216 protein-coding genes, 1 tRNA gene, 10 pseudogenes and 2 riboswitches (1 of these 229 running past the window's edge) are annotated in these 230,686 nt (G+C 39.3%); of the genes and pseudogenes, 74 read left to right on the forward strand and 153 right to left on the reverse strand.

Annotation, left to right across the window (positions count from 1 at the left end):
- Positions 1-558: the 5' end (the start) of a M3 family oligoendopeptidase gene (locus tag ACQKKK_RS03620; RefSeq protein ID WP_427614170.1), read on the reverse strand. The gene continues 1,137 nt to the left of window position 1, outside the view; 558 of the gene's 1,695 nt are visible here — the first part of the coding sequence; its start codon is at positions 556-558; the stop codon falls past the left edge of the window.
- A 252-nt stretch (positions 559-810) separates the two neighbouring features.
- Positions 811-1,248, reverse strand: a complete 438-nt coding sequence (locus ACQKKK_RS03625; protein WP_034314147.1) for a MarR family winged helix-turn-helix transcriptional regulator — start codon at positions 1,246-1,248, stop codon at positions 811-813.
- Positions 1,249-1,403: 155 nt separating this feature from the next.
- On the opposite strand from ACQKKK_RS03625, the gene ACQKKK_RS03630 reads away from it, so the two are divergent.
- From ACQKKK_RS03630 to ACQKKK_RS03640, 3 genes are all read left to right on the forward strand, one after another.
- A complete protein-coding gene (locus ACQKKK_RS03630; RefSeq protein WP_427614171.1) occupies positions 1,404-2,900 on the forward strand; it encodes an ATP-binding protein in 1,497 nt (498 codons plus the stop codon).
- A gap of 145 nt (positions 2,901-3,045) precedes the next feature.
- On the forward strand, positions 3,046-4,269 hold the full coding sequence (locus ACQKKK_RS03635; RefSeq protein WP_427614172.1) for an MFS transporter: 1,224 nt from the start codon (positions 3,046-3,048) through the stop codon (positions 4,267-4,269).
- Between the two features lie 138 nt (positions 4,270-4,407).
- Positions 4,408-5,139, forward strand: coding sequence for a ZIP family metal transporter (locus ACQKKK_RS03640; RefSeq protein ID WP_427614174.1), 732 nt, complete (start codon positions 4,408-4,410; stop codon positions 5,137-5,139).
- Between the two features lie 331 nt (positions 5,140-5,470).
- On the opposite strand, the gene ACQKKK_RS03645 is transcribed toward ACQKKK_RS03640, so the two are convergent.
- Positions 5,471-5,725, reverse strand: coding sequence for an aspartyl-phosphate phosphatase Spo0E family protein (locus ACQKKK_RS03645; RefSeq protein WP_427614175.1), 255 nt, complete (start codon positions 5,723-5,725; stop codon positions 5,471-5,473).
- A gap of 485 nt (positions 5,726-6,210) precedes the next feature.
- Positions 6,211-8,370, reverse strand: a complete 2,160-nt coding sequence (locus ACQKKK_RS03650) for a PAS domain S-box protein (protein ID WP_427614177.1) — start codon at positions 8,368-8,370, stop codon at positions 6,211-6,213.
- A gap of 276 nt (positions 8,371-8,646) precedes the next feature.
- Here ACQKKK_RS03650 and ACQKKK_RS03655 point away from each other — a divergent pair, with 276 nt between their 5' ends.
- Positions 8,647-9,672, forward strand: coding sequence for an acyltransferase family protein (locus ACQKKK_RS03655; RefSeq protein ID WP_427614178.1), 1,026 nt, complete (start codon positions 8,647-8,649; stop codon positions 9,670-9,672).
- A 190-nt stretch (positions 9,673-9,862) separates the two neighbouring features.
- Positions 9,863-11,623: a B12-binding domain-containing radical SAM protein gene (locus ACQKKK_RS03660; RefSeq protein WP_427614767.1), complete on the forward strand. Its 1,761-nt coding sequence runs from the start codon at positions 9,863-9,865 to the stop codon at positions 11,621-11,623.
- Between the two features lie 44 nt (positions 11,624-11,667).
- Here the strand turns inward: ACQKKK_RS03660 and ACQKKK_RS03665 are convergent, their stop codons facing one another.
- Both ACQKKK_RS03665 and ACQKKK_RS03670 read right to left on the reverse strand, forming a co-directional pair.
- Complete coding sequence (locus tag ACQKKK_RS03665) at positions 11,668-11,814, reverse strand: hypothetical protein (RefSeq protein ID WP_427614180.1); 147 nt, start codon at positions 11,812-11,814, stop codon at positions 11,668-11,670.
- A complete protein-coding gene (locus ACQKKK_RS03670; protein ID WP_185148035.1) occupies positions 11,814-11,972 on the reverse strand; it encodes a hypothetical protein in 159 nt (52 codons plus the stop codon). The genes ACQKKK_RS03665 and ACQKKK_RS03670 overlap by 1 nt, the downstream gene beginning before the upstream one ends.
- A gap of 123 nt (positions 11,973-12,095) precedes the next feature.
- Here ACQKKK_RS03670 and ACQKKK_RS03675 point away from each other — a divergent pair, with 123 nt between their 5' ends.
- Positions 12,096-12,431, forward strand: coding sequence for a DUF3905 domain-containing protein (locus ACQKKK_RS03675; protein ID WP_427614182.1), 336 nt, complete (start codon positions 12,096-12,098; stop codon positions 12,429-12,431).
- Positions 12,432-12,517: 86 nt separating this feature from the next.
- Here the strand turns inward: ACQKKK_RS03675 and ACQKKK_RS03680 are convergent, their stop codons facing one another.
- From ACQKKK_RS03680 to ACQKKK_RS03745, 14 genes are all read right to left on the reverse strand, one after another.
- Positions 12,518-13,495 carry a quinone oxidoreductase family protein gene (locus ACQKKK_RS03680; protein WP_427614769.1) on the reverse strand — a complete coding sequence of 326 codons (978 nt, stop codon included), beginning with the start codon at positions 13,493-13,495 and terminating at the stop codon, positions 12,518-12,520.
- Positions 13,496-13,512: 17 nt separating this feature from the next.
- Positions 13,513-14,292, reverse strand: a complete 780-nt coding sequence (locus tag ACQKKK_RS03685) for an enoyl-CoA hydratase/isomerase family protein (RefSeq protein ID WP_427614184.1) — start codon at positions 14,290-14,292, stop codon at positions 13,513-13,515.
- A gap of 17 nt (positions 14,293-14,309) precedes the next feature.
- Positions 14,310-15,089 (reverse strand): SDR family NAD(P)-dependent oxidoreductase, encoded by a 780-nt coding sequence (locus ACQKKK_RS03690; RefSeq protein ID WP_427614185.1) that lies wholly within the window; start codon positions 15,087-15,089, stop codon positions 14,310-14,312.
- Positions 15,090-15,117: 28 nt separating this feature from the next.
- Positions 15,118-15,876, reverse strand: coding sequence for a 2-phosphosulfolactate phosphatase (locus tag ACQKKK_RS03695; protein WP_427614187.1), 759 nt, complete (start codon positions 15,874-15,876; stop codon positions 15,118-15,120).
- 4 nt (positions 15,877-15,880) lie between these two features.
- Positions 15,881-16,942, reverse strand: a complete 1,062-nt coding sequence (locus tag ACQKKK_RS03700; protein WP_427614188.1) for a phosphotransferase family protein — start codon at positions 16,940-16,942, stop codon at positions 15,881-15,883.
- A gap of 29 nt (positions 16,943-16,971) precedes the next feature.
- Entirely contained in the window at positions 16,972-17,373 is a 402-nt protein-coding gene (locus ACQKKK_RS03705) for an acyl-CoA thioesterase (protein ID WP_427614189.1), read from the reverse strand.
- A 15-nt stretch (positions 17,374-17,388) separates the two neighbouring features.
- Positions 17,389-18,168 carry an enoyl-CoA hydratase gene (locus tag ACQKKK_RS03710; protein WP_427614190.1) on the reverse strand — a complete coding sequence of 260 codons (780 nt, stop codon included), beginning with the start codon at positions 18,166-18,168 and terminating at the stop codon, positions 17,389-17,391.
- Complete coding sequence (locus ACQKKK_RS03715; protein ID WP_427614192.1) at positions 18,168-19,052, reverse strand: 3-hydroxyacyl-CoA dehydrogenase family protein; 885 nt, start codon at positions 19,050-19,052, stop codon at positions 18,168-18,170. The genes ACQKKK_RS03710 and ACQKKK_RS03715 overlap by 1 nt, the downstream gene beginning before the upstream one ends.
- Positions 19,053-19,095: 43 nt before the next feature.
- Positions 19,096-19,659: a TetR/AcrR family transcriptional regulator gene (locus tag ACQKKK_RS03720; protein WP_427614193.1), complete on the reverse strand. Its 564-nt coding sequence runs from the start codon at positions 19,657-19,659 to the stop codon at positions 19,096-19,098.
- 70 nt (positions 19,660-19,729) lie between these two features.
- Entirely contained in the window at positions 19,730-21,340 is a 1,611-nt protein-coding gene (locus tag ACQKKK_RS03725) for a long-chain-fatty-acid--CoA ligase (RefSeq protein WP_427614771.1), read from the reverse strand.
- Between the two features lie 37 nt (positions 21,341-21,377).
- A complete protein-coding gene (locus ACQKKK_RS03730) occupies positions 21,378-22,151 on the reverse strand; it encodes an SDR family oxidoreductase (protein WP_427614195.1) in 774 nt (257 codons plus the stop codon).
- The gene (locus ACQKKK_RS03735) at positions 22,148-23,377 is read right to left on the reverse strand and encodes an acyl-CoA dehydrogenase family protein (RefSeq protein ID WP_427614197.1); all 1,230 of its coding nucleotides are present in this window, start codon (positions 23,375-23,377) and stop codon (positions 22,148-22,150) included. Before ACQKKK_RS03735 ends, ACQKKK_RS03730 begins: the two co-directional genes overlap by 4 nt.
- A gap of 91 nt (positions 23,378-23,468) precedes the next feature.
- Positions 23,469-24,797, reverse strand: coding sequence for an ATP-binding protein (locus ACQKKK_RS03740; protein WP_427614199.1), 1,329 nt, complete (start codon positions 24,795-24,797; stop codon positions 23,469-23,471).
- Positions 24,798-24,997: 200 nt separating this feature from the next.
- On the reverse strand, positions 24,998-26,350 hold the full coding sequence (locus ACQKKK_RS03745; RefSeq protein ID WP_427614201.1) for a TrkH family potassium uptake protein: 1,353 nt from the start codon (positions 26,348-26,350) through the stop codon (positions 24,998-25,000).
- A gap of 232 nt (positions 26,351-26,582) precedes the next feature.
- Here ACQKKK_RS03745 and ACQKKK_RS03750 point away from each other — a divergent pair, with 232 nt between their 5' ends.
- Complete coding sequence (locus ACQKKK_RS03750) at positions 26,583-26,780, forward strand: alpha/beta-type small acid-soluble spore protein (protein ID WP_061462216.1); 198 nt, start codon at positions 26,583-26,585, stop codon at positions 26,778-26,780.
- 55 nt (positions 26,781-26,835) lie between these two features.
- On the opposite strand, the gene ACQKKK_RS03755 is transcribed toward ACQKKK_RS03750, so the two are convergent.
- From ACQKKK_RS03755 to ACQKKK_RS03780, 6 genes are all read right to left on the reverse strand, one after another.
- A complete protein-coding gene (locus ACQKKK_RS03755) occupies positions 26,836-28,101 on the reverse strand; it encodes an anti-sigma factor domain-containing protein (RefSeq protein ID WP_427614202.1) in 1,266 nt (421 codons plus the stop codon).
- The gene (sigI, locus tag ACQKKK_RS03760; RefSeq protein ID WP_427614772.1) at positions 28,098-28,841 is read right to left on the reverse strand and encodes an RNA polymerase sigma factor SigI; all 744 of its coding nucleotides are present in this window, start codon (positions 28,839-28,841) and stop codon (positions 28,098-28,100) included. The genes ACQKKK_RS03755 and sigI overlap by 4 nt, the downstream gene beginning before the upstream one ends.
- A gap of 354 nt (positions 28,842-29,195) precedes the next feature.
- Positions 29,196-29,969: a TerC family protein gene (locus ACQKKK_RS03765; protein ID WP_427614204.1), complete on the reverse strand. Its 774-nt coding sequence runs from the start codon at positions 29,967-29,969 to the stop codon at positions 29,196-29,198.
- Positions 29,970-30,227: 258 nt separating this feature from the next.
- On the reverse strand, positions 30,228-31,787 hold the full coding sequence (locus ACQKKK_RS03770) for an aldehyde dehydrogenase family protein (RefSeq protein ID WP_427614206.1): 1,560 nt from the start codon (positions 31,785-31,787) through the stop codon (positions 30,228-30,230).
- Between the two features lie 538 nt (positions 31,788-32,325).
- A complete protein-coding gene (locus tag ACQKKK_RS03775; RefSeq protein WP_427614207.1) occupies positions 32,326-32,553 on the reverse strand; it encodes a hypothetical protein in 228 nt (75 codons plus the stop codon).
- 41 nt (positions 32,554-32,594) lie between these two features.
- Positions 32,595-32,894 (reverse strand): SDR family oxidoreductase, encoded by a 300-nt coding sequence (locus ACQKKK_RS03780; protein WP_427614209.1) that lies wholly within the window; start codon positions 32,892-32,894, stop codon positions 32,595-32,597.
- Between the two features lie 324 nt (positions 32,895-33,218).
- Here ACQKKK_RS03780 and ACQKKK_RS03785 point away from each other — a divergent pair, with 324 nt between their 5' ends.
- Complete coding sequence (locus ACQKKK_RS03785) at positions 33,219-34,412, forward strand: FtsW/RodA/SpoVE family cell cycle protein (protein WP_427614210.1); 1,194 nt, start codon at positions 33,219-33,221, stop codon at positions 34,410-34,412.
- Positions 34,413-34,540: 128 nt separating this feature from the next.
- Here ACQKKK_RS03785 and nhaC read toward each other — a convergent pair whose 3' ends face one another.
- A complete protein-coding gene (gene nhaC / locus ACQKKK_RS03790; protein WP_427614212.1) occupies positions 34,541-35,920 on the reverse strand; it encodes a Na+/H+ antiporter NhaC in 1,380 nt (459 codons plus the stop codon).
- A gap of 473 nt (positions 35,921-36,393) precedes the next feature.
- Positions 36,394-37,968 (reverse strand): peptide chain release factor 3, encoded by a 1,575-nt coding sequence (locus ACQKKK_RS03795; RefSeq protein ID WP_427614213.1) that lies wholly within the window; start codon positions 37,966-37,968, stop codon positions 36,394-36,396.
- A 911-nt stretch (positions 37,969-38,879) separates the two neighbouring features.
- Between ACQKKK_RS03795 and ACQKKK_RS03800 the strand changes: the two genes are divergently transcribed.
- Positions 38,880-39,083, forward strand: coding sequence for a cold-shock protein (locus ACQKKK_RS03800; protein WP_061462203.1), 204 nt, complete (start codon positions 38,880-38,882; stop codon positions 39,081-39,083).
- A 129-nt stretch (positions 39,084-39,212) separates the two neighbouring features.
- On the opposite strand, the gene ACQKKK_RS03805 is transcribed toward ACQKKK_RS03800, so the two are convergent.
- Genes ACQKKK_RS03805 through ACQKKK_RS03815 form a run of 3 tightly spaced genes read right to left on the reverse strand, consistent with a single transcriptional unit; the run spans position 39,213 to position 42,431 of the window.
- A complete protein-coding gene (locus tag ACQKKK_RS03805; RefSeq protein ID WP_427614214.1) occupies positions 39,213-41,174 on the reverse strand; it encodes a DUF6449 domain-containing protein in 1,962 nt (653 codons plus the stop codon).
- Positions 41,149-42,048: an ABC transporter ATP-binding protein gene (locus ACQKKK_RS03810; protein WP_427614216.1), complete on the reverse strand. Its 900-nt coding sequence runs from the start codon at positions 42,046-42,048 to the stop codon at positions 41,149-41,151. The genes ACQKKK_RS03805 and ACQKKK_RS03810 overlap by 26 nt, the downstream gene beginning before the upstream one ends.
- On the reverse strand, positions 42,045-42,431 hold the full coding sequence (locus tag ACQKKK_RS03815; RefSeq protein WP_427614217.1) for a GntR family transcriptional regulator: 387 nt from the start codon (positions 42,429-42,431) through the stop codon (positions 42,045-42,047). The genes ACQKKK_RS03810 and ACQKKK_RS03815 overlap by 4 nt, the downstream gene beginning before the upstream one ends.
- A gap of 188 nt (positions 42,432-42,619) precedes the next feature.
- On the opposite strand from ACQKKK_RS03815, the gene ACQKKK_RS03820 reads away from it, so the two are divergent.
- The gene (locus ACQKKK_RS03820; RefSeq protein ID WP_427614218.1) at positions 42,620-43,036 is read left to right on the forward strand and encodes an organic hydroperoxide resistance protein; all 417 of its coding nucleotides are present in this window, start codon (positions 42,620-42,622) and stop codon (positions 43,034-43,036) included.
- 40 nt (positions 43,037-43,076) lie between these two features.
- Here ACQKKK_RS03820 and ACQKKK_RS03825 read toward each other — a convergent pair whose 3' ends face one another.
- Positions 43,077-44,393 (reverse strand): MFS transporter, encoded by a 1,317-nt coding sequence (locus ACQKKK_RS03825; RefSeq protein ID WP_427614220.1) that lies wholly within the window; start codon positions 44,391-44,393, stop codon positions 43,077-43,079.
- A gap of 218 nt (positions 44,394-44,611) precedes the next feature.
- On the opposite strand from ACQKKK_RS03825, the gene ACQKKK_RS03830 reads away from it, so the two are divergent.
- The 3 genes from ACQKKK_RS03830 to yidC all read left to right on the forward strand — a co-directional run bounded on the left by ACQKKK_RS03830 (position 44,612) and on the right by yidC (position 47,177).
- Positions 44,612-45,433, forward strand: a complete 822-nt coding sequence (locus ACQKKK_RS03830) for a glycerophosphodiester phosphodiesterase (RefSeq protein WP_427614221.1) — start codon at positions 44,612-44,614, stop codon at positions 45,431-45,433.
- A 643-nt stretch (positions 45,434-46,076) separates the two neighbouring features.
- Complete coding sequence (locus ACQKKK_RS03835) at positions 46,077-46,364, forward strand: hypothetical protein (RefSeq protein WP_427614223.1); 288 nt, start codon at positions 46,077-46,079, stop codon at positions 46,362-46,364.
- A gap of 27 nt (positions 46,365-46,391) precedes the next feature.
- Complete coding sequence (gene yidC / locus ACQKKK_RS03840) at positions 46,392-47,177, forward strand: membrane protein insertase YidC (protein WP_427614225.1); 786 nt, start codon at positions 46,392-46,394, stop codon at positions 47,175-47,177.
- A 445-nt stretch (positions 47,178-47,622) separates the two neighbouring features.
- Here the strand turns inward: yidC and ACQKKK_RS03845 are convergent, their stop codons facing one another.
- Both ACQKKK_RS03845 and ACQKKK_RS03850 read right to left on the reverse strand, forming a co-directional pair.
- Positions 47,623-47,868, reverse strand: coding sequence for a hypothetical protein (locus tag ACQKKK_RS03845; RefSeq protein WP_427614226.1), 246 nt, complete (start codon positions 47,866-47,868; stop codon positions 47,623-47,625).
- Positions 47,869-48,347: 479 nt separating this feature from the next.
- Positions 48,348-48,512 (reverse strand): hypothetical protein, encoded by a 165-nt coding sequence (locus ACQKKK_RS03850; protein WP_427614228.1) that lies wholly within the window; start codon positions 48,510-48,512, stop codon positions 48,348-48,350.
- Positions 48,513-48,873: 361 nt separating this feature from the next.
- On the opposite strand from ACQKKK_RS03850, the gene ACQKKK_RS03855 reads away from it, so the two are divergent.
- Positions 48,874-53,199 (forward strand): S8 family serine peptidase, encoded by a 4,326-nt coding sequence (locus tag ACQKKK_RS03855; protein WP_427614230.1) that lies wholly within the window; start codon positions 48,874-48,876, stop codon positions 53,197-53,199.
- Positions 53,200-53,339: 140 nt separating this feature from the next.
- Here the strand turns inward: ACQKKK_RS03855 and cphA are convergent, their stop codons facing one another.
- Together cphA and ACQKKK_RS03865 are read right to left on the reverse strand one after the other, a co-directional pair.
- Positions 53,340-55,961 (reverse strand): cyanophycin synthetase, encoded by a 2,622-nt coding sequence (gene cphA, locus ACQKKK_RS03860; RefSeq protein ID WP_427614232.1) that lies wholly within the window; start codon positions 55,959-55,961, stop codon positions 53,340-53,342.
- On the reverse strand, positions 55,958-56,770 hold the full coding sequence (locus tag ACQKKK_RS03865; protein WP_427614233.1) for a cyanophycinase: 813 nt from the start codon (positions 56,768-56,770) through the stop codon (positions 55,958-55,960). Before ACQKKK_RS03865 ends, cphA begins: the two co-directional genes overlap by 4 nt.
- Before the next feature lie 183 nt (positions 56,771-56,953).
- Here ACQKKK_RS03865 and ACQKKK_RS03870 point away from each other — a divergent pair, with 183 nt between their 5' ends.
- Positions 56,954-57,376, forward strand: coding sequence for a pyridoxamine 5'-phosphate oxidase family protein (locus ACQKKK_RS03870; RefSeq protein WP_427614235.1), 423 nt, complete (start codon positions 56,954-56,956; stop codon positions 57,374-57,376).
- Between the two features lie 117 nt (positions 57,377-57,493).
- On the opposite strand, the gene ACQKKK_RS03875 is transcribed toward ACQKKK_RS03870, so the two are convergent.
- The 7 genes from ACQKKK_RS03875 to ACQKKK_RS03905 all read right to left on the reverse strand — a co-directional run bounded on the left by ACQKKK_RS03875 (position 57,494) and on the right by ACQKKK_RS03905 (position 64,701).
- A complete protein-coding gene (locus tag ACQKKK_RS03875) occupies positions 57,494-58,540 on the reverse strand; it encodes a M42 family metallopeptidase (RefSeq protein ID WP_427614236.1) in 1,047 nt (348 codons plus the stop codon).
- 94 nt (positions 58,541-58,634) lie between these two features.
- Positions 58,635-58,772, reverse strand: coding sequence for a hypothetical protein (locus ACQKKK_RS03880; protein ID WP_427614238.1), 138 nt, complete (start codon positions 58,770-58,772; stop codon positions 58,635-58,637).
- Between the two features lie 312 nt (positions 58,773-59,084).
- Complete coding sequence (opp4A, locus tag ACQKKK_RS03885; protein WP_427614240.1) at positions 59,085-60,851, reverse strand: oligopeptide ABC transporter substrate-binding protein; 1,767 nt, start codon at positions 60,849-60,851, stop codon at positions 59,085-59,087.
- Between the two features lie 17 nt (positions 60,852-60,868).
- Positions 60,869-61,768: an ABC transporter permease gene (locus ACQKKK_RS03890; RefSeq protein WP_427614774.1), complete on the reverse strand. Its 900-nt coding sequence runs from the start codon at positions 61,766-61,768 to the stop codon at positions 60,869-60,871.
- 22 nt (positions 61,769-61,790) lie between these two features.
- Entirely contained in the window at positions 61,791-62,756 is a 966-nt protein-coding gene (gene opp4B, locus ACQKKK_RS03895; protein ID WP_427614241.1) for an oligopeptide ABC transporter permease, read from the reverse strand.
- 15 nt (positions 62,757-62,771) lie between these two features.
- Positions 62,772-63,698, reverse strand: coding sequence for an ABC transporter ATP-binding protein (locus ACQKKK_RS03900; protein WP_427614243.1), 927 nt, complete (start codon positions 63,696-63,698; stop codon positions 62,772-62,774).
- The gene (locus tag ACQKKK_RS03905) at positions 63,676-64,701 is read right to left on the reverse strand and encodes an ABC transporter ATP-binding protein (RefSeq protein ID WP_427614245.1); all 1,026 of its coding nucleotides are present in this window, start codon (positions 64,699-64,701) and stop codon (positions 63,676-63,678) included. Before ACQKKK_RS03905 ends, ACQKKK_RS03900 begins: the two co-directional genes overlap by 23 nt.
- Before the next feature lie 493 nt (positions 64,702-65,194).
- On the opposite strand from ACQKKK_RS03905, the gene ACQKKK_RS03910 reads away from it, so the two are divergent.
- Positions 65,195-65,830, forward strand: coding sequence for a Bax inhibitor-1/YccA family protein (locus ACQKKK_RS03910; RefSeq protein WP_427614246.1), 636 nt, complete (start codon positions 65,195-65,197; stop codon positions 65,828-65,830).
- Between the two features lie 243 nt (positions 65,831-66,073).
- Here ACQKKK_RS03910 and ACQKKK_RS03915 read toward each other — a convergent pair whose 3' ends face one another.
- The 4 genes from ACQKKK_RS03915 to ACQKKK_RS03930 all read right to left on the reverse strand — a co-directional run bounded on the left by ACQKKK_RS03915 (position 66,074) and on the right by ACQKKK_RS03930 (position 69,051).
- Positions 66,074-66,616, reverse strand: coding sequence for an acyl-CoA thioesterase (locus tag ACQKKK_RS03915; RefSeq protein WP_061462186.1), 543 nt, complete (start codon positions 66,614-66,616; stop codon positions 66,074-66,076).
- Between the two features lie 132 nt (positions 66,617-66,748).
- Complete coding sequence (locus ACQKKK_RS03920) at positions 66,749-67,288, reverse strand: M15 family metallopeptidase (protein ID WP_427614248.1); 540 nt, start codon at positions 67,286-67,288, stop codon at positions 66,749-66,751.
- 75 nt (positions 67,289-67,363) lie between these two features.
- Positions 67,364-67,846 (reverse strand): DinB family protein, encoded by a 483-nt coding sequence (locus tag ACQKKK_RS03925; protein WP_427614250.1) that lies wholly within the window; start codon positions 67,844-67,846, stop codon positions 67,364-67,366.
- Positions 67,847-68,349: 503 nt separating this feature from the next.
- Positions 68,350-69,051: a GDSL-type esterase/lipase family protein gene (locus tag ACQKKK_RS03930; protein ID WP_427614251.1), complete on the reverse strand. Its 702-nt coding sequence runs from the start codon at positions 69,049-69,051 to the stop codon at positions 68,350-68,352.
- A gap of 221 nt (positions 69,052-69,272) precedes the next feature.
- Between ACQKKK_RS03930 and ACQKKK_RS03935 the strand changes: the two genes are divergently transcribed.
- Positions 69,273-69,779, forward strand: coding sequence for an N-acetyltransferase family protein (locus tag ACQKKK_RS03935; protein ID WP_427614775.1), 507 nt, complete (start codon positions 69,273-69,275; stop codon positions 69,777-69,779).
- 71 nt (positions 69,780-69,850) lie between these two features.
- Here the strand turns inward: ACQKKK_RS03935 and ACQKKK_RS03940 are convergent, their stop codons facing one another.
- Both ACQKKK_RS03940 and ACQKKK_RS03945 read right to left on the reverse strand, forming a co-directional pair.
- A complete protein-coding gene (locus ACQKKK_RS03940; protein ID WP_427614253.1) occupies positions 69,851-70,045 on the reverse strand; it encodes an aspartyl-phosphate phosphatase Spo0E family protein in 195 nt (64 codons plus the stop codon).
- 244 nt (positions 70,046-70,289) lie between these two features.
- Positions 70,290-70,478, reverse strand: a complete 189-nt coding sequence (locus ACQKKK_RS03945; protein ID WP_427614254.1) for a Fur-regulated basic protein FbpA — start codon at positions 70,476-70,478, stop codon at positions 70,290-70,292.
- Between the two features lie 176 nt (positions 70,479-70,654).
- Positions 70,655-70,759, reverse strand: a riboswitch (SAM riboswitch).
- 159 nt (positions 70,760-70,918) lie between these two features.
- Positions 70,919-71,022: riboswitch (TPP riboswitch) on the forward strand.
- A 94-nt stretch (positions 71,023-71,116) separates the two neighbouring features.
- Here ACQKKK_RS03945 and tenA point away from each other — a divergent pair.
- Genes tenA through thiE form a run of 5 tightly spaced genes read left to right on the forward strand, consistent with a single transcriptional unit; the run spans position 71,117 to position 74,541 of the window.
- A complete protein-coding gene (tenA, locus tag ACQKKK_RS03950; protein ID WP_427614255.1) occupies positions 71,117-71,806 on the forward strand; it encodes a thiaminase II in 690 nt (229 codons plus the stop codon).
- 14 nt (positions 71,807-71,820) lie between these two features.
- Positions 71,821-72,342: an energy coupling factor transporter S component ThiW gene (gene thiW, locus ACQKKK_RS03955; protein ID WP_427614777.1), complete on the forward strand. Its 522-nt coding sequence runs from the start codon at positions 71,821-71,823 to the stop codon at positions 72,340-72,342.
- Positions 72,311-73,111 carry a bifunctional hydroxymethylpyrimidine kinase/phosphomethylpyrimidine kinase gene (thiD, locus tag ACQKKK_RS03960; protein WP_427614257.1) on the forward strand — a complete coding sequence of 267 codons (801 nt, stop codon included), beginning with the start codon at positions 72,311-72,313 and terminating at the stop codon, positions 73,109-73,111. The genes thiW and thiD overlap by 32 nt, the downstream gene beginning before the upstream one ends.
- A gap of 1 nt (position 73,112) precedes the next feature.
- Complete coding sequence (gene thiM, locus ACQKKK_RS03965; protein ID WP_427614258.1) at positions 73,113-73,928, forward strand: hydroxyethylthiazole kinase; 816 nt, start codon at positions 73,113-73,115, stop codon at positions 73,926-73,928.
- Complete coding sequence (thiE, locus tag ACQKKK_RS03970) at positions 73,909-74,541, forward strand: thiamine phosphate synthase (RefSeq protein WP_427614260.1); 633 nt, start codon at positions 73,909-73,911, stop codon at positions 74,539-74,541. The genes thiM and thiE overlap by 20 nt, the downstream gene beginning before the upstream one ends.
- Before the next feature lie 37 nt (positions 74,542-74,578).
- Here thiE and ACQKKK_RS03975 read toward each other — a convergent pair whose 3' ends face one another.
- Positions 74,579-75,784 (reverse strand): MFS transporter, encoded by a 1,206-nt coding sequence (locus ACQKKK_RS03975; protein ID WP_427614261.1) that lies wholly within the window; start codon positions 75,782-75,784, stop codon positions 74,579-74,581.
- A gap of 276 nt (positions 75,785-76,060) precedes the next feature.
- On the opposite strand from ACQKKK_RS03975, the gene ACQKKK_RS03980 reads away from it, so the two are divergent.
- The 3 genes and pseudogenes from ACQKKK_RS03980 (at position 76,061) to ACQKKK_RS03990 (ending at position 79,200) form a co-directional block, all read left to right on the forward strand.
- Positions 76,061-77,548, forward strand: a complete 1,488-nt coding sequence (locus ACQKKK_RS03980) for an aldehyde dehydrogenase family protein (RefSeq protein WP_427614263.1) — start codon at positions 76,061-76,063, stop codon at positions 77,546-77,548.
- A gap of 147 nt (positions 77,549-77,695) precedes the next feature.
- Positions 77,696-77,845, forward strand: a pseudogene (locus ACQKKK_RS03985) (pyridine nucleotide-disulfide oxidoreductase); the annotation flags it as partial.
- Between the two features lie 122 nt (positions 77,846-77,967).
- Positions 77,968-79,200: an aminopeptidase gene (locus tag ACQKKK_RS03990; protein ID WP_427614265.1), complete on the forward strand. Its 1,233-nt coding sequence runs from the start codon at positions 77,968-77,970 to the stop codon at positions 79,198-79,200.
- A 503-nt stretch (positions 79,201-79,703) separates the two neighbouring features.
- Here the strand turns inward: ACQKKK_RS03990 and ACQKKK_RS03995 are convergent.
- Complete coding sequence (locus tag ACQKKK_RS03995) at positions 79,704-79,991, reverse strand: hypothetical protein (RefSeq protein WP_427614266.1); 288 nt, start codon at positions 79,989-79,991, stop codon at positions 79,704-79,706.
- A 387-nt stretch (positions 79,992-80,378) separates the two neighbouring features.
- Here ACQKKK_RS03995 and ACQKKK_RS04000 point away from each other — a divergent pair, with 387 nt between their 5' ends.
- A complete protein-coding gene (locus ACQKKK_RS04000) occupies positions 80,379-80,546 on the forward strand; it encodes a hypothetical protein (protein WP_169803969.1) in 168 nt (55 codons plus the stop codon).
- Positions 80,547-80,671: 125 nt separating this feature from the next.
- Here ACQKKK_RS04000 and cspC read toward each other — a convergent pair whose 3' ends face one another.
- The gene (cspC, locus tag ACQKKK_RS04005) at positions 80,672-80,872 is read right to left on the reverse strand and encodes a cold shock protein CspC (protein ID WP_010331195.1); all 201 of its coding nucleotides are present in this window, start codon (positions 80,870-80,872) and stop codon (positions 80,672-80,674) included.
- A gap of 329 nt (positions 80,873-81,201) precedes the next feature.
- On the opposite strand from cspC, the gene ACQKKK_RS04010 reads away from it, so the two are divergent.
- Positions 81,202-81,462 (forward strand): hypothetical protein, encoded by a 261-nt coding sequence (locus ACQKKK_RS04010; protein WP_427614268.1) that lies wholly within the window; start codon positions 81,202-81,204, stop codon positions 81,460-81,462.
- 55 nt (positions 81,463-81,517) lie between these two features.
- Here the strand turns inward: ACQKKK_RS04010 and ACQKKK_RS04015 are convergent, their stop codons facing one another.
- The 3 genes from ACQKKK_RS04015 to ACQKKK_RS04025 form a co-directional block, all read right to left on the reverse strand.
- Positions 81,518-82,114, reverse strand: a complete 597-nt coding sequence (locus tag ACQKKK_RS04015) for a YdcF family protein (RefSeq protein WP_427614779.1) — start codon at positions 82,112-82,114, stop codon at positions 81,518-81,520.
- Between the two features lie 145 nt (positions 82,115-82,259).
- A complete protein-coding gene (locus ACQKKK_RS04020; RefSeq protein WP_427614270.1) occupies positions 82,260-83,045 on the reverse strand; it encodes a serine hydrolase in 786 nt (261 codons plus the stop codon).
- A gap of 179 nt (positions 83,046-83,224) precedes the next feature.
- The gene (locus tag ACQKKK_RS04025; protein ID WP_427614271.1) at positions 83,225-83,392 is read right to left on the reverse strand and encodes a DUF2292 domain-containing protein; all 168 of its coding nucleotides are present in this window, start codon (positions 83,390-83,392) and stop codon (positions 83,225-83,227) included.
- 536 nt (positions 83,393-83,928) lie between these two features.
- Between ACQKKK_RS04025 and ACQKKK_RS04030 the strand changes: the two genes are divergently transcribed.
- Positions 83,929-85,317, forward strand: coding sequence for an amino acid permease (locus ACQKKK_RS04030; RefSeq protein WP_427614273.1), 1,389 nt, complete (start codon positions 83,929-83,931; stop codon positions 85,315-85,317).
- A gap of 40 nt (positions 85,318-85,357) precedes the next feature.
- Here ACQKKK_RS04030 and ACQKKK_RS04035 read toward each other — a convergent pair whose 3' ends face one another.
- On the reverse strand, positions 85,358-86,332 hold the full coding sequence (locus ACQKKK_RS04035; RefSeq protein WP_427614275.1) for an aldose 1-epimerase: 975 nt from the start codon (positions 86,330-86,332) through the stop codon (positions 85,358-85,360).
- 579 nt (positions 86,333-86,911) lie between these two features.
- Here ACQKKK_RS04035 and ACQKKK_RS04040 point away from each other — a divergent pair.
- Positions 86,912-87,145, forward strand: a pseudogene (locus ACQKKK_RS04040) (transposase); the annotation flags it as partial.
- Between the two features lie 162 nt (positions 87,146-87,307).
- Here ACQKKK_RS04040 and ACQKKK_RS04045 read toward each other — a convergent pair.
- The 19 genes and pseudogenes from ACQKKK_RS04045 to ACQKKK_RS04135 all read right to left on the reverse strand — a co-directional run bounded on the left by ACQKKK_RS04045 (position 87,308) and on the right by ACQKKK_RS04135 (position 106,951).
- Entirely contained in the window at positions 87,308-87,607 is a 300-nt protein-coding gene (locus ACQKKK_RS04045; protein WP_061462167.1) for a YxcD family protein, read from the reverse strand.
- On the reverse strand, positions 87,595-88,041 hold the full coding sequence (locus tag ACQKKK_RS04050; RefSeq protein ID WP_427614780.1) for a hypothetical protein: 447 nt from the start codon (positions 88,039-88,041) through the stop codon (positions 87,595-87,597). The genes ACQKKK_RS04045 and ACQKKK_RS04050 overlap by 13 nt, the downstream gene beginning before the upstream one ends.
- Positions 88,042-88,240: 199 nt before the next feature.
- Positions 88,241-89,647 carry a PcsB-like coiled-coil domain-containing protein gene (locus tag ACQKKK_RS04055; RefSeq protein WP_427614277.1) on the reverse strand — a complete coding sequence of 469 codons (1,407 nt, stop codon included), beginning with the start codon at positions 89,645-89,647 and terminating at the stop codon, positions 88,241-88,243.
- Positions 89,648-90,168: 521 nt separating this feature from the next.
- On the reverse strand, positions 90,169-91,233 hold the full coding sequence (locus tag ACQKKK_RS04060; RefSeq protein ID WP_427614278.1) for a sulfate/molybdate ABC transporter ATP-binding protein: 1,065 nt from the start codon (positions 91,231-91,233) through the stop codon (positions 90,169-90,171).
- Positions 91,234-91,244: 11 nt separating this feature from the next.
- Positions 91,245-92,132, reverse strand: a complete 888-nt coding sequence (gene cysW / locus ACQKKK_RS04065) for a sulfate ABC transporter permease subunit CysW (RefSeq protein ID WP_427614280.1) — start codon at positions 92,130-92,132, stop codon at positions 91,245-91,247.
- 8 nt (positions 92,133-92,140) lie between these two features.
- On the reverse strand, positions 92,141-92,971 hold the full coding sequence (gene cysT, locus ACQKKK_RS04070) for a sulfate ABC transporter permease subunit CysT (RefSeq protein WP_427614782.1): 831 nt from the start codon (positions 92,969-92,971) through the stop codon (positions 92,141-92,143).
- Positions 92,972-93,048: 77 nt separating this feature from the next.
- Positions 93,049-94,080, reverse strand: a complete 1,032-nt coding sequence (locus tag ACQKKK_RS04075) for a sulfate ABC transporter substrate-binding protein (RefSeq protein WP_427614281.1) — start codon at positions 94,078-94,080, stop codon at positions 93,049-93,051.
- Between the two features lie 280 nt (positions 94,081-94,360).
- Complete coding sequence (gene nadD, locus ACQKKK_RS04080) at positions 94,361-95,014, reverse strand: nicotinate (nicotinamide) nucleotide adenylyltransferase (RefSeq protein WP_427614283.1); 654 nt, start codon at positions 95,012-95,014, stop codon at positions 94,361-94,363.
- Between the two features lie 16 nt (positions 95,015-95,030).
- Positions 95,031-95,456 (reverse strand): annotated as a pseudogene (locus ACQKKK_RS04085) (cyclase family protein).
- Between the two features lie 20 nt (positions 95,457-95,476).
- Entirely contained in the window at positions 95,477-96,322 is an 846-nt protein-coding gene (gene kynA, locus ACQKKK_RS04090; protein WP_427614284.1) for a tryptophan 2,3-dioxygenase, read from the reverse strand.
- A 17-nt stretch (positions 96,323-96,339) separates the two neighbouring features.
- Entirely contained in the window at positions 96,340-97,689 is a 1,350-nt protein-coding gene (locus tag ACQKKK_RS04095) for an amino acid permease (RefSeq protein WP_427614286.1), read from the reverse strand.
- Entirely contained in the window at positions 97,638-97,922 is a 285-nt protein-coding gene (locus ACQKKK_RS04100; protein ID WP_427614784.1) for a hypothetical protein, read from the reverse strand. Before ACQKKK_RS04100 ends, ACQKKK_RS04095 begins: the two co-directional genes overlap by 52 nt.
- Positions 97,923-97,993: 71 nt before the next feature.
- Complete coding sequence (locus ACQKKK_RS04105) at positions 97,994-99,508, reverse strand: carboxylesterase/lipase family protein (RefSeq protein WP_427614287.1); 1,515 nt, start codon at positions 99,506-99,508, stop codon at positions 97,994-97,996.
- 235 nt (positions 99,509-99,743) lie between these two features.
- On the reverse strand, positions 99,744-100,157 hold the full coding sequence (locus ACQKKK_RS04110) for a MerR family transcriptional regulator (RefSeq protein ID WP_427614289.1): 414 nt from the start codon (positions 100,155-100,157) through the stop codon (positions 99,744-99,746).
- 84 nt (positions 100,158-100,241) lie between these two features.
- Positions 100,242-101,882 (reverse strand): SulP family inorganic anion transporter, encoded by a 1,641-nt coding sequence (locus tag ACQKKK_RS04115; RefSeq protein ID WP_427614785.1) that lies wholly within the window; start codon positions 101,880-101,882, stop codon positions 100,242-100,244.
- Between the two features lie 630 nt (positions 101,883-102,512).
- A pseudogene (locus tag ACQKKK_RS04120) lies at positions 102,513-103,921 on the reverse strand (glycoside hydrolase family 1 protein).
- Positions 103,922-104,403: 482 nt separating this feature from the next.
- Positions 104,404-105,525 carry an NADH-dependent flavin oxidoreductase gene (locus ACQKKK_RS04125; protein ID WP_427614291.1) on the reverse strand — a complete coding sequence of 374 codons (1,122 nt, stop codon included), beginning with the start codon at positions 105,523-105,525 and terminating at the stop codon, positions 104,404-104,406.
- 21 nt (positions 105,526-105,546) lie between these two features.
- On the reverse strand, positions 105,547-105,855 hold the full coding sequence (locus ACQKKK_RS04130; RefSeq protein ID WP_427614292.1) for an iron-sulfur cluster assembly accessory protein: 309 nt from the start codon (positions 105,853-105,855) through the stop codon (positions 105,547-105,549).
- A 109-nt stretch (positions 105,856-105,964) separates the two neighbouring features.
- Positions 105,965-106,951: a Gfo/Idh/MocA family protein gene (locus ACQKKK_RS04135; RefSeq protein WP_427614293.1), complete on the reverse strand. Its 987-nt coding sequence runs from the start codon at positions 106,949-106,951 to the stop codon at positions 105,965-105,967.
- 205 nt (positions 106,952-107,156) lie between these two features.
- On the opposite strand from ACQKKK_RS04135, the gene ACQKKK_RS04140 reads away from it, so the two are divergent.
- Positions 107,157-107,942, forward strand: a complete 786-nt coding sequence (locus ACQKKK_RS04140) for an SDR family oxidoreductase (protein WP_427614295.1) — start codon at positions 107,157-107,159, stop codon at positions 107,940-107,942.
- Between the two features lie 68 nt (positions 107,943-108,010).
- Here ACQKKK_RS04140 and ACQKKK_RS04145 read toward each other — a convergent pair whose 3' ends face one another.
- Positions 108,011-109,234 carry a multidrug effflux MFS transporter gene (locus ACQKKK_RS04145; protein ID WP_427614787.1) on the reverse strand — a complete coding sequence of 408 codons (1,224 nt, stop codon included), beginning with the start codon at positions 109,232-109,234 and terminating at the stop codon, positions 108,011-108,013.
- Positions 109,235-109,640: 406 nt separating this feature from the next.
- Positions 109,641-110,618 (reverse strand): 2-hydroxyacid dehydrogenase, encoded by a 978-nt coding sequence (locus tag ACQKKK_RS04150; protein WP_427614296.1) that lies wholly within the window; start codon positions 110,616-110,618, stop codon positions 109,641-109,643.
- 342 nt (positions 110,619-110,960) lie between these two features.
- On the opposite strand from ACQKKK_RS04150, the gene ACQKKK_RS04155 reads away from it, so the two are divergent.
- Positions 110,961-111,926, forward strand: coding sequence for an MBL fold metallo-hydrolase (locus ACQKKK_RS04155; RefSeq protein ID WP_427614297.1), 966 nt, complete (start codon positions 110,961-110,963; stop codon positions 111,924-111,926).
- Between the two features lie 699 nt (positions 111,927-112,625).
- The gene (locus ACQKKK_RS04160) at positions 112,626-113,828 is read left to right on the forward strand and encodes a M14 family zinc carboxypeptidase (protein ID WP_427614299.1); all 1,203 of its coding nucleotides are present in this window, start codon (positions 112,626-112,628) and stop codon (positions 113,826-113,828) included.
- A 693-nt stretch (positions 113,829-114,521) separates the two neighbouring features.
- On the opposite strand, the gene ACQKKK_RS04165 is transcribed toward ACQKKK_RS04160, so the two are convergent.
- Together ACQKKK_RS04165 and ACQKKK_RS04170 are read right to left on the reverse strand one after the other, a co-directional pair.
- Positions 114,522-115,475 (reverse strand): TRM11 family SAM-dependent methyltransferase, encoded by a 954-nt coding sequence (locus tag ACQKKK_RS04165; protein WP_427614301.1) that lies wholly within the window; start codon positions 115,473-115,475, stop codon positions 114,522-114,524.
- Positions 115,476-115,650: 175 nt separating this feature from the next.
- Positions 115,651-116,742, reverse strand: coding sequence for a CotH kinase family protein (locus ACQKKK_RS04170; protein WP_427614302.1), 1,092 nt, complete (start codon positions 116,740-116,742; stop codon positions 115,651-115,653).
- Between the two features lie 155 nt (positions 116,743-116,897).
- Between ACQKKK_RS04170 and ACQKKK_RS04175 the strand changes: the two are divergent.
- Both ACQKKK_RS04175 and ACQKKK_RS04180 read left to right on the forward strand, forming a co-directional pair.
- Positions 116,898-116,951: pseudogene (locus ACQKKK_RS04175) on the forward strand (hypothetical protein); the annotation flags it as partial.
- Between the two features lie 22 nt (positions 116,952-116,973).
- Complete coding sequence (locus tag ACQKKK_RS04180; protein ID WP_427614816.1) at positions 116,974-117,312, forward strand: hypothetical protein; 339 nt, start codon at positions 116,974-116,976, stop codon at positions 117,310-117,312.
- 167 nt (positions 117,313-117,479) lie between these two features.
- Here the strand turns inward: ACQKKK_RS04180 and ACQKKK_RS04185 are convergent, their stop codons facing one another.
- From ACQKKK_RS04185 to ACQKKK_RS04195, 3 genes are read right to left on the reverse strand one after another with little or no spacing between them, the layout of a single operon-like run.
- Positions 117,480-117,791 carry a DUF3870 domain-containing protein gene (locus ACQKKK_RS04185; protein WP_427614788.1) on the reverse strand — a complete coding sequence of 104 codons (312 nt, stop codon included), beginning with the start codon at positions 117,789-117,791 and terminating at the stop codon, positions 117,480-117,482.
- A gap of 23 nt (positions 117,792-117,814) precedes the next feature.
- Positions 117,815-119,020 (reverse strand): acyl-CoA dehydrogenase family protein, encoded by a 1,206-nt coding sequence (locus tag ACQKKK_RS04190; RefSeq protein WP_427614790.1) that lies wholly within the window; start codon positions 119,018-119,020, stop codon positions 117,815-117,817.
- Between the two features lie 14 nt (positions 119,021-119,034).
- Positions 119,035-120,222: a CaiB/BaiF CoA transferase family protein gene (locus ACQKKK_RS04195; RefSeq protein WP_427614304.1), complete on the reverse strand. Its 1,188-nt coding sequence runs from the start codon at positions 120,220-120,222 to the stop codon at positions 119,035-119,037.
- A 473-nt stretch (positions 120,223-120,695) separates the two neighbouring features.
- Between ACQKKK_RS04195 and ACQKKK_RS04200 the strand changes: the two genes are divergently transcribed.
- Positions 120,696-121,634 (forward strand): DHH family phosphoesterase, encoded by a 939-nt coding sequence (locus ACQKKK_RS04200; protein ID WP_427614306.1) that lies wholly within the window; start codon positions 120,696-120,698, stop codon positions 121,632-121,634.
- 133 nt (positions 121,635-121,767) lie between these two features.
- Here ACQKKK_RS04200 and ACQKKK_RS04205 read toward each other — a convergent pair whose 3' ends face one another.
- From ACQKKK_RS04205 to ACQKKK_RS04220, 4 genes are all read right to left on the reverse strand, one after another.
- Positions 121,768-122,781, reverse strand: a complete 1,014-nt coding sequence (locus tag ACQKKK_RS04205) for an aliphatic sulfonate ABC transporter substrate-binding protein (RefSeq protein WP_427614308.1) — start codon at positions 122,779-122,781, stop codon at positions 121,768-121,770.
- A 35-nt stretch (positions 122,782-122,816) separates the two neighbouring features.
- On the reverse strand, positions 122,817-123,575 hold the full coding sequence (locus ACQKKK_RS04210; RefSeq protein WP_427614309.1) for an ABC transporter permease: 759 nt from the start codon (positions 123,573-123,575) through the stop codon (positions 122,817-122,819).
- A complete protein-coding gene (locus ACQKKK_RS04215) occupies positions 123,508-124,350 on the reverse strand; it encodes an ABC transporter ATP-binding protein (protein ID WP_427614311.1) in 843 nt (280 codons plus the stop codon). Before ACQKKK_RS04215 ends, ACQKKK_RS04210 begins: the two co-directional genes overlap by 68 nt.
- A gap of 238 nt (positions 124,351-124,588) precedes the next feature.
- Positions 124,589-126,691, reverse strand: a complete 2,103-nt coding sequence (locus ACQKKK_RS04220; protein WP_427614312.1) for a YhgE/Pip family protein — start codon at positions 126,689-126,691, stop codon at positions 124,589-124,591.
- 565 nt (positions 126,692-127,256) lie between these two features.
- On the opposite strand from ACQKKK_RS04220, the pseudogene ACQKKK_RS04225 reads away from it, so the two are divergent.
- Both ACQKKK_RS04225 and ACQKKK_RS04230 read left to right on the forward strand, forming a co-directional pair.
- Positions 127,257-127,575, forward strand: a pseudogene (locus tag ACQKKK_RS04225) (IS5/IS1182 family transposase); the annotation flags it as partial.
- A gap of 225 nt (positions 127,576-127,800) precedes the next feature.
- A complete protein-coding gene (locus ACQKKK_RS04230) occupies positions 127,801-128,499 on the forward strand; it encodes a DUF421 domain-containing protein (protein ID WP_427614313.1) in 699 nt (232 codons plus the stop codon).
- Positions 128,500-128,699: 200 nt separating this feature from the next.
- Here ACQKKK_RS04230 and truA read toward each other — a convergent pair whose 3' ends face one another.
- The 4 genes and pseudogenes from truA to ACQKKK_RS04250 all read right to left on the reverse strand — a co-directional run bounded on the left by truA (position 128,700) and on the right by ACQKKK_RS04250 (position 131,778).
- Positions 128,700-129,437: a tRNA pseudouridine(38-40) synthase TruA gene (truA, locus tag ACQKKK_RS04235; RefSeq protein ID WP_427614314.1), complete on the reverse strand. Its 738-nt coding sequence runs from the start codon at positions 129,435-129,437 to the stop codon at positions 128,700-128,702.
- Between the two features lie 334 nt (positions 129,438-129,771).
- Entirely contained in the window at positions 129,772-130,062 is a 291-nt protein-coding gene (locus ACQKKK_RS04240) for a hypothetical protein (RefSeq protein ID WP_427614316.1), read from the reverse strand.
- A 146-nt stretch (positions 130,063-130,208) separates the two neighbouring features.
- Positions 130,209-131,296, reverse strand: a pseudogene (locus ACQKKK_RS04245) (IS3 family transposase).
- Positions 131,297-131,406: 110 nt separating this feature from the next.
- On the reverse strand, positions 131,407-131,778 hold the full coding sequence (locus ACQKKK_RS04250; protein ID WP_427614318.1) for a VOC family protein: 372 nt from the start codon (positions 131,776-131,778) through the stop codon (positions 131,407-131,409).
- 645 nt (positions 131,779-132,423) lie between these two features.
- Here ACQKKK_RS04250 and ACQKKK_RS04255 point away from each other — a divergent pair.
- Positions 132,424-133,491, forward strand: coding sequence for a site-2 protease family protein (locus ACQKKK_RS04255; protein ID WP_427614792.1), 1,068 nt, complete (start codon positions 132,424-132,426; stop codon positions 133,489-133,491).
- Positions 133,492-133,591: 100 nt separating this feature from the next.
- Here the strand turns inward: ACQKKK_RS04255 and ACQKKK_RS04260 are convergent.
- The 6 genes and pseudogenes from ACQKKK_RS04260 to ACQKKK_RS04285 all read right to left on the reverse strand — a co-directional run.
- Positions 133,592-133,833: pseudogene (locus ACQKKK_RS04260) on the reverse strand (IS3 family transposase); the annotation flags it as partial.
- A 328-nt stretch (positions 133,834-134,161) separates the two neighbouring features.
- On the reverse strand, positions 134,162-134,467 hold the full coding sequence (locus tag ACQKKK_RS04265; RefSeq protein ID WP_427614320.1) for a hypothetical protein: 306 nt from the start codon (positions 134,465-134,467) through the stop codon (positions 134,162-134,164).
- A 493-nt stretch (positions 134,468-134,960) separates the two neighbouring features.
- Entirely contained in the window at positions 134,961-135,782 is an 822-nt protein-coding gene (locus tag ACQKKK_RS04270; RefSeq protein WP_427614322.1) for a glycosyl transferase family 2, read from the reverse strand.
- An 18-nt stretch (positions 135,783-135,800) separates the two neighbouring features.
- Positions 135,801-136,658, reverse strand: a pseudogene (locus ACQKKK_RS04275) (glycosyl transferase); the annotation flags it as partial.
- A 271-nt stretch (positions 136,659-136,929) separates the two neighbouring features.
- Positions 136,930-138,174, reverse strand: coding sequence for a nucleotide sugar dehydrogenase (locus ACQKKK_RS04280; protein WP_427614324.1), 1,245 nt, complete (start codon positions 138,172-138,174; stop codon positions 136,930-136,932).
- Between the two features lie 273 nt (positions 138,175-138,447).
- The gene (locus ACQKKK_RS04285) at positions 138,448-138,690 is read right to left on the reverse strand and encodes a hypothetical protein (protein ID WP_427614326.1); all 243 of its coding nucleotides are present in this window, start codon (positions 138,688-138,690) and stop codon (positions 138,448-138,450) included.
- Positions 138,691-138,906: 216 nt separating this feature from the next.
- On the opposite strand from ACQKKK_RS04285, the gene ACQKKK_RS04290 reads away from it, so the two are divergent.
- Together ACQKKK_RS04290 and ACQKKK_RS04295 are read left to right on the forward strand one after the other, a co-directional pair.
- Positions 138,907-140,442 carry a glycosyltransferase family 2 protein gene (locus ACQKKK_RS04290; protein WP_427614327.1) on the forward strand — a complete coding sequence of 512 codons (1,536 nt, stop codon included), beginning with the start codon at positions 138,907-138,909 and terminating at the stop codon, positions 140,440-140,442.
- A 605-nt stretch (positions 140,443-141,047) separates the two neighbouring features.
- A complete protein-coding gene (locus ACQKKK_RS04295; protein WP_427614329.1) occupies positions 141,048-141,407 on the forward strand; it encodes a hypothetical protein in 360 nt (119 codons plus the stop codon).
- A gap of 264 nt (positions 141,408-141,671) precedes the next feature.
- On the opposite strand, the gene ACQKKK_RS04300 is transcribed toward ACQKKK_RS04295, so the two are convergent.
- Entirely contained in the window at positions 141,672-142,352 is a 681-nt protein-coding gene (locus ACQKKK_RS04300) for a Crp/Fnr family transcriptional regulator (protein ID WP_427614330.1), read from the reverse strand.
- Positions 142,353-142,472: 120 nt separating this feature from the next.
- Here ACQKKK_RS04300 and ACQKKK_RS04305 point away from each other — a divergent pair, with 120 nt between their 5' ends.
- A complete protein-coding gene (locus tag ACQKKK_RS04305; RefSeq protein ID WP_427614332.1) occupies positions 142,473-142,694 on the forward strand; it encodes a glutaredoxin domain-containing protein in 222 nt (73 codons plus the stop codon).
- A gap of 253 nt (positions 142,695-142,947) precedes the next feature.
- Here the strand turns inward: ACQKKK_RS04305 and ACQKKK_RS04310 are convergent, their stop codons facing one another.
- The 4 genes from ACQKKK_RS04310 to ACQKKK_RS04325 form a co-directional block, all read right to left on the reverse strand.
- Positions 142,948-143,364: a hypothetical protein gene (locus tag ACQKKK_RS04310; protein ID WP_427614333.1), complete on the reverse strand. Its 417-nt coding sequence runs from the start codon at positions 143,362-143,364 to the stop codon at positions 142,948-142,950.
- A 196-nt stretch (positions 143,365-143,560) separates the two neighbouring features.
- Positions 143,561-144,070: a peroxiredoxin family protein gene (locus tag ACQKKK_RS04315; protein ID WP_427614334.1), complete on the reverse strand. Its 510-nt coding sequence runs from the start codon at positions 144,068-144,070 to the stop codon at positions 143,561-143,563.
- Between the two features lie 441 nt (positions 144,071-144,511).
- Complete coding sequence (locus ACQKKK_RS04320) at positions 144,512-145,864, reverse strand: peptidoglycan-binding protein (RefSeq protein WP_427614335.1); 1,353 nt, start codon at positions 145,862-145,864, stop codon at positions 144,512-144,514.
- 32 nt (positions 145,865-145,896) lie between these two features.
- Positions 145,897-146,154, reverse strand: coding sequence for a twin-arginine translocation signal domain-containing protein (locus ACQKKK_RS04325; protein ID WP_427614337.1), 258 nt, complete (start codon positions 146,152-146,154; stop codon positions 145,897-145,899).
- Positions 146,155-146,860: 706 nt separating this feature from the next.
- On the opposite strand from ACQKKK_RS04325, the gene ACQKKK_RS04330 reads away from it, so the two are divergent.
- Positions 146,861-147,670 carry a CPBP family intramembrane glutamic endopeptidase gene (locus ACQKKK_RS04330; RefSeq protein ID WP_427614338.1) on the forward strand — a complete coding sequence of 270 codons (810 nt, stop codon included), beginning with the start codon at positions 146,861-146,863 and terminating at the stop codon, positions 147,668-147,670.
- 235 nt (positions 147,671-147,905) lie between these two features.
- Here ACQKKK_RS04330 and ACQKKK_RS04335 read toward each other — a convergent pair.
- Together ACQKKK_RS04335 and ACQKKK_RS04340 are read right to left on the reverse strand one after the other, a co-directional pair.
- A pseudogene (locus tag ACQKKK_RS04335) lies at positions 147,906-149,052 on the reverse strand (IS3 family transposase).
- A 990-nt stretch (positions 149,053-150,042) separates the two neighbouring features.
- Positions 150,043-150,915, reverse strand: a complete 873-nt coding sequence (locus tag ACQKKK_RS04340) for an AbaSI family restriction endonuclease (protein ID WP_427614339.1) — start codon at positions 150,913-150,915, stop codon at positions 150,043-150,045.
- 717 nt (positions 150,916-151,632) lie between these two features.
- Between ACQKKK_RS04340 and ACQKKK_RS04345 the strand changes: the two genes are divergently transcribed.
- The 3 genes from ACQKKK_RS04345 (at position 151,633) to ACQKKK_RS04355 (ending at position 153,307) form a co-directional block, all read left to right on the forward strand.
- The gene (locus ACQKKK_RS04345; protein WP_427614341.1) at positions 151,633-151,800 is read left to right on the forward strand and encodes a helix-turn-helix domain-containing protein; all 168 of its coding nucleotides are present in this window, start codon (positions 151,633-151,635) and stop codon (positions 151,798-151,800) included.
- A gap of 374 nt (positions 151,801-152,174) precedes the next feature.
- Positions 152,175-152,957, forward strand: coding sequence for an Arm DNA-binding domain-containing protein (locus ACQKKK_RS04350; RefSeq protein ID WP_427614342.1), 783 nt, complete (start codon positions 152,175-152,177; stop codon positions 152,955-152,957).
- The gene (locus ACQKKK_RS04355; protein WP_427614793.1) at positions 152,945-153,307 is read left to right on the forward strand and encodes a tyrosine-type recombinase/integrase; all 363 of its coding nucleotides are present in this window, start codon (positions 152,945-152,947) and stop codon (positions 153,305-153,307) included. The genes ACQKKK_RS04350 and ACQKKK_RS04355 overlap by 13 nt, the downstream gene beginning before the upstream one ends.
- Positions 153,308-153,415: 108 nt before the next feature.
- Here ACQKKK_RS04355 and ACQKKK_RS04360 read toward each other — a convergent pair.
- Positions 153,416-153,487, reverse strand: a tRNA-Val gene (locus tag ACQKKK_RS04360).
- Positions 153,488-153,702: 215 nt separating this feature from the next.
- Between ACQKKK_RS04360 and ACQKKK_RS04365 the strand changes: the two genes are divergently transcribed.
- On the forward strand, positions 153,703-153,924 hold the full coding sequence (locus ACQKKK_RS04365; protein WP_427614343.1) for a hypothetical protein: 222 nt from the start codon (positions 153,703-153,705) through the stop codon (positions 153,922-153,924).
- Between the two features lie 17 nt (positions 153,925-153,941).
- Here the strand turns inward: ACQKKK_RS04365 and ACQKKK_RS04370 are convergent, their stop codons facing one another.
- Positions 153,942-154,499: a phosphatidylglycerophosphatase A family protein gene (locus ACQKKK_RS04370; RefSeq protein ID WP_427614345.1), complete on the reverse strand. Its 558-nt coding sequence runs from the start codon at positions 154,497-154,499 to the stop codon at positions 153,942-153,944.
- A 192-nt stretch (positions 154,500-154,691) separates the two neighbouring features.
- On the opposite strand from ACQKKK_RS04370, the gene ACQKKK_RS04375 reads away from it, so the two are divergent.
- From ACQKKK_RS04375 to ACQKKK_RS04395, 5 genes are all read left to right on the forward strand, one after another.
- Entirely contained in the window at positions 154,692-155,414 is a 723-nt protein-coding gene (locus tag ACQKKK_RS04375; RefSeq protein ID WP_427614346.1) for an alpha/beta hydrolase, read from the forward strand.
- Between the two features lie 90 nt (positions 155,415-155,504).
- Positions 155,505-156,020 carry a YjcG family protein gene (locus ACQKKK_RS04380; RefSeq protein ID WP_427614348.1) on the forward strand — a complete coding sequence of 172 codons (516 nt, stop codon included), beginning with the start codon at positions 155,505-155,507 and terminating at the stop codon, positions 156,018-156,020.
- Between the two features lie 4 nt (positions 156,021-156,024).
- On the forward strand, positions 156,025-156,453 hold the full coding sequence (locus ACQKKK_RS04385; protein WP_427614349.1) for a GNAT family N-acetyltransferase: 429 nt from the start codon (positions 156,025-156,027) through the stop codon (positions 156,451-156,453).
- 159 nt (positions 156,454-156,612) lie between these two features.
- Positions 156,613-156,876, forward strand: a complete 264-nt coding sequence (locus ACQKKK_RS04390) for a hypothetical protein (RefSeq protein ID WP_427614351.1) — start codon at positions 156,613-156,615, stop codon at positions 156,874-156,876.
- Between the two features lie 235 nt (positions 156,877-157,111).
- Positions 157,112-157,600 carry a spore coat protein gene (locus ACQKKK_RS04395; protein WP_427614353.1) on the forward strand — a complete coding sequence of 163 codons (489 nt, stop codon included), beginning with the start codon at positions 157,112-157,114 and terminating at the stop codon, positions 157,598-157,600.
- Between the two features lie 55 nt (positions 157,601-157,655).
- Here the strand turns inward: ACQKKK_RS04395 and ACQKKK_RS04400 are convergent, their stop codons facing one another.
- A complete protein-coding gene (locus ACQKKK_RS04400; RefSeq protein WP_427614354.1) occupies positions 157,656-157,952 on the reverse strand; it encodes a hypothetical protein in 297 nt (98 codons plus the stop codon).
- A gap of 154 nt (positions 157,953-158,106) precedes the next feature.
- Between ACQKKK_RS04400 and ACQKKK_RS04405 the strand changes: the two genes are divergently transcribed.
- Entirely contained in the window at positions 158,107-160,380 is a 2,274-nt protein-coding gene (locus ACQKKK_RS04405) for an ATP-dependent helicase (RefSeq protein ID WP_427614355.1), read from the forward strand.
- A 69-nt stretch (positions 160,381-160,449) separates the two neighbouring features.
- Here the strand turns inward: ACQKKK_RS04405 and ACQKKK_RS04410 are convergent, their stop codons facing one another.
- The 9 genes from ACQKKK_RS04410 to ACQKKK_RS04450 all read right to left on the reverse strand — a co-directional run bounded on the left by ACQKKK_RS04410 (position 160,450) and on the right by ACQKKK_RS04450 (position 165,017).
- Positions 160,450-160,704 carry a stage VI sporulation protein F gene (locus tag ACQKKK_RS04410; protein ID WP_427614356.1) on the reverse strand — a complete coding sequence of 85 codons (255 nt, stop codon included), beginning with the start codon at positions 160,702-160,704 and terminating at the stop codon, positions 160,450-160,452.
- Between the two features lie 110 nt (positions 160,705-160,814).
- Complete coding sequence (locus ACQKKK_RS04415) at positions 160,815-160,967, reverse strand: YjcZ family sporulation protein (protein WP_427614357.1); 153 nt, start codon at positions 160,965-160,967, stop codon at positions 160,815-160,817.
- Positions 160,968-161,069: 102 nt separating this feature from the next.
- Positions 161,070-161,426 carry a stage V sporulation protein AE gene (gene spoVAE / locus ACQKKK_RS04420; RefSeq protein ID WP_427614358.1) on the reverse strand — a complete coding sequence of 119 codons (357 nt, stop codon included), beginning with the start codon at positions 161,424-161,426 and terminating at the stop codon, positions 161,070-161,072.
- Positions 161,427-161,442: 16 nt separating this feature from the next.
- On the reverse strand, positions 161,443-162,468 hold the full coding sequence (spoVAD, locus tag ACQKKK_RS04425; protein ID WP_427614359.1) for a stage V sporulation protein AD: 1,026 nt from the start codon (positions 162,466-162,468) through the stop codon (positions 161,443-161,445).
- Between the two features lie 3 nt (positions 162,469-162,471).
- Positions 162,472-162,942: a stage V sporulation protein AC gene (gene spoVAC / locus ACQKKK_RS04430; protein ID WP_427614361.1), complete on the reverse strand. Its 471-nt coding sequence runs from the start codon at positions 162,940-162,942 to the stop codon at positions 162,472-162,474.
- An 18-nt stretch (positions 162,943-162,960) separates the two neighbouring features.
- On the reverse strand, positions 162,961-163,458 hold the full coding sequence (locus ACQKKK_RS04435) for a sporulation protein (protein ID WP_427614362.1): 498 nt from the start codon (positions 163,456-163,458) through the stop codon (positions 162,961-162,963).
- 283 nt (positions 163,459-163,741) lie between these two features.
- A complete protein-coding gene (locus tag ACQKKK_RS04440; RefSeq protein WP_427614364.1) occupies positions 163,742-164,107 on the reverse strand; it encodes a DUF1360 domain-containing protein in 366 nt (121 codons plus the stop codon).
- A gap of 14 nt (positions 164,108-164,121) precedes the next feature.
- Positions 164,122-164,691: a hypothetical protein gene (locus ACQKKK_RS04445; RefSeq protein ID WP_427614366.1), complete on the reverse strand. Its 570-nt coding sequence runs from the start codon at positions 164,689-164,691 to the stop codon at positions 164,122-164,124.
- An 11-nt stretch (positions 164,692-164,702) separates the two neighbouring features.
- Entirely contained in the window at positions 164,703-165,017 is a 315-nt protein-coding gene (locus tag ACQKKK_RS04450; protein WP_427614368.1) for a hypothetical protein, read from the reverse strand.
- A 207-nt stretch (positions 165,018-165,224) separates the two neighbouring features.
- On the opposite strand from ACQKKK_RS04450, the gene ACQKKK_RS04455 reads away from it, so the two are divergent.
- From ACQKKK_RS04455 to ACQKKK_RS04465, 3 genes are read left to right on the forward strand one after another with little or no spacing between them, the layout of a single operon-like run.
- Positions 165,225-166,358: a GerAB/ArcD/ProY family transporter gene (locus ACQKKK_RS04455; RefSeq protein WP_427614370.1), complete on the forward strand. Its 1,134-nt coding sequence runs from the start codon at positions 165,225-165,227 to the stop codon at positions 166,356-166,358.
- Positions 166,318-167,841: a spore germination protein gene (locus ACQKKK_RS04460; RefSeq protein ID WP_427614372.1), complete on the forward strand. Its 1,524-nt coding sequence runs from the start codon at positions 166,318-166,320 to the stop codon at positions 167,839-167,841. The genes ACQKKK_RS04455 and ACQKKK_RS04460 overlap by 41 nt, the downstream gene beginning before the upstream one ends.
- Positions 167,838-169,016 (forward strand): Ger(x)C family spore germination protein, encoded by a 1,179-nt coding sequence (locus tag ACQKKK_RS04465; protein ID WP_427614373.1) that lies wholly within the window; start codon positions 167,838-167,840, stop codon positions 169,014-169,016. The genes ACQKKK_RS04460 and ACQKKK_RS04465 overlap by 4 nt, the downstream gene beginning before the upstream one ends.
- Before the next feature lie 28 nt (positions 169,017-169,044).
- Here the strand turns inward: ACQKKK_RS04465 and fabI are convergent, their stop codons facing one another.
- Positions 169,045-169,818, reverse strand: coding sequence for an enoyl-ACP reductase FabI (gene fabI, locus ACQKKK_RS04470; protein WP_427614375.1), 774 nt, complete (start codon positions 169,816-169,818; stop codon positions 169,045-169,047).
- Positions 169,819-169,953: 135 nt separating this feature from the next.
- Positions 169,954-171,294 carry a magnesium transporter gene (mgtE, locus tag ACQKKK_RS04475; protein ID WP_427614795.1) on the reverse strand — a complete coding sequence of 447 codons (1,341 nt, stop codon included), beginning with the start codon at positions 171,292-171,294 and terminating at the stop codon, positions 169,954-169,956.
- Positions 171,295-171,439: 145 nt separating this feature from the next.
- Between mgtE and prpE the strand changes: the two genes are divergently transcribed.
- Complete coding sequence (gene prpE, locus ACQKKK_RS04480) at positions 171,440-172,183, forward strand: bis(5'-nucleosyl)-tetraphosphatase PrpE (protein WP_427614377.1); 744 nt, start codon at positions 171,440-171,442, stop codon at positions 172,181-172,183.
- Positions 172,184-172,272: 89 nt separating this feature from the next.
- On the opposite strand, the gene ACQKKK_RS04485 is transcribed toward prpE, so the two are convergent.
- From ACQKKK_RS04485 to ACQKKK_RS04495, 3 genes are read right to left on the reverse strand one after another with little or no spacing between them, the layout of a single operon-like run.
- A complete protein-coding gene (locus tag ACQKKK_RS04485; RefSeq protein WP_427614378.1) occupies positions 172,273-173,187 on the reverse strand; it encodes an RluA family pseudouridine synthase in 915 nt (304 codons plus the stop codon).
- A 17-nt stretch (positions 173,188-173,204) separates the two neighbouring features.
- A complete protein-coding gene (locus tag ACQKKK_RS04490; RefSeq protein WP_427614379.1) occupies positions 173,205-173,999 on the reverse strand; it encodes an NAD kinase in 795 nt (264 codons plus the stop codon).
- A 50-nt stretch (positions 174,000-174,049) separates the two neighbouring features.
- Entirely contained in the window at positions 174,050-174,670 is a 621-nt protein-coding gene (locus ACQKKK_RS04495) for a GTP pyrophosphokinase (RefSeq protein WP_061462108.1), read from the reverse strand.
- 318 nt (positions 174,671-174,988) lie between these two features.
- On the opposite strand from ACQKKK_RS04495, the gene ACQKKK_RS04500 reads away from it, so the two are divergent.
- From ACQKKK_RS04500 to ACQKKK_RS04515, 4 genes are all read left to right on the forward strand, one after another.
- Complete coding sequence (locus ACQKKK_RS04500; protein ID WP_427614380.1) at positions 174,989-175,567, forward strand: CYTH domain-containing protein; 579 nt, start codon at positions 174,989-174,991, stop codon at positions 175,565-175,567.
- 22 nt (positions 175,568-175,589) lie between these two features.
- Positions 175,590-176,249 (forward strand): lytic transglycosylase domain-containing protein, encoded by a 660-nt coding sequence (locus tag ACQKKK_RS04505; protein ID WP_427614381.1) that lies wholly within the window; start codon positions 175,590-175,592, stop codon positions 176,247-176,249.
- Positions 176,250-176,483: 234 nt separating this feature from the next.
- Entirely contained in the window at positions 176,484-176,888 is a 405-nt protein-coding gene (locus ACQKKK_RS04510) for a globin (RefSeq protein WP_427614382.1), read from the forward strand.
- Positions 176,885-177,778 carry a ClpXP adapter SpxH family protein gene (locus ACQKKK_RS04515; RefSeq protein WP_427614384.1) on the forward strand — a complete coding sequence of 298 codons (894 nt, stop codon included), beginning with the start codon at positions 176,885-176,887 and terminating at the stop codon, positions 177,776-177,778. Before ACQKKK_RS04510 ends, ACQKKK_RS04515 begins: the two co-directional genes overlap by 4 nt.
- 947 nt (positions 177,779-178,725) lie before the next feature.
- Here the strand turns inward: ACQKKK_RS04515 and pepF are convergent.
- The 6 genes from pepF to ACQKKK_RS04545 form a co-directional block, all read right to left on the reverse strand.
- Positions 178,726-180,543: an oligoendopeptidase F gene (gene pepF / locus ACQKKK_RS04520; RefSeq protein ID WP_427614385.1), complete on the reverse strand. Its 1,818-nt coding sequence runs from the start codon at positions 180,541-180,543 to the stop codon at positions 178,726-178,728.
- 186 nt (positions 180,544-180,729) lie between these two features.
- Positions 180,730-181,941, reverse strand: a complete 1,212-nt coding sequence (locus tag ACQKKK_RS04525; RefSeq protein ID WP_427614387.1) for a competence protein CoiA — start codon at positions 181,939-181,941, stop codon at positions 180,730-180,732.
- Between the two features lie 97 nt (positions 181,942-182,038).
- Positions 182,039-183,544 carry a cardiolipin synthase gene (gene cls, locus ACQKKK_RS04530; protein WP_427614388.1) on the reverse strand — a complete coding sequence of 502 codons (1,506 nt, stop codon included), beginning with the start codon at positions 183,542-183,544 and terminating at the stop codon, positions 182,039-182,041.
- Between the two features lie 116 nt (positions 183,545-183,660).
- Positions 183,661-184,329: an adaptor protein MecA gene (gene mecA, locus ACQKKK_RS04535; RefSeq protein WP_061462101.1), complete on the reverse strand. Its 669-nt coding sequence runs from the start codon at positions 184,327-184,329 to the stop codon at positions 183,661-183,663.
- Between the two features lie 468 nt (positions 184,330-184,797).
- Positions 184,798-185,193, reverse strand: a complete 396-nt coding sequence (gene spxA, locus ACQKKK_RS04540; RefSeq protein ID WP_061462100.1) for a transcriptional regulator SpxA — start codon at positions 185,191-185,193, stop codon at positions 184,798-184,800.
- A gap of 871 nt (positions 185,194-186,064) precedes the next feature.
- Positions 186,065-186,646 carry a GNAT family N-acetyltransferase gene (locus ACQKKK_RS04545; protein ID WP_427614391.1) on the reverse strand — a complete coding sequence of 194 codons (582 nt, stop codon included), beginning with the start codon at positions 186,644-186,646 and terminating at the stop codon, positions 186,065-186,067.
- Between the two features lie 95 nt (positions 186,647-186,741).
- Between ACQKKK_RS04545 and ACQKKK_RS04550 the strand changes: the two genes are divergently transcribed.
- Complete coding sequence (locus ACQKKK_RS04550; RefSeq protein WP_427614393.1) at positions 186,742-186,930, forward strand: hypothetical protein; 189 nt, start codon at positions 186,742-186,744, stop codon at positions 186,928-186,930.
- A 53-nt stretch (positions 186,931-186,983) separates the two neighbouring features.
- Here ACQKKK_RS04550 and ACQKKK_RS04555 read toward each other — a convergent pair whose 3' ends face one another.
- On the reverse strand, positions 186,984-188,162 hold the full coding sequence (locus tag ACQKKK_RS04555) for a putative glycoside hydrolase (RefSeq protein ID WP_427614796.1): 1,179 nt from the start codon (positions 188,160-188,162) through the stop codon (positions 186,984-186,986).
- Positions 188,163-188,703: 541 nt separating this feature from the next.
- On the opposite strand from ACQKKK_RS04555, the gene trpS reads away from it, so the two are divergent.
- The gene (trpS, locus tag ACQKKK_RS04560) at positions 188,704-189,690 is read left to right on the forward strand and encodes a tryptophan--tRNA ligase (protein ID WP_427614395.1); all 987 of its coding nucleotides are present in this window, start codon (positions 188,704-188,706) and stop codon (positions 189,688-189,690) included.
- Between the two features lie 34 nt (positions 189,691-189,724).
- Here the strand turns inward: trpS and ACQKKK_RS04565 are convergent, their stop codons facing one another.
- The 7 genes from ACQKKK_RS04565 to ACQKKK_RS04595 form a co-directional block, all read right to left on the reverse strand.
- Complete coding sequence (locus tag ACQKKK_RS04565; protein ID WP_034314514.1) at positions 189,725-190,480, reverse strand: YjbA family protein; 756 nt, start codon at positions 190,478-190,480, stop codon at positions 189,725-189,727.
- Positions 190,481-190,589: 109 nt separating this feature from the next.
- The gene (locus ACQKKK_RS04570) at positions 190,590-191,360 is read right to left on the reverse strand and encodes a DUF2268 domain-containing protein (protein ID WP_427614397.1); all 771 of its coding nucleotides are present in this window, start codon (positions 191,358-191,360) and stop codon (positions 190,590-190,592) included.
- A gap of 129 nt (positions 191,361-191,489) precedes the next feature.
- Positions 191,490-192,728 carry a beta-ketoacyl-ACP synthase II gene (fabF, locus tag ACQKKK_RS04575; RefSeq protein ID WP_427614399.1) on the reverse strand — a complete coding sequence of 413 codons (1,239 nt, stop codon included), beginning with the start codon at positions 192,726-192,728 and terminating at the stop codon, positions 191,490-191,492.
- Between the two features lie 53 nt (positions 192,729-192,781).
- Positions 192,782-193,717 carry a beta-ketoacyl-ACP synthase III gene (locus tag ACQKKK_RS04580; protein WP_427614401.1) on the reverse strand — a complete coding sequence of 312 codons (936 nt, stop codon included), beginning with the start codon at positions 193,715-193,717 and terminating at the stop codon, positions 192,782-192,784.
- Positions 193,718-194,181: 464 nt separating this feature from the next.
- Positions 194,182-194,364, reverse strand: a complete 183-nt coding sequence (locus tag ACQKKK_RS04585; RefSeq protein ID WP_328132003.1) for a ComZ family protein — start codon at positions 194,362-194,364, stop codon at positions 194,182-194,184.
- Between the two features lie 273 nt (positions 194,365-194,637).
- Entirely contained in the window at positions 194,638-195,471 is an 834-nt protein-coding gene (locus tag ACQKKK_RS04590) for a hypothetical protein (RefSeq protein ID WP_427614403.1), read from the reverse strand.
- Positions 195,472-195,573: 102 nt separating this feature from the next.
- Positions 195,574-196,296 (reverse strand): hydrolase, encoded by a 723-nt coding sequence (locus tag ACQKKK_RS04595; protein WP_427614405.1) that lies wholly within the window; start codon positions 196,294-196,296, stop codon positions 195,574-195,576.
- A 297-nt stretch (positions 196,297-196,593) separates the two neighbouring features.
- On the opposite strand from ACQKKK_RS04595, the gene ACQKKK_RS04600 reads away from it, so the two are divergent.
- Complete coding sequence (locus ACQKKK_RS04600; RefSeq protein ID WP_427614407.1) at positions 196,594-196,785, forward strand: YjzD family protein; 192 nt, start codon at positions 196,594-196,596, stop codon at positions 196,783-196,785.
- Between the two features lie 81 nt (positions 196,786-196,866).
- Here the strand turns inward: ACQKKK_RS04600 and clpB are convergent, their stop codons facing one another.
- The 10 genes from clpB to argC form a co-directional block, all read right to left on the reverse strand.
- On the reverse strand, positions 196,867-199,455 hold the full coding sequence (clpB, locus tag ACQKKK_RS04605; RefSeq protein WP_427614409.1) for an ATP-dependent chaperone ClpB: 2,589 nt from the start codon (positions 199,453-199,455) through the stop codon (positions 196,867-196,869).
- Positions 199,456-199,779: 324 nt separating this feature from the next.
- Positions 199,780-200,025 carry a hypothetical protein gene (locus ACQKKK_RS04610; protein ID WP_427614410.1) on the reverse strand — a complete coding sequence of 82 codons (246 nt, stop codon included), beginning with the start codon at positions 200,023-200,025 and terminating at the stop codon, positions 199,780-199,782.
- 24 nt (positions 200,026-200,049) lie between these two features.
- Positions 200,050-200,229 carry a YjzC family protein gene (locus ACQKKK_RS04615; protein ID WP_427588079.1) on the reverse strand — a complete coding sequence of 60 codons (180 nt, stop codon included), beginning with the start codon at positions 200,227-200,229 and terminating at the stop codon, positions 200,050-200,052.
- 97 nt (positions 200,230-200,326) lie between these two features.
- Positions 200,327-201,286: an ornithine carbamoyltransferase gene (gene argF / locus ACQKKK_RS04620; protein ID WP_427614412.1), complete on the reverse strand. Its 960-nt coding sequence runs from the start codon at positions 201,284-201,286 to the stop codon at positions 200,327-200,329.
- Positions 201,283-204,402: a carbamoyl phosphate synthase large subunit gene (locus tag ACQKKK_RS04625; protein ID WP_427614413.1), complete on the reverse strand. Its 3,120-nt coding sequence runs from the start codon at positions 204,400-204,402 to the stop codon at positions 201,283-201,285. The genes argF and ACQKKK_RS04625 overlap by 4 nt, the downstream gene beginning before the upstream one ends.
- Complete coding sequence (locus ACQKKK_RS04630; RefSeq protein ID WP_427614414.1) at positions 204,395-205,477, reverse strand: carbamoyl phosphate synthase small subunit; 1,083 nt, start codon at positions 205,475-205,477, stop codon at positions 204,395-204,397. The genes ACQKKK_RS04625 and ACQKKK_RS04630 overlap by 8 nt, the downstream gene beginning before the upstream one ends.
- Before the next feature lie 81 nt (positions 205,478-205,558).
- On the reverse strand, positions 205,559-206,710 hold the full coding sequence (locus ACQKKK_RS04635; protein ID WP_427614415.1) for an acetylornithine transaminase: 1,152 nt from the start codon (positions 206,708-206,710) through the stop codon (positions 205,559-205,561).
- Positions 206,707-207,480, reverse strand: coding sequence for an acetylglutamate kinase (argB, locus tag ACQKKK_RS04640; RefSeq protein ID WP_427614417.1), 774 nt, complete (start codon positions 207,478-207,480; stop codon positions 206,707-206,709). Before argB ends, ACQKKK_RS04635 begins: the two co-directional genes overlap by 4 nt.
- Before the next feature lie 12 nt (positions 207,481-207,492).
- On the reverse strand, positions 207,493-208,725 hold the full coding sequence (gene argJ / locus ACQKKK_RS04645) for a bifunctional ornithine acetyltransferase/N-acetylglutamate synthase (protein ID WP_427614419.1): 1,233 nt from the start codon (positions 208,723-208,725) through the stop codon (positions 207,493-207,495).
- Between the two features lie 16 nt (positions 208,726-208,741).
- Entirely contained in the window at positions 208,742-209,779 is a 1,038-nt protein-coding gene (gene argC, locus ACQKKK_RS04650; protein WP_427614421.1) for an N-acetyl-gamma-glutamyl-phosphate reductase, read from the reverse strand.
- Positions 209,780-209,999: 220 nt separating this feature from the next.
- Here argC and ACQKKK_RS04655 point away from each other — a divergent pair, with 220 nt between their 5' ends.
- Positions 210,000-210,689, forward strand: a complete 690-nt coding sequence (locus ACQKKK_RS04655) for a Crp/Fnr family transcriptional regulator (protein ID WP_427614423.1) — start codon at positions 210,000-210,002, stop codon at positions 210,687-210,689.
- Between the two features lie 278 nt (positions 210,690-210,967).
- On the opposite strand, the gene moaA is transcribed toward ACQKKK_RS04655, so the two are convergent.
- The 3 genes from moaA to ACQKKK_RS04670 all read right to left on the reverse strand — a co-directional run bounded on the left by moaA (position 210,968) and on the right by ACQKKK_RS04670 (position 213,297).
- Entirely contained in the window at positions 210,968-211,981 is a 1,014-nt protein-coding gene (gene moaA, locus ACQKKK_RS04660) for a GTP 3',8-cyclase MoaA (protein ID WP_427614424.1), read from the reverse strand.
- Positions 211,982-212,093: 112 nt separating this feature from the next.
- A complete protein-coding gene (locus tag ACQKKK_RS04665) occupies positions 212,094-212,402 on the reverse strand; it encodes a metal-sulfur cluster assembly factor (RefSeq protein ID WP_427614426.1) in 309 nt (102 codons plus the stop codon).
- Positions 212,403-212,508: 106 nt separating this feature from the next.
- Positions 212,509-213,297, reverse strand: coding sequence for a prolyl oligopeptidase family serine peptidase (locus ACQKKK_RS04670; RefSeq protein ID WP_427614428.1), 789 nt, complete (start codon positions 213,295-213,297; stop codon positions 212,509-212,511).
- Positions 213,298-213,515: 218 nt separating this feature from the next.
- On the opposite strand from ACQKKK_RS04670, the gene ACQKKK_RS04675 reads away from it, so the two are divergent.
- From ACQKKK_RS04675 to ACQKKK_RS04685, 3 genes are all read left to right on the forward strand, one after another.
- Complete coding sequence (locus ACQKKK_RS04675) at positions 213,516-214,331, forward strand: Cof-type HAD-IIB family hydrolase (RefSeq protein WP_427614430.1); 816 nt, start codon at positions 213,516-213,518, stop codon at positions 214,329-214,331.
- Between the two features lie 105 nt (positions 214,332-214,436).
- Positions 214,437-214,589 (forward strand): hypothetical protein, encoded by a 153-nt coding sequence (locus tag ACQKKK_RS04680; RefSeq protein ID WP_164468789.1) that lies wholly within the window; start codon positions 214,437-214,439, stop codon positions 214,587-214,589.
- Complete coding sequence (locus tag ACQKKK_RS04685) at positions 214,589-214,780, forward strand: DUF3813 domain-containing protein (RefSeq protein ID WP_427614432.1); 192 nt, start codon at positions 214,589-214,591, stop codon at positions 214,778-214,780. Before ACQKKK_RS04680 ends, ACQKKK_RS04685 begins: the two co-directional genes overlap by 1 nt.
- A gap of 241 nt (positions 214,781-215,021) precedes the next feature.
- Here ACQKKK_RS04685 and ACQKKK_RS04690 read toward each other — a convergent pair whose 3' ends face one another.
- A complete protein-coding gene (locus ACQKKK_RS04690; RefSeq protein WP_427614433.1) occupies positions 215,022-215,864 on the reverse strand; it encodes a YitT family protein in 843 nt (280 codons plus the stop codon).
- A gap of 156 nt (positions 215,865-216,020) precedes the next feature.
- On the opposite strand from ACQKKK_RS04690, the gene ACQKKK_RS04695 reads away from it, so the two are divergent.
- The 5 genes from ACQKKK_RS04695 (at position 216,021) to ACQKKK_RS04715 (ending at position 219,720) form a co-directional block, all read left to right on the forward strand.
- Positions 216,021-216,887, forward strand: a complete 867-nt coding sequence (locus tag ACQKKK_RS04695) for a DegV family protein (RefSeq protein WP_427614434.1) — start codon at positions 216,021-216,023, stop codon at positions 216,885-216,887.
- Positions 216,888-216,956: 69 nt separating this feature from the next.
- Positions 216,957-217,088 carry a DUF3941 domain-containing protein gene (locus ACQKKK_RS04700; protein ID WP_427614435.1) on the forward strand — a complete coding sequence of 44 codons (132 nt, stop codon included), beginning with the start codon at positions 216,957-216,959 and terminating at the stop codon, positions 217,086-217,088.
- Positions 217,089-217,212: 124 nt separating this feature from the next.
- Positions 217,213-217,704, forward strand: coding sequence for a YajQ family cyclic di-GMP-binding protein (locus ACQKKK_RS04705; RefSeq protein WP_427614437.1), 492 nt, complete (start codon positions 217,213-217,215; stop codon positions 217,702-217,704).
- A 236-nt stretch (positions 217,705-217,940) separates the two neighbouring features.
- Positions 217,941-218,816: an SDR family oxidoreductase gene (locus tag ACQKKK_RS04710; RefSeq protein ID WP_427614439.1), complete on the forward strand. Its 876-nt coding sequence runs from the start codon at positions 217,941-217,943 to the stop codon at positions 218,814-218,816.
- Positions 218,817-218,940: 124 nt separating this feature from the next.
- Positions 218,941-219,720, forward strand: a complete 780-nt coding sequence (locus ACQKKK_RS04715; RefSeq protein ID WP_427614798.1) for an MBL fold metallo-hydrolase — start codon at positions 218,941-218,943, stop codon at positions 219,718-219,720.
- Between the two features lie 36 nt (positions 219,721-219,756).
- Here ACQKKK_RS04715 and ACQKKK_RS04720 read toward each other — a convergent pair whose 3' ends face one another.
- The 4 genes from ACQKKK_RS04720 to ACQKKK_RS04735 all read right to left on the reverse strand — a co-directional run bounded on the left by ACQKKK_RS04720 (position 219,757) and on the right by ACQKKK_RS04735 (position 225,786).
- On the reverse strand, positions 219,757-220,800 hold the full coding sequence (locus tag ACQKKK_RS04720) for a LacI family DNA-binding transcriptional regulator (protein WP_427614440.1): 1,044 nt from the start codon (positions 220,798-220,800) through the stop codon (positions 219,757-219,759).
- 326 nt (positions 220,801-221,126) lie between these two features.
- A complete protein-coding gene (locus ACQKKK_RS04725) occupies positions 221,127-222,776 on the reverse strand; it encodes a glycoside hydrolase family 13 protein (protein WP_427614441.1) in 1,650 nt (549 codons plus the stop codon).
- A gap of 78 nt (positions 222,777-222,854) precedes the next feature.
- Positions 222,855-224,390: an alpha-amylase family glycosyl hydrolase gene (locus tag ACQKKK_RS04730; RefSeq protein WP_427614443.1), complete on the reverse strand. Its 1,536-nt coding sequence runs from the start codon at positions 224,388-224,390 to the stop codon at positions 222,855-222,857.
- Between the two features lie 148 nt (positions 224,391-224,538).
- Positions 224,539-225,786: an extracellular solute-binding protein gene (locus ACQKKK_RS04735; RefSeq protein WP_427614444.1), complete on the reverse strand. Its 1,248-nt coding sequence runs from the start codon at positions 225,784-225,786 to the stop codon at positions 224,539-224,541.
- 369 nt (positions 225,787-226,155) lie between these two features.
- Here ACQKKK_RS04735 and ACQKKK_RS04740 point away from each other — a divergent pair, with 369 nt between their 5' ends.
- Positions 226,156-227,907: a glycoside hydrolase family 13 protein gene (locus ACQKKK_RS04740; protein ID WP_427614445.1), complete on the forward strand. Its 1,752-nt coding sequence runs from the start codon at positions 226,156-226,158 to the stop codon at positions 227,905-227,907.
- A gap of 43 nt (positions 227,908-227,950) precedes the next feature.
- Here the strand turns inward: ACQKKK_RS04740 and asnB are convergent, their stop codons facing one another.
- Complete coding sequence (asnB, locus tag ACQKKK_RS04745) at positions 227,951-229,798, reverse strand: asparagine synthase (glutamine-hydrolyzing) (protein WP_427614447.1); 1,848 nt, start codon at positions 229,796-229,798, stop codon at positions 227,951-227,953.
- Between the two features lie 318 nt (positions 229,799-230,116).
- Between asnB and ACQKKK_RS04750 the strand changes: the two genes are divergently transcribed.
- Entirely contained in the window at positions 230,117-230,683 is a 567-nt protein-coding gene (locus tag ACQKKK_RS04750) for a DUF2777 domain-containing protein (protein WP_214743723.1), read from the forward strand.
- Positions 230,684-230,686: the final 3 nt, after the last annotated feature.

The following is a 230,686-nucleotide window of genomic DNA, read 5'->3' on the forward strand; positions in this document are numbered from 1 at the left end:
TTCAAAGAAACCGTAATATGCCTTACTTGCATTTTTCCTTAACTCACGGTCCGCCGACTCCATAAAAGGCTGAAGCTGCGCAAGTGTAAGCTCTTTTCCATCAAAGTGAATTTTTGCAGAGGCAATTAATTGCGAATATTCACTTGACAATTTATTTTCTTTTTGCAGTTGCGGTATGATCTCGGGCGAAAAGGTTTTAAGTTGGGCTTCTGCCAAGTCAAATAGTTGATTTCCCCATTTCCCCTCAAGCTCCTGACGATATTTCGAGCGAACGAGTTCACTGTAAAATTTAGATGTTAACTCTTCCATTTCAGGGGAGAAGTCATCTAAATAATCATTCTCCGCTTTATAAAATTCGTCATTGGTATCAATGGAATGTCGAATATAGACCAAATTAAACATCGTACCCACATAATTTCGAATTTCACTTATTTCTTCCATGGATTTTATTTGTGCATCAGCATTTTCAGCGTACGTAAACTTTTCCAAGGCTTTCATGAACCGGGTTTTAATATTATCCATTTCAGGACGCTTATACTCATACTCATTAAATTTCATATGTACACTCCTTTTCACGATATAACAAGATTTTTTTGACTGTAAAATCCAGATTAACGTTATCCTCCAATCGAAATCACTTTCAAGAAAAATTCTCCTTAATCGCGGTTATCGTAATATAATTTAATTCGCCACAGCGTTAGTAAAAACCTTCATTCCCTTTGAACAAATTAGGTTTTACCAGCTTTGCATAACATCCATTAGACATAAAAAACCAGCACCTGCAGTAAAATCAGGGTGCTGGTTCTTAAGCTAATTTTGGGCGGAATATCCAATCTTTTTAAGTAATTCTATCACGGTGGCCTTTTCATCTTGCGTAAGTACGCTCATGATATCATCGATTCTTTTTTCATGCTCAGGAAATACTCCTTCAATAAAGGCCTTTCCTTTATCCGTTATTTTTGCAAAGGTTACACGGCGATCCTCTTTACATGCTATTCGTTGTAGATATTCCTTCTGTTCAAGTTTATCCACGACATAGGTAATGCTGCCGCTCGCCAGCAGGATTTTTCCGCCTATTTGCTGAAGAGGCTGATCGCCTTTATGATAAAGTAATTCCAGTACGGCAAACTCAGTTGGATTCAAACCTTCTTCGGCTATATGTTTATTCACCACATCATTAATTGATCGATGAGCTCTAGACATCACAATAAACAGTTTCAAAGACTGTTGGATGTTATTATTCTCCATAACTTCACAACCTTAAAGTTTTTAATTAAAATATCTTGAATTAAAAGTTATTATATGACATTATGACTTTTTTGTCAATCTGCCCTATTAGTATGCACTATTGTTTAATCACTCAGTTTGATATACTTGAAAAAAAAGTTAAAGTAGTGACGAACATGAAAACAAGGCATAAATTCACCACATATCTACTTATTGTTATTCTACCATTAATTATTCTGTCTATCATTTATTGGATGTATTTAGAACGTTCCATTCAAAAAGAAAGACGGGAACAAGCTGTATGGGCGGGAGCCGTTTATCAAGAATACATAGATCAAGTTATCAGTGAAACGAAGGAAAACCTTGAGCTGCTTAGCCTTAGCAGTTCTGTTCTTTATATGGATGATAAAAAAACCGAACATCTTATGAAATGGATCAAAGATACAGATTCCAGGTATGCCGGAGTATATTGGCTAAATCAGGATGGCATTTCCATCTCGGGGACGAATAAACATTTTAATAATTACCATTTAATTAAACAGGATGATATAAAGCGTGCAGTAAAAACTCAAAAAGCCGTTGTTGCAGGAACACTGGAGCTATATGACCCGGATTTCAATTATTTTTCCATTTTTGCTCCCATTCTAGATCATGATAAAAAGGCTCAAGGGTTTTTATTGGCACATATTAGGCTGGATCATATGGAAAAAATATTAAAAATGCTCAGCCCTGGTCATACCTTTAGATTGGAAACAAACGATAAAACCCGAATTTTAGATATAAATGCTGAAGAATTTACTGGACATCCAACATGGGTGGATGTTCCTTTAACCGAAGTGGACTGGAAACTGTCCGTGAAGATACCCGACAAGATTAACACAAATAACATGAATGTCTTTTTAATGCTTGTCTTTTTCACCTTCTTTTTTACTCACATGATCTATACCGTCGTGGAGGAACTGATCGTACGCAGAAATACGAAAAACCAAAAGTTATTAAACGATAGGCAAAAAATAGATTTTGTCGGTACATTGGCTGCTAGTACTGCACATGAAATAAAAAACCCGCTTACGGGCATAAAGGGACTGGTACAGTTACTGGTAGAAAAACACCCTGAAGAACAAGATCAGTTTTATTACTCTGTCATCATGAAGGAAATTGAACGGATCAATAGTATCGTCAGCGAGTTTTTGATTTTAGGGAAACCCATGGTCCAAACCTTATCCTTATATGATATTCGCAGTATCATTGCCGAATTGAGACCAATAATAGAATCAGAAGCACGTCACTTCAATATTGAAGTGGAATGGAATATCGTAAAGGAACCGATCCGGGTTCATTGTACAAAGGACCAACTCAAACAGGTCATTCTTAACATTGCCAAAAACGGTTTCGAGGCCATGGAACTTGGGAAAAAGTTAAGGATTCGAATCCTCCATGAAAATGAACGGGCTAAAATCATAATCATCGACACCGGGCAAGGACTGAATGAAAAAGATATCGGTAAAGTGTTCGAACCCTTCTATACATCGAAAAAGGAAGGAACCGGATTAGGACTATTTGTGTGTAAACGAATAATTGAATCTTTTAACGGAACCATTGAGCTTACAAGTAAACCTCAAAAAGGTACAACCGTGACAATCAGCCTACCACTTATTAGTGACCAACCTTAGTAATGCATCAAGGAGTTTCATTTATAAATGAAGCCTGGACTGACGATTCTGATTTTTTTAAAGGTGTCATGCATAAGTGCCTTATTGAATCTATTTTATTTATGGAATGGGTAAAATTCTTAATCAGGAAGAAGGAAATATACATATGGGACGTATCGCTGCCATTAAAGTAAAACCCCAAAAACAAGATATGACTCTGAAAATCATGATCATCATAGGCATCTGCCATTTAATGAATGATTCTCTTCAAGCCGTTGTACCGGCCATGTTCCCGATACTCGAGAAATCAATGTCTCTAACGTATACTCAGCTGGGGATGATTGCATTCTGCCTGAATATCGTCTCATCCCTTCTGCAACCCGCAGTTGGGTTCTATACGGATAAAAAGCCCCTTCCTTATGCATTGCCCATTGGATTGACCAGTACATTAATTGGGGTCATCATTCTTGCAATTGCCCCCAACTATACCATAATCCTTGGTGCAGTCATTTTGATGGGCTTTGGGTCAGCCATTTTCCATCCGGAAGGCTCTAGGGTTGCCTACATGGCAGGTGGCCCTAAAAGAGGCCTGGCACAATCAATTTATCAGGTAGGTGGGAATAGCGGGCAGGCCCTTGCCCCACTCATCACAGCCATCGTACTTGTTCCATTTGGTCAAAAAGGCGCACTTTGGTTTGGTCTGGTTGCCTTAACGGCCGTTATCCTATTGTTGTATATTGCCAAGTGGTATTCTCAAAAATTAGTTCACTTCCAGCCTAAAAAGCTTGCTGCAAAAGTAATCAATAAAGAGCGGTCCCATAAAGTGGCCAAAGCCTTGGTATTAATTTTATTCATTATATTTGCCCGTTCCTGGTATGTATCCTGCATGACGAACTTTTATAGTTTTTATTTAATCGAGCAGCATTCATTCACGATAAAATCCGCTCAGATTTTCCTATTTGCCTTTTTAGCCGCTGGAGCTGTAGGTACGTTTTTCGGTGGTCCGCTTGCGGATAGATACGGTCGCAAAAATGTAATCCTCTTTTCGTTCGCAGCCAGTATGCCATTAACCGCACTTTTACCATTCGTACCACCTACAGCCGCTTTTATCCTATTATTGATGGCAGGCTTCATTATAATGAGCAGTTTTTCTGTCACAGTAATATACGCACAGGAATTGGTCCCAGGAAAAGTCGGAACAATGGCAGGCTTGACTGTAGGGTTAGCCTTTGGAATGGGAGCCATTGGATCTGTTTCACTGGGTGCCATTGCGGATATAATCGGAATCGAATCCATGATTAAGCTAGTGGGATTCCTGCCATTGCTGGGGATCATCAGCATATTGCTGCCGACTGATCTAACATTGAAAAAATGGTATGCAGAAGAGTGATACACATTATTCATGCATGACTGCAAATTGGGTGTTTCCTGGAACATATTTTTCATCATCCCAATACAATGAATTATTGTTTCCTAATATTATATTTTATAAATAAGTAATGATATGGACTATACAAAGGAGAAATTTATGAGTGGAGTTTTATTAGGCAGCATCCTATCTGCCATGTCTACAGGGTTCGGTGCGTTACCGATCTTGTTCATTCAAGATTCAATTACACATCGATTCAGAGACACGCTTCTGGCATTTACCGCTGGTATTATGATGGCTGCTTCCTTATTGAGCCTGATTCCGGAGTCTCTAGCCACCGGAGGGTATATACAGCTTGTCATTGGGGTTTTTCTCGGGGTAATGACATTGACGATCATGGAAAAAAACATTCCGCATATCGATCTCAGCCATACGAAAAGTGGTATTCAGTTTGATGAAAAGGCTTTGCTTATCATCACTGCCATTACACTCCATAATATTCCTGAGGGACTTTCTGTTGGTGTCAGTTACGCCTCTGATTCAGCTGATACAGGTAACTTGATCGCTTTTGCCATCGGCCTGCAAAATGCTCCGGAAGGTTTACTCGTCGCCTTGTTTTTAATTAATCAAAAAATTGGTAAATTCACAGCATTCCTGATAGCAACCCTAACCGGTACCATCGAAATAATTACGGGCTTATTAGGTTATTATTTAACCTCTTTCATTGGGTTCCTGGTTCCTTACGGCCTAGCTTTCGCCGCCGGAGCCATGCTTTTCATCGTTTATAAGGAGTTGATTCCTGAAAGCCATGGGGATGGTAATGAACGCACCTCAACCTATTCCTTCATTGTTGGTCTTTTGTTCATGGTAATATTATTGGAAATTTTGTAATTTCCAAACCTGACCATGGTTGGCTCCATTATGTGGGTCAGCCTTTAGTTTTTATTTATCAGTGCAATCCACTCAGTTAAATTCAACTTCTAAACCACTCCCAACGTTAGAAAGGACACCTTCTGGTGGCCTCCCCTCAATGTATGTCTCATACCCATAGGAATTTCAAAATAAAAGGATTGTCCTTTATTTGAGTCTTTCTTGACATTGTTTTCATGAAATGTTTGTAAAGTTCATTTCCATCAGAAAACACTCACCTGATCAATAGCCCTAAAGGTGATTATCTCCAATACCGCCATTTTAAGAAGACATGGTGCATTCTCAGTTCCATTTAAATTGTAATATCAACATTAAAGGGCTTCTGTACAATAACAACCATTTCTTCTCGCATATTTCTCACTTCCACTGACGAATGATGTTGAAGAATCAAATACTCATTTATAAGTTTATCAAGTTGCTCGCTTTGGCGAAGGGTATACTCATGACCTATTCCATACATTTTTGCCAACTCCATCATTTCCCAACGCTTCATTTGAATCTCAGAACAAATTTCTGTTGCACACCTAGAACTCATAACTGCATTCACTACTCCTGCCCTTTTAAAGTTACATCATAATAAAGAAGTATTACAAAATATGCCTTATATGTAAATAGATTCGCAAAAAAAGACAAAACTTCTTAAATTGCGATAAAGCCTGACCCACCAGCAGACAGGATATGACGGAAATATCTAGCCTATATTCCTCTTATAATGATTAGGAGGATTTGATATGAAGCCAGCTCCGAAACTCGATTCGAAAGTTCTCCCATTTTTTTTCACTGTTCGTTTCCGTTTAAAAAATTCAGCTGTTTACCTCAATATCAAACCGATAAATTTATCAAAAATGAAAGTCACTTTAATGAAAGCCCAATATTTTTTCGACAGGTACAACCTCATTCGTGATTCCAAGATAATAATGATGGAAAATGTAAACAAAAAAAGGAATCCATTGAATAAGGATCCCCCATTTACTATTAGGACTTTCCATACTTTTTTGGTTACTGGGCAACGGTCTAGAACATTTCCACCTCTCACTTGAATGGCAAATATATATGAAAGCTCGTCCCAATATCTACTTCGCTTTCCACTTCTATATAGCCGTTGTGCTCTTCAATGATTTTATAGCTGACCATGAGCCCCAGCCCGGTTCCCCTATCTTTCGTCGTATAAAAAGGTTCCCCTAACTTTTTTAGCTTTTCCGTTGAAATCCCCATGCCTTGATCGGTAATTGAAATACAAACATATTTCTCTGAAAATCGGGTTGTTTTAATTCGTACAGATCCGCCATCCGGCATGACTTCCAATGCATTTTTGATTATATTAATGAACACTTGCTTTAACTGGTTCGCTTCACATAAAACCTTAAACTCATCTTCTTCGAAATCTGTCTCGAATTGAATATTTTCCAGCAAGGCCTGAGCGGCCAGTAATTCTAGCGTCTCTCTCAATATTGTATGAACATCCTGTTTAAAAACTTTTAGCGCCTGTGGCTTAGCCAGTACCAAAAATTCCGTGATGATGGTTTCGATTCGCTTAATTTCAGATGTAATCACATGAAAATATGTGGAGAAATCTCCTTTAACACCATCCTCAAGCAACTGGATAAACCCTTTTAAAGCAGTCATTGGATTCCTGATTTCGTGTGCAATCCCTGCAGCCAGTTCACCAACGACATTCAAAGTATCCGATTTCCGGATCTGTTCCTGCATTTCGAGATTTTTACTCACATCACGGAAAATACTTAGATTCAGGTTCGAATATAAATTCTTCCTCGTTAAAAATTCAATATGCTTAATTGTTCCATCTTCGAATGTTATCGGAATGATGGAAGAGTAGACCTCATGCTTGTAAACATTATCAATATGTGCGTTCAAGGCAGGAACATTTCCAGGGATTTTCTCGATGAATCCTTTTACAGATAAAGAAAGCAGTTTACGCTTCGATATTTCCAATATTTTCTGACCCGCTTCATTAATATCCTTGAACCCTTCATGGTTCCATAAAATCAAGCCGTCTAATGTCCCCTCAAAAATCTTCCTGAATTTCTTCTCACTATCCCTTAATTCCTTCTCAATCAGCCAGCGCTCACTGACATTTCGAAAGATCGTTACGTTATACCCATCACCCTCATGTTTTTTGGCAGTCAATTCAAGTAATTTTATTTGGTGATTCGGCATTTTATAAATCAGTTCCCCCCTCACTTGGGTGTCCCTTTCAAACGTTTCCATCATCTGTCCAAAATGATGTTTGTTGCTGTATACGTATTTCCAGATATAACTGCCTATCAATTCCTCTCTGCTTGATTCAAATATTTTACATGCTGATTGATTGACTCGAAAAATGATGCCGTCATCATTCCAGAATATAATCGCATCCATGGACTGGTCGAATAATTCCGCAAAAATCCGTTCACTCGTCTCTAACTTCTTTTCTATTAAATTTGATTCTGTAATTCTTCGAAGCACCGACATGTATAATTCATTTCCTACCGCTGAGCTGATGGAAAAAGTAAAATGATGCCGTTCAACCCCGATCATTATATCCACCTCCCCTTTGGAGTTCGACTCAACAAATGCTCTTTGTATGCTCTCGTCCCAATTTGCCTTATAATCAGGGGAAATGAGGTCCCTCATATTCTTTCCGACAATCTCTTTTTTCGGGATGCCCATGACATGGATAAAAGCATGGTTCACTTCCATGATTATTCCTGAACCATCGAATAGGACGATGCTTTCTATGGCCGTATCAAAAATGTCCAAAAACATCTGCCTTGACATTCTTGTTTCCCGGGATGATGAAAGATCCAATGTCACATCCCCCAAACGATAAAATTGCTGTCCTTCGGAAGGAGTCCCTATTGGGATAAACTCTATTTGCTTTAGGGCACCGGTATGGAGCTGGATCAACTGCCTTTCCCTTTCACCCAGCTTTTTTGGAGTACCGGACTCTTCCAGATCATTTAAAGGGATAACATCGAGAAAATCAGTTATCTTCATGGACACCAGCTGATCTTTCGATGTTTCCAGCAGGGCACAAGCAGCATCATTGACATAAGTCAGCCATAGTTGCTCATCAACCCTAATATAAGGCTCTGGCATTGAATTGAAAATGTTCAAAAACCCTTCGATCTGTTTATTCAATTTTAAAATTTCCTGTTTATATTCCATTTCATTCCCATAACCGATATTCATATTGACACCCCTTTTCAAAACCCATACTTACCAACTTTATTCGACATCTATCTTGATTTTCCTCGGTATTATTGAAAATCCGTGCATTCACCGAAAACCTAAATTATCCTTTATGTCAAATAATAGTATGTTGAATCACTTAAAACTTCACGTTAAGCTTAATTTAAGGATATTTTTATAAATTTAATAAATATTGATTTAGATCAACTTATTTAGGGTATAAGAATTAACAATGCTCTCTAGCTACCTTAAAAAATTTATTAAATGGAGGCAACTATGAAACAACGTGATTTTTTCTTTGATAACGCCAAATTCATTCTCATGGCTTTTGTCGTCTTTGGACATTTGCTGAATACGTATATACATGATAGTGAAACGATTTACGCTTTATATAAAACCATTTATTCCTTTCACATGCCTGCCTTTATTCTAGTTTCAGGTTTTTTTGCGAAAGGCTTTTATCAAAAAGGATATTTAGCTAAAATTACAAAAAAACTGATTTTACCTTACATCATTTTCCAACTAATATATACCGTTTACTATTATTTTTTATATGACCGTTCTGCACTCACTGTTGACTTGCTTGATCCCCAATGGTCGCTTTGGTTCTTGATCAGTTTATTCTGCTGGAACATCATGCTGCTTGGTTTTTCAAAGCTAAAGCCATCAGTGGGCATAGGTTTTTCCATTTTAATCGCTTTATTGATTGGGTATATTGACCATATCTCCAATTACCTTAGTCTCTCGAGGACATTCGTTTTTTTCCCGATGTTTTTGATCGGGTACCATTTAAGCAAAGATCACTTAAAAAAACTATTCACACCCAAGGTTCGTTTGGCTTCACTTAGTGTCATGTTAGTGATTTTTATCGGTTTTTATTTAAATGCCGATGTCAATTATAAATGGCTTCTCGGTTCGAAACCATATGCCGATCTTGAAGATGCGACAATCGTATCCATGTTTAAACGAATGGGGTTTTATGGATTGAGCATAATTTCAGTGTTCAGCTTTCTTTCATTCATCCCACGCGGACAATATTTCTTTACGAATTGGGGTAAACAAACCCTTTATGTATATCTGCTGCACGGATTTTTCATCCGCTTCTTCCGTGAAAGCACTCTACAGGACTACTTCAGCAATACAGAGAGCTTTATCATGCTTGCCGGTCTATCCTTCTTGATTACCGTGTTATTATCAAGCGAAATCATCGCCACAATGGCCCAGCCGATCATCGAATTAAAGGCGACCAAAACAAAACGCTTCATGACTAAAACGAAAGAATATATAAAACAAGCATTTTAAAATAAAACGGATAAAGCATCTTTCTGCTCTATCCGTTTTTTAATCAGCTTTCAATCTGAAAGATTTCCGTTCATTTCGATAACCCATTTTTCAAATGGAGCGAGCTATGGTAAAATTACTCGTTAGTGCTTGTTGGCTTAAAAAGACATGTACACGAAAGGAGCCAGGCGTTTCTTTAACGCCCTTTAACATGAATATAATAATCAGTACTCTTAACGCAAAATATATCCATACATCGCTATCCATCCGCTATTTAAAGGCTTATGCCCAGCCAGATTATGATGTACAACTGGCAGAATATACGATAAAAGATCCAATTATGAACATCGTTGGTGACCTCTATTCCAAAAAACCTGATGTAATAGGGTTCAGCTGTTATATTTGGAACATCGAGGAAACAATGAAAGTAGTAGCCATGCTGAAGAAAATCAATCCAGAAATTGTCATCATTCTCGGCGGACCTGAAGTCACATATGATGTTGGGGAATGGCTTGACCAGATTCCCGGGGCAGATTTTATCGTAATTGGCGAAGGTGAAGTCACCTTCAAGGCTCTATTATCTGAAATTGAAGGTCCAAACGACTATAAAAAGGTCGGCGGCATTGCATATCGACAGGACGGAAAAAAAATCATCCAGCCTCAGAACGGCAAGGTTGATTTGAAATCGCTCCCTTCACCATATCGTTTAGAGGAAGACCGTGGTGATCTATCCAAACGTGTCACCTATATCGAAACTAGCCGAGGGTGCCCGTTCAGTTGTCAATTTTGCCTTTCATCTATTGAAGTGGGTGTCAGGTATTTTGATCGTGAAAAGATTAAAGAAGATATCAGGTACCTTATGGCTAATGGTGCAAAGACCATTAAGTTCGTTGACCGAACCTTCAATATCAGCCGAAGCTATGCCATGGAAATGTTTCAATTCTTAATTGATGAACATCTTCCAGGTGTGGTTTTCCAGTTTGAAATCACCGCGGACATCATGCGTCCGGAAGTTATCCAGTTCTTGAACGATAATGCCCCCGCAGGATTGTTCCGCTTTGAAATAGGGGTACAATCGACGAATGACCATACAAATGATCTAGTTATGAGAAGGCAGAATTTCGAAAAACTGACCAGGACCGTAACTATGGTAAAAGAAGGGCAGAAAATTGATCAGCATTTAGACCTGATTGCCGGTTTACCTGAAGAAGATTATCATTCTTTCAGAAAGACTTTCAATGATGTTTTTGAGCTCAGACCCGAAGAGATGCAGCTTGGCTTCTTAAAGATGCTCCGTGGTACTGGCTTACGGATACGTGCCAATGAACACCAATATATTTACAGTGATCATGCTCCCTATGAAATCCTGGGAAATAACGTTTTAACCTTCGATGATATTGTCCGCATTAAACAAGTTGAAGATGTCCTTGAAAAATACTGGAACGATCATAGAATGGATCATACCACTGAATATCTTGTCAAAACGGTATTCCCATCACCATTCGACTTCTTTCAAGATTTCGGTACCTATTGGGATGAACAAGGCTGGTCACGAATCGGACATCAGCTTGAAGACTTGTTCAAACGTTTACAACAGTTTTTGGCTTCCCGGGAATCTGCTGAATTGAAAAACATTATCGGACTCATGAAATTGGATTATTTCATGAATCAAAAATATAAACCACGTAAGCCTTGGTGGGAAGCTTCACTAGATAAAAATGGGCGGAAAGAGATATATGAAGATATTCTGAATAAGCCTGAACAGCTTGGTTCCTCTTTCACAGCTTTGGCACTTAATGAAAAAGAAATACACAAACACACCTTGCTCGAGGCACTACCCTTTGATTTGGAAACGTATTTAGCTGAGGGTACAATCGTCGAGAAACCATCGATCATGCTTGCCTATTTTGATCCAAGTGGAAAGGGATCAACCATTTTCCCACTCCCGAAATCCGGAAGTGCCATTTTTTAAAGATTAAGGGCGGACCCAAAATGGGTCCGTCCTTATTTAATTATTTATTTATTATCACGTTTTTTATTTTCTTCTGCCAATATTTCATAAATTTTGGTTGCGTTCATATCGCCACTGAATTCGATTCCAAATTCAGTTCGCACATGTTCCCCCACCTTTTCCTGGGAGTTCCGTTTTTTTTCTTTATCCATTAACTTCTTCCTTTTCTGCCTTGCTTTGAATTGCGGTTGGCACCTTTCATCGGGTTTTCCTCTAATGCGAACTCATTGGAAAACTCATTTTCAGCTTGATTTCTTTTTGGCGTTTTACTTGCTTTGACAGCACCATCTACATTGGCTTTCCGTTTCATTTTCATCCACCCTTTTTAATATAGTTTACGTTTTAGAATGGGGTAAAACTGCCGAAAATTATTCAGGGATATTATAGGGACAGACGAGAAAAAATAACCGTAAAACGGAAAGGGAGATACTAGATGAAAAAGAAATTGGATTCACCAATTATCGATGATACACAACCCCACCAAATTAACGCACCAAGCTATAAAGGAACCGGCATAAAACCACGAGCTCCATTTGTCAATGATTATGGAGTCGTCATTGGCGACAGTAAATATGCATCTGAAAACTCACCTCTCGAAAATTGGAGCGAAGATACGGACCCGGAAATCATGGCTGGAGACGAATGGATACACCCCACCAATGATATCGGCTGGAATTCAGCTGAAAACCGTGAATTGTTAGAGGCTAAAAGAACGCCGCAACCTCCTTTTATGCATCCTGATAAAGATGTTAGCATTGATACGGATTGAGTGATTCTTGAGGGGTCTATGGTACAAGTGAAATCCTGATTAACAACCAAGGGGTGTATCGCTCATTCGGTATACACCCCTTATTCTCATTTAACTTGTAAAATCAACTTTCCTTTAGTTTGGCGGGCGTTTATTTCTGCATGGGCATCTGCTGCCTTTTCAATCGGATAAATGCCGCCGATCGTAAGCTTAAGCTCTCCAGAAGCCACGTAAGAAAAAAGATCTTCAATGCTAGGCAACAGCAACTCTGGGTGTTTAATAATCTGTGGCAGGAAAAAACCAACGACGGATTGATTGCGCTTCATTAATTGCTGTGGGTTCATCGTATAGGGCTCACGGCTAGCATTACCAAAAACAACAAGACGGCCAAATGGTGCCAAACATTTCAATGTTTTATTGAAAATGTCCCCTCCAGCCATTTCCAGTGCCACGTCGACTCCCTTTCCTCCCGTGGCCTCACGGACTTTCAATTCCCATCCTTCTTTCGTGTAATCGATAAGTTCATCTGCCCCCATCTCTTTAGCTAGCTTCAACTTTTCCATGGTGCTGGCGGTTGCAATCACTTTTTCAGCTCCGAAGATTTTAGCTAGCTGGACTGCAATCGTTCCCACTCCCCCTGCTGCAGCATGAACCAATACCGTATCTCCCTGCTGCATGCGTCCCATTGTCTTTAGAATATGATAGGCGCTCAGCCCTTGAAGGGGTAAGGCAACAGCTTCATGGAACTGAATGTTACCAGGAAGCGGAATGACGGAGAATTCATCAGATAGGGCATATTCTGAATATCCCCCAGATTCAATTAAACTTACGACTCTTGTACCTGGTTTGATTTTGGTCACCTTTCCACCAACTTCCACCACCACGCCAGCCACTTCCGCTCCTGGAATGAACGGAAGCGGCGTAGGTACTACATATTGTCCTTCCCTTCTGGCTGTATCTGCATAATTAACCCCAACACAATCAATTTCAATCAGAACTTCATGCCCAGTTGGCACGGGTCTTTCCATTTCAATCATTTTCAGTACTTCCGGTCCGCCATATTCTTCAAATTGAATCGCTCTCATCATTATTCCCCCCCTTATTAATTTCCCGTAAATCCCGGTTTTCTTTTCTCTTTGAATGCTGCCACTCCCTCTAAATGATCTTCTGTGGAGGCCATCAAGGTTTGCGTGACTCGCTCCTGCTCGAGTATTTCATCCAGTGTAGCTGTAAAGGAATGGCCAATGAGTTTTTTCATCATTCCATATGCTTTAGTCGGTCCATTGGCAAGCTTTTCTGCAAGTTTCAACGCTTCTTCTTCAAGTTGATTGAGTGGATATAAATAATTAATGACGCCTAACTGGTATAAGCGTTCCGCAGAAATCGGCTCGGCTGAAAAAAAGAGCTGCTTTGCAAGATGGGGTCCTACTAACTTTGGTAGAAAATACGAACCCCCTCCATCCGAAATCAGGCCAACCTGTGAAAAACTCATGACAAATTGACTATCATCTGCAGCTACGATCAAATCACAAGCGAGTGCCAAATTGAAACCGGCCCCTGCCGCAAACCCTTGGACGGCAGCGATAACGGGAACCTCAGAAGCATCCAAAGCCAATATGCATTCGTTCATTCTGCCGACATGATCATACAATTGACCTGCAGAGGCCTTCCCCATCGACTTAACATCTCCTCCTGCAGTGAATGACCTTCCCGCCCCTTTGATGATGACTGCCCTTATATGTGGTGTATGTTTTACATCTTTAATCGCTTTAGTCAAGTTTGCAATCATATCCGGACTGAATGCATTCAAGCTTTCAGGACGATTCAAAGTCAGGATCATTACATTATCTTTCACTTCTTTTATTAAGTGTTCTTTTAACATTTCCCCATCCCCTTTTGCTATTTGATCAACCAGCCGCCATCCACCAATAAATCCGTCCCAGTCATATAGGAAGCCTCCTGAGAAGCAGCAAAGGTAATGACATTACTTATTTCCTCCGCTTTCCCCACTCTTTCCAGTGCCGTGTTCCGTTGAATGGACTTTACGAATTTTTCATTTTGCAATCCATCCTTTGTTAATGGCGTTTCAATGAATCCCGGTGATACGGAATTGACCCGAATGCCTACTGCAGCTAGTTCCAGTGCCAATGATTTCGTTAAACTGATGACTCCGGCTTTAGCAGAGCTGTAATGCGGAATGAATGCCCCTGCTTGATGTCCTGACAGTGACGCCACATTCACGATTGCTCGATTGACGGAACCTTCATTTCCACTGCTCGCTCCTTCTTCCATCACTTTCCCCAAGTACTTGGAAACAAGAAAGACACTTTTCAAATTGACATGTTGAACCATATCCCAATCAACTGTAGATGTATCCAAAAGCTTCGAGGACTTCGATCCACCTGCGTTATTGATTAAAATGTGAAGGTCACGATATTGTTCCTTTACATACATGGCCAGCTCTTTTACATCTTCCTCGACGGTAACATCTGCAGGGAAAATATCGGCCATGGGAATCTTGTGCCTGGCATTGATTTCAGCTGCTGCTTCCTCCAGCTTTCCTTTCGTCCGCCCAACCAACAACACTTTTGCCCCTTCGTCCGATAGGCGCATTGCTGTAGCTTTCCCAATACCGGAACCTGCACCTGTCACCACCGCTATTGACTGTGAAAACCTCATGCCCTTCACTCCTTATCCAGGTTTTGAACTACGTTTCCTGCCTTTTCCATTCGGCTTCGATCTTTCCATCCACCAACTCTGGGACAAGACCCACCAACCCTTTTTGCGCCGCCAATTCCAAATCTGCGATCAAGCTGTGTTTATCTAACAACTGTCCGACATATGATGATTTCAGGATCTCAAAGGCATTTTCGCTATTCGTTCGATAAAGCGTTTTTGCTGCCTTTGCTGCATCGTTGAGTATGAACATACCTTGTGATCCAGCAATCAGGCAATCTATCAAATGGCCTGCACCGTAAAAGTCTTCCAGACTGAATTCACCTGAGTTTCCCGAACAAACGATGACGATCGTTTCTGTTTTATGATCTTTTTTTATTTTTTCAGCAACAGACGGATTATTTAACAAAGATGCGATATAGACCTTTTTTGCAGCGGCTGAATTCCTCAGCGCAACCGTTCCATTAGTCGTAGACAATATTAAAGTTTTTCCAGGTACCAACTTACTCAATAGCGTCGGACTTGGATACATTAAATTATCAACCGGCTTTGCTTTTAGTTCCCCTGCCGCTATGGAATCCCCATGGTCCAATTCCTGGCTTTTCACCAAGGCATCCACTGGATTTATGACAGGTATCACCTGGCGTGCCCCATCATGAAGTGCTAAAATAATCGTTGTGGTCGCTAATAACACATCCAGTATGACCGCAACTTTATCCCCCTCTTGGAGCTTTTCCCTATCTATTTCTTCTTTTTTTAGTAGCAAATGAATGTTTTGTATATATTCCATTTAATTAAACATCCTTCGCAGCTACATTTGCAGCATGAGTGAGTAAGCTTTTTACCGTTTTTCCGAGTTTGGAAAAACGGGAATCATTAGTCTGACCCTTTTTATATCGGTAATAGATTTGCTGAAGGATGACAGCTAATTTAAAGTAACCAAAGGTTAAATAAAAATCGACGTTGGAAACATCCCTGCCACTTCTTACTGCATACATCTCGATAAATTCCTTTCGTGTCAGAAAACCATTTAAAGTCGTGACGGACGCTTGACCGACCCCGGTATTGATAAGTTCCGGGTCACCGCTTTCCGTCCAGTAGCTTAAAGCCACTCCTAGATCGGCTAGCGGATCACCAACGGTAGACATTTCCCAATCAAATAAACCGACCATCTCTGTAAGGTCATGGTTAAACATTGCATTATTGATCTTATAGTCATAATGGATAATTGAAGTCTGGCTATATTTCGGGATATTCTGTTGCAAATATTCGATTAGCGGCCGCACTTCTTTTATTTCATCTGTCTTTGCTCTCTCATAGCGGGAAATCCAACCGTTAACTTGTCTGTCAATGAATCCCTCAGGTTTGGATATTTCCACTAGTCCTGTTTTCTCATGAGGGATCGAGTGTAGGTCAGCAAGCCGATCGACCATGACATAAGATAGCTGTCGGCACCTTTCAGGAGTTGGCTCAATTCCTTTCGGAAATTCATTATCTATTACAATTCCATGTTTCCTTTCCATTAGGAAAAAAGGGGCCCCAGCAATAGACTCATCATCCGAGAATAGAATAGGCTCGGGAGCGGCTTGAAAATATGGGTTGATTGAGGCCATGATATGATGTTCACGCTTCATATCATGGGCCTTTGGAGCAACAGGCCCAAGCGGAGGCCTTCTAAGGACAGCCTCCCACTCCCCCATTTTCAGCTGATAGGTCAAATTGGAATAACCTGTAGCAAACTGTTGCAATTCTAACCGTTCATTTGGAAGGTCCAATACATTTTTTCTTAAGAAACCTTCTAATGCATTAATATTCAGTTCCTCTCCGGGCCGAACAGGAATCGTATCATCAACCATGTTCTTCCACTCCTTAAGATTTTTACATTCTAATTTTCAACAAGATGAGAGATGAGCTTTCCTTTAATCATTTCTGGAATAGGTTCACTTTTTTGATTCAGAAAATTAAAAAAGACTAAAACTTCACTCCCCTTGGCAATGACTTCACCAGTTTGTGAACAGAGGATATCATGGGCCATTTCACAGCTTTTCGTACCTACCTTTATCAAAGATGAACGAATGGTCAAGAGTTGATTGAAATATCCCTGAGCAATAAAGTCGCATTTTGTGGAGGCTAATAAAAAATTCCATGATTCGACCTTCATCGCTAGCCCCAGGGCTTCAAAAAATTTCATGCGTGCTTCTTCGAGGTATATGAAATAGCTTGTGTTATTGATGTGGCCCAAAGCATCCGTTTCGGAAAAACGGACGTTGACTTCAAATTCATGCATAATACCCCTCCTTGTTTAACGATGTACGAAAGCAGGTTTACGCTTATCCAGGAAAGCAGAAACCCCTTCTTTAATATCTTCCGTTTGAAAAATTTCCTCAAAAAGATTCGTTTCAATCTCCAGGCCTTGTTCGAGCGTTGCCTCACTTCCTTCATTAATCGCCTTCTTGATTCTCGAAAGCGCTTGAAGTGAGTGCCTCGTCATTCTTGAGGCCAAAATTTTCGCTTCAGCTAAGCCGCACCCTTGCTCAACGACTTTATTGACAAGCCCGATCTTTTCCGCTTCTTTGGCCTCAAGCGGATCACCGGTAAATATAATCTCCTTTGCCTTTGCGTTTCCTACAAGTCTTGACAAACGTTGTGTCCCTCCAGCTCCAGGAAATAATCCTAATTTCACTTCTGGCAGCCCAATTTGCACATGCGCTTCAGCCACTCGCAAATCACAGGCAAGAGCCAGTTCGCATCCGCCCCCTAAAGTCAAGCCGTTTAATACAGCTATCGTAGGTTTAGGAAACTGGTCTATTTTGGTTAGGACGGCATGACTTTCCTTTACCATTTCTTTCATATTCGGGTTCCCCATCATGTTAGGGAATTCTTTTATATCAGCACCAGCCGCAAATGCGATATTGCCTGCACCGGTTATGAGTACCGCAACAGTTTCAGTATCTTTTGAAAGTTCAGTGAATACTTCCCCCAAATCTTTGAATACTTGTTTACTGATTACGTTTAATGGAGGATTATCGATGGTAATGACCGCAAGCCTATTTTCCTTAACCACTTTAATTAATTTTGTCATCAATTCTTCACTCCTTGGTTTGGATAATCATACCAGCCTTTTCCTGTTTTCCTTCCTAAATGTCCCTTTTCCATCTTTTCTTCTAAACAAGCATTTGGCTTGTCTTCTGGATTTCCAGTTTCATTGTATCGTTGCTGCATGACAAAATATCCTACATCAATACCTGATAAATCCATCAGTTCAAAAGGGCCGATGGGGTGGCCTAACGCTTTTCTGCAAATTAAATCGATATCCTTATAGTCCACAATCCCTTCTTCATACAAATATAAGGCCTCACGCTGCAGCGCTCCCAAAATTCGATTGGCTACGAAACCCGATATCTCTTTCCTCAACAAAACTCCTGTCCTATTCATCTTTTCTGTGACTTCCATCGCAAGCCTCGCTGTTTCCTCCGATGTTTGATCACTCATGACAACTTCAACACAATCCATTATTAGAGGCGGGAAAAAGAAATGCATATTAATGAACTTATCCGGACGATTCGTCACACTCGCAATCAGGCTATTGACAATCGTTGAACTATTGGTAGCAAAAATGGTTTCTTCTGGGGCCAATTCTTCAAGTCTGGCGAAGACTTCCCGTTTCACATCAAGTTTTTCAACAACCGCTTCAATGATCAAATCAGCACGGCTGGCCGCTTGCTCAAGATCGGTGGTATATTGAAGACGGTTAAGAGCAGCCAACTTACGATCTTCAGACAATTTTCCTTTTTGAACCCATTTAGTCAAAATGACACCCAATTTTTCTCGGGCTGTATTCAACGCGTCTCCCTGAACATCCTGAAGAATCGTCTCATATCCCCCAAGTGCAGTAAGCATTGCAATTTGATGCCCCATCTGCCCTGCTCCAATTACGGTTATTGATTGAATTTGTTTGTTGGTCATGCCATCTATCTCCTTTCAACTAACCAGTTAGTATGTAGCCTAGTCAAACTTCAATCCCCTGTAGAATCATCCCCATAAAAATGCCTGCCACTTCCTGTTCGTTTTTTTCACCTTTAGGGTCGTACCAATGATAGCTCCAATTGGCCACACCCAAAATAGCAAAAGAGATGATGGATGCATCAAGGTTGGAACGTAGGTCTCCGCTCTCGATGCCTTCCACCAGCACCTGTTCGATTTTATTACGGAACTCATCCCGCTTAGGAAGGATTTGTGCAAGTTTTTCGTCACTTAGATTTTTCATTTCGCGAAAAAAGACCATTGCGCTTGATTTTTTTGTTTTGATGCTTTTTAAAAGCATATATACCATATCGAAAAGCTTTTCCTTGCAGTTTTTCCCAGGATCCAAAATGATTATTTCCTGCTCACTAAGCAACTCGTCTATATAAGCAATATGAATATCCATAAGCAACTGCTCTTTGCTCGTAAAGTAATAATAAAATGTTCCCTTCGTCACTCCAACCGATTCGACGATATCAGAAATCGAAGTTTCACTAAAGCCCTTCTTTTCGAATAAGCGTATGCTATGTTCTGTCATTTTTTCTTTCATGTAAGCATCCTCGCAATCTGTTAAAATTTCAGCTGAATTGATTCATACGCTCCGTACTACCAAAGCCTTCTTATTTCTTGGAAATTTCCTCCCTTAAAGCACGCCTTAAAATCTTTCCGACATTTGTTTTCGGTAACCCCTCACGAAATTCAACGAAATGTGGAACTTTATAAGCCGATAGGTTTGCTCGGCAGTAATCGATGATTTCCCGTTCACTTACCTTTTTATTATTTTTAAGTACAAGAACCGCTTTTACCGACTCCCCTCTGTATGCATCTGGAACTCCAATGACAACCGCTTCCTGGACAGCAGGATGTTCATAGAGAACTTCCTCCACATCACGCGGATAGATATTATAACCACTTGCGATGATCAAATCTTTTTTCCTGTCAACAATATAGAGATACCCTTCTTCATCAACTTTCGCGATATCACCCGTATAAAGCCAACCATCCCTAAGAGTCACCGCCGTTTCCTCTAGCATATTCCAGTAACCCTTCATCACTTGAGGTCCTTTGATGACCAATTCCCCCATTTCGCCTGGGGCCACTTCTTTTGTCCCGTCTCCTAGATCCATCACTTTATATTCTGTCGAAGGGATACCGATCCCCACGCTCCCAGGCTTCCTTTCAGCAAATACTGGGTTACAATGCGTCGTTGGCGAAGCTTCCGTAAGACCGTAGCCTTCTAATATCTTTGCGCCCGACTTTCGTTCAAACTCACGGAGGAGCTCCATGGGCATTGGTGCACTTCCGCTGTTACAGACCTGAATTGAGTCCATTCCATATTCTTCTGCCTTTGGATGGTTCGTCAACGCTACATACATTGTAGGTACACCTGGAAAAGTGGTGGGCTGTTCACGCTTTATCGTTTCTAGCACTTCTTCTATTTCAAATCGTGGCAACATGATTGAGTTACCCGCAATATACACGGACAGATTCATTGCGGCCGTCATTCCAAAAACATGAAAAAGCGGGATGACCGATAATGTTCTTTCTGAGCCCAATTTCAATTCATGCTTGAAGAATTCATACGATTGAATGACGTTAGCCAGAATATTGCTGTGAGTCAGCATTGCCCCTTTTGAACGGCCAGTCGTCCCTCCTGTATATTGAAGAACGGCTATATCATTTTCCGGATCGATTGATACTGGATTGATTTTCCCGTTACCTGTCTTCATGAATTGGTCAAATGAAGCATCAAGCTGGAAGTCTGCATCTGATGGCTGCAGGCTTACAGGGATAATATTTTTCACATTCGCATGCTGCTGCACACTTTTCACTTGCGGATATAACCCGTCCAACACCACGATCGTTTCGGCACCGGAGTCCTGTAAGATATGCAGCAGCTCCCTTTCAACCAGCATTGGATTGATTTGGGTGATAATGGCTCCTGTGGTCAAAGATCCATAATAAGCAATGACGTATTGGGGACAGTTAGGAAGCATGATAGCAACACGATCGCCTTTTTGGACGCCTTGTTTTTGTAGGGCCGAGGCAAAGGCTTGCGATGAATGAAAAAGTTCCTGATAAGATATCTTTCTGTCATAAAAAGTGATGGCTGTATTGTTTGGATAGGACTGATATGCATTTTGAAGGATTCTTTGCATCGGATACTCAGGAACTTTTATTTCCTTTGAAATTGAATCAAGATAAACGGACAGCCATTTTTTTTCATTTATCATTACATACCCTCCATCCATATTTACTTACCTTTCATTACATTGCATGTGAACCCCCATCGACAATCAAGACGTTTCCAGTCATGTAATCAGATGCCTTTGAGGCCAAGAAAACCGCTGCCCCTTTTAAATCATCGTCACTCCCTAATCTTTTAAGGGGAGTGGAATCCAAGATCGGATTCTTCCCTTGTTCAAGCACTCCTTTACTCATTTTTGTCGGGAAGAATCCGGGTGCGATTGCATTAACATTGATATTATGCTGGCCCCATTTAACGGCTAAATCCTTTGTTAGAACAATGACCGCCCCTTTGCTCGTATTATATCCGACCGTATCAAGCACCCTCGGGTCCGTCCCTCCTAATCCAGCGACAGAAGCGATGTTTATGATTTTTCCATGTCCCTGTTCAATCATGATCCTGCCTACAGTCTGGCTCATGATAAAGGTTCCAGTTACATTGACATTCATCACCTTCTGCCAGGCTTCCAGTGGCATGTCGACAGCTGGAGCTCCCCAGGATGCCCCGCTATTGTTCACTAAAATATCAATGGAACCAAATTCCCGGTAAGTTTCGTTAACGACTTCCTGTACATCTGAGGGATTGGTGATATCACACTTGAAGGAAAGTGTCCTGACTCCAATACTTTGCAGTCGAGAGGCTACTTCATCGCATGCTTCCTTCTTCCTGGAACAAAGAACGACATTGGCACCTGCTTCAGCAAGGCCGGTCGCTATTTGTTCTCCCAGCCCCCTTCCCCCACCGGTTATGATTGCCGTTTTACCAGTCAAATCGAATAGGTCGGTAACTTTCATATCTTCACCTCATGCTTCTGTTGGTATTTTCGAAGTTCAATTTTAGCTACTTGTGACCGGTGCACTTCATCCGGACCATCAGCAAGCCGCAACGTCCGGGCATTTGCCCAATGTGCAGCAAAAGGTAAATCATCGGAGATTCCCGCAGCTCCAAACCCTTGAATGGCCCGATCCAGCACTTTCAATGCCATATTCGGTGCAACCACTTTAATCATGGCTATCTCCGCCTTCGCTTCCTTGTTCCCGACAGTATCCATCATATAGGCAGCTTTTAATGTAAGGAGCCTCGCTTGTTCGATTTCAATCCGTGAATCAGCCACCCATTCCATGATCACACCTTGTCTAGCCAAAGGTTTTCCAAAAGCGACACGACCTTGAATACGCTTACATAATTCTTCAAGTGCTCTTTCAGCAGCCCCGATCAGTCTCATGCAATGATGTATCCTCCCAGGTCCGAGTCTTCCCTGGGCAATTGCAAACCCTTTACCTTCTCCCCATAGTATATTCGTTGCCGGGACCCTCACATTTTCAAAATTGATTTCCGCATGGCCATGAGGAGCATGATCATAACCAAACACAGGGAGCATTCTCTCGATTTTGACACCCGGTGTGTCCAGCGGTACAAGAATCATTGACTGTTGTTCATGCTTGGACGCTTCAGGATCTGTCTTACCCATAACGATGGCAATCTTGCATCGGGGATCTCCTGCTCCTGAAGACCACCATTTCCGGCCATTTATGACATACTCATTACCTGTCTTTTCAATCCTGCACTCTATATTGGTAGCATCGGAAGACGCCACTTCTGGTTCTGTCATCGAGAAGCATGAGCGTATTTCCCCAGCAAGCAACGGCTTCAGCCAGCGTTCTTTATGTTCATCGGAACCGTATCTCACCAATACTTCCATATTACCGGTGTCCGGCGCGTTACAATTAAAGATTTCAGGTCCTATCATCGACCTTCCCATGATTTCACAAAGCGGGGCATATTCTAGATTCGTTAAACCCGCTCCATATTCGCGATCAGGTAAAAATAAATTCCATAATCCTTCTTCTTTTGCTTTTGCCGTTAATTCAGATAAAATTGGCGGTATATCACTCCATCGGCTCTTCTGTACATCAAGCTGCTTCTTGTATATTGATTCATTTGGGTAAACGTGCTTTTCCATGAATTCCGTTAACTTCTTTTCCAGATTTTTCACCTTTTGAGCATGTTCAAAGTGCAAATTGAATTCCTCCTTTTAAACTGACTAACCGGTTAGTATGTCCTCGTCCTTACAGTATACACGCAATATTCTGATTTTTACAACGATTGAATCATTTATTTTCATGTCGTTCTAGTCCCGTTATCTGGACATTTTCGTAATCACTTGGTAAGACTGTGGGGAATACGCAAACGATTTTCGTACCTTTTTTCAGTTCGCTGGTGATAAACACTTTTCCGCCATGCTTTTCGATGATTTTAAAACAAACGGAAAGTCCCAACCCTGTTCCTGATGATTTCGTTGTGAAAAATGGTTCTCCTACTTTTTGAAGGGAGTTTTCCGGAATGCCTTCTCCCTCATCCAAAATGCTCACAAACACTTCCCCATTCTTTTCATATATACTCACAAAAATATTTCCGCCATCATGCATCGATTCTATGGAATTTTTTATAATGTTTATTAGTACTTGCTTGATTTGATTTTCATCAAAGTAAATAAAAATGGGATCCGTATCATAATTTTTATGAATTTGAATATTGTTCAATACGGCGTTTGTCTCCAACAGTGTAACGACATGGTTACAGCTTTCTTTTAAATCCTTCTCATGAAAAACCGCTTCCGCGGGTTTCGAAAGCAGCAGGAGTTCATTCAAGACTTGCTCGATTCGATTTATCTCCGAAAAAATAATATCAAAGTATTCCTGTTTATCGGCACCGTCATCTTTAATCAACTTTACAAATCCCATTATTGCTGTCATCGGATTCCTGACTTCATGTGCAATTCCTGCCGCAAGTTGGGCTGCCGTTGATAACTTGCTTGATGTGATTGCCAAATGTTCGTTTAGGCTCACAAGCTTTTCTTCTGCATGTTTACGTTCATTAATTTCCGATAATATGCCTGCCGTCCCTATGAATTTCCCTGCGTCATCGTAAATTAGTTTAACGAATGCTTCAACCCAACTGGTTCCTTTTTTCGCATTCAATTTAATGTCCACCCGAAAATATTTATTTCCTCGATGAAAAGATTCCGCAAAGGCCTTTAATACGTCCTGATAAGAAGTCATATCCATATGTTTAGAAAAGTGGAGCCCCAGTGATTCGTTCACGGTCGCACCACTCATCGATTTCCATGCTGGGTTTAAATACAACCATTTTCCTTTAGCATCCGTTTGAAAAATAACCTCATTGAAGCTATTGACCAATTCTTTTGAGTACTTGGAGAAAATGCGATAACGTCCTTCGCTATCCTGCAATATAGCTATTGTTTTCCGTTTATTATCATAGATAGCACCCAAACACCAAGCTATGGATAGAATAACGAGTATATATATTCCTGCAAAGGTGGAAAAGCTGCGTTCTTCATGGCCCAGCCATCCTAAATAGGGCAATATCAATATGAAGGACAGGACAGGGACAATAATCCTTCCAGTATATTTCTTCATTTCTTCCACCTCCTTTACTAAAATGATTTAACTTCATTCAATGGAATTCCAGCAAGTAAGGGTTCAAATTATGCATATACTGTATATTAAAACGGTAAAAAACTCACTTATAGGTAAACTTCAACATTTTACCTTTGATTCCTGCAAACAACAAAAAAAACCTTTCCTCGATGGAAAGGTCTCTGTTCAACTTAAATCATTTACCCAATGATGACGCGTTCCTTTGGATAATGATAATTTTCCGTAACTTCTTTATGACCAATGATATAGAGAAGGGACGTAATTCCGACCCTGCCAATAAACATGATAATCATAATGACAATTTTACCGATATTACTGAGTTCGGGAGTGATACCCATTGAAAGACCCACAGAACCGAAAGCCGAACATACTTCAAAAATGATTTGCATCAAAGTAAAATTCTCAGTAATTGATAAAATGAAGACTGCCATAATGCATAATATGGATCCCATAATCATAACTGCTGTCGCCTTACGAATATCATCAGGATGAATCTCTCGTTTGAATACTTTAATAGATCGTCTTCCCCTCATAAAATTCCATAAAAAGAGCATCATTATAGCAAAGGTGGTTGTCCGGATACCTCCGCCCACTGAACTAGGAGATGCTCCAATAAACATCAAGATGCTCATCAATAAAAGGGTGGGTTCTGAGAAATCGCTCACATTCATCGTTGTTAGGCCACCGCTTCTCGTATTCGATGACATAAATAGAGAGTAGAAAAATGATTCATGCCAACTCTTATCTTTAAAAAACCCGTTCATCTCCAGCAGGAAGATAAAGATAGTTCCCCCAATTATAAGGCACAAGAAAGTAACTGATGTCAGTTTTGTAAACAAAGAAAAATGAAACTTATAAGTACGTGCACTATTGGATAAAAATTCTTTCAACTCAATTAAAACCGGAAATCCAATAGCTCCAAGGGTAAGCAGGATAATCGTGATAAACTGTACAAAATAATCGCCTTTATAGGGAATCATTGAAGTACCGGTAATATCAAAACCAGCATTCGTGGTGGCACTTATTGCTACAAATAAGCCATTTAAAAAGGCTTCTTTCCAGTTTGGATAATAATTCAGAAAGTAGATGCCTAAAACAAGAGCTCCAATCATTTCAATAACGACAAATATTTGAATGATTTGAATCAATAATTTAACAAGCCCCGAAAGATTCGATTGGTTTTGATCGGTCATGATCAATTGTCTTTCCTTCAAGCCTATTTTCTTACCCAAAATCAACCAGAAAAAGGTTCCAAGCGTCATAATGCCAATACCGCCAAATTGGAGAACAAACATAAGAATGAAATAGCCTACCTCATTAAACACTTCGGGCAAACTAACAACTGTTAGGCCTGTCACACTAACTGCACTTACGGCTGTGAATAATGCATCCATGAATGTAAATTCCACGCCTGGCTTAAGAGCAACTGGCAGACTAAGCAATGCTGTCGAGATGCTGACAGCTAAAAAATAATAACCGACGATAAGCTGAGCTGGTGTTAATTTTGATAATATTTTTTTGATAGCAACCATAAAGAGTTTCCTTTCTTACTCCTTTATAGTTATGTGAATCACATAACCATTAAAAATCTAGTTTACCCTTTTTTCATTCTTTTTTCCATTCCCTTTTGAAACTGACTTACTTACAACAATAAGGCAGGTTTACCAAAAAGTTTGATCCCACTCCTATAAGTAAAACTCCCCATTCTACTTATACTATCATTACAGCGGCAAAAGCCGTTGAAAAAGTAAAGGGGAGATTCAAATGGCTAACAGCAGTAACAACCTTCTTGTTCCTGGAATCGAACAAGCATTAGAACAAATCAAATATGAAATTGCATCAGAATTCGGTGTACAATTAGGTTCCGATACTTCAGCACGTGCCAATGGTTCAGTTGGCGGAGAAATCACGAAACGACTTGTAGCACAAGCTCAATCTCAACTTAAAGGTCAAGGTCAATAATTACTATCATAATTGAATATCCATGGCTAAGAGTCCAGCTCCGTGCTGGACTCTTTTAATTATTCCCTTGTCCGTTTCCATTATTGCCTTTTCCATTATTGCCTTTTCCGTTATTGCCTTTTCCATTATTGCCGTTTCCGTTATTGCCGTTACCCTTTTTCCCCTTATCCCAATCCTGTTTAGCTTCTATAACTATTTTATCTTGTTTATCTTTTTGATCTTTTTTATTTTTATTTTCGTGCCTTCTATGATCGTCATTATTCTGTTCTCTTTCTCTTCCCTTTTCATTTTTCTGCTTGTCCTTTAATTGGTTGCTGTGATTATTTTGATTGCTAACAGGTTTTCCTTTTGATCCCACACTTTTTTCCTTAAAGTCATTTATCTCATTCCGTTTTCTATTTTTATCTTCACGTTTGGGTTTTTCCTTATTTTGGTCTGATGGTGTTCGTAGGTTTTTCTGTTCAGTTGGTTTTGCATCATTTACCGACTTTTGCTTTAATTCATTTGTTGTATTGTTATCTTTTTTCTTTTCATCAACCGATTTATTTTCTGTACTCAGCGTTTCGCTTTTCTCTTTCGGAGTAACAACCTTTTCCTCGACTTTTTTATCCGTTGCAGGTGCAGGCTCCCTCGTATTGACTTTTATCTTCTCTTTATCTTCCTTTAACTTCTTTTCGACATACTTACCTGTGGATATGCCTTGTTCCCTCGCTTGCTTCCTATCGCTTTTTGTTGCCTGAATCACTTTCATCTTCGTATTAGAAACATTATTCTGTTCTGATATTTCTTTTATCTCTTTTTTTAAGTTCTTATCCAGTTTTTTATCTTTATCCAATAACGTTGTGGAAACGACTATTTGTTTTTTTTCTTTCAGATATCCAAGTTGCTTCGTCATTTCGACGATTCGGTTTGTAACCGTCTTAATGTCTTTACCTTTCCAATCTTTCAGCTGACCAATCACAAGCTTGCCGTCTTCATTTAAGCCGGTAAGTTTGAGAACTTCTAAATGATGGTCAAGCTCCAATTCAATGCTAGGATTCACATCTATTGTCATGTAAGCCGATACATGCCCAGAGAAATAAGATGGAAGAAACGAAAAGAGAATCAAAAAAGTGGAGGCAATGCTTAGCACGGCCTTTTTTTTGAAAGATGAATTAAAACTGGGAAAGGCTAAAGTGACCTTTTCTTTAATAGGCGAAAAAGTGATTTCCTCACCCACTTCATATTCCTGTTCCTGCCTTTTGGTTTTTAGAAATTCACCCTCGGGGGTCAATAGGGTTACAAAACGCTTATTAACTGAAAGAATAACTCCTTTTTTCATCCATTGATAGCCCCTTTTATATAATCATTCAAGTACAAAAAATCTCCGTTTATTATGATTGCCACAGCAATGATGTACTTTCTGTTCCGTTCAATCGTTTTTCTGCTTACATCCACTTTTCCTTCAAGCTGTTTTACTGGCAGCCGCTTTTTTGTAAACAGAATTTCTTTCAGTTCGTCATCTTCCATTAACAATTTAGCAATCATAATAGCTCCCTTCCTGGCATCCGCATGTTTTGGAGAGTTTTCGACTAAATCCTCAAATGACAGACCAAAATCCTGTAGATGGCTTATATAAAGGTGAATTTCTTCTTTTCTTCTTTCCGATTCCTTTTGCTTCTCGTATTCATTTATGGAATTTTCATTATCGATATATATATGGCTTTGATCATTATCATCATTCAGAGATAAATCCAAAAGGACTTCTTTCCGTTTCGACTGGCTTCTTAAATAATCTATAACCCTTCGTTTAATGAGGGTTTCGGCAAATGCCAATAAAGAACGGCCTTTTTCAGGGGAATATTTATCGATTGCCTCGTTAAAAGCAATCATCCCAATACTAAATTCATCATCTGATTCGTATATGTAACGTCTGCAGATTGATGAGACGGTTTTTGCAATAAAAGGTTTGAAAGACTCTATAGTATCATTACGAAGGCTTATATCGCCTTGTTGAATTTTCAATACGGTTTCTTCTAAAGAACGCTTTTTTTTGAATGCTGTAAACAACAAACCAAGCATTTGCTCACCTCGCTCCTGTTGAACAAAAATACGCATCAACATACTTATCTTAAGCGGAGAGAGTCTAAAAGACAGTGCTAAAAGAACTATTTTTGCGATATAAATGAAATCACAAAATATATCCACATGATAAAATACTTAGTTTCTTCTCGTTTATTACAGTGCAATTACAGTAAAATATCTTTTTCTGGATTATTGTATAAATCAATGGGACAATTGTCATTTTTCTAACCGGAATTTAATATTCATATCTTTTAACATATCATTCGTAAACATCCCTGGTCTTGTGTGGGTCACTCCATAAATACATTAAGAAGATAAAAAAACAGGCGTAAACTTGCACGCCTGTTTTTTTTATGCTTCTTGTATTTGTTTTTCTTTTTTTTCTTTTTTGCTTGAAATGATCCACGCGCCTACGGCAATTCCAATCAATACGACCCAGAAAATCGATTTCCAAAGGGTTGATTCAGGGAAATGATGATCGATGATAGCCAGTGAAGGGTGTGCAAGTGTATATACCGCTAACTTAACCCCAACCCAACCTACAATCAAAAATGCTGCCGTTTCAAGTGAAGGACGCTGATGAAGCAATTTCACGAATGCATTTGCTGCAAACCGCATTATGATCAATCCAATCATACCACCGAGGAACATAACGGCGAATTGCCCTCCGTCAATACCGCCGACTTTCATCCAGCCTGTTGCAGGAAGTGTAACAGCCAGCGCAACGGCAGCCAACATGGAATCGATTGCGAAAGCGATATCAGCAGCTTCAACCTTTACCACGGTCATCCAGAAGCCAGATTGCTTTTTAGGTTTTGTGACTTCCTTCTCACCTTTACCGACGTATTTTTTGTAAATGTGCTGAAAAGCAATGAAAAGTAAGTAAATGGAACCGATCGCTTGAACTTGCCACACGTCGACAAGAAAGGAAATAAGGAATAGACTTGCAAAGCGGAAAACAAAAGCTCCCATCAGACCATAAAACAAGGCTTTTCGTTGTTGTTCTTTTGGTAAATGTTTAACCATGACAGCCATGACGACTGCATTATCCGCAGCGAGTATTCCTTCTAGTCCAACCAAGATGAGAAGGACCCAGCCATATTCCAATAATATTGATGCTTCCATCCATTCAACCTCCAATAGTTTGTATTTTCTCCCTATCGGCATTGGCAAAATAAAAAGACCTCTGCCGTATAGGCAAAGGTCTTGCTGAACATGAAAACATGTCAACAAAGCCGATGAATGTTTCCATTCACGTAATGACGACTTTGTTTTAGGGCGAACCCTAACGCTACTCCCCTTTGAAAGGAAAATCAGTTATTAAATATATTAATAGTATACGCACTTATTATGAAAATAACAATCTTTTTTATATTTGGATCATCATCTTCTTTTCCCTTTGGATAATTTAATCAACTGCAAATATTCTTTACCAAAACGGATCCAGTTCGGTTTTCCAGAAAAGTAGTTCTGAAACAACGATAAAAACCTCGTGTATTTCCCATCATATGGATACCATTGGATTTCTGTATTCTTTTTACCTTTATCGATCATGATCGCTTTTTCATGACAGAAAATCTTCAATCCATGCTCGCCATGATAGCGGCCAATGCCACTTTGTTTGGCACCCCCAAATGGTAAATGATGATTAGCAACAGTAATCAGCACATCATTGATCGTCACCGCTCCTGTAACTAACTGTGACGCAATCCGATTTGCTTTTTCCCTGTCCATCGTCCATACGCTCGAATTGAGTCCATATTCACTTTCATTTGCTAGGGCAATCACTTGTTCCTCCGTATCAAAAGGCACAACAGGCAACACGGGTCCGAACGTTTCTTCTTTCATGATTTTCATGGAGTGGTCGACATTGGACAGAATCGTCGGCGGAATGAAGTGGGTCTGTCCCGTTTTCCACTCTTTCGGAGAGGTTCCAGTTTCAAGTATTGCCCCCTTATTCAGTGCATCCTCCAGGTGTCCAGCCACAATATCAACTTGTGCTGGGAAAGTCATTGAACCGATATCATCGTTTAATTGAATCCCCTGCCTCATGGACTTCGTTTTTTCTTTAAGCATCGTTAGGAATTCCTTATAAACAGAACGTTCTACATAAACCCTTTCAACACTCATACACACCTGCCCGCTGTTTGTAAAAGCACCCCAAAGAGCCCCGTTCACAGCCCGTTCCAGGTTAGCGTCACGCAGAACAATCATCGGATCCTTCCCGCCAAGCTCCAGTGTAGTGGGGATCAGTTGTTTAGCTGCGACCTCACCAATCATTTTTCCGGTCCTTACAGATCCAGTGAAAAATATATAATCTGGTTTTTGCTCAGTTAGTGCCGCACCCAATTCTTTTCCCCCATGCGCAAACTGTATAGTTCCCTCTGGGAAACCTGCTTCATGAAACAGATTATCAATGCACAGCCCAACTAAAGGAGTTACCTCTGATGGCTTGGCTATGACTGTATTTCCTGCTGCTAGAGCATTAAGAATGGGTACCATGGAGAGCTGCAGCGGATAATTCCATGGTGAAATGACTAGAACCGTTCCACGGGGCATAAATTGGACATGGGATTTTTTACCAATTAGCATGAGCGGAGTGGACACCTTCTGTCCGGAAAGAGCTTTTACTGCATGTTTCTCGATATGCTTGATCGCATCAATGGTCGGCATGATGTCAGCAACAAGCGCTTCAATTTTTACTTTTCCCGTATCTTTTGAAATGACTTCAGCTATTTCATCCATTTTTTCAACCATCAATAAGCGAAGCCGTTTTAAATATAGCAGCCGTTCTTTGATGGGAAGACTCGACCACGTTTGGAACGCATGTCTTGATTTTATATATATATCAGGAATCGACGTCAGAGGAGTTGGAACGATTTCCGCAATCTTCTCACCTGTTGCCGGGGAATACACATCCCACTTTCCTTGTATTTCTTCCATAACTAGTCCCCTTTCTTTACCTTATTCTTATCTGGTACTCCTTATCATTTTTATGTTTTAGATAAAAACCGGCCATATCAGGAACACCTTCCCTAAAATCAGGACAAATGATTCCAGAAGCAGCTAAATCCTTTTGGGCTGCAGACTGTCAAAACGTCCTTTCCAAGTGAAGTAATCAAGGGCTTCTTTTTCCACTCTAAATATGCCCACACTGGACGCATTGATAGAAGCGCTTGATTTAGTGCCATTGGAATATGGCCCTTTAGTCTTTTCTTACAATTCATCAACGAAAAGTTCATAAATTTATCTAGCCCTACTGGGTTGGATCAGTTAAATGATAGGTTTTCCCTGCACCTTCATTATATAATGCCAGAGATGCAGTAGCCTGTATAATATAATCGATCTGAACCAGGTCCACTACCGTTTCCCTCTCCGATGAAATATTGGAAATAAAGGGAGGTAGCTAAGGCGATCAAGAAAATTAAGGTTAAAATAGGGACCAGCGAATTTAATCGTTTCCCCTGTTTTGGAATGCCCCTTAATAATCCCGGGCCTGATTACGGTAATAGGAATTCTCATTTTTAAGCTCCTCGACAAGTAATTCAGCCTCAAGTTTTGTCCGTTTATGATTTTTGAAGCTTTTCGGAAAGACCAATTCATGCTCGTAAAGAAGCCCTTCCCGATTCCCTGCCAAATAAGCGGTGCTAAAATACGTATACCTATTAAGATTAGATACTCCTTTAGCAAATTCGTTTACATGTTCCATACCTACGACATTGTCAAGCAGGGCAATTTTTTCAGGGACAGCTAAATCGATATCGCGGCAAGATGGAATATGTGTGTGACTTTATGTTGAAGTTCATCGAATAAATCCAATGAAATATCCAAATGTTCTTTCGTTATATCCCCAATCACCTTTTCAAAGGCAATTTCCATTCCATTACAATCATCTTCAATGCTTGCGACTTCTGCTTCCGCCTTTACGATTTGTTGAGGTAAAACGAGCAAATAGATTTTATTTATTGCTTCATCATGTTTTACTAACTCCCTGATCAATTGATTATATATGAAACCTGGAAATCCCGTAAAAGAATGAGTAGGTTCCATGAAATCATCCCTCTCACGAATTTACCTTGAATAGTAATCTCCTAGCCATAATAGCACCACCAAAATGGAATATATAGTAAAATCCATTTATAATTAAAGGGAAATTCACACTAACTATCGAAGGTAATGTATAGGAAACCGAAAACGGCTATAAGCAAGAGAGGGAATTGCAGCTGTCAAGTTTATCGGATTTAGTGTTTAATATGGGGTTTTGGAGGATAAATTCATATTATCGAATAAAAATTATTATCTATATAACCGATTTTCCGTTACTATATAAGAAGGCGATTTTTTCGCGCATACATATTTGAGGTGAGCGCACAAGTGAAAAGAATAATTAAAGCATACGACTTCCCTATTTTCATCGCTGTCGTATTACTCTGTTTGTTTGGTTTAGTGATGATTTACAGTTCGAGCATGATTACTGCTGTTGCTCGGTACCACCAGTCCATGGATTTCTTCTTCGAGAAACAAAAAACGACCTTTGTCATATCATTCCTGGCAATGATCGTGACGATGATTCTTCCTTATAAGATATACAAAAGTAAAATGTTCTTGATGTTAATGATGTTCGGAATGGCCGGTATCCTTTTGCTGCTCTTTATCTTCGGTCATACAGCAGGAAATGCCACAAGCTGGTTTAAGTTAGGGACAAAGTCGTTCCAACCTGCAGAATTTTCCAAATTAGCTATGATCATTTATCTGGCAGCCATTTACGGAAAAAGACAGGATCGGATTAATAGTATTGACAAAGCCGTCATCCCTCCCATTTTCTTTCTAGTATTCATCTGTTTTTTAATCGGAATACAGCCTGACTATGGAACGGCAGCGGTCATTTTCCTAATTTCAAGTACCATGATCATTTCATCTGGGATGTCTTTTAAGAGTATTTTCAAACTCTCTTTGATTACAGCGATATTCGTTGCCATATTTGCTTTAGGTGTAATCGTGACAGGGAACTTCTCATCCGTTCTCTCTGAAAATAAGTTGTCACGTTTTACAGGATTTGCAGATCCTTTTGGAAAAGCAGGAGAAAGCGGGTATCAACTCGTGAATTCATTATTCGCGATAGGATCTGGTGGCCTTACTGGTGTAGGACTTGGTGACAGTGTACAAAAATACGGGTACCTGCCTGAATCACATACGGATTTCATCATGTCAGTCATTGCCGAAGAGCTTGGGATATTCGGAGTGGGATTCGTTCTATTGACACTAGGTTTTATCGTCCTTAGGGGATATGTACTTTCAGCAAAATGCAACGATCCATTTGGTAGTCTATTATTGATCGGCATCTCATCCATGATCGGCATTCAAGTAGGCATCAACGTAGGCGGAGTGACAGGGCTTATCCCAATTACAGGGATTACCCTTCCATTCATCAGTTATGGAGGATCTTCCCTACTGCTGCTCATGCTTTCAATGGGAATATTCCAAAATGTCGTAATGCGAATGAATTTACTTGAACAGAAAGAAAAGGTCGTGTCCATCCCAAAAGATGAGATCGCTTCTTCAAAATAAACAATCAAATCCTTCACCCCCTGACATTTCTGTTCATGTCAGGGGGTTTTAGTCATACCCTTCTCTCCTTGTTTGGTTATGGAATATCACATAAAAAAACAGACAGTCGAAACCGACCGCCTGTTTTTTCATTTATAATGGATACCCATTTTCGTAAAGCCTGCAATCAAACTAAGCAAAGGACAAAGTAAGCAGAAGAATGTAAATGGGGCATATTCAAGGGTTGAAACACCCAATACCTGTGTCAGGAATACACCGCAGACACCCCAAGGAACCAGAGGATTAACAACTGTTCCTGCATCTTCAAGTACCCTCGCAAGAGTTTTTGGCTGCAAGCCTAAATCTTCATATTTCTGCTGAAAGGCTTTCCCAGGCAGTATAACTGACAAATACTGTTCACCCACTAAGAAATTCACGCTGATTCCTGTAAATACAGTAGCGGAAATCAATTTCGCTACACTCGTCAATGAACCCTGGACCGCATTTAAAATAGAAGGAATGACTCCCAATTCAAACAATAGTCCGCCCATCGCCAATGCCAACAACACCATAGAAACGGAGAACATCATACTTTCAATGCCGCCCCTCGATAGGATTGAGTCAAGTTGATCCATTCCACTCTTGAGTACAAATCCGCCGTATAAAATATCTGCTAGCTTTGCAACCGTCAAATTAGGCGTTTGAATGAAAGCGATGATGGCTGCCGAAATGATTCCTGCCGACAATGTCGGAATGGCTGACACCTTTTTCAAAGCCATGACTAGAACGACGACAAACGGAATCAAACTCCATATGCTTATGTTCGTTTCCATTTCCAGGGCTTTGGTCATGGCTTCAATTTCCTCAACGCGAGCCAATTTGACATTAGGTGAAAGGAAGTAAAAGATGATAAGTGATATTAAGAAACCTGGAATCGTTGTCCAAAGCATATTTTTGATATGTTCAAATAATGATACTCCAACCGTTCCCGAAGCAAGGTTGGTCGAGTCGGATAATGGAGACATTTTATCCCCAAGAAATGCGCCGGAAATGATTGCACCGGCCGTGATCGCCAACGATAAATCCATCGCCGTCGCCATACCTATGAAAGCAACGCCGATTGTAGCTGATGTTGTAAGTGAACTTCCGATACAGAGCCCAAGTAGCGAACACACCAGAAATATGACCGCATAGAAAGATTCACCAGTAATCCAGTCAAACCCATAGTACATGATGGTAGGGATCGTCCCGCTCGCCATCCAGATCGAAATTAGCATTCCAATGAAAAAGAATATGTAGATAGCTCCCATACCAGAAACTGCACCTTTAACGATAGCCGCCTCCATAATTGAAAATGGCAGCTTCTTGATCTTTCCATAAACAAATAAGAAAAGGATAGCCGCTATAATTGGAATATGGGGGCCAAGTTCATAATGTATGATACCAGTTGCAATAATTAAGAATAGAATTGCCAAAACCCCAATTGCTTCAGGTAAGGAGAGTTTTAGCTTTGCATCCTCCAGACGCATAATGTATTTCCCCGCTTTCATTTTGTATATTCTCTGAGGTAAGGATAGGACCTTTTCACTCCCTACAATTACTGAAACGCTTTTAAGCACTAAAGTACTAGCTAAATATAAAGGAGTTTCGGGAGATTGTCAAAGGAATATTTTAGTAGAATTTATTTTTACAGTGATATTCTTTGCTCTTATAAAACGCGACCTCCACCAAGCTCCTTCCATTGATATATGTTTAAGTCATTCCATCATAATGACTTTTATGTGATTCGATAATTATTTGAGCTAATTCCTTGGCTGTCTGATTGATCTTTACTAAATAATGAAACAGTTTTTTCTCATAGTGGTCAATCAGGACTATGTAGCCTTTGGCAGCGCTTCTTCTTCTATTAACCGGAAGAATTTTTCTTCATCTTCTTGGATTGCGTCTTCGGCAGTAAAATTAGCCATAAAAAAACAGCCCGTGTATAACACGGGCCTCTCCATTATTTCAAATCCATTGGATTATATAATTCCACGTCAGGATTTTTATCTTGGAACCAACGAAGTGCAAATTCGTTTTCAAATAAAAATGCATATTTATCAAACCGGTCTTTAACAAGAATGCTTCTTGTGCTATGAAGATTTTCATCAAGCTTTTCATCTTCAGCCCAACGTGTGATCTTACTGCCCATGCGCTCCATCACGACTTCAACATTGTACTCATTCCTCATTCGATGCTCGAATACTTCAAATTGAAGTTGCCCAACCGCACCAAGCAGGTATTCTTCCATCCGAACCGTTTTGAAGAGCTGAATTGCCCCTTCTTGTACAAGTTGGTTAATACCTTTATGGAAATGTTTCTGTTTCATGACGTTTTTAGCTGTTACCCTCATGAATAGTTCCGGTGTAAACTGCGGTAGCCTTTCATACTGGAACATGTCTTTGCTTGTTGTAATCGTATCGCCGATTTGGTAGTTCCCGGTATCATATAAACCGATGATATCCCCGCTTACGGCTTCGTTTACGGTGTTCCGATCATCTGCCATGAATTGAGTAGAGGAAGAAAGGTTGATTGGTTTCCCCGTCCTGCTCAAGTTGACACTCATTCCACGCTCGAATTTACCGGAGCAGATACGAAGGAAAGCGATCCGATCACGGTGTTTCGGGTTCATATTCGCTTGGATCTTGAAAATGAAGCCAGAAAAATCATTACTGACAGGATCCATTTCACCTGACGTTGTCATCCGTGCTTGTGGGGCTGGTGCAAATTTCAGATAAGCATCCAAAAACGTCTGAACACCGAATGTCGTTAAAGCACTTCCGAAAAATACGGGACTAAGTTTTCCATTCGCAATGTTTTCTTCAGAGAATTGGTTACCCGCTTCCGTCAACAGCATGATTTCTTCCAAAGTTTGCTCATATAACTGGGAATCCTTAAGTTTATGATCCACTTCGAGTTCACCTTCGTCATTCAACGGAAGGAAACGCTCTTCCCCTTCAGTTTTGAACTGTTCAATCCGATTATTGAACCTGTCGTAAATGCCCACGAAGTCTTTTCCCATACCAATCGGCCAGTTCATTGGATATGTTTCTATACCCAATACCTCTTCAAGTTCGGCAAGCAATTCGAGCGGCATTTTACCTTGTCGGTCCATTTTATTGATAAAAGTGAAAATCGGGATACCCCTCATCCGGCATACTTTGAATAATTTAACCGTCTGATCCTCGATCCCTTTTGCCGAATCGATGATCATCACGGCGCTATCAACAGCCATCAGTGTACGATATGTGTCTTCACTGAAGTCTTGGTGACCTGGTGTATCGAGAATATTAACACGGAAATCATCATAATCAAATTGCATGACCGAGGATGTAACGGAAATTCCCCGTTGCTTCTCTATCTCCATCCAGTCACTTGTAGCATATTTTCCTGTTTTTCTTGCTTTAACTGTTCCGGCATCACGAATAGCGCCACCAAACAGCAATAATTTTTCTGTCAAAGTCGTTTTCCCGGCATCCGGGTGAGAGATGATTGCGAAGGTCCTTCGAGATTGGACCTCGTCTTTTAATGTAGTCATAAAATGTTCCTTTCATTATTGGAGTTATCAATAAAAAATATATAGGGGATTTATCGTAATTTTTACATTGGAATGTCAACCTTTCTTTGTATGCAAAGATCCTGATCATACACAATATATGTAAGAAGCAATATATCATAAGGCTTAAGCCTTGGCTACTCGGCATTCATTTCAATCAACCTTACTATTTTAACACGATATGAAGGAAAGATGTAGAGGTGAATGGAACACTATAAAAGGATTTATTCATATAGCAAAACAAAAGACGCTTAATCAGCGCCCTTACTCGAATCCTTATGATAATCGTTCATTTTTTCATTGTTTTTCCAACTTACCTTGCTGTTTTCATCGCTTTTTGATTCCGTTTATGTTTCCATCGTTTCTTTACTTCTTTGAATATGATGGGAGCAGCAAATATGAGGGCCCTTTTTAATAATTTCTTCATTTTCCATCAGTCCTTTCTTTCTTATCCTATACCCGATTATTTTCGTGAAAAACTTTAATGCCAAATTGTTTCTCTACTTTCAACATAAGGGAATCAAGACTTTTACTCTTGGCCATGGAAACCTTCGTCAACTTTCAATCCAGGAAAATACCTAGCATCAATACTGTTATACTTCCCCTTATAAAACCTCCCTAATAGTATTTTCCCCAATTCACAATGTATAAATTACTTCCATTTGTTTTATCCTTTATACAGGTGGGTATATATAAAAAAACTGGAAATGACCCCAGAGGTTAAAAATGGTATAAGGTTAATATTTCCTGTTGGTCATTCACATATTACCAAGCATCTTCGTATGATAATTTTAACTTGAGTGAGGGTGCTTGATAATGTGTGAAATTGATTTTTCCATCTAGGTAAAATCATCACCATTAATATTTTTTAATTTTTTAGGAGGATTCATCGAATGACAGTAACAGGTAAAGTAAAATGGTTCAATAGTGACAAAGGATTTGGATTTATCGAGGTCCCAAACGAAGATGATGTATTCGTACATTTTTCCGCCATTCAGGGAGAGGGATTCAAGAGCCTTGATGAAGGTCAAGAGGTTGAATTCGAGATCGAAGAAGGAAACCGCGGACCACAGGCTAAAAACGTCGTAAAACTTTAAAGTATAGAAACACAAAAATAAGTCTTATGCATTGCAAAAGGATGCCGCCCGTAGTAGGGCGGCATCCTTTTATATTTTATTCCTTTCATCCACAGTGTACAGGCGGCATATCTTTGTTCACCTTGCCACTCATTCGTTAAAATGATCTAAAATGAAGCCGGGAACATGTTCGCCAGAAAAACTCTTGATATCCACATCTCTGCTATCTTTATAATAAAAGGCAGCTGAATACTCTCCGCCCCAATCGATTTGGGCATTATCAATGGCCGTTTCGATTTCCGGAGACGTGTTAATTTTCATGCGATTCGGCTTTTGTTCAATCTGTTGTACAAGTTCACTTTCAGAATTCGAATTATAAATTTTCGGATCCGTCTTTGCAACCAGAATATAAGAGATATCATCAGCCATTAACCGCGCTTCTTCCGCGTGTCCGGAATTTTCCATCCATTTTGAAAACTGAGTATAAGAAGAGTCCCAATTCATATAAATGATTTTGTTATTATTCAAAAGAATGTCAATGGAGGCATAATCACCAAATGAAGTTGTCATTTGGGCGAACGACTGATTATTCAGGTCTTCCGACAAAGCCTGCACGGCTTCTTCCATTTGTTGACTATCCGTAATCGTTACTGATTTTTCGACTTGTCCGCTCGCCGTTATCTTGATTTTAGAAACGTCTTCAGCGGAAACATTCAATAACTCATTAACCGTTTTTTTATATTCACTCGACTCATATATTTTCGCCAATAGCGGCATGTATAAGTCATAGTTTTGCAAATGATACTCCCTTGCTAACCGTTTTCCATTCTTGAGTTCATACATCAGAAATACAGATTTTCCATCATCCAATTCACCAATGGAAACTTTTTTTCCCTTTTCGATAATTTGCTGATGCAATAACCTGATCGCTTCTTTATTTTCCTTCTCTTTAAGATAAGTGGGTGCATTATCCAACGTGTCATCATCAAAAAATAAAGGAGCATCGCCAATATATATTTGGTTAATCATCTTTTCATCAGGAATCTTGGACATATACTGAATGGGGTCTATTTTTAAAATGAGCGCCAGAACAATAATAAACACTGTAAATGCTGTATAACCTTTCAGGTTGAGCCGTATTCGCCAAGTCTTTTGCAGGACGATTTCCCCTAAATAATATCCAAGTAAAGAACCGATGATATATCCGAAGAAAATCCAGCCAGGTTTACCCGTCGTTCCGCTAAAATAAAGCCCTGTCAACAGCATCATGCATAGAGTCAGTCCAAATTTAAATAATGGTTTTATCTTAGGGAAAACAAATGCCTGCGATACATGCTCCAGCTTTCTCCTCTCATATAGAAAAAGAGAACTAAACAAAAAAAGAAAGGTCAATATACTGTAGATTAATATATCAGCTGAGAAAAAAGTGATTTTTTCCATCTCCGTTGCAGCTAATAAGGGTGAAATGGCATTCATATTGGCACTAAGATAATAATCTGCAGAAAATCCTGCTATCAAAAACTTCACATTGGCTGCAAACAATACAAACAATCCCACCGGCAAAGCTAGAAAAATATAGGTCAGCAAGCCTTGCAAGGCTGATAATCCCGTCACCATTCCCATTAAAACGGCAACAGAAAAGATCAAAGCTTCCAAAATAAATGTAATTCCCATCCAGGACCAAATATCCGTCATGGTATAAAGCCTTTCTATGTCTATTGCAGAGTGGAATAATATCAATATTGACCCTGTAAGTATAATAGGCAAAACTATGAAGCCCATTCCCGTCCCAATCATATGAAAATAGATGTTTCGTCTAGTAATCGGTAAACTATGAATAAAATCTGAAGCTTGTTTCATCTGCAAAAATCGAAAAAGGAAGATGGCAAGTAATACTGGAATAGCGATGACCAAGACATATTGAATCATCTGCTTACTGGAAAAAAGGTTTTCGAATACTACATATTCATTATTCTCATTCAAAATAATCGTTAACATTTCTAGAGGCAGTACAAATATTAAGCCGACGAAGTAGAGGAAACCAATCCAGCCAGTGCTTCTGAAAATATAGATAATCAATTCTTTATTAAACCAGGTTATTCTGGATGACATAACCTATATCCCCCATTTCATAAATGAATATCTCCTCTAGAGTTAGGGGGAGAATATCGAATATTTCTGGCTGAAATTGATTAAAGTGCGATTTAATCACGGATTCTTTACCTTTAACAATGCAAACGATCACGCTGCCGCGTCTTTCCTTGTTAAGAATTTGAACTCCACGGTATAAACCATGGGGGATTTTATGTTTAAAGGCAATTTGGACTTTATGTACATCCGCTTTTAAGTCGTCCAAATCCTTTTGGATAACAAGCTCTCCCTTATGCAATATCCCTACATGGTCAGCTAAATCTTCAATTTCCCGGAGATTATGAGACGATATTAATACCGTCATTTCCCTTTCCGAGACATCCTGAATCAACAACTGTCTAACAATTTTACGCATGACCGGATCTAGCCCATCAAGCGGTTCATCTAGGATGAGAACTTCCGGCATCGTCGAGAGTGCGAGCCAAAAAGCAACCTGTCTCTGCATCCCCTTTGATAGTTTATGTATTTTATATTGGAAAGGCATTGAGAAAACTTCCTGCAATTGGTAAAAACGTTCTTGATTCCAATCACTATAAATATGGCTATAAAAACCGGCCATTTGCATGATCGTATAGTTAGCCAGGAAATATGGCGTATCAGGGAGGAAGAAACAACGATTTTTCACTTCACGGTTTTCAAACACAAATGATCGATCAATAAAGATTTCACCGGAATCCTGTATCAGATTGCCTGAAAGCATTTTTAATAGAGTCGTTTTCCCCGCCCCATTTGAACCTAATAACCCGAATATGGAGCCTTTTTGTATGTCCAAGGTGACGTTCTTGATTGCTTCTTTTCCTTCATATAATTTACTCACCTGTTTTATTTCAATCATGAATCTCCCCCCTTTGCCAATGGACTGATTTCTTTTACTAATCTATAAATTTCATGTTTATTAATCCCGATATATAGAGCCTCAGCGAGAACCTTTGCAAGCTCGTTTCTGATCTTTTCTTCATTTAATGAATTTTTCAAAGATTTAGGAGGTGCTACGAAATTCCCTTTGCCTGGTAAAGTATAAATATACCCGTCGGATTCAAGCTGCTTGTATGCTTTTTGGATTGTATTTGGATTGATGGTCAATTCGTGGGCCAATATTCGAATGGATGGGAGCTGATTATGTTCCTGTAAAACTTCATTGATCATTAGTTCCTTAAACTTATCCATCAATTGCTCATATATCGGCTTTCTGCTTTGTACATCCAATTCAAACATCATCAACCCTCCTTGAACATTGGGTGTATTACACTTCCTAATACAGTTCATTATAAAACAAATTCTTCCAATTTAAAACCGATTAATAACCAAATTTCAAACAATGCACTCTATAAACCCTCTTTATTTTGTTTAATAAGGCTTACAGGCGGGAACTAATGATAGTAAGAATATACAAAGGAGTGTTTTCATTGAAACCATTATATACAGCTACAGTTACCGTACACGGAGGTCGTGAAGGACATGTTAAGTCAGAGGACGGAATTCTGGATTTCGATGTGAGGTCACCTAAGGAATTGGGTGGTTCCGGTGAGAGAGCTACAAACCCTGAACAGTTATTTGCAGCCGGTTATGCTGCGTGTTTTGACAGTGCCTTGAATCTTGTTCTGCAAAAAGAAAAGCAAAAAGTCGATACTTCCGTGACGGCAAATGTCACGATCGGTAAAGATGAGGAAGACGGTGGCTTTAAATTGGCTGTAAAGTTGGATGTTTCAATTCCTGACTTAAGCAGAGAAGAAGCCGAAGACTTTGTCAAAAAAGCCCACATGACCTGCCCCTATTCAAAAGCAACTCGTGGAAACATTGATGTCACCTTGATTTTGGTATAAAGATTATGAAGGGAATGGGCTTTGCTCCATTCCCTTTTCCTTATTTCACTTCTTCCAACCCCTTCATTTTCATAAGAAAGGCCAGACCAATTACCGCCATGATAATCAGTGACCCTAATGCCATCCGGCTCGCCAATGTACCGAGGTCATGGAAAACCAACGTAATCGTTCCATATAAAAGCGGACCGATTATTGAAGAGACTTTTCCAGAGAATGCAAATAGTCCAAAAAATTGTCCCCTCTTCTCATCCGGGGTCAATTCAATGATATATGTCCGTGATGTCACCCACATCGACCCCAGCGAAATGCCGAACATACTTCCTGCAACCCAAAACCAAAGAGCGTTTTGTGCAAAGACCGCAATAAATAAAGCGACCAAGAGCAGAATTCCCACATATGTCACAGCTATCCGCGATCCCTTCGACTGAGTGATGTATCCAAACAGAAACGATCCGGCAATACTTGATACTGTCGATACCAAGTAAAGCAAAATGAATCCGCTTGAAGAAAATCCGACAACCGTCTTGGCATATACGGCCATCATGCCAATAGTGGTCGCAATTGCATCGTTTAAAAAGAAATAAGCAATCATGAATGTAAAAACCGATCGATAGGATTGCATCTCTTTGAATGTTGATTTAATTTCCTTATAACCGGATAAAAAAGGTTGTTTGGCTTTTTGCTGTTTTGGGGTCTCTTTTAAAAAAAAGAATAAAGGAAGCGAAAAAACCAGAAATAAAATGGCCGTAGGCATAAAGGCTTCATGTGAACTCCCTTTACTTATAAATGGATAGATCGACAGTCCCACTAACGTTCCAAGGTAGCCTACCGCCACTCCAAAGCCTGATATAAGCGGCAATTGCTGTTTCGTACCTAAATCGCTCATCATCGTATCATAGAAAACAAGACTTGAATGATAGAAAAACTTAGCGATTACAAATAAAAGAATGACGATCACTAAGGAAATTGGGATGCCAAGAAACTTCCCATCGATTGAAATCCCTCCGAAAATCCCCATTAAAAATGTACTTGTAACAGAAATGAGTGTGAAAATCATAATGTATTTTTTCATTTTTCCCGTTCTATCGATCATGACCCCGAACAGCGGGGAAAACAAAACAAGAAACAAACTGGCAATCGCATTTGCGTAGGAGATGAAGGTACTGGCAATCTGATCTAGGACAGCATTTTCCCCTATCTGTTCCTGGAGGAAGAATGGAAAGAAAATCGTATTGATATTAGAAGAAAAAATCGTATTGGCAAAATCGTATAAGGCCCATGAGATAATGGGCAGGGAAAAATATAAACCAAAATTCCCCTTCCACTTTTTAGACTTCGGTTTCACCTGCAATTCCATCAGCTTTCCCCCTTTATTAATACTTAAATTATAAGTATTCCATACCTTTCCAATAAATCCTCTTAAGTCTGGAATGTGTAAAACATGTTTTTCTCCTATCTAACATATAAAATTATGAAATGGGGCTGTCAAATTGCAAATTTCTTTTATTTTATTTAAGTTAGGGTAAAAGATAACGAAGATTTTTATAATTAATGTGTCTAAAAGGAGTGTGAAAGGTGATTGCATTTTTACTTATTATCTTGGTTACCATACTTGTCTTGTTCGTTCTCTACTCTAAAAGAACAAAGAGTGAATTCCCTGAGAATTTCATTATGCAGCATCCCTCCCTTAAGATAGGACATCGCGGTGCATCTGGATATTGCCCCGAGAATACAATGGCATCTTTTAATAAAGCAATTGAATTGGGAGCTGATTTCCTGGAAGTGGATATTCATCTTAGTAAAGATGGGGTAATTGTGGTTCATCATGATCCCACACTGAATCGAACCACAAGCGGCAAAGGAAACCTCCGTGATTACACGGCGGCCGAATTAAAGGAATTAGATGCAGGGAGCTGGTATCATACTCGTTATAAAAACGAAAGGATTCCCTTACTTAGTGAGGTATTGGAGAATTTCGGGTCTGAAGTTGGAATCTTAATCGAAATAAAACATCCATCTTCTTATCCCGGCATTGAAAAGAAACTTGCTGAAGAATTAGGAAGGTTCCAAGAATATTCATCAGGGAATAATAGGGTTATGGTTCATTCGTTCGATTTGGAATCCATGAAAAGGTTTCATCAGCTAATGCCGGAAATACAAGTGGGCGTTTTGATAAAACGGCGAATTAATGACCAAAAATTAAAAGAGATTGCAGAGTTTGCATCATTTTTGAATCCAAAGCAAACGATTATGAGTCCTAAGCTGCAAATGCGCATCCAGGAGCACGGGATGAAAGTGTATACATGGACCGTCAACAATAAAAAACAAATACGCATGTTCAAAAAGATGAAGTTAGATGGTATCATCTCCGATTTTCCTGATTATTTTTTGGATTGAAACTTTGAATGAATTAAAAAATGAAAAAACAATCCCTAATGCGATTGTTTCAGTTTGTAGACAAAAGGGGTTCGGAATTAAAACATTCCGAACCCCTTAAATATTTCACCGGGAAATTGTGGAATTAATAAATGCGAAGCAATAAGAGGCGGGCCACCTCCGTGCGAAGGACCAGGGCGAGTCCTTTCATCCATTTCCTGATTTTCAGATTGTAAGGCGCTGCCGAGAAATCATTATCAAGGTTTAGGAGATGTGCTTGCATTTTATATAAATTATTTTCGGTACCGTTATGTTGGTCGAATGAATCGTATGGTTTTATACTTTTTCACCTCTAATTGAACATCCTTTTATCCATATGTAGACGAATGTCCATTTGTGCAATCTTCGCTCAAATTACATTCACGATCTGAATTCTACAAGAGGTTCAACGTCAAATTAATATTCCAGAAAATATTCCCTGTGTATTTTTTGAAAAAAACCCTATATTTTTTAGCTTTCTTGCACTAAAATTTGATATAGTGTTCTTAATGATTTAAACTCAGTAAATCAAGATAGTTATTCTAGGCCCCTAAATCTTCATGCTAAATTAATTGGAGGCCAGCAGAACTAAATTTTTTTATCTTAGAAAAAACGAGGGATTCCTATGTGGGAATTATTATTAGAATTCGATTATCAGACCGTTCGCCATGCGGTATGGGCAGGTTACTTATTGACCTTTGTCTTTCCACTGGCTGCGTTTTACTTCTTAAATAAAAAGCAATCGCTTTTGAACGATAAATATCAAGCTTCCATTCATTCAGATAAAAGTAAATCCCCTGTTCAAGCATGCAGCATTTTTGACTGGCGGGGTGCACAGCGCTTTTTCACATTTATCCGGCAAAAGGATTCACCCGATGATTCCGATGAGCCAAGCCTCCTTATTGTTGTTTAACCACTAACAATTCGAGGAGGAATTATTTTGAAGAAGAAAAGCATGTTTCTAATTACCGTCCTATTTCTAGCTACAACCCTTTTGACAGGATGCTCTGCAGCAACCAGCGGCCCATTTCATACAGCATTGGTTAACCCCATGACAAAAATGCTTGAATTTAATGCTGATATATTTAATGGTAACTATGGTTTAAGTATCATTATGATGACATTTCTCATCCGTCTTGTCTTGCTTCCACTGACTGCCAAGCAATATAAAACACAGCTCAGCATGAAAACGAAGATGAATGGGCTGAAACCGGAAATGACAGCAATCCAGCAGAAAATTAAAGAAACAAAAGATCCAGCAAAACAAAAGGCCCTGCAACAGGAAATGATGCAGCTATACCAAAAACACGGAGTCAACCCTCTAAATATGGGATGTCTGCCGCTTTTAATCCAAATGCCGATTCTAATGGGCTTTTATTATGCGATTCAAGGTTCCCATGAAATTGCGACCCATAATTTCCTTTGGTTCAGCCTTGGCCAGCCGAATATTGCCATGGCGGTTATCGCTGGTGTCATCTATTATTTCCAATCAGTCATTTCTATGAGACAAATGCCGGAAGAACAGCAGAAACAAATGAAGCTGATGAGCCTGCTCTCACCAGTGATGATTTTATTCATTTCTTTCTCTGCTCCTGCAGCATTGCCACTGTATTGGTCAATCGGAGGCTTATTCATGATTGTTCAGTCCATCGTGCTACAACGAGTTTATAAAAAGGATCATACCAAGGTGCCTACTAATAATGAAACGGTTATGAAAAAAAGCTAATCCATTTGGATTAGCTTTTTTTTCATTCAGGCACTTTCAATTCACTGAAATTTCTCGAGGTAAAGCTTTAAGGTAAACTCGACCACCGTACCGTGGTTGTTGATGGGAGTTTCTTTTTCTTGAAGGACAAGTCATAGTCCCCCAAAAAAGACCTACTCACAATGTCTTGTTTGAACTTTGTTATATACTTAATGGCAATGTTACAATTAGATAATCATTCAAGACGCGTCTTAAAGATGAGTTTATGTGCCTTTTTCTGTCCCTCCGCATACGCATCCGTACTAAATAGCGAAGAGAACAATAGTACCGCTAAACACGAGAATAGTTACCTTCAACTTTCATTCCTTACAGCCCAATCAACTGTATTTTATGCTCTATCTTGATAAGCATAAAGCAGCAGTAACATAACATTAAACCATTAAATATTACCAAACATTATAAATATTTACATCTCATTGTCTTTATCGACTCGTTTTTCTACAACGCCCCAAGAAAAATAGATCAATAGGGTGGTTGCTAAAATTACGAAACCAGCTTGTGAAATATACATAAAATCCCACTCTTTAACTTCCTTCTCTTCCTCACCAAAATATTGAACTACATAGTTCGAATTTTGATAGTCCATGAAAATGGAACAAATAATTCCTCCTATTATTACTCCACCTAATAATGATAATAAGAACTTTTTCAATTGTGTTTCCTCCTGCCCTTTATCAAACATGAATTGAGGATGAGATTTCTATCCCAAAAATTCCTTTACAATTTTCTCGACCACTTCCTTAACTCACCCCCAGAGGATAGATAAAAACCTATGTTTTTCCCATATAATATAGAGTTCTCACAAAATGGTTTTAATACCTTCAAGGATAGGATTAGATATTAGATATGTAGCCCCTTTTCTTGTGCATGGTCCAGCGTGAGCCACGTCCCACTTGAACATTACCCGTTCCACACACTTATGATTGCTTCAGCTTGATCAACCATGTATTTGTCTCTGATATTCATACAACCATACCATGGTCACCTCATCTGCAAGCTCAAGTAACTGGCGATAACTTTAACTCTTTGCGGCTTCGACCATCGTCCATCTCGGTTCTTACACGGTACGGCGATTTCAAGGGTGACTGAGTCTGCGAACATCTCTCGGACCTCGAGTACCGCTTCTTCAGCTCAGGTATCTACACCCAAGGCGCCACCTGAAATGAAATGTACTTTTCTATGTTTCTGAACAGTTGCAAGCACCTTTTCGAATAGCCACTTTTTAATCTTCATATTGCCTCGGTCTTTCTTATCGAGCCCATACGGACGATGACCTGTAAGCGTAACGATACTCATTGAAATTGCCTCTCCGGTAATTAGATAATTGAAACTTTATTACCATTTTTATTCTTGAAATAAAAAAGAGTCCTTTCGACACTCGTAGAATAGCATGTTTTTTTTATATTCGATCCGTTTTCTTTACAAACCAGGAGGTATTTTTCCTTATATTGCCACCCATTCACTTCCTACAATATGTTCATTTTCACGAAATAGCATTTTTATCCCAAAATATGACATTTTTTTCATATGTTTATTGGTTATTATTAAAGAATCAACATTGTTCTACATACTGACCATCTATTAAGAATGGAGGTGCATTGTACCTGTAGACTGGTCGAAGTTTTTGTTCTTTGAAAATAGAATAGGGGGAAAAAACTTGCGTAAAAAAAGAAGAACGAAGTGGTTAGCATTGGTATTCGCTATCATGCTTATTGGATCACTGATAATTCCAACAAACTCCATCGCTGCATCTTCAAACAAGCTCCATACCTCAGCTAAAGATGAATTATCGGGAAAGAATCAAAAGAAAGTTGCCTCTAAAGTACTTAAACAGTTTGAAAAAAAAGAAAAGGTAACCTTTCTCGTTAAATTCAAAGAACAAGTAGACACCAAGGACGTATCCTCAAAAGCTGCAAAAACAGCAAAATCACAAAAATTATCTGCAAATAATTCAAAGTTACTTAAACGATCAAGTGTAGTCTCTGAGCTTCGTGCTACTGCTCTTGAAACACAAGTCAATATTAAGAACTACTTAAAAAAGCAAGAAAAAGCCGGTAATGCAAAGGATTTTCAATCTTTTTATATTGTTAATGCGATTGCCGTGACAGCCACAAAGGATGTTATGGAGCAAATCGCAGTTTTCCCGGAAGTAGAAAAAATCATGCCAAATGAAACAAGACAGCTTATTACGCCGGCAAGCAAGACCGCTTCGAAAGCCCTTAAAAGCTCAAGCGCAAGTAAAACGAAAGCAGAAACATCTTCCGTTGAGTGGAATATCGAAAAAATCGGGGCTCCTGCTGTATGGAATATGGGCATTGATGGAGCAGGAACCGTCATTGCTTCAATTGATACAGGTGTCCAATGGAACCACCCAGCATTAAAAACCAAGTACCGCGGGTATAATCCTGCCAATCCAGATGTTCCAAACAATGAATACAACTGGTTTGATGCTGTAAGCGGACAAGCTTCACCATATGATGATTTAGATCATGGAACTCACACAATTGGTACAATGGTAGGCGCTGAACCAAATGGCGCAAATCAAATCGGAGTTGCTCCAGGCGCTAAATTCATATCAGTTAAGGCATTTTCTGAAAATGGAGGTTCAGATATTGATTTATTAGAAGCAGGTGAATGGGTAATTGCCCCAAAAGATACGGCTGGTAACCCTCATCCTGAAAAAGCACCAGATGTTGTCAATAACTCTTGGGGAGGCGGAGCTGGTCTCGACGAGTGGTACCGTCCAATGGTACAAGCTTGGAAAGCTGCTGAGATCTTCCCGGAATTTTCTGCAGGAAACACTACATTATCAAACCCTGGCGGTGCTGGTTCAGTAGCGAATCCAGCGAACTATCCAGAGGCATTTGCCACTGGAGCAACCGACCTTAACAACAAAGTCGGAAGTTTCTCTTTACGGGGGCCATCTCCATACGGAGAAATTAAACCGGATATTTCTGCACCTGGCGTCAACATTCGTTCTGCTGTTCCTGGCGGTGCATATGAAGGCGGCTGGAATGGAACATCAATGGCAGGCCCTCACATTTCAGCAGTTGCTGCTCTATTAAGACAAGCAAATGCTAGCTTAACAGTTGACCAACTTGAGGAAATCTTACTTACAACTGCTACTCCTTTGACAGACAGTAATTATCCAGAAACTCCTAATCATGCATATGGCTATGGCCTTGTAAATGCATTTGATGCAGTTTCCTCCGTTGTAAGCGGACTTGGGAAAATTGAAGGTAAAGTAACCAAGTCTGGAGATGACTCTGAAGCAGCTGTCATTTCTCATCAAGCACCAGAAAATTCGTATAAAAAAATGAATCTAAAGCTTCAGGCTGAAGTGTCTGATAATGTAAGTGTCACTGCCGTTAAACTTAGCTACCAAAAAGCCGACGGAAGTTGGGCTGAAATCAAAGCAGAGAGAACGAACGGTGATTATAAATCAGGAACATATGAAGCTACGATTCCAGGTTCTGAGCTGACTAAAGATACAGTCGCTTATAAATGGATCGCAACGGACTTCGGAGCCTCTGTAACAACTACTGATGCTTATTCCATTGAACTATTGCCCGGAATCAGTGTAGGCTATACAGAGGATTTTGAAGAGAATCCAATTGGATGGACCTCTTACGGCACGAACAATAACTGGGAATGGGGCGTTCCGACAAGTGGACCTGGATCTGCAGCATCCGGTCAGAAGGTCTATGCTACAAATCTTGCAGGAAACTATGCTAATAGTGCCAATATGAGCCTATCTATGCCTCCAGTAGATGTTCCAGAAGGCACAAGCTATTTACAATTTAAACATTGGCACGAACTTGAAAAAAATTATGATTTCGGTCATGTATTTATCTCCAGAGACGGAACCAATTGGGTACAAGCAGCCCGTTTTAACGATAAGTCAAGTAGTTGGGTCGATGGTGAAGTAAACCTAAGCCAATATGCTGGAGAACGAATCTATATTGCCTTTAATGTAACATCTGATGGTTCAGTCCAAAAACCTGGCTGGTATATTGATGATGTTAAATTGGCTGATACTTCCCTTCAGCCGACTGCAAAAGCTAAAACAGGATTAGGCGTTAACAAGTCTGACTCTTCCGTTTCAGCTAAGCCGAAAGTTGATCCTGATAAAATTAAGCCTATTGCAGAAAAAGTGAAAAAAGAACCTGAAAAAGATCAGCCTGCTCCAGTACTTCTTCCATTACAGGCTCAGGTCAGTGTTTTAGAAACAGGAAGATCTGTGTATACAAACCCACAAGATGGTTCTTACCAACTAACACATGCATCAGGTTCATACACATTGCAAGCAGAAACTTACGGGTATCGGTCGCAAACAGCAAGGGTCAACGTAGAACAAGATGACATATCAACTGCGAACTTTACACTTCAAGAAATTCCTAAAGGTACAATCAACGGTACAATCACCAACAAAATTACTGGTGAACCAGTTTCTGGTGCTACAGTATACTTTCTTGAGGATGCTGCTATTAAACCAGTTACTACAAATTCGGACGGTGAATACTCTCTAACTGCTTATGAAGGAAAATACACTTTGAAAGTCACTGCTCCTTCATATTACGGCAATGAAGCATCCGTAACGATTTCAGACGGTAATAGCTCCACGAAAGATATTGAACTGAAACCGTTCATCGGGTACCCAGATGAAATTAAGTATGACGACGGAACAGCAGAAAACGCGCGTGCCTATAATGCGGCAGGCAACAGCTGGGCAGTAAAAATGTCGCTAGCTTCTGGAAATAAAACGGCAAATGTAACCGGCGCTCTCTTACGCTTCTGGGATACAACATGGCCTGTTCCAGGCGGGACTGAATTCCAAGTTTCTGTATATGATGCTTCGGGATCAGACGGATCGCCAGGTAAAAAAATCGCAGGTCCTTTCAATAAAACTGCGCTGCGTGACGGTCAATGGACACATGTTGATCTAAGCGAACATGGAATCATGGTTGACGGTGATTTCTTTATTGTTTATACCCAAACAAAGGCAAATCCAAATGCTCCAGGATTAGGTACAGATGAAAATGGACCAAATGCTGGACGCAGCTGGCAGGGTGTCGGTGGTGCATGGTCGCAATCACCAACTGAGGAAGGAAACTACATGATTCGTGCCACTGTCAATTACGAAGTGAAAGAACCTGTGATTACCTCTCCTAAAGAAGGTGCCTATACGAATCAAAAAGAAATAACGGTTGAAGGTACATCCGCACCTACAACAAAGGTAGATATTTTTAACAAAGATGAGAAAGTAGCAAGTACTGATTCAACTGAAACAGGGACCTTCACTGTTCCAGTCAAATTAAACAATGGTGAAAATACTTTGACAGCAAAAGCTAGGACTAGTCAAGGTTCGACTGAGGCCTCTCCATCTGTAAAAGTGATATTGGATACGGCTAAACCGGAACTGGCGATTACTTCACCTGCTGATGGCAGCAAAGTAAATCGTGAAACAGTTACTGTTACGGGTACAGTTTCGGATGAAAATCTTGATTCGGTTAAAGTAAACGGAAAGAAAGCTGATGTGAAAAATAACACCTTCTCTTATCGACTTCTACTGGATAAAGGAATCAATAAAATTAATGTAGTTGCTCAAGATAAGGCAGGCAATAAAATCACAAAAACAGTCTCCATCGATGTAAAATATACAGCTCCGGATATTTCCAACCTAGTACCCAATCAAGATAAAATCTTAAAAAGCGGTGAATCGGTCAAAATTGAGTTCGACAGTGAACCTGGCTTGGCAGCAAATTTCTCCATTTTGATGCCTTTGACAAATGCTGGAGGCGTTGCGAACGCAACTGAATTACCAATGAAAGAAACATCTTCTGGACATTATGTCGGCTACTATACTGCCACAACGAATGTAAAGGCACCTGGTGCTGCTGTGGAAGTTAAAGCCACAGATAGCTATGGAAATGTTACAACACAAAGAGCAGCAGGCCTGCTTTGGATTAACGCTAACAAGTAAAGGACAAAAGCATGCTTCCCTTCCATGAAAATGGGAAGCATGGCTTTCCAATGTTAAAGTGGTACTGAAACTTAGCTTTTGAAACCATTTTGATTCAGATTATTAGAAAGTGCATTTCGCCCTGCGAAATGCACTTTCTTTTATTTCTTGGGCAACGGATTTGTTGCAACTTTTTCGAAAAACCGCTCTACATATTCAAAATCCGTGTAGAAGAACAATAATAGATCACCTGGTTGTGATGTTTCCCAAGCTTCTACGAATGCGTCCAATTCATTAAGCACAATATATGCCTGATCTTTATCTAACCCTGCTTCTACCGCGGCTTCCTTAAGCAGCCCTGCTACTTCGAGAGGCTCCCTTCCCCGCAAATCATCGTCTTCTTTAATGATGAACAGATCAGAATTCATTGCCGCCACCTTGGATAGTCTGATGAGCTCTTCATCAATACGGTCCCCCGGTCCTGCCAAAACAGTGATAAGTCGATTTTTGTTATAGGCACTGACCGTTTCGAATATGGCCTTTAATCCTGCTTCATTATGGGCATAGTCGATGATGATCGTTCGCTCATTCAACTTTTTTAAATTGAAACGTCCTTTGGACAAATTCGTATCAGGCATAAACGTGACAGCCTTCCTTCTTAGTTCTTCCATGGAAATACCTTGAGTTTGGGCTGCGGCTAACGCCTGAAGTAAATTGGCGATATTATGACGTGCATTGCCGGAAATCGTTATTGGAATCATGGAGCAATCCATAAATTGATGAATGACACCATCTGATGAATGGCAGATCATACCTTGTTCATTGACGAACCAAACTTTACATCCTCCCTTAATCGCGGCCTTCACCTGAGGCTGGGTGGCATCTGTAGAAGTATAAATCACTTCCCCATCTGTAAAAGCTTCCATGGCAGCTACATTCGGATCATCTGCATTCAGCACACAATAGCCTGTTTTTTGAACGATTTCGGCTACCAGCCTCTTTAATTTTATGAGGTCATCCAATGTTTCAATTCCATCACGGCCGAGGTGATCCTCACTCACATTGGTAATGATGCCAACATCACACTGACGAAATGCCAGACCTTCACGCAGAATCCCCCCCCGTGCCGTTTCTAATACAGCTACATCAACTTCTGGATGGGCCAATACCATTCTTGCACTGACCGGGCCACTGCAGTCACCTTGATCCAATACCTTATCGCCGATATATACTCCATCGGAATTCGTCATTCCTACCTTCGTATTTTCATTTGAGAGAAAATAATGAACCAATCGGGTCGTTGTCGTTTTTCCATTTGTTCCGGTCACCGCGATGATCGGTATGGCCGCCTCTTCCCGTGCCGGAAATAAATAATCGATAATGGCTTTGCCTACATCCCTTTTTTTTCCTTCACTCGGATAGTGATGCATTCGAATTCCCGGTGCAGCGTTCACCTCGATTATCGCAGTCCGTGAATGTTCGATTGATTTTGAGATATCCTCACAGATCAAGTCTATTCCGGCTATATCCAAACCGATTGCTTTCGCGGCAGCACGCGCCATATTCTTAATGGTTGGATGGACCTGGTCCGTTACATCTATTGCCTTTCCACCAGTCGAAAGATTTGCATTGCCGACAACTTGAACCACTTCTCCTTGATTCGGAATTGTATCCAGTGTCCGGTTCGATTTTTCCAAATAACACGTCACGGTATGTGTAAGAGGGATTTTTGACATCGGTTTTTCATGACCTTCTCCCCGCAATGCATTACGATTTTCCTTTTCTATCAACTTGCGTATCGTTTCCTTACCATTTCCAATAACATAGGGAGGAAGCCTTAAACTAGCGGCTATAAGTTCTCCATTTACTATCAATAACCTGTAATCATGCCCTTCAATATGTCGTTCGACAATGTACTTCTCCACATGCGACTCCAAACAATTGACTACATTGAATAGTTCATCCTTATTTTTAATATGGGTGATGACACCCTCTCCCTGTCTACCGTTATACGGTTTTATAACCAGTGGAAAACCCAGCTTGTCCGCTGTGGTAAAGATTTCTTCAATGGAATGGGCAATATCCCCTTCAGGTACAGAAAGGCCACACCCTTTTAATATAGATTTCGTCAATGATTTATCACAAGAATTCTCCACGGCAATATTCGAAGTCTGGCTAGAAATTGTCGCCTGGACATACTTTTGCCTTGAACCGGTTCCTATTCGTAGTAAACTTTCATTACCCATCCGCTCGACAGGGATATCTTTTGCCTGTGCAGCCTTAAAAATGGCTTCTGTACTAGGCCCCAGTTTATTTTTATAATATAGCTGCTCTATTTGTTTTACATAAAATTGTACATTTATAAGGTTTTCACCATTCAGGATGGCTTCCACGATATCTTTTGCTGCTAAAAAAGCTTGAAGACCTGATTGAGGCTCCTGATAGTCGAAAGTTACATAATAATGACCCTTCTTTTCCATCATTACCGTTTTTCCCCGAATGGCTTCAATTCCAGCCAAGTTTTGAAGCTCAATGGTCATATGCTCTAAAATATGTCCCATCCATGTACCTTTTCTCAGCCTTTCAGCAAAACCGCCTCGATACCCTTTTGAACATGTATGGCTTCCCAGGTTCGGGAGCGTCTTCAATAATTTTTCATTGAATCCAGGAATCGAATCCGATGGTTTCTCTTCCAGTTCCCCTATATCCAATTCAATGCAAATCGTTGGTGTATAAGCAAAATAATTAGGTCCTTTTAAATAACGGACACGATTGATAATCATGGTTGGATCCCCTTTTTCATCAACAATTTCCTGGTAAGCAGGTCAAAACGGTATCCCCTGGTAAGTGCATGAAGATTAAATCCCGAAAGAGTCAACTCTTCACTGCCATTATCAGAAGATGTGATATTAATATAATCACTGTTGCTGCCATCAAGAACTAATACTTGATGTTGGCCAAATACTTCAAAATGTCCTTCCTTAACTAAAATAGCTGTATTTTCATCAATCCCAATACCCATAATTTCTTTATTCCCTGCTATCGCACTTAACAGACGGTCAAAGCGGCCACGCTGGGAAAAATGTTGGTCAATTATCAGGCCGTCAAGGAAGCCGAACCCTATCCCAATCTCTACCTTTAACTTATTATCATTCAGCATCGTATCTGCAGCAACGATCATATGCTTACCTAAAATGGAAGCTCCAGCACTTGTCCCTGCTATCACCATTCCTTTATGCCAGGCATTAGAAAGGGCATGGTGGAATTTGGACTTTCCAATCCGCTCAGATAACCGGCTTTGGTTTCCTCCAGTAATGAAGATGGCGGAAAAGGATATCAGCTGTTTACAAATCGCCGGATCGTCTGCATCCAGCCTTGAATCAAGCTTGATCACTTCCACCCTGTCCACGCCTAAATCCCTGAAAATCTTGATATACTCTGTACTAACTTCTTCAGGAATTTCACTCGCTGTTGGCAATATTCCTATTCCGCCATCTGAACGGATTGCAAGCTCGACAAATTTATTTAATACTTCACCTTCAAGGCACTTATCCTCTGCCCCGCCAATGATAAGTAATTCACCACAATTCATTCCTCATACTCACCTTTACAAATGGATTAAGATCATGAAGTTGCTCTATACAGAACACATAATGACTAGTATGGCAACTTGTCTTAGTCTTCATTCATAAAAATGGCAAACAGCAGAATTTTGTTTAACTTAATGAAAAGAGAGGAAAAGTAATAGAGTGAAAAATAAAAGGAGTGTGCAAAGATGAGCCAAAACCAATTAAAAGAAAAAGTATTGAACATCATCCGTGATCATAAAATAGGAGTTTTATCATCTGTAGAAAATAACAAACCACATTCACGCTATATGACATTTTTTAACGAAGAATTGACTTTATATACACCAACGAGTGCAAATACGGAAAAAACTGATGAAATTGAAAAGAATCCAAATGTTCATATCCTGATTGGCTATGAATATGAAGGATTAGGCGATTCTTACTTAGAAATCTCAGGTACCTCGAAAATTAACGATTCACAGGAATTAAAAGATAAATTATGGAATGAGTCATTTGAAAATTGGTTTGACGGTCCAAAAGATCCTAATTATTTAATCCTTCAAATTAAGCCTGAAAGCATCCGATTGATGAACAACAATGGTCAACCTCCACAAGAGTTAACATTATAAATGAATTATTAGCATTCACGAGTATACGACTGAAACTCACGAGTAAAATAAAACTATCGCTAAAAAAGCCAGTTTAAAGCCCGCACTCATATGACTTGAGTGCGGGCTTTTTCACGATTACACCAACTCTGATTGTATATAATGCAAAATCAGATTGGCCGTATGTTTTAATGAAGAGATATGTGTTCTCTCAAAGGCATGGGATGCGTCAATTCCCGGTCCGATTAAACCATGTACGACATCATATCCTGCCCGGATTGCAGCGGAAGCGTCCGAACCATAATATGGATAAATATCGACGCGGTGGTCGACAGCATTTGCTTGGGCAAGGGCGACTAGATGCCGTCGTAATTTATAATGATAAGGGCCTGAGGAATCTTTAGCACAAATGGAAACGCTGTATTCATCCGTCGTTTGGCCATCACCGATCGCTCCCATATCGACAGCTAAATATTCAACTGTTTTCTCTGGGATATTAGAATTCCCGCCATAGCCTATTTCTTCATTGTTTGAAATCAGGAAATGGGTAGTATATGCCAATTTTATCTTTCCGGCGGAAATGAGATCAATAATATGAAGGAGGATGCCAACGCTAGCTTTATCATCCAAATGCCTTGATTTCAAAAATCCTGTAGCTGTCATTTCCACTCTCGGTTCAAAGGAGACAAAATCTCCAACTGAAATGCCAATGGCCTCCGTTTCCGCCTTGGTTTTCACGACAGCATCGATACGGACTTCAATTGTCTCATCATCACGCTTGGCATCCCCGGCATTTTTATATACATGGACAGATGTCTGATTGATTAAAATGGTCCCGGTGATAATGGCCCCATCAGCTGTATGAATTTTGCAGTATTCTCCTTCCACTGAGTTCCAGCGGAAACCACCGATCATTGTCAATTTCAAACGGCCATTCGGCTTAATTTCCTTGACCATAGCTCCTAGTGTATCAACATGTGCTGTCAGCAAACGATGTTTACCATCATCTTCGCCTTTTAATGAAGCAAGTAATGCTCCTTTATTCGTGATCTTGTAAGGGACCCGCCTATTCTCCATGAATTCGGCCGCATATTTAATGACTTGCTCCGTGTAGCCGGAGGGACTGGGTATTGATACTAACTCTTTTATGTAAGATACGATTTCCTTTTCTTCGATAATACTCATACATATCTCTCCTTTCCTCTTTTTTTATTATATCTGTTCCTGCCAACTTTTAACATATAAAGGACCGCCAAATAATGGCGGTCCTTATATCGATCTAACTCATATGGGCCAGAACAGGCAAGATGGCCATGACTAATGTTGTAATGCCATATATCGCCAAATTCTCCATATTCATTTTTCTTTTCCATTTATCGCGCCATACTTTATATCTGCTCATATCTTCGTTTCTCATAAAAAAACCTCCTCCATAATGAAAGTTCAACTTACTTCAACTGTCTTTGCTTGTTGGACATTTCCTTCATATATTCCAAGAAGGTAATTCTCTTTTCGTCTCGATAGGCAACAATGTGATTTCCTCTTCCAGAGGTTTCAGTAAAGAACCAACCGATTCAGTAAAAAATATTTCTAACTCTCTCTTTGTTTCATTAGGATATCTCCCTTCCATCAATATCACCCTTCCAATTACTTACTATTATGTATATACCCTTTGAAACGCAAAAAATCAGCCGCCCATACAGGCAGCCGATTGGATTCATACAATATTTTATTTAGTTACACCTACATTATGCCATTGATATTGTCCAGCAGCTAAATAATCATAGCCAGTGACGCGTTCATTCACTCCAGTCATCGTATAACGGAATAAAGTTGGGATCATTGGCACTTCTTCATGAATCAGTTCTTGCCACTCATTATACGTATCGATCCGATATTGATCATCAAATGCTTCTTCTGAGACACCCTTTGCAAGAAGCTCATCATTTTTTTCATTTGTCCAACGAGTATAGTTATACAGGGCAGTCCTGCCCCAAATACCTGAAGGATCCGGATCTGAAGCAACCGCCCAAGCTGCTTGGTAAATATCAACTTCTTCATTATCCTTTTTCAACAAATCGTAGAATGAGTTGAACTCATGCAAACGACCATCAAGCATTTGAACGTCTAGCCCAACTTGTTGCCATTGTTGGATATAATATTTGGTTAAAGGCTCGGCAATGTCACTTCCGCTCATGGAAGCAAAGTTAAGTTTAAACTCTTTACCGTCTGGATCTTCACGAAGCCCATCCTTATTGGTATCCTTAAAACCTGCATCATCCAACAATTTCTTTGCTTTTTCAGGATCATACTTATAAGGTTTTAAATCTTTATTATTATACTTAAAGTTTGGTGTAATAACCGAGTTGGCAGGGAAACGAAGACCTTTATACATCTTTTCGCCGACTTCTTCATTATTGATAGCATAAGCCATCGCCTGACGAAGACGTTTATCCTGGAACTTCGGATTATCCATGACGTTTTCACCTTTTTTCTCGTCATAATGTCCCATATGGAAACCGATATACGAGTAGGCTAAATCAATTTTCCCTAATATTTGAACATTACCTAATGCCTTTGCTTGGTCATATAAGTCGGGAGTGATTTCAGCTACATCAAGATCTCCTTTTTCTAATGATTTAACAGCAACAGACGGATTCACGACCTTTAAAGTTACACTGTCCAATTTTGGAGCACCGCGCCAGTAATCTTTATTTGCTTCAAATTCAACAGCTTCACCTTGGACGATTTTCTTCACTTTGAACGGACCAAAACCAATAGGCTTTTTACGGATTTTATCTGAAGATTCCATTTTTGCAATCGGAACATCACTTAAATATTCTTTATGAAGCGGGTATACCCATAAGCCTGTCTTAACGGAAGGATTTGCCTCAGTGAAAGTAAACGTGATTTTCTTTCCTTCTACCTTAATACCTGAAATTTTATCGGCTTTTCCTTCATGGTATTCTTTCATCCCTTTAATTTTTTCCATTTGCTCCGGATCATAAACTGGTCCTTTGTAATCTTTGCTTGCAATAACAAGGTATGCATATTCCAAATCTGCGCCCGTTACCGGCTTCCCGTCCTGCCAGTTTACATTGTCCCTAATGTTCAGGGTAAAGGTTTTATAATCTTCTGAAAGCTCGTAGGTAGCGGCTCCTTCATTGTTATATACGTAGTTTTCATCTGTATCCAATAAATCTTCATCATCCATGAAGGTGAAAATTTCGTGGTCTGGCGCACCTTGAGAGAAGGCTTTGTTCAAGATACCTTCAAACGGTGTATCTGATACCAATCCATATGTCAAATGGCCGCCTTCCATCGCTTCTCCTTGATTAGTCGTCTTTGTCGGGAATTTAGAGGTATCAACCTGTTCGACATCTTTCCCCTTTTTCTCTTTCGTTGATGATTTCTCCGTATCATCCGAACATGCAGCAAGCAGCAGTGATGAAATGGCCAATGCGCTTAATACCTTACTGTAGCTTTTGATTTTCATATTATACACTCCCCTTTTTATCCTCTTCTTTGTCTTGCATCGGCGGCGCGTTTTAGCGCTTGACCAACGAAATTTATACTCAGCATCAACACTAAAATCATGAGTGATGCGGGTACCCATATCCACCACTTGTTTTCCAGTACATCTGGATTTTGAGCATAACTGATAAGCGTTCCGAGACTCGGTGTGCTCTCTGGAAGACCGAACCCTAAGAAAGTCAAACTGGATTCTAGGCCAATATTACCTGCTAGATTCAAAATGAAATTGACGATAATCAGTGAACTGATATTTGGAAGAACTTGAAAAATAATAATTTTCCAATGCGGTGTACCCAGCGTTTGGGAAGCATGAACATAATCTAATTCACGCTCTGACAATACCTTCGAACGAATTAGCCTTGCCTTTCCTGTCCATAAAAATAGCGTCATTATCAAAATGAAGACTGTGACATTAAAAGTAGGAACAATCGTAACGAAAACGATGATGAACATCAATTGCGGTAAGGCAATCACGAAATCGATAACCCGCATGATCACATTATCGGTTGCCCCGCCAAAGTAACCAGCAAGAAGCCCTAATGATAAACCGATGATAGCCGTGAATAATGTAATGAACAAACTGATCGTGAATGAATTCCTGGTACCTACTATCAGTTGTCCAAATACATCCCGGCCACCATAATCGGTACCGAGCCAATAGTCTGAAGATGGTTCCAGATAAATGGAGAGGAAATCAACCTTGGCAATTTCTTTGGCATCCATGAAGAAAGCCGCACCATAAACAAACAGCAATATGGCTGCTAATATTATCAATGAGCCCATGGCAAGCTTATCCTTTTTGATTTCCTGCCAGATGATTTTGATTCCTGAAGGGCTTACATCTTTCACTTGTATGTTCTTTCCGGTTTCTACTTTCATTTCCATATGACTCACCCCGCTCCTATTCTATCCGTATGCGCGGATCGACCGCACTAAGTATGATGTCCGAAAGAAGGGTGCCAAGCAGAGTGGCAAATCCCGTCATCATGACGATGGCCGTGACAACGCTGAAATCCCGAAGACTGACTGAACTAAGAAAAAGCTGCCCAAGTCCCGGATAACTGAAAATGGTCTCAATTATGACCGCGCCGCCAATCAATCCAGTAATTTCATAACCTAAGAATGCTGCTATCGGTAAAAAGGAATTTCTAAGGATATGACGTGAATATACTTTTGATTCAGGCACTCCCTTTGAACGAGCAGTCCTGACGAAATCCTTGATTTTATTATCGATGATTTCATTTCGCAAATATTGAATTGTGCTCGTTGTTGCTATTAAGGCCGTACTTAAAGCCGGTAAAATCAAATGATTGATCTTACTTACAACGTAAGCGAATGTTCCTTCATCCACTTTGGAATCGACACTGCCTCCAGACGGGAACCAATCCAGGGCAAATCCAAAAACAAATAACATAATTAACGCAAAGATGAATATCGGTGTACCAAATCCTGCATAACTATAACCCGTAACGGTTTTATCCACCCACGTATCGTTATACCTTCCGCTAAGTATGCCTAACGGGATCGCAAGCATATATGTAAAGATCAGAGTGACCAACGCCAGAAACACCGTGTTCCAAAGCCTGTCTTCGATAACATCCATAACGGGCGTTTTATGTGTATAGGAAATACCGAAATCCCCCTGTACAGCATTGGATGCCCACCTTAAATATTGTTGATACCAAGGGTCATTCAATCCCAATTCTTCCCTGATCCTTTCAAGCTCGGCAGGATTTGCCCTTGGTTTGATTTCCTGGCCTGATAAGGCATCTCCCGGCATTGCTTTGGCCATCATGAAAACGATGATGCTCAATAAAAAGAGCTGCGGGATCATACCTAATAAACGTCTGAGAATAAACTTCCACATATTCTTTCCACCCCCTTATTGTAATGCGACTCTATGTGTTGCCGAGATTGGCTTCAAATCGTAAGCACGTCCATTCTCATCGAAATATTTCGAGTAGCTTGACTCATATTCTGAAGTGAGTTTTTTTCTAAGCTGCACTTTATCCTCGCGAACTTCCGGCTCTAAATCCGGAATGGCGGCAATCAGGCGTTTCGTATAAATATGTTGGGGATTTTCATAGATTTCCTCACTTTTGCCTTCCTCTACCAATCTACCGCGATACATAACGCCCATCCGGTCACACATATGCCGGATTACACCTAAATCATGCCCGACAAACAAATAAGTCAAATTGAACTCCTGTTGGAGATCCTGAAGGAAATTCAATACCTGTGCCTGAACGGAAACATCCAGGGCTGACACTGGTTCATCGGCAATGATCAGTTTAGGCTTCAATGTCAATGATCTGGCAATCCCAATCCGCTGGCGCTGGCCCCCTGAAAATTCATGAGGATACTTGTGAATTGATTCCGGACTGAGCCCGACTTTGTCCAAGAAGTCCTGGACGATTTTCTTTTCCTCCGCTGCTGATAACCGTTGGAAGTTCCTCAGCGGTTCGGCAATGATGTCCAGCACCCTCTTCTTGGGATTCAATGATGAATACGGGTCTTGGAAAATCATTTGGATATCTTTTCTAAATGGTTTAATCTCTTTTCTGCTTAATGATGCTAAATCCCTGCCTTCAAACAGGATCTGTCCGGATGTCACATCATTCAGCTTAACCACTGCCTTGCCTGTCGTAGACTTGCCGCTACCGGATTCTCCGACCAAACCATATGTCTCCCCTTGCTGCAGTTCGAAGGAAACACCGTCCACAGCCTTTACGTGATCGACCACCCTTCGGAAAAAACCGCCTCTTATTGGAAAATGCACTTTTAAATTATCTACTTTGAGTAATGTCATGTGTCGATGCATCTCCTTCAGCTTGAAAATAAAATTCTTTATAGCAGGTACATCGTACAAAATGATCGTTGCCCACATCGTGAAGTCGGGGCGCCTCTTCATGCGCATGTTTTGGTATCCAAGGAATCCTATCCTGGAAACGGCATCCTATCCTATCCATTTTCGCTATCGATGGGACGATTCCCTCAATAACGTGCAAACGGTTTTTCTCGTTTGTAGCCGAAGGAATCGAATTTAATAACGACCTCGTATATGGGTGCAGCGGATTATTGAATATCTCTTTAACAAATCCCGTTTCCACTACCTGTCCGGCATACATGACAACGATCCTGTCAGCGACCTCTGCCACGACGCTCAGATCATGTGTAATTAAGATGATCCCCATTTTTGTCCTGCTTTGGATATCTTTCAGCAAATCAAGTATTTGCGCTTGAATCGTAACATCCAGTGCCGTCGTGGGTTCATCGGCAATGACCAGTGCAGGGTTGCAAGCAATGGCAATCGAAATCATCGCCCTTTGCCGCATACCACCCGAGAGCTCATGCGGATATTGCTTGTACGTCCGTTCAGGATAAGGAATTCCGACTTGTGTCAAAAGTTCTATTGTCCTGTTCTTTTTTTCATCCCTGGAAAGTTCAGTATGGTAATCAAGGTTCTCCTCGATCTGTTTTCCAATGGTCATGAGCGGGTTCAAAGCCGTTAAAGGTTCCTGGAATATCATACCCAATTCCTTACCACGAACTTTGTTCATTTGCATATCATTCAACTTTAGTAGATTTTGGCCTTTATAATTTATGGTTCCTTCGGATTTCGTTCTCTGCTTATTATGTAATTGCATGATAGATAAGGCCAATGCACTCTTTCCACAACCTGATTCTCCAACAACTGCAACAATTTCATTTTCATTCACCGTAAACGAAACATCATCCACCGCTGCATGATATTTGTTACGGATTCGAAATGAGGTAGTTAGGTTCTCTATTTGCAAAATAGCTTTCTTCATCCTTGATCCCCCTAAACTATTTTATCGAGAAAATAACTAATCTTCTGATAATTATCTAAAATTTTAATCAATTTTTTACATTTACACAATAGTTTTTATTCAAAATAAACACATTTATTTCATATTTTATAACTTTAGGAATATTTTTCTGCAATAAAAAATCATTTTCTTTATAACTGTTATACAGTAAAGTTATGAAGCCCGATTATTTGTGCAGAACAAATATTATTAAATTTATTATCTTTAAATAACTATCGTAAAGTTCATATCTATTTATTGAACTTATCGATTTACATACCTTAATATGATTCAGAATGAAAATATTTTAATATTTCAGAAAAATTAGTTTAATTGTGAGGATATCATAAAAAAGGTAATTATTTCATATATATTTCAATACTTTCGAAAAAACAACTAAATTTATTAAATGCAATGAAACCTTTTTAAAACAGATTCGTAGAAATCGGTAGCAAATAAATGATGAGGTGATTGAATGTATTCACAAACTGTACAAACATATATGCCTTCCGTCATGAGGACGTTCGCGTTATCTCTTGCAGTTTCCGTTTTAGGGATGGCTCTCGGCACTCTTGTTCCGCCATCCTTGTTTCTTCCCTTAGCGATCCTTGAAATAACCATGTTGATTGGAGCATTCATCATGCGGAGGAAAAAATCTATCGGGTACACATTCTTGTATAGTTTTACATTAATTTCAGGAATAACCACCTATCCAATCATTGCACACTACCTAGCCGCTGCAGGGGCAAATGTAGTGATCTTAGCCGGTATTACGACGACAGTTGTATTTGGAGGACTGGCGGTTTATGCGACAACCACCAAAAGGGATCTTTCTTTCTTGGGAGGAATGTTATTTGCGGCCTTGCTTGCTTTAGTGGTCATTAGCCTTTTCAACATTTTCTTTCCATTAAGCTCTACAGCCATGCTTGTCTTTTCATTTATTGGTATTTTAGTTTTCAGTGGTTATATTTTATATGATTTCAATCGAATGAAGCATTACGGGGTAACAGCCGAAGAAGTACCGCTCATGGCCTTGAATCTATATCTTGATTTCATTAACCTTTTCATTAACATCTTACGTTTCTTTGGTATTTTAGCAAGTGATGACTAATAAGATGGTATGATCAATCTTACATGGTAACAGAAAAGACGCTTGGTTGATCCAAGCGTCTTTTCACGTATGTGCCCCATATGGGTAAAAAACATCTATCAGGTATTTTATATCATCAAAACCAGTTCATGTGAGTGCCCCAAAAATTGATGTTTTTGAACACCTGGCAATGAAGATTGAGAGCAAATCACTATGTAATTTGAACTCAATCTTCATTATATGAACTGCTGAAGGGACCATATCTTATTTATATAATCCTGGATTTGATTGATCGGTCCATGGCAGTTTCACACCGAAAGTACTTGCAATGAACTGGGTATCTTCTCTTCTTTTTTTCCTTATTTGGGCCCGTTGTTTTGCCGATTCATTTAAATTCATTTCCATCTCTGTTTCGGGAACCAAACGCGGAACCGGTATTGGTTTACCTACTTCATTAATGGCAACAAAGGTCAAAAAGGAAATGACGCATAAATTCCGATCTCCTGTAACTAAATCCTCTGCAATCACCTTGACGATGATTTCCATTGATGTTCTGCCCGTATACGTCACGAAGCTTTCAAGGCAAACTGCATTTCCTTCGTGAATAGGGTGCAGGAAATCGACAGAATCAGTTGATGCCGTCACGACGTTGCTTCTCGCATGCCGCATTGCGGATATAGCCGCTACATCATCAATGTATGCCATTAATTTGCCTCCGAACATCGTACCAATATTATTTGTATCCGGCGGGAGGACAAGGCTTGTTTTTATGACCAAAGAATCCCGGCAATGTTTTATTTCTTCCATGGTGACTGCACTCCTTTATGTCTGATTTCTCACTAGTCCACTTTATCGAATTCTTACCTGTAAAGCAATATACATGCTTATTTTCCTGCTATTATTCAAAATTATTCGGCCTTAAAATAAATCGCCACACTTTCACTGCCCTTTTGGTTGCTTGCCTTGTTGCAGCTCACGCAGGCTCACGCCAAATGTCATTTGTAAATGAGGATAATCCTTAAACCCTGCCCAATCCCCGCCCCAATCAAAACCTAACCCTTTAGCGATGGCTACGACTTCCATCCAATCCGACTTCCCATTATGATTGCCGTCATAACCCATATCCCAAATGGCCTCGCCTTGTTTGTTAAGGAGGGCAAAATCTATCGCCAAACCGAAATTATGAAGCGACTCCCCACCTTTTGCATTCGTAACGATGTTCCCCTTGGTTAATCTGCCTTTTTCATAGAGTTCATTTTGCTCGGCTAATGACCGGAACCCCGCCGTAATGATTACCGGGATGCCTTTTTCATTAGCCTGTTGAATGAGTTCATCTTTTTTTTCGGCGACGATCGGATTAAGCTCGTCAGTCAGTTTGATTTCATCTAGATCAGGCGGAAGCATATATTTGAACAAGAGCCCCAACAATAAGCCGAAAAAGCCCAATACCAAACATGTCCTTACCCAAGTAGCTTTCACTGAAAAAATCCTTCCTTTACGAATAACTGTCAGAAAGTGAAAAACTCAACCAAAGGCGGATGAGTTTTTCTTCTATTATAACTTTGATTTCAATTCTTCTATTTGCATTAAATGCCGTTTTTCATGAAGTCCCACAAACGTAATCCATTGCTTCAAGCTTAATTCTTTAAACAAAGGGTGGGGAAAAGACTTTTGTTCGAGATCATTTAGTTTTGCATGATTAACGACTTGTATAAAGGCTTTGCGGGATTCGGACAACTTATCCTTAACCTCACTCAAGGTTTGGAATGCTTCTGACGGAAGGACAAATGGCGGGGCCTGAACCTTCACTTCTCGATTTAAAGTAAGCTCGATCGGTTTATCCACAGGTGTAATGCTTTCATCGCTTTTCAATTTATCGGCAATTTTCCTTGTTAAGGCCCTCTCCATTAAATATAAATGATCCAATACCTGAATGATGCTCCAGCGTCCTTCTTCAGGATGGGCGTTCAATTGTTCATCCGATAGTCCGCTGACCGCAATTAAAAGTTCTTCCCTGATATTTTCATTTTCATTCATTTTTAGCATCTCCTCTTATGGACTGCCTAACCTCCTTTAATTATTCCATTTTCTATATGAATGTGTAAAATAATAATGCTTTTTGAAGAAACGAACCGATTAAAAATTGTCTTTTTTTTGAAAAGCTCTATGATCGTCATAAAGGTAAAATTCACCTAATACAAATGACTTTCAAAATTCCATACAGCTCCAAATATTCCCGTTACTGGTGATAACCAAAAATAACTCGGAACATTTGATTCAGGAAGCATTGTAGCCTTTATTGATAAATCGGACTTCCATAGTCATTGCACATCGTTTATCAACCGTTCATGATGCCGATCAAATTATCCTGTTCTTGAAAAAGGTCAGGTTCATGCAAAGGAACACATGAACAGTTATTGCAAACAACGGCAGATACAAGCAGCTCCATGACTTGCAGTTCCCTCAATTAAAAGCCATATCAAATTCTAGCGCCTTATCAAGTCAAAAATGCACAGAAGGCCATCTGTGCATTTTTAATTTCATTTGAAATGATAACTTTCCAAAATCCGATTCGTAATGAGCTGATATCCCTTTTCATTCGGATGAATCTTATCACTGAAATACTCGGATTTCTTTTTATTCTCAAAAAGATCATTTGTAGGAATGAATACCATCCTTTTATCCTTTTTCGCTATTCCCATTATTGATTGGTTATAATCTTGGATGTGCTTTTCAAGTTTTTGATTGTCTTTAATCGGGTTATACAGTCCTACTACAAGTATATCCGCTTTATCATTTGCCTTTATCAGCGTTGAAGTAATTTTATCCAGATGGTTGATATACTCCCGTTTACCCTCATCGATTTTTCGATCACTTATTTTCTTCAAGTCCCCGCCGTTACTATTGATCAAGTCATTGGTTCCAATATAAACGATGAAAGTATCGGCTTTATCAAGTTTTGATTTAATGCGGTAATCATCAAGCTGATTCATGACCCCATCCGTTTCCTGGCCTTTTATGCCGTAATTCCAAAAACTCACTTTTTGTTCCGATTCCGGATTATTCAATTCATCCTCCAGACCTTCTACATATCCCTCCCCATCTTTATCCCCTTTTCCATAGGTTAACGAATCTCCAAAAGCCATTACCCTTTGCACATCTTTCGACTCCGTGGCCTGAAATTTATATGCAGCAAAACAAATAACTAGTACTATAATTAATAAACCTGCTACTTTTTTCATTGGTTTCTCCTTTTGTCTATTTACTATGAAGTATTTCATCTTATTTAAATACCCAAAAACCAGTAGTCTTAACATACAAAAATGAATTGTCAGATAAATAGTAAAGAGTGTATGATAATATAAAACTTTCAATAGATTTGGTTTCATTCACCGTCCCTTTATGCGGGATGATACCCTTTATTCTGGAGATTGAATATAAATGATAGATAGGAGTTTAAATGATGGCAGAGCACATAGAGTTTAGGGAGGCAGCACTTTCGGATTTACCCAGAATCGTTGAAATATATAATTCGACAATTGCTTCAAGAATGGTCACAGCAGATACGGAACCTGTATCCGTACAATCGAGGGTTAAATGGTTTGAGGAACATCATTCAGAAAGTCGACCGCTATATATCATTACTATAGAAGGGCAAACTGCCGGATGGATGAGCTTTCAATCTTTCTATGGCCGGTCAGCTTATGATTCTACGGCCGAAATCAGCATTTATATCGATGATTATTTCCGGGGAAAAGGCATCGGACAAATTTCGATTCAAAAGGCAATTGAAGTGAGCCCTAAGTTAGGGGTAAAGACTTTATTAGGTTTCATTTTTGCCCACAATACACCTAGCCTGAAGCTCTTTTCAAAATTCGGGTTTGAAAAATGGGCAAATTTACCTCGGGTTGCCGAGCTCGATGGCATTGAAAGGGATTTGATTATACTTGGTAAACGTGTCGATAATTAAAGATATTCATTTAAAAGCTATTGCCTTGAGCAGTAGCCTTTTTCAAATTAAACGAGGACGAAATGGAGAGTTTAGAAATACCTATATACTTTCTTAAGGGAAAAATATTCAGAATCTCTTTTATTTGTTAACGCATTCAACAGCGTATCCAATTCTTGGCTTGCTTGAACAGTTAGAAGACTTGTTAAACCATAAATTGCCGCCAATTTGATCATTTCTTGTCTCTTCTCTTCTACTTTTTCTACAATTACCTTCTGGCAAAGCATCAAGCCACCTCCCATTTATTCAATATTTTTACACCTTCATCATAATGAAACTTATAGTTAAAATCAACTATTTATCAGAAATTAAATGTGTACTTTTATAGTTAAAATGTAACAAAAAGCCTATTTAATTCTCTAAATATGTATATATTGTGTCATCCCCTATATAAACATAAATAAAAAAAGCATCCACAAGTGTAGACTGCGAATGCTTACAACATCTTCCAAGATTATTGTCTATCGCTTACTATGTCATCCATTCCGAAGGAGACTCGTTATTAGGTCTATTAATTACAATCTTATATTCATCTTCAAGTACTTTTAACGAGGCATCATAAAGGTGCCTTTCATCAGAGGTTTTGTATACTCCATTGGCCAATAACTCTTCAATAAGCACTGCCTTCCTCTGTTCAATCCTCTTAAATAATTCTGCCATGTAAATGGCTCCTTTCCTAGTCATCATAGAGCCCGCTTCTAGTTGAGCTAAACTGTATTAACCGGTTTGATTTCACAAAATTATATATACCTTTTCTAGTATGCCACTAAACGTTATTCCACAAAAAGAAAAGCCTCTTCTAATTCAAGAAGAGGCTTACAGTGTCCGTACGGCTCTTCTTATCTTCCAAGCAAATGCTTGTTGGATTTAGCACAGTTCCCAAAATGGGTCTGCTGCCGAGGTTTCTTTGGGCCAAGTCCCTCCACCTCTCTGGATAAGAATTCAATATATAAAAGATGTAGAAATGATTTTATCCCAATAAACATCAAAAGTCAATTACCTGGTTCTGCCTTTTTACTTGCCATAAATGGGTTTCCCCTTTCAAAATGCGGGTTGCATTTTCTCGTCTTTCTGATATGATGTCAGTAATTACATACAATTCACACCACTAGGGGAGTCTTTTTTAGACTGAGATGGAATTAGTTCCGGACCCTTTGAACCTGAACCGGCTCATACCGGCGGAGGGAAGTGGATGATATCGTCTATTTGCAGACTTTATCCATCTACCCCGTTCCGTATTCAGGAGCGGTTTTTTTTATGGATGTAAATAGAGGATCCATTCTAAAGGAGGATGAACAATGGAGAATACTAAATTAGAAACCTTCAGTGAAAGACTTCATGAACGGGCAAAGGAAATTTGGAAAAGGAACCATTCACACCCCTTTGTCCAGTCAATTGGAAACGGCACGCTTCCGGAAAAGAAATTTTCCTATTATTTGAAGCAGGACTATATCTATCTCATTGATTATTCCAAACTCTTTGCTTTAGGTGTCATCAAAGCTCATAATACCGAAACCATGGCAAAGTTTTCCAGCATTTTAAACGAAACCCTTCAAGTAGAAATGGATATCCATCGGCAATATGCCTCGGAATTCGGAATCAGTCCCAAGGAATTGGAAGATACAGAACCTACGCCTACCACTTTAGCCTATACAGGTTACATGCTAAATGCAGCTCAGCATGGGACTTTGGCAGACTTGATCGCCTGTCTCCTGCCCTGCGCTTGGGATTATTATGAAATCGGTTTGCTATTAAAAGAACAAAATGGAGCAGCATTGGAAAACAATCGCTACGCAGATTGGATAAGGTCCTATTCATCTCCTGAATTCGGGGAAGCACACAAATGGCTGATCGCTTTGTTGGAAGAATTGACGGAAGGTATGCCTGAGAAGGAACTTCTGAGATTAGAAAAGCACTTTTTGGTGACTTCCCGATATGAATATTTATTCTGGGATATGGTTCAAAATGAACAGGATTGGCCACTGTAGGTATTGGCATGATGATGAATCCAATCAAGAAAATGACGTTGACTGCCATGATCACGGCTATAACGACTCTGACCAGTTCATTTATTTTCATCCCTGCAGGATTTGCAAAGGTCTTTCCTATTCAGCATCTGGCAAATGTCATGACTGCCGTTCTATTGGGGCCAGCTTATGCTGTGACACAAGCTTTTTTAGTTTCCATCATTAGAAACCTGTCTGGTACCGGTTCAATTTTTGCCTTTCCCGGGAGCATGATCGGTGCACTTTTGGCTGCCGTCCTTTATCGAAAAACACAAAGTTTGAAATTCGCTTGTCTAGGGGAAGTGATTGGGACCGGCATTCTCGGATCCCTATCCTGTTATCCACTTGCAATCCTCCTATTGGGGGAAAAAGCTGCTCTTTTTGGTTTTTTACCAGCTTTTATGCTTAGTTCATTCGCAGGTGCGTTTTTAGCTTTCATATTACTTAAAATACTTCTAAAAAATAATTATATGAAGGGGATTTTTTATGAAAACAGCATTAACCATCGCAGGCTCTGATTCAGGGGGAGGCGCTGGAATACAAGCGGATTTAAAAACATTTTCTGCACATGGTGTCTTTGGAATGTCTGCCATCACAGCCGTAACCGCACAAAATACAATGGAAGTCCGTTCAGTACAGCCAATTGAAACAGCAATCATTTCAGATCAAATAGCAGCTATCTTTGAAGATATTCCTGTTGATGCAGTAAAAATAGGCATGCTTGGATCAAAGGAAATCGTGGAAACAGTCGCTGCGTCCCTTAAAACCTTCATGCCTGCCATCGTTATCCTTGACCCTGTCATGATTTCCAAAAGCGGCCACCATTTGCTCGACGAAAAGGCTGTCTCTGCCTTAAAAATGGATTTGCTTCCGATTGCAACACTTGTAACCCCAAATGTACCGGAAGCGGAAGTGCTTACTGGCTTGTCAATTCGAACGAAACAAGATTTTTACAGGGCATGCATCTCCATTCAAGAACTGGGTCCTAGAGCCGTTTTACTTAAAGGAGGCCATGCAGCAGGAAATCCAAACGATCTTTTTTATGATGGAACTGATTTCCATTGGATCAATGGAGAGCGCATTCATACAAAAAACACACATGGTACTGGCTGTACCCTATCATCTGCCATTACATCCAACCTGGCAAATGGACTTCCATTGCAAGAGTCGATTGAACAGGCCAAGATCTATATTTCCGAAGCGATACGTAATAGCTTTTCAATCGGTAGGGGCCATGGACCTGTCCATCATTTTCATTCATTTTCAAAAAAGAACGGAGTGACTTAATATGAAGGTTGCTGCAGCTGATTTATTCGTGAAGGTAAGAGAAAGAAAACCACTCGTTCACCAAATCACCAACTTTGTTACGGTCAACGACTGTGCAAATGTCACCCTTGCCATCGGTGGCTCACCTGTAATGACATCGAGTCCCCGTGAAGTGGCGGATATGGTTAAATTAGCGGATGCATTGGTCCTGAATTTCGGTACGATTGATGATAAAGCCTTGGAAGCAATGGAAATTGCCGGCAAGACGGCAAATTCCCTAAATATCCCGGTCATTTTGGACCCAGTGGGAGTGGGGGCAACCTCCTATCGGACAGAGCAAGTCACAGAGCTCCTAAGTAAGGTTACTTTTCAAATCATTCGCGGAAATGCGAGTGAGATCCTTCGATTGATGGGTGAGGGTATCGTTACACGCGGAGTTGATTCAGGGGAACTTGCAATCAGCAATGCAGAGCTGGCTGCACGAGCAGCAAATAAATTGAATGGTGTCGTCGTAGTCAGCGGAGCGAAGGATGCTGTTAGCGACGGAAAACATACGTCAATTATTGACAACGGGAACCTCCTTTTAACTAATGTTACTGGTACCGGATGCATGGCCACCGCTCTTATCGGCACCTTTTCCGGAGTCACGGACGATTTCTATTCTGCGGCAGTTGCCGGTATCTCGACCATGAGCATTTCAGGGGAACTGGCGGCTGCAAAACTTCAAAAAGATGAAGGGATAGGAACGTTTCGAGTGCGATTAATGGATGCAATATCAAGAATGGATAAGGAAATCTGGATGCATGAGGTGAAAATAAATGAAGAAGTCCCAAATTGATTTAAGTCTATATTTAGTCACGGAAGAGTCCATAGCAATAGAAGAATTGACCAAAATCATTGCAGAATCGGTTTCAGGAGGAGTCTCGATCGTACAACTTAGAGAGAAAAACAATTCCTCCCTCTCCTTTTATAAAAAAGCTTCTGCATTAAAACAGTTATTGAGCGAGCTGTCCATTCCCCTTATCATTAATGACCGGGTAGATATAGCACTCGCTGTTGAAGCGGACGGAATTCATATTGGGCAAGATGATCTTCCACTGCCTGTCATCAAACAAATGGTTCCTGACGATATGATTGTCGGTGTTTCAGTCTCCACACTTGAAGAAGCTCTCGAAGCCGAACGAAATGGAGCAGATTATATCGGAGTCGGTTCCGTTTTCCCTACGAAGACCAAACAAGATGCAACGCTAATGGCAATTGAAGATCTGGAGGGAATTTGCCGCAGCGTATCGATTCCCGCCGTAGCAATCGGGGGTATCACAGCCGATAACATTTCCTCACTTTCGGATAGCGGGCTATCCGGTACCGCAGTCGTTTCAGCAATCATGAATGCAGATAGTCCGAAGATTGCCTCAGAATTCCTTTTAAAAATAATAAAAGACTTTAAATAAAGAAAAGAGGGGGCTAAAATTAGTCCCCTCCCTTTGCTTATGTCAAAACGGTATTCTTTGTTTCCTTCCCAAAAGCCACGGCAACGGCTCCCACTAGAATAGCAATTGTAAATATGGTGAAAATCGTTGAAATCGGGGTACCGGCAGCAACTAGATACCCTACAAGCAATGGCCCCAGGACTCCGCCAATCCTGCCGATACCAGCAGCTAGCCCTGTACCTGTACCGCGAACTACAGTTGGATACTGCTCAGGTGTATACGCATAAAGCGCACCCCATGCCCCTAAGTTGAAGAAAGATAGGAACATTCCAGAAACTATCAGCAGTGCCAACCCCTCTGCCGATCCAAAGAAAAAGGCACTGATGGCCGTTCCAATTAAGTATGTGATCAAAACGAATTTACGCCCCATCTTCTCTATCAGCCATGCAGCTGAAAAATAGCCCGGGAGCTGTGCAAGTGTCATGATCAAAACATATTCAAAGCTTTGAATCATACTGAATCCTTTTAAGACCATCACACTTGGCAGCCATAAAAACATCCCATAATAAGAAAAGACCACGCAAAACCAAAGAATCCACAAAACAAGGGTCTGGCGAGAATATTCCTTTTTCCAGACACTTTTCATGTTGCTTATTACTGTTGGTCTCTGCTTCTTTTCAAGTTCCGTAAATTTCGGTGAATCTGGCAGTTTCAAGCGCAGATACAGTGCATAAAAAGCGGGAACTGCGCTTAATATCAACGCAACCCTCCAACCATAAACCGGAATAATGAAATAGGAGATGAGTGCTGCCAATATCCAGCCAACCGCCCAAAAACTTTCAAGGAGGACGACGACTCTTCCCCTTTTACTAGCATCAACACTTTCAGAAACCAATGTCGATGCAACCGGAAGTTCGCCTCCAAGTCCCATTCCAATCAAAAATCGCAATATCAAGAACAAGCTGAGTGTACCGATTGCAGCAGACAGGCCACTTGCAATCGAAAACAATAATAATGTAATGATAAAGACATTCTTGCGTCCGACCCTGTCAGCCATCGCACCAAAGAAAACGGCTCCGACTGCCATTCCTATAGAGTTTATGCTCCCTATCCAGCCAACCTGTTCACTGGTTAGGTTCCATTCCTGTTTCAAAGCAACTATAATGAAAGAAAGCATACCGACATCAAGTGCATCGAACATCCATCCAAGACCCGCAACACCTAGTAATTTACGCTGCGATATCGTTTTTTCATTATTTCCCATATATTCCTCCTGAAGAACTTTAGACCCTCTAGTTATTTTATCCCTATTCATTTTAACTATTAACTTTAATTTCCGCTAGAGTATTTACACATGTCATGACAAAAAACTTAATCGTTTATAAATGAAGAATGAATCTTGATCGGAATATTATGTCGAATGATAAAGATTGAATATTCCCTTTTTTTCATTTATCATAAAAATTGGCATAAATCATAGCGTTATCAAATAAGTCATCATGTTTTGCCCAAGATAATCATTTTATTCAGGAGGGTACTTATGACAAATCTAACGTTAGAAGTAAGTGGAAAGCTGCAAAAATTTTTAACAGGACCAAAAAAGCTCTATATTAATGGTCATTTTGTAGAAAGTGCTTCAAAAAAAACCTTCTCCACTCCTAATCCTGCTACAGGACAAAAACTTGCCGAAGTATATGAAGCAGATAAAGAAGATATCGACTTAGCCGTCAAAGCTGCACGCAAAGCTTTCGATGAAGGCCCTTGGTCAAGGATGAGCGCAGCTACCCGCAGCAGGCTTATGTATAAACTGGCAGATTTAATGGAAGAAAATAAAACGGAACTTGCTCAATTGGAAACGCTGGATAATGGGAAACCAATCAGTGAAACTACCAATGCTGACATTCCTTTAGCTATTGAACATATGAGATATTTTGCTGGCTGGTCCACCAAGATTGTTGGACAGACCATTCCGGTAAGCGGAAATTACTTTAACTACACAAAACACGAGGCTGTTGGTGTTGTGGGACAAATCATCCCATGGAACTTTCCGCTTCTTATGGCGATGTGGAAACTTGGAGCGGCACTTGCTACAGGGTGTACGGTCATATTAAAGCCTGCTGAGCAAACACCGCTTTCCGCACTTTACTTGGCTGAATTGTTCGCTGAAGCCGGTTTCCCTGATGGGGTCGTCAATATCGTTCCCGGTTTTGGTGAAACCGCTGGACAAGCACTTGTCGACCATCCGCAAGTAAATAAAATTGCATTTACCGGTTCGACTGAAGTTGGAAAATTGATCATGCGTTCCGCTTCATATTCATTGAAACGGGTCACATTGGAACTTGGTGGAAAATCCCCAAACATCATCCTACCCGATGCGGATTTCTCAAAAGCCATACCTGGAGCTTTGAATGGGGTCATGTTTAACCAAGGGCAGGTATGCTGTGCAGGATCCAGGGTTTATATTCAAAAGAAACATTATGACAATGTTGTTGCCGATATGGCCAGCCATGCAAAAAACATCAAACAAGGGGTAGGTTTAGATCCAAGCACTCAAATTGGACCGCTTGTTTCCCAGGAGCAGCAAAATCGAGTAATGGGCTATATTGAAAAAGGGAAAAACGAGGGCGCGGAAGTTCTTGTCGGCGGAAACAAACCGGGTGAACAAGGCTACTTTGTTTCTCCTACCATATTCGCTGGTGTTGAAGAGGAAATGACCATCGCTAAAGAAGAGATTTTCGGGCCGGTCATTGCCGCAATGCCATACGAGGATTTAGACGATGTCATTAACCGCGCTAATGCCAGTGAATATGGATTGGCTGCTGGCTTATGGACAAGCGATTTAGCCAATGCCCATTATGTTGCCGGAAAACTCCGTGCTGGTACAGTGTGGGTGAACTGTTATAACGCTTTCGACGCGGCTTCCCCGTTCGGCGGTTACAAACAATCAGGAATCGGACGTGAAATGGGATCTTATGCACTTGATAACTATTCGGAAGTGAAAAGCGTCTGGATCAATTTAGGTAAATAATTTTTTGAATATGTAGAAAGGGGGTCTCAAAGAGACCCCCTTTCTTTCAGTCCGTGATGAACTGAGGAATAATGAAATTATTGCGACTATTCGAACCTTTCCGATAGTCTTTTCTTCTTTAGTTTTGGTAGAATGAAACAAGACACAACGAATGTTGAAGGCATCATTACTGCTGGAGCTGGCGCGGGTGTACCTTGTTCAAACGCCGGTGATGGTGTTGAAGCGGCAATTAATCACCTAAGTGAAATCAATTGGGAGCGTTATGTGGACCATGATATATTGAAAAGTTGTTCTTGAGCTTATAACTCTTTCATTGATCTTACTATAAAGTTTTTCCACACAACGATGTAAAAAGTTTCTTTTTTATATGACAATAAGTACAATTGTAGATGTAGAAAATGGAAAAGGAGTTTTTAAAGATGAGTGATTTTCAAACGAATTTAGAAAAATATGCTGAACTTGCCGTTAAGGTCGGCGTTAATATCCAACAAGATCAAACCCTGGTTGTAAACACTACATTAGAGGGCGCTGATCTTGTGCGTATCATTGTAAAAAAAGCATATGAGAACGGTGCGCGGAATGTCATCGTTAATTGGAATGACGATATCGTTTCACGTACCAAATATGAACTGGCTCCGGATGAGGTGTTCCACGAGTATCCAAAGTGGCGGGCAGAAGAAACGATCGAACTTGCGGAAAACGGAGCTGCGTACCTGTCCGTCATCTCCTCAAGCCCTGACTTATTGAAAAGTGTACAACCTGAAAGGATTGCCAACTTCCAAAAGGCATCCGGTACTGCGCTGAAGAAGTGGCGTCAGTATATGCAATCGGATAAAGTAAGCTGGTCCATAGTCGCCGTCCCTTCAAAGGCTTGGGCTGATAAAGTATTTCCTGAAGAAGCAGAAGGAAAACGCGTTGATATGCTATGGGAAGCCATTTTTAAGGCAGTTCGTGTTGATGTGAAGAATCCTGTAGAGGCTTGGAAAAAACACGATGATACCCTGCATGAAAAGGTTGATTATCTAAATGATAAGCATTACCAAAAATTGCATTACACGGCTCCTGGAACCGACCTGACAATCGAGTTGCCTGACAAACACCTTTGGGTCGGAGCAGGAAGCGTTAACGTACAGGGTCATGAATTCATGGCTAACATGCCAACCGAAGAAGTGTTTACGGTTCCATTGAAAACAGGTGTTAACGGTACGGTTTCCAGTACGAAACCCCTTAGTTATGGCGGCAACATCATTAATAATTTTTCCGTAACCTTTAAGGAAGGACGGATCATTGAAGTAAAAGCTGAAGAAGGGGAAGAAATCCTAAAACAATTGGTTGAAACGGATGAAGGGTCACACTATCTTGGAGAAGTGGCACTCGTTCCATTCAACTCACCGATTTCCCAATCGAATGTTTTATTCTTCAATACATTATTCGATGAAAACGCGTCAAACCATCTGGCTATCGGCAGCTCCTATGCTTTCTGTATCGAAGGCGGAAAAAACATGGGTCCAGAAGAGCTTGCAGAAAATGGACTGAATGAAAGCCTTGCACATGTAGATTTCATGATTGGATCCGCTAAAATGAACATCGACGGCATCAAACAGGACGGCACTTCAGAACCTGTCTTCCGTAATGGGGATTGGGCGTTTTAATTAAAGTGTTGATATAGAGGGGTTTTGAGCGTCTAAAACCTTGAGTGGTCACATTTTTTTAGATTTAAACAAATTATCTAGCTCATTGGCCACGTGTTTCTGCATACTAGGAAGCACGTGGCTATAAAGGGTACAGTTTATTCTGGAAGTCCCTTTAAATATCATTTGTTGATGCTCTTTATTTAATTTGTATAGTGTTGGTCTTGATACACCTAATTCCTTTGCAAGCTGAGACCTCGATAGTTCTTGAATGATATATCTTTGATATTGCTTGTCGAAGTCTGTACTTCTTTCTTTCCTTCCTTTATACTTTCCTGCTGCTTTAGCTTTTGCGATACTGAATGGAAAACAAGCCATTTATATACAGGTTATGAATAAAACTTTGTATATAAACAGCTTATTAAATATTTGTGTTATTGAACTCAAACCGAGCGTCCGATAAGTAAAATGTTCATTTTTAAAATACCTTCATATGCAAAATTAACTAATATTACTTAATGAGGCTAGTAACAACCATGTCCATGATGACCGCCATAACCCATACCATAACCAGAATGACCGCCATAGCCCATACCGTATCCAGCATGACCGCCATAGCCCATGCCATAACCAGGATAACCACCATAACCCATACCGTATCCAGCATGACCGCCATAACCCATACCATAACCAGGATAGCCACCATAACCCATGCCATAACCGCCTAAACCGCCATAACCCATACCATAACCACCTAAACCACCATAACCCATGCCATAACCAGGATAACCGCCAAAGAATTGTCTTTCCATTTTATATCTCCTCCTCAAATTGCTTCAAAAGTAGTGTATGTGTCCATATTCAAAGAGGAATAGACATTTGCCTATTTTAATAATTCACAAGTGTTTACAGACAATTAGCAACAGTCAAGAAAGGTATGGAAGGAGAATATGAAGAAGCATTTAGTGGGCAATGGATTGATATTAATTTTCCCGATCCTTAAATTAGTTCAGGTATCCTCATTCAATTTTATAAATCCGAATGTGCAGAATCTTTTCAAATATGCTCTGTTCAAAGCAAAAGTTCTCACAATACGTCCACTTATCACATTTAGGAAGCTACATAATATTTATTGGAATATCTTGAACACATTTTTTATTCCCAAATATGTTATACTATTAATAAAGAGGGTGCATAAATTGAAAAGCAATAAGTATAATACTGGCGAAACAGTAACTATTCAGGATACTAATGAATTAGTAACCATTAATAAATGGGCATACGTAAAGAACATGAAAAGATATTCTTATACTGTAAAAGAACATCCAACTACTTTTTTCTTTGAAGAAGAATTAAAAAAGTCTTAATAACACTCCCCTAAAACCCTACTCAGCTCAGAGTGGGATTTTTTTTGCTTACTTTATTTAGCACAATAAAAAACAGACTCCCATCGAGGGAGTCTGTTCATATAGGTTACGATTTAATTTTAAAATTAAGCTTTTTGAACGTTAGCAGCTTGAGCTCCACGAGCACCTTGCTCAACGTCGAAAGTTACTTTTTGACCTTCGTCTAAAGATTTGAAGCCTTCGCTTTGGATAGCTGAGAAATGTACGAATACGTCGTCTCCGTTTTCACGTTCGATAAATCCAAAACCTTTTTCTGCATTAAACCATTTAACTGTACCTTGTTCCATTTTTGTTGCCTCCTAGTGCATAACACACATTGTATTACTATTTTTAACCATTTGGAAAATAACTAGTATCCTCTTCCACAATCAAAAACAATTCTTTATTAGATTAACATGAAATGATTAATATAGCAAATTATCTAGAGATATTTTAAAAATACAAGGATTACATCTTCTTCGCCTTTCTAATGGATAGATATTTTCAATTGCCCATTTCCCTCTTTCCTTTATTTCTTTATTTATCAAAAAGCATGATTCAGATAATGATTAACGGGTATATCAAATTAGAAACAGTACCATTTCACTTAAAGAGTAAACAACAAGGAGGTCAATCAATGAAATATTACAAAGTTTCCAATAGTGGTTTTGATAGTAAGGTTATTGCAGCCTATAGCGGGTATGAGGCACTTGGTTTTTATTTAATGGAAATCAATGATCAACTTGGTTTTGTTGATGCTATAGATGTGGAAGAAGTTGATGCTGATGAACGAGTCGAGATTTCCTACACTGGGTTTCCCGTCTATAAGACACTTAAGGAAATATATCAAGAGAACGATTTTTGGGAAATTCCCAATGTTGTCGTGGAAGTCGAATAATAAAAGAATCCCCCATCTATAAGGAAAGGGAATTCGTATTATGCCTCTGGTATGGTTATCTGCCAACTAATTCTGTCAAATAATATTTTGTAATAGCCAGATATTCACGGGTATACGATTTCAACAATGCCACTTTTGGTGTCTTTGCCGGTACTCCCTTCATGTCCAAGCCTTCTTTTTTTGCTATTTCAACTGCTCGGTAAATATGAAAATCATTACTGACAATCAACCCGGAAGCTGCTGTATCAGGAATGAGTTCTTTTGAGAAAACAATATTTTCGTGAGTTGTTGTAGATTTGTCTTCCATCATGATACGCTCTTCTTCTATTCCATGAGCGATTAGCCCCTGTTGCATTGCCTTTGCTTCCGAAATATCTTCACCCGGTCCTTTGCCGCCAGATACAATGACCACAGTATGTTCATTCGCCGATAAATATTCTGCAGCTTTATCAATCCGGTATTGTAAAGATAATGATGGAACCGAACCTTTGACCCTTGCTCCAAGAATTATCAGGTAATTGGCATTTTCCGGAATTGGCTGTTGAATGCTTTGTTGAATTTTCATATGTAAAAAACCAAAATAACCCAGTAACACAACAAATCCAATTACGCCAAATTTAATTGTCCTTTTCAATGTTTTTCCCCGTTTCATTTTCCTTTCATTATATACCATTTTTTCCCTCGAAGTTCCCTTATAACTAATTTTGAAGAGCGGAAAATCATGATTGACTTCCCGCTCTTCTTCTTATAATAGTAATGACCCTGCTGACCATTCCAAAAATGCTGAATCGGATAATCTATTCTGAAACCATATCATCATATATCAACTTTCCAATTTTACTGATTACTTGACGGCTTTCTTCCTCTGATTTCATACCTTCAGTAAGAACTGCAGCATAAACTGTTTGTGTTTCTGACCGAATGATTGCACAATCATGGGCAACTCCCCGAATTCCGCCCGTTTTGCTTGCGACCTTAACTCCTCTGCCCATCAAGGATGGAAGTTTATCCCTTAATTGCTGATTATCAAATATACGCATTATTCTTTCCTGGCTTTCTTTCGTTAAAAAGTCGCCTGTATGTATGGCTTTTAAGCAGGTAATCGTATCTTCCGCCGAAATGGTATTGTCCCGTCCTTCCTTTAATGCCTTAAAATCCTGCATTTTTCGTTCAAGGATGGTATTTTTCAAACCAAGTTCCTTGATGCATCGATTAATTTCCTCAAAGCCCAACAGGCTCATCATCATATTCGTGGATGTATTGTCAGAAACGGTTATCATCAATGTCAATAAGTCCTCAACCGTTAAAAATACCTTATTCGATAAGGCATGCAGGACCCCAGATCCACCGGTCACTTCATTAGGGGGGATGGTCACTGGTTGATTCAAATAGATTTTCTTTTGTTCACTTTGACGATAACCTTCGATGATCATTGGTATTTTGATTAAACTAGCTGATTGGAAGGATTCATTCACGTGATATCCAATAGTCTCCCCTAGACCATTTTCAATTTTATATGCAATTTTCCCATTAAATGATTCAACTAAAGCCAAGATATCATGTTCTATGGTTTGTAAGGTCATAGATTCCCTGTTCCTCCTTATAGTTTCATTTAAGTCCTTTTAAAAACTCCCTTATACCTTAACTTATTCTACCATGTTAAAAGCAGTACAATCTTCTACGAAATTCCAAATCGGATTAATTTGTATAAAAAGCAAAATAAAAGAGCCTTCGTCTCGAAAGCCCCCTTAAAAACTGGTATTCATCTTGTTTTAACAGCCCGGCCCTTCACTACTGGGAATCGTTTCTTCTCAGTTGTATCGACCTGAGTGATTTCACCATCATGTACAGTTATTATGACGGATCCATATTGTAGATCTTCCAAGCTTGAAATGATATGCCTAAATTTCAATTCTTCTTTCTTTTCCATAATATCTCCCCTTTAATACTGGTAATAAAGCTTCGTTTCATACCTAATGTTAAAAAGAGATCGTACGAAAATCACACGTACTCTTCCTACTTTCAATTTTTTCTAGAGGAATTTGGTTTACCTGCATATCCTCATCACTTTACCTTTCTAAATAAGAATAACCAGTTAATAGGAACACCATGTTCCCCTCCCTTCGCTATAAAAAATAAAAGGCACCCGCCACCTAACAGATTAGATTTAAGGGTGCCTTTAGTTGACTAATCGGCAATATTCAGGTGTTGCATATGTTACAGAAAAACTCCAGTATACGATTTGAAGAGTCAAACCGAATTATTCTGACCAGTTAACTTGGTTTTTATCACTATAATCCATTTTCCTCCTTTTTGTCAATCCCACATTAAAATTTTCTGATTACTCTGTGTTTTATATTTTACTTATTTACCACTTTACCAAACTAAACTATTTGAGATATACTATTTTAGTATAAGTTGTCCGTATATAAAACCACTTTGTATTTAAGAAAGGTTCGATTATAAATGGTAAATAAAAAATGGGGTTTATTGATTTTAACCACATTCGTAGTTGGGAATATGGTTGGCGGCGGAATTTTCATGCTCCCTGCTCAATTAGCACAAGTATCCAGCCCATTAGGGGCCACATTGGCATGGATGGTTACTGGATTGGGAGTTTTTCTAATAGCGCTTGTGTTTGGTAACTTGGCAGTCCGGAAACCGGATTTAAAGGCTGGACCTCAAAGTTATGCTCAAGCATTATTTAAATCTCCGGCTAAAGGAAGGGTTTCAGGATATAGCATGGCTTGGGGTTATTGGGCTGCAAATTGGGCTGCGACAGCTTCTGTCATCATTTCATTTGCTGGTTATCTATCAACGTTTTTCCCGGTCATGCATAGTACCAAAGTGATTTATACTGCTGGTTCATTTGATCTCGAAATTGGTAAAGCACTAACGTTTGCGGTATGTTCCATTGCCCTTTGGGGGATCCAGGCAATCTTGGTAAGAAGTTTTAACAGTGCTGGGAAACTGAATCTTTTTGCTACGGTTACCAAAGTGCTTGGATTCTTATTTTTCATCATTATCACGATATTCATCTTCGATTCTTCCAATCTGGGGAACGGTGCTGAATTTTATGATAAAGCAGGTTCAGCCATCTCTTTAGGTGCTCAAGTGAATGCTGCTGCCATTTCAACATTATGGGCCTTCATCGGCATTGAAGCTGCCGTCATGCTTTCAAACCGTGCTAAGTCACAAAATGACGTAAAGAAAGCGACGATTCTTGGTTTAGCTATCGCTGTTTCCATATATATCGGCATTACCTTATTGACAATGGGTGCCATATCACAAGATGATTTGAAAATATCCCAAAAACCACTTGTTGACGCACTACAAGCTATAGTTGGTTCAAGTGGTACGTATATTATGGCCGCTCTTGCCGTCATTTCCTTATTAGGATCAACAATCGGATGGATTGTCGTTGCATCTGAAGTTCCTTATCAGGCAGCGAAATCAGATCTGTTTCCGGCCTACTTTGCAAAAGCAAACAAAAATGGCACACCCGTCCGTTCTATGACAATAACAAATATCATGACACAGATATTCTTATTCTCCACTATTTCGGGAACGATCCTTGAAGCTTATAAATTCTCAATGATTGTCGCAACACTCGCTTACTTGATTCCTTATCTTGCATCAGTTCTGTACCAGTTGAAATTAGTCATGACTGGGGAAACATATGACATCATGAAAGGCTCAAGGGTACGTGATGGCATCATCACCATCCTAGCGTTAGTCTACTCGATCTGGGTCATCAAGACCGGTACAGCCGATATGAATACATTCGTACTTGGCATTGCCTTATATGTATTTGGAATCGTTCTATACCCACTCTGGATGAGAAAGAAAGCATAAACTTAAACACCTTGGCATTCAAAAGTGCCAAGGTGTTTTATTATATCTCTTTCATTACCAGTCTAGTCTTCAGCTGAACCGTTTCCCCAGAGCTTAGCTCCCGCAATCCAGTCAAATCCGCCGATAAATCCAGATTAGGAGCATTCGTTACCCATGTATATGGTTCAGGACAGACGAACCCCTCCTGATTGAACAATACCCAAAACTTAAAACGTTTATCGCCTTGATAAATGACTTGTATGCCAGCTTCTTGATCAGTGAGTACACACTCGTTTTCCAGAGCACTTTCCTCATCATAGCCAAAAAGATCATCAAACCGCCGACCTTCCAAGCTAAATCCGTTTTGAATTTCCAACGTATTGACCGTTTCATGAATTTCACCAGTAGGCAATGACCTTTCATTCAACTCCCATTGTTTATTGACGGGAAGTGATATTCTGCAATCCTCAGTCTTACTCCCTGGTCCAAATGGAAAATTGAATACAGTATGATAACCTGCTCCCCACGGAAAGGGTTCAATGCCCTTGTTGGTGATATCCAATTGGATATCCAATGTATCATCCCTTAAAGACAAAGACATATTCACAGTGATATCTTGTGGAAAGCTACCCTTTAGATCAAAATCACTGCTTGAAAATCCAGTATTAATGACGATTTCATTCCCGTTCACTTCCTTTTTGCAGACTTGCCACGGCTTGTCATGCAAAAAACCATGAATATGATTGAATTTCTCCATTTCATTGATCGGAAACTTATAAGTATTCTCCTTATATGTAAATTGACCATCTTCAATTCGATTGGGAGGAAATAAGATTGGCATACCGTATAAAATGGGGTCCTTTTTATAATCTTCCAGACTATCCGGAGTTCGCAGTACCTCAATATCCTTTCGCTTGTACTTCAACGAAAGCAGATTGCTTCCTAAAGATGGTGCAAGTATCGCTTCCACCTTTGCATTGCCGAACTTTATGGCCTTTTCATTTAATAAAATGATATCCTCTATATACCCTGTCACTTATTCTCCCCCTTTGGCTTGAACATATATCCATCCTACTTCCAATGACCATTTTTTGCAACAAATGGAAAATTTATTTCATTCTTAATATTTCTCTGTTTGAAATAAGTGTTGGCAATCTAGGATCTTGCTTAGTTTTCTTTACTATTTTTCTATTTTTCTATTTCTCTTTTATCCTTTTTACTGCGCACCGCTCGACTACCATTAGTTAAATAAAAAAGGATGCCCTTTACGGCATCCTTTCAGACTGTAGACAAACTCGATGAAAATCGAGTTTGTCTATTTTTATGGCTTGTACAATTTGAACGTTGATTTCCACTTCAGGCACTCGCTTTCCGCGGGCGGTCGGGGAGCCTCCTCGGCTTTCGCCTTCGGGGTCTCCCCTAGACGCGCTTTTCCCGCAGGAGTCTCGTACCTTCCGTTCCAATCAACTGTGTCTTACCTTTTAGATAGAACACTTTTGCCTAGAGTCATTTTTGTTTTAAAATAGAAGTATTAAAACTTGAGGTGATGAGGATGCTTTCTAAACATGATTCTATTCAGTAAAATCAACTTGAAATGATTACTTTAGATCAAGTGGTGACACGGCATATCTGGCAAACACATGTGGAAGAAGCAGATCATCTGCGTCATCATCAAGATGTAAAACCTATATATGCGAAGCGTAAAGAAACGATTGGGCGTGTATTCGGAGATGCAAAAGAAAAGCATGGTATGCGTTGGACTACTTTAAGGGGACTTAAAAAATTGTCGATGCAGGCGATGCTTACTTTCGCTGCCATGAATGTAAAGAAGATGGCCAATTTGACATGACAAGGTCCCAAAATGGCCTAACATAGTGGGCTCATAGAGCCCCAATCTCTTAACTATAGGGAAAATTCAAAGGGAATTTCAAAAGGGATTCGGAATTTTTTAATTCCGAACCCCTTTTGTCTACAAACTGAAAGGATGCCCTTTATGGCATCCTTTTTCATATTATCGATTACTTTCACTTACTAAAGCCACTATGCCCTCTTCATCATCCAAAACAAGTTCAATACCTGAATAGGGATCTATATTCAAATATTCATCGAGCCATAAGCGAAGCGCTTCTATCAAGTTGATGGTAATTAACACTTGTTTCCGGCCATCTACAAACGTTTCTGCCGAAAAGCCATAATCATCATCATACATTAACTCCACTTCTACCTCATTAGGTTCTACCTGCTTTTTACGGGCAATGTAAACACAAACCGCATTGATGATATCTTGTTCGGAAATCTTTAGCCTCTCCATGGGTTTGTATCCTCTTTCTTTTTATCTTTGAAGTATGTGAATATTTTACGGATTACCGCGATTAATACAACAACTGCTAACACGTTAATCATTAGTCCAAGAATAGAACCAAGGGCTCCCATATTGGCGAATAGGCTACCAAAAAGTAAACCTGCTAGTCCACCTAGCATAATTCCTTTCATTAAACCGCCTTTAGAGAATGAGCTTCCACTTTTTGTATCAGTCTTTGCTTTATTATTGGTAGTGGCATCGGATTTCTTCGTTTCTTTGTTTTGGAAATTCGATTTATTATTATTGTTGTTGCTATTAAAGCTTCTTTTTCCAGACTTGTAACCCCTTGCATCGACTGACTCCGAATGGTCCTTGAATACATAAGTGCCGACTGGCGAGAATGCTAGTGTAATTGTAAGTAATGCAGCCATAAATTTTTTCATCATGTTTTTTTGCCTCCGTTTAATAGTATGGAATGTTGTTTCTTTATATGTCTTCCCAGATTTACTGAAAGTCCACATCACCTATCTCTTGTTTTATCTTATAGTATTTACGTATAATATCAAAATAAGTTTCACTTTTCTTGATATTTTTCAAAAAAAATAAGCAGGAGCGTTTACGCCCCTGCTTATTAATGAACTATTAATTTACACGAACGACACGGCCATTGAATACCCCTGCCCAATATCCACTATCCATATTAGCGATAGCAACACCAGTTGAACTTTGAGAACCGATAAATTTACCGCCGCCGACATAAATACCGACATGCCCATCAGTTTTATAGGTATTGAAAAATACTAGATCTCCAGGTTGTATTTGGCTTTTAGATACTTGACGTCCTGCACTTGTCAATGCACTTGTACTAGGTGGAAGATTCACACCAGCTTGTTTATAAGCCCATGCAACGAACGCTGAACAATCGAATCGACCGTTAGCAATATCGGATGCCGATCTTCCGCCACCAAATTTATATGTGGAGTTACCGATATATTTATAGCCTGCTGTAATTGCAGAGCCAGTATTTGCACTGCTTGGCTTACTTGATGTTTCAGTTTTACTCGCTGCTGGTTTATTAGCAGAACTGTTTTTAGATGAATTTGAAGATGATGATTCACCTTTAGACGAACCTGATACCGATGCTTCACCTTTAGACGAACTTGATGCTGATTCCCCTTTAGACGAACTTGATGCCGATGCTTCAACTTTAGGCGAACTTGATGATTCTTCGTTAGAAGAATTTGAAGAACTCACTTCTTTAGCAGCACGGTCAAGATCTGCTTTCTCTGATGCTTTACGTTCTTCCTCATTTTTGATATTTTCACGAATGGATGCTATTTGTGCTTCCAAACCTGCATCTTTATTCTCTAAAGATTGTTTAAGGTCTTCTGTTTCCGATTTCTTCTTTTCAATCTTTGCCTTCATTTTGACAGTTTCTGCTTTTTGATCTGCAATTTGAGATTGCATGCCTTTAAGCTCCACTTCCATATCCTTTAGGCTTTTCAATTTTTTCTCAACGGTCGCTTGTTTTTTTTCTAAGTCAGCTTTATCCGCTTCCTGCTCCTTAAGAATCTGTTGGTCAGCTTCCACAATGGTAGCTACCGCTCCAACACGATTAACGAATTCACCAAAGCTTTTAGAACCTAAAACAACTTCTAGGTAGTCAACGTCCCCACCGCTCTCTTGGAATGAAAGGGCGCGCTCTTTCAAGACTTCCTCGCGTTTTGCGATTCTTTCTTCCAAAGCTTTAATTTCCTTCTTTAAAGAATCTATGTCTTTTTCGGTGTCTTTAATTTCTTGTTTAGTATCTTTAATTTTTTGGTCATTTTCTTTCATTGCCGTTTCTATCTGGGCAATTTGGGAATTCATTTTCGATTGTTCATTTTTCAATTCCTTAATAACCTGTTCTGCCTCTGAAATATCTGATTGTACTCCTGTGCGTTGCGATTGAATATCCGAGATAGATTCAGCTTTTACCGACGGTATGGCAAAAGCGCTTCCTAAGCCTAGCATAATTGTCGTGTTCAATACGATAAGTTTTTTCTTCAAACTCATTTCCCCTGCTTTCCTCCCCGTGCATTTCTATCGACCCACTTCTTTTTCTCTATGAAAAATAATTAGTCAAAATAATTTGCTGGGAACTCTTCTCTATTTTTTTTACTCATTATGTAATTTTCTAAGGTTGTAATAATATTAAGTACATTGCTGAAACTCTTCTATGTTTTTATCTAAGTCGTAGTATATCATCAGATTTTGTCAAATACGTAATAACAATGTTACATTTACATTTCATTTTTAACATAATATATAAAAATTCGACTTTTCCCTGTGATAAAGCAACCAATATTTTACATATGAAACTTCTTTTTTTGATGCAAGACTTTCTATCTAGTGTTTAGCACCAAGGGACCATAGACTATTGGCGTAAAAACTCACCAAAATCCAAACCACATATCAACCCTTTTGTAGCTGATGGCAGATTATTACCTTTCATATAGGAAAGTCACTAATATCCTCATTAAAAAACTAAAAAAACCGCTCAGCGGTTTTTTCGTCAATATTCAACCATGCTAAATTCCAGCCATATAGTCGACAAAGACTTTCAATTCTTTTGGTGTGACAAACACCCTTTCACCTTTCCTTATTTCCAAATTCATATATTGTTCTTTTGTCAGTTCGATTTCTAGAGGTTCGTTTGTATCCTGACGAATCACTTCTATCCGGACAATGGGGCCGATTGTATGAATGTGATCAATAATGGATGCAATCGAATCCTTTCTTGATGATTCTTTTTCTATAATAAAGTTATGAGCCCTTACATAACCCGTACTCACTCCATCTTCACTGTCCGGGGCATCCATTTCCAAATTCCCAGTTACCAATTTCCCTTGGTGAACATTGCCCTTGAAAAGATTGACACTGCCGAGAAAATCATAAACGAATGGGTTTTTCGGATGATCATACACTTCTTCCGGAGTTCCAATCTGTTCAATTTTCCCTTCATTCATGATAACGACCCGATCAGCAACATCCATCGCCTCTTCTTGATCATGCGTCACGAACACACTTGTAACATTGAATTCATCATGAAGCCTTCTAAGCCAACGCCGAAGTTCTTTGCGAACTTTAGCATCCAATGCCCCGAATGGTTCATCAAGCAAAAGAATATTCGGTTCAACCGCAAGTGCCCTTGCCAATGCAACACGCTGGCGCTGTCCCCCTGATAATTGGGATGGATAACGATCTTTATATCCTTCCAGCTTGACGAGCTGAAGCAATTCGGTAACCTTTTGTTCAATCACTTTTTTACTGGGCCTTATTTTTCTAGGGCGGACCTTTAATCCATAGGCAATATTATCAAAAATGGTCATATTACGAAAAAGGGCATAATGCTGAAAGACAAAACCCACATTCCGATCTTTTACATGCTTATGCGTGTAATTCTCTTCATTGAAGAGGATCTTTCCGTTCTCTGCCTGTTCAAGACCCGCGATGATACGCAGTAACGACGTTTTTCCAGATCCGGAAGGGCCAAGGAGGGCTACTAGTTCCCCGCTCTTAATTTCCAAATTGATGTTTTGAAGAGCTTGATAAGACCCGTAATATTTTGTAACATTTTCAATGATGATACTCATTTCTTTCCCTCCTAACTTGCTTTTGTTGATTTATAGTCCGTTTTCCATTCTATGAAACTTTTAATGATCAAGGTTATGATCGCAAAAATGGACATAAGGGATGCAACGGCAAAGGCCGCAGAAAATTGATATTCATTGTATAAAATTTCAATATGAAGCGGCATCGTATTGGTCATCCCCCGTATATGGCCCGATACGACCGATACGGCTCCAAACTCCCCGATTGTCCTTGCATTGCAAAGTATGACTCCATATAAAAGTCCCCATTTTATATTGGGAAGCGTTACATACCAAAATGTCTTAAACCCTCCCGCCCCCAGTGTGAGTGAGGCCTCTTCTTCAGACGTCCCCTGACTTTGCATGAGCGGGATCAATTCACGCGCAATGAATGGGAAGGTAATGAAAATGGAGGCGATGACAATCCCTGGTATTGAAAAGATCACTTTAATGTCAAAGGTTTGCAGCAATGGACCAAGTGTTCCATGTAGGCCGAACAGAAGGACAAAAATTAACCCAGCAATGACGGGTGAAACGGAAAAAGGTAAATCAATCAACGTTATTAAGAAGTTTTTTCCCTTAAAATCATATTTTGTAATGGTCCACGCAGCCACTATCCCAAATATCGCATTGAGTGGTAAGGTGATGAGGACAACGATCAGTGTTAATTTAATCGCAGCCAATGTATCAGGATGTGCAATGGCCGCAAAATAAGCTTCAGCACCTTTTTCAAAGGCCTTTACAAAGATTGCGATTAATGGGACAACTAAAAACAAAGTCAGAAATAGCAATACAATGGAAATAAGGACCCACTGTATGGGTTTAGGCTCTTTTGTTGTGTTTCTCGTTATAATGACTGGGTCATTCGTATTTGCAACCACTGAATTATCATGTTCCAACATGTCCCCTCCTACTTCCCTGAATATCTTTTGCCAGTCCACCATTGTAAGATATTGATGGTGAACAAAATTATAAATGTAATAATGAGCATGACGGCTGCTACAGCTGTTGCACCTTTATAATCATACTGTTCAAGCTTTGTCATGATGATCAGCGGGGAAATCTCCGTTTTAAACGGCATATTTCCTGCAATGAAGACAACCGATCCATACTCTCCAAGTGCCCTCGCAAAAGAAAGTGCAAAACCCGTCAATATCGCTGGAATCAATTCCGGAAAGATAATTTTAATGAATGTCTGCATTCGATTCGCCCCTAGAGAAGCAGATGCTTCTTCCATCCCTTTTTCTATATTTTCAAGTACCGGCTGAACCATCCGCACCACGAATGGAAGACCTATAAATATAAGGGCGATGATAATCCCGGTAGGGGTGAAAGCGATTTTAAAGTTAAAAAATTGCCCGATCCACCCATTCGGTGAGTACAAGGTGGTCAAAGTAATCCCTGCCACAGCAGTCGGTAGGGCAAAAGGGAGATCAACCAGCCCATCGATGATCCGTTTGCCGGGAAACTCATAACGAGTAAGCACCCAGGCAATTAAAACGCCAAAAACTGCGTTCACGAAGGCCGCAGTTAACGCTGTCATAAAACTCAATTTATACGAAGCGACAACCCTTGGTTCAGTTACGGTCGCCCAAAAATCTTGAAATCCCATTGAAAATGTGTTTAGAAAAACCATGGATAATGGAATCAAAACGATGATGGAGAGATACAGCAACGTAAAACCCATCGTCAAACCAAAACCGGGTATAGTCCTCTTTTTCTTCTGTTTACCTTCTGTCATTATATTCATCGCTTCGCCCCAGCTCTTTTTCTTATTATGAAGGAGAAGATGTATCCATCCATCTTCTCCCCCCTTGCTTATTGCGGTTGATAAATTTCGTCAAATGTACCACCGTCATTGAAATGTGTTTCTTGGGCTTTTTTCCACCCGCCAAACGTATCATCAACGGTCACCATATCGATATTTGAAAATTGGTCTTCATATTTAGCGAGTATCTTCTTATCCCTTGGACGATAGAAGTTTTTCGCGGCAATTTCCTGACCGGCATCCGTATATAGGTACTCCAGGTAGGCTTCAGCCACTTCCTTTGTTCCTTTTTTCTCGACCACCTTGTCAACAACAGCTACAGGTGGCTCTGCTAATATACTGATTGAAGGATTGACGATTTCATATTTGTCATCACCGAATTCTTCAAGTGTTAAATAGGCTTCATTCTCCCAAGCAATAAGTACGTCACCAATTCCCCTTTCTACAAAAGTGGTGGTTGCACCCCGTGCCCCTGAATCTAAAACCTCAACATTCTGATAAAGCTTTTTCATGAAATCCTTAACCTTTGTTTCGTCACTATCGAATTTCTTCTCTGCATATGCCCAGGCAGCCAGGTAATTCCACCTTGCCCCTCCGCTTGTCTTTGGATTTGGTGTAATGACGGATACATCCTTTTTGATTAGATCATCCCAATCTTTAATGCCTTTAGGGTTATCTTTTTTTACCAGAAATACAATGGTTGATGTGTAAGGTGTCGAGTTTTCCGGTAAACGTTTCTGCCAATCCTCCCCTAATAGGTTACTAGCTTCATAAATGGCATCAATATCATAGGCCAATGCCAATGTAACGACATCCGCTTCCAATCCATCAATAACGGCCCTGCCCTGTTTACCAGATCCGCCATGGGATTGTTGAATCGATACATCCTGACCCGATTCTTCTTTCCAATGCTTCACAAACGCTTCATTGAATTCCTGGTACAATTCGCGTGTCGGATCATATGACACATTCAAGAGCTCGACTGACTTTGATGTCCCGTCCCCTTCCGTTTTTTCCGAGTTGCATCCTGCGAGTACACCGAAAGCTAATATCAAACTTGTCAATATCATCAATTTCTTCATGAACTTCCTCCTGTTTTTCACTTTTTGCAACAAAAAAGGCATACTATTCCCTTCATAATTTTATTCAAGGAGATAGTATGCCTTCAGTTTCCTGATCAGCGAATATTCTGACTTTATGTATCATTACCATAAAACAAAGTATACCAAGTTGTCAACTGTGTTTTTATTTTTTACATGTCCTTTATTTAAACTTATTCACGTATATAAGGTTAATGCATTTTCCAAACGAAAAGAGCTCGATCCAACGGAGAGATCGAGCCCATTCATCCCCAGCTAACACTTAAGGATTTGATTCTTTTTGATACAGCTTATTGTCCACAATATACTGATAACACTTATCAGGCAGTAAATATCTTGGTTCCCCTCCCATCGCAAATTCATCCCTTATATATGTAGAACTGATTTCCATTGAAAGGCCTTTATCTATAAGGTGGAATGTATTGCCATCATCATAATTCCTAAGCAAGGGACTTTTGGATATGATTTTCAACATATCTATCCCATCCCGTGCCATGACGATGAATTTATGATTGGCAATCAATTTTTCCCTGAATTTCCATCGTAAATGTACCGGTAACTCCTGATTGTCAATATCCTCAAGTAAATCTGCACCCATTATGAAATAAACTTCATCCTTTGGAAACCGTGATTTAAAATACTCCATCGTATACCAAGTATATTGTTTACTCATTCCAGCGCGTTCATTAATTTCATAATCACTAACTTCGAATAACGGGTTGCCCCCTATTGCCAGCCCAAGCATCTCCCAACGGTGTTCATTGCTCGTTTTCATCTGTTTATCGATACGGCCATTTGCACAAGGCAAAAAAATCACCTTGTCTAGCTTAGCACGATGCGCAATGGTGGATGCTGTCCATAAATGCACATTTGTGACTGGATCGAAGGAAGATCCATAAACTCCAATTTTGCCCATTCTCATATCCCCCTAATCAGCCTATCTTTTTCACCAAGGCCCTGACCGGACTACCGTCTCCTCTTTCTATTGGAAGCGGCAAAGCAGCCAAATCGTACTACCCAGACTCCACCTCGTCAAGAAAAAGCCCTTTCAGGATATGAATCCCAAAGGGGTCAGGTTGCTTGGGCTTGATTTACTTCAACGGGTGGAATCCATTCAGGAAAATGGCTAAGGCCAATATATAAATCAAGATCAAGTTCGGTGATCTTTTTTCCCTTTCCATCAAAATGAAAGGGAGCATCAATATGGGTTCCTAATGGGTACTCATCCGAATTTCCCCTACGTTGACGGATGACCCTTCCGCTATTGATGAATTCAACCGAAATGAATATTGCGTATCTCCTGGCCAATACGGCGTACTTTCATTAAGGCGCTGAGAAATATCTAACCATTGATTCAATATTCCCCTTCAGTCAAAACTTACAGTTTGGTCCTTAATGTCCAAAGCTCAGGAAAAAATGGCTGTTCGACCACTTTCTTCAGATAACTTACACCGGATGATCCGCCCGTTCCCGTCTTATTACCGATGATACGCTCTACAGTGCTCATATGATTGAATCTCCAGAATTGTTGCTGACTTCCAATATCAACGAGTTTTTCGGCCAACTCATACAAATCCCAATATTTATGCACGTCACGGTAAACTGTCAGCCACGCACTTTCAACACTGGTATTTTCCCGATAGGTTTCAGACCAATCCCTGTTCAAGACCGATTCATCAACAGGAAGGCCTCTTGCAGCCAAAGCCCCTATAGCCGCATCATAAATACTAGGTTTATTCAAAGTTGCCCTCATCGACTCATAAAGCTCAGGCTGATGACGGAAAACGGCTAATATTTGCGAATTCTTTTGACCCATTGCAAATTCTATCAACCTGTTCTGGTATGATTGAAACCCGGAAGATTTTCCTAGCTTCTCCCGGAATTCCATATAATCAGATGGCGTTAAGGTCGAAAGCACATTCCAGGATTGAATAAGTTGCTGTTGGATCCTAGCCACTCTGGATAACATCTTAAAGGATGGCTCCAAACGCCCTGCCTCAATATGGTCCTTTGCTGCAGTCAATTCATGGAGGATCAATTTCATCCATAATTCACTTGTTTGGTGAATGACGATGAACAACATTTCATCGTGATGACCGGAAAGCCGATGCTGACTCGATAATATTTGATTTAAACGCAGGTAGTCCCCATAGGACATATCCTTATCAAAATCAGTTACCATACCTTCTTCCAAACCATCTTTATCCATTGGTCCCTTATCCATACCATCCCTCTTTCCCTTTACTTTCTCTTGATTATCGACATTAATAAATAAACGATGCAAAGAAAGACCAGCCAAGGAACACCGAACTGGAGAACGACTTTAAACGGGCCAGTGAACCAAGTAGATACCGCCAATGCAAACAAAAGTAATGCACCAAGAATCGTTAAATACGGAAAGCCATACATTTTAACCGGTAATTTACGCCCCCCTGATTTCTCCCACCTCTTTCTGAAAAATAAATGGGAGATAAACACCATGAACCAGGTTAAAATGGCACCGAACATCGATATCCCCATCATGAATGCATATGAAGTATCCGGGAGCAGAACCTTTACTCCTGCAGCAAGAAATATGCCCAAAGTGGATATGAGAAGGGCCCTTATCGGGACTCCATTCCGGCTCACTTTTTGAAATAGGGCTGGAGCCTGCTTTTGCTCGGACAATGAAAATATCATTCTGGTGGAGGCATATAATTGACTATTCATTGCAGATAAAGCCGCCGTTAAAATAATGAAATTCATAATCCCCGATGCTCCAGGAATATTCAGGATTTCCATCACCCTAACAAATGGGCTTTTATCAATACCAGCGGATTGCCAGGGAACAATTAGTAACATGATCCCGATTGTCAGTACATAAAAAGTGGTAAGCCTTAAGACAGTTGCCTTCAAAGCTTTAGGGACGGCAATATCAGGGTCCTTTGCTTCTCCCGCCGTAACCGCAATCAACTCCGTTCCTAAGAAGCTGAAGAGAGAAATAAATATAGCGACCCAAAGTCCCCAAAACCCAAAAGGCATAAAACCTCCATCATTGACATAGTTCTCTACACCAATCCCGCTTGAAGGTTCGGCGCCAATCACCACGTAGGCGCCCAGTAGAATGAAAATGACAATGGCGCTAATTTTGATCATTGAAAAAATATACTCAAAATTCCCGAATGTATTGACACTCGTCGCATTTACATAGATGAGCAAGGCAGCAAAAAGGAAGATCCAAATGCTTCCTGGTACATCCGGGAACCAATATTTCATATATACAGCGATGGCACTTACTTCGACACCAATGGCCAGGACATTCGCTATCCAATATGAATACCTCACAACAAAACCCGCAAATGGACTTATATATTTTTCCGCAATGGTTCCAAAGGATCCCGATGTTGGATAAGCTACAGTCATTTCCGCCAAACAGCCCATCAATAGAAGGACAATGAATGCACCTATTGCATAGCTGATCAGTACACTTGGACCTGCCGTCGAAATCGCAAGGCCACTTCCCAAAAATAATCCGGTGCCTATTGCACATCCCATGGCAATCATTGTGATTTGATTTGATGATAATTCACGATGCAGTTTACTTTTCTCCATATGGTGCTCCATTCTAGGCAATGATTCCTTTTTTTATTTTCATAGTTATATGACCTGCCATTCATGATCTTTTTAAGGACCAGTACCGTTTCATAAACTTCCTGAAAAGAGGTATAAAGAGCAACAGGTGCTAGACGAATCATATTCGATTCACGATAATCGGGTATGATAGCGTCTTGTTTCAATGCTTTACATATTCTTGCAGTTTCTTGATGTTCAAGGATGATATAAATGGATCTCCCTGATCAAAGTTTTCGCAACTCTTTCGTTGACGTCTACTCGCTTTCTACCGATCTCCTATATTTCACTTGTAAATCCCTACTCCTTCCCATGCCAACCTTATCATTCTATTAGGATCTTTTTCAATATAATCCTTTTTATCAAAAATCATTGTGTAGTGATTGGTTTCATCATATTTCGGCCATATTTCACCTTCCGGGGGATTGGGGTTTCCATGCTTAGCAAAGTTGACCCAATGGCCCTGGATTCTATTGGATACCTTTAGAGCCGCTGGCCTGGAACCATATGAAGTAATCCATTTGCCCAATGACGAGTCGAAAGTCTGGAAGGCAAAAGGAATTTCCGTACCATGCGTCGCCCCTAATTTACTTATGCGCATTGCCGCCGTTTTATAATCAAAACGGTACATCCATGTTTTTTCAAAGCGACTGTATGCCTCCGCATACCAAACCGAGGGAATATGGAAAGTCGCATCACGGCCAATGCCTAGCACAGCCTCCTGTTCTGGGTAGTTCAAATAAGCATTCGTAATACGCTCTTTTGCCTCAGGATCAGTATTTTCGAACATTTTATGAATCATCTCCGGATTAGTTGGGATTAACGGGTGATCCATCTGATCGAATAATGTTGCTTCGTCCCGATTTGTTCCTATAAGCAAGGAAATCCCCTTCGCTTTTCCGGATCGAATCGAATCTAATGGATAATCAGGCAGGAAGTCACCATCCACGACAGGTCCAAATGATAGTGAACCCGGCATGGCTTGTGAGTTCTGCCGTAAGAGTTGGTAAGACGCCTCGACAATCTCTTGAACTGGAAGTGTTTTTAATCGATGGATTTCTTTCATTCCAATGCCCAAGATATCAAGAAACCTTTCACTGAATTGGCGTGCAAATCCTTTTCCGTAAACAGATGTCGGAGCGGGACTTTCTGCAATAGCCTGTTTAAAAAGACCTCTTGCTGAAGGGACAGTAAGTAAAGTCGTTACTGCATTCCCTCCCGCTGATTCTCCAAATATCGTAACATTTTCAGGGTCGCCGCCAAAGGCTTCTATATTCTCTTTAACCCATTTCAGAGACGCCACTTGATCACGTAAACCTAAATTGGTTTCAAATATTTCACCATCAACTGATAACTCGGTAAAATCCAAATAACCCAGTGCACCCAGCCTATAGTTTATGCTTACAACGACTACGTCTCCATTCTTAGCCAATAAGTGACCATTGTACATATCAAGAGATCCTGCTCCCGTTATATATGCTCCACCAGGAATCCACACCATTACCGGACGTTTTTTATCATCAGCTCTAGGTGACCAAATATTCAGGAACAAGCAATCCTCATCCATTTTTTCATTTCCTGCCATTCCTGTTCTTACAGCCCGATCCATCGGCTGTGGGGGAATAGGACCAAAATCCACCGCATCCATGACACCGCTCCAATTCTCAACGGGCTCCGGTGAGCGGAAACGCAGAGAATCAATCGGCGCTTTCGCATATCTGACACCACGCCACACGCAAATATCGTTTTCCAAAGTACCTTGAAGATGACCTTTAGCCGTCGTTACTATTGTTCCAATCATTCACTCTCACCTCTTCATATAGTCGTAGATACTTAAGTTCTTCTTTTTCCATTCCCTCTTATCCTTCATCTTTATCGAAAAAAGATTATTTGGCCATTCCAACAAAGTACCACTATCTTATATAAAGTTAAGGTGATGCCTAGGATTTGAAACGTTATTGAGGATATTACCGCATGTAAATAAAAGGACAAAAAAAGACCCAATCAGGTCTTATTTTGGCGAACTCTGCAAAATCTTAGGAGAGCATGGCAATGATGCTCAATAAAGAGCTGCCCCGAACGGAAAGCTGTTTTGCAGCATATGTTAATTGCTGTTCATCGAGCTGATCCATTAAAGGCTTTAATTCAAGCAATTCATTCTCCAGTTCATTAAGGTCTGTAGATATCTTGTCCACCATCAAGAGCACTTGCTCAGAATCAACAGTGGTTTCAGACCAAACAAGTAACCGCTCTTTGATTTCAGTCAACGGCATATTTTGTTCTTTATATCGATTAATCATATGAAGACGATTTAGAGCATCTTCTGTATAATATCGATATCTTGACCCAGTTTTTTCATAGTTCAGCATTCCTAATTGTGTGTAATAGTCAATGGTTCTCCTCGAAACATTCGCAAGTTCAGCAAGCTGGCCAATCCGATATATATTCATCCAGATAGTCACCTTCTTTTAAAATCTACTGTTAACGATACTATAACATAACAATCCAATAAGGTGACTTCGAGAATGAATCTATTAGACTACTTTATCCGGATTACCCTTCAGCTGCTTCTTGGCAAAATACAGAGCATCTTCCTTCGATTTAAAAAAGTGCTGTTTTTCTATTTTATGATACAACCCAGTGCTGAGTAGCAATTCCTTTGGTTGCTGCTGGATTCCAGAAATGATTAATTTCCCCTTATACTTTCCGATACGATTAACAATCGCCAATAGCGCAGCCTCTGCTGTAGTGTCCATATATGTTACCCGACGCATGCTTATCACCAGCACTTTCGTCTTATTATCCAAGTTCGCTAATATCGATGACTCCAGGACATCTGTCGAACCAAAGAAGAGAGGACCTTCCAAATTATACACATTAATCTTCGAATCCGAATTATCAATTGGAACAATCTCAGTGATCTCATGACTTCTTTCTCTAACCTTTAACGTTTGGCTCATTTTTGCAATGAAGGTGATGAATGCAATCGATAAGCCAATTCCCACTCCCATGATTAAATCAGTGAAGACAGTGACGAGAAAGGTGACTAGTAAAACAGCAGAATCAGCAGTCTTCGTTCTCACTACATGTGCGAATTCCTTTCTTTCACTCATATTCCAGGCAACAAACATCAATATGGGTGCCATGCTAGCCAAAGGTATATGCGCCGCAAATGGAGAAAGTACTAACAAAACCAATAAAACGACAATTCCGTGAATGACTCCAGACATCGGGGAGGCTGCCCCGCTTTTTATATTGGTAGCTGTCCTGGCAATAGCACCTGTTGCCGGTATCCCACCGAAGAATGGAGTCGTGATGTTCGCAATCCCTTGGGCAACCAATTCCTTATTACTATCATGCTTGGTTCCCCCCATATTATCGGCCACGGTAGCGGATAACAATGACTCGACACCGCCCAACAAGGCAATCGTAAAAGCAACAGGAAGGAGGGTGATAATGATCTCCACTGAAAGCTCCGGCACTTGGAATTCAGGAAAACCTTTCGGAATCGCTCCATAAGTGGAACCAATTGTAGCAACCTTATCGGGAAATAAAAAGTAGGCTGCCATTGTGGATATTAGCAAACCAAGAAGTGGTCCTGGCACTCGTGGCAGAAGTCTGGGTGCCAGCATGATGACGATAAAACATATGATCGCAACAATCACACTATATATATTGATCGTGTCTGCTTTAATCACCAGTTCCTTCATGTTATCTATAAACGTTTCATGTTTTTTCACTTTCATACCAAAGAAGCTGGCAATCTGCCCCGAAAAGATTATTATCGCAATTCCTGTTGTAAATCCAATGATGACAGGACGGGGAATAAACTTCATCAAATTCCCTAACTTAAGAAGACCCATCAAGACTAATATCACCCCCGCTAAAAACCCGGCAATAAGCAGACTTTCATATCCATATTGCATAACGATACCAAATAATAAAGGTACAAATGCTCCGGTCGGCCCTCCAATTTGATACTTCGAGCCACCCAAAATCGATATGAGGATTCCAGCGATGATTGTCGTATATAACCCATATATCGGTTCGACGCCTGAAGCAATTGCAAAAGCCAATCCTAAAGGAATGGCAACAACACCTACAACCAATCCTGCCGTTACGTCCTTTTGAAAACCCTTCATGTTATATCCTTGGAATCTAGAATCTTTTATCATTCTTTTCAAACTCACATCCTTAGTCGTTTTTTAAGATTGGAACCTAACATTATCAGGAAAATGATATTCTTTCATTTTAGAGGGAGTTACACGATCGAAATTAAATTAACTATTGTAGAGGATACTATCCTTTCAATGGGACTGTTTTGTTCACAACAAACATGCGGGGGACCCTTCCAAAACTAAGGAATAATCGTCATATGTAATCTCCTTTTGTTAAGTTATTTGACATGGTTCTCGGCCACGCTTCAACATTATACAGTAAAACGTAGAACTGTACATTATTAGCAATGTAAACATTTGTTTACAAATTTTTGAATATTTTTACACCTTCATTACAATCAGGGACCATACTTCCAGTCTAGTAATTTTGAATTACGAGATATAGACTACGAACCAGGAGGTTTGAACTTTCGACTAATTCCCCATTCATCTCATGGTGTAGTCTTGAAACAAATTTGGATCGAATTAAGACCAGGAACCTTGATTAATGAACAATCGAAAGAGCATGTTTGAAAAAGGTTGCTCAAAACATGCTCTTACCTTAGTCCGACTGAATGATGCATTCAATCATTACCTTATAAATAAAAAGAAAACCTCTTGATTAAAATCAAGAGGTTTTCTTTTTATTTACAGTTCTTCCCCCCTCGTCTCGATAATATGCTTATACCAATGAAACGAAAGCTTCTTTTTTCGGTTTAAATGATCCTGGTGATCCACAAAAATAAATCCGTATTGCTTTTTATATCCGTTCAACCAGCTTAATAGATCAATGACAGACCACGCGTAATATCCTTTAAGATGAATGCCTTCTTTGATTGCACGCTTAATCACTTTTAAATGTTCCTCAATATATTTAATACGAGGAACATCTACTATTTCACCATCAATAATCGGATCCTCATCTCCAAGTCCGTTTTCTGTAACATACATTTTAATATCACCATAACGCTCTTTTAACATATGCAGCCCATCTAAAAATCCTTGAGGTGAGATTTCCCACCCCCATTTTGTATATGTTTTATCTTCCATTTTTACGGTCCGATAAAAGCCATCAAAAGAAGGATTCCCTGGAGCTAGAGTAGATGTTTCTCTTGAATGTTCCATGGATGCAACAGCTTCGCGATTTTTTTCCACCCGAATGGGCTGGTAATAATTAAGTCCAATAAAATCATTTTTTTCGGCATTTCTTTTTAACGTATCTAGTTCTTCTTCGGTCCAACATGGTGTCCAGCCTTTCTCCTTTAAATGCTCAACCACATATGATGGATATTCACCTTTTAAAATTGGGTCATAATACCAAAAGGTTTCGTATTCATTGGCATGTCGAGCAGCTAATATATTCTCATGTTTATCATCTATGCTGTAAGCTGGTAAGAAAACATGGGTAATCCCAATTTCGCCGTAATGATTCAGTGCCTTGTACACTTCTACGGCTTTTGCATGTGCATAAAACACGTAATGTGTCGCTTGAAAGTATTTATTCTCATCGTTTTGGATACCAGGCGGATGCGCACCTTTTAAATAGCCTAATCCGCAAAACATTACCGTTTCATTGAACGTAATCCAATGTTTAATGCGGTCTCCGAATGCGCGAAAACAAATTTCCGCATACTTGACGAATGCTTCCGCTGTTCGCTTATTCGTCCATCCTCCATCCTGTTCAAGCGTCAAAGGCAAATCCCAATGAAACAGCGTAACAAATGGAACTATCCCATATTTTAAACATTCATTAATAACATTATTATAAAATTCCAGGCCTTTTTCATTGACTTCTCCATCTCCTGTGGGCAAAATACGTGCCCATGAAATGGAAAACCGGTACGATTCAAGTCCCATCTCTGCCATTAATTTAATATCTTCTTTGTAACGATGATAATGGTCTATGGCTACATCTCCGTTAGAACTTCAAATGTTTTCCCCGGAATCTTTGAAAAGACATCCCAATTCGTTACACCTTTTCCATCCTCATCCCATGCACCTTCTATTTGAAAAGATGCAGATGCTGCTCCGAACAAAAAATCGTGTGGAAACATCATTGTAAACCCTCCTCTTTTATACCAGCTTATTAAATTGATAATAATATATTTTATTTATTGGTACAAATAATATTGCAATTATATAATTTTTTTCCGTATATGACTACAGAATCTTCGTAAAATCATATGTGTTATAGATAGTATTCACTGTACTGGAATGATTAAATCGAGTGCCAATAATAAAATAAATGACGTTCATTCTGCTGATAAAATGCTTTTTCTTTGGCCGAAGTTGATATTACCTTTTTGAACTAATAGTGTAATAAAACAATATGCCCTAGTAATAAGCTTTTAGGGAATTAACTATACTCGTTCGGTGATTTCGGATGTACGTATGACAGGTTTCATTTTAATTGAATTCCACATCAGATATTTTATCGGTATGCTTGTTTCTCGATCTCGATTTATCACAATTGTGAATATAACAAAAACCCGTCCACCTAAAGAGGACGGGTAACTCATCTATTCATGGTGTTGCCTAATCACTCCACAACCGGGAGCCAACCTTTTATCCCAATCAACTTTTCCCAAAGCGGATCTGGAATGACAAGTTCATCCTGATCTTTTTTCGAAAGGGTTGTCCGTATTTCCACTTCTTTTCCAGACCTGATTTTTTCAATCCAATGCGGTTCCATAAGAAGTTCACGGCCAAGGGCGATAAATGGGACACCCGTTTCCATAGCTTCTGCAACTTCATCGGGTGTATACAGGGATCCTACACCGACAACCGGGATACGATTCCCAACTTTGTCGTAGATCTTAACGATTCGCGACTTTGTCCTATCACTCTCACGGAAAGACCCATTCCAGAAGTGACCTACCGATATATGTAGATAATCTAGGTTTTGATTCGCTAATCTATCAACTAACTGGAGCGTATCATCCAAAGTGATTCCAGGATTGCTGCCTTCTTCGGGAGAAATGCGGTAGCCGATGATAAATGGTTTTTCCGCATGCTCAGCAACCTTTTTCTCTACTTCATTCACAATGGTAAGCGGGAAAATCAATCGTTTTCCCAGTGTTCCACCCCAGTTATCCGTTCGGCGGTTCGAGTGCGGCGAGAAGAATTGTTGAAGCAAGTACGTATTGGCTCCATGGATTTCCACACCATCAAATCCTGCTTCGATGGCCCTTCTTGTTGCTTCTCCAAATGCCTTAATTACGTCTTGTATTTCATCTTCACCCATCTCCCGCGGTACCGGTGCTTCATCGTTGGAAGCAATGGCACTTGCAGAAACAGGTTGGCTATCTGGCAATAATTCCGGGGGACTTTGCCGGCCTCCATGATATATTTGCAATATCGCTTTTGACCCATTAGACTGAATCGTTTCCGCTAATTTTCTCAAAGACGGGATAAATGAATCATCATCTGCACTAAATTGTCCCGGGAATCCCTTTCCTCCAGCAGATACATAGGCACATGCCGTGACCACCGCACCTACACCTGCCGAGCGTTCAGCGTAATAGGCCAGTTCATCATCGGTTACAAAGCCTTGATCATCCGAAGAATAAGTGGTCATAGGAGCCATCATGATACGATTTTTCACTTCTACCCCTGATGGAAATTTATATGGTTGAAAGATCTTTTCGTATTTTTGATTCATGCCAAATCCTCCCCCTTAATCTTAATGGTGATGATGTCCGTGCGGCTCTTTAGAAGGGTTCGTGATTTCAAAGCCTTCTTCAGGTACATAAAAATATTTAATCCAGACACCATCCAGAAATTCCTCACGTGAATCAAGCAAGATATCGATATCTTTATCTGTTTTGACTATTTCATCATGCTCTGCCGGTGTATCTAGTTTCATCTCATAATGGGCATGATCGCCATGCATATGCGTGATATATACACGAATCATTTTCCCTTCGGCTTCATCAGTGCTCAGCATTTTTTGTAAGACCTTTGCTGCATTACGATTAATTTTGCAATTCATGTCCATTCCTCCAACAATAAAAATTCCCATGTACTAAGTTCTACCCAATTAAGGGTCAACAGTAACATCTATTTACATCCTTCAGGCATAGTCATGTCCAATTAAGTGCTTAAAATCGGTCTGAAGGAAAAATGATGCCGATTTGCTTTCTTGCTTCATCCATGATTTCCATAGTCAACAGCGAATTCGAATATGAGTTTATATCCGACTCCTTTTTCCCCTGCTGTATTAATTCAACAAATTCTTTCGCTTCATAATACATGGTAGGCATATCCTGCTTAGCCGAAATATTTTCAGTTGTTCCATCCCGATACTGAATATCCACCGCTTGCGGTCCTGAAATTTTCTGAATGAGGATGCTACCAAGTTCACCTTGAATTTCCGATGGCAAATTTGATTCGGTAATTTTCGAAAACATGACGACCGCCTCCATTTCATCATAGGAAAGCAAGATCGTGCCCTGTCCATCAACTCCTGATTCAAGCATCGTTCCTGATGCCTGCACCTTATTTGGTTTACCAAATAGCACAACAAGTGGATAGAGGACATAAATACCTAAATCCATTAAAGAACCATTAGAGAATTCAGGATTGAATGCATTCAGCACAGTGCCTTGTTTATACGAATCATAGCGAGATGAATATTGACAAAAGCTTCCGGAAAAACGTCGTATCTTCCCGATTTTATCCAGATTCCCCTTTATACTTTCGAAATTCGGCATGATGGTCGATTTCATCGCTTCCATCAATAGCACTTCATTTTGTTTTGCAGCTTCAAACATTTCCATTACTTCTGCCGCATTTGAGGCCATTGGTTTTTCACATAATACATGTTTTTTATTTTGTAAAAACAACACGGCTTGCCTGCAATGATGAGAGTTAGGGCTGGCAATATATACAGCATCGATCTCATCGCTGGCCGCCATTTCTTCTAAATTTGTAAAAATCGTATGTACATCGTATTTATTGGCAAATTCCTTGGCTTTCTCTTCTGTACGTGAATACACGGCGGCTAAAGATAATTCCTCCACGTGCTTTGCAGCCTCCAAAAATCGTTCCGTGATCCAATTTGTACCTATTACCCCTAATCGTATCAACACCCTATCCCCTTTCAAGCTAACTTATCATGTCCTCAATATACAGACTTTCCCCTGAAAAACAAAGAATAATGAACACTGGCAACTGTTAAAATTGGATTTTTCAGGCAATATTCGTTTATAATTTTCCTATATTACCACTGCCATGATGTTTCTACATACTCCCTAAACGGGATAGAAAACTTAAAAGGAGCGTGTGAAGTTTATGACAGATTTAATGAAAAACAAAGTTGCCATTATTACCGGTGGCGGATCCGGAATTGGCCGGGGTGCAGCACTTAAACTTGCTGAAAACGGTGCGAACATCATCTTTTTTGACCGTACGGTCGAAAATGCCGAAAAGGTGAAGAAAGAAGTGGAAAACCTGGGCAGAGAGGCTTTAATCATTAAAACGGATGTTTCCAAGGCTGAGCAAGTTGAACATGCCTACAAGGCCGCCTATGACCACTTTGGCAAAATTGATTTTGTATTTGCAAACGCAGGCATCAACGGAGTGATAGCCCCTATAGAAGATATAAAGCCAGAAGATTGGGATCAGACACATACCATCAACCTCAAAGGCACCTTTCTCACCATCAAATACGCCATTCCCTATATGAAGGAAACGGGTGGCAGCATCGTAATTAACAGCTCCATCAACGGAAACCGATATTTCAAGAATTTTGGTTTTTCCGCCTATAGCTCATCCAAAGCTGGTCAAGTCGCTTTTGGTAAAATGGCTGCACTCGAATTGGCAAAATATAAAATCAGGGTGAACACCATTTGTCCCGGCTCCATCGATACGAACATTCACGATAACACTTTCCCGGAAGATGAAAACTTAAAAAAAATCAGGATTCCCATAGAATATCCGCAAGGCTCTCAGCCCCTGGCGAAGAAAGCGGGGACTACCGAACAAGCTGGTGATCTCGTATTGTTTCTAGCATCAGACATGTCCTCCCATGTTACGGGCACGGAAGTTTATATCGATGGAGCAGAATCACTATTATGATTCACACCTAAAATGATCCATTAAAAGGAAAAGCTGAAATCCCATATTAGGATTTCAGCTTTTCCTTTTTAATCAACTTTCCTTAACCCACGACGGGCAAGAATCAAATAAGCGAACATGGCAATGACATGACAACCTACCATCACAATTCCCATCGGCAAGGATGACTCACCTGAACCTAAGCCAACCAGCGGAGCCATTAGTGATCCCAATATAAAAGGAAGCAGTCCGATTAGAGCCGAAGCACTGCCTGCTGTTTTTTTCTGATTTTGCATCGCTAACGAAAAACTCGTTGTGCCGACAATACCGACGCTGGAAACGGAGAGGAACAAAGCGACCAAGATTCCTGCCAGCCCAATTTCGAGAAGGACTGAGGCAAGAAGGAATATTCCTCCAAACAAAGCAAGACATAATCCTATTTGAAGCAGCTTTTCTTCTTTAACCTTCCCCGCCAGCTTTCCGGCAACTTGGGAAGCAATGATGATCCCAATTCCGTTTATTGCAAAGATCAGGCTGAATGTCTGTGGGGAAACCCCATAAATATTCTGGAGGACAAAAGGTGATCCGGATATATAAGCGAACATAGCGGCACTTATGAACCCTTGTGAAAAAGCATAGCCCATAAACACCCTATCCTTCAATAAATCCCCAAACGTCTTGATTGTATCGTTTATTCCACCAGCACTCCTGAGATTAGGTGATAAAGTTTCCTTTATCCCAAAAAATGCAGCCGCAACCATAAGGACACCTAATACACAAATGACTATGAAAACTCCCCGCCAAGAAGTGAACTGCAAAAGTTGACCGCCAAAAACTGGTGCCAAAATCGGTGCCGCCCCATTTACCAGCATTAACAAGGAGAAGAATTTGGTCAAGTCCGTTCCTGAAAAAAGGTCGCGAACTATGGCCCTTGAAATGACAATGCCTCCAGCTCCCGCAATACCTTGGATAAAACGTAATAATAAAAGCAATTCAATGGATGGAGCAAAAGCACATAACAGTGATGAAATACTATAAATGGATAATGATATGATTAACGGTGTCCGTCTTCCTTTTGCATCACTTAGCGGCCCTAAATAAATTTGGCCTAAAGCTAATCCTAACAAGCAGGCAGTCAAACTCAGCTGCGCTAAAGACGTACTGCTTTTCAAATCCTCTGCTAGTGTAGGGAGACCTGGTAAATACATATCAAGTGACAATGGTCCAATCGCTGCAAAAGAACCCAGCATAAGAGCCATCAACAGCCTTTTGGATTTAGTCATTTGGTTGCCTGATGATATCGTTTCTTTCATTTCAATCATTATTACCCTATCCCTTTCAACTAATTGTTTTTCCCTAAATAAAACCTGACTTTCTTTATTTTACAAAAAACCCGAACAATTTACGATAAGTATGCTTCAATTGAATTGGATGCTTACTGACAGCAATCATTTAAGTTCAATGTGGTTCCCTGCTAATCTACCTATAGTTCGAACTCCGAATCTCATTGAAAAGAACAAAATCAAATATCAAGATATTTATTTGATTTTGATACTACGAACCTAAGGCAAACGGTCCTCATTAAAACAGATTTCACCTTTTAAGGTCCAAACAATTCCCCACCTTCAGATGTGACTCCATTTTAACATTATTTTCAGCTTCGGCTTATAACTAAGGTTTCGATTGAAATTCCCCCATAAAAAAGACCCCATTTTGGGGTCATTTTCCTTTATTCAACAATACTAAATTACGGGGAGAATCACCAGATAATCCTTCCTTCAAGTTTTGTACTGCAAGAGTTGCCATTTTTAATCTTGTGGCAATACTTGCACTACCGATATGTGGTAATGTAACCACATTGGGCAATGTTAGCAGAGGGTGATCCAAAGGAACGGGTTCTTCTTCAAATACATCCAGTCCAGCCGCCCAAATCTCCTGATTTTTCAGCGCCTGATATAACGCGTTTTCATCGATTATCCCGCCTCTTGCGGTATTAATGAGCACAGCCGTCCCTTTCATTAATTTCAGCTGCTCCTTGCCGATCATATAAGCGGTTTCCGGTGTGAGCGGCAGCATGACACAAACGAAATCCGAGATTTGGAGCAATTTTTCAAGGGGCTGATATTCGATTCCCAATTCTTTTTCCTGTTCATACTTTCGGCTACGATTAAAATAAACTAAGTTCATATTAAATCCCTTTGCTCTTTTTGCAAGGGCTTCACCAATCCTCCCTAACCCGATGATACCCAGCGTTGCACCGTGTACATCTTGTCCGGTCAGCTGCATTGGCGACCACGTTTCCCATCTCCCACTCCTTAAATAATCTTCTGCCTCCATCAGCCTCCTTGCCGTAGCAAGCAGCAAGCCGAAGGTTAAATCGGCCGTCGTTTCCGTTAAGACCCCCGGTGTGTTCGTTACCATGATGCCCCGTTTAGTTGCACTTTGAACATCAATATTATTATGGCCTACTGCCATATTCGCGATGATTTTCAGATTAGCGGCCTTTTCAATCAGTGACTCATCGATTTGTTCCGTCAACAAGCACAGCAGCCCCTCTACTTCTTTCATTTCTTGTTCAAGGACTTCTCTAGGGACCGGTATATCCTCGTGGTCCCACATCCTGACATCATAATTCCCGCTAAGACCATCGATGATTTGTTCCGGCAATTTCCTTGTAATATAAATTTTGGGCTTCAAACCATAACCTCCGATACCGTTTTTTATTCATGGATCCACACTTGCATCATTCGTTATGCATTCAGTTTTCATTTCATATGAGACTTCAAAATAATTAATTATTATATTGGCTAAGTAACCGGCTTGTTTATTCAATTTTAAGATAAACTATATAAATAGACCATTCATTTCCAATCATTCTTACTACTAAATTATTGTTTATCTTTAAATCTTCCGCTTGACAGTTTCATTTCATACAACTAATCATAGATAATAACCCTTTAATTCTATTCTTACTTTATTTAGTAATGTCGCAATTTTTCAGATGAAGTTTATCTCGATTTAGGAGGATATGGGACGTTCATGAAAAATAATACAAAATTTAAAATTTATCCAATTATAGCTCCAAGCGCTTTATCTTTAAAAAGTATAAACTTTTATTTAGTCAAAGAGGATGAATCTTTAACATTAGTCGATGCTGGTATGAATGATGACGTTTGCTGGAATGCACTGCAGCAAACCTTAAAGGAAAATGGATTTACCGTTGGGGATCTCACGGGAATTTTATTAACCCATCATCATGGGGACCATGTTGGTTTGGTCAACCGGATTACTGAACTCCATCCTATTCCCGTTTATGCCCATTCTAAATCCGTTCCCCGTTTAAAACGGGACCCTGACTTCTTAAATATGAGAATAGAATTTTATAAGCAGCTTTACCTTGAGATGGGCTGTGGCGAACTTGGAGATAAACAAATAGCATACCTTTTCAACGCGGTCGATAATAATAAAGATCAAAAACTGAATTGTGACATCATCGCAATCACAGGAAAACAATGGCTGAATTTTGAAGTGATTGAATTTCCCGGGCATGCCCCGGATCAAATTGCTTTCCTTGACCAAAAAGGGAAACGGCTTTTTTCCGGTGATTTATTGATTGAACATATTTCAAGTAACGCCTTGATTGAACCTGATGAAAACGGCAATAGGATGCTGACTCTTGTCGATCATATCGACTCATTAAAGCGATGTTTAGCATTACAGGTGAATCTCCTCTTACCAGGTCATGGCAACATCATGGAACAACCTGGTCCATTGATTGAAAAAAGACTCAATAGCATTGAGAGAAAGTCACAAAAAATCCTGGCCTTGATAGAATCTGGAATTTCTACAGGAAATGAACTGGCAAAGGAATTTTACAAACAAAAGTATACATCAGAATTCCCGCTCGTCATGTCGGAAATCATCGGCCATTTGGATTACTTGGAATATCAGGGGAAGGTCAAGAAACAACTTATAGAATATGTAGTTCATTATCAAACTAAGTAACAATCAATAAGGCTGAATAGATATTATCCCCACTGTCCCCCTCAGTGGGGATTTTACTATGTCTAGACAAAGGAACAGCTTTTTGAGAGTTAAAGATTCAAGCAGTTCAAAGTTATCTAAATGGTATGGATACCCTCGGATGAAAATACGCTGCGTGGATCTAGGCTTTTTCGTCATTCACAAAAAGTTTGTGGGAATTACAGTACAGTCCATTGTTCGAAAGAAACGACATTTCTTTAAAGGAGAATACCCTCAAACCTATCCAAACGTATTAAAACGACAATTTCAGAATAGGCAGCCCAACTAACGGATATCACCTATATTCACTTGAAGGAAGGATTTCTTTATTTATCGGACGATAAGGCATTTATAACAATGAGATTATTGCTTGAAAACTGTCTTCTCGGTAGGGATTTACAGCTCCGTGGTGGATACATTTAAATTTAGGAGAAGAAAAAGGAAACATGCACAGGACCTTCTCCATTCTGATCAGGGTTTCAGTACACACTCTCAAGCCAAGCATAAGCAATTAGCACAACTAGGTTTATTAGAAGCAACTTCCCTAAGTTAAACTGTCATTTTGGATTGAATTTTTCTTTTTACACTTATAGGCCTTTTTAGGTGTTTTTAATAATCTAACAGGAAAAAGAAGAGAAAATGAAGAATTTATCTGAATATTGAATATTTTTAAAAAGGAGAATGAATGTGAAAAAGAAGCTTTTTAAGGTTTTAAGTTCAACAGTAATAGCCGCAGCATTACTTGGCCCAAATGCCAGCTTCGCTGAACGAGGACCAAATCCTATAGGTGGAACGAATCTTTCTACCGAAGCATTCCTTAATTATGACGAGCTTGTAAAAAAATTAAATCAACTTGAGCAAGTGAGTAAAGGGAAAGTAAAAGTAGAAGTGGCTGGACAAACAAATCAGGGTCGTTCCATTCACAAAGTAACGGTCGGTCATGGTGACAAAGTCGTTCTTATTCAAAGTGAAATTCACGGAAATGAAAAAACAGGAACTGTTGCGTTATTGAACATTCTTGAGAACCTTGGTCAAAGTAACTCACCTGAGGTAAAGAAAATGCTTGGTGAATTAACAATTGTTGCTATTCCAATGATGAACGTAGACGCCTCAGAGCTTGATCGTCGTGGAAATGAGATGACATGGTCAGAGGTTGTAGGGAAATTCCCACAACTTTCAAATGTGAAACCAGCTTGGAACTATTACACGACTCCTAGGTCTGGAGACGACTATGCTAGCAAACCGGGATTTGATGTTAATCGTGACTTTAATCCAAACCTAAACTATGTACCAAAGCCTCAAGACTTCCCGGGGGCATCTGAAAAGCCGGGCTGGTTTATTACACCTGAATCGCAAACGGTACGTGACATATATAAAGGGTTAAAATCGAAATTTGGTAAAGTGGATGTTTTTATCGACCTTCATCACCAAGGGTTCCCATATATCGAAGGAACTGATGATCGTGTAACGATGTCAATATCCGGAAAATTTGTTGCCAACCCAAGCACTCCTGAAGGGGCTAAGTATGCAGAGTATGCAGATAATTTTAAATATGATTTCTCCCGTCAGTTGACACTTACTGCTTATAACGCACTGCAAGCAAAAGGGAATTCCGTGTTTACAAATATTTCATTGTACGATCAATCTATCGACCTGCCAGGTACTGCTTTAGGAACGTTTGCTTTAAATGGAAGTGGTACGGTTCTATTTGAAGTAAGTGGACAAACACAAAACTTTGGGCAAAAAAAGAAAGGCCAGCTAGTAAAAACAGTTGAAACGGGTCTAATGGGTATTATCAATGGTGTAACAGATGGATCGGTTCATAATCTTAATCCATCAGACTATGAAAATATTCCTGAAAGTTCATCTACACCGGGATTCTAATCACGTTGAAACCTAATTTTAAAGGCTACTATCTCAAAAGATAAATTGATATTATCCCCTCTAAGTAGACAATGTCATACTTGGAGAGGGATTTTACTATGTCTAGACAAAATAACAGCTTTTTGTGAGTTAAAGATTCAAGCAGTTCAAAGTTATCTAAATGGTATGGATACCCTTGGATGAAAATTGCGCTTCGTAATCGAGGCTTTTCCACATTCACAAAAAAGCATATGGGTATTACAGTACAGTCCATTGTTCGAAGAAACGGCGTTTCTTTAAAGGCGAATACCCTAGAACCTATCCACATTAGAACGACAATTTCAGAATGGACAGCCCAACGAAGTACCCGCTAGGGATATCACCTATTTTTGCCGTATAAGACATTTATAATAATGAGATTGCTTGGAAGTTGTCTTCAAGGAAGGGATTTATCTTGTGTTGGATAGAGTAAATTCAGTAACAAAAAAAAGAAATGCGTACAGAACCATTCTCCATTCGGATCAAGGGTTTCAGTACACATCTCACGCCTATCATAAGCAATTAGCACAACTGGGTGTTATTGGAAGTTACCCCCACCCTGCACCGTTTGAATATCGATGCCAGATGGCAACATAGCCTTTTTAGTTGTCTGCTTTACAGGGGTAACTCCAAATCCATAAAAGATTTCAGCCTTTTTCATCTTGCTGACGAAACTTATACACACACTACAACTTGTCTGGAAAAAATGCCTTTCCTGGCTACACAGCGATCAGCAATTTCAAATCCTGCTTCTTGAATCATATGATCCATCGTGTCAATCGTAACGACAACGACCTTGTCAGCAAAGCCCCTCGCATGCTTAAGGATAGATAGCTGATCTTCCGGTGTCGCATGCGTATATAAATTGTAAGGCATATCGATAATCGCTACATCATATTTACTGGTGACCTCCGAAATCGGACCTGTAGTTACATCACCTTCGAGTCCGAAATAGGCAATGTTCTCTCTAGAACCGTCAGTAACAAGTGGGTTGATATCTCGGCCAACAATATTTATCCCCATTGATAGTGCCTCCACCAATACCGTTCCAATTCCGCAGCATGGATCAATGGCCTTCACTCCATCTGGATGTGGAACGGCTATGTTGGCAATGGCCCTCGCCACCCTTGTGCTAAGTGCTGTTGAATATTCACGCGGCTTCTTCATATGATGTAACCAAACCGCTTCAGGTTTTACATATTTCCCAAAATACCAACGGCCGCCTAGGGTCACTATTCCATAGACCTGATCAGGGTTACGTACATCAGCATTCCCCTGAATGTACCAGCCAATCTCCCGTTCAATTTCACGCTGTCCATCATAATCTATTTTTTCTTCTTTATTAAGATCATTAATTTTTACGAATAACACTTTGAACGTCGAATCAGGCAATTTTATATCCTTCACTTGCTCAACAATTTCGGATATGCTGTCCCCCTCAAACATGACATCGACCCGTCCTTTTATAAAGGGACTTCTGCTCGGTTCAATTTTTATATCACTTTTTAATATATTTTCTGAAGCTTCAAAGCCAAAGAACGAGCGCATTTCCATTTTAGATAATGAGCGTTCGTCAGGGCTGCACGTAAAGGTGTATATATATGCCGGTATACGGCTATGATTAGTCAATCCATTCCCATCCTTCATTTACTATAAATTATATCTTTCTATCAAACATAGCTGTAATAGGATGGAAAAGCAAATGGAATCGTGCAGAAAAAGCAACAGGAATGCTTTTCTTTCAACACTCCTGTTATTTTTCCCCATTTCCCAATCACAATTTTCAGTTAAATTATAGGAATCATTAATCTAATTTATGCAGCCGACCCTTTATATACTTTGCACGGCTCTCTATGAATTTTAGGATAAAATCAGGCTCATTATCAAAAGTTTGCTTATTATCCTTGATATATGGATCTTTTGAAACATAAGGACTTATTTGGTCATGCATTCCCTGAATGATAGTTTTCATATGCTCAACGTTAAACCGGGTGTTCAAAATCTCCTTTAGAAGTTTTTGGTATCGAACACGAAATGCCCTTACATCAAGGATTCTAGCAGTCAATGTATTGAATCCCTCGATTCCCACATAGTCCTCTTCCATCACTTTTCCATTAACATCCCTGCCCCATGTCGCATCATAATCCCATGGGATAATTTCAAAGAGTCCAGTATCACCATTTCGATACAGGGCATAGTTGTGAACAAACCCATCATAGTTTTGCGTGAATATGACACCAGCCAGCCAGCGCAGGTACTTTTCCACATCGACATAGTTTACGATTTCCCTTTCAAAATCCGCCCTTGAAATCGTATTGATTTGGATAATCAATTCTTGTAAATATAATTCATCCTTTGCTGACCCGCATTTTTTTTGATATCCCATTTCCAATGATTTTTTGATTCCTTTATCCAAATCACTCATCAATGAAAAATTTGCATCACCGTCCACTGCATAGAAAATTGATCCCTTAGGCAGATCCCTATTCTTCAAATAAAATTCATCCACTGATTCCAATTCTAGATATATTCCCTCGTCCTTCCCGTTCAGATTCAGGAAAACGAACTGGGATTTCGGTGATAAGGTCCCGATATCCGCAAAAAAGTCTAAAGATAATTTATTTCTTAGTAAAGATTTATCCTTATACTCAGCATTTAAATGAACTTCCTTAGCATTCCTAAAAGTATTAGGTTTATAAAAGACTACATTATAAGACTTTTTCCGAAAACTGCGGATATGTGAGCCACGGTAAACAATATCAATATCCAGTTTTCTTCTGTTAATGGTTAACTTTGCAGGTAAAGGATCATTGCACCATATATCCCTGCGAAGTTCCTTTAAATTTATAGGTGGAATAAAAAGCTGATATACAGGCAGTTTCTTGTCAGCATTCATATAACCCTTCCCTTTCACTTCCCTATTAAATTATGGGAAAAAGCGAAGGACGTCACCAAAAAACAACTATATTTTTGAAAAAATTTGTGCAATTATCACTAGCACATTACGTACAAGCCGCATAGTCTAACGTATAGAAAGGGGGATATATAAATATGTCAAACATCATTCGTGATATACAAAATGCGGTGGATAGAGCCAATTCCTTCGGATTAAGCGATTTCATGTTTAATGACCCATGTTCAAATAGCCGTTCTTCACGTAAAAAAAACAAAAAAAGACGGTCCACTTGCAGCACTCAGAGGCGCACTAGCAGGAATCGGTCCACTTGCAGCTCACAAAGGCGCTCTTGCTGGAAAAGGTCAACTTCCGACACTCGGTGGGGATCTTGCTGGAAACGGAGATCTACATGCAGCACGCAAAGGCGCACTAGCAGAAATCGAAGTTCCACATACAGAAACCAAAGGAGCACTAGCAGAAATCGGAGATATACGTCCAGAAACCAAAGGAGCACTAGCAGAAATTGGAGATATACATTCTGAAACCAAAGGAGCACAAGCAGAAATTTAATTAGAGCTTCTAGTCCCATCATCCTTTTTCATTTATTTTAATAATTTATAAGACAAAGAGGTGTTTACATCAACGCCCCTTTTTTATATCCTGAAAACGAAAATTGAAAATCCTCAAAAAAAAGGATCCTACTGTTTCACATACCGGTAGGATCCTTCCATTTTCCCTTATTTGACGGAGACCAATTCGAACTGTGCATACACATCCTTTAGCCCTGCTTGAATGGCTTGACTAGCTTTCCCACGATAATACTTTTGTACACGATCAATCAATTCTTCGATACCATCTTTCAGGCAATACCCTCGCAGCAGTTGACGAATGAATTCCCTGCCATGTTCTGTAGCGAGTGTACAGGAAGCCTCGACAATAACACCATATTTAAAATCAAGTTCTACCGTGATCGTGATGGAATCATATATATTTCTCGCTGCCATCCCCTGTGGAAGTTTTGCATGCCCTGCAATTAAGTATGTGTTCATCATCTGATCTCCTCTATCTATAATTAATGTACGGAAATTTGCTCGAAGGGCCATGCAGGCAATTGCTTGCGAAGCTCTTTATCTTGTCTGTAGCCAAGAGCGTATTCACCCTGCATTACAGTATGAATCTCACGGGTTCCTTCGTAAATGACCGGAGCTTTTGAATTCCGCAGAAAACGTTCAACTGGATATTCATCCGAGTAGCCATAGGCACCATGAATTTGAACAGCATCATTGGCTGCTTCGTTAGCAGCATTACATGAAACCCACTTAGCAAGGGAAGTTTCCTTCGTATTCCTTTTTCCTTGGTTTTTTAAGGTCCCCGCTTTAAAGACCAGCAATCTGGAAATCTCTAAATTCGCGGTCATCTTGGCAATCATCTGCTGAACGAGCTGATGCCTGCCAATCTCTTTTCCGAATGTACTTCGTTCATGGCAATACTTCAAGCTTGCTTCCAGGCTTGCTTCAATTAACCCTACAGCACCAGCGGCCACTGTAAACCGGCCGCTGTCCAATGCCGACATGGAAATTTTAAAGCCCTCACCCTCTTCACCAAGCCTATTCTCCACCGGAACTTTTACATCCGTTAAAAAGACTTCGCCTGTATTCCCCGCACGGATTCCTAATTTCCCTTTAATGGCTTTCGACTCCACTCCCTCAAAAGTCCGTTCCACTATAAAAGCCGTAATTCCCCTTGAACCAGCATCATGATCAGTCTTGGCAAAAATGAGAAAATGATCTGCATAATCACAGAGCGAAATCCAAGTTTTTGATCCATTCAAGATATAATGGTCCCCAACACGTTTTGCCGATGATTTCATTGACGCTACATCAGACCCTGCATTCGGTTCAGTCAGCCCAAAAGCGCCAATCTTGGCCCCTTTTGCTTGCGGAACTAAATATTTTCGTTTTTGTTCTTCCGTCCCCCATTGCAGCAGGGTCATGCTATTTAACCCTGTATGTACAGAAACTGCAGTTCGGTATGCCGTATCGCCTCGCTCCAACTCTTCACAAACGATGGCCAGGGTATTATAATCCATTCCGACTCCACCGTACTCTTCAGGTATACAAACGCCCATCAACTGTAATTCCGCTAACCTTTTTAAAATATGTGGCTGGAATTGTCCTTGCCTATCCCACTCTTGAATGTATGGAATAATTTCCTTATCCACAAATTTCCTTACCACTTTCTTCACACTTTGTTGCTCTTCCGTTAATTCGAAATTCATCATCAAAATTCCTCCTAAATAATTTTATTTTGCTTGAATTTGATTATTTGGTCCGGATTATATCCAATTTCAGCCAAAATGGAATCGGTATGCTCTCCATACAGCGGCGGATGCTTTTTCATCGTGACCGGCGTTTTTGAAAGATTTAGGGGCGATCCCGTCACTCTAAGATCTTCGATTGTAGGATGTTCCATTTTCACCAACATGCCTCTTGCGATGACCTGTGGATCCTCGAACATCTCAGCGATATTATTAATCGGACCATTGGGTATCCCTGCATCATCAAACAGCCTTTTCCACTCTTTCTTTGTCTTTCCTTTCAATGAATCCTCTATTATAGGTATTAATTCTTCCTTGTTCAGCAAACGTTTTTCATTATGCTTAAACTGTTCGTGCTCCGCTAAGTAAGATTTGCCTATAACAGTTGTGAATCTCCTGAACTGCTCATCATTTCCTACAGCCACGACAAGCTCCCCATCACGTGTTTGAAACGTTTGATATGGAACGATATTGGGATGTTGGTTTCCCATTCGTTCAGGGGTCAAGCCATTGAATAAATAGTTGCTGGCGACATTTACCAGTGAAGAAACCTGACAGTCCATTAATGAAATATCAATTTCCTGTCCTTCCCCCGCTTTATCCCTATGATATAAAGCTGATAAAATGCCAATGCATGTATACAAGCCAGTCAATATGTCAGCTATGGCGACGCCGACTTTCACGGGACTCCCATCCTCTTCTCCTGTGATGCTCATCAAACCACTCATCGCTTGAATGATATAATCATAGCCAGGTAAATCTTTATAAGGACCAGTTAAACCAAATCCCGTAATCGAGGCCATGATCAGTTTGGGGTTGCTTTCCTTTAAATCCTCATAACCTAACCCCATTTTTTCCAATGTACCCGTCCTGAAATTTTGAATCACTATATCCCCTGAAGATACCAGCTTCCGAAAAATCTCTTTCCCTTGTTCTGACTTTAAATTCAAAGTCATGCTTTGCTTGTTTCGATTGGCACATAAATAGTAAGCGCTTTCTCCTTGAGCGAATGGCGGACCCCACCCTCTCGTTTCATCACCTGATTCATGATGCTCAATTTTAATTACATCTGCACCCAAATCACCGAGAATCATTGAACAGAACGGTCCCGCCAAAACGCGGGATACATCGATAATCCTGACTCCTTCCAAAGCTCCATTCATATCATCACCCCTTTCAAACTGTCGGGATACACAAAAAGAGCCAGTAAAACCAACAATGTCATTACATTGAACGTTTCACTGACCCTTATCCACGAACTGTCTTCCTGCAAAGGAAGATCAAGTGAACCAAGTCAATTTTTATGAATTCCAGATTTTTGACAAGCCGGCCTGCAACAAGGTAACTCGCTGTCATCGGTTTGGTAAATTAAGTATAGAACTGTTATTTGAATTTTGCAATAATTTTGTTTAGAGTTTTTTTCCATTTCCTCTGCAATCACTTAATCATCATACTTCCCGTTTAATATCCGAGTCGAAAAATACATTTGGATTCCCTCAAGCTCAAGTTATAGTAATTGGAATTGCCTTTATCCGTGAGGCATGTGATGATTGGATATACATAACTATCTAAATTTAAAATGAGAATTTTTCATACAATCAACTATCGGTCGACAGACAAAGGGAGATGGCAATATATGGTCAATGAAAAAAAGGAAATAATCGAAGCGATCAAGGAATACTCAACAATTATCATTCACCGCCATGTTAATCCGGACCCCGATGCATTGGGATCACAAATCGGCTTACAACGGCTTTTGAAGCACTCCTACCCTTCCAAGGAAGTTTTTGTGGTTGGCGAAGAAGTGGATAGGCTTTTATTCATTGGTGAAATGGATGTCATTACCGATAAAGAATACAAAGGGGCCTTAGTGATTGTTTGTGACACTGCTAACCTTTCACGGATAAGTGATTCCCGCTATGATCACGGGGACATGCTGATCAAAATTGACCACCATCCCGAATATGAACAATACGGTGACCTTTCTTGGGTCGACCCTTCTTATAGCTCTGCAAGTGAAATGCTTGTTGATTTATTTTTGCAATTTCCAGAAAGCTTTGTCATGAATAAAGAGGCAGCTAAATCATTTTATGCAGGAATTATAGGTGATACAGGGAATTTCATGAATGGGAATACCACTCCTAGGACATTAAAAATGGTTTCTCACTTAAGAACTTATAATTTTCAGCCAGAAAGGATCCATAACTGGCTTAATATTAAGTCAAAAAACTCTTCAAGACTTCAAAAAGACATTCTCATGAGCTTCAAGGTAACCGATAAAGGGGTAGCTTACTTCATTATTACGGAGGATCTGTTAAACATGTATGGATTAGATCAAATCGAAGCTTCGAATTTAGTAAATACTCTATCAAGTATAAGGGGAAACAAAATCTGGGCTTTATTCATCGAATATCCTTCTGAGATCCGTGTCAGGATTCGTTCACGGAGTATTCCCATCGCTTCTGTCGCACGTCAATTCAATGGAGGAGGACATTCACTGGCTTCAGGTGCTACCATCCATTCCTGGAAAGAGGTTGATCATGTTATTCGGGCATTGGATCGAGTCTGTCCCTAACAGGAGTTCATGACAGTGCCTGTTTATATCTAAAATTATATTCTCAGGCCATTAAAACGGATTAATCCGACCTTTACCGGAATAAAAAAAACACGCCAAAGCCTGGATGGCTGAGGCGCTTTATCATTTGAATTTACTTGGACACTTGCTCAAGGGTTGATAGATCGATCATGCCTTTTATATCACTGCTAGGAATATAACCGGCTTCTTTGCTTATGTCAGCCATTTCCTGAATGACTTGCTCATTAACTTCAGTTGTCACTTCCAAGCGTGAAAATGCTGAAGCCACTTCTTCTTTACTTAATTCTTTTCCAGTCAGTTCCTTCAAATGCTTAATGACCAGTTCTTGGCTTTCTTCAGGGTTGTCTTGTATAAACTTCACCGCTTTTTCATGCGCTTTCAAATAGGAAGCAGCAAGCCCCTTTTTATCCAAGAACTTCTGGCTTGCAGCCACTACCGTATTAGGTGAATCTTTTCCCCACGCAAATTGATCCCAGTCAAGCATTAACTTTCCTTTTGCCTGGTTTTCCAATACATACCCCCATGGTTCCTGGGTAGCAGCTGCATCGACTGATTTTTGGACAAAAAGAGCGGTTGTGTCAGCAGGCGCTGCCGCATACAGTTCAACTGTTCCACCATTTGTAGTCGGTTTTAAGTCAACATCTTGAAGGGCTTTCCTAAGCATGACATCCTGTGTGCTCCCAATGACGGGAATCGCTACTTTTTTACCGTCCAAATCTTTTAAATCCGTTACATTGCTGCCCTCGCTAGCCACAAGAACGGCACCGCCATTAACAGCGCCAGAGATCAGGTGGTATTCAGGGTTTTTCACGTAAAAGTTAAGCAACGGACCAGGTCCAACCGTTCCGACATCAATAGCGTTTGTAGCCATTGCTTCCATGAATAATCCGCCATTGGCCACTGTTTTAGTTTCAATCTTAACATCTTTACCGAACTCTTCTTCAAAAAAGCCTTTTTCAAGTGCAATGATCGTTGCACTGTGAGTTAAGTTGGGAAAATATCCAATTTTCACAGATTGTTTACCAGACCCTTTTCCCTCTTCATTACTTGTGGATTGAGTGCATCCGCTTACTATTCCGATTAACAATACAGACATAATAAGGGCAAAAAATGATTTTTTCAGCATATTTCCCTCTCCTTTTAAACTATAATCTTATTAATCTACCGTTGGTTTACTCCCCATTTCAGTTGAACACTACGTTCTAGGCGTGAGAAGACAACATTATCCACGATAGTTCCAATGATTGCGATAATGATCATTACGGAGATGACCAAATCCATTTGTCCAAGTGATCTGCCCATTTCTAATAATTGTCCAAGACCGCCGCCTCCGCCAAGTAATTCACCTGCCATCAATGCACGCCAAGAAAATGCCCATGCAATTCGCAGCCCGGATATTATTTGTGGAACGGATGCTGGTAAAATCACGGTGCGCAGAAAATGAAACCCGGTCGATCCATATGTTTTGGCAACCCGTTGATACAGCTGGGGCACATTCCGGAATCCACTTGTTGCATTAACTGTCATCGTCCAAGTTGCACCGATAGTGACGATAAAAAGAATCGAGAAATCATTCAATCCAAACCAAATGATCGCCAAAGGGAACCAAACGATACTCGGGATGGACTGTAAGGCCGTCACGACGAATCCTAGAGTGTCTTCAACCAGTTTAAAGCGCCAAATGAAATACCCTAATATTAGACCTACTATAATGGCAATCGTAAAGCCGATCAGGATACGGCCGAGGCTTTTTCCGATGGCCTCGGTTATTTGTCCGCTCACCAGTCCATTAAACAGAGTCTCCAAAACCTGAGTCAGGCTTGGGAACATGAAGTCCGGAAGACTGGAAAGTCTAGATGTGACTTCCCATATCCCCGCTATCATCGCGATGAATATGATTCGTCTTAAAGCTGTAATCATTCCCCATTTCCTCCTTCAGCACTTTTTCAATTTCCTCCTGCAAGATCGATAGAACCCTTTGTTCTGTATGCAAAGTTACACTATCCGGCATAACTCCATCTTTCATGGAAGGGACGGAAATCGTCTCTTTAATTTTCCCGGGGCGGGTTGCAAAGACGATAATTTTTTCGGAAAGCTGAACAGCCTCACGAATATTATGGGTAACGAAAAAAATGGTCACTTTAGTTTTTCTCCAAATTTCGAGCAGCTCTTTATGCAAGACCATCCTCGTTTGCTCATCAAGAGCAGAAAATGGCTCATCCATCAACAGGATATCAGGTTCCATCACCAGCGCTCTTGCGATGGCTACCCTCTGTTTCATGCCCCCCGAGAGTTGATGTGGATAGGAGTCAACATATCTGCTGAGGTGAACCATTTTTAAAATGTCCAATGCTTTGGCTTCAGCCTCTTCTTTGGGAATTTTCTTTAACTTCAATCCGTATGTAACATTTTCAAGAACCGTCAACCAAGGAAATAACCCAGCCTCTTGAAACACTACGACCCGTTCCGGACCTGGCTTCATCACCTTTTTTCCAGCTACACGTATTTCACCTTTATCAGCCTTATCAAGGCCGGCAATTAGATAAAGGAGTGTCGATTTGCCACATCCTGAAGGCCCGACGATCGAAACGAAGCTTCCTTTCTCGACCTCTATATTAATCTCATCGAGCACCTTTATGCTTTCTTTCTTTTCATTCGAAAAACTTTTTTCAATGCCATCTATTGTTAAATACATAAAGTCACCCCACTTTTTTATCGCACCGATTTACTAACATTATTTCTTAATAATGATTAATCCAATGGTTTTTGTCAACAATAAAAATGCAAAAATTCTAATTTATCGGTATTTTTCTGTTTACTATTCATTTCTGTTAATTCCTCCCTTAACAACACACAAATAGCCCGATCCCTTGAAAAGGGGTCAGGCAGATTTACAAGTAATAATTTATTTATATCAGGCTAAATGTTTCCCCTTAAAAAATCCTGCTTCCATACAATTTATCCTTCATCTTTTGCGTCCTTTCATGCAGTGGCTTTTTCAATATGATGCCAAAACTAAGCGTGATTATTAAATAGAGGAATAAGATGAATATATCCTTGCCAGCGACACTCCAGGTTATCCCTCCAACTGATTCACGAAGTAAACCAACGGCATAGGTAAACGGCAGGAAGGGGTTGATATGTTGGAAAAATGGCGGTGTTACTTGAATGGGGAAGGTGCCTCCCGAGCCTGATATTTGAAGCACCATCAGAACTACGCTTATTCCCTTCCCAACATTCCCCAGAACCGAGACGAAGGTGTAGACCATTAATGTAAATACTGTACTTATCAAGACGGAAAACATGACGTACTCGAATTTATCTACTGCATATACATCAATCAGAAAAAGGTTACCTATGGAAACGGCTAATGCCTGCATCAATCCAATGATGAAGAATATAAGGTACCTGCCAATATAAACTTGATATGGACTGTAATCCTTTTGTGTGACGCTCACGCTAAGCATGGAAATCAATATTGTCCCACCCACCCAAAGAGAAAGTGCCGTAAAGAAGGGGGACATGGCAGATCCATAGTTCGGAATGGGAAATAAACTATGTTTATTGAGCAGTACTGGCTCCGAGAAAAAGTCACTTTCCTGTTCAATATCATTCTTTAGGAAATTAATCACTTCTTCCATATTGTAAGACTTATCGATTTCTCTCATTTTAGAAGCCAGAGCCTTGATTTTTCCCTCGATCTCCGGAAATTTATCCTGTAACTTATCGATATCTCCCGTACGAGTTACTAACGTTCGATTCGTCTCATTCAACAATGTCTTCACTTCAGGAAGAGCTTGGCTTCCCTCCTCAAGCATACGCTGGGCATTCTGTAATATAGTATTCGTTTCAGCCCAGATTTCATTGAATTTTGGTCCTGTCTCCTTTGAAAAGGTATCCTGGAAGCTTCCCAAGATTTGATCATTATTTTCACCAAGATTTCTAAGTGAGTCGAAGGAATGGTCATTCAGTGCTTGAAGTTGATCCGAAGCATTATCCCGTAAACCATCCACTAGATTTATTTCTGGCTGAAGGCGGTTTTTTTCACTAAATTGATTGACGCTCACCAATAAGTTATACATACTGTCCAAAAGATATAACTCTTTATTTACCCTCGTTCTCCCTTGTTCAACTAGCTGATTCCCCTCATTGTCGGACAAATCCTGATCCGCTAACCTACTCGCAAGCACTAAAATCGATTCATTATCACTCCTGATGTTCGCAATATCATTTTTCAAGAGCGGATGGATTTCTGCGAATGCCTGCTTGGTTGAGTCTACATAATTGGAAACACCTGACACCAATTTGTCTTTCTGTGATGTTAAACCATCTATTGAATCCAGGCCATCATTGACCATTTTAATGATTTCTTCTGCTCTTTTTACATGTGTTTGTACGATTTTCAGATTTTGTTCAAGCTCTGGAAGTTCTCCCTCTAATAAATACACCATATTCTTCATTTTCTGAATTGTCGGCAACTCATTTTGCAACGTGATGCCCAGCTCATTAAAGATTTCCAAGATACTCCCACTAGCTGACTTAATGAAGCTTTTGCTCACATTATCGACAATGGTGTTGGCTCCTGCTGCCGTAATTTTAGGAGCAATGGAATTGATTTTTTCATTCACATAATAATCAATCTCCGCTTTCATAGGCTCATCGGTCATGATTGTCGCAATATGCTCCGAAAAATTCTCTGGAATGATGATGGATGCGTAATAATCCCCCTTTTCCACTTTTGCCAACGCCTCTTTTTGCGTTGTAAATCTCCAGCCCAAATCTTTGTTCCCCTTTAACCCCTCTATGACTTCCTTGCCTATGTTTACGGGTTCGCCATTTAACTCCGCACCTTTATCATTATTTGAAACACCGACAAGGATTCCTTCCGTATTTGCATACGGGTCCCATGATGCAACAATGTTAAACCACGCATAAATGGATGGGATGAACATAAGAAACGCAACAACAATACAAACAAAGAAATTTTTATAAATGCATTTTAAATCGTCAATGAATATCTCCCGAATATTACTCAAAACATACCCCCGTGCAAAAAGTATTTTGATACTATTATTCGAAAAATGTTCTAAATCAATACTAAGTAAACATATCCATGGATTTTCGACACCATATAAAAAGAAGCAAGTAACGATATGCTATTTGCTTCGTACTTGTAGACAGAGTAGATGAAAATCGTATTTGTCTACATTTTTTTATGGCTCGAATAATTTGAACGTTGATTGTAACGTAGGGCACTCGCTTTCCGCGGGCGGTCGGCCCTCGGCTTTCAGCCTTTGGTGTCTCCCCTAGACACGCTTTTCTAAGCAGGAGTCTCGAACACCCGCTCCAATCAACTTTGTTTAACAATTAGATATTACCGCTTTTGCCTATAGTCTTTTTTGTTTTAAAATAGAAGTATTAAAAATTGAGGGGATGACGATGCTTTCGAAACATCATTCTATTCAGCGAGATTCACTTGAAATGTTTACTTTGGATCAACTGGTGCCAGCGAACGATTTTGTTCATAAAATTGAGGGCGGCCATTAGTGCAGAGCACGTATTATTTGTTGATTAAACACATGTGAGAGCCCGTGCGAATAAGCGAATAAGCGAAAATTCGAAAAGAAAATAATTCGTAAGGAAACACGAGCATATCAAGGACGCCTTCAAGAAGAAATAAATCAAGATCGTGAAAACAATGGAAAGGTTCCACCAGATAAATTTGATAAAGAAGAAAACAAAGAGATTAAAGAAAGTACAACCGACTCTGAGAGTGGCTACTATAAAAGAAGTACGAACAAAACAGTTTGCCTATTCATTTCATGCAGCTGCCGACCGTAACGGTTTCCGTAACGGTTTCGTGCTGGAGACGATTGTAACACCGGGAAATACGCATGATAGTCAGATCTTAGAGCCTCTCTTTGCCTTACACAATCGTTCAGGAAGAAAAGCAATCCTTATTAAAGAATCACGCCGAATGTCTAAAATATGGGCATGATCCTCAAAAAAATTAATTCTTCTTCAGCTATCGCATCCATTGAAAGACGGTTTCTTGTCTTTTTCCTTTTCAGATTACAGAATAATGGACTTGCTTTAAGAACATATTATTACAAACTGTCGGGATTTTTAAAGGGGACAAATAGTCATGCCAGGATCTGTTGAAATCATCTTTCGACCCTTTATAGCTTTTATTTTATTATGGGTATTTGTCCATTTGCTCGGTAAACAGACGATTGCCCAAAGGACCTATCACCTTTATATCGCTTCAATTACGATGGGGACACTTGCAGGAAATCTAGCATTCAATATTAAAGTTAATTTCCTGTATCCTCTCATTGCAATTATTATTATGGGTTCCGTCGTTTTTATACTGAATCATGTAGCGGTTCGAAATCCGCGCTTCGGAAAATGGATCGCTGGAGAACCTGTTGCCTTAATTCAAAAAGGAGAGATTCTCAAGGAGTCAATGCAGCAGATGGGGTATTCACTGGATTCTCTTAAACAGGCTTTGCGGGGCAAGGATATCTTCCATTTAGAAGAAGTGGAGTGTGCCATTTTAGAGATAAATGGCTCCCTCTCTGTATTAAAAAAAACACAATACCAAAATACCACCAAGCAGGATTTAGCTTTACTGTCCTCAGCTGAAACTGTACCGATAGAGATGGTCTATGATGGGAAGATCTTATACGAAAATTTATCTAAACAAACCTACGATGACGAATGGTTAATGGCTGAACTAAAAAAAAGAAACCTTTCTGTTTTTGACATCTCTTATGCTGTCGTAGGGACAAAAGGAAATTTGTATATTGATTTGTTTAGGGATCAAATAAATGCGCGCCCATAGAGAACTTAACAACTAGCAACGGAAACCTTACGACTGTAGTGATATCCGATATGAAATGACAGAAAAAAAAACGGCAAGAACATTGCTTAGCAATGCTTTCGCCGTTCGGACCTGTGAGGATTCGAACCCAAACCCCTGTCAATTTTCTGTACTATCTGTTATAACCCAATCCAGTTTCATTATTTATGGACGGTTCCTCTCTAAAAATCAACCTTTACCAAGTACAAACCAGCTGCCTCCGCCATACGACCCGTTTGGATTCTTTCTTTTGACTCTATAATACTTGGTATATTTTCAGCATCTATTTCACCCAACCCAACTTCTATCAACGTCCCGACAATCTTTCTAACCATATTATAAAGAAATCCATCGCCTCGCACTGTAATTTGGATGAAGCCAGCATTTTCTTCTATATCAATGGAGTATATTTCACGCACCATGGACTTTTTCTTAGACTTTGCATTTGAAAAAGAAGTGAAATCATGTTCACCTATAAAATGTTGACATGCTTTTTTCATTCTTGTGATATTCAGCTTTTCCTCTACATGCATACTGTACTTTCGCATGAAAGGATTTGTATATTGCTCGTTCCAGATCTTATACAAATAGGTTTTATCCTTAGCATTATAACGGGCATGAAACCGTTCAGGAACTAGCCTAACCTCGACAACGCTGATATCTCGTGGTAAATATCTATTCAAATAATTCATGATTTCAGCTTCAGTCAGATTTTCACCGATCTTAAAATTGGCTATTTGAGCGAGGGCATGTACACCGGCATCCGTTCTGCTGCATCCGATGATTTCAATTTTTTCCCCTGCCATTTCCGTTAATACATTTTCAATTTTTCCTTGAATCGTATCATCACTATTACCGAGTCGTTGCCAGCCCTTATAGCGCCCGCCATCATATTGAATGGTCAATTTATAATTGTTCATTACTTCCTCCTAATTTCTGTATAGTCATCTAAACAGAAAATTCTTGATAAATTACAAGCCCCCATACAACTCCTGATGTATGAGGGAACAGATGGTTATTTCTTAGAAACACATTTAAATTGTTAAGTGTTTTGTAGCTGCTTCTACAAGTCTACAGTGAATGCAGTAAAGGAGTCCCAATTTCAGGTTTCGTTTAGGGTGCCCCCCACAGCTTACCTGAACTATGATTTATGTAAAAATCCCACAATTATCCATTAAACCCTAGGGTTCAAAGTAAAAAGCACTTCTGCTAGTGTACCAAAGTGGCTAACGTCATGCAACGAACGAGCCGGCGTCACATATGCAGTTTCTGTACAACTCTGTGCAATGCATAAACATAGAGGAATAATAAAAGGAAATAAAAAATTAAAAAGGCCCAAACCTCTGTAATATCAAGGATTTGAGCCTTTGGCAGTTGATGAGCTGTGAGGGATTCGACCCACGACTCATTCCCTGTCAAAACTATTTCACACTTGCCCTCTAGTTCTTTATAATTCCCTGATATGCTGACACGTAAGGGATTATCACTCTTTTTCACAATAAAATTATCCTCTGATACTTTCCGATTCTTTGCAATCCTCCCCATTTCGCCCCCAATCAGACCGTATATTACTGGTGATTGTACCGCTTAAAACCATATTTCATTCACTTCATTTAATTTGATTTGATTTGACGCTAGGTCGCAGACACTTTTTAGATAAAGATGTAGTGGTCTGGATTGTCAACACTAAATCAAACAACTTTTTTAAGGGATAAATTTTTTGTATTCTAGAGGACTTAAGTAGCCAAGGGTCCCATGAATTCTTAGCTTATTAAACCAGTTCACATAGTCTCCAAATTCGAGTGTTAGCTGGGATAAGTTCGTAAATTTTTTTTGATTGGCGAACTCAGTCTTAATGATTTTAAAGGTCGCTTCCGCGACGGCGTTATCATATGGACAACCTTTCATACTAAGTGAACGGCCAATTTTAAACGTGGTTAATGTTTCATCAATGAGCTTGTTTTTAAATTCATTCCCTCGATCCGTGTGGAAGAGCTGAATATCATGAAGGTTTCCTTTGATGGATGCAAATGCGCGTGCAACAAGCTGGGCGTCCTTTTTAGGTCCCGTATTAAAGCCAATAATTTCACGATTAAAGAGATCGACAAAGACACATATGTAATGCCATTTATTTTTGACTTTGACATATGTTAAGTCGCTGACCACTACTTTTTTCTCTTCTTCTTGTTGAAATTCCCGATTTAATTCGTTAGCCTGGACTGACTCGTTACATGAGGATTGCTGCGGTTTGTATTGAGCGACTGTATAAGATGATACAAGCCCTTGCTCTTTCATAATCCGACCAATTCGGCGTCTGGAAACCGTTAGGTCGAGCTTCAGTAACTCTACTTTACTCTTACGTGTTCCGTGGCATGCGTGACATCATCTTCTGAGTTTCGTTCTTTTGATTCGTAGTAATAGGTGCTCCGTGATAGATTCAGGACGTTACACATGGCTGATACCGAGTATTTGTCTTTGTTTCGCTTAATAACATTTACTTTTGTCCTAGTATCAGCGCTGCTTGCTTTAAAATATCATTCTCCATCTGTACCTGTTTCAATTCTTTTTGTAGCTTGATAAGCTCTTTTTCCTCGGGAGAACGGTTATCTTTTTCCTTAAAGGAACCTGTGTTTTCACTCTGTTGAATCCACCGATCTAAAGAAGAAGGCGTAAGTTCATATTCTTCAATAAGAGCCTTTCGTGTTTTTCCGCTTTGATAGAGTTGGATCATCTGTTTTTTAAATTCGGGAGTGAATGTACGGCGTTCTCTTTTCGTCATTTTGAGTGCTCCTTATCTGTAATAAGTTAAGTGTAGCTGCCCTTAAAATATCTGTCCAGATAAGTGTGGTTTATTTTGCCAATATTGAATTTTCAAAATTTTAAACTAATTTATTTTCCTGTGGATATTCTAAAATAATATCCATCTGGGTCCATTACTCTAAAGTCTACAAGACCCCACTCTTGTTTTTTTAGCTTAGATTCAATCGAAGATGGATATAAACTTATAAAATTCTCATAAATTTTTTCTATATTTTCACATAATAATATTAGTTCAACTCCTATTCCTTTATTAGAGTAACCTTCTCGTTTAAAATGATGATTATCATGTAATGTATGGTCTGGAGCTAACATTATTACTATGTTATCCCCTTCAAAATTTACCCTCTCTTCACTTTCGTAAATTAGACTTAACCCTAAATTTTTATAAAATTCCTTAGATACATTTAAATTATGAACAAATAATTCTAGTCGGAATATCAATATTAATCCCCCTTTTTGTTTTATATATAAATCATAAGTGTTTAAGTAAAAACTATTTAATCAATCTTCTCAAAAATTGTAAGTGAAATAAATAGAAAAATTAAATAATTTTACTAGCACAGCAATAAAATATTATTATGATATTTATTTAGATTAAGAAATTAAGTACCATAGGCTTTATTTAATATAACTTCTGCAACTTCAAATGTTACTAGCTGTATTTTCATGTCCTCCAATTTGTGAGCCTACAGTAATCGACTAAAAATAATTCCATTTCAATTCCTCCAAGTTGTTTTCTTTACTCTTTCATTCCATATCGCCTTTGTGTACTTTTTCTATGTCACTTTTACCGCATAAATCACATGAACTTGTAAAATAGGTGCACTCTATCTTAATTTTTAAAAAATGTAATACTTGAAAGTTAATAATCTAGAAAAATATACCTAAAAGGAAAAGAAAAGGATTATCGAATACGATATAATAAGGATATTAGCAAGATAATAAATCAAGAAGGAGCTCAGATAGACATAGTGTCACTGGGGTCGTCTTTTTTCCATTTACTCTAGGAGGTCCATTTTGAAAGAATCTAAATCGAATAAAGGATGGTTAAGTTTGGGGGCAATCGGGTTATTTTTCCTGGGGAAAATGAAATGGTTGTTTGCGCTATTGAAAATAGCAAAATTAGGTTCTCTGATTTCTATTTTCGTTTCATTAGGAGCGTATGCCTTGGTTTACGGTTGGAAATTTGCCGTAGCCCTAGTCTATCTAATTTACATCCATGAAATGGGGCATTTACTTGCTGCTAAGAGAAAAGGCATCAAAACATCCAATGCCATTTTCATCCCGTTTGTCGGAGCGTTAATTGCCCTTAAAGAAGAACCAAAGAATGCTAACCAAGAAGCTTATCTTGCCTTCGGAGGTCCTTTATTAGGTACATTAGCATTTCTACCAGCCATCCCCCTATTTATGATGACGGAAAATCCATTTTGGCTTTTAGTTATTACACTTGGAGCCATGATTAACCTATTTAATCTAATGCCTGTGCATCCTCTTGATGGAGGACGTATAGTGGGAGTCATCTCCACAAAGCTTTGGGTATTAGGGATCATCGGAATGGTTGTTTATTTGTTTCTCCATCCAAATCCATTTTTAATTCTTTTCTTATTATTGGGTATTTCTAAGTGGTGGAAAGAATTCCGTAGCGAGACAACTAGAAATCAAAGAGAAAACATCATTGAATTGAATCAATTTGGTTTAAGGCAACTAGAACAATATGCAGGTGCAACAGATGAAGAAAAAATTCGCCTGGTTAATATTTGGAATATGGAATTTAGCCAACTACATGAAAAGTTTAACAACATGAAGAGTTGGCATATCCCGCTATTTGATGATAATAAGCTAAAAGTAAAACAGCTGACCGAGGTAAAATTAAATGTTTATAGATCCTTAATGGATGCTGCTAATTCGAATGAATACCAGTACGGACCGACCGACTTTGAAAATTTAGGCACGTATGAACGAATAGTAGCAAGGTTCTTTAAAGAAGTGCAAGAACAAACTGAAGTTAGGGATAAAGAGAAATCCTATTACTCATCAAGTCTCAAAACAAAAATCATCTGGTTCTCATTATACATTGGGCTTGCCATTTTCTTAATGATAACAAGCTTATATGCAGGTGATTTAATGGAACAATATAAAACTTTGTTACCGTAATACATTATGAAAGGGGACCTCATTTATGAGTGTCCCCTTTGACTGTCCATTTATTTAAGCTTGTAAAACATTAATGTTGATTATGTATAAATAAAAGAGACTACTTAATGTACATACCCTTGTCAAGTAGACAATAAAAAAAGAGTATTTTAAGCTGCGGCCTTTCTCGGTATTCAATCGGGGAAAGGCCGTTAAATTTTTCTTGGAAGCGATCTGTATTATAGAAGTCTATATACTTCTGGATGACTATATAAGCTTCCTCTGCTGTTTTTGGGCGTACCAAATATAACTTCTCTGTTTTTAATGCGAGAAGAAACTTTCTATACACGCGTTATCATGACATACTGATTCTATGGCTGGGTGAGGAAGGTCGATGAACTATGGTGCCTTTGAGCCCACACCCGTTAGTCTGACTCGAACGACCACGGTGTACCACCGACTGTCGCGCCCTTTATGGGTAGCACTCATGGGGGGTTAATCCTTTTTTGTCGTCGCGCTAGCCTCTACTTAATTTGCTATAATTGGAGGTTTTTGTTTAACGATTTACGTTTTTACTGGGACTATTTTGTTGTGGTTTTTTCTAGATTTTGTGCTTTTTTAATTTCCATGGGAGTTTAACAACATAGTTATTCTTCTCTATCAATTAATTTTTGGTTATGCACCTGTTAATTTAAAACCTAATTTTCTTCTTAGGTAGTTTATTTGGTGTTTCTATTAGCTTTGCAACCTTTTTATCTTTGTTGAACCTTACATTGTTAAGCCAATATACGAAAGCCTTTCCATTAAAACAGACTCCAAAAATTTTTTCGCCTTCCTCATCTTCTCCTGCGACTTCCCAGTATGAATGCTTGTTTTCTCTGTCATATAACCATTTATCAAATTCACGCTGCAATTGATGTATATTTCTCCCTACTTTTGCAAGACAACTTATATATTCAGTATCCTCTTCGTACATAAATTCGACTTTCACAATCATAAATATTTTTTCCTCTCTTGAACTGCTCCGTTTGAGTCGAAGTCTTCACAATCTCATATTTATTTTAATATTTTAGAAAATCTATCATCCAAATTATTTAGCGATAAAGCAACCATTTCCTTTAACATAACAATATTAAAGGCAAGATTTATGTCATTTTACCATATTACCTTATAGAACTATCCGCTCCGTTAGCCATCCATGAAGCGCAAAAATCAGCGCTTCACCACAGAGAATGAAAATTAGTCTCTATGTCGATAATGTTTTACTGTTTGGCGAAGAAGGTCGTTGAACTAAGGTGCCTTTGAGCCCATCCGTTAGTCTGACTCCAACGAGCACGGTGTACCACCGACTGTCGCGCGCTTTATGGGTAAGATTAATCCTTTTTTGGTCGTCGCGCTAGCCTCTAAAAATAACGGAATCTAGTTCCTTGGCTTGATGGCAATGGGGTAGCGTCAGGAAAATGCGTTTATTATACAAATTGTAGTTATTATTATTGTTTTATTAAATTTATATAAGGGAGAATTTTATTTTTCTCTAATGGAATATGCCCCGAACGTTTATCAAAATACAAATCTATCTTTACTCGGTTTACATGGCAATTTTCATCTATTTGTTGTAATCCCTCAACAAAGGGCTCTAGATGATTCTTCATATCGAATTTTGCGGCTATATTTTGTAAATAATAAATGCGTGGTACATATTTTATTTGGTTATAAAATGCTATAACATTTATTCTTTCAGCAAATATGTTGTTAATCTCCTCCAAAGACAGATTGGGATAAGAAATATTAAATACCTGTTTGAGGGGATCTATATACCAGTTTGTTAAGATGGTTTGTGGATTATTTACTAATGCACAGGACTCTTTTATATACCCTGCTAACATTAAAGACATGAACCCCCCTCCGGAGCTTCCGTAAAACAGGATATTTTCATTTGCTACATTCAGTTTTTGTATTAATTTCTCTAAAATGATGGCTATTTCTTTCAAGTAGAATCGCTCAATAGTTCCTTGTCCCCAGCCTAAATTAATATCACCTAAATAAAGAGTAGGATCATTATAAAAAATTAAAGAATCATCGAATTCTTCCATCCATGTGTACCTTTGAAAGATAGGTGGATGCTGATTTTCACTTGCACCCGATCCTAATATAATGACATTTGGTGACTTTTGTTTAACACGAATTAAAAATTCATAACTTACTTCATCCCATTGAACATTTAAAAGAAATGGTTCTGATGTACTAATAGACATTTCTTCAATTTGGTTGAATCTAATATCTATCCTCTTAAATTGCTGCGATTTAACCACCTCCTATTATTTAATTCCTTCCATATTTTTATTGGGTTTTACCTTATTTATATATACAATTGTTTCATTTTTCCCGACAGCTGCATGACCTGCCTTTTTGTCATAATATAAATCTATTTGAATTGTATTTACAGCTAGATTTTCATCCATCTCTTTCAATTGAGAAATAAAAGGCATTAAATGATTCTTTACATCAAACTCGAACGCAACATTTTGTAAAAAATATATATTTGGTACATATTTAATTTTTTTATAAAAATCTATAACATTAATTCGGTACCCAAAATGTTTTTCAATGTACTCCCTGGAATAACCTGGGTAAGACAAGCTAAACACTTGATTTACTGGTACCGGTATCCAATTAGTTAAAATTGTTTGTGGATTATTAACTAACGCTGTCGAGCCTATTACATATCCTGCTAGTATTAAAGACATGAAGCCCCCACCTGAGCTCCCGTAAAATAATACATTTTTCTGATTGAATTTTAATTTTTCAAATATTTTCATTAGTATTATTGCAATATCCTTTAGGTAGAATCTATCTATCGTCCCCTGTCCCCAACCTAAAGATATTTCTCCAAGATATAAGGTTGGATCATTATAATAAATTACAGTATCTTCAAACTCTACCATCCAAGAATGCCTGTGAAAAATGGGTGGACCAATTGATTCTTCTTGAAATCCTCCTGCTCCTGAACCAAATACAAGAACATTAGAAGCATTGGGTTTAATTCGAATTAAAAATTCATAACACACTTTATTCCATTCGATATGCAATATAAAGGGCTCTATCCTATCCAGTGAGATTTCATCTAATTCATCATATGAAATTTTTATTTTTTTATATTGACTTAGCAACAATATCCACCTCTCCAAATTTGTCTAATTTATTCTTTTTAAACTTGAAATAAATGCGAAAATCCCTCAAGATGGTCACCCAAAATAATTGAAGTGGTTGGTGTAACACTGGGACACAATAATGTTTTCTAACCAACATCATTGAAGTTTACGTTTAATAAATAAGTACTTATAGATATATAAAAATATCCCCCTGGTTTTTCCACATATTTTCCTCTAATGAAATTACCATCATTTTGTCCATATGCTACGTAGTTTCGCAGATTCAATCCTTTCAAGCAGTATTTACTTATACACTTGCTTTCTTCATAATTCCACGTGTATCTATAATATTAGTTATTGATTTTAGAACTTCCCAATCAATAGTGGAATGATCGGTTAAAATTAATACAGTATCCGCTTGTTTTACTGTTATCTCTTCCAAAGGAATCGAATGATAAATTCTGTTCCCGATTTTCACATTAGAAATATACGGGTCGTGATATTGGGTGCTAAACCCTTCTCCCACTAAAAGTTGCATAATTTTAAAAGCAGGAGATTCCCTCAAATCATTTACATCCTTCTTATAAGCAATTCCAACAACTAAAATATTTCCTGAAGGTTTGGTTGCTTCTTTTACTTGCTTTACAACTTCTATTGGCATCTCTTCATTAATTAAATGAGCTGCTTCAATTAATTGACTTTTTAAACCATATTGTTTCATTTTCCATTGAAAATAAATTGGGTCGACAGGGATACAATGTCCACCGATTCCTGGCCCCGGCCAATAGGGGGTATACCCAAATGGTTTCGTTGCTGCTGCTTCTAACACTTCATGAAAATCAATGTTTGTTTTTTTGCATAATATATTTAATTCATTTACTAAAGAAATATTAACTAAACGCTGAATATTTTCAAGAAGCTTACACATCTCAGCAACCTTTGGTGAACTAACAGGGACAATCGCATCAAAGGCGGAGCTATATAATTGTTGTACTTTTTGCTTACACATCTCCGTTTGACCACTAATGACTTTTGGAATAGATTGTACTGTGTACTGTTGATTAGATGGATCAATTCGTTCAGGAGAGTATCCAATGTAGAAGTCTTTTCCAACCTTATTACCTGTTTCAGCAATGATTGGAATTATCGCTTCTTCTAATGTACCTGGATAGGTGGAACTTTCAAAAATGAAGGTTTGTCCTTTTTGAAGATTTTGCTTAATATAGTGTGATACAGATAAAAGCGCACTTAAATCAGGTTCATTTCTTGAATCAAGAGGAGTTGGAACGGTTACAATCACATAACTACTATTTTGAAAATCTTTTATCCCTTCACTAGGAGTGTGTACAATCAGTTTTTTATTTTCTAATAATTGTTGCAATTCTATGGAAGCGACATCTGAAATATAACTCTCCCCTTTTTTGAGCATTTCAATTTTTTTTTTATCTTTATCAAGTCCGATTATCATATATCCTCGTTTGGCAAAATGGATTGCTAAAGGAAGCCCTACATACCCTAACCCAATAATTGTGATGATACCACGATCATTCATTTGTATTCCCGTCTTCCTTTCTCAAATAATGTTTTATTTTTTTGTATTCTTCATAGTTTATACAAGTGTCAAATTAATAGAGGCTGTTCAAAAGCAAGGAAGATGCCCTGATTTTATCCGAATCTCTCCCTATACAAACCTTTGTCTATTCGCTGCAACTATTTGTTAAATTTCGCTACATAGATATTAATGTATTGTTTGTATTAATCTTTTGAATCAGCCTCTGATTTTCTTACATATACATCTAATTCATGTTCAATAAAGATGTCCTATTTAAGAAGTATGAAAAGAAAGGCTTGTTAATAGGGTAGAAACACTTAGATCATCATTTAATGTGATAGAGAAACATGCGACTAATGGCAACGCAATTACAATTGCTCCATCAGGCATTATTTCAATACTAGGGCTTGTCCCACATGCATTACCGCAATTCACATTTGTCACCACTCCATTTCCTGGAGTAATTACAATCTTAAGACATATATCAAAACAAATATTGTTACTAGTACACGCCATATCTATTCCCCCTTTCTAATTAATAGAATATGCATTAGCTAAAAGGAGGGAACGGCATATACGGATATTAAGTTGAGGAGATTCTTTAATTCATTCAAAAACTATTATTTAGCCTAAATATCTATTCCTATTTAAATAATCCTAACCATCTACCTTAATATTACATAAACTGTGTATATCGAAGGATAATATTAAAATTTAATAAGGAGCATAAATATGAACAAAAAAACTGTTTCGATTATTATTCCTGTTTACAATGAGGAAAAAACATTATCTAGTGTTTTAGAATCATGTCAACAATTGAATCCTATGGAAATTATTGCTGTTGCTAACGGATGTACAGATCGTTCGATAGAGATTGCTAAAAATCATAATTGTAAAGTCCTTATTTATAAAGAACGATTAGGGCATAATGTTGGCCGAGCTATAGGAGCGAAAGAAGCAAAAGGCGACATCTTACTATTCATCGATGCCGATTTTGCTATTTCTTCTTCCACATTAAATCAATTTCTTGACCCTTTAGTAGAAGGAACTGCAGATGTTGTATTAAATAACTTAGATTATATTTTTAACAAAGTATACCCTCCTCACTCAATCACAATTTGGAAACAAGTTATGAATCACTTCCTACATTGTCCTAAATTAAATTCAGATTCACTTGTTGCTGTGCCTCATGCTATGACAAAGGAAGTCATCCAAAAAATTCATTCTGATAGTTTAAAAAATCCGATTTATGCACAATTAAAAATTATTCAACATCAATTCCGCATTTCTCGTCATATGTCAATTGATGTAGTAACTATTAATCGAGTTCACCCCACACAACATAAAAATACCCCTACAACTCTTTCCATTAGTGAAAAAAGAATTATCGGGAATCATATTGAAACAATTGCAAATGGGATACATGAGACTAACGACTCAAGGCTAAATTATTCTGATGAAAATAGAAGAAGAGATATCATTGAGAATTTAAAATCAAACAAACTAGAACCTATGCCGAAAATCATTACTGGTTGGGGAAAGCACTCTAATATTTATTCAGGAAAACAATTATCAGTTATCATCCCTGCCTATAATGAAGATAGAACGATTGAAGCCATAATTCAGGAGGTGCGAAAACTAGAACCCTTAGAAATCATCGTAGTAGTTAATGGAACGACAGATCATACAGAAGAAATTGTAAAAAAGAGCGGAGCAACTGTCATTGTTTATGATGAAAAACTTGGAAATGATACAGGACGGGCTATAGGGGCATATTTCGCAAAAGGTGATATTTTACTTTTTATTGATGGTGATATTATTATTCCTTCGCAAGATCTACTACCATTTGTCCACGCGATTCAAAATGGTACAGACCTAGCATTAAATAATTTAGAATATCTTATGAATCGTGCTCCAGTCTATATTGTGACAGCCTGTAAATATGCCGTTAACCTGGCATGTGACCGAAAAGATTTAGGGGTTGGTTCACCAGTTGCAATCCCTCATGCTTTTAGCCGAAAATGTATTGATGAAATTGGGTTTGATGTACTTGTTTCCCCCGTCATTGCACAAGTAAAAACAATTCTATCGGGTTTAACCATTCAAAATGTCCATTCTGTTGAGGTAGATAAAATGAATCGTATACGACCAGAAAAACATTTCGCTAAAAAAGGAGAACTTGCTTCAGCAACAAAACAAATTATCGGCGACCATATAGAAGGTATCTCTTACCTAATCAAACAGAAAGGAAAAAGAGGATTATTTTAGTTAACAACAATTTAAATTGGTCTATTTTCATTCACGTTCAAAAAGAAAGAATTAAAATATAGACTCTTTAAGAGGCTTTATGGATTGTGTTTATTCTTATTTTTATATTGGGTGTAGGTTTTTATATCTTCAATGACATATATGGGAATTGAAATACCACTATTCTAATTTAACTAACGGGTGCGTTAGCTAAAGTTCGGAGCTGTTTTTAAGGTAGCTCTTATACTGTTAAGGGACATTAAGTTTAAAACATAATAAAGTTGTTTAAAAATGTCAGTCATGTTTTTCCATTAAGGGCCAAATTATGAGGATTGTATTTATTGAGGTAGGATTGTTTAAAATCTACTATATTTTTTAAAGTATCTCTATCTATTTAGAGATGCTTTTTTATTCATTAAATGAGTAGAGTATATTAGTTAAACGATACAAATATATCAAAAAGGAACAATTATTTATTGCAAAACAATAAATAATTGTTTTATAATAACAATAAATTAATTAAGTGGGTGCTTCTTTATGGGCTGATGCCTATCTAAAATAAAGGAAGGCACCATTTCGTTAAAGAGACAGAGTAATTGAATAATTCAATGTAAAGGAGTGTTTTTTTGGGGTTAACTTCGATTTTAATTGGACTTTTTGGAGCTATATTAGTTATTATCTTCGTTTTTCCATTACTAATGGTTAGAAAATATGGGAAAGGTTCATCTCCTTATAAGTCGTCTTATTGTATATTCGGTCTATTAATTATCAATTGGATATTATACATTTCAGGTTTTTATAAATTGCTTCCTGTTAATGTTGCAGACTTAATTTTTATCCCAATATGGTTTAGTGTTTGTGCTTTAGGTGCCTTATTTACAATATTTGAGTTTAAGAACAACAAAGCCTTTGCGGTTCCCCTTGCCGGTTTTACTTTTATTAGCTTTGTTTTCGCTTTATTCATAATCGGTATATCACAGATGTAACGGTGAAGTAAGTGTTCAACATGAGGGCGCGATTCTTCAATAAGAATCGCTTTTCTTAATGTACAGGAAACCGATTTTTTGATTTTAAATTGTTGGTGGTACCCTGCTTGACCCCTAATAAAAAAGCAGTGCGAATTCATATGTGAATCACACTGCTTTTTTATTTGCTATTATACTTTTTAATGGTTTTGTACTCAAAATGCTATTAAAAGGTTTATCTAATTAAAAACCCCTTGAAAAGATTGAGGATTTCCGATGGATTGCTTAAATTTCTTCTAAAAGTTGTTCAATTTTTTCAGCATTAATAGACAATTTTAAATCTTTTTTAATCAAACCCTCTTTTTTAAGCTGACTAAGAATAGCACTGGTCGTTTCTCGTGTAGATCCAATCATGTTTGCAATATCAGCATGTGTCAATGTCATATTGATGGTTTGCCATTCGTTTATTCTTTTTCCGGTTTTTTCACTTAATTTTAATAATAGGTATATTAGACGGTATTTAACATCACTAAGCGCAATTTTCTCGCTTAAGCTATAAACTTCTTTTAAACGATTGGAAAGTATATTTATAAACTTTAATGCAATTTTGGGGTTCCTTTCAAGAAACCCCTCAAAATCATTCCTTCCAATCATACATAAGTAAGTATCTGTCATTGCTTCAGCATAAACCTGGTCATCTGTTAAAGATAGGGTGGATGTTTCTCCAAAAATATTACCACTTGTTAAAATATCAACAGTAAACTGCTTTCCATGATGATTCATACGAAATAAGCGAACTTGACCTTTCTTTAAAAAAAATAATGCTTCAATTGGCTTATCTGGAGACAGTATAATCGTTCCTTTTTTAACAGGTTTCATCTCACTTAATTCTTCAATTGCCTTAAGATCGTCCATTGGTAATTCTTCCAATAGACTAATTTGTGAAAGAAGTAATAATTTATCCACTTAAAATCATTCCTTTCACTATTTTTGTTTCCATTATACTGTTCTTTGTGATTTTTACTGTAATCTAAATTACTGCTTAAAAGCAAATAACTAGTATAGTACCAAATAGGGGGTGTTTTTGTGGAGCCAGTTTTATATACAATGGATGGGTGCTTAAGCTGTTTTAAAGCAAAACAACATCTAATTCAAAGTAATATTTATTTTATAGAAAAAAACCTATTTACTGATCTAAATGCTGCATTAGAAATAAAGAATTTACTAGGAGAAGTTACTGCCCCGGTATTTGTAGATGGAGCATTCATTTTAAAGGGAGATGAAATTTTAAGAATAAAAAGAATATAGGGGTAATCCAAATGAATGAAAAAACATACATTTTTTAGGGATGATTAGTTAATTACTATAAAAAATAAGTCGAGTTATAGCGACACTTTCGTTTATATGTATGGTGTGGCACAAGGGGGAAAGAATCGCTAATTGTCCCTTAATTAATCCCACATTCAACATCGCTAATACGATACTCCAATTTTTATCACCTCGAATAAAAAAATAAGAATTAGTAGTATATTTTCTTTGCAAAATATTGAATAGTTTCCTTTTAAGAAGTTTGTTTTTTTAAACAGATCTTAAACACAATTACAACTATTATAGAGAAAAACAAATGAGTTCCTAAACTCATTAATTGTTGATTAGCAAAAGCACTTGAAAGGTTTGTTCCCATCCCCATCATTATAGGCATGATAACAAGAGGACCCACTATCCAAATTCCAATCCCAAAAATAATTGTGAGAACAATACGATTTTTTATAACGAATGTCAATAATCCGAAGATAATGCCGAAAATAATACTTATCATCATATGAATGATCCAGGCATTTAGTAAGCTGCTGCTCCCCATCATCCCTGCAATCATGGCTATCTTACCCATCATTTGCATGATCATTCCAAAGATAATTCCACCAATGATGCCACCTATAATTCCAGTTTTAATTGCTTTATTAACCGAAAATTGCACGTTTATCACTCCTTTTTCTTTTGCATTGTTATCGTACCAAGTGAAAAAAAAAAATTCTGTAATGCTAATTACAAAAATCAGAATTGGACAATTTCCTATTCTTTATTGAATTCAAATTAGTCGTTAGTTAAGTTCAAAAATTAAATGGCTATTAAAAAGAGCAAGCATATAGCTTGCTCTTTTCGTAAAAATAGATTTATTTAGACTTTAGATTCTTGCCTATATATTGAACAATCTTTCTAAGCTCTGTCGATGTTGGACGACCAAATGGACTGGTTTGTCTCTGTTGATATAGTAGTTGTCCATTTTCATCCACAAGAAAATAAGCAGGTTCTCCATGAGTACCATGATCTTCATAAGGTGCATCATCACCGTGATAGAAAACATCGTAAGCTTTTAAAGCAACCAGGAACTCATCTGATAAAATCGGGAACGATAAGTTGTTCTCCAATGCCATATTCCTTAAGTTTTCTAATTTGTCCGTAGACAAAGTAATAAGATGTACATTTTTCCCTTCAAAGAAACCTTTGCTCTCTTCAAGCTCCTTCAAATCATGGACACAAACAGGGCACCAGGCGCCTCTAAAAAAAATAATTAATTTCCAACCCTTATGTTCTTTAAGATTGGTTTCTAAAGAGAATTCCTGTCCTGATATTTCAGGAAGTATAAAGTTTGGAACCTTTTCACTTAATTTAAAAGTAGTCATTTTGTCTCCTCCTTTTAATAAATGGATAGTGTATATATCTTCAAATGCTAAGTTACACACATTATATTATCTTAATTAGCAATTAATATATGTAAGCTTCATTACATTGCTTGGAAATATCAAAAATCACAAAAATTCCAACCATTCACAATAGTTAATGAGCAAGCACCCATGCCCATCAAGCTAAGTAAAAACAATCCCTCCAATAACGAAAAAACGTTATGCTTATCGTAAGAGGTTACGAGCGATTACTGAGGCTGCTGCTAAAAATAGTATGAAAATAGCCGACCTTTATTGGTCGGCATCTTCAAATTGGATTCCTATATTGGGAATGAAAGCTATAAGGAAAACTCTAATTATGGTCCAGACGACAAAACACGAAAAACTATGATAATACATTTTATGTAAAATAAAGCCCCAAATTTCCTTCAAAGCAAAATTTCAAGCAAAGAGCTTTTGCCATGTTGAAGGACCAGGAATGCCATCTGCATCACTTCCAGACCAACCTTGAGCACGTTGGAAAGCAGCGCAAGCTTGACGGTCTGCCTCACTCCACTTTGGACCTGCTCCGACAGAATAATACTGACTATACCCTTTGTTAATTAATCGTTTACCGAGGGTTGTAACATATTCGTTATTTGCACCAGGGCCAAAGAAATGGCTTCCGGGAAATTTCGAAACATTTGGGGTGCTTCCAACTATATCAAACAATCTTTGCCATGTCGTAGGACCCGGATATCCATCTGCATCGTTGCCTGTCCAACCTTGTGCTCTTTGGAACTCTTGGCAGTTTAGGCGATCTGCTTCACTCCACGCAGGACCCGGCCCAACAGTATAGTGTCGACCAAATCCAGTCTTTACTAACTGAACACCCAATAATTTCACGTATTGGTTAGAGGCTCCAGCCTTAAAATATTGTGCACCTGGAAATGCTGGCGGCCAGTCGCTTCCACCACTTCCGCCACCACCATAATAGATGGCACTAAGCCGCTCCCATGTAGATGTTCCAGGAATACCATCTGCGCCACTTCCACTCCAGCCTTGTGCTCTTTGAAAGGTGGCGCATGCTTCCCGGTCTGTTTCCGTAAAGCGAGGACCTGCTCCCACTTGATAAAAATTACCGTATCCTGCTTTTATTAGCATTTTTCCTAATAGCGTGACATAGTTATTGTAGGCACCAATATAGAAATACCTTGCTCCTGGGAATGATGTGGGGTTATCCACAGTTCCACTGTTACCGTAAGGAGGTGGTACCGGCTTTACGCCCCCAGGAGATCCGCTGCTATAAAATTCATAGTAAGGAAGAGCAAATCCCACTATTTTCGAATCAGAAAGACGGCGATAACGACGAAACACGCCTTGAATTTCCTCTCCTTTAGAGGGGGTGAAAGTATTCCCTTCTACTGTAAGAACTGCTTGTTCCCCAGGATAATATTGCTCAACGATGCCTATATGAGAGTCTCCACTAAAAAAAATAAGGCATCCTGTCGCCCTGGCAACTTTCTTGGAGTCATTCCCAATATAATTAATGAATCCTGATTTAGTAAAATATTCACCAAAAGTATCATGAAACCATCGATGATCTCTTACTGCAGCACTGCGAGCAAAAAGTGGACGGTGTTCCCCATTGAATTCCATATTTCCTGATTGAGCAGCACACCAGCTCACAAAAATGGCACACCATGGCTGATTGTTTAGACCAAACCATCTCCCATACTTATTGTCATTATTATTCCCTTCTAATGTGCCAATCTGAGATATGGCTGTGTTGACCATATTAATTCGTAAAGACATAAAACTCCCCCCTGATTTATTATTCAATTTCATTAATTTAAATTATAAATGGTCTCTACATCCATCAGGAGAACATTTGGGTCTTGAGGTAGTTCAAGTTCCATTTCTAAAATTGTATCGCCCCATGTACCAGGTTCTTTAGGTAAATCTTCTGAATTAACTTCAGATGTAGCTTTCGTTTCGTTTAACCCTGCTAAAGCTTTAATAGGTAAACTAGCTGCTGTCACAGTTACTAAACCAGCTCCTAGATAACCTAAAAACTTACGTCTACTTAACTTTTTCTTAGCCACTATTTCCATCCTCCCCCACATTTATATAGTTCATAGTAAATAGAATATGAAATTTATTTAGATTATTCAGATGTTCATCTTCCTCTTCCAAAATTATACTTTATTTTTAAAATAATGTAATGAGCATTTTAGATCTCTTCTAAATATAGTAAATATTACATTATTTTGTAGGTGAGCAGGGTAAGGAAAAACTAGTTATATTGAGGATTTATTGAAAGTGACAGGTCACCTTGAAAACCAACAAATATAAGATTCTTTTTTATTAATGGAATGGTCGCAATGCTTAAGTAGGGTATTGCTTTTCTTGCTTAACAAATGGGCAATTAATCCCAGGGTGAATGAGGTAATATGATGGATTTTTCAGATGAATTGAACCTGTTTTCGCCGGAATTACAACAATGGACATGTGGTTGTGTAGATTTAGAATAAAGTTGATTAAGAACACCTTAAAAACAAATAAAATACTATAACTAAAAAATGAATCCATTTTGAAAAAAGGTTGTTCAAAATGGATCTTTTTCTAACATATTTATGCTTAGTTTTTATAAAAAAGTTTGATCCATTTTTGTGCTATATTCTTCAACTAACCCCCCGTACATTACTTCACAATCTTATTCGATTACATCAGGATTGTTTGCAGATTAATCAACCAAATACAGGAATTCCACTGATTCAAACTTAAAATAAAGAAGGAGTTATTAAAATAATGAGCATAGGTAATAAATCTTCAAATCGTTCTCCCTGGATCTTTTTCTTGTTGGTTTTCATTCTAGCCATTCCATTCTGGTTATTCGGAATGGAAGCTGAACAATTTTTCCGGAAAGAAATACCCATAAATCTTCCTATCAGTGCCCTTATGTTTGTTTGCCCGATGATAGCTGCTTTGATCCTTGCCTATAGGAATAATGGAGCAGATGAAATAAAACATTTATTAAAGGAGTCTTTTAATAAAAGAATCGATAGAAAGATCTGGTATGTACCTATATTTCTCTTAATGCCTATCATAATGATTTTGGCATATGTATTAATGAATTTAATGTGGAATGCTGTTCCTAATTTGCAATTTTCCATTTCGAATATCCTTACTTTTTTCTTTGTGTTTTTTATTGCAGGAATATGTGAGGAGCTTGGCTGGCAAGGATTTGCCTATGACAAGCTAGAGAATCGGTGGAGTGCAATAAGGGCTAGCATCATATTAGGGGTTGTATGGCAAATATGGCATGTAATCCCTCACATTCAAGCTCACCACCCTCCAGAATGGATAATATGGCAATGCACTGGGTCCGTTTCATTACGGATTCTGATTGTTTGGCTCTATAAAAACACAGGCAAAAGTATACTTGCAGCAGCCATATTTCATGCTATGAATAATGTTTGTTCATTTTTATTTCCCAATTACGATTCAAGTTTCACCACATTCTCTATCTTTATCGTCACAACATTAGTTGCTATAATCGTTACATTTTTATGGGGTTCAAAAACGTTAGCTCGTTTTAGATTCAAGCATTCTAACTAATGCGACTGGGTCCAAATATATTAAATTAAAAATGAACGACTACTTTTACTTAATCAATCATTAAGTGACTGTTGAACATTTTTTTTAGTTATAGTTTCATAATCTTTATAGTTAAATTAACGTAAATATCTAATTACCTCTCCTCTAAGAAATTTATAGAGGAGAGGTGATTTTAATCAAACCTTATTTATAAATGATGGATTTGAGTCAATTTTGGACACAAACAAGTTAACTCTTAAGCTGTATTTCTAATTTGATCTTCAATGGCTTGTGGGGTTTTATATCAAGCTGCTGTGAATTCTTTTTCGTTTATACCAACCTTCAATAAATTGGAACATCGCTAATTTTGCTGTTTGGTAGTTAAGATACTGTACGTGGTTAACTTCTTCCTTCTTTAATATGCATGAAAGGATTCAATACAAGCATTATCGTACGGGCAACCTTTCTGGCTAAAGGATTGCTTAATAGGATGGTTTTGGATATGTTGAGTAAACTCACTACTTGTATATTTAGAGCGAAAATCCGTATGAAGAACTAAACCCTCCGTGGGCTTTTGTGAAGAGTGGGCGTTATCGAAAGCTTTTATGACCAGTTCTGTCGTCATAGAACGTGAAAATGAATACCCTACTATTTTCTTAGAATGAAGATCCAATACAGAAGCTAAATAACACCATCCGTCTTTTAACGTGTGGATATACGTAATGTCAGCTACCCATTTCTCATTAATGGTCTGGGTGGTAAAGTCTCGTTTAAGCATAGTATCTAACTGAATAACCTTTTCTATAGATGGATAAGGACGGTATTTTTTCTTAATAATAGAACGAATTCTTGCCTTGCTCATTAAACGTTGAACACGCTTAAGACTTAGGAAAACCCTTTGGTTAATAAGCTTTCATGAATCTTTGGGGCCCCATACCTTCCCTTGCTTTCCAGGTAAATGAGATGAATTTCCTTCGTGAGTTCTTGGTTTTCCTGTTCACGATTGGATACGACTATTTGAAGGGACTGATAATGGCTGCTTCTTGGGATTTCTAGTATTTCACACATCTTCTGTATGGGATATTGTTTCTTGTGTTCCTCAATAAATTCGGTAAGATCTGTCTCGGTTACTTTTTCGCGAATATGGCCATAGCCTTTTTTAAGATTTCAACTTCCTGCTTTAACCGAAGGTTTTCCTTCTGTATGGCGGCTAATTCCTTTGGAGTCATGGACTCTTCCCCTAAACCGATTGGAGTAAATTCTTTAACCCATTTATAAATGGTAACTTCTGATACGCCATATTCGCCGCTTAATTCTTTGACCGAATTACCCGAGTGATAAAGATCTACAATAGTCTTCTTGAATTCATTATTATATTTTTTACCTGTATTCTTACGTTCCAAGATGGACACATCCTCTCAAAAATCATTGTAAGGAATTAACTAAAATGTGTCCATGAAACTATACTAACTCCAATATTTAAGTTTAAGCATACCGTTTTTTTAGGCTCTGTTAATTAATAATGTTGTTTTAATACAAGAATACGAAGAAGACTGACATCCACCATTTCAATCTTCTTCGTATTCAGTCCTCAAAATACCGGTTCCGGGTGGGAAATGACTTGATATAAAATCAACTGATGAAAATTGCTTATCATTTGAAATTACGAAAATTTCGTCGCCATCATAGCCAATCCAAAATACACTATCGTTTTCTTCAAGAGAAACGATTGGGGTGATTATATTTCTTTTACCAAAAAGCGTTTTAAATTTTCTTTCCCCAAAACTAAAAACATCTTTTTGTAATGACTATAAAGCCAGATTGTTCATACTGCCATTTCCATATAAGGGAATATAGCCTTAAATTGCTCACTATTTCTAATATTTGCTTTATAAAAATAAGCTTTCACTTTTCTAATTTTAACTGGTTCATACTCAATAATATGGAATTTAAAATCTCGATCAAGTTCTTCTTGTTCAAGATCATAATCTTCAACAAGTATGTAAATGGGGAATCTATTTAATAAATTGAAGCATCCAATTCGGAGTAAACTCAATAGATTCTACATTATTAAATGCAAAATCAACTACATACGATTTATCTCCTTCAATTTCGAATGGGAAAAAACCACCAGCATCAGGAATATCGGAAATCCACTTTTTTTGGCATATAGCCTATTTCTACTTCCATGTGATAAGTCTCCTTTAAACATTAGGTTGAATAAAATAATATAAGGATTATTTTATTATTTAGATTTGATTCTTAGATGTTCCATTTGGTCAAGATAATCTTCTAATAGCTGATTTTTGTTGATTATTTCCTATATCACAAAGATTAGCCGTAACAACAATGTTAAAGTTTTTATAGAATTGTGGCGATTACCATTGCCTTTATTAATTGTATGGAGTTAAATCTACCTCTTCAGCAATTCGTTTAAATATCACCCTATTATCCTCGATTCGATCCCATTGAAAAATACCAACAAATTGATACTTATAAGTTCCAAATACAGGGTCTTTAACCTTCATAAAAGTAATTCGATCTCTTTGGGTACCCTCTGGAAGATGATAAGGTGTATAATCACTTTCCATTCTTCTTTCTTCAATTTCTGTCCAATTTTTATTAAAAACGTTAATCCAACCCCGAGCATTTGAAACTTTCCCTTTCCCAGTATCAAAAGAAAGCTGGGGGAACCACATCATATACTGTTCATTAAACTTCCAATAAGCTCTTTGTATCCCCTTATAATTCTTCCCTAGGCAACGCATTGCCTCAGTAATTGTACTGAATGTGTACTCATCATAAATGGATAATACCCCATTCTTGATGGCTAACTCTGCATAATCAACATCTTCAGACCAAGAAATAATCTTGCTGTTAGAAGCCATTTTATTGATTAGTTGAACGATTTCTTCAATTTTAGTATGTATCGCTTCTAGTGATTCAGTAGCATTTACTCGTTCGATTCTGATTTCATTTTCCTTAACTGCTTGATACATTTTCCCGATTTCTAAAGTTCGGATTTCATCATTAAGTTCGTTCCTTATGTGAAATCCCTCGTCACATTCAATCCCTAAATGAATCTGTGGAAAGTATAGATCAATCAAAGCGTATTTACCATCAGCCCTTTTTACATATTGTTGCGTGACAGGTTTTAAATCTAATCGATTTAACCTATTCCAAATTCTGTTTAAAATATAATTCTCGTAGTCTTTCCTTTTAGTTCTGGAAAATGTTCGAACTAAATATTCTCTTTTAGCAACCATCTTTTCCCCCACGTAGTTCATTCTAGTTTTTTTGTATCAGACACTTGATAAACCTTAATAGAATCTCCTAAATTGCACACCAGAAAAATAAAAGAGATCTTTTACCGGCATCATTTCACCACAAAATACACTTTTCCCTTTAGGTCCATCCAAAAAAGAACCTGCACAGATGCAAATATTGAAGAAAAGCTCTACAAGTGATGACCATCTTTTTTCTAACTGATTGTTACTTTTAGTATATCAGTCATCTTCAACTAGTCTGTTCCCTTAGTTTAATAAAAAAATCTACAGCATTCTTTTACAAAGCCGTACATAAATAAATTGGACTGAGTTACAATCTTTCCTTTTTTGCTTAATCTGATTTATGTACGATAAAGAAAAACCACCCCGCATCGCAAGCATAGGTGGTTAATCTCGCTAAAGTCATTAGTTTTATTATATCCTATTTTTCCCCACGCTATAAACTGACTGTTTTAAGAAGCTGTAGTAAGGATCATTCGATTTTGATGTGGAGATAGCTAAGCACCAACTACCTTATTACTTAGCTCGATAAATTTCCCCCCTCCAACTCATAACATTAATACCATCTTATTAACGTTTTTCGGATAACCCTTGAAAACGAAAGATCTAAAAAAATATAATGTCTCTGAATTAAATAAGTAAATTCAAATTAATTACTATTAAACTAATATATTAGAACTAAGAGGAGAAAAAATTATGCCTAAAAACATCGAAGATTATCCAATGATTTTAACAGCCGTACACTTATCTGAAATTTTGATGGTGTCTAAGCCAACTGCTTATGAGTTAATGGAACAAAAATCTTTTCCACTTATTAAATTAGGTCGAAGCAAACGCGTGCTCCGTGATTTTTTAACTAGCTGACGCAGCAACAAATGAGCAGCTTATAAAACCGGAAGTGCGTAGTGGTCATATCAATGAACTTCTTACTTCCCTTACATAATTATTATCAAACATTTACGGTGGTTAGCATAATGAGAGGTAGCTCAAAAAAGAGAGGAAACTCTTGGACATATAGTAGATTTTGAGAAAAATTCGCTAACAGGTGAATGTAGACAAAAAATAAAAAGCAGATTCATACGCCAAAAAGATACACAAGCAATACTTTTCAAGCTGCAATCTGAAAACTAGAGGAAAAGAGCGGCTTATGAACGGAAAGTAAGTGGTCAAACTGATACTAGACCACTTGCTTTCCATTGTTCTAACACGAACTATAATAGGATATGGGGGCAAGCAAAATGAAAGGCACTGTTAAACAAAGAGGAAATACTTGGACATATATTATGGATATAGTCCGAGACCCTATTACGGGTAAACGAAGGCAAAAAACAAAAGGCGGGTTCTCTCGAAAAAAAGATGCACAAGCTGCTCTTCGAAAGATTCAGAGTGAACTGGATGAAGATCGATTTATCGAACCGAGCAAAGAATCCTTTTCATCCTATATGGAATTTTGGTTTACGTCCCATTATCAAAAAAGGATTAAAGAAACAACGGCCTCAAGCAGAAAGTATTTGATGGATAAGCACTTAATACGAGAAAATCCTTTTGCCAACAAACCCCTTTCAAAAATTACGACCGAAGATATCGATGCTTTTTATAACCTCAAATTAGATGAGGAGTATAGTACAAGTACCATACGAAAATTACACCAGTTATTAAATCAGGCCTTCGGTCAGGCTGTAAAGTGGAAAAAGATTAGTTTCAATCCGGTGATCAATGCTGATCCACCCTCGGTGAAAAAAGAAGAAATGAAGATATGGTCCTTTGATGAGATTGAATCGTTCCTTAATCAATGCAAGGGAGAACGACATTATCTAACCTTCTTACTCGCCATTTATACGGGTATGAGGAAAGGTGAGCTCCTTGGGTTAAAATGGAGCGATATTGACTTTGGAAAAAAATCTATCCGGATACAACGTTCCCTTTCTCACATCCCGATAAAGGATATCGTTTATCAACGCCGAAAACGAAAAAATCAAAACGGCAAGTCCCGATTCCTGATTTCCTTATCAAGGAATTAAAGGCTCATAAAGAACGTCAAGAAACACAGAGGAAAAGGCTTGGTGAACATTATCAAGACCTAGACTTAGTCATTTGTACAGAGATCGGCACCTTACAGGATCCATGGAACGTGTTACGTGTGATGAAACGTATCAGTAAAGCGGCTAACGTGACTTCTATTCGGTTTCACGATATTCGGCACACACACGCCTCCATCTTGATCTCTGAAGGGGTAGATATCGTCAAAGTAGCGGCTCGTTTAGGACATTCGGATCCTACCATCACGTTAAAGAATTACGCCCATTTGATTCCAAACCAAGATGATGAAGTAGCTGATATTTTCCACAATGCTATTCAGAAGTCACGTTAGCAAAATGTGAGCAAATCACTATCATTGATTTAAACTCATCTAGTAAGACAAAATAAAAAAAGGCACAAACCCCTTGTTATAACAAGGATTTGTGCCTTTGTTAGTTGATGACCTGTGAGGGATTCGAACCCACGACCCCTTCCCTGTCAAGGAAGTGCTCTCCCACTGAGCTAACAAGTCGTATGTAATAACTGACTAGTAAAATACTTAAGTACATAATTTATTATATGTTTTTTTGTTAAAAAGTCAACGCATTATATTAAAAAAGTTTTATTTTTACCTTATTTTTTATTACCTATCCGCAAAACAAGAACTCGTGTTCCTTTTTTACTTGCATACGAAACGTATGTTCGTATATAATAAATGCAAGTAAGTCAGCAAAGGAGTGACAAGGAATGAAATATATACTTCGAAAACATATGGAAGAAAACGCTCCATTAGAGATTATTTATCTCTCCGAACAAGGAAAGATTACGCAGCGGAAAATCCAGGTGCTTGAAATTTATCCAGGCAATTTTCGCGCATTCTGTTTTCTAAGGCAGACAAAACGGACATTTAAAATGGCCAATATCCTTTCTGCCCGCCTCATTAAGGCCAGGTTTGATAGGTCGGGATGAAAATTGGTCATCAAGTTTCAACCGATTAACTCTTCTTCTTCCTGAATGTCCTTCTCCTGTTCAGTTAACGATTCTTCTTCATCTCTCAGACGATGAGCTAACCTTGAGGCGGCACTCGCGGCAATACTTGCAACGATATCATCCAGGAAGGTATGCACGATTCCTTCTTGCTTCTTATCGAGTTCGTGAATGACGCCTATTTTATTTTTATCCAAATGGCCAAAGGTCGTTACAGCAATGCTTCCGTAACCGAGTACTGCACCAAAGGCAATCGTTTCATCCACTCCGAATAACCCTTCATCAGATTCAACAATCGATTGCAGGGGCTCTGACAGCTTTTTTTGCTCTGCCAGTCTATCCAGCTCCACACCGACTAAAATGGCATGTTGAATTTCCCTTTTTAACAGGACACGCTCAACGCTGTGGATGCATTCCTCCAGCTTAAGATCAGCTTTATACGGGAACTGCAATTCATATACGATTTTTGCAATTGCCTCCACACTTACACCACGCTCTATTAATGTTCGTTTAGCCGCCTTTGTTACTTCCCTGCTGTGTACTTGTACATCTGCCATTTTATTCGCCACCTCTTTTATTGTATTATTTTCCTATATGCTTGTATTATAGCATCTTATAATTTAAATTTTTAGAAAATATAATGAAAATATTCTATTCTAAATTCTTGTCACGGGAAAAAATCGCATGGCTATGCTAAAATAATCAAGTAAGTTGTTTTTCATTATTAATTATCATCGAGGTGCGGGAAAATGAGTTTACGCAAAGGCACAATTAAAGAGTACATGTTTAAAAGCGAAGCTTTAGCAGAAGAATTGGAACTACTTGTTTACTTGCCTGCTAATTTTTCGCCACTGTATAAATATTCGCTTGTGATTGCTCAGGATGGCCGTGATTATTTTCAAATGGGCCGAATTGGTCGCGTAGCCGATGAACTATTAGGGAACGAAGAAATTGAGAATATCATCATTGTCGGCATTCCCTATAAAGACCGCTTTGACCGCAGGAGCAAATATCATCCGGACGGGGAACAGCACATTGCATACATACGTTTTCTTGCCCATGAACTTGTCCCGTTTTTAGATGATGAATTTCCGACCTATCAAATGGGACATGGTCGAGCTTTGATCGGTGACTCTCTTGGTGGTACAGTTTCTTTATTGGCCGCACTAAAATATCCCCATACATTCGGGAAATGCATCATGCAGTCACCACTTGCCAATGAAGCAGTAATGGATGCTGTACGTAATTTTGAGGATCCGCATCTACTCGAACTTTACCATGTGATCGGGACTGGGGAAACTGATGTTCCGACAACTGATGGCAACAGGGCAAACTTCATAGAACCCAACAGGGAATTGCATAAATTATTAAACCGAAAAGGATTTCCATGCTTCTATGAAGAATTTGAAGGTAATCATACCTGGAAATATTGGCAGGCAGATTTAAAAAGAGCACTATTGGAAATGTTCTAACTTACTCGTAATCATCTCTTTTGAGATGGTTTCAAGAAAAAACATGTCCAACTATAATACAACAATAAAAAATATCAGGAGGTTTTATTTATGAAATATGGTGTTGCAATTTTCCCTTCAAAAAAACTTCAAGATTTAGCTAACTCCTATCGAAAAAGGTATGATACGAAATATGCTTTCATTCCACCGCACTTAACCCTTAAACCAACGTTCGAAGCGACGGATATGGAAATTTCGACAATCGCGGAACAATTAAAAGGCATTGCTCAAAAGTGCAGGCCTTTTACGATGAACGTAACGAAAGCGAAGTCCTTCCAACCCGTAAGCAATACTATTTTTTTCAAAGTGGAATTATCCGAAGGGCTTCAAGAGCTGCATGATGCACTTAACAACGATGAATTCATGAAAAGTGAAAATGAACATGCATTCGTCCCGCATATTACCATCGCTCAAGATTTATCCGATAATGAGCATTCTGATGTTTTAGGCCAATTAAGCATGCTTGACGTTAGCCATGAAGAAGAGGTGAAACGAGTTCACTTGCTGTATCAGCTTGAAGATGGGGCATGGACCGTTTATGAAACATTTAGATTAGGAGCTGAATGATTTCGTGTTTGTAAAAATTGCAGAGAACACCCAAGAGCTTGAAAATGCTTATATGATTCGAAAAAAAGTATTCGTCCAAGAACAAAAAGTCCCTCTTGAAGAAGAGATTGATGAATATGAAGAAGAGTCTGCACATTTCGTTTTATATGATGATCAGGATCAGCCAATAGGTGCCGGCCGCTTAAGGGTCATCGACAACATTGGTAAAGTCCAGCGCATTTGTGTACTATCATCGGGCCGAAAGAATGGTGCCGGTGCCATGATCATGAACGCTATTGAGGAATACGCAAGCAAACGGGAAGTACCTCAATTGAAGCTTGATGCTCAGGTGCACGCGATTCCTTTTTATTCAAAATTAGGATATGAGATCGTTTCCGACGAATTTATGGATGCTGGCATTCCTCATAAAACGATGACGAAAACCATTTTATGATATAAAAACGCTGTCCTTTCAGTTTTCTGATTGGACAGCGTTTTTTTGGTCGTTCATGATCTTAAATTATCGTTTTATAAAAAAACCATTTCTGTTCAATGGCAATCTCCGCAAAAGTACATAGACTATATATAGAAAGCAAGAAGGAGGGAAAATTTTATGGGCAACAATGAATTTAACCTGGAGGAGTCTCAAAAAAGACTAATGGAACTGCTGGTTTCGAGGACTATGAGAAAACATGGTTTCAAAAAGGAAAAAGTCGATCTAACTGAAAAAGAAAGAAATAACCTTAAAGAAACCATTCGTTATTTACAAGAGCAATCGCAAAAAATCATAAACCAAGAAAAGAACATCACGGAAAAAGATGTTAATCCAATTACAAATTCTATTCATAACAAATTCACTGATTCCAAAGATAAATGATTCACCATTTCACCTAATCAAACCCTATTTGCTGGCGGGAAATAAGTAACAGGGACATAGCAGCACTTACATTTCATTCCTAAAGCTCCAGCTTCTTTTATCATTCATCTCCCCACACACTAATACTTTACCTAAGTATTAAAAAATAGACGAATTAACTGATTTATTCGTCCAACCCGATTAACCATCAAAGCATATTTTAATAGGGAATAAAACCTAAGGAGGAAAAAACAACATGAACCAAAATGTATATCGTAGCAACTGTAACACTCATGAAGACTCTGAAAGATCATGGTCGGCCCTAGATTCCGCTTCACACCACCCCCTGACAGGGTTCTGCAATAACGAAAATGACGAGATCGAACAAGAGGCAAGACAAGACAATTCTCAAATTCAGCTTTCCGAAGAACTAATTTACATTAAAGATTCTTGTAATGTGAATATCACTTCAACAGATGTTAAAGCGGCTCTTTCTCTACAATCAGCTCTACAAGCAGCTATTGCGATCATCGTAAGCATTTCCGTTGCAGATAATGATAATGCTGATAGGATTACCCAAGAATTAATCCAATCTTCTAATGTTAAACAAATCACGCGCCAAAAAACAATTGTTGAAAACAGCCGTGATATCGACGTTGTAACAACTGATGCACAAATTGCTCTTAATATCCAACTTTTACTACAATTATTATTAGCTCTAATCGTGGAAATTGACATTCTCTAAGAAATCACCACAAAAAGGACACTTCACGTGTCCTCTTTTGTTTTTCTTTGCAAAACTAGACACTTTCGTTGAAATACCACCCTTTTCCTGTCATTTCAGCCGTAGATTCTTCACTAGACCTCATGCCCATTTGGTTTTTCTTAGAGCCTGCCCCATACGTCCTTTCCCGATTATGATATTGAACTTGATCGAATCCTTCAAAGCTTCCCATTTCCTCTTCCAACACCTGGTCAAAGCGGATAGGTTGAATGGGTTTCGTTCCTTTAACAATTCTTACTTTCTCTTCAGCTTCAATCGTCCGGTTGGCATATTGAATATAATCAAATTGTGTAACAGGTGCTATGTATCCCATAGTAATCCCTCCCACCTTTATTTAAATAGTTATGTTGTCAATTACATACCCGTCCGGGATGATATTTAAACACTATTTCCGCATTCTTTTTTCCTAATCTTCTGGTATGATGAGTATTGCCGATATTTTTAATAGATTAGAGGTATCCATTTATATGAATCAAGCAAAATCTGGCAATGAAATCGTACATTTACATACCGTTTCAGCTGGTGAGCTGCAGACACTTTTTGAAAAAGGAAAACGTGATCAGCTTTCTTGTATCATTTGTCATAAACCAGTGAAATTATTTATTGGAATCCATGAGACACCCTATTTTTATCATAGTGACCCATCGCAGGCGCACTGCGAAATGCCGAATTCAGAACCGATAAATGAGGACAAGCCATTAGAATATATGGAACAGAATGGATTTAGGATTCCGACATCACGAACCATTACAGAAACAAAAACCATTACGGAACCTTTCCTTAAAAGCCGGCCCATAACTGGCAATCCGAAGTATTCAGATAAACCTTCTGCCCTGGAACAAACAGAGGATCCATACTTTCAGGAATTATCCTCATCCGGGGTTGTTCTAGATGCAGAGCAACTCAAAGCGGTAATGACGATCGATGGACCAATTCTCGTCCTATCAGGAGCTGGCAGTGGGAAAACCCGGGTATTAACGGTACGTACTGCCTATATGCTCACAGTGAAGAAGATTGATCCAAAAAGTATCATGCTTGTAACATTCACGGCGAAATCTGCAAAGGAAATGCAGCAGCGTCTGCTCGGCTATCCCTATATGACACCTTCCCTTGTTTCTCAAATAGTTAGCGGGACCTTTCATAGCATCTTTTATAAAATCCTGATTTTTCACGAACCATCCAAATGGCAGCGCGATTTCCTATTGAAGTGGGAATGGGAAAAAGAAAAGATTTTGAAACAGGCTGGCAGGGAATTGGAACTTGATGATAAGGAATTTGCTTATGATCAAGCCCTTCAACAAATTGGGCTTTGGAAAAATTCCTTGGCCTTTCCAGAAGATATTAAACCGACTGACGAGTGGGAGAAATCCTGTTTATTTTTATATAAGAAATATGAAGAATATAAACAGCAAACAGGGAAATATGATTTTGATGATATGCTTGTAGGCTGTTATGTATTTTTAAAAAACCACCCGGATTTTTTAAAGAAATATCAGCAAAGATTTAACTATTTTTTGGTTGATGAGTTTCAGGATATCAATAAAGTTCAATATGAATTGATAAAACTCCTCTCTGCTGAATCAAAAAATGTATGTGCGGTTGGGGATGATGATCAATCCATTTATTCATTCCGTGGAAGCGATCCGAAGTATATTCTGAATTTCAATCATGATTTCCCTCGATCCCAAGTGGTAAAGCTGACCGAGAATTATCGCTCTTCTCATGAAATTGTCGCTACAGCGAACCGCTTGATCAAACGGAACCAGAACCGGATGGAAAAAAAGATGAGGGCACAGCATGATTCTGGTAATCCCCCTGTATTATTTTATCCTTATGATGAGGAATTGGAAGCAACGATGATCGTATCCGATATCCAAGAAAAAATATCCAAGGGAGCAAACCCTGGGGACTTTGCAGTTTTGTATAGGACACATACGATGTCCAGAGCCATTTTTGAACGGCTAGCCGCTTCAAACCTGCCATTTGTCATTGAAAAGGATGCGGATTCGTTTTATCAGCGCAGGGTCATTCGCGGCATGCTGGCCTTTATGCGCTTGAGTTTGTTTCCCCATGATAGCAAGGCAGCATCTGATGTCCTTTCCTCCTTATTTTTAAAGCAAAGTATTTTACAGGAGTTAAAAGCAATGACAATACTGCAGGATTGTGATTTTATCGATGCATTTGCTTTTGTTAAAACAGGACATGCTTTTCAAGAACGAAAATTAAAAACGATCCCAGGACAAATCCGCTCTTTAAAAAATATGGCTCCACTTGTAGCTTTAGAAATCATCGAAAAAGATTTGGGATATCAGGAATATGTAAAAAAGCGCGGAAATGAAGCAAACCTGGAAAAAGGTTCCGATGACATCCGCGACCTAAAGGTGGCAGCAAATCGTTTTCCCACCGTCGCTGCTTTCCTTGATCATGTCGATCATATGACTGCGATGGTTCAAGAGATAAAACAGCTATCGAAACATTTTAAGGATGCCATACAGCTAACTACCATACACCGTTCCAAAGGGCTTGAATATCAAACCGTTTATGTCCTTGCTGCTGTCGATGGCAGCATTCCTCATGATTTTGCACTTGAATCATACCGAAAAGGGGAGCTGGCCCCTCTTGAAGAAGAAAGGCGATTGCTCTATGTAGCAGCAACCAGGGCTAAAAAGGATCTTTATATTTCCATCCTGCAAACTAGACGCGGACGAACCGCTCATCCATCACGTTTCTTGAAGCTTTAACCAAAAGTGAATAATATATCTCTTTGAAAAACGAAATGGGAAAGGCCTGCACTTTAGCAGGCCTTCTTTTCACTTTTTATTTATCATATTGGAAATAGTCCCGAAATCCAGTTTATTCCCTTCAGATACAATGGATTGGACGATTTTATCTTCCGTTTCCTTATTGACCGGCTTATTTGCTATTTTTGAAACGCGCTTAATGACGCTTCTAACTGTTGTTTCATCTTTGAAATTGGCTCCCTGCAGAGAGTTTGCCAACTCTAATACATCTTTCATATTTACGCCCGTTTTACCTTCTATGTTTTTTAAAAAGTTATTATCCATACCTAAGCCCCTCCCTTTTCTGTACCTATCCTATGTATTAACAGAAAAATGGTGCTAGGCCCTCAAATAAAAATAAAAGGAATAGGCCTCTTCTGCCTATTCCTTTTACGTTAACAGCAGAAAGAAGCCCCTACAATGATTAATAGGATAAACAAGACAACGATTATCGCGAAAGCAGAACCGCCGCAACCATAGCCTCCGCCATAACCGCCTCCGTAGCCATAACAGCTGTTGCCACAACCGTAGCCACCAAAACCAAACATACTAAATCACCTCGCTCTCGCTAAAGCTTACTGATAACATATGTAGGTCTGGACAAATATGTATAGGCCATGTCCTAGTCCAAGCTGCCTATTTCCATTATTTTAACCTTTTGGTCTGAAAACTAACGCCCCAATAAATCCAAAGATGATAGCTGCAGAGATACCGGAACTTGTAATTTCAAACATACCTGTCAATACGCCAACGAGACCGTGTTTTTCCGATTCCATCATTGCCCCGTTCACGAGCGAATTCCCAAACGAAACGATTGGTATGGTTGCTCCAGCACCGGCAAAGTCAACAAGTGGTTCGTATAAATCAAACCCGCCAAGAACAGCTCCTATTACAACGAACAGGCTTAACGTATGTGCTGGTGTCAGCTTGCCAACATCGAAAAGAAGCTGACCGACTACACATATCAAGCCACCGATGACAAAGGCCCAAAAAAACATTGCTAACATCCAAATCTCTCCTTTTTCATGATTTCATCCCATATTCAATGGCTACCGCATGGGCAATGCACGGAATGGAATCTTTTTGCTGGACGGATAGCGGTGACAATAATGCTCCTGTTGCAACAAGCAGGATTTTTTTATATTTACCAGAAATCATTTCATTTAGTATATGGCCATATAAAACCACAGCCGAACATCCCGCACCACTCCCGCCTGCCAAAGTAGGCTGGTCCTTTTTAAAAATCATCAATCCGCAATCTTTGAATTTTTCCTGATTAATATCGCAGCCCTTTTGTTTTAATAAGTCAATGGCAGTCCCCCTGCCTATTTTTCCTAAATCACCAGTAATGATGAAATCATAATCATCCGGGGTCAAACCAGTATCTTTAAAATGGGCAAGAATCGTATCGACGGCGGCCGGGGCCATCGCTCCCCCCATATTGAAGGGATCCTTCAATCCCATGTCAATGACCTTTCCGATGGTGGCCGAGACGATGTGGGGAAATTCCCCTTGCTTGCTTCCATTAGGAGCTACCAGTGCCACCCCTGCTCCTGTTATCGTCCATTGAGCTGTCGGAGGTTTTTGCCCTCCATATTCAGTTGGATAGCGAAATTGCTTTTCAACAGCTGCATTATGGCTCGAGGCGCCAGTCAACACATAGTTAGCCCCGCCATAATTGGTGATGAAGGCAGCTAGAGCAAGACCTTCCATTGAAGTGGAACAGGCTCCAAACAAGCCAAAGTATGGAATGCCGTTGGCTCTGGCTGCAAAACTTGTGGGTGTAATTTGATTGATTAAATCACCCGCCAAGAAAAATTGTACCTGCTCTTTGTCAATCTTACCTTTCTCCAGTGTAAGCTCAACCGCTTTCTCCATCAAATGGCGATGAGCCTTCTCATAAGAATCCTGTTCCATCCACAAATCATCGTATAGGATATCAAAATCACCCGCGATTTCTCCATTTGCCTCAAATGGCCCGCCTGTTACCCCTGTTTCCAAGATGACCGGTTTATTGGCGAACATCCATGTTTGTTTTCCCTGTAACACCGCTTAGCCCCCAATCATTTGATAAATCGTTTTTATCAACGCCACGACAAAGGCTGAAAATACTCCAAATAAAATGACCGATCCGGCCAATTTAAACATATTGGATCCAACACCAAGAACAAATCCTTCAGTCCGATGTTCGATAGCTGCCGAAATGACTGCGTTACCGAACCCTGTAACAGGGACGGCACTCCCTGCCCCACCGAACTGGCCAATGCGGTCATAAAACCCGAAGCCGGTCATTAGAAGAGCCAGAAATACCATGGTAGCAGTTGTTGGACTACCTACTGTCTGTTCCGTAAAGTTAAAAAAATAAATATAGAAGTAAGAAATGGCTTGACCCACTATGCAGAAAATGCCACCTACTAAAAAGGCTTTCAAACAATTCTTCACTATCGGCCTTTTAATTTCATGCTTTCCTTGGAGCTCTTGATACGCATCCTGCTGTTGGGTCGTTTTCTCCTTGCCGCTCATAGTGCCGAACCTCCCTTTCTAAACTAAATCTTTTTGAAGTCCTTCAATCTCCTTGAACTTCTTCTTTGCCTTTTTCTCGGGAACATTTTTTTCCTTGAGTAACTCGTTCAATCTTACAGATTCCAAAAAGATTTTATAATCGCTCGAAACGATAAAATCGTACTTGGGAAACTGCTTTTCAAGATTTCCAGTCACAGTTTTTTCAATCTTCTTCATCTGAAAACGTTTTAAGTGCTTAACCTTATATGCGACGATAATCTTTTGGCCATTTTTCACGACAATCACATCATAGATGGTGTCTTCATTAGCAACTGTTTCCTTGACCTTTGATATCAGTCCCTTTTCGTCTTTTTCATCCATCCCATTGATGATATCCATCGGTTCAGGATTCGTGCGTTTAATCAATGCTAAATTCTCTGTTTTTCCGTCACCATGACTGCTGCATGCAGTGAGCAAACACAAAACGAACATAATAAACATCCATTTGCCCTTAAAATATCTTCCTTGTCTGAACATAGAATCACATCCTAATTTATCGTTCTATTATTATTTTCTTGTTTAACTGTTTTTTTATGAATGGTAGGATTAGGAAGTAAAAAAACCTTTCCGAATTGGAAAGGTTTTTTTACTTAATATCCTTTATTTTTATTGTTACAGCCACAGTCCTTCTTAATTTTGACCGGCCGATCTTTTTTCATCGGTTTGGCATAAGCCCATGAACTCTGTTTCTTATTCAATTCATGACCCCTCCTTAATGTCTATACCTTACTATATGAGCGAAGAGACAAGTTGTTTCCAATCAAATGTCCATAATTTTGCTGATAATGACCTCAATTATCGCTCCTACTGCCGCTACGGCAAGGGTTAAAATCAGTACGTAGCCTATGAACCAATGTTGTATATATAGGAATACCAGTAAAAGGCTGACCCATACACCAACACACCAAAAACAGCTAAGCAGTTGCCCACCCCAGCCAAGCAGGCCCTTTTCTTTGGGCATTAAAAATATTTCCACATCACCTTCTTCATTCTCTTCCTCTATCTCTTTAAAAAAGGGGCGGCGGATTGGCTCCATGATTTTATCGAATACGATCAAGCGTGTCAGCCTGAAGGAAGCCAAGCCTAATATTAGAAATAAGGTGAACTCATTTTGTGGGAGAAACATTCAATATTGCTCCTTCACTTGGATTCTCCAATTATTTTGGCATCAATAATATCCGGTAGACCTACGAACTGAATATGGTTCCCTCTTTTAATCTTCACTGATTCCCCTTTCATTCCCAACACATGAAACTGAAGCGTTTCTCCGTTAATAACAGCTTCACATAATGGCTTTGGAAAACCTTGATGATTGGATAGCCGGGAAATGATGTCCCCAGAAGATTCTCCCTTCTCCATTTTTCTCCTTTTTTTCTTAACTGGCTTTTCAGGTTCCTGTTCTGATTGTTCAGGATTTCCCATTTGTTCAACCGGAGTTTGTTCTGGGACATATTGTTCGGTAATTCTCCTTATACCTGTAATCTCTGTTTCGATTTCCTTCATGACATCATAAACACCAAATTCACGTTTGATCTTTTCGATTTTTTCTTCTTTATTCCCGTCTTCCTGAAGCACCGGCTCAACGTTATCTTGAGGTGTATCTTTTTTCGTTCGAAAATCACTTTGCATATTCCCTCGCAGATCGGAGATTTTTGCCTGATTTACATATAAAAGTGGTTTGGATTTCTTATCGCCATTATTTTCTGACATGAAAATCCTCCTTAATATTTCAGAATATCCACAGACTGCAGCTGTTCCATATGGTATTGAACAACCTTTTTCCCGAATTTATGCCTTATGAACAGACTGGATTCTTTCTTATGTTCCAATTTTCCGAACAGTGTACGGTCATTGATGATGAACTTACAAACAGGCTTAGGTGCAAAGGCTGGGAGTCGGGACAATAGCTCCACCAATTCCTCGGCTGTATATGAAGTGCTGAAATTTTCTTCATTCAATTTCATATGTCTCTTCAGCGTATTGTGTATGGTTTGTTTTCCAACAGCACAAGGCAGATCAACTTTCTTCATGTTCATGATGACCCTCCTTCTTTTTCACGAATAGGGTTGAAAGCAGGTATGCTGATTCTCCCAAACAATGAATATCTGCTCTATGTATCATTTATATGAAATTCACCCTTTTTTATGCTTGAGATTTAAAAAAGGATTGGAAACCTATTTTGGATATGTTAGGGATTAATGGAGAAAACTAAAGATATTGATTTATTAAAGGAGTATATGAAGATGAAAAAAAATGGAAAGATTTCAACCGTACAACTATCTTTAATCATGATGACGGCTGTCGGCTTGAAAAATCATGTAACGATTCTTCCTCATTTGTTACGGGCGGCCAAAAGGGATGCGTGGATTTCAGTTCTACTTGCTTTAGGCCTAATTTTGATTTGGTGTTTTCTCTTATTCTATATCCATAAAGCCACAGGCCAGACAAATATATTTGTCTGGGTGGAAAAAAATATTGGGAAGGTAACAGGCTGGATTTTATCCATTGCCATGAGTCTCTTTTTCGCTGCTTTGGCTGCGATTTCATTAAAAGAGATGGTTGTATGGACAAAGATTTCCTATTTGCCCATAACTCCTCCGATATTTGAAATCATCTTATTTACTGGCTTATGCTTTTTCCTTGCCTCAACAAACATACAAACGATCGCTATTGTAAACACATTTGTATTGATGGCCGTCCTTGTTTTTGGCTTTTTTGTTGCAATCACGAACTTACAATTTAAAGATTATTCACTTTTGAAACCCATCCTTGAAAATGGATGGTCCCCTGTCTTTGCAGGTATTATTTATCCCTTGTCTGGCCTTATCGAATTGATTGTCATACTTTTTATGCAGCAAAAAGTTCATGGAAAACTAAAATTCAAGGTTTTTACTATAAATACTATCCTCCTTACATGGCTTATTCTTGGGCCGCTTATTGGCTCCATTATAGAATTCGGCCCAGTCGAAGCCGCAAGGCAAAAGTATCCTGCCTTTGAGCAATGGGGATTAGTCACATTAGGAAGATTCATTGAGCATCTTGATTTCTTGTCGATTTATCAATGGTTAACAGGAGCCTTTATTCGCGTTTCCTTTTTCCTATTTTTATCACTCGAAGTGCTATCCATTAAAAAAAAGCGAAACCAAATCATATTGCTCCTAGCCTATTCTATTTTCCTTATCATTTCTAATTCATTTAACTTCAGCGATGTTGTTTTATATTCCTTTATAAAAACATTTGTTTTGCCGATTACCTTTTATTTCTTATTAGCCGTTTCCATCCTTTTAAGTTTATTTGTTTTCTTTAGTAACCGAAGAAAAAGGAGGTCCACATCCGATGTTCAAAAAAAAGAACCGACAATCACCCAGTCCGAATAGGAAACCAGAAAAACCTGATAAACTCGTGATAAAAAATGAATCCGATTTAAAAGAAATCTTTCAAAACTCAGGAGATGTTTTTTTTCAAACCAGTGTATATCGTAATGAGTCACCGATAAAAATTACCGTAATGGGATGTGAAGGGCTTGTCGATACTGAATTATTAAATAATCTCGTATTTGAAAGGCTAACATTATTTTTCGAAAAATATCCAAGAGGGAAAATAACAATTGATGCAATAAAAGCTTCACTTCATCTTCCACAGCTTACTGAAGTGAATACCAAGGAAGAGTTGTTCGCAGATATCTACTCTGGAAGATTGTTGCTTTACTTAGAGGAATTCAGTTTTTTATTATCTGTAAACATAGCAAACCGCCCTCAACGTAATCCAGAGGAAACAGCGTCAGAATCAACGATAAAAGGACCGAGAGATAATTTTATTGAAGATTTGTCCATCAATGTGGCCTTAATTAGGAAGAGAATGCGTACAAATTCTTTAAGTGTAAAATATTTCGAAGTGGGCAGGCGAACTTTGACTAAAGTCGCTGTTTTATATATGGATGATATCACTGATCCAGATATGGTTCAGCAAATCACCAAAAAGATTGAAGCAATTGATATAGATGGAATATTTGGAGGAAATCAGTTTATGGTGTTAATTGAAGAACAGCCCTCCATGCTCTTCCCAAGGCATGACTATTCAGGTAAGCCTGACTTTGCCGTCCAATGCCTATTAAAAGGCAGGATCTTAATTTTAATTGACGGGGTTGCCTATACGATGATCACCCCAATCAACCTTTTTATTGTGTTAAAAACATCGGAAGACAATGAATTCACGTCTATCTATGCTTCCTTTGAAAGGGCTCTTCGACTTTTTGGCATTTTCGTCGCTGCTCTTTTACCAGGTTTTTGGGTGGCTTTAACCACCTTTCATCAAGATCAGCTTCCTTTAATCTTGTTGGCTACCGTTGTCGAGTCCAGAAGAGGATTGCCCCTTCCTACCGCAATTGAAGCCATTACGATGGTCATCGTCTTTGAAATATTCAAAGAAGCCGGGATGCGATTACCTACGTCGATTGGTCCAACATTAAGTGTATTGGGCGCTTTAATTATTGGGGATGCGGCGATACGTTCCGGTTTAACAAGTCCTGCCATGCTTGTTGTGATTGCAGGCTCAGCTGTAGCTACTTTTACACTCGTAAATCAATCGATCATTGGGGTCATTAGCTTAATTAGGCTGGTTGCTATTATTTCCGCCTCTTTTTTAGGTCTTTTCGCATTCATACTTTTAGCGCTATTCCTCTGTGCGTATGTGAGTAATATACGAATATTAGGCGTTCCCTACATGGAAGTATCCGCCAACTTAAGTTGGTCCAATGTTGCAAAAACCCTTTTTCGGGTTCCTCCCTTTTTGGATAAAAAACGCCCTTCTATCTTTTCTTCTAAAGACCCCACGAAGAAAGGCGATGATGGAAAAAAATGAGGTACAAATTCATTCTAATACTATTATGTGTTGCCGTACTCTCTGGTTGCTGGGATTCAAATGAACCTGAACGACTTGTTTATGCAAATGGATTAGGGGTCGATTATAAAGACGGAAAGATCGTCGTTCACCTTCAAATCATTAATATGCAAGGGCTGGCAAAATCCGAATCAGGTGGAGATCCCAGTTCCCTAAACGCTGCAGATGTCGGAAGTGCTACTGGAAATACTCTCGATGAAGCCTTGTTTAATTTATATCATACGTCAGACCGGCGTATTTATTGGGGACATCTTTCTTTTGTTATTTTATCGGAAGAAGCCATTAAAACTGGCAACTTCAAATATACGCTTGATTTATTGGACCGTTATCGCGAAACACGCTACCGAATTTACTTTTATATGACTAAGGGTCCGGTTAAAGATGCCATGCTTATTTCCCCTATCGAAAACATTTCCATGGCTTTTTCAAAATTAAGCGATCCAAAGGGGAACTATAATCAAAGCTCTTTTATCCCACCGATAAATTTAAGAGAGATTCTCATTGAGCTGAACGAACCTGCTCATTACGTTTCAATTCCCCAACTAAAGATTACGGAGCAATGGACCGGGCAGAAAGAAAAAAAGAAGGCTTTATTAATGGAAAACATCGCTATTATTTCAGAAAATAAAATAAAGGCCATTCTGCCTAAAAAGGTGATGAATGGTGCAAGATTAGTGAACGAACAATTTGTTCGTGATAACGTTAACCTTTTCTCTGGAACGGAAAGAAGCACGTCAGTTATTGTGTACGGTAGGAAGACTAAGATAACACCTATCGTAGAAAAAAACGGAAAAGTTCGTTTTCATATAAAAATGAAGATTAAAGCAAGTGTTGACATGTTGAAAAGGAACATAACACGCAAAGAATATGAAAAAGAGTTAATACGCTCTATCAAGGAAGAAATAAATTACACATATCAATATACACAAAAAAGAGGGCTGGACCTGTTTAGGTTATCGAAAACACTTTATCGAGAGGATATTAAAAAATGGAAAAAAATCGAAACAGGAGGACGGATCCCTTTAGATGAAGATTCGATTAAGTCGATTAAGATTGAAGTACTTCTTCAAGATACCGGAAAACAAACATTAACACCGATCTTTGAAGAACAGGATGATAAAAGTTCAAAAAATTAAAAAGGGGACCTTAAAGAGTCCCCTTTTATCATCCCATTATATGATAACCCGAATCCACATGGATATTTTCCCCGGTAACTCCGCGGGACATGTCACTTAATAAAAATACCGCCGTATCCCCTACTTCTTCCGGAGTCGTTGTACGACGGAGCGGTGCTTCTTCTTCAATCTTTTTCAAGATTGTATTGAAGTCCCGGACACCTTTAGCGGATAGGGTACGGATTGGACCGGCTGAGATTGCATTCACTCGAATGTTATCTTTACCAAGATCACTTGAAAGGTAACGGACATTGGCTTCAAGTGACGCCTTAGCCACTCCCATTACATTATAATTCGGCATGACACGTTCACCGCCAAGATACGTCATCGTGACAATGCTGCCACCTTCCGGCATGATTTCTTTCGCAGCTTTAGCTACAGCAGTTAAAGAGAACGAACTGATATTATGGGCAAGCAAGAACCCTTCACGGCTCGTGTTGACGAACTCTCCGTCAAGTTCCTCCTTGTTGGCGAAAGCCACACAATGTGCTACACCATGGATGACTTCCACCTTTTCCTTTATTGTTGCAAAGCACTTTTCGATATCCTCGTCCTTCGTTACATCACATTGTAAAATCAAGGAAGACTCCCCTTCCAATGTGGAAGAAAGTTCCCTAACGCTTTTTTCTGTACGATCTTTTCCGTAGGTGAATATCAGCTTTGCACCTGCTTTATGTAAGGAACGGGCAACTCCCCAAGCAATACTTCTTTTATTCGCTACACCCATAATGACAAACGTTTTTCCCTCTAATGAAAAAGTCATCGTATGTGACCTCCTATTTTTAATACAAGTTATTAGTACCTGCTACTAATGACAGTATACCAAATTTCCTCTGATAAAAACACCGTTTTCTGAAGTCCCTTTGGAATATCGCTTCCCGAAAAGGTCTGCTTTAACTTATAGTAAATAACCCATGAATAATGTAGCTAATCCAAAATAAATCAGAACACTGATAATGTCATTGATGGTTGTAATGAAGGGTCCGGAGGCTACCGCTGGGTCAATCTTCATTTTATGCATGAGGAGCGGTACAAGCGATCCCGCGAGTGTGGCAACTATTAAAGTAATGAAAATCGATATTCCAACCAATAAACCCAGTATTAGATCATCTTGCCAAATATATACAATCAAAATGATGGCTGTTCCACATGTCAGGCCAGTGATGAGGCCAGTCCCCGCCTCCCGCATGACGAGCTTCCACTTGCTTGCCTGCTCCAATTCCCCTGTTGCAATTCCCCGTACCGCCACTGCCAATGCTTGTGTTCCGGTATTGCCAGCCATACCGCCAATCAATGGAATAAATACAGCCAGGATCGCTTTTTGGCTAAGTGTCTCCTCGAAACGGCCAATCAGGCTAGCCGTCAATAAGCCTAAGAACAAGAGAATGATCAACCATGGCAACCGTTTTTTTGCAGCAGAAAAGGGACTCTTATCAACATGATCGAGATTTGGTACGCCCGCTAATTTAGAATAATCATCGGATGCCTCTTCATCCATGACATCAATGATATCATCAACTGTAATGATCCCTAACAAATGGTTTTGAAAATCAACGACCGGCACGGCAAGGAAATTATAGTCCCTTATTTTACGCGCAACCTCTTCCTGGTCTTCAGATACAGGTACGGATACTACCCGGTCATCCATTAGATCACCAATTAAAGCATCTTCATCAGCTATGATCAATGTCCTGAGCGATAAGACACCAAGAAGCTTCTTATCCAGATCGGTAACGAACACATAATATATCGTCTCCGCTTGCGGAGCTTCCCTTTTTAAGATCTGCATGGCTGATCGAGCCGTTTCGTTTGCTTCAATGGCGATGAACTCTGTCGTCATGATGCTTCCTGCTGTATACTCTTCATAGTTTAGAAGCTCTTGGATTTCACTTGCCGCTTCATTATCCATGATGGTCAAATAGCTGACGGCCTGCTCATCATTAATTTCATTTAGGACGTCAGCCGCATCATCCGCATACATATGGGAAAGCATATCAGCTACGTAAGAAGGATTCATTTCAGCCAGCAGGCTTTCGAAATCCTCTTTATCTATTTCAATATTTTCAAAAAGGCCAGCCATTTCTTCCGGTGACAAATATCTGTATACGACGGATCTGAATTCATCTGACAAGCTTGTATAAAATTGAGCCTGATCATATGGATGCATTTCAAGGAACTCCGTACGGAACTGATCTAGATTTTCCGTTTTAAGCGCTTCAAGCAAAAGCTCGTTATTCATTTGAACACTTTCCCGTTCCTTCATTTCTTCCATAACATACACCTCCTAAAACATATTTTTTCATTTCCTCGTTTATATTTTATTTTTTTAAATAATACTATACTAATACCATAAACATATACAAAACAAACAAAGGGTGTGTCAAATGAACATCGATATCATAGGGGACATTCATGGATGTTTCGCCGAATTCAAACAGTTGACGGAAAAAATGGGCTATACATGGGATACTGGGATTCCTGTCCATCCCTCTGGAAGGATTCTCGGCTTTGTAGGGGATTTAACCGATCGCGGCCCTAATTCCCTTCAAGTAATCGAGGTTGTCCATGAATTAGTCATTAACCAAAATATTGCAAGGTATGCCCCAGGAAACCATTGCAATAAATTGTATCGTTATTTTTCAGGCAATAAAGTTCAAATATCACATGGTTTAGAGACTACAGTAGCTGAATATGAATCCCTAAACATTCGGGAGCAGAAGAAGATCCGAAAAAAATTCATGGATCTGTATGAACGTTCCCCACTCTATCAACTTATTGATGATGGGCGATTGATCATTGCCCATGCGGGAATTCGCAGTGATTATATTGGTCAATATAGCAGTAAGGTAAAAACCTTTGTCCTCTATGGTGATATCAATGGCTCCAAACATCCAGATGGGTCTCCGGTCAGGAAGGACTGGGCTCAATCCTACAAAGGGGAAATATGGATCGTGTATGGTCATACGCCAGTCCCTGAAGCAAGACGAGTCAATCATACTTACAATATTGATACAGGCTGCGTCTTCGGCGGAAAATTAACAGCTGTCCGTTATCCTGAAATGGATCTTCAAGAGGTGCCTTCAACCATGCCATATATAGCGGAAAAATTCAGGACTTCTTTTGATTAACCAAAAAAACTCGCCATCTTGGTGAGTTTTTTTGCGTCTATGAATTTTTGCATAATCTTGTTTTCGGTTTGATGCGGGCCGGTTTAAAATCAGGAATCCCAGCCTATACTTCCCTCGAGCAATCGGGTCATATCTTCAGGTAACTCTTCTTGAAACAACATCATCTTCTTTGTGAAAGGATGTAAAAATTTCAATTCAAAACAATGAAGGGCCTGCCGAGGAATACCTCTCCTGTTCCCTCCATATAAATCATCACCAGCCAAGGGGTGACCGATATAGGCCATATGGACCCTTATTTGATGTGTCCTCCCTGTTTGTAGTTCCAAATTGAGGAATGTGTGGGACCCAGTGTGTGCTAATACCTTAAATAGAGTACAGGCATACCGGCCATCGTACCTGACTTCCCGTTCAATGATGCTGGTCGATTTTCGGCCGATTGGCGCCACTATCTCCCCATCAGGTCCATCAACGAGTCCTTCGGCTATGGCTTGGTATCTCCGTTTAACCTGTCCTGATTTTTGTTGTTCACTTAAAAGGTGATGAATATGCCGATGCTTGGCAATTAAAACCAACCCCGATGTGTCGCGGTCAAGCCTTGTAACAATATGTATCGTTGCCTGTAACCCCATCTTCTTATAATATCCCGCCAAGCCATTGGCCAGACTGCCGTTGGGATGCTCCCGGGAAGGAATGGTATTCATGGAAGGAGGCTTGGCCACCACCAATACAAATTCATCTTCATACCTGACATTCAGGGGGATGGGTTCAGGCAAAAGGCCTTCACTTGCCTGCTCCGGCGGAAATATGACGGTGACGATGTCGCCGGTTTCAATCCGTTCCCTTACGTTCACTTCTTCGCCGTTCAACTGGATATATCCACCTTTAAACTTAATATCCGTTAATGCTCGTTTTGAAATATCGCATTTGCTGAGAAACTCTCGCAATAAAGAGCCAGAATCCTCTTCAAAAACCGACCAGGTCAAAGAAAAATTTTGATTTGACATGAGGTGAGTCTATCTCCTTAGTTAGCAATAAATGAATCATGCACTCTTTTCCAGAAAGGAAAAGGGCGGAATCTAGCAAATCGGATCTTTTCATCTGCAACTCGGCACTGTATCGACTTGACGTCTTCTTGAAGCAGGGTCAAATGATCGATCGTAATTTGAAAATTGACAGCATTGACCGGCCGGAACATACATGTATGATGTGCCGGCAGCAGCAGAGGCGATCCGACCGTCCTAAACACCCGGTTATTAATGGATGCCAATTCGGTAATCTGAATGGCATCGATTGATGGATGGACGATGGCTCCACCAAGTGCCTTATTATAAGCCGTACTTCCAGATGGCGTCGCTATGCATAAACCATCTCCGCGGAACGTCTCAAAATGCTGGCCGCGTATTTCAACATCCATGACAAGCGTCCCTTCAACACTTTTGACTGTCGATTCATTCAAAGCCAAAAATCTGGTTTCGCGTCCTCCATGCTGATAACGGACGATTGTTTCGAGCAGTGGATACTCCACTACTTGAAATGGGGTTTTTGCTAAAGCTATCACTAATTTTTCAATTTCATCAGGGGTCCAATCTGCATAAAAACCAAGATGTCCTGTATGTACACCAACAAAGGCGGTTTTATCCAATCTATTCCTATAACGGTGAAAAGCATATAATAATGTGCCATCACCACCGACAGAAATGACAATATCCGGCTGATCTTCGTCATATTCCAAATGAAAGTCCTGAAGATACGTTCGCATCCTTTGCATTAAAGTATTTGATTTCGCATCTCCTTTTGACGTAATCGCAAATTTCATGTAATCCCACCTTACAATTTAGATTTCTTCTTGCTTACCCATTTATGCGTTTAAGAATCTTTCTTCCTGGAAAAAAGACGCTGTGCTTCCTGGATTTCCGTACGGATTTGCGACATCTCTGCATCAAGCAGGAAGGCCGCTTCAGCTGCGCGTTTTAGCCGCAGTTGAATATCTTCCGGAAAAATGCCTTTATATTTATAATTTAAAGAATGTTCAATCGTAGCCCAAAAATTCATTGCAAGTGTCCTGATTTGAATTTCGGCAAGTATATTTTTTTCGCCATGGATCGTCTGGACCGGGTAGCGGATGACAACATGATAAGAACGGTAGCCGCTTGCTTTTTTATGGGAAATATAATTCCTCTCCTCGACTATTTCAAAGTCATTGCGACCTCGTAAAAGTTCAACTACCTGTTCGATATCATCCACGAACTGGCACATCATGCGAAGTCCTGCAATATCCTGAATTTCGGTTCCCAATTTATCAATGGCAATATCTTTCTGACTCGCCTTATCCAAAATGCTGACAATCGGCTTTACCCTGCCTGTTACAAATTCGATCGGTGAGTGAATATTCTCTCTCTCAAACTGTTTCCTTAATCCCTTTAGCTTAACCTTTAATTCTTCGACAGCCTGTGTATAAGGCGCCAAGAAATCGTCCCAACTCTCCATTGCCACACCACCTATATCTATCTAAAAAGCGTCTGTTCAACTCTGGTATGGGCAGAACGCTCTCCTATATCCAGCAGTCCATGACATACTGCCAATTCACCACTGGATCCCTTGAATCTTTCTCTAAAACAAAAGTATGTATTAATTTCTCTATATACGGTAATCCACTTCCCGTGTTCACCGTTTTTATTTTATCATATCCTGCAATTGATTCCTAAATATTCAAGTACAATAGCAAAAAATTATTGCATTCAATTTGACAGCTGGAATGGTTCTTATATGATTAACCTAAGATATCAGTCAGAAAGGAAGGAACACATGAGCCAGCATATTGAAATTGAGTTTAAAAACCTTTTGAACGAAAACGAATTTCGTCAATTGATCGATTATTTTCATATCGGGGCCCAGAACTTTAAATCACAGAAAAATCATTACTTCGATACATTCGAATTCCATTTGAAAAGTCTGGACTCTGCGCTTAGGATCCGGGAGAAAAATGGCCGGTACGAGCTGACTTTAAAACAGCCTGCTACAGAAGGATTATTAGAAACAAATCAAGATATCTCTAAAGAAACCGCTTATGCGTTTCTGAATCAAAACACTTTCCCAGAAGGGGAGATCCAACAGCTTATCATTGAATGCGGAATTAATCCAAAGGACCTTACCTGTTTTGGGACACTAAAGACCGACCGTTATGAATTCCCTTACAAAGAGGGTTTACTTGTTTTAGATCATAGTTCGTATTTGAATCAGGAAGATTTCGAGCTTGAATATGAAGTGACGGATGCAAAAGCCGGTAAAGAAAATTTCCTGACTCTCCTTGAAACCCTTCAAATTCCGGAAAGAGAAACCGAAAATAAAGTTAAGAGGTTTTATCGCGCCAAATTCCAGGAATAATCTGTTTGAACCATATTCGGAGGTGGAAAATTTGATAATCCAAGATTTCAAGACTTTAATGGAATTGCAGGCAATCCAGCAATTCACAAATCGAAACATCACAAAAACTGATTCATCTCGATCCGTTTTCCAGGACATGCTGACGGAACTGGTTTCGAGTGATGCTCTTAAAGGCACTTCGCAGAAATTAGGTTCCTTATTATCCAATGTGGAAGCGGAAACGAAGTCCTTTCTTCAATCCAGCAGGCTGACATCCAATAACCAGATAGCCGCTTCCCATACTAACGATGAGACCAGCGAAGCCGCCACAAATTACGATCAAATCATCAGCCAGGCGGCCAGCTTGTATAATCTCCCGGAAAAACTGATTAAGTCGGTCATTAAACAAGAATCGAACTTTAACCCTGAAGCAACCAGTTATGCTGGTGCAACTGGCCTTATGCAGTTAATGCCCGCAACTGCAAGGAGCCTGGGAGTTAATGATGCAACCGACCCTGAACAAAACATCATGGGCGGTAGTAAATATTTAAGTCAAATGATGGCCCGTTATGACGGGGACATCAAGGTTGCCCTTGCTGCTTATAATGCCGGACCAGGAAACGTAGATAAATATAATGGAATTCCACCCTTCAAAGAAACTCAAAATTATGTCCAAAAAGTATATGGCACATTTTCAAGCTAATGAAAGCTGACCCTAATATTTTAATGGGTCAGTTTTTTTCATATGTGCACATATATTTCTTAACCCCAAACCGCACAAAAGTTAAAGCCCCCAAAAAGCGGTCTTTTCCGTTCATTCCCCTGTGTCATACTACAGATGTAAAATTTTCTTCAAGCTATATATTTGTTATATTAGTACGTCATTGATAAAATATGTATAAATATCAACCATCTTTCTTTAAAAGGAGTAATCAACATGATGCAAGGGAACCCTACACCATATGAATTAATTGGAGAAGGGCAATTACACAGGTTAATTGATGTGTTTTACTCCAACGTTAGTCAACACCCGGATCTGATGCCGATTTTCCCTGACGATTTAACAGAAACGGTCCGTAAGCAAAAACAATTTATGACTCAATATTTAGGTGGTCCCACTTTATATACTGAAGAACATGGCCATCCTATGTTGCGGGCTCGACATATACCTTTTGAAATTACGCCAGAACGTGCGAAGGCATGGCTCTCATGCATGTATCAAGCTATGGACGAAGTGGGCCTTGAGGGTGAAATAAGGGAGTTTTTCTATCATCGCCTTTTTTTGACGGCACAGCATATGATCAATACATCCGGTACTGACGGGAAAGGAGAAGGCAGTTGAGCGCACAAAAACCAGTTTTCAATATTTCCGATTGGATCAAGACACAGCATTGTTATGATATAGGAAAAAAGCCAATTGAAATTTATGTTTTTGTTGATCCGCTTTGTCCCGAATGCTGGGGCTTAGAACCGATTATTAGAAAATTACAGATAGAATATGGCCAATTATTCAGTTTACGCCATGTTTTAAGCGGTAAAATCGATTCTCTTAATATGGGGAAAAATAAAAATTATGAAAACCTTGCTCATGTTTGGGAAAAGACAGCCAGCCGCTCGGGAATGTCCTGTGACGGTAGCCTTTGGTCTGAAAACCCAATCTCTTCTCCATATACAGCTTCCATCGCAATAAAAGCAGCGGAATTGCAGGGCCGTAAATTGGCCATTCGCTTTTTAAGGCAGCTTCAAGAATATGTATTCATTGGGAAAAAGGATATATCCAATATCGAGGTCTTGACCGAGTGTGCCAAAAAGGTTGAACTGGATGTGGAGGAATTCCTTGATGACATCAATTCTTCCAGTGCAGCCAAAGGTTTTCAGTGTGACTTGAAAATAACCAGCGAAATGGAAGTGACTGAAATACCTTCCCTTGTCTTTTTCAATCAAAATATTGAAGAAGAGGGAATAAAAGTTTCAGGTGTCTATTCTTACGAGGTATATGTTCAAATTTTAGAAGATATGCTTAATGGTCTTCCCGCCCCTGCAAAACCACCCTCTATCGAAGAGTTTTTAAGCTGTTTCAAACTGGTGGCAACCAAGGAAATCGAAACGGTTTATAATATGAATAAGAATAACGTCGAGTTGGAAATGAAGAAACTTGTTTTAAAACAGTTGGCTGAGAAAATTCCAGCAAAATACGGGACGTTTTGGAGATATACAAAGAAGCAGTCATGATTTTGACTGCTTCTTTGCTATAAAAAGGGAAAAACCATGCAAATCAAATGATTGCATGGTTTTTTTATAGAAATAAGGGGATGGGAGAAATTTTTTCACGATCCAAACAAAGGGGTATAAGTTTGTTTGTGATTTACTTCACAATAAATAATATAACAGATAATCCATTTATGTTTCAACTATATGTATAACTTTTCACAAATTGTTCATAATATATATTTTTCTATTTTTTGATCATCCCTTAGATGAATTGTAAAAAAAGAGTCTATTTTTGATTTAAAGATTTATTCCTATCTTCTTTCAGATTGATTTCTGAAATGTAGGGATATCATCAAATTGTGAAAAATTTCACAATCCAATGGAGATCCTTTCTTTTTATATCTACCATTTCTTCACTTTTTTCCCAACCGGCCTTATTCCACTATTCAACAACATGAAAAAACCCCAGCAAATCGCGAAATTTGTTGGGGTTTTCATCTATTTATACGAAAAAGGGGATGGGAGAAATTTCACGACGAACAAACAAAGGGGTATATGTTTGGGATGTGATAACTTCTATATCTGTACTATATCAGAATATCCACTTTAATTGCAAGAACTTTGTGCGCATTTTCACATTATTGTCATATTCTTAGAATACTGCTTATTCTTAAACATAAAATCTAAAAAGGAGCAGAAGATCGTTTCCTGCAGCCAGGTTGGAGGTGACCAAATTGAAAGGCTTTATTCTACTCATACTCTTGATAGGGTCGCTATTCGTCCAGCTACTCGGTATCATGCACCTTATTCCCCTATATTTCACCTCCCCAATTTTATTTTTTGTTTTCTTCATTATTCTTCACAGCTTAAATCAAAGAAATCGCTTTAAAGGATTATAACGGATATCCAAATAAGAGAAAAAGGGACCGAAGCCGCTTGAACTGCGCCGCTCGGGTCCCTTTCGCATCCTATTTATTCAACAGCTCTTCCAACTCATTTAATTTTTCTTCGAATACATTCATGGCTTCTTGTACAGGCTCGGCTTTTGTCATATCGACCCCTGCCTTTTTTAGTACTTCAATCGGATAATCAGAACTTCCTGATTTCAGGAACTCCAGATACCTTTTGACAGCAGGCTCTCCTTCTTCAAGGATTTGCTTGCTTAATGCTGTTGCTGCACTGATTCCGGTCGCATATTGATAAACATAGTAATTATAGTAGAAGTGTGGAATACGTGCCCATTCCAAACCTATTTCTTCATCAATGGTCACATTCTCACCAAAGTATTTCTTGTTCAGCTCATAATATTCCTTAGTTAGCATTTCGGCTGTCAACGCTTCCCCATTTTGAGCTTTTAAATGTATGGTATGTTCAAACTCTGCAAACATCGTTTGGCGGAACAATGTTGCACGGAAACCTTCTAAATAATGATTCAATAAATAGATACGTTTCTTTTCATCCTCGATTGTATTCAGTAAGTAATCATTCAACAGGTTTTCATTACACGTCGATGCAACTTCCGCTACGAATATAGAATAATTCCCGTATGGATAAGGCTGATATTTACGCGTATAGTAGCTATGGACCGAATGCCCAAACTCATGAACGAGCGTGAATAAATTATTGACGTTATTTTGCCAGTTCATTAAAATATATGGATTCGTCCCGTATGTACCAGAAGAATAGGCACCGCTTCGTTTCCCTTTGTTTTCATGTACATCGACCCAACGGTTTTCAAATCCCTCTTTCAAAACATTCAAATAGTCCTCCCCAAGCGGAGCAAGCCCCTTTAGGACATAATCTTTGGCCTCCTCATATGTCACTTCCATCTTCACTTCTTTAACAAGCGGGGTGAATAGATCATACATATGAAGTTCTTCTAATCCTAGTACTTTTTTACGTAAATCAAGATAACGGTGCAGTAACGGCAAGCTATCATTGACTGTTTTAACGAGATTATCGTATACTGTCTCCGGAATGTTATTGCTACTTAAAGCTGCTTGGCGTGCTGATTCATATTTTCGGACTGTGGCATTGAAATTATGGTTTTTCACCTCACCTGACAGGGTTGAAGCAAATGTATTACGGAACTCACCATACTTGCTGTATACCCCTTTAAATGCCTCCTCACGTACACGGCGATCTTCACTCTCAAGAAAACTGATATACCTTCCATGAGTTATTTCCACTTCATTTCCCTCTTCATCCTTGATGGTCGGGAATTTCAAATCTGCATTGTTAAGCATACCGAACGTATTGCCTGAGGCATCGAGTACTTCTGAAGCTTGTGCCAATAATTCTTCCTGCTCGGCAGATAGGATATGGGGTCTCTGAAGATTAATTTCCTCTAATGAATGTTTATATAATTTCAATTCTTCCTTTTCTTCCAAAAACCCTTCCACTTTGCTTTCATCAATACTCAATAGCTCAGGAACCATATATGAAAACGCAGCCGCTGCCTGGGCGTATAAAGCTTTTGCCCGATCTTCCATCCCTTGATAAAAAGGATTGGTTGTATCTTGATCATTGCGCATATGTGAATAAGAATAAACTTTCCCTAGCTTCTCAAATAATTCATCCTGGAGTTGAAGGGCCGAAAATAACTTTTCTGCGCTTTCGCCCAAAGTCCCTTTATGTCCCTCCGCTTTCTTAAGATCTTCTTTTACTGCCTTGAAAGCAACTTCCCAATCTTCTTCGGTGGCGAAGATATCTTCCAGTCTCCAAGTATCTTCCGCAGCTATTTCACTTCTTGAGGGTAATGCATTCACTTTTGTTTCCTGTGCCATTAAAATTCCTCTCCATTCTATAGAAAACTCGCATTCAGCGTCCAATCGCCAAACCTGATTGGACGCTGCAATGCTTCATACAGCTTCATGCTTCCTTAAAGATTTTAAATCCTCGTTCCTATTACTATTTCTCCATTAACAAAAATAATCCTGCCAATTCATCTGAATTCAAGATAAATAGAGATGTTATCCCCGATTATACTGGATATTCCGCTTTTCCATCATCAATTTATGCTTATCATAGAAAATTTTTTCCATCATTTGACCGTGATCACTGGTGACGGGAATGGAAAATGCCTTTTCAACTTTAAAGACCCCCTCTTCCGACTTTGAAATGTAACCCATTTTCTCTAATAGCTTGATATATTGATCTAAAGGATATTCCACCGGTTTTTCATGTAGCAATGGTAACGGTCTGAACTTTATTTCCCCCTTTTTTGAACGCTTCTTAAAAAAGTGGATAATATCATCCCTAGAAATCTTTTCCCCAGGTTTTTTCTTTTGAAACACATCCATGTAAAACCATGCCTGCCATTCAATCGGGGAAGTTTCGATCAACAGCATCCCTCTGACTGGAACACCCACTTCAATGGGAATTGCCCCAGGTGTAATATGATGTAAATAGAGCCCTTCGAAAAAAGGGTCACTTCTCCGTGCAGTTTTCACACGATGGAGGGTCCAGTCTTTTCGTTTGTATCTCCACGCAGGCAGAAAAGGGAAACGGAAGCAGTTTTGGGGCATTGCCCTATTAGGAGGCAGGAGCGTTAAAGAAGCAGTCGTCAATTCGGCAAAGACGGTTCTAGGGGTAAAAGGAGTGAGGTTCTTCAATACTGATAAATGATTAGTTTCCGGACAATACATCCAAAGAAACGGATGGTGGCAACTGCCGGTGACGAAGAGCCATTGGAATCCGGATAAACTGAATTCATACATGCTTTTCCTTTTTAGGCGATTTGCAGCGAGGATCCAAATTGGCGTGATGCCTATGCTTTGATAGGCTCTTGTCCGTTCAATGAATTCAATCTCCGGGATAACTGAGCATTGAAATTCTATTGCATAGCGATTACCTCCTACCGTAGCTAAGATATCAGCCCTTTTCTTGATTTCGGGCAGGTAGGCTTCTAGATCCACTTGATAACCGTGTGATAAAAACCACTGAAACAATTTTCTTTTTCCCATTAAATGATAGGCGGATTCCGGTTCTGAAGAAGCACGGCATGAAGAATTATTTTTATGGGCGAAATGCGGGACCCTGATGTTTCCTGCTTTAATGTACATTTCCATCTTGCAGCACGGACAATAATAATCTGTTGACTTTCTCCATTCAGCAAGCAAGTTTGCCGGTATCTTTTCAGGAAGGGTAATCCAAGTTCCATCTCTTTTTACCGCAGTTAACATACATCTCCTCCTTACCCACTACATTCGCTTGCATAGCAATGGATTCCTTTTAATTTTCAAAAAAAAATGCCTGATCGGCATAAAGGAAAGTTAATATCTAAAGAAGGGGGGAAAGCAATCGGCAAGTGGATTCCAACACTTTCAATCCTATATTCCGTTTAGAAAACGCATTGATTTCCACTTCTTGGGATACCTTTATATCTTCCAAAAAATCATTTACCAGCTGTTGTGTACTTTCCGTCCGGTATAGAAAGGCATTGACTTCGAAATTCAAGTGAAAGCTTCTCATATCCATATTGGTTGTCCCAATTGAGGCCATTTGGTCATCAACGATGATGATTTTACTATGCATGAAGCCTTCATTATATTGGAATATACGAACTCCCGAAGTAAGCAATTCGGGAAAATAGGTTCTCGAAGCATGAAATACAATTCGTTTATCGGGGTTCTTTGGGACGAGCAGCCTGACATCTAAACCACTTAATGCAGCTACCTTCAAAGCTTGAAGGATATCGTCGTCAGGAACGAAATAGGGAGATGCAATCCAGACCGACTTTTCTGCTGAAGTAATCATCTTAAAAAAAATGCTCTTAATGATCGTCCACTCACTATCCGGCCCTCCGCCAATCAATTGAACTCCGCCATGCCCATCATGGATCGGCATGCCGGTCAGGAGGTATTCATCCGTTAAAAAGCTATTATTGGTGCTATAATACCAATCCTGCAGAAATATGAGCTGTAGAGTCGTGACCGCTTCCCCCTTTACGAGAAGATGCGTATCACGCCAAGAACCGAATTTCGGATCATGTCCCAAATATTCATCCCCAATATTGAGTCCACCCATGAAACCGACTGAGCCATCTATCACAATTATTTTACGGTGGTTGCGATAGTTGAATTTATTATTTAATAAAGGGAGCTGCAACGGACCAAAGGCGACCATTTCGACTCCAGCATTCTTCAGTTCATCGATATAGGAGCGAGCTAACTTCCAAGAACCAACCGCATCATAGAGAAAACGAACCGCTACCCCTTCTTTTACTTTTTTTATCAAGACATCCTTTAGCACACCGCCAATGCGGTCATCCCTAACTATATAATATTCTAAATGAATATGATGTCTGGCTTTTTTTAATTCTTCAATGATATTGGAAAAAGTCTCCTTACCATTCCTTAAAATCCGGGTTTCGGTCGTAAATGAAATAGGACTATTCCCTAGCCTATTTGCAAGCGTGAATAACTGCTGTGAGTTTTCTCCCATTTCCTTAATTCGATCTTTATATTCTACTTCTCTTATTTTCACGAAACTTTGCTTATCCAAAAAGTACTTCTTGCGAAATATCCTCTCTTTCCGAAAATTACGGCCAAACAAAAAGTAAAAAATGAAACCGATGAATGGGAAAGCGCCAAACATAAGAAGCCATGTTATGGTCTGGATGGGATCCCGATTTTCCAGGAAAATGATGCATCCAATTATCACCAAGAACAGGGTCATTATAAGGCTAGAATAAAAAATCAGCCGACCATCGACTTCATTTATCAGAAAATACCAAGGCCCGACCAACAAGAGAATTAGCAGACTTATGCCAACTATATTCTTCACCTAGACTACCTCCAATTAACAAACACGGGCACATTTAAAAATCTCCCTGCCTAAGGTAAAAAAACATTTATACTTGGACGAAAAGGCCGATTTCTACTGAAATCGGCCTCAACAGTCTATGCGAAATATTTATCGACCGTTGTGAATACATCATTTTCGATGACTATTTTCCCGTACTCTTCAAGCATGTGCACCGTTATTGGTGACTCCTGACTATATTCCAATAAAAGACTTAACACATTATCGATTTCTTCCTCGTCAATTTCCGCCTCGGAAAACTCAATATAAAGATAATATTTATTTTGATAAACATAAAGTTTTGTCGTCCAGTCATCCAAGCCATGACGCTTGCTTAATGAAATGACATCTTCAAAATCCTCGAATGTCGTGATGAATTCAATCATACCATCTTCGAATGTTATACCGCTTTCTTCATCCTTACCATGAAAATGTTGATCAAGAAGCGTATCCATCTTATCTGATACATTCAATTCCTTAAACTTATCATCTGAAAGAGGCAGCTCGAGTTTCTGACCATCTTTGGCAAGCTGGGCTTTTGTGACCAAAACCTCCAAGCCTTTTTCAAGGGCTTGAACTTGAATCCATAAAGGTCCTTCAATCATGAATTCTTCTTCTTGATGCACTTCATCCATCATTTCCCAAAAAAGCTCCTCACTTCTCTCACGACTGTACCAAATCTCTTCGCGATCGAAGCCTCTTTCCTCAATATCTATATAGGAAATATAAAATTTAACTGTATCGTCATTAATGCGTTCGATTTCCATGATTCCCCTCTCCCTTCCTTTCTCATTTTGAAGGGATAATAACCCCCAAGCGAAAATTGCTCTTAAAAGCTCTTTACCCGTAAGTGAATACTGTAAATCATGATAGTCATTAAAACATACTATTTTACATCATTTTATGACAAAACCTTGAAGAAGGGAAATAAAAAACATTACTTATCTAAAAAACAATTGTTTGCCTAATATTCCATTCATTCTATATAATAATTCATCCGTATGCAACTATCACAATGCATGCTTTAATTTTAATCTTACCGCCGTTTATGCCTTATTATATACATGGGATGGTGAATTGCATTCTTATTTTATCTTTAAATGATGACCGGCTATAGGGACTTGCTTGAGATGCCAAACATCCCTGTCGCCTATGGATCTAAAATTGAGACGAAAAATCGGTTTTCTATAAAGAAAAAGCCCTGCACAATTCTTGGCAGAGCTTGAAAGACATTATTAGTTGACCATACGTTGCGCTTCCCGTAACTGGAAGGTACGGACTTTACGTGGTAAAAAGCGTCTTATCTCATCTTCGTTATAACCTACTTGAAGCCGTTTCTCGTCAAGGATAATTGGACGTCTCAACAATCCCGGATTTTCCTTGATCAATTTATATAATTCTTGAAGAGGCAGGCTCTCTAAATTTACGTTTAACTTTTGGAAAGTTTTAGACCGTGTTGAAATAATTTCATCGGTTCCATCTTCTGTCATTCGAAGAATTTCTTTAATCTCATCAATTGACAACGGTTCAGAAAAAATGTTTCTTTCTTTATAGCCAATCTCATGTTCCTCTAACCATGCTTTTGCTTTTCTGCATGAAGTACAACTAGGTGATGTATATAATGTTACCATGTTTACTCACACTCCCTAAATATAGAATCGGTGATCTATGAGGGGAAATCTACTATTAGTATTCATAAGTACCACTCTAATTTGAAATAATTTTAAATAAGTATCTCATATTCTTTATTATACACTAATTTATTTAAAATGAATACCCTTTTTGATATTTGAAAAAATCCTTTTAAACTTCTTGTTTAGCCTGTACTATAGCTATTTCGTTTTTTTATGTAATACATTAAAACCACTTTTTCTAATTGAAAATAGCTACCTACCATTCTCATTTAACTCTCAATTCAGCCCTCATGATTTTTCAATTTGCTCGTTACTTTTATTTACCCCCTATCCTTGTCAATAAACAAGTTCATGTTAATATATTTTCTTTAATAAAAAGCAAATTCCTCCTTTTACAAAAAAAACCATTCTTTTAGCACATATAATACCAAAAGTAAAAAAGGGAATATAAAAGGAAAGCGGCAAGAAGGGAACAATCTACTATCCAGAAGTTATAGATATTCATTTTCCTTCAGAAGATGCACAATAAAAGTGCATGTGAACAACCGGCACTTTCAGACGGTAGACATATTTGAAAAAAGCCAGTTCCACTGTTTATTTTTAAAAAAAAGTTCCAGTTGAATTCAGAAATCCGATCCCTTTCCGCCGACTGCCTGCCAAACCTCATCAAAGCAAGCGTCTGCGGGGTCTCGGCTAGCCAGTTATTCGACATGAAGTGTCACAAATTTCTTCAATTTAATGAGGGTTTCATCCATATAAAAAGCAAAAATACATGAAGGTTAACCAAGTCTTGTTTTAAAATCACGGTTCGGGGTAAGACACTTCCGATCGACAAAATAAAGGGCCGCTTTCCAAACGGCCCTCTTTCTCAGACTTCCATCTCTTTAAAAATATCCGTTTCCTGACCAGCTTTCAAGCTCAGTACATCCTCTACATCCTGATAAGACTTTCCATATAGGTTGTCATCTTTGTAGGTATGGATTTCAGAATAAATCTCTTTCATGAAATCAAAAACGTCTTCTTCTTCAACAGATGGATTTGAAGGCCAATATAAGATTTCCATTGGAGTATTCTCATTGGTGGCAAGAGATTTTCTGCAGTAGGAAATCGAAGAAGCATGCTTGAATCCTTCCCTTTTATAAAATCTCAGCCTTTTAAATGTATCATCATCATTTTCTTGTACTGGTTCGACTTCCAGCAAGATCGTTTTCTGTTTTTTTTGCAATTTCTGGATCAATTTCCTTCCTAATCCCTGCCCCCTTGATTTCTTTGATACAAATAGGTAATCAACGAATATAAACTCCTCCCCTTCCACATACAATAAAACATGGTCGGGACCTTCATCCTTTATATATATTTCCTGCTTATCTTCTAATAACACTTCAATATGTTCTTTAGACTTCATTTCTTCAATGGGGAAATACTGGTTTAGTTTTTCATACCAATTCATGATTTAATCTCCTCTTTTGCTAATTTATTCTTTCCAGATTTTCTCTTATCCACTACAATGGAACTTAAATAGCTTGAAAATATTGGGGGGATTGGATGATCAGTTACTTTATGGACTTTGTTTTAGTCGCAGCTTGCGTTATTGGCATCACTGCCGTGAATGGCATTGTGACGAATGGCATCGGCGAAAAATGGTTTGGAGGGAAACGTCACTCTCATATTTTCGATCAATCGAAACGAATTCAGTCAGGGTGGAATCAAGTTGGTGGGAATAAAAAGCGGTAATTTTAGAAAGAAAATGGATGACCGGAAGGATATCCCTTAGGTCATCCATTTTTTCATGGGGTATAATCCACTCCCTTTGTATATCGAGTTGCTGCATTCCATAATAAATATTCATCAATACCATTATCATTTAACGCTTTTATTTGGGCTTCAACTTCTTCCTTTCCATACCTTTGGTAATTCCCCTCTCCTAAATACGAAGCAGTAAAATCCTGAAGCCAAGGTCTTGAAGTTGGCGGGGTTTTTAATTCCTTCAGCTTCCCATTTTCCAATTTCGCATATTCCTTAACGAGATTATAAGGCTCTAAATCAGGCTTATCGATACCAAAATAAGATGTCCAGTGACTTGGATAGATCATTGAGGAAATTACATCCACGTTCTCAGAGATTTTAGTGAAGTTCTGCCCAATTCCGGGAGCTTCAGGCAACGTAGCCGCATATCCAAAAATATCCACCGATACTTCCACACCATATGGCTCCAATTGTTTCTTCGCATAACTTACGAAGTCCGTCACTGCCTGAACCCTTTTTGCTGTATGACTCACTTTCGCTTCATCATATTCACCAATATCATATTCCAAATCATTTTCTTTATTTTCGAATCCTTCGGGAAAACGGACATAGTCAAATTGAATTTCTTTAAAACCCATTTTTGCCGCTTCAATGGCAATACCGACATTATAATCCCATACCTCTTTTAAGAACGGGTTAACGAAGGCTTCCCCTCGACCATTCTTCCATACCTCTTCGCCATCTAAAAATGACAATTCAGGCCTCTCTTTAGCCAGAAGGGAGTCTTTAAAGACAACTACCCTTGCAATCGGATAAATCTGCTTATCCTCAAATTTTTTCAGCATTGCCTTAGGATTCTTTATGTAGTCTTTACCAATCCCGGCATATGGAGAATCGGGATCTTCGGTCTTATACGTAACATTCCCAAAGTCATCCTTAATATCAATGACCATCGCATTCAAATCGGTTTCATCTACATATTTAATAAGTTCATTCATTTTATTGCCACCCGCTGCAGGCCCGGTCACATATATTCCACGCACAGCATCCGGATATGCGAATTTCAACCCCGAATCAAAAACAAAACGCGGTGCATTCACAGGCAGTTCTTTATTTTCTAACGCTACCTGCCTAGTTTCGTTCATGTCCTGTGCATGAACTGGCTGTTGAATCAGGAATATGCACATCCCTGTCATCAACCATTTACTCATTTGTTTCATTTGTTTCATTTCCTCCACCTCATTCGCCATCAGTCATCAATATTCAATAAATAAAAATAGACCCCTTTCTTTAATACCACAACCATTTAACTTTACTCCTATATATTATAAATAATTAAAAAAATCTGCCATAAATAAAACCACTTGGATGCGAAAACGTTCCCAGCACGTATTCCCTTGTATGTATCCTTCCCTAAAATCGCCTGCTCAAGGTGAAATATATAAAACGGTTTTATTTACCTTGATGCTTTCATTGATCGATAAAAAAAAGACGGAAAATCCGTTCCTTTGACGTGATTGCCGTTTCGATTATACATTTAATATGAATAAATGCTAAAATACAGTTATAGTGGACAATTCGTATTCTCAGAATGGCATCGATACAGGACAAAACGGCCTTCCACGAGATTTAAATGGGCGTTCCCCTTTCATTGGCGCACATTTATTTCAAAGAAAGTGGATTCATTTTCTATTTATCCTTACAATAATGAAAAGCGAATATCCATTTATCCACAAACGCATTTAGAGGAGTGACTAGCAGTTGAAAAGGATTTTCTCCGGCATACAGCCATCCGGTTCCGTTACTTTAGGAAATTACATCGGAGCCATGAAACAATTCGTTAACTTACAAAATGAATATGAATGTTACTTTTGTATTGTTGACCAGCATGCAATTACAGTTCCACAAGATCGCCTTAAGTTAAGGAAAAACATTAAATCATTGGCCGCTTTATATTTGGCCATTGGCCTTGATCCAGAAAAGAATACAATCTTCATTCAATCAGAGGTACCTGCGCATGCTCAGGCAGGCTGGATTTTACAGAGTATTTCCTATATTGGTGAACTTGAGCGAATGACACAATTTAAAGACAAATCAGCTGGCAAAGAGGGGGTTTCCGCAGCACTGCTTACTTACCCGCCGCTGATGGCTGCCGACATTCTCCTTTATAGTACGGATGTAGTTCCTGTTGGTGAAGATCAAAGACAGCATCTTGAATTGACACGCGATTTGGCTGAACGGTTCAATAGAAAGCACAATGATATTTTTAAAATTCCGGAAATCAGCCTCCCTAAAGAAGGGGCTCGTATCATGTCCCTACAAGAACCAACCAAGAAAATGAGCAAATCGGATCCTAACAAAAAGGCAACGATTGCCTTATTGGATGATCCGAAGCAAATCGAAAAAAACATCAAGAGCGCAGTTACCGATTCCGAAGGCATTGTCCGTTACGATAAGGAAAACAAAGCCGGTGTTTCCAACCTGATGTCCATATACTCCATCTTCAGTGGGAAAACCTATTCAGAAATTGAAGAGATGTATGAAGGTAAAGGTTATGGTGACTTTAAAGGTGATTTGGCTGAAGTGGTTCTTGGAGAAATTCTGCCAATCCAGGAACGCTATCATGAATTGATCGATTCACCAGAATTAGATGAGATTCTTGACCGCGGAGCAGAAAAAGCGAACATTGAAGCCAATAAGATGATTAGAAAAATGTATAATGGCATGGGACTTGGCAGAAAGAGATAAAAAAAGACGATCCTCATCGGATCGTCTTTTTTGTTCATAATATCGATGGGCTATCGCCAGCCTCCACTTGCCAAAGCTTTTCAAAAAAAGGCTGTCCCTTCACCAAGTTTTCACAAAGTTGAAGGTGCTTCTCTGACCAGCCTTCCTTCATTTCTTCATACAACTCAAGCCACGCTATCTGAAAATCCATTTCTTGAATGCTTTCATATTTTTCAGGAGCCCATTCTGTATACCAATAGCGGATTTCAGCAGTGTTTTTCGCCGTGAATAATTGGTCCATGGCCATGAATAGTAATTGCTTAAGCTGTCTTTCTTTTCTTGTCAACCCATTCATGAATAAGGGAGACGGCGATAAAATATGATATTCTTTCTCAGATGTAGGTTTTTCAGTAAAGGTGTAATCCATCTCATCATGGTTTTCTATCATGTCATAAACAATTTGTTCCTGCCGGGGAATTATTCTGCTTTTCCTAATCGGAATATGATAACCTATCGTATCAACAGCTAAAATTCCATTTCCGTCAGTCACGATAAAACAATAGTCAAGCTGAATTCGTTCATGATTTTTCCTTGCATATGCTTTTTGATACACATCATTCAGCAATGGCTTAGGTAATTCTGACAAGTCGTTTTCTATGTAGTGGAACAATGTTGATGACACTTTCAACAAAGGAACTTGATCTAGTAGCTCGATCCCATCATCCTTCCTCCATTCATGAAAATGACAAATATTATAGCCGTTTTCTTCTCCTTCAAACCAGTTAACCCATACATCATGAAGATATAACATCATTCATCCCTCACTTAAACAAATTTCTGTTTGTCAATCAGTATAGGCAGGAACCATACAATTTATTCCTATTCCAGAAAACAGATTAAGAAAAAAAAGAACGTATATATTAGTTCTTTTTCGGTAAGAATTCTTCAGATTGAATAATGAATGATTTTTTCACAGAGAGTTTTTCAAAATTTCTCACTAGGTAATAACCACTACAGTATCCAAGCATATGTGGGTATCCTTTCATTCCAAGCAGCAGGACATCATGAAGAGGATCTGTACGTTTTATTGTGTGCCTTTCTTGTAAATGCTTAATCCATAATTCTCGTAGTTTATCTTCCTGATATAATTTAGTCCATTTCGCTAAATATTTTGCTCCTAAATATTTACCCACCGTTCTTTCCGCCAGTCCTTCCATGATCATCGTATCAAGAAGAGTGAATTCTTTTTGATCCTTTTTCAAATGATGTAATCGGCAGACATGATGATATTCGTGAATCAATATGGCCTCCATTTCCTCTTCAGCTATACCCTTGTCGTAAAAAAGGAATAGTTTATCTTTAAATGCCAATCCCGACTTCGTTTCAACTTTTTTATTCCATATCCCTGAAGACATGAGCGGAAAAATATATATGGGAACATCAGGCCCTCCCCAAAGCTTCTTATAGGCTGTAAACAAGTTTTGAGTTTTTTCCCATGCATTATTTTCTTTTAAGCCTTCCCAGGTGAGTTTTGTTTTTTGATTCGGCGAATACATGCCATGCTTTAATAAATGATGATAAATCATGTCCGCATCAAGGGTATTGTTGAATGTACCTTTAAGTCTTTCCATCATTTGGATTGGGCGGTTGAAATCCTTTTTCATCCACTCATCAGTTAAAATAACTCCCATTTCCATACACCCCCGCTTCTTTTGACTATCGTATGATTAAAAAAAGGCGGTTGACACATTTATATCCCTTGCATAACCCCTAACACAAAAAGAGCAGATCCCAAGAGATCTGCTCTACCTCAATTTAATTTATTGATATTTCTTGAAAAGAATAGTAGCGTTATGTCCACCGAATCCAAGTGAATTGCTGATGGCGGCATTAATTTCGCACTTCCTTGCTTTATTCGGAATATAGTCCAAATCACACTCAGGGTCTGGTGTTTCAATATTGATCGTTGGAGGCATTATGCTGTCCCTGATTGCCTGAATCGTGAATATCGCTTCGACTCCACCCGCTGCCCCCAACATATGGCCTGTCATGGACTTAGTTGAACTTAAGGCAAGTTTATTAGCATGGTCGCCAAAGACTTCTTTGACTGCCATTGTTTCATATTTGTCATTGTATGGCGTACTCGTTCCGTGGGCATTCACATATTGGATGTCTTCCGGATTCAAACCTGCATCCTCAATTGCAATTTTCATCGCTCTTGCCCCGCCTTCTCCACCAGGTGCCGGAGCCGTAATATGGAAGGCATCTCCAGTAGATCCATAACCAGCTATTTCAGCATAAATCTTGGCCCCTCTATTCAATGCATGTTCCAGATCTTCCAGAACGATAATCCCTGCACCTTCCCCGATTACGAATCCATCACGATTCAGATCAAAAGGACGGCTAGCAGTTTGTGGATCAGGATTGGTCGATAAAGCCGTATTTGCACAGAAACCTGCAACCGACATTTTTGTGATTGGCGCTTCTGCTCCGCCTGTGATCATCACATCGGCGTCGCCCCGTTGAATGGCTTTAAACGCGTCACCAATTGAATTTGTTCCTGTTGCGCAGGCTGTTACCGTACATGAATTGATTCCTTTAGCACCCAGTAAGATAGATACCTGGCCGGCAGCCATGTCCGGAATCATCATTGGTACGAAAAATGGGCTAACCCGCTTATACCCTCTGTTTAAAAAGTTTTCATGCTGTGTCTCAAGTGTCTCCAGCCCGCCGATACCCGAACCGATCCAGACTCCGACACGTGCTGCATTTTCATCTGATATTTCCAGCTTACTATCATTATATGCCATAACGGATGCAGCAATTGCATAATGGGTAAAACGGTCCATCTTCCGCGCTTCTTTACGATTAATATATGTTTCTATATCAAACCCCTTGATTTCAGCAGCAACTTTAACAGGGAATTCTTCAGCATTCAAACGCGTTAAAGGACCTATTCCTGAATTCCCCTCGATTATATTCTTCCATCCAGTTTCTGCATCATTACCAACTGGTGATATTGCTCCAATACCTGTTACAACTACACGGCGATTAGTCATTAGAAATGGCTCCTTCCTTTTTTTAAAGCTTTTATGTTTTGCTTCTTCTTTTTTTATTTACCCCATCTAAGAGCGATCGCTCCCCATGTAAGGCCACCACCAAAACCGACCATGATAATTAGGTCGTTGTCCTTGATTCTTCCTGCTTCCAATTCTTCCACAAGGGCCATTGGAATGGACGCTGAAGAAGTATTTCCATATTTATGAACCGTTTTTGTCATTTTTTCAATCGGAAGACCCAAGCGTTCCCTTGAGGATTCCATAATGCGTATGTTTGCTTGATGCGGTACAAGCAGATCCACATCTTCTTTTGTCAATCCAGCTTTATCCAACACACTCAGGCTGGATTCCCCCATCTGACGGACCGCAAATTTAAATACTTCGCGCCCATTCATATGAATGAAATCTCCATCCTGTAATAAGTGCTTCCCACCAGTTCCATCTGCGCCTAATTCAAAGGAAAGGATCCCTTTGCCTTCCGAAACAGGTCCAACCACAGCTGCACCCGCTCCGTCACCAAATAGTACAGCAGTATTGCGGTCTTCCCAATTGGTTACCTTCGAAAGTTTTTCAACACCGACAATCAGCACATGCTTATATGCACCTGTCTTAATAAATTGCTGTGCAGTGATCATTGCATACATAAAACCAGCGCATGCAGCACTTACATCCATTGCAGCTGCCCTTTTCGCTCCCAATTTCTCTTGAATCATACAAGAGACAGAAGGAAACGGCTGATCCGGTGTAACAGTAGCTACAAGAATTAAATCTATCTCTTCAGCCGAAATTTTTGCATTTGCCAATGCAGCTTTTGCGGCTTCATAAGCCATATCTGATGTTTCAATGTCATCATTGGCAATTCTTCTTTCCTCTATACCTGTCCTAGTCCGGATCCACTCGTCGGAGGTATCCATCATTTTCTCTAAATCCGCATTTGTAACGATTTTATCGGGTAAGTAGCGGCCAAGCCCTAGTATTCCAGCATTCATTTTGCCATCCCCTTATATTTTAATGAGTTATTATAAGCATCTATTATTACCTGGTACTAATTTTATATAAAAAAACACATCCTTGCAAGAGATAACAGTTTGAAAGGCTAAAAGAATCCGTTACTGAAGTCGGATAAATGCCTATGCCAAGGGATTTTAGGGACATACATTATAAATAAAAGAAGAAAAGGAGGAATTATTGGGACATCTTCAATCACAACAACCGGAGAAACCAAGATGATCATTTTTCGAATTTGATGTTTGGCAGGAAAAGTGAACCCCAACAAGAGGAATCGAATGTTGATTACATGCAATTAATGGATAGCGTTGAAACATTGATGGGCTTATACGGTCAATACAAACCGGCCATTGATAAAATTAATCTGAACCCATTGAGCGCCAAGTTCTTGAAAAAAGAATAAACAAATGCAGGCTGTCCTTTTACCCGGACAGCCTACGTTTAATTAACGCTGAGCATCTTGTTTGCCAAGCTCATAAGCTTCTTGCATTACGCTTTTAAAGAGCTCCATGAATGGCTCCGCCATCTCCATTGAGAATGGAATCCCGTTTGCTTCAAGCTTCGCTTTTGCCTCAGGGAAGTACTTCATGGCAATCCCCATAAATTCAAGAGTTTTATCTGAACTCATTTTGCGTTTCCCCCTATCATTTGAATATCAATATTATCATAATTCCAGATGTCCCTTTCGTAAAGGGCATAATATAAAATAATGAATATCATTTGATATTAATTTCGATCCTTGAACATTATAGTACAAAACATATAAGTTAGAGGCAAATATACAGTATTAACCTTCTTAAATAACGAAAGTTCTCGATCATTGTGATTCGATTGTCTTTTGTTAATAGTATCTCGCTTCGCCTTCAAATTTGATTATCGGCATTAATCCTCCACTCCCTCTTTAATCACGCTTTCTCCACTTTTTAAGTAAGTTTAATCGTTTATTATGTTTTCTTTGTAAAGCAATGCCTTCTTCTGGATCTATTTTGCTAGGCACCTCAAATATTGATCCTTTATTGATTTTAGTTATTGATCGGGAAATGAATGAATCCATACTTTCACCAAATACTAACTTGGCACATTTATTCCAATGATCATCTATACTGCTGCACAATTGGATATCCCTATCGGAGGAGGAAGTAAGCACTTCTTCCAAAGAATTCACAAAGTCAGTGATGAAGAGAGCATCTCCTGTATATTCGTTAGCAATCGCCGGCTTGATATCAGACGGACCAAGTTGATTGATTCCCGCTTCAAAGCTCATGCCTTCCGATTGCCAAGGTCCATAAATCGTGGGTAAAAATATGATTTTTGCTGAATCTATTCCACGAATCGAGCTTAATATGGATTGAAAAATACTGATTTCTTCTTCAATTGGCATGAAAACAACAAAATTTGGTGTTTCTTTCGAGCCATTTTTTTTGCATTTTTCAATGAAGAAAACGATTTCGCCTATAAGAAAATCGATTTTACCCATCTTTCCGCTTTGAATATCGTAACAGGATATGAACACAGTGTCCTGCTGTGTAATATCCAAGAATTTAAGTTTATTTATCGGAAAGTAAATATAATTTGAACTTCTACCTATTTCAAGTTCCTTTTCTTCCATAATATATTTACTTGCTTCGGAATCAGTCCAGTCAATTCCGATTACTTCTTCCCCTTGGTTCAAAAAATATTGAACCACATAGAATCCCACAAATTGATAAGCGCCAATAACAATGTATGTTTGCATAAATACAGCCCCCTCGTATGCCATCCAGCCCACTTCATCCGGCACGTCTAGTTTTTTTAGATGCTGTATCGTATGCAAACTATTGTAAAAATATATCCATTCTCATAAAGACTCTTCATTCTCATTGAAAAACTTTTGTATTTGATAGGGGATTTTATAACGTTTTTCTGGCAATAAATACGTCAGCTGCAAGTCAGCTTTTCTAGCCAGTTGGATTTGCCGATAAAGGGAGGCTTGTTCTTTCCGCAAGCTTCCAAAAACCTGAATCACTTTCATGGGGATTTTCTCAGCGATCACTGGATCTTCAGTGTCCATAATATGCTGTTCACATTCTGGAGGATCGAGCTCATATGCAGCAGCGACCTCGGACAGCCACTTTTTATAGAAGAACTTATTTTCCTTTTCCTTCACCAGTTGTGCTTTCAAGGAAAAAACCGGATCAATCAATACGACAGAACGTATTTTATTTCCAAGTTCATTCATTAGCTTTAAGGCAAGGAGCGCTCCTGCCCCCTCTGCCAATATATGAACCCTTTGATTGACTATTTCTTTTTTCATGAAGAGAATATATAGGTTAAGGGAAAGGTTCAGTGCTTTGGGGCTTCCCCAGTTGGCTCCGTGAAAATTGGATGAAAATAGCGTGTATCCGTATTCCTTTAAGTATTCCAATATCTGCAACCTGCCAGGATGCTGCAACCAAAAACTGCTGTCTTTTTCGACAAAATGACTACGGTCTCCAATTACCATTACGGAAAAACCACTGGGCCGCTCTGGATAATAGATGATATTCCATTGGTCATCAATTTGAAAAGTTCGTTGTTCCATCGGTCAAACTCCTTTAAGGAATATTACTACTACTATATTAATTTATGACGAAAAATAGAAAGGGTAAGTGGCAACACCTAACTTATTATCCCAAATTAACCAAACCAGGATGATTTTATTTTATATTGAGTCCCTATGATTTCCCTTTTGACGTTTGGTACCACAAGACTGTGCCTGAAAAGTTCTCTTATGATTTTAATGTATGAATTATTTAAAGGTTATTATTAAAAACACGTTTTAACTGTATATTAATTATGGTAAGATAAAAATGAATGTAGTGGAATGAGGTGAAATTCGATGCGTTATGCTTGGACAATTTTTTGGACATTCTTATTAGTGCATATGACTGTATATGTTGTTTCTTCCATGATCGGAGTTTCATACGATGCTAAGCAGGGAACAATTTTAGGAGTCGCTGCGGCTATTCTAATATGTATTATCCCTGCTGTTATGCCTGCTGGGCCAGCAAAAGACTCTCATCAACATTAAGAAACAAAAGAGGACATCCTTCGGGGATGTCCTTTTTGTTATACCGTTCTTTGCTTACGGGTAAACTACATTTCAAATTTTTTATATGAGGACCAATTCATCATCATCATAATCAATCGTTATTCCTTCTTTCAGCCCAACTGTGCCAGCTATGATTTTACGAGCGATCTTTGTTTCCAGATGCTTTTGAATGAATCGCTTCAACGGTCTGGCTCCATATACAGGATCATATCCCTGGTCCGCAATGAATTCCTTGGCCGCTTCAGTGACATTCAGGGTTATATTTTGTTCAGTTAACCTTACCTGTAATTGATGAACCATTTTTTCTACGATTTCAACAATTTCTTGTTTGGTAAGAGGTTTGAATAAAACAATATCATCTACCCGATTCAAAAATTCCGGACGGAAATGCCCTCTTAATTCTTTAAAGACTTGCTCTTTTATCTCTTCTTCAATTCCACCATCCACTCGGTTGGACTGCAACAAGAAATGGGAACCGATGTTGGATGTCATGATAATAACCGTATTTTTACAGTTAATTGTTCTACCTTGGGAGTCTGTTATACGTCCGTCATCCAACATTTGCAGCAAAATATTGAAGACCTCCGGATGTGCCTTTTCAATTTCATCTAGTAACACGACGGAGTATGGGTTTCTTCTAATAGCTTCGGTTAGTTGCCCGCCTTCCTCAAATCCAACATATCCAGGAGGTGCACCAACAAGACGGGACACGGAATGTTTCTCCATATATTCCGACATATCGATACGAATCATATGTTCTTCGCTATCGAATAACGTTTCTGCCAAAGCTTTTACCAATTCTGTTTTACCTACACCCGTCGGTCCCAGGAAAATGAATGAACCAATCGGTCTGTTTGGATCTTTAATTCCTGCCCTTGCCCTTAATACAGCATCGGATACAAGTTCCACAGCTTCCCCTTGACCTATTACGCGTTCATGCAGGATCTCAGATAGGCGAAGCAGCTTCTCCCTTTCACTTTCCACCAGCTTGCTTACAGGAATCCCCGTCCACCTTGCAACTATCGAGGCAATTTCCTCCTCCGTCACTTCTTGGCGAAGCAACCGTGATTCCTGTTTTTCCTTTTCCAATTCATCTTCCATGGCATCCAACTTTTTTTGAAGCTGTGGAATCCTTCCGTGCCGAAGTTCCGCTGCCCGGTTAAGGTCATAGTCATTCTCTGCCTGTTCCAGTTCATGACGCAACTTCTCAAGTTCCTCACGTTGATCCTGCACTTTTTGAAGCGCCGACTTTTCCATTTGCCACTTGGACTTCATGCCATTCGCTTGATCCTGAAGTTCTGAGAGTTCTTTTTGAAGCACTTCCAGCCTAGCTTTGCTTTGAGGGTCCTCCTCATTCTTCAAGGCCGCTTCTTCAATTTCGAGTTGCATGACTTTTCTCGTGATTTCATCCAACTCTGATGGCATTGAATCAATTTCCATTCTGATCATCGCACAGGCTTCATCCACAAGATCTATCGCTTTATCTGGCAAAAATCGCTCCGTTATATATCGGTTCGAAAGGACAGAGGCTGCCACGATCGCCCGATCATGAATCCTGACACCATGGTGAATTTCAAACCGTTCTTTTAGTCCACGCAAAATTGAAATCGTATCCTCCACATCCGGTTCAGGAACCAGAACTTGTTGGAAACGACGTTCTAGAGCCGGATCCTTTTCAATATATTGTCGATATTCATCAAGGGTTGTTGCACCGATACAATGCAGCTCACCACGCGCAAGCATCGGCTTTAACATATTCCCGGCGTCAAGTGCACCATCCGTTCTGCCTGCACCGACAATTGTATGCAGTTCATCGATGAATAAAAGAATTTTCCCATCACTCTTCTTAATTTCATTCAATACCGCTTTAAGGCGTTCCTCAAATTCACCGCGGAATTTTGCCCCTGCGACAAGTGCACTCATATCTAGTGAAAAAACGGTTTTATCCTTTAATCCTTCCGGGACATCCTTCCTGACGATCCTTTGCGCCAATCCTTCGACAATGGCTGTCTTACCAACACCAGGTTCTCCAATTAATACGGGGTTATTTTTTGTTTTGCGTGATAGGATCCGAATGACGTTTCTGATTTCCGTATCACGACCGATGACTGGATCGACCTTCCCTGATTTAACTTCAGCAACGAGATCTCTGCCGTATTTTTTCAGTACTTCATATGTGCTTTCAGGATTTTGACTAGTCACTCGCTGATTCCCCCTTACATCTTGTATAATCCGTTTTGCTTTTTCGTAATCGATTCCATATGATGAGAATAGTCTGTTTATATTCGTTTTATTGCCTTTCAGGGAAGCCAGCAGCAAATGTTCCACAGATAAATATTCATCTTCCCACTTCTGCATTTCTTTTTCGGCAGCCGTCAAAATTTTCTGTAAGGAGGATGACATGTAAACCTCGGAAACACTCCCGCTCACTTCCGGTAATCGATCCAATTCCTTATTAAGCTCTATATCAAATTGATTCATAGGTTTATCAGATTCCGATAAAATCCGAATCAATAAACTTTCATCCTGTTCCATTAAGGCCTTTAATAAATGAAGCTCCGTCAGCTCGGGATTCCCTCTATCTTTGGCTAGTTCCTGGCCGCCAATGAATGCCTGTTGGGTTCTCTCCGTCATTTTATTAATATCCATCTTACAACCTCCCATTCATCTATATCATGAACGAATCCACACTCGGTTTGACCAACTTTGACCTTTATAATTTCATTATACTTCTAATTTCCCCCATGTAAAGGAAAGTTATAAAAAATGCAGGAGGTATGGAGGATAAACGGAAAAAACCTCTCTTCATATAGAAGAAAGGCCAGACCCATTTATAAAATGCATAAAATCCCTTAGCACAGTATAAAGTTGAAACAAAACGGATTATGCTTTCAGGCCGTTTTATTGAAGCCATGAACTTCGAAAAATTGGAAATCTTGTCCGCGCGACCTGCAAAGATCGTATCTCGGAACATCACCTAAAATTCAAAGCGGAAAGCTTGCCAGAAAAGGGGGCCATCAGCATAAACCTTTTTGGAAAAACTTCAATTTCATTGATTTTATCCATGACACCTAATCGCTGTAAAACATTGGTGGCATTTGCTGCAAGCTGAATCCCTGAACCAAATTCGGGAGCTTGTTCCAATACTTTTTGGAAATCTTGAAAATTTTCGGTTATACCACTGAATAGAAAAAAAGCAGGAAAATGGATGGCGATCATTCCTTTTTCCTGCTTTTTAATTTTTCATGGCTTCCGCTTATATGTCCATATCCGATTATGATTAGACGTTTCAGGAAAGGCATCCCCTGCATCAAGCTTTACCATTTTCGGATTCACTACCGTGCTGCCCGTTTCACCGATTTCTACGTAGGTCCCATTATTAGGTGCCTTCTGACCTGGCTTAAATTGACGATTTTGCCCCATAGATTTCACCCCTTTACATGCTTTCCTTGTTATTATTGCCAGGTTCCTTTCTTTCATGTCAGAAAAATTAAGAACATACAGGAAATCGGCTTTTTGGTTAAGACATTAAATCCACTAGAACCGCCTTTTGGGCATGCAGACGATTTCCTGCTTGGTGGAAAACGACAGAATTCGGTCCATCGATGACTTCAGCTGTTACTTCTTCTTCCCTGTGAGCAGGCAGGCAATGCATGAATAAATAATCTTCTTTAGCATGTTTCACAAGTTCACTATTAATTTGATAATTTTTAAAGGCTTCTAAGCGAATACTATTTTCGATTTCCTGCCCCATGGAGGTCCAAACATCGGAATAGACGATATCCGCATCTTTTATTGCTTCTGAAGCTGATGTTGTCACCACAATTTCACTGCCAGTCCCTTTTGCCACTTTTTGAGCATAGGCAACGACCTTTTCATCAGGTTTGTAGGCCTCAGGACATCCAATGGAAAAATCCATTCCCATTTTTGCGCAGCCGACCATCAATGAATTGGCAACATTATTGCCATCTCCGATATAACTCATCTTCAAGCCTTTTAGCTGCCCTTTTATCTCGATGATCGTCAAGAAGTCAGCAAGTACCTGACAAGGATGTGCAAGGTCTGTTAACCCATTGATAACTGGGATAGAAGCATTTTCCGACAACTCCAGGATTTTTTCATGCTCAAAGGTACGAATCATGATGCCATCAATATATTCGGAAAGGACTTTTGCAGTATCGGAAATAGTTTCCCCGCGTCCAATTTGCAAGTCATTGCCACTTAGGAACAAAGCATGCCCGCCAAGCTGCATCATGCCTACTTCAAAAGAAACACGGGTACGGGTAGACGATTTTTCAAAGATCATCCCCAGTGTTTTCCCTTTTAAAGGTGTATATTCCTCGCCAGCTTGCAATTTGCCTTTAATGGTCTGTGCCAGCTTTAACAAATCCGCAATCGCAGTGGGTGTTGACTCCTTCATGGTCAAAAAGTCTTTTCCATTTAAAATCTTCGCTTGTGTCGGTGCCGTCATTGAGCTCATACATGTGACACTCCTTTCGAATATGATACAAGCCATTCCTGAAGAGAGATAACTCCTGGATCAGCATTTTCTAACGATTGTAGATAGGCCTTGAAAGTCTCTTCTTCCGTAAATGCCAGAAGGCGATATTTTGCTGCCATTAACCTTAGCTTCTTATCTTCTTCTGTTGTTCCATATGCCAAAACGATCGATGCATTCCCTTCATTTAACCATTTATCAAAATTTGAATCCCCCAGTGTCAAACCTGCTTCACTGATTTGCACTAGCAAATCTTCACTTAATTTGACTGATTTAGATTGATAAACACCTGAATTATGATTAGCGTTTTGAGCATGGAATACTTTTGTCAATGCTTCTTTAACCGTTACTCCGATGGAGATTCCTTCACCAGTTGATTTCATTTCCGGACCTACCTTCGAATCAAGGCCGCTTAGTGCAAATGTAGAGAATACTGGATATTTGACGACTGCATAAGGGATTTCTTCCATTAAGCCCGTTTTTTCGAACACATTCGACAATGAATATTTCCCAAGCAATATTTTTGTCGCTATTTGCACCAAGGGTATGCCGGTGACTTTACTGATGATTGGAATTGTCCGACTGGCACGAGGATTTACTTCCAATACATATACACTATTTCCTTCAATCACGAATTGAATGTTCATAAGTCCTTTATAACCAAGCTCGCTTACTATTTTTTTCGCATATAGGGTCATTTTATCTTTGATTCCATCCGTTAATGATTGGGCTGGCAGTAATGCCATGCTATCCCCTGAATGAACGCCTGCTTTTTCTACATGTTCCGCAATGATGGGAATATATACATCATTTCCATCAGCAATCAAATCGATTTCGGCTTCTTTCCCTGGAATATAAGAATCGATCAACACGGGGTATGAAAGTGCGGTCCCATTTTTCATTCGATTCAATAAGCTTTCCTTGGAGCGGATGATTTCCATTCCCTGGCCGCCAATTACATATGATGGGCGTAAGAGTACTGGAAAACCGATAGCCTCTGCACGGTCAATTAATTGTTCTTCACCATTAGCCATCGAACCCGGTACATGAGGGATATCCAGTTTTTGAAGAAGCTGATAAAAACGCTCACGGTCTTCTAATTGATCAAGTGTATCGAATGAAGTCCCCAACAAGTTGACACTGCATTCTTCCAGGCCTTTTGCCAGATTTATCGCAGTCTGTCCGCCAAATTGGACGATTACATCTTCAATATCTTCAGCTTCTATTACATTAAGAACGTATTCAAGAGTTAACGGCTCGAAATAAAGGCGGTCTGCCGTCGCAAAATCCGTACTTACCGTTTCCGGGTTATTATTGATCATGATCGTTTCAATATTTTCATCCTGGAGTGCATAAACCCCGTGAACGGAACAGTAATCAAATTCTATTCCCTGTCCGATCCGGATAGGGCCGCTGCCAATCATCAAGACTTTCTTTTTGTCAGTTTTTTTCTGTTCGTTCTCACCGAAATAGGTTGAATAGTGATAGTTAGTATGTGATTCGAACTCGGCTGCACATGTATCAACCGTTTTGTAGACCGCCGTAAGGCCAAGTGACTTCCGGTGTGCTCTCACTTCCAGCTCGCTTACATTCCATACAGAAGCAAGATAGCGGTCTGAAAAGCCCTTTTCCTTATATGACTGCAGTTCTTCCTTTGTTATCTGATCGATACGCCTAGTTTCAATCTTCATTTCGTTTTGAATCAATGAATCAAAGGATTTAAGGAAGAAATAATCTATGGTTGTGGCTTCATGGATTTCTTCAATCGTCACGCCTTTTCTAAGCATTTCAAAAATGACAAATATTCGCTCATCAGATTTTTCAGCAAGCTTCCCCCAAAGCTCAGGAACGGTTTTATTTTTCAGCGATGATAGCTGCAGTCCATTCGTTTTTAATTCCAAAGAATCGACGGCCTTTTGGACTCCCCCCTCAAAGCTGCGGTGTAAAGCCATCACTTCACCTGTCGCCTTCATTTGTGTTCCCAATTTGCGGTTGGCGGTCTTGAATTTATCGAATGGCCACCTCGGGAACTTCACCGCTACATAGTCAAGAGCAGGTTCAAAGCTTGAATATGTGCTTTTCGTTACAGGATTGATGATTTCCGATAAATGGTAGCCGACAGCAAGCTTTGCAGCTATGCGTGCTATGGGATAACCTGTTGCTTTGGAAGCTAATGCCGATGAACGGCTGACGCGTGGGTTTACTTCAATTAGATAATATTGTTTGCTTTTCGGATCAAGTGCAAATTGAATGTTACAGCCTCCTATGATACCTAAAGCAGAGATGATTTTAATTGAAGCGGAACGAAGCATCTGAAACTCATCGTCCGATAGGGTCTGTGATGGTGCCACGACGATGGAATCACCAGTATGGATCCCTACCGGATCGATATTTTCCATATTACAGATAGTGATGCACGTATTGTTGCCATCTCGCATTACTTCATATTCGACTTCTTTAAATCCAGCTATGCTTCTTTCAATCAAGCATTGTGTAATCGGGCTTTCTTGAAGTCCGCCCCGTACAAGTTCCTTAAAGGTATCCAATGAATCAGCAATCCCACCGCCAGTTCCGCCGAGTGTATAAGCCGGACGAACGATGATCGGGAAACCGATTTTGTCGGCAAAAGCTAGCGCTTCTTCAAGAGTATGGACAATTGTACTGTCGGGAACGGGTTCGCCTATTTCAAACATCAGGTCACGGAACAGTTCACGATCCTCCCCTTTTTTAATGGAGTCGATCGGAGTACCCAATAATTTGACTTTATATTTTTCAAGTACTCCAGCATCATCCAATTGATAAGCAAGATTCAATCCTGTTTGACCGCCTAATGTAGCCAGCAGGCCATCCGGCTTTTCTTTGGAAATGATCTTTTCCAGTACATCAACTGTTAAAGGTTCGAAATAGACAGCATCCGCATTCATATCATCAGTCATGATCGTTGCCGGATTGTTGTTGACCAGTATGACTTTATATCCTTCTTCTTTTAAAGCGAGGCAGGCCTGTGTACCTGCATAATCGAATTCGGCGGCCTGCCCGATGACAATCGGCCCCGAACCAATCACTAAAATGGTCTGTATCGTGTTGTCCTTAGGCATAGGCTTTTTCTCTCCCGCTATAATCATTTATCATTTGTAAAAAGTCGTTGAAAAGAAGTGAACTCTCGATGGGTCCTGGATTAGCCTCCGGATGGTACTGAGTAGTGAATATTGGCAGGTCTTTATGCATAAGCCCCTCAACCGTGCTATCATTCACATTCCTGAATCTCACTTGAAGAGATGTTCCTTGTAAGCTCGGTTCATCAACCTCATAACTATGATTTTGAGAACTCATATACACCTGTTTCGTTTTCAAATCGACCACGGGCTGATTCGCACCCCGATGTCCAAACAGCATTTTTTTTGTATTTCCCCCAAAGGCAAGGGCCGTTAATTGATGACCGAGGCATATGCCCATCGTTGGGAAATTCGTAATGATCTTTTTTATGTTTCCTAAAAGGTATTCAAGCTGTTTTGGATCCCCAGGCCCATTTGAAAGCAAAATACCATCCGGCTCCAAGTCCTTGATTTGTTCGAACTCCGTATCGAATGGAACGACTGAGACTCGGCAGCCTTGCTCAACCAATGAATCCAAAATGGATTTTTTATAACCGAAATCCATCATCACCACATGCTTGTCGCCTTCTCCAAAACTCTCGACCACCTTTGTGGATACCTCAGAAACATGGGCTGATAAACCAACCTGGCCAGGTTTGACAGAGAATTTTTCTTCGGCTGTGATGACAGCCTGCATGGAACCTTCCTGTCTTATATTCTTAACGACCGCTCTTGTGTCAACATGGCTTAAAAGCGGAATGTTCCACTTGGCTAAATATTCACCAAGTGAATATTTAGCTTGATAATGAGAATGGCTCATATTCCCTTCATATACAATAACACCGGCAACATGCGGCTTCTTACTCTCAAAATCATTCTCATTGATTCCATAATTTCCGATTAGAGGATATGTGAAAACGACAATTTGGTCCTTATATGAAGGATCTGTCAATACTTCTTGATATCCGGTCATTCCTGTAAAAAAGACAATCTCTCCATTGATTGCATTTTCAGTCGATTTAGTCAGCAGTTCCCCTTCAAAGACGGAACCATTCTCTAAATATAGAAAGTTTTTCATGATCTTCACCTCTTTAGATGCTGTATATTTATATATACAATAGCATAATTATTCATTTTACTCTATAAAAATTCATTAAATTCAAATAGTTTGTTTTATTGCCAATATTTTTTCAATTTTACTTATCGCCATATCGATCTCCGATTCAGTAACTGTCAGAGATGGGAGTAAACGAAGCACTTTAGGACCTGCACTCAATACAAGTAAGCCCTCTTCTTGAAGTTCCATTAAAAACCCCTGAACATCCTGTTTGCATTCAATCCCGACCATCATCCCCAGTCCGCGAATCTCTTTAACTTCTTCCGAGTCCTTTAACGCTTTTGCCAATTCACTCTCAAGGTATTCAGCCTTTTTCACGGTCTCTTTTAAAAATCCTGATTGGAAAATTTCCTTTAGAACGGATTCTGCTGCTGCGACACTAACGGGATTACCTCCAAATGTGGATCCATGACTTCCAGGGCTAAAGAACTCCGACAGCATTTCCTTTCCAATCATCGCCCCGATTGGCAGGCCATTTCCCAGCCCCTTTGCTGAAGTGATGATGTCCGGTTGGATATTAAAATGCTGGAATGCAAATGGTTTCCCTGTACGTCCTATCCCAGTCTGAATTTCATCAATGATAAGAAGAGCTCCGTTTTCTTGGCATTGAGTTTGAATCGCATCCAGATAGGATTGCTGTACAACATGGATGCCGCCCTCTCCTTGAACTATTTCAATCATTACAGCCGCCGTATATTCATCTATGGCTGCTGTCATGGCATCATTATCATTAAATGGAACATACTCAAATGAAGCTAGCATCGGACCGAAACCAGTCTTTATCTTTTCCTGCCCCGTTGCTGCCATCGTTGCAAACGTACGGCCGTGGAAAGACTGCTGACATGTGACGATTTTGCTTTTCCCAGTAGCTTTACGCGCTAGTTTGATAGCTGCCTCATTCGCTTCGGCTCCACTGTTAGCAAAAAATACCTGGCTTAAACCGGAGGCATCTGCCAGCATTTGTGCTGTCCGTTCCTGTAAGGAACTTTGAAACATGTTCGATACATGCCAATATTCATTAAGCTGTTTGGTGGCTGCCATTTTTACCAGCTCATTACAATGTCCAAGATTCAAAACCCCGATTCCGGATGTGAAATCCAGATACTCTTTACCTGTTGTACTCGTGATCTTCATTCCTGACGCTATTCTAGGTTCAATGTTCCACCTTGCATATGTTGGAAATAATGAACTCATTGAAATACCCCTTCTTCCTGAATAAATTTCGTACCGATGAATTGTCCGCCTTGATAAAAATGATCTTTTCCACTAACGATCATCACTTCTTCAACCCCTTTATTAAGCACCGACAAAGCAGTATTGACTTTCGGAATCATTCCTCCATGGATACTTCCATCCTTTATCAAATCCTTCGTTTCCGTTTCAGTCAATTCCTCAATGATCTGTTCATTCTTTAAGACCCCTTTAACATCGGTCACAAATAAACACATATCTGCAGATAGCGCCTTCGCTACAGACCCAGCGGCCATATCAGCATTCACATTTAATTTAGTACCTTCTTCAGTAGTTGAAATTGGCGTCAATACGGGACAATAACTTTTTTCGAATAAAAGCCCAAGTAATTCAGTATTGACTTTTTGTATCTCGCCCACAGCTCCAAGTTTCTGTTCATCAATATACTCACCTGTGAGAATCCCGCCGTCGGAACCACTTAAACCGACAGCCTTAATTCCGTGTGCTTCCAATTTATGAACGAGACTGCGGTTAGATTTGCCTGCCAGCATAAGTTCCACAATTCCCATCACTTCAGAAGTCGTTTTTCTTAAACCATTTTCAAAGACTGGTTCAATTTCATATTTTTCAAGCATCGTATTTATATCAGGGCCGCCTCCATGAACAAAGACAATTTGGTAGCCGCGGTTTTGTAACTCTATAACACTATTGAAAAACGACTCCGATAACTCATTAATGATACTGCCGCCGCACTTTATGACTAATATGTTCATTATTTTCCCCCCTTACGAACGATAGCTTCCGTTTATTTTTACATAATCATAGGTTAAATCGCAGCCCCATGCCGTTCCTGATTCATTACCATCTTTCAAATAAACATGAATGATGATACTTTCATTTTCCAAATATGCTTTGGCTTCTTCCTCAGAAAACAGTATTGGCTCACCATCTTTAAGTACGACAATATCACCAAAAACAATCGTCGTTTGATCCGGATTGAATCCCACTCCGCTTCTTCCCATCGCCGCAATGATTCGTCCCCAGTTTGCATCCGCTCCAAACGCTGCCGTTTTCACTAGATTTGATCCAACGATCGTCTTCGCCATCATCTGTGAATCTTGCTTCGTATGCATGCCATGAACATTCACTTCTATCAGTTTTGTGGCACCTTCTCCGTCTTTCGCAATTTGTTTTGCCAGATTTCCGGATGTTTGTTTTAATAATTCCAAGAAGACAGACCATTCTGGATGGTTAGCTGTCAAAGGTTCATTTTTCGCTTCTCCATTCGCAAGCACTAAAACCATGTCGTTCGTTGAACAGTCACCATCAACCGTAATTTGATTGAATGTATCATTGGTTATGGAAGATAGTGCTTGCTGTAAATCATTCGGTTCGATGACGGCATCCGTTGTAATGAAACCGAGCATTGTTGCCATGTTTGGATGAATCATTCCCGAACCCTTCGCAGCTCCGCCCATTTTCACGGTTTTACCGTCGATAATTGTTACATAACCACAGCTCTTCGTTACAATATCCGTTGTTAAAATGGCGGTACCAAAATCTTCGGCAGCTTCAGGTGAATTTTCTGGCTGCAATGACTCTATGCCTTTTCTAACTTTTTCCATTTTCATGAATTCTCCTATTACTCCGGTAGAAGCCACTGCAAATGAATGATCCTCCATACCGAACATTTGAGCCGCAAGCTTCCTCATTTCATATGCATCTTTTAAACCCTGGACTCCTGTACAAGCATTCGCACAAGCACTATTCACTACAATGCCGTGAAGTTTTCCAGTAGCGGCAATGCTATCTTTCGTTACATTGATTGGAGCGGCTTGAACAACGTTTTGTGTATAAACCGCGGCGGCTGAGGCTGGGACATCGGTAAAAATGATGCCAACATCCTTTTTGGAGTAACGCAATCCTGCATGGACACCTGACGCTTTGAATCCTTGAGGCATTAAAATGTTTCCTTCTTGAATTTGTTTGATTTCTTCAACTAGCTGTAGTGTATTCATTATTTCCCTCCAAAGTTTACGGATATAGCGGACTGTTCCATAGTCCTGCCGTTTCTTCTAGTCCCATTAATATATTTGCATTTTGAATGGCTTGCCCTGCAGCACCCTTCACTAAATTATCAATAACCGAAACCACCGTTACCCTACCTGTTCTTTCATCATATGTGACGCCAATGTCGCAAAAGTTCGATCCATATACCTGTTTCGTAGAGGGAAAGCGATCGAGCGGCTGTACCCGGACAAATGGATGGTTCTCGTATACTGTTTCGTATAAATCCTTTAATTCAACATTTGAGGTTTCCCGATTTACCTTTATATACATCGTTGCCATAATACCTCTTGTCATTGGTACCAGATGGGTATTAAAGGTAATAGGTTGTAAATCCGATGACCATCGTCCAAGCTGTTGTTCGATTTCCGGTATGTGTTGATGTTGATTTACCTTATATATCTTAAAGTTTTCATTCATTTCACTATAATGTGTAACTGCCGAAAGTGATTTACCCGCCCCTGAAACCCCGGATTTAGCATCGATGATCACTTCTGCAGCTGCTCCGGCCAATCCTTCTGTGAATAGAGGGGCAAGGCCTAAAAGTGATGCGGTTGGGTAGCACCCTGGATTTGCAACAATCGTCGCATGCCTTATTGCTTCAGCATTCCATTCAGCCAAACCGTACACGGCTTCTTCAATAACATGCTGTGGCGCGGCTGGTTTTTTATACCAGTGTTCGTATTCACCTGGGATTTGAAGCCTAAGGTCTCCTGATAGGTCGATTACTTTAATGTCAAGATCCGAAAATTCTGAAATCAATTGCGAGGAAACACCAGAAGGAGTTGCAAGAAATACAATATCGGATTTTTTTGCAATCGCTTCAGGATCAATTTCTTCTAATTTATCTTTCATATGCATTAAATGTACATTTTCTTCATATAAATTTCGACCAAATTGGGATGAAGTATGCAATGATTTTATTTTGAATTGCGGATGATTATTCAAAAACCTTATTAGTTCCACTCCTCCATAACCCGTTGCACCTACTATTGATATGTTCATAAAACCATCTCCTATATTTCAAGTCCGATTCTTTGATTTTACTATTATATGACTGTATAAAAATAAAATCAACTGTATTTTTATAAATTTCTGAACTTAAATTTTAAATGAAAATTCATCCACCTATTTTCCTAGAATTATCCAAAGTTGTTGACTGTTAGTGTTTTTTCCGTTTAAATCAAGGGTGTGTAATAACGGTATCTGAAAGGTGGTCATACACATGAATGGACTTTCTTTATCTAATCGGCTGCATGCGATTTTAGATAATAAACAGCAAGTTAAACATATGGAAAAAGGGTGCTACCTTTTTCAGGAAAGCACCCCAGCAAGTGATTTGTATTACATTTTAAATGGCAAAGTAGAATTGAGTAAGGTTGTTCCCGATGGCCGAGAATTAACTATACGGATTTGTTCAGAGAATGATTTGGTTGGGGAAACAGTCCTTTTTTCTTCAAACCCTAAATATATGGTGAATGCAAGAATGTTGGAAGATGGAACTGTTGCGGTTATTTCCAAAGAGGCATTAGAAGGGAAAATCGCTTCCGATAGCCAACTTGCAGTTGAAATGATGACATGGCTATCCGCTCAGAACCGGAAAAACCAGGCTAAATTCCGCGATATGCTCCTGCACGGTAAGAAAGGTGCATTATATTCCACCCTTATCCGTTTAGCAAATAGCCATGGAACTGACGTTGAAGAAGGTAAAGTTATCGATCTTCCATTTACAAACCAAGAACTCGCCAATTTTTGCGGCTCAGCCCGCGAGGTAGTCAATCGATTGCTCGCTCAATTAAAGAAAAACAATGTCATCTCCATTAAAAAAGGCCGCATAACGATTCTTGACTTTGACTATTTGAAACAAGAAATCGATTGTGAAAACTGTCCCGTAGAAATCTGTACCATCGATTAAATCCTCCATAATAAGCAGCGAAATACATAATTCTTTACGATTCTAATATGATCGGATGAATTTTCAGGCTCATTCACCCCTAGGACCATTGAATTATTTTCATAATTATGGATTTTCATTATAAAAATATCACAGTCATAAAAATGCATAAAAACCCATTTAAGCAATTTGGCAATCATCAGTTGCTCTTATCGACTATACATATAAATGAAGGGATGGCATAGTTGCCATCCCTTCATTTATTTATATTCATTCAGACGGAAGTCCTTATTGTTTTGTTATCCTCCAATGAATGACATTTCGATTTTTTCCTGTTTCTTCAATGTCCCGGCTGCACGCTCATCTGAATAGCGGTCGTCCCTATGGTTCCAAAGCGATATGATGAATCCAGTCAATTCTTCATCTGTCATGCCGGAACGGATTAATGACTTCAAGTCTTGCCCCTTTCCATTGAACAGGCATGTATATAGACTTCCATTAGCAGAAAGGCGTGCACGTGTACAGCTGGAACAAAAAGACTCGGATACGGATGTTATGAAACCCACTTCTGCAGTAGTGCCCTTATAACGAAAGCGTTTTGCCACTTCTCCGTAATAATCTTCTTTAATCGGTTCAAGATCGAATTCGGTTTGGAGCATCTCGAGCAGTTCTTTTTTTGTGATGACATTCTTCAGCTGCCAGCCGTTTGTATGTCCGACATCCATGAATTCTATATAGCGTAATTGAACGTCCTCTTCTTTACAAAAACGGGCCATCGGTAGGATTTGAGATTCATTGGTTTCTTTTTTCACTACCATATTCACTTTAACGCCAAGCCCTGCTTCTTTGGCAGCAGCTATACCTTCAATTACCGGCTTTATCCCGATGTTTCTGCCGTTCATTTTCTTAAAAAGTTCATCATCGAGGCTGTCTAAACTGATATTCACCCTCTGTAAACCAGCTGCCTTCAAATTCGCGGCATGTTTTTTCAGGAACACACCATTCGTGGTCAATCCTATATCTTCAATACCTTCAATTTTATTGAGCTCTGCAATCAGTGTGGCAAGATCTCTCCGGAGTAATGGTTCCCCGCCCGTCAATCTTAGCTTTTTCACTCCTAAGCCTGCAAATATCTTTGAAAGCCTTACAATTTCCTCATAAGATAAAAGCTCACTTTTAGGTAGGAACTGAAAATTCTCATGAAAAATTTCAGCTGGCATGCAATACTGACAGCGAAAGTTACACCGATCTATGACTGAAATTCTTAAATCCCTTAGTGGCCTGTCCAATGAATCTTTTATATGACTGTTCAATTAACCACTCCTAGCCATAAGTATTAGAAAAAAACCAGACCATAAAAAGTGGCTCCATTGAATGGATTCACTATTTTTTGACTGGCTTTATATTTCTATTACAACATGGTTATTATTTGATTCCTAATGCAATTTTAGCATATCTGGACATCATGTCTTTCGACCATGGCGGACTCCAGACGATCTTCACATCCGTTTCCTTCACCTCTGGAATATCTTCCAGAACCAATTTCACTTGATCGACAATCGTCCCAGCTAGCGGACAGCCCATTGAAGTCAATGTCATCGTTACTGTAGTCAGACCTTCCTCATCCATATCCACATCATATACCAAACCTAAATTCACGATATCTATACCAAGCTCAGGGTCAATGACCTGCTCCATAGCCCCAAAAATAATGTCTTTTGTATCTTGATCCACTTCTATCACTCCTTTATGGAAAATATCTTTCTTTTTAGATAGTCGTTGTCCGTTTTAGACTTTAACCTACTCCGTATTAGAATCATAACAGATTTTGAGTGAGCACTTAAGCTTTTTGCACTGTTGTCAGTAAATATTTCGCGAACCAGTCTGCAGTCATAAGCACGCCTTCTCTACTGACCTTATGTCCTGCCTTAGGGTCGAGGATAAAATCAATTTTTTCATTTGCATCATTATCCCCTGCTTTGACCCCTTCATAAAAGCGATATGCATGTTGATAAGGCACAACTGGATCCTTAGCTCCATGCCAAAAAAGAAGCGGGCGGTTGGAAAGCTTATTTTGATTAAGACTCAAATCAAATGGCTTGAGCTGTTCAATCACTTTGGCAACTTCCTCATCAGTAGCGGGGAAATTAACTTTCCTTTTCTTAATCTCCTCCATTTGGAGCTCTGCATACGCGACATATGATGGGTTCCCCATTAAACTTACTCCGGCGGATATCCATTCATAAGCAGCCAGAGCCCCGTTCGTAACTATTCCCCCCATGGAGGTACCCGCTACACCAATTCTGTCAGGATCAATTAATTTTCTGGATAATAAATCATCCTTCATCAAAGATAACTCCTGGATGGTCTGTAAAACCATTCCCCAAAACCGGGGCATCATTTGAGAATCACTCAAACCAGCTCCCCTTTCCCCATGATGAATCACATCAGGAAGAAGAACGCGAAACCCCTTTTCGGCCAATAAATAAGCATAGTGAAGATTGTGTTCCTTTGCACTTTGAAAACCATGTATAAAAATAATAAGCGGCAATTCCTGATGGAAAGTGGTTTGCTCACTTAAGTGTAATACAGGAATATGTCCAATTTGTTCATTTTCAATAATTATCAATTTAACCCCTCCGAATGATTTGTTCCGGTCTTTACCTCAAAGCCCTTTGATCTCCTCGTTCCATTCCTTTAAACCTATACTTCGCTTTAAGTATTATAATCCTGCATATAGTAATATCATACAGGAATGCATAAAGAATGAAAAAGATTTACATTTACTTTAAAATAGCCTTAACAATATTCGCATATAATGAAATAAAAAGAACAGAAGGTGTTTAAATGACTGAGAAACATTTAATCGTATTGGATCTTGATGGAACTTTACTTACAGATAAAAAAACAATATCTCCAAGGACTAAACAAACACTGCTGAAACTAAAAAAAGATGGGCATGAAGTTATGATCGCCACCGGTCGTCCATTTCGCTCAAGTGAACTTTATTACCGGGAATTGGGATTGACTACACCAATCGTTAATTTCAATGGCGCTTTCGTCCATCACCCATTGCTGACAAGCTGGGGGGCGTATCACTCCCCATTGGATATAAGTGTTGCGAAAGAGATTGTTGAAGCGTGCGATCATTTTCAATATCACAACATCATCGCAGAAGTCCGTGATGACGTATATGTCCATTATCATGATGAAAAGTTGATGGACATGTTCAATGTAGGCAACCCAAACATGAAGACGGGTGACTTGCGCAATTACCTTCAGGATTCCCCAACTTCGATGCTAATTCATACAGATAGTGAATTTGTAGGCCAGATTCGCCAGCATTTATCCGATGTCCATGCAGAATTGGTCGATCATCGCCGCTGGGCAGAGCCCTTTCATATCATCGAAATCATTAAGAGCGGGTTAAGTAAAGCCGTGGGTCTAAAACGGGTATCCAACTATCTGGAAATTCCTCAAAACAGGATAATCGCTTTCGGGGATGAAGATAATGATTTGGAAATGCTCGATTACGCGGGTACCGGGGTTGCTATGGGGAATGCAATCTCACCAGTAAAAACGGTAGCAAATACAACTACATTAACGAATGAAGAAGATGGCATAGCAGTCTTCCTCGAAGAAAAATTCAATATAAAACCGTAAAACGACATTTTTTACCTTCATAATATCTCTCTTACAAGTTCAAACTAATATGGACAACAGCTTCCTTTTCGTTGTCGACAACGCTCAGAATCGGAGGAGATAAGTATGGGTAAAAGCAGTAAATCTAAACGATTTGTACAGCAGGGCAAAGAAAGTGTTGCCAGGCATGCCGAAAAAATCCCTTATCACACTACGTTTGAAGAAGCTGAAAAAGACAGGTTGAGAATTATGTCTGAACAAAGCTATGGTGGCTTCTAATGGGAAACAAATTATTCCAGAAAGCTAGAGAATTTGTTGAAGAAGCTCTCCATTCTGAGCATGACGGTGACCAGCATAAGACTGAGGATGTCGCTAAAAACGCTCTTTCATCGGCCTTTGCCAATACGACCGAGGCCGAAAAAGAACAACTGCGAGAACTCCAGGATGAGCTGGAAAACCACTCGAAATAAAGTGAAAGCCTCCAGGATTCCTGGAGGCTTTCATTAATGTTAATATCAATCGTGCCTTCCGCTTTTTTCACTTAAAACTCTTCATCAGAAGTGACTTCCCGCCTATGCGCCCTGCTTTTTGTCCGCTCATTTTTTCTTCGTTAGCCACTTTTATCACTCTTTCATAAGGTTTTGAATTGGCAATAAACTTAAAACCCGATCAACTACCTTAGTAATAATGGCCTTAATTTTCCTGTTAATTTCATTCCCTGCGGAAGGTACCAACGATGCCTGAAGTTTCTATTATGTTTGTGAAAGCGTGTGGATCCACTTCCTTGATGATCTTTTCAAGGTCATAAAGTTCATACCTTGTAATAACAATAAATAACATTTCCTTATTTTCGTTAGTAAACGCCCCTTTTGCGGGAATCCTTGTAATTCCGCGGACTAACTGAGCGTGGATTGCCTGTTTAAGTTCTTCGCTTTTCTTTGTAATGATCATCGCTGTAAGCTTTTCATGACGAGTGTGTATCGCATCTACAACACGGGTCGATGTATAAAGGGTAACAAGTGTATACAAAGCTTTTTCAGGTCCATAAACAGCGCCTGCCGTTACAATGATCACGCCATTCAGCAGAAATAAATAAGTACCTACAGGTTTATCTTTCTTCCGTGATAGAAGCATGGCGATAATATCCATTCCGCCAGTCGATGCACCGTACTTCAAGGTGATCCCCACACCTACTGCAGCTATGACTCCGCCAAACACCGCATTCAATAATATGTCAGGAGACCAGCGTGTAATGGGGATCACTTCCATAAAGAATGACATCAAGACAACGCTGAGAAAACTATAAAAGGTAAAGGACTTTCCAACTTTTCGCCAAGCAATGATCGTTACTGGAACGTTCAATACAAACAATAGAATGCCTGTCGATACATCAAAAGGTGCAAAAGAACCTATCATCCTCGAAAGAAGCTGAGCCACTCCTGTAAAGCCGCTTGCATATACGTTTGCCGGTATTAGAAAAAAGTTCATCGCGATAGCATTCAGTAATGCTCCTACCACAACTATGATAATTTTCTTCATTTCACCACTGTACATCCTAAAAACCTCCATTTCACCCTTATCCTATTATCTTTTTACCCTTAATTATATATTCTATTTACGTAGAGATTGAATTTTTACCGTTACGTGCTACACTAAAAAGTAGAGTCATCACTCATTTTCTAAAAATTGTAAAAAGAAAGCAGGTGTATTATGGCTATCACAATTCTTGCAGATAGTGCATGTGATTTGCCATTGTCTTTCTATAAGGAAAACAATGTATCATTAATCCCTTTACAAGTCCATCTTGATGGGAGAAATTATGAAGATTTACTTACCATTAATTCTCACGAAGTCTATCAGGCAATGATTGAGGGAAAAACCCCGAAAACATCGCAAGCTTCTCCAGAGTACTTTATAGAACTTTTCACACAGTTTGCCAAGGAGAAAAAACAAGGAATATATATAGCCTTTTCCTCTGAGTTATCAGGAACTTATCAAACGGCAGTGATGATTCTTAATCAGGTGAAGGAAGAATACCCTGACCTTGATCTAGAAATCGTCAATACCAAATGCGCTTCGATGGGAGTCGGTTTAATTGTAAAGAAAGCAGCCGATCTAGCAGCAAACGGTGCTTCTAAAGAAGAAATCCTAGCTGACATCGAATTACGCACCCGACATATGGAGCATCTATTCACTGTAGATAATCTTGAATATTTGGCCCGTGGCGGTCGCATCTCCAAGACCGCTGCCCTTGTAGGCGGTTTATTAAACATTAAACCGTTATTGCATGTTGAAGACGGGAAGCTTGTTCCGCTTGAAAAGATACGCGGCAAAAAGAAATTGATTAAACGTGTAATAGAATTAATGCATGAAAGAGGCAAAAATTTAACAACCCAAACGATTGCCATCAGTCACGGTGATGATGAAGCAACAGCCTTGGAATGGAAGGAAGCCATTCAAAAGGAATTCGGGACAACCGATTTCATGATCCATACGATTGGCTCCGTCATCGGTGCCCATGCCGGTCCTGGTACAATTGCCCTCTTCTTCTTAAACGATACCCCTGAGAAATCATAAACATACATACTCCCTTCCATAATTGTGAACAATATATATTGATCATGATTATGGAAGGGAGTTTTCACTTTGTCAAAAACAACTGATAACAATAAAAGGCCAAAGGATAACCAAGCGATAAATGCTGAAAAAAATAGCGCATATCAGGAAAACCTCACTGAAGGCAAGCATTCCTATTCGAAGAAAACGGACCATAAATGAAGCTTGGTGCTAGTCCCCTTGCTTTTTTAATAGTCTGTCACCGCTTTACCATATGATTTATATAGTTGTCTTCCTATCACACTTTCTCTATAATAAAGGAAATAAACCCTGCTGGAGGTAAGTGATGGCAAAGGAAAATTCATTTGATATTGTTTCGAAAGTAGACTTTTCAGAGGTAACGAATGCAGTTACCATGGCTATGAAGGAAATACAGACCCGCTATGATTTTAAAGGGAGCATAAGCAGTATCACCATTGAAAAAGAAGACCTGGTTTTAGTGTCAGACGATGAGTATAAGCTCGACCAGTTGAAGGATGTCCTCATTGGTAAACTCATTAAACGTGACGTACCGATTAAGAATCTGGACTATGGGAAGCTAGAAGGTGCTTCTGGTGGAACCGTCCGCCAACGGGCCAAGTTAATTCAAGGCATCGATAAGGAACAAGCAAAAAAGATCAATACCATCATTAAAAATAGCGGTCTTAAAGTGAAAAGCCAAATCCAGGATGATCAAATCCGGGTTACCGGCAAGAACCGGGATGATCTGCAAGGAATCATTTCCGCGATACGAGGCGCTGATCTCTCGATTGACGTACAATTCTTGAATTACCGCTAATAAACAGAAGGCCTTACCCGTTGGGTGGGTCTTTTTTCGTCCTCACTTATACGCCGTTACCTTCTCCCCCAGAATGAATCTGCTTTATCGAACATGGAAAGACTAAGGATGTTGCATTCTTAAAATTTTAAAAAATTTACGCAAAATTTAGTTGTTGGTTCATTTTACCATGTTTTCTTTTTCCAAGAACAAGGAATAGAAATAGTGTAGATCATTAAACAGGAGGCGTTTTAATCTTGACTAGTCAAAACCAAAATCAAAACAAACAAGGATTTCCACCTCAACACCAGCAACACCAACCTGGCTTGGAAACAAAAATGGAACCGAACCCAGAATCGGTTAAATCCTCATATAAAGGAAGCGGTAAATTAAAAGGGAAAACCGCAATTATAACAGGAGGAGACAGCGGAATAGGTAAATCTGTTGCCATTTATTACGCTAAAGAAGGAGCAAATGTGACAGTTGCATACTTGGATGAACACGAAGATGCTAAAATGACAAAAGAATTGATCGAAAAAGAAGGCCAGAAATGTTTACTAATTTCCGGAGATATCGGTGATGAAGCCTTCTGCCAGGATGTCGTCAATAAAACGGTGGGTGAATTTGGCGGTTTGGACATTCTAGTCAACAATGCTGGAGAACAGCATGTGCAAACAAGTATCCTTGACATTTCTGCTGAACAATTGGAAAAAACGTTCCGCACTAATATTTTCTCGATGTTCCACTTAACAAAAGCTGCATTGAAGCACCTTAATAAAGGAAGCAGCATCATTAATACAACCTCTATCACAGCTTATCAAGGCAACCCAAAACTAATCGATTACTCTTCAACGAAAGGTGCAATACTAGCCTTTACAAGAGCCCTTTCGAATTCCATTTCAAAAGATGGCATCAGAGTGAACGGTGTTGCGCCAGGCCCTATCTGGACACCACTGATTCCTGCCTCATTCGGTGAAGAGGATGTTGCCAAATTCGGTCAGGATACTCCAATGGGCCGCGCAGGGCAGCCAGAGGAATTAGCACCAGCCTATGTATATTTGGCAAGTGATGATTCATCTTATGTCAGCGGACAAGTCATCCATGTAAACGGCGGGACCGTTGTAAACGGATAGTCCTTAACTTCAAAAGCAGTGGATTTCGTACATTGAAATCCACTGCTTTTACTTTTTTCAAGCAGGATATTTCCAGTTCAAACGGAAATATATGTATGAGAAGGAGTGATGTCATTTGAAAAATATTATAGATCCATGGTTCACCGTTCAGGAATTGGCCCCAGAAACGTTCGCAATTAGTGAATATGGTCATTGGGAGAACGTCCACTCCTTTTTACTACTTGGGGAGACCAAGGCTGCGTTAATCGATACAGGGTTAGGCATCGATTCGATTAAGCGGATTACTGACCAGCTTACGGATCTTCCTATTATCGTCCTGACCACACATGTGCATGCGGATCATATTGGCGGTCATGGGGATTTTGATACGATTTATGTTCATGGTAATGATGCCGATTGGCTGATCAATGGCATTAAAGGTTTGTCTTTGGAACAAATAAGAAAAGAAATGGCTCGGGATATCACTATACCCGTACCGGAATCATTCGACCCTATTACATACAAGCCATTCCAAGGGTACCCTGATAAGCTCTTAACAGATGGAGAAAGCATTGATCTTGGGAACCGCAGTTTAGGCATTTATCACACGCCTGGGCATTCACCTGGCCACATCTCTATTTTGGATAATGAAACAGGTTATTTATTTACTGGTGACCTGCTTTATTCAGATACACCAGTTTATGCATTTTACCCATCGACAAGCCCTGAAGACCTTGTGAATTCATTAGAAAAAATCGCTAAGCTCCAGAAAGTCTCCAAAATCTATGGCGGACACAACCAGATCGGCCTCGAACCAAGGATTCTTGAGGAAGTCCTGGAAGCCATTCAATATCTTAGAGAGAATAACTTAGTCAGACACGGAACAGGCGTACATACATTCAAAAGTTTCAGCGTGCAATTCTAGCAAAAGGGCATTACTTTTGCGTAATGCCCTTTTCGTTTAATAAGTCATGGCCATCGCACCTTGCTTGATCGGTCTGCAAGAATGCCTTTCCACGAAATGATGTGGAATGATGGACCCAACAGGAGTACCTCCAGTTTGCAGCATTTGAATGATACCCTTAGCAGCCCGATATCCTAAATCGAAAATATTAATATCTACAGAAGTCAGGGCAGGCAATGAAAGTTCAGAGAAAATAACGTTATTGAAGCTGACGATGGACATTTCTTCTGGAGTGCGAATGCCCATCTCGCGAAGTGAATGCACGATGCCAAGTGCCATAAGATCATCACTGACCACCAAAGCAGTTGGAGGTTCATCGAAGGAAAGCAATCTTTTTGCAGCTGCTTGTCCGCCTTCATGCAAAAAGTCTTCATGCAGGGTATATTCCCTCCTTCGATCGATCCCAGCCCTCTTCAAAGCCCGTTCATATCCTAATAAGCGATCGAGCGTCATCACAAGGGTTACATCACCTCCAATGAACCCAATCCTTTCATGTCCTAGCTGAATGAGATAATCTGTTGCCTGTTCGGCTGCCAAGACATTATCGTTATCAACATATGTTAACTCCTCCAGAAAATCATAGGGTTTCCCAATGATGACAAAAGGAAAATCCCTTGCCCTCAAATAGGTCAGAATGTGATCGTTCATCCTTGAATACATCAGGATTATTCCATCCACCATCCCCCCCTGCACCATGTTTACGACTCCTTCGTAAATTTCATCTTCGGTTTTTCCCGTGCCTAGCAACAGGGAATAATGGTTTTGCTGAGCTCCCTCACTAAGGCCCTGGAGAATCGTTGGAAAAAATGGATTTTGATAATAATCATTTGACGAACTTGGCAGGACCAAGCCAATGATCCTGGTTGATTGATTGGCAAGACTACGTGCAATGAAATTTGGATGGTATCCTAATTTCTTCATCGCCTTACGTACCCTTGCCTTTGTCTTTTCACTTATTCTCGGGTTATTTGCAATCACCCGAGAAACTGTTGAAGGAGCAACATTCGCCAGCTGTGCCACATCTTTTATTGTGATGGCCATGCATTTCCCCTCTCCCCTCTTAGCCTTTATTGACTTCATTCCAAAAAAGGTGAATACCAATAAACACTTCACTAATGGATTCTATAATTATACATTTGTATGTATTCATAATACACTCAGTCCAACAGTTATATCCATACTTTTTTTATCATTCGCTCACATTTCAGAAAATGCTGATTTTTCCGTCTTTTAAACCCTTTTTTAAAATTAAAAAGAAGCTGATTTTGGATCAGCTTCTAAAAAAACGACAAGTCTTTTAGAAGGAAAGAAGTCAGACGACTAACCACGTAAGGTTTTAAGTTAATATACAAGAAGTCTTTTACAGGTCAATAACGATAAATCCTCGTTTCATATGGCCGTAAATCAATAACGGACCCTTCAGGACAATCCACATAATTAGCTAGTAAAAGTTCCATTTTACCCCAATAGGAAAGGTTGATTTGGTGGTGGTTCATACTAAAGTTACATACTACCATCACTGAATGTTCATTCATACTTCTTGTATAAATATAAAGTTCAGGGTGATCTTCCCATAATAATTCATATTCCCCATAAACAAGGACCTGATGTTTTTTTCGAAGTTCAATCATCTTTTTATAGAAATGATAAATGGATGATGGGTCTTTCTTCTGCTGTTCTACATTAATGGCGCGATAATTGGAATTGACCCTCATCCAGGGTGTTCCGTGCGTGAACCCACCATTTTCATTTTCATTCCATTGCATCGGTGTTCGTGAATTATCACGGCCGCTATGCCATATAATGTTCATGATTTCATCATGCGGACGGCCTTTGGAGGTCTCAATCCGGTAAAAGTTTTTCATTCCAACATCATCATAATCCTCAATCGAATCAAATTGGACATTCGTCATGCCTATTTCCTGACCTTGATAAATAAAAGGTGTCCCTTGCATGAAAAAGTATAGAGCCCCAATCATTTTTGCGCTTTCCAACCAATATTGATGATCATTTCCCCATGTCGATACACTTCTCGGCTGGTCATGATTTTCAAAAAACAAAGCATTCCAGCCTTTGTTTTTCATCACTTTTTGCCATTTGGTCAATGTGCGTTTTAACCCCTGAACATCAACATCGTGATTCTGTCCCCTATTCCAAAGGCCAAGATGTTCAAATTGAAATATCATATTGAATTTCCCATTCAATTCCCCAACCCAATCTTCAGCCTCTTCAATCCTGACGCCATTGGCCTCACCGACCGTCATGATATCATACTTAGAGAAAGTCTCTTCTTTCAACTCCTGAAGGTAATCCAGAATCCCATCCTGATTGGTATGCATTTCAAACGCAGGTACATACTGATGCCAATAAGGATTGGACATATCCGGCAAGCCCTCACGCTTATGAATATGAGTGATAGCATCAATCCGGAAGCCATCAATTCCCTTGTCGAGCCACCAATTGATCATTTCATACAATGCCTGTCGTACATCAGTATTCTTCCAGTTTAAATCTGGCTGTTTTTCGGCAAATAAATGTAAATAGTATTGATTGGTCCTTTCATCGAACTTCCAGGCACTTCCGGAAAAGATACTTTCCCAATTATTAGGCTCCCTTCCGTCCTGCCCATCCCTCCATATATACCAATCCCGTTTAGGATTATCGCGGGACGAACGTGACTCAACGAACCATGGGTGCTCATCACTAGTATGGTTCAAAACAAGATCGAGTATCACCTTCATCCCACGTGTGTGAACATCTTTTAATAACAGTTCGATATCATCGATTGAACCGAACTCATCGGAGACTGCCTGATAATCACTAATATCATAGCCATTATCCGCATTAGGCGACTTATAAAATGGACAAATCCAAATAACATCTATCCCTAAATCCTGCAGATAATCGAGCTTTGAAATCAAGCCTTTTATATCTCCAACTCCATCACCATTACTATCCATGAAACTGCGCGGGTAAATTTGATAGCAAACCGCTTCTTTCCACCAGGTCTTATTCATGCTGTACCCTCCCGATCCTGTTTTCCACAAAGCCTTAGGGACAATGTTTGGCAGCTACCGACATCGAGAGGTATATGATTATTTTGGTTGGTTCCTTTTTGAACGCTTAATAACCAAAGCAATGAATATACCAAAAATAAGAAGAACCAATCCTATAACTAACAGGTAAGGAATATTAATAATCGACTTAGGTGACAGAGTGTAGACTTCCGTCGTCTCCCTGTCGATTACGATAGAGTAGCTGTTGTCCTTACTGCGGACCAGATCCCCATTCAGCATACCTCTCAACTCTTTGTTCTTTTCAAGTTCCTTTTCAGTAAGGTTTATCATTTGAGTTTCAGTCGTATTGTTCATGGCGACGACAATCGTTTCATCACCATACACACGCTTGAAAACCGAAGCTCCACCTTTTTCATATAAAAGCTCCATATCCCCTTTTATCAATGCTGGGTACATGTCTCTGAGATCGGAAAGCTTTGTTATATATTCGACCAATTCCTGTTCTGTCTTAAAATTCATCAATTTATGATTATCCGGGGCACTATCCCCATTTAAGGCTATTTCCGATCCATAAAATACGATTGGCACTCCTGGCATCGTATATAGATATGACAGAGCCATTTTCCATCTGGAACCTGGATTTTCGTTATGATCGGCTGCATCCTTTGTAAATCGGGGCATTCCCTGAGTGTCCATGAACAATGCCTGAGGAGCATTCCCCCCAAATTCATCTTCACTTTTCGCAAATTCATTAAAAACGGATTTCAATTCTTGATCAGGTGCAGCAAACGCTTTCCGTAGCTCGGCATTTTGCGGATAATCCATAAAGGCATCGATACCCGTCTTCTTGTAGCTTGAAATCAAATCGGCATCACCTTGTACATCTCCTATTGTATAGAAGTTTGACTTTTCAGATTTGACTGCATCCATAAAATCCTTCCAAAAATCTTTTGCTACGTATTGGACTTTATTTAAACGGTATCCATCAATATCGGTTTCCGTTATCCACCACTTGGCCGCATCAAGTAAATATTTCCGTGTTTCCTCATTGTCTTGATTCAAATCCGGAAGACCATCAACCCAGCCTGTTTCCAAATCATCCTGATTTCCGTCCTTGGAAATCTTTTTTTCTTCATGGAACCAACCTTGTTTTTCAGGGTCGGTCAGCCATGATGATTCAGGACCCACATTATTTGCTTGAAAATCAATAATCACCTTCATATCGCGTTTATGTGCCTCATCCACGAGTTTTTTAAACTCTTTAATTGTCCCATAGTGTTTATCCGTTTTATAAAAATCGGTCACCCAATCGCCATGATAGCCATTTTCATCATTAGCGAAAATCGGTGAAAGGATGATAGCGGTAAAACCCATATCTTTTAAATAATTCAGTTTCTTCGTGACACCTTCAAAATCCCCACCATTAAACGCAGAAGGGTCATTGACATTCGCGTCTCCATTATTTTGTATATTACCATCGAAAAATCGATCGACCAATAATGAATATACGATTTCGTCCTTCCAAGTTCGTTGTTCTTTTTCAGCTGCTCCTACTGGAATGGCGTAAAAAAGAAGCAACGGAATTAAAGCGAGTGATAACACTCTTTTTCTCATATCCGCTCTCCTCCTAGCTATCTCTTTACGCCTTTAAGATTAGCCTTTTGACCCCTTAACGTCAAATCAAAATTATAAAAAACTTTACACTAAAGGGACAAATTGGAGATACTGGTTACCGTAAATGAATGGAATAAGCAGAACACGATTAAAGTTCTTTTTTTATCGTCTTCACCGCTTTATCCAAAGCCCTTTTTGGTTTTGCTTTTTCTGTGGATATATCAACCATGGCAGAATTCATCGGTCCCCATACCTTATTCATTTCCGGAATATTCGGCACAGGTTCAGCGTATTGTATTTGTATGCTTAAGGCTTGTGCCCTTTCATCTTCATTGATTACTCGATTGTGTTTGATTGCCTTATTGGGGGGGATTTCCCCTGTTTTTTCATAACGCTGGATTGCATTATCATCGTTTGTCAAATATTCCACTAATTTCGTAGACCAGTAAGGATGTTTAGTGAATGCAGTTACATGCCAGCCTTTGATTTCCATGAACGTTTTCATTGGCTGACCATTTGGCAATTTGGGCAAAGGGGCAATTCCTGTATCCTTTCTCTTGGAAAATGAGTTACTGTCACTCATGAAAGAAGCCAAATTCCCTTGATCAAACAACTTCTCGATCGCTGCCTCGTCGCCTTTTGGAATCAAATCCGCTTTATACCATTTTTGGATGTACCCAGCCCCTTTTATTGCACTCTTATTATTCAAACCAATGTCCGAAGGGTCCAAATTTCCATCCTTACCTCTAAATACATAACCTCCCATTCCAGCCATCACTCCATACGCATCATGGAAATCATTCCATTTGGCATAGTAACCATACACTTTCCCTTTTCTTGATTTCTTCGCCATTTTATATAGGTCATTCATCGTTTCAGGAGCTTTAGCCATCAATTTTTTATTATAAATAAAAACGGAAGTGTTTACGGATTTCGGCAATCCAAATACCTTATCTTGATACATTTCCCCCCTAATTGAAGATTCAATGAAGGCATTTATTACTTCTTCATTCACTTTCACTTCCTGAATTAGGCCTTCCTTCACGATACGCCCGACTTTTTCATGAGAAAAAGTAACGACATCCGGGGCTTTCCCGTTTCCGATTGGCCCATCACGACGAAGCCGGTCATACATCTCGGTAGCTATTTCCAGCTCCTTATGCTCAACTTTGATTCCATATTCTTTTTCAAATGCCTCAATTACTGGCTTTAGGGCCTCGGCTTTACCTTTTTCCTCCCAAATGATCAATTTTTTCGGCTTCGCTTCATTACTGGATTCTTCGTTTTTCTTATTTTCTTTCGTTACTTTATTTTCCAAATCTGAACTGGATCCACAAGCACTTACAATAACGATCAAGAACATGGACATGAAAAAATGAAAAATCAGCTTCTTCATTTTCATTCTCCTTTTTAAAATGTTTATTCTATCATGTCCAAAAGCACCAAATAATACTGTTTTTCAGTTCAGTCAACCAAATAAAACCCCTGTAATGAAAGCGGTGCCAAAACTATTGTTATCATTATATGAACAGCTTTGGTTTTTACAACATTCTCCTCGACGTATTTATTTCCTTGTAGTGATGAACACTTTTTGTTATTTTTTAGTTAATAAGTGCTTCTTTCAATTAAACTTGGGTATATAACCATATTGAAAAAACACTTAAACTCGGCTAATTATAACTACATAGAGACCCCCTCATAAACAGCCTAAAGTTCCCTTTTTCAATTCACTTCCTCAAATACTTTTAGAATTGGAGTGTTTTCAATGGAATTTTCATCCATACACCATAGAGCTAATGACAATTATAGCTATCCCATCGACACTGAAACCCTACATATCCGACTGCGTACGAAAAAACAAGATATCTCCTCAGCCGGATTGATTTTTGGGGACCCATACATTTCAGATAATGGTCTATGGCAGTTCGAAGAACTTCCCATGTGTTTATCAGGCAGCGATAACCGTTACGATTATTGGCATATTTATGTGAAACCCCCCTACAGAAGAATTCGATATGGGTTCAAGCTCCTCTCAGAAGATGAAAGTGCCATTTACACCGAAAAGGGTTTCTTTAAAGAACCGCCCCGAGATCCCGGGAGCTATTTCGCGATTCCCTATCTACATCAAAATGAAGTATTCGGAGCACCAGAATGGGTCAAAGATACGATTTGGTATCAAATTTTCCCTGAACGATTCGCGAACGGAAACCCTGACAACGATCCGGAAGGTGTGAAACCTTGGGGAAGTGAAGAACCGGCCGTGGATAATTTTTTTGGCGGGGACTTCGAAGGAATCATTGAACATTTAGATTACTTAGAAAAGCTCGGTATCAACGGCATCTATTTCACGCCAATCTTCCATGCTTACTCTAATCACAAATACGATACGATTGATTATCGGAAAATCGATCCGCAATTCGGAACGAAGGAAACATTGAAAACACTAATAAACGAATGCCATAAACGGAATATCCGAGTCATGCTGGATGCCGTTTTTAACCATAGCGGCTACTATTTCCCCCCTTTTCAAGATTTACTTGAAAAAGGAGCGGATTCGAAATATAAGGATTGGTTCCATCCACACAGCTTTCCTCTTAAAGGAGGGGAAAGGCCAAATTATGAAACATTCGGTTTTTTTGAATCGATGCCAAAATTGAATACGGCGAACCCGGAGGTAAAAGAATATCTGCTCGAAGTCTCAGCCTATTGGATCAAGGAATTCGATATAGATGCCTGGCGGCTAGATGTGGCAAATGAAGTCGACCAACCATTCTGGCGTGAATTTCGAACAACAGTGAAAAACATAAAACCTGACATTTACATCCTAGGTGAAATTTGGCACGACTCCATGCCTTGGCTTCGCGGCGATCAGTTCGATGCGGTCATGAATTACCCTTTTACCAACCAAGTATTTCGCCTTGTCGCTTCACAAACCATTAATGCACGCGAGTTCATCGAAGAAATGACAGCCATTTATCAAAGTTACCCGACCAATGTATTTGACGTGACATTCAATCTTCTTGGAAGCCACGATACACCGCGGATTTTCACGGATTGCGGGGAAGATCTAGCTCGAGCCAAGCTCATCCACGCAATCCTGCTGACTTTCAATGGCAGCCCCTGTATATACTATGGAGATGAAATCGGCTTAACCGGAGGTATGGATCCAGGATGCAGAAAATGTATGGTCTGGGAAGAAGGAAAACAAAATACCGAGCTTTTCAATGAAATTAAAGCATTGATCCTCTTACGAAAAGAAGAACGATTACTTGCCAATGACGGAAAGTTCAAATTCCTTGATACAACCGAAAACGAAAATATCGTGGCCTACCAAAAATATAATGGAGAACGTTCCGTCGTGATCCTCATCAATCCGACGGATGTCCAGCAATCCTACACCCTACCTTTTGACTTGAAAGAGCGTACACTAACGGATTTAAGAACAAAAGAAACCACACGGGAAGGCCAATTTGAATTGGGTCGATATCAATATAAAATTCTCTCATACAATCATTGAGACATTGAAAACGGGGCAAAGAAAATCATCCTGCCCCGTTTTTTTAATCGATTATTTGGATATCGTATTCTTTGAACCATACATGGGTTTGTGCCAAATGAGCCAGTAACTGAGGGCCTGACATCAATTGCCCGAACCATGGCACTTTAAAAGAGGCACCTTTGGAATCTACTATATCCGTGAGCTTCTGTTTATCGAAAAACTCATGTAGGACCGAACTTTTGTCCATTAATAAGTCTTTCAGCCACCCTTGAACACGGTCCGTATATATCGGGTTATGGGTTTTAGGATATGGACTTTTTTTACGGTACAAAACCTCATCCGGCAACAACCCTTCCAATGCTTTTCGCAGTATCCCCTTTTCACGGTTTCCAGCCATTTTCATTTCCCAAGGAATGTTCCATGCGTATTCCACAAGGCGATGATCAGCAAACGGCACGCGAACCTCCAGGCTTGCTCCCATACTCATTCGATCCTTCCGATCAAGAAGTGTCGTCATAAACCATAATAAATTTACATAGAAAAGCTCCCTGCGCTTTGCCGCTTCACCACTTTCTCCTTCCAATCTGGGTGTTTCGGCAACAGTTGCTAAATAGGCTTCTTGCGCATATTCTTCCAACTTTAATTTCTCACGCCATCCCGCTTTCAATAAAGATTCCCGTTCATCGGTCGATCTCATCCATGGAAACCCAGCACGATTCAAATCATTTTCACGATGAAACCATGGATAGCCACCGAAAATTTCGTCCGCGCACTCCCCAGATAAGCCCACGACAAAATCCTGCTTAATTTCCTTACAAAACCAAAGCAAAGAAGAATCTACATCTGCCATGCCGGGGAGGTCACGTACATGAACCGCTTCGGTTAGATAATCTGTTAGCTGTTCTTGAGTAATAATCGATGAATGGTGCACCGTATTAAAGGTATCCGACATCTTTTTAATCCAGTGCCCATCAGAGTTAGGCTGGAAGTCATTAGCCTTAAAATATCGTTCATTATCTTCATAATCAATGGAATACGTATGAAGCGGACCTTTACCTTCATTTTGATAGGCATTTGCAGCAATAGCAGTAATGGCGCTTGAGTCCAGTCCTCCTGACAAGAAGGTACATAGTGGAACATCAGATACAAGTTGTCGAGTCACTGCATCTTCAACAAGAAAGCGGACCTTATCAGCCGTCTCATCGATGGTATCTCGGTGTTCTTCACTTTGCACATTCCAATACCTCCAAATTCGGAGCCCTTTTCTAGATAAGGTAAGCGCATGAGCAGGCCTTAACTCCTGGATATTATGAAACACACCTGATCCTGGCTTTCGGGAAGGACCAACGCCAAACACTTCAGATAAGCCTTCTCGGTCAATCTCCGTTTTGACGTCAGGATGTGCAAGGATTGCTTTTAATTCCGAACCAAAAATGAATCCACCGTCTCTTTCCGCATAAAAGAATGGCTTTACGCCCATCCGATCTCTTCCAATGAATAATTTCTGTTCTATTTCATCCCAAATCGCAAACGCAAAAATCCCATTAAACAAGTCGACACAATTTTCTTTCCATTCTATATATGAAGTTAGTAAAACTTCTGTATCAGAATGACCTTTAAAGGAATATCCTTTTAATAATAGCTGTTTTCGAATATCTTCGGTGTTATATAGCTCTCCGTTATAACAAAGCGTATACCTGCCGTTTTCGTGATATTTCGTCATCGGCTGTTTTCCGCCTTCCGCATCGACAACCGTCAACCGTTTATGACCAAAGGCAACATGGGCTTCGCTCCAAACATTTTCTTCGTCTGGCCCCCGCTTTGCCAACGTTTTTGTCATGGTTTCAAGTGTTTTTGTTTCTGTCCGTAAATCTTTTTGAAAATGCACCCAGCCTGTAATCCCACACATCACACTTCATCCTTTCTATCCGGTCAATATAAAAAATATTGCTTCTGTAAAAAGAGATTTACCGTCCCTATATTTCTGAATTTGAACACCAATTGCAAAGAAATCTTAAGTATTTATTAGCATGATTCCGTGGGACTCCCCTACCCTCAACGTTCATGTAGATAATGAATTGTTGAGCAAAGCATCCACTGTTTAAACATAGCCTATGCGAAGTCGGAAAGTTGGTTATTTGTCCATAATATTTTAAAATATACAGTTATATTTTCATTGGATTTTGACTAAAAAGTAGGTGAGGATTCCACTATTGGAGGTATATGTATGAGTCAGCAACAACGAACAAAGTTAATGAACAGGCAAACAAGAGCCTTTACCGAAGGAACAGTGGAAAATATCAATCAACAATGGATTTTTTTTGATGATGAAACCGATGAGGCTTGTTCCATTGAAGACCACATTGACAGTATCATCGAAGTGTACAGAGGCGGGCGTTGGCAGCAAGGAGTGGTAGAAGAAGAGGGGAAAATCCTGCTTCACCGGGAAATCACCTTCTTAAGGGAAAATGAGCCCATTCGGATTCGCAAAAAACTGCTCTACTCTTTTGAAAGATTATTGGAAGAATTGAACGACGATTCCTTTTTCCAATTTGTAACGACCTTGAATTCACTTGATTTTTCGATTTATGATTGTATATATAGCTATAATCAACTCACTTTTTTAAGGGCAGTCCCTAACCAGTCCGGCGTGAATTTCTTCACCTTTGATAACGAGAGCCAAATATGTCTCGTTCAGCACCATTTTTCTTATGGTAAAAAGGATCACGATCGTTTTGAATTCACACTTAACACTGGAAAAAGGATCGTCATTGAGAAAGTGAATTCACAATAGTGG

The organism is Peribacillus sp. NPDC006672 (genome assembly GCF_050274955.1).
Lineage (GTDB): Bacteria > Bacillota > Bacilli > Bacillales > DSM-1321 > Peribacillus.

Excerpts from the sequence above, each read along its gene's own strand:
- ACQKKK_RS04215 (WP_427614311.1), bottom strand. The coding sequence starts at position 124,350 with ATGTATTTAACAATAGATGGCATTGAAAAAAGTTTTTCGAATGAAAAG.
- ACQKKK_RS03825 (WP_427614220.1), bottom strand. The coding sequence starts at position 44,393 with ATGGAATTGCAGGTGAAACCGAAGTCTAAAAAGTGGAAGGGGAATTTT.
- ACQKKK_RS04045 (WP_061462167.1), bottom strand. The coding sequence starts at position 87,607 with ATGGAGAGGCTAAAGATTTCCGAACAAGATATCATCAATGCGGTTTGT.
- ACQKKK_RS03755 (WP_427614202.1), bottom strand. The coding sequence starts at position 28,101 with ATGAAAAAAGGAGTTATTCTTTCAGTTAATAAGCGTTTTGTAACCCTA.
- ACQKKK_RS04490 (WP_427614379.1), bottom strand. The coding sequence starts at position 173,999 with ATGAAATTTGCGATTACGTCAAAAGGAGATGCGAAATCAAATACTTTA.
- ACQKKK_RS03650 (WP_427614177.1), bottom strand. The coding sequence starts at position 8,370 with ATGAATATCGGTTATGGGAATGAAATGGAATATAAACAGGAAATTTTA.
- ACQKKK_RS04580 (WP_427614401.1), bottom strand. The coding sequence starts at position 193,717 with ATGAATGCTGGAATACTAGGGCTTGGCCGCTACTTACCCGATAAAATC.
- ACQKKK_RS03770 (WP_427614206.1), bottom strand. The coding sequence starts at position 31,787 with ATGGAAGAAATACAAGGAAAGTGGGATGTGTATTCCCCGGCAACAGGT.
- ACQKKK_RS04075 (WP_427614281.1), bottom strand. The coding sequence starts at position 94,080 with ATGAAGAAATTGATGATATTGACAAGTTTGATATTAGCTTTCGGTGTA.
- ACQKKK_RS04200 (WP_427614306.1), top strand. The coding sequence starts at position 120,696 with ATGGTCAATGAAAAAAAGGAAATAATCGAAGCGATCAAGGAATACTCA.
- ACQKKK_RS03935 (WP_427614775.1), top strand. The coding sequence starts at position 69,273 with ATGGCAGAGCACATAGAGTTTAGGGAGGCAGCACTTTCGGATTTACCC.
- ACQKKK_RS04410 (WP_427614356.1), bottom strand. The coding sequence starts at position 160,704 with ATGGATAATAACTTTTTAAAAAACATAGAAGGTAAAACGGGCGTAAAT.
- ACQKKK_RS03730 (WP_427614195.1), bottom strand. The coding sequence starts at position 22,151 with ATGAAAGTTACCGACCTATTCGATTTGACTGGTAAAACGGCAATCATA.
- ACQKKK_RS03695 (WP_427614187.1), bottom strand. The coding sequence starts at position 15,876 with ATGGAATATATACAAAACATTCATTTGCTACTAAAAAAAGAAGAAATA.
- ACQKKK_RS03700 (WP_427614188.1), bottom strand. The coding sequence starts at position 16,942 with ATGGTTGATGATACGATTCCTGTTCGGCCCGGAGAGGAACTGAATATT.
- argF (WP_427614412.1), bottom strand. The coding sequence starts at position 201,286 with ATGAGCTCAATGACGGCACCGACACAAGCGAAGATTTTAAATGGAAAA.
- ACQKKK_RS04240 (WP_427614316.1), bottom strand. The coding sequence starts at position 130,062 with ATGGGGAGGATTGCAAAGAATCGGAAAGTATCAGAGGATAATTTTATT.
- ACQKKK_RS04630 (WP_427614414.1), bottom strand. The coding sequence starts at position 205,477 with ATGAAAAACTTTCTATATTTAGAGAATGGTTCCGTCTTTGAAGGGGAA.
- ACQKKK_RS04595 (WP_427614405.1), bottom strand. The coding sequence starts at position 196,296 with ATGGAACAACGAACTTTTCAAATTGATGACCAATGGAATATCATCTAT.
- ACQKKK_RS03740 (WP_427614199.1), bottom strand. The coding sequence starts at position 24,797 with ATGAAGAAATATACTGGAAGGATTATTGTCCCTGTCCTGTCCTTCATA.
- ACQKKK_RS04435 (WP_427614362.1), bottom strand. The coding sequence starts at position 163,458 with ATGTTCAGACAAGGAAGATATTTTAAGGGCAAATGGATGTTTATTATG.
- nadD (WP_427614283.1), bottom strand. The coding sequence starts at position 95,014 with ATGGGCAAAATTGGAGTTTATGGATCTTCCTTCGATCCAGTCACAAAT.
- ACQKKK_RS04010 (WP_427614268.1), top strand. The coding sequence starts at position 81,202 with ATGAAATATTACAAAGTTTCCAATAGTGGTTTTGATAGTAAGGTTATT.
- ACQKKK_RS04485 (WP_427614378.1), bottom strand. The coding sequence starts at position 173,187 with ATGTCAAATCAAAATTTTTCTTTGACCTGGTCGGTTTTTGAAGAGGAT.
- ACQKKK_RS03780 (WP_427614209.1), bottom strand. The coding sequence starts at position 32,894 with ATGGAACCTACTCATTCTTTTACGGGATTTCCAGGTTTCATATATAAT.
- ACQKKK_RS04315 (WP_427614334.1), bottom strand. The coding sequence starts at position 144,070 with ATGACTACTTTTAAATTAAGTGAAAAGGTTCCAAACTTTATACTTCCT.
- ACQKKK_RS03875 (WP_427614236.1), bottom strand. The coding sequence starts at position 58,540 with ATGAGTATTATCGAAGAAAAGGAAATCGTATCTTACATAAAAGAGTTA.
- ACQKKK_RS04145 (WP_427614787.1), bottom strand. The coding sequence starts at position 109,234 with ATGAAAGAAACGATATCATCAGGCAACCAAATGACTAAATCCAAAAGG.
- ACQKKK_RS03810 (WP_427614216.1), bottom strand. The coding sequence starts at position 42,048 with ATGATTGAAATAAAACAGGTGAGTAAATTATATGAAGGAAAAGAAGCA.
- ACQKKK_RS04690 (WP_427614433.1), bottom strand. The coding sequence starts at position 215,864 with ATGTACAGTGGTGAAATGAAGAAAATTATCATAGTTGTGGTAGGAGCA.
- ACQKKK_RS04695 (WP_427614434.1), top strand. The coding sequence starts at position 216,021 with ATGGCTATCACAATTCTTGCAGATAGTGCATGTGATTTGCCATTGTCT.
- ACQKKK_RS04445 (WP_427614366.1), bottom strand. The coding sequence starts at position 164,691 with ATGTCAGAAAATAATGGCGATAAGAAATCCAAACCACTTTTATATGTA.
- ACQKKK_RS03675 (WP_427614182.1), top strand. The coding sequence starts at position 12,096 with ATGAAAAAGAAATTGGATTCACCAATTATCGATGATACACAACCCCAC.
- argC (WP_427614421.1), bottom strand. The coding sequence starts at position 209,779 with ATGAACATATCAATAGTAGGTGCAACGGGTTATGGAGGAGTGGAACTA.
- ACQKKK_RS04655 (WP_427614423.1), top strand. The coding sequence starts at position 210,000 with ATGAATGGACTTTCTTTATCTAATCGGCTGCATGCGATTTTAGATAAT.
- ACQKKK_RS04190 (WP_427614790.1), bottom strand. The coding sequence starts at position 119,020 with ATGAATTTCGAATTAACGGAAGAGCAACAAAGTGTGAAGAAAGTGGTA.
- ACQKKK_RS04340 (WP_427614339.1), bottom strand. The coding sequence starts at position 150,915 with ATGGTTGCTAAAAGAGAATATTTAGTTCGAACATTTTCCAGAACTAAA.
- ACQKKK_RS03670 (WP_185148035.1), bottom strand. The coding sequence starts at position 11,972 with ATGAAACGGAAAGCCAATGTAGATGGTGCTGTCAAAGCAAGTAAAACG.
- ACQKKK_RS03890 (WP_427614774.1), bottom strand. The coding sequence starts at position 61,768 with ATGAAAGTAGAAACCGGAAAGAACATACAAGTGAAAGATGTAAGCCCT.
- ACQKKK_RS04675 (WP_427614430.1), top strand. The coding sequence starts at position 213,516 with ATGACTGAGAAACATTTAATCGTATTGGATCTTGATGGAACTTTACTT.
- ACQKKK_RS04510 (WP_427614382.1), top strand. The coding sequence starts at position 176,484 with ATGATGCAAGGGAACCCTACACCATATGAATTAATTGGAGAAGGGCAA.
- kynA (WP_427614284.1), bottom strand. The coding sequence starts at position 96,322 with ATGGATAAGGGACCAATGGATAAAGATGGTTTGGAAGAAGGTATGGTA.
- ACQKKK_RS04525 (WP_427614387.1), bottom strand. The coding sequence starts at position 181,941 with ATGTTAACTGCGGTAAAAAGAGATGGAACTTGGATTACCCTTCCTGAA.
- ACQKKK_RS04390 (WP_427614351.1), top strand. The coding sequence starts at position 156,613 with ATGGGCAACAATGAATTTAACCTGGAGGAGTCTCAAAAAAGACTAATG.
- ACQKKK_RS04405 (WP_427614355.1), top strand. The coding sequence starts at position 158,107 with ATGAATCAAGCAAAATCTGGCAATGAAATCGTACATTTACATACCGTT.
- ACQKKK_RS04265 (WP_427614320.1), bottom strand. The coding sequence starts at position 134,467 with ATGATTGTGAAAGTCGAATTTATGTACGAAGAGGATACTGAATATATA.
- ACQKKK_RS03850 (WP_427614228.1), bottom strand. The coding sequence starts at position 48,512 with ATGAGTATCGTTACGCTTACAGGTCATCGTCCGTATGGGCTCGATAAG.
- truA (WP_427614314.1), bottom strand. The coding sequence starts at position 129,437 with ATGAACAATTATAAATTGACCATTCAATATGATGGCGGGCGCTATAAG.
- ACQKKK_RS04280 (WP_427614324.1), bottom strand. The coding sequence starts at position 138,174 with ATGAATGATCGTGGTATCATCACAATTATTGGGTTAGGGTATGTAGGG.
- ACQKKK_RS04115 (WP_427614785.1), bottom strand. The coding sequence starts at position 101,882 with ATGATAAAAGATTCTAGATTCCAAGGATATAACATGAAGGGTTTTCAA.
- fabI (WP_427614375.1), bottom strand. The coding sequence starts at position 169,818 with ATGACTTTTTCATTAGAGGGAAAAACGTTTGTCATTATGGGTGTAGCG.
- ACQKKK_RS04180 (WP_427614816.1), top strand. The coding sequence starts at position 116,974 with ATGACCCATGTTCAAATAGCCGTTCTTCACGTAAAAAAAACAAAAAAA.
- thiE (WP_427614260.1), top strand. The coding sequence starts at position 73,909 with ATGAAGAAGTCCCAAATTGATTTAAGTCTATATTTAGTCACGGAAGAG.
- ACQKKK_RS04155 (WP_427614297.1), top strand. The coding sequence starts at position 110,961 with ATGAAAAATAATACAAAATTTAAAATTTATCCAATTATAGCTCCAAGC.
- cysW (WP_427614280.1), bottom strand. The coding sequence starts at position 92,132 with ATGTTGGAACATGATAATTCAGTGGTTGCAAATACGAATGACCCAGTC.
- ACQKKK_RS03905 (WP_427614245.1), bottom strand. The coding sequence starts at position 64,701 with ATGAAGAAAGCTATTTTGCAAATAGAGAACCTAACTACCTCATTTCGA.
- ACQKKK_RS04095 (WP_427614286.1), bottom strand. The coding sequence starts at position 97,689 with ATGGAGAAAAGTAAACTGCATCGTGAATTATCATCAAATCAAATCACA.
- ACQKKK_RS04550 (WP_427614393.1), top strand. The coding sequence starts at position 186,742 with ATGATCAGTTACTTTATGGACTTTGTTTTAGTCGCAGCTTGCGTTATT.
- ACQKKK_RS03680 (WP_427614769.1), bottom strand. The coding sequence starts at position 13,495 with ATGAGAGCGATTCAATTTGAAGAATATGGCGGACCGGAAGTACTGAAA.
- ACQKKK_RS04185 (WP_427614788.1), bottom strand. The coding sequence starts at position 117,791 with ATGAACACATACTTAATTGCAGGGCATGCAAAACTTCCACAGGGGATG.
- ACQKKK_RS04060 (WP_427614278.1), bottom strand. The coding sequence starts at position 91,233 with ATGAGTATCATCATTGAAAATGTTACAAAATATTACGGGTCTTATCAA.
- pepF (WP_427614385.1), bottom strand. The coding sequence starts at position 180,543 with ATGGCACAGGAAACAAAAGTGAATGCATTACCCTCAAGAAGTGAAATA.
- ACQKKK_RS04205 (WP_427614308.1), bottom strand. The coding sequence starts at position 122,781 with ATGCTGAAAAAATCATTTTTTGCCCTTATTATGTCTGTATTGTTAATC.
- ACQKKK_RS04725 (WP_427614441.1), bottom strand. The coding sequence starts at position 222,776 with ATGAATAAGACCTGGTGGAAAGAAGCGGTTTGCTATCAAATTTACCCG.
- ACQKKK_RS04555 (WP_427614796.1), bottom strand. The coding sequence starts at position 188,162 with ATGAAACAAATGAGTAAATGGTTGATGACAGGGATGTGCATATTCCTG.
- ACQKKK_RS04320 (WP_427614335.1), bottom strand. The coding sequence starts at position 145,864 with ATGTCTTTACGAATTAATATGGTCAACACAGCCATATCTCAGATTGGC.
- ACQKKK_RS04440 (WP_427614364.1), bottom strand. The coding sequence starts at position 164,107 with ATGTTTCTCCCACAAAATGAGTTCACCTTATTTCTAATATTAGGCTTG.
- ACQKKK_RS04500 (WP_427614380.1), top strand. The coding sequence starts at position 174,989 with ATGAGCCAGCATATTGAAATTGAGTTTAAAAACCTTTTGAACGAAAAC.
- ACQKKK_RS03660 (WP_427614767.1), top strand. The coding sequence starts at position 9,863 with ATGAATATAATAATCAGTACTCTTAACGCAAAATATATCCATACATCG.
- ACQKKK_RS04450 (WP_427614368.1), bottom strand. The coding sequence starts at position 165,017 with ATGAACATGAAGAAAGTTGATCTGCCTTGTGCTGTTGGAAAACAAACC.
- ACQKKK_RS03940 (WP_427614253.1), bottom strand. The coding sequence starts at position 70,045 with ATGCTTTGCCAGAAGGTAATTGTAGAAAAAGTAGAAGAGAAGAGACAA.
- tenA (WP_427614255.1), top strand. The coding sequence starts at position 71,117 with ATGGAGAATACTAAATTAGAAACCTTCAGTGAAAGACTTCATGAACGG.
- ACQKKK_RS04750 (WP_214743723.1), top strand. The coding sequence starts at position 230,117 with ATGAGTCAGCAACAACGAACAAAGTTAATGAACAGGCAAACAAGAGCC.
- ACQKKK_RS04395 (WP_427614353.1), top strand. The coding sequence starts at position 157,112 with ATGAACCAAAATGTATATCGTAGCAACTGTAACACTCATGAAGACTCT.
- ACQKKK_RS03775 (WP_427614207.1), bottom strand. The coding sequence starts at position 32,553 with ATGGAACATGTAAACGAATTTGCTAAAGGAGTATCTAATCTTAATAGG.
- ACQKKK_RS04020 (WP_427614270.1), bottom strand. The coding sequence starts at position 83,045 with ATGACCTTACAAACCATAGAACATGATATCTTGGCTTTAGTTGAATCA.
- spxA (WP_061462100.1), bottom strand. The coding sequence starts at position 185,193 with ATGGTAACATTATATACATCACCTAGTTGTACTTCATGCAGAAAAGCA.
- ACQKKK_RS04105 (WP_427614287.1), bottom strand. The coding sequence starts at position 99,508 with ATGATTGGAACAATAGTAACGACGGCTAAAGGTCATCTTCAAGGTACT.
- ACQKKK_RS03805 (WP_427614214.1), bottom strand. The coding sequence starts at position 41,174 with ATGTCATCCAGAATAACCTGGTTTAATAAAGAATTGATTATCTATATT.
- ACQKKK_RS03915 (WP_061462186.1), bottom strand. The coding sequence starts at position 66,616 with ATGGAAGAAATAAAACATTGCCGGGATTCTTTGGTCATAAAAACAAGC.
- ACQKKK_RS04130 (WP_427614292.1), bottom strand. The coding sequence starts at position 105,855 with ATGAATTGCAAAATTAATCGTAATGCAGCAAAGGTCTTACAAAAAATG.
- ACQKKK_RS03980 (WP_427614263.1), top strand. The coding sequence starts at position 76,061 with ATGACAAATCTAACGTTAGAAGTAAGTGGAAAGCTGCAAAAATTTTTA.
- ACQKKK_RS04590 (WP_427614403.1), bottom strand. The coding sequence starts at position 195,471 with ATGCAAACATACATTGTTATTGGCGCTTATCAATTTGTGGGATTCTAT.
- thiM (WP_427614258.1), top strand. The coding sequence starts at position 73,113 with ATGAAGGTTGCTGCAGCTGATTTATTCGTGAAGGTAAGAGAAAGAAAA.
- ACQKKK_RS04495 (WP_061462108.1), bottom strand. The coding sequence starts at position 174,670 with ATGGAGAGTTGGGACGATTTCTTGGCGCCTTATACACAGGCTGTCGAA.
- ACQKKK_RS03900 (WP_427614243.1), bottom strand. The coding sequence starts at position 63,698 with ATGACATTACTCAAAGTAGATAATTTAAAAGTGCATTTTCCAATAAGA.
- ACQKKK_RS03750 (WP_061462216.1), top strand. The coding sequence starts at position 26,583 with ATGGCTAACAGCAGTAACAACCTTCTTGTTCCTGGAATCGAACAAGCA.
- ACQKKK_RS04735 (WP_427614444.1), bottom strand. The coding sequence starts at position 225,786 with ATGAAGAAGCTGATTTTTCATTTTTTCATGTCCATGTTCTTGATCGTT.
- ACQKKK_RS04285 (WP_427614326.1), bottom strand. The coding sequence starts at position 138,690 with ATGGCGTGTACTAGTAACAATATTTGTTTTGATATATGTCTTAAGATT.
- ACQKKK_RS03945 (WP_427614254.1), bottom strand. The coding sequence starts at position 70,478 with ATGGCAGAATTATTTAAGAGGATTGAACAGAGGAAGGCAGTGCTTATT.
- ACQKKK_RS04030 (WP_427614273.1), top strand. The coding sequence starts at position 83,929 with ATGGTAAATAAAAAATGGGGTTTATTGATTTTAACCACATTCGTAGTT.
- ACQKKK_RS03640 (WP_427614174.1), top strand. The coding sequence starts at position 4,408 with ATGAGTGGAGTTTTATTAGGCAGCATCCTATCTGCCATGTCTACAGGG.
- ACQKKK_RS03685 (WP_427614184.1), bottom strand. The coding sequence starts at position 14,292 with ATGTTAAAAGAACACTTAATAAAAGAAGTGAAAGATAATGTAATGATC.
- ACQKKK_RS04585 (WP_328132003.1), bottom strand. The coding sequence starts at position 194,364 with ATGAGTTCAGATAAAACTCTTGAATTTATGGGGATTGCCATGAAGTAC.
- prpE (WP_427614377.1), top strand. The coding sequence starts at position 171,440 with ATGAACATCGATATCATAGGGGACATTCATGGATGTTTCGCCGAATTC.
- ACQKKK_RS04170 (WP_427614302.1), bottom strand. The coding sequence starts at position 116,742 with ATGAATGCTGACAAGAAACTGCCTGTATATCAGCTTTTTATTCCACCT.
- ACQKKK_RS03705 (WP_427614189.1), bottom strand. The coding sequence starts at position 17,373 with ATGCATGAATTTGAAGTCAACGTCCGTTTTTCCGAAACGGATGCTTTG.
- mgtE (WP_427614795.1), bottom strand. The coding sequence starts at position 171,294 with ATGAATAACGAGCTTTTGCTTGAAGCGCTTAAAACGGAAAATCTAGAT.
- ACQKKK_RS04545 (WP_427614391.1), bottom strand. The coding sequence starts at position 186,646 with ATGAATTGGTATGAAAAACTAAACCAGTATTTCCCCATTGAAGAAATG.
- ACQKKK_RS04705 (WP_427614437.1), top strand. The coding sequence starts at position 217,213 with ATGGCAAAGGAAAATTCATTTGATATTGTTTCGAAAGTAGACTTTTCA.
- ACQKKK_RS04600 (WP_427614407.1), top strand. The coding sequence starts at position 196,594 with ATGCGTTATGCTTGGACAATTTTTTGGACATTCTTATTAGTGCATATG.
- spoVAC (WP_427614361.1), bottom strand. The coding sequence starts at position 162,942 with ATGAGCGGCAAGGAGAAAACGACCCAACAGCAGGATGCGTATCAAGAG.
- ACQKKK_RS04015 (WP_427614779.1), bottom strand. The coding sequence starts at position 82,114 with ATGAAACGGGGAAAAACATTGAAAAGGACAATTAAATTTGGCGTAATT.
- cysT (WP_427614782.1), bottom strand. The coding sequence starts at position 92,971 with ATGACAGAAGGTAAACAGAAGAAAAAGAGGACTATACCCGGTTTTGGT.
- ACQKKK_RS03665 (WP_427614180.1), bottom strand. The coding sequence starts at position 11,814 with ATGGATAAAGAAAAAAAACGGAACTCCCAGGAAAAGGTGGGGGAACAT.
- asnB (WP_427614447.1), bottom strand. The coding sequence starts at position 229,798 with ATGTGTGGGATTACAGGCTGGGTGCATTTTCAAAAAGATTTACGGACA.
- ACQKKK_RS04455 (WP_427614370.1), top strand. The coding sequence starts at position 165,225 with ATGAAAAAAAATGGAAAGATTTCAACCGTACAACTATCTTTAATCATG.
- cphA (WP_427614232.1), bottom strand. The coding sequence starts at position 55,961 with ATGATTATCAATCGTGTCCGTTATTTAAAAGGACCTAATTATTTTGCT.
- ACQKKK_RS03975 (WP_427614261.1), bottom strand. The coding sequence starts at position 75,784 with ATGGGAAATAATGAAAAAACGATATCGCAGCGTAAATTACTAGGTGTT.
- ACQKKK_RS04125 (WP_427614291.1), bottom strand. The coding sequence starts at position 105,525 with ATGAATCAAAAATACGAAAAGATCTTTCAACCATATAAATTTCCATCA.
- nhaC (WP_427614212.1), bottom strand. The coding sequence starts at position 35,920 with ATGCGTCTGGAGGATGCAAAGCTAAAACTCTCCTTACCTGAAGCAATT.
- cspC (WP_010331195.1), bottom strand. The coding sequence starts at position 80,872 with ATGGAACAAGGTACAGTTAAATGGTTTAATGCAGAAAAAGGTTTTGGA.
- ACQKKK_RS04140 (WP_427614295.1), top strand. The coding sequence starts at position 107,157 with ATGACAGATTTAATGAAAAACAAAGTTGCCATTATTACCGGTGGCGGA.
- ACQKKK_RS03720 (WP_427614193.1), bottom strand. The coding sequence starts at position 19,659 with ATGAAAGAAAAAATGACAGAACATAGCATACGCTTATTCGAAAAGAAG.
- ACQKKK_RS03865 (WP_427614233.1), bottom strand. The coding sequence starts at position 56,770 with ATGAATTGTGGTGAATTACTTATCATTGGCGGGGCAGAGGATAAGTGC.
- ACQKKK_RS03880 (WP_427614238.1), bottom strand. The coding sequence starts at position 58,772 with ATGAGAAACGAAGATATGAGCAGATATAAAGTATGGCGCGATAAATGG.
- ACQKKK_RS04415 (WP_427614357.1), bottom strand. The coding sequence starts at position 160,967 with ATGTTTGGTTTTGGTGGCTACGGTTGTGGCAACAGCTGTTATGGCTAC.
- ACQKKK_RS04230 (WP_427614313.1), top strand. The coding sequence starts at position 127,801 with ATGCCAGGATCTGTTGAAATCATCTTTCGACCCTTTATAGCTTTTATT.
- ACQKKK_RS04210 (WP_427614309.1), bottom strand. The coding sequence starts at position 123,575 with ATGATTACAGCTTTAAGACGAATCATATTCATCGCGATGATAGCGGGG.
- fabF (WP_427614399.1), bottom strand. The coding sequence starts at position 192,728 with ATGACTAATCGCCGTGTAGTTGTAACAGGTATTGGAGCAATATCACCA.
- ACQKKK_RS04380 (WP_427614348.1), top strand. The coding sequence starts at position 155,505 with ATGAAATATGGTGTTGCAATTTTCCCTTCAAAAAAACTTCAAGATTTA.
- spoVAE (WP_427614358.1), bottom strand. The coding sequence starts at position 161,426 with ATGTTAGCAATGTTTTTTTGGGCCTTTGTCATCGGTGGCTTGATATGT.
- ACQKKK_RS03745 (WP_427614201.1), bottom strand. The coding sequence starts at position 26,350 with ATGGTTGCTATCAAAAAAATATTATCAAAATTAACACCAGCTCAGCTT.
- ACQKKK_RS03815 (WP_427614217.1), bottom strand. The coding sequence starts at position 42,431 with ATGATGTTTGAATTGGATGTACAAAGCAGAAAGCCGATATATGAGCAA.
- ACQKKK_RS04570 (WP_427614397.1), bottom strand. The coding sequence starts at position 191,360 with ATGGGAGTTATTTTAACTGATGAGTGGATGAAAAAGGATTTCAACCGC.
- ACQKKK_RS03930 (WP_427614251.1), bottom strand. The coding sequence starts at position 69,051 with ATGAAAAAAGTAGCAGGTTTATTAATTATAGTACTAGTTATTTGTTTT.
- ACQKKK_RS04615 (WP_427588079.1), bottom strand. The coding sequence starts at position 200,229 with ATGGGGCAAAATCGTCAATTTAAGCCAGGTCAGAAGGCACCTAATAAT.
- ACQKKK_RS04050 (WP_427614780.1), bottom strand. The coding sequence starts at position 88,041 with ATGAAAAAATTTATGGCTGCATTACTTACAATTACACTAGCATTCTCG.
- argJ (WP_427614419.1), bottom strand. The coding sequence starts at position 208,725 with ATGAATACACTACAGCTAGTTGAAGAAATCAAACAAATTCAAGAAGGA.
- ACQKKK_RS04370 (WP_427614345.1), bottom strand. The coding sequence starts at position 154,499 with ATGGCAGATGTACAAGTACACAGCAGGGAAGTAACAAAGGCGGCTAAA.
- ACQKKK_RS03795 (WP_427614213.1), bottom strand. The coding sequence starts at position 37,968 with ATGACTACATTAAAAGACGAGGTCCAATCTCGAAGGACCTTCGCAATC.
- ACQKKK_RS04635 (WP_427614415.1), bottom strand. The coding sequence starts at position 206,710 with ATGAGTTCATTATTTCCAACATATGCAAGGTGGAACATTGAACCTAGA.
- ACQKKK_RS03715 (WP_427614192.1), bottom strand. The coding sequence starts at position 19,052 with ATGACCAACAAACAAATTCAATCAATAACCGTAATTGGAGCAGGGCAG.
- ACQKKK_RS03690 (WP_427614185.1), bottom strand. The coding sequence starts at position 15,089 with ATGAGGTTTTCACAGTCAATAGCGGTGGTGACAGGTGCAGGTTCCGGT.
- ACQKKK_RS04740 (WP_427614445.1), top strand. The coding sequence starts at position 226,156 with ATGGAATTTTCATCCATACACCATAGAGCTAATGACAATTATAGCTAT.
- ACQKKK_RS04255 (WP_427614792.1), top strand. The coding sequence starts at position 132,424 with ATGAAATGGTTGTTTGCGCTATTGAAAATAGCAAAATTAGGTTCTCTG.
- ACQKKK_RS04350 (WP_427614342.1), top strand. The coding sequence starts at position 152,175 with ATGAAAGGCACTGTTAAACAAAGAGGAAATACTTGGACATATATTATG.
- ACQKKK_RS04290 (WP_427614327.1), top strand. The coding sequence starts at position 138,907 with ATGAACAAAAAAACTGTTTCGATTATTATTCCTGTTTACAATGAGGAA.
- ACQKKK_RS03765 (WP_427614204.1), bottom strand. The coding sequence starts at position 29,969 with ATGGAAGCATCAATATTATTGGAATATGGCTGGGTCCTTCTCATCTTG.
- ACQKKK_RS04365 (WP_427614343.1), top strand. The coding sequence starts at position 153,703 with ATGAAATATATACTTCGAAAACATATGGAAGAAAACGCTCCATTAGAG.
- ACQKKK_RS04565 (WP_034314514.1), bottom strand. The coding sequence starts at position 190,480 with ATGTTATATCTTCATGATGTATGGGTTAACTGGTTTGAAGGAGAAGAA.
- ACQKKK_RS04375 (WP_427614346.1), top strand. The coding sequence starts at position 154,692 with ATGAGTTTACGCAAAGGCACAATTAAAGAGTACATGTTTAAAAGCGAA.
- opp4A (WP_427614240.1), bottom strand. The coding sequence starts at position 60,851 with ATGAAAATCAAAAGCTACAGTAAGGTATTAAGCGCATTGGCCATTTCA.
- ACQKKK_RS03910 (WP_427614246.1), top strand. The coding sequence starts at position 65,195 with ATGTATTCACAAACTGTACAAACATATATGCCTTCCGTCATGAGGACG.
- ACQKKK_RS04345 (WP_427614341.1), top strand. The coding sequence starts at position 151,633 with ATGCCTAAAAACATCGAAGATTATCCAATGATTTTAACAGCCGTACAC.
- ACQKKK_RS04685 (WP_427614432.1), top strand. The coding sequence starts at position 214,589 with ATGGGAAACAAATTATTCCAGAAAGCTAGAGAATTTGTTGAAGAAGCT.
- ACQKKK_RS03925 (WP_427614250.1), bottom strand. The coding sequence starts at position 67,846 with ATGAATGAAAATGAAAATATCAGGGAAGAACTTTTAATTGCGGTCAGC.
- ACQKKK_RS03800 (WP_061462203.1), top strand. The coding sequence starts at position 38,880 with ATGACAGTAACAGGTAAAGTAAAATGGTTCAATAGTGACAAAGGATTT.
- ACQKKK_RS04025 (WP_427614271.1), bottom strand. The coding sequence starts at position 83,392 with ATGGAAAAGAAAGAAGAATTGAAATTTAGGCATATCATTTCAAGCTTG.
- ACQKKK_RS04110 (WP_427614289.1), bottom strand. The coding sequence starts at position 100,157 with ATGAATATATATCGGATTGGCCAGCTTGCTGAACTTGCGAATGTTTCG.
- ACQKKK_RS03630 (WP_427614171.1), top strand. The coding sequence starts at position 1,404 with ATGAAAACAAGGCATAAATTCACCACATATCTACTTATTGTTATTCTA.
- ACQKKK_RS04160 (WP_427614299.1), top strand. The coding sequence starts at position 112,626 with ATGAATGTGAAAAAGAAGCTTTTTAAGGTTTTAAGTTCAACAGTAATA.
- ACQKKK_RS03635 (WP_427614172.1), top strand. The coding sequence starts at position 3,046 with ATGGGACGTATCGCTGCCATTAAAGTAAAACCCCAAAAACAAGATATG.
- thiD (WP_427614257.1), top strand. The coding sequence starts at position 72,311 with ATGAAAACAGCATTAACCATCGCAGGCTCTGATTCAGGGGGAGGCGCT.
- sigI (WP_427614772.1), bottom strand. The coding sequence starts at position 28,841 with ATGCTTGGTTTGTTGTTTACAGCATTCAAAAAAAAGCGTTCTTTAGAA.
- argB (WP_427614417.1), bottom strand. The coding sequence starts at position 207,480 with ATGAACATATTAGTCATAAAGTGCGGCGGCAGTATCATTAATGAGTTA.
- ACQKKK_RS04330 (WP_427614338.1), top strand. The coding sequence starts at position 146,861 with ATGAGCATAGGTAATAAATCTTCAAATCGTTCTCCCTGGATCTTTTTC.
- ACQKKK_RS03835 (WP_427614223.1), top strand. The coding sequence starts at position 46,077 with ATGTGGGAATTATTATTAGAATTCGATTATCAGACCGTTCGCCATGCG.
- ACQKKK_RS03625 (WP_034314147.1), bottom strand. The coding sequence starts at position 1,248 with ATGGAGAATAATAACATCCAACAGTCTTTGAAACTGTTTATTGTGATG.
- clpB (WP_427614409.1), bottom strand. The coding sequence starts at position 199,455 with ATGGATATTAATAAAATGACGGAGAGAACCCAACAGGCATTCATTGGC.
- opp4B (WP_427614241.1), bottom strand. The coding sequence starts at position 62,756 with ATGTGGAAGTTTATTCTCAGACGTTTATTAGGTATGATCCCGCAGCTC.
- ACQKKK_RS03990 (WP_427614265.1), top strand. The coding sequence starts at position 77,968 with ATGAGTGATTTTCAAACGAATTTAGAAAAATATGCTGAACTTGCCGTT.
- mecA (WP_061462101.1), bottom strand. The coding sequence starts at position 184,329 with ATGGAAATCGAACGCATTAATGACGATACAGTTAAATTTTATATTTCC.
- thiW (WP_427614777.1), top strand. The coding sequence starts at position 71,821 with ATGAATCCAATCAAGAAAATGACGTTGACTGCCATGATCACGGCTATA.
- ACQKKK_RS04720 (WP_427614440.1), bottom strand. The coding sequence starts at position 220,800 with ATGGCCATCACAATAAAAGATGTGGCACAGCTGGCGAATGTTGCTCCT.
- ACQKKK_RS04195 (WP_427614304.1), bottom strand. The coding sequence starts at position 120,222 with ATGAATGGAGCTTTGGAAGGAGTCAGGATTATCGATGTATCCCGCGTT.
- ACQKKK_RS04680 (WP_164468789.1), top strand. The coding sequence starts at position 214,437 with ATGGGTAAAAGCAGTAAATCTAAACGATTTGTACAGCAGGGCAAAGAA.
- ACQKKK_RS03655 (WP_427614178.1), top strand. The coding sequence starts at position 8,647 with ATGAAACAACGTGATTTTTTCTTTGATAACGCCAAATTCATTCTCATG.
- ACQKKK_RS04730 (WP_427614443.1), bottom strand. The coding sequence starts at position 224,390 with ATGAGAAAAAGAGTGTTATCACTCGCTTTAATTCCGTTGCTTCTTTTT.
- ACQKKK_RS03995 (WP_427614266.1), bottom strand. The coding sequence starts at position 79,991 with ATGGAAAGACAATTCTTTGGCGGTTATCCTGGTTATGGCATGGGTTAT.
- ACQKKK_RS04625 (WP_427614413.1), bottom strand. The coding sequence starts at position 204,402 with ATGCCTAAGGACAACACGATACAGACCATTTTAGTGATTGGTTCGGGG.
- ACQKKK_RS04465 (WP_427614373.1), top strand. The coding sequence starts at position 167,838 with ATGAGGTACAAATTCATTCTAATACTATTATGTGTTGCCGTACTCTCT.
- ACQKKK_RS03870 (WP_427614235.1), top strand. The coding sequence starts at position 56,954 with ATGAGCCAAAACCAATTAAAAGAAAAAGTATTGAACATCATCCGTGAT.
- ACQKKK_RS04610 (WP_427614410.1), bottom strand. The coding sequence starts at position 200,025 with ATGATCGCCATCCATTTTCCTGCTTTTTTTCTATTCAGTGGTATAACC.
- ACQKKK_RS03710 (WP_427614190.1), bottom strand. The coding sequence starts at position 18,168 with ATGACAAAATTAATTAAAGTGGTTAAGGAAAATAGGCTTGCGGTCATT.
- ACQKKK_RS04400 (WP_427614354.1), bottom strand. The coding sequence starts at position 157,952 with ATGGGATACATAGCACCTGTTACACAATTTGATTATATTCAATATGCC.
- ACQKKK_RS04460 (WP_427614372.1), top strand. The coding sequence starts at position 166,318 with ATGTTCAAAAAAAAGAACCGACAATCACCCAGTCCGAATAGGAAACCA.